The organism is Corynebacterium bovis DSM 20582 = CIP 54.80 (genome assembly GCF_030408615.1).
Lineage (GTDB): Bacteria > Actinomycetota > Actinomycetes > Mycobacteriales > Mycobacteriaceae > Corynebacterium > Corynebacterium bovis.
The window spans coordinates 518248-748933 of sequence record NZ_CP047187.1; the positions used below are offsets into that span (position 1 = coordinate 518248).

Annotated in this window: 187 protein-coding genes and 5 pseudogenes (2 of these 192 running past the window's edge); 126 read left to right on the forward strand and 66 right to left on the reverse strand. The window is 73.7% G+C overall.

Annotation, left to right across the window (positions count from 1 at the left end):
• Positions 1 to 589 carry the 3' portion of a molybdate ABC transporter permease subunit gene (locus CBOVI_RS01975; protein ID WP_010267636.1) on the forward strand. Its footprint begins 260 nt before the window's first position, so 589 of the gene's 849 nt are visible here — the last part of the coding sequence; its start codon lies beyond the left edge, outside the window; it ends in the stop codon at positions 587 to 589.
• A 160-nt stretch (positions 590 to 749) separates the two neighbouring features.
• Positions 750 to 2078, forward strand: a complete 1329-nt coding sequence (locus CBOVI_RS01980) for a molybdopterin molybdotransferase MoeA (RefSeq protein WP_125186290.1) — start codon at positions 750 to 752, stop codon at positions 2076 to 2078.
• Positions 2079 to 2153: 75 nt separating this feature from the next.
• On the opposite strand, the gene CBOVI_RS01985 is transcribed toward CBOVI_RS01980, so the two are convergent.
• From CBOVI_RS01985 to CBOVI_RS02010, 6 genes and pseudogenes are all read right to left on the reverse strand, one after another.
• Positions 2154 to 2540, reverse strand: a complete 387-nt coding sequence (locus CBOVI_RS01985; protein ID WP_010271844.1) for a hypothetical protein — start codon at positions 2538 to 2540, stop codon at positions 2154 to 2156.
• 299 nt (positions 2541 to 2839) lie between these two features.
• Positions 2840 to 3310 carry a MarR family winged helix-turn-helix transcriptional regulator gene (locus CBOVI_RS01990; protein ID WP_157998204.1) on the reverse strand — a complete coding sequence of 157 codons (471 nt, stop codon included), beginning with the start codon at positions 3308 to 3310 and terminating at the stop codon, positions 2840 to 2842.
• A 346-nt stretch (positions 3311 to 3656) separates the two neighbouring features.
• A pseudogene (locus CBOVI_RS01995) lies at positions 3657 to 4196 on the reverse strand (RloB family protein); the annotation flags it as partial.
• 37 nt (positions 4197 to 4233) lie between these two features.
• Positions 4234 to 5640 carry an AAA family ATPase gene (locus CBOVI_RS02000; RefSeq protein ID WP_010271851.1) on the reverse strand — a complete coding sequence of 469 codons (1407 nt, stop codon included), beginning with the start codon at positions 5638 to 5640 and terminating at the stop codon, positions 4234 to 4236.
• 167 nt (positions 5641 to 5807) lie between these two features.
• On the reverse strand, positions 5808 to 7997 hold the full coding sequence (locus CBOVI_RS02005) for a molybdopterin-binding protein (protein WP_260160059.1): 2190 nt from the start codon (positions 7995 to 7997) through the stop codon (positions 5808 to 5810).
• A complete protein-coding gene (locus tag CBOVI_RS02010; protein ID WP_010265208.1) occupies positions 7994 to 8251 on the reverse strand; it encodes a MoaD/ThiS family protein in 258 nt (85 codons plus the stop codon). Before CBOVI_RS02010 ends, CBOVI_RS02005 begins: the two co-directional genes overlap by 4 nt.
• Before the next feature lie 219 nt (positions 8252 to 8470).
• On the opposite strand from CBOVI_RS02010, the gene moaC reads away from it, so the two are divergent.
• The 4 genes from moaC (at position 8471) to CBOVI_RS02030 (ending at position 11408) form a co-directional block, all read left to right on the forward strand.
• Positions 8471 to 8896, forward strand: a complete 426-nt coding sequence (gene moaC / locus CBOVI_RS02015; RefSeq protein WP_050798182.1) for a cyclic pyranopterin monophosphate synthase MoaC — start codon at positions 8471 to 8473, stop codon at positions 8894 to 8896.
• Positions 8889 to 9452, forward strand: coding sequence for a MogA/MoaB family molybdenum cofactor biosynthesis protein (locus CBOVI_RS02020; protein ID WP_010265202.1), 564 nt, complete (start codon positions 8889 to 8891; stop codon positions 9450 to 9452). Before moaC ends, CBOVI_RS02020 begins: the two co-directional genes overlap by 8 nt.
• Positions 9453 to 9612: 160 nt before the next feature.
• The gene (locus tag CBOVI_RS02025) at positions 9613 to 10017 is read left to right on the forward strand and encodes a molybdenum cofactor biosynthesis protein MoaE (protein WP_050798245.1); all 405 of its coding nucleotides are present in this window, start codon (positions 9613 to 9615) and stop codon (positions 10015 to 10017) included.
• Positions 10014 to 11408, forward strand: a complete 1395-nt coding sequence (locus CBOVI_RS02030; protein ID WP_183273732.1) for a ThiF family adenylyltransferase — start codon at positions 10014 to 10016, stop codon at positions 11406 to 11408. The genes CBOVI_RS02025 and CBOVI_RS02030 overlap by 4 nt, the downstream gene beginning before the upstream one ends.
• Here the strand turns inward: CBOVI_RS02030 and fdhD are convergent.
• The 3 genes from fdhD to CBOVI_RS02045 all read right to left on the reverse strand — a co-directional run bounded on the left by fdhD (position 11368) and on the right by CBOVI_RS02045 (position 15360).
• Positions 11368 to 12384, reverse strand: a complete 1017-nt coding sequence (fdhD, locus tag CBOVI_RS02035; protein ID WP_125186281.1) for a formate dehydrogenase accessory sulfurtransferase FdhD — start codon at positions 12382 to 12384, stop codon at positions 11368 to 11370. The two genes, CBOVI_RS02030 and fdhD, sit on opposite strands and share 41 nt — an antisense overlap.
• A 9-nt stretch (positions 12385 to 12393) precedes the next feature.
• The gene (locus tag CBOVI_RS02040) at positions 12394 to 14820 is read right to left on the reverse strand and encodes an FdhF/YdeP family oxidoreductase (RefSeq protein WP_010268219.1); all 2427 of its coding nucleotides are present in this window, start codon (positions 14818 to 14820) and stop codon (positions 12394 to 12396) included.
• Positions 14821 to 14991: 171 nt separating this feature from the next.
• The gene (locus CBOVI_RS02045; protein ID WP_010272015.1) at positions 14992 to 15360 is read right to left on the reverse strand and encodes a DUF6457 domain-containing protein; all 369 of its coding nucleotides are present in this window, start codon (positions 15358 to 15360) and stop codon (positions 14992 to 14994) included.
• A 625-nt stretch (positions 15361 to 15985) separates the two neighbouring features.
• On the opposite strand from CBOVI_RS02045, the gene rpsH reads away from it, so the two are divergent.
• From rpsH to CBOVI_RS02135, 18 genes are all read left to right on the forward strand, one after another.
• A complete protein-coding gene (rpsH, locus tag CBOVI_RS02050; protein ID WP_010272013.1) occupies positions 15986 to 16384 on the forward strand; it encodes a 30S ribosomal protein S8 in 399 nt (132 codons plus the stop codon).
• A gap of 14 nt (positions 16385 to 16398) precedes the next feature.
• Entirely contained in the window at positions 16399 to 16935 is a 537-nt protein-coding gene (gene rplF, locus CBOVI_RS02055) for a 50S ribosomal protein L6 (RefSeq protein ID WP_010272011.1), read from the forward strand.
• Positions 16935 to 17339 (forward strand): 50S ribosomal protein L18, encoded by a 405-nt coding sequence (gene rplR / locus CBOVI_RS02060; protein WP_010272008.1) that lies wholly within the window; start codon positions 16935 to 16937, stop codon positions 17337 to 17339. The genes rplF and rplR overlap by 1 nt, the downstream gene beginning before the upstream one ends.
• 40 nt (positions 17340 to 17379) lie before the next feature.
• Positions 17380 to 18024, forward strand: coding sequence for a 30S ribosomal protein S5 (gene rpsE, locus CBOVI_RS02065; RefSeq protein WP_010272005.1), 645 nt, complete (start codon positions 17380 to 17382; stop codon positions 18022 to 18024).
• Positions 18025 to 18029: 5 nt separating this feature from the next.
• Positions 18030 to 18215, forward strand: coding sequence for a 50S ribosomal protein L30 (rpmD, locus tag CBOVI_RS02070; RefSeq protein WP_010272003.1), 186 nt, complete (start codon positions 18030 to 18032; stop codon positions 18213 to 18215).
• Between the two features lie 6 nt (positions 18216 to 18221).
• Complete coding sequence (gene rplO, locus CBOVI_RS02075; RefSeq protein WP_010272000.1) at positions 18222 to 18668, forward strand: 50S ribosomal protein L15; 447 nt, start codon at positions 18222 to 18224, stop codon at positions 18666 to 18668.
• 422 nt (positions 18669 to 19090) lie between these two features.
• Positions 19091 to 20416: a preprotein translocase subunit SecY gene (gene secY, locus CBOVI_RS02080; protein WP_010271997.1), complete on the forward strand. Its 1326-nt coding sequence runs from the start codon at positions 19091 to 19093 to the stop codon at positions 20414 to 20416.
• Positions 20413 to 20964, forward strand: a complete 552-nt coding sequence (locus CBOVI_RS02085) for an adenylate kinase (RefSeq protein ID WP_010271994.1) — start codon at positions 20413 to 20415, stop codon at positions 20962 to 20964. Before secY ends, CBOVI_RS02085 begins: the two co-directional genes overlap by 4 nt.
• Before the next feature lie 218 nt (positions 20965 to 21182).
• Positions 21183 to 21977, forward strand: a complete 795-nt coding sequence (gene map, locus CBOVI_RS02090; protein WP_010271991.1) for a type I methionyl aminopeptidase — start codon at positions 21183 to 21185, stop codon at positions 21975 to 21977.
• Positions 21978 to 22357: 380 nt separating this feature from the next.
• A complete protein-coding gene (gene infA, locus CBOVI_RS02095; RefSeq protein ID WP_005519800.1) occupies positions 22358 to 22579 on the forward strand; it encodes a translation initiation factor IF-1 in 222 nt (73 codons plus the stop codon).
• Between the two features lie 294 nt (positions 22580 to 22873).
• Positions 22874 to 23242, forward strand: a complete 369-nt coding sequence (rpsM, locus tag CBOVI_RS02100) for a 30S ribosomal protein S13 (RefSeq protein WP_029157975.1) — start codon at positions 22874 to 22876, stop codon at positions 23240 to 23242.
• Positions 23242 to 23646: a 30S ribosomal protein S11 gene (gene rpsK, locus CBOVI_RS02105; RefSeq protein WP_010271959.1), complete on the forward strand. Its 405-nt coding sequence runs from the start codon at positions 23242 to 23244 to the stop codon at positions 23644 to 23646. The genes rpsM and rpsK overlap by 1 nt, the downstream gene beginning before the upstream one ends.
• A 43-nt stretch (positions 23647 to 23689) precedes the next feature.
• Positions 23690 to 24295 carry a 30S ribosomal protein S4 gene (gene rpsD, locus CBOVI_RS02110; protein ID WP_010271956.1) on the forward strand — a complete coding sequence of 202 codons (606 nt, stop codon included), beginning with the start codon at positions 23690 to 23692 and terminating at the stop codon, positions 24293 to 24295.
• 240 nt (positions 24296 to 24535) lie between these two features.
• Positions 24536 to 25549, forward strand: coding sequence for a DNA-directed RNA polymerase subunit alpha (locus tag CBOVI_RS02115; protein WP_010271953.1), 1014 nt, complete (start codon positions 24536 to 24538; stop codon positions 25547 to 25549).
• 51 nt (positions 25550 to 25600) lie between these two features.
• Entirely contained in the window at positions 25601 to 26173 is a 573-nt protein-coding gene (gene rplQ, locus CBOVI_RS02120) for a 50S ribosomal protein L17 (protein WP_010271950.1), read from the forward strand.
• A gap of 158 nt (positions 26174 to 26331) precedes the next feature.
• Complete coding sequence (locus CBOVI_RS02125; RefSeq protein ID WP_183273733.1) at positions 26332 to 27474, forward strand: hypothetical protein; 1143 nt, start codon at positions 26332 to 26334, stop codon at positions 27472 to 27474.
• Complete coding sequence (gene truA / locus CBOVI_RS02130; RefSeq protein WP_010269801.1) at positions 27471 to 28358, forward strand: tRNA pseudouridine(38-40) synthase TruA; 888 nt, start codon at positions 27471 to 27473, stop codon at positions 28356 to 28358. Before CBOVI_RS02125 ends, truA begins: the two co-directional genes overlap by 4 nt.
• A 228-nt stretch (positions 28359 to 28586) precedes the next feature.
• Entirely contained in the window at positions 28587 to 31532 is a 2946-nt protein-coding gene (locus tag CBOVI_RS02135; protein ID WP_125185957.1) for a DUF6541 family protein, read from the forward strand.
• Here the strand turns inward: CBOVI_RS02135 and CBOVI_RS02140 are convergent.
• The gene (locus CBOVI_RS02140; protein ID WP_125185958.1) at positions 31501 to 32781 is read right to left on the reverse strand and encodes a hypothetical protein; all 1281 of its coding nucleotides are present in this window, start codon (positions 32779 to 32781) and stop codon (positions 31501 to 31503) included. The genes CBOVI_RS02135 and CBOVI_RS02140 overlap by 32 nt on opposite strands.
• A gap of 140 nt (positions 32782 to 32921) precedes the next feature.
• On the opposite strand from CBOVI_RS02140, the pseudogene CBOVI_RS10815 reads away from it, so the two are divergent.
• Together CBOVI_RS10815 and CBOVI_RS02145 are read left to right on the forward strand one after the other, a co-directional pair.
• Positions 32922 to 33200: pseudogene (locus CBOVI_RS10815) on the forward strand (type VII secretion protein EccB); the annotation flags it as partial.
• 44 nt (positions 33201 to 33244) lie between these two features.
• Positions 33245 to 34315 carry a type VII secretion protein EccB gene (locus CBOVI_RS02145; protein WP_269780430.1) on the forward strand — a complete coding sequence of 357 codons (1071 nt, stop codon included), beginning with the start codon at positions 33245 to 33247 and terminating at the stop codon, positions 34313 to 34315.
• Positions 34316 to 34533: 218 nt separating this feature from the next.
• Here CBOVI_RS02145 and CBOVI_RS02150 read toward each other — a convergent pair.
• Together CBOVI_RS02150 and CBOVI_RS02155 are read right to left on the reverse strand one after the other, a co-directional pair.
• A pseudogene (locus tag CBOVI_RS02150) lies at positions 34534 to 35616 on the reverse strand (S8 family serine peptidase); the annotation flags it as partial.
• Positions 35613 to 36968: a ubiquitin family protein gene (locus CBOVI_RS02155; protein WP_010269360.1), complete on the reverse strand. Its 1356-nt coding sequence runs from the start codon at positions 36966 to 36968 to the stop codon at positions 35613 to 35615. The pseudogene CBOVI_RS02150 and the gene CBOVI_RS02155, both read right to left, overlap by 4 nt.
• Before the next feature lie 679 nt (positions 36969 to 37647).
• Here CBOVI_RS02155 and CBOVI_RS02160 point away from each other — a divergent pair.
• The 10 genes from CBOVI_RS02160 (at position 37648) to CBOVI_RS02205 (ending at position 49895) form a co-directional block, all read left to right on the forward strand.
• Positions 37648 to 38487: a PRC and DUF2382 domain-containing protein gene (locus tag CBOVI_RS02160; protein WP_010269356.1), complete on the forward strand. Its 840-nt coding sequence runs from the start codon at positions 37648 to 37650 to the stop codon at positions 38485 to 38487.
• A 275-nt stretch (positions 38488 to 38762) separates the two neighbouring features.
• Complete coding sequence (locus CBOVI_RS02165; protein WP_221190614.1) at positions 38763 to 41939, forward strand: FtsK/SpoIIIE domain-containing protein; 3177 nt, start codon at positions 38763 to 38765, stop codon at positions 41937 to 41939.
• A complete protein-coding gene (locus CBOVI_RS02170; RefSeq protein ID WP_183273734.1) occupies positions 41936 to 43402 on the forward strand; it encodes a type VII secretion-associated protein in 1467 nt (488 codons plus the stop codon). The genes CBOVI_RS02165 and CBOVI_RS02170 overlap by 4 nt, the downstream gene beginning before the upstream one ends.
• A gap of 240 nt (positions 43403 to 43642) precedes the next feature.
• Positions 43643 to 43930, forward strand: coding sequence for a WXG100 family type VII secretion target (locus CBOVI_RS02175; RefSeq protein ID WP_010265359.1), 288 nt, complete (start codon positions 43643 to 43645; stop codon positions 43928 to 43930).
• 80 nt (positions 43931 to 44010) lie between these two features.
• Positions 44011 to 44292, forward strand: a complete 282-nt coding sequence (locus CBOVI_RS02180) for a WXG100 family type VII secretion target (protein ID WP_010265362.1) — start codon at positions 44011 to 44013, stop codon at positions 44290 to 44292.
• 332 nt (positions 44293 to 44624) lie between these two features.
• Positions 44625 to 45068, forward strand: coding sequence for a 50S ribosomal protein L13 (gene rplM / locus CBOVI_RS02185; protein WP_010272244.1), 444 nt, complete (start codon positions 44625 to 44627; stop codon positions 45066 to 45068).
• Positions 45065 to 45577: a 30S ribosomal protein S9 gene (gene rpsI / locus CBOVI_RS02190; RefSeq protein ID WP_010272240.1), complete on the forward strand. Its 513-nt coding sequence runs from the start codon at positions 45065 to 45067 to the stop codon at positions 45575 to 45577. Before rplM ends, rpsI begins: the two co-directional genes overlap by 4 nt.
• A 363-nt stretch (positions 45578 to 45940) precedes the next feature.
• Positions 45941 to 47284 carry a phosphoglucosamine mutase gene (glmM, locus tag CBOVI_RS02195; protein ID WP_029157987.1) on the forward strand — a complete coding sequence of 448 codons (1344 nt, stop codon included), beginning with the start codon at positions 45941 to 45943 and terminating at the stop codon, positions 47282 to 47284.
• Positions 47285 to 47422: 138 nt separating this feature from the next.
• Entirely contained in the window at positions 47423 to 47851 is a 429-nt protein-coding gene (locus CBOVI_RS02200) for a hypothetical protein (RefSeq protein ID WP_010272233.1), read from the forward strand.
• A gap of 1771 nt (positions 47852 to 49622) precedes the next feature.
• On the forward strand, positions 49623 to 49895 hold the full coding sequence (locus tag CBOVI_RS02205) for a hypothetical protein (protein WP_125186018.1): 273 nt from the start codon (positions 49623 to 49625) through the stop codon (positions 49893 to 49895).
• A gap of 445 nt (positions 49896 to 50340) precedes the next feature.
• On the opposite strand, the gene CBOVI_RS02210 is transcribed toward CBOVI_RS02205, so the two are convergent.
• Entirely contained in the window at positions 50341 to 51219 is an 879-nt protein-coding gene (locus tag CBOVI_RS02210; protein WP_010274513.1) for a dienelactone hydrolase family protein, read from the reverse strand.
• Positions 51220 to 51430: 211 nt separating this feature from the next.
• Between CBOVI_RS02210 and glmS the strand changes: the two genes are divergently transcribed.
• The 3 genes and pseudogenes from glmS to CBOVI_RS10855 form a co-directional block, all read left to right on the forward strand.
• Positions 51431 to 53293, forward strand: a complete 1863-nt coding sequence (gene glmS, locus CBOVI_RS02215; RefSeq protein WP_010274516.1) for a glutamine--fructose-6-phosphate transaminase (isomerizing) — start codon at positions 51431 to 51433, stop codon at positions 53291 to 53293.
• A 314-nt stretch (positions 53294 to 53607) separates the two neighbouring features.
• Complete coding sequence (locus CBOVI_RS02220) at positions 53608 to 55095, forward strand: hypothetical protein (RefSeq protein WP_010274518.1); 1488 nt, start codon at positions 53608 to 53610, stop codon at positions 55093 to 55095.
• Between the two features lie 481 nt (positions 55096 to 55576).
• Positions 55577 to 55954: pseudogene (locus CBOVI_RS10855) on the forward strand (hypothetical protein); the annotation flags it as partial.
• A gap of 32 nt (positions 55955 to 55986) precedes the next feature.
• Here the strand turns inward: CBOVI_RS10855 and CBOVI_RS02225 are convergent.
• Positions 55987 to 57459 (reverse strand): hypothetical protein, encoded by a 1473-nt coding sequence (locus CBOVI_RS02225; RefSeq protein WP_290214988.1) that lies wholly within the window; start codon positions 57457 to 57459, stop codon positions 55987 to 55989.
• A gap of 192 nt (positions 57460 to 57651) precedes the next feature.
• On the opposite strand from CBOVI_RS02225, the gene CBOVI_RS02230 reads away from it, so the two are divergent.
• From CBOVI_RS02230 to groL, 6 genes are all read left to right on the forward strand, one after another.
• Positions 57652 to 58107, forward strand: a complete 456-nt coding sequence (locus tag CBOVI_RS02230) for a hypothetical protein (RefSeq protein WP_290214990.1) — start codon at positions 57652 to 57654, stop codon at positions 58105 to 58107.
• 388 nt (positions 58108 to 58495) lie between these two features.
• Positions 58496 to 60487, forward strand: a complete 1992-nt coding sequence (tsaE, locus tag CBOVI_RS02235) for a tRNA (adenosine(37)-N6)-threonylcarbamoyltransferase complex ATPase subunit type 1 TsaE (protein ID WP_010271267.1) — start codon at positions 58496 to 58498, stop codon at positions 60485 to 60487.
• Positions 60488 to 60833: 346 nt separating this feature from the next.
• On the forward strand, positions 60834 to 63563 hold the full coding sequence (gene tsaB, locus CBOVI_RS02240) for a tRNA (adenosine(37)-N6)-threonylcarbamoyltransferase complex dimerization subunit type 1 TsaB (protein ID WP_125187164.1): 2730 nt from the start codon (positions 60834 to 60836) through the stop codon (positions 63561 to 63563).
• A 163-nt stretch (positions 63564 to 63726) separates the two neighbouring features.
• Positions 63727 to 64227, forward strand: coding sequence for a hypothetical protein (locus CBOVI_RS02245; protein ID WP_010271318.1), 501 nt, complete (start codon positions 63727 to 63729; stop codon positions 64225 to 64227).
• A gap of 141 nt (positions 64228 to 64368) precedes the next feature.
• Positions 64369 to 64668, forward strand: coding sequence for a co-chaperone GroES (gene groES, locus CBOVI_RS02250; RefSeq protein WP_010271321.1), 300 nt, complete (start codon positions 64369 to 64371; stop codon positions 64666 to 64668).
• An 18-nt stretch (positions 64669 to 64686) separates the two neighbouring features.
• Complete coding sequence (gene groL, locus CBOVI_RS02255) at positions 64687 to 66300, forward strand: chaperonin GroEL (protein WP_010271324.1); 1614 nt, start codon at positions 64687 to 64689, stop codon at positions 66298 to 66300.
• 99 nt (positions 66301 to 66399) lie between these two features.
• On the opposite strand, the gene CBOVI_RS02260 is transcribed toward groL, so the two are convergent.
• On the reverse strand, positions 66400 to 66702 hold the full coding sequence (locus tag CBOVI_RS02260) for a WhiB family transcriptional regulator (protein WP_029157950.1): 303 nt from the start codon (positions 66700 to 66702) through the stop codon (positions 66400 to 66402).
• Positions 66703 to 67135: 433 nt separating this feature from the next.
• Between CBOVI_RS02260 and shbA the strand changes: the two genes are divergently transcribed.
• Positions 67136 to 67771: an RNA polymerase sigma factor ShbA gene (gene shbA, locus CBOVI_RS02265; RefSeq protein ID WP_010271329.1), complete on the forward strand. Its 636-nt coding sequence runs from the start codon at positions 67136 to 67138 to the stop codon at positions 67769 to 67771.
• 88 nt (positions 67772 to 67859) lie between these two features.
• A complete protein-coding gene (locus tag CBOVI_RS02270) occupies positions 67860 to 69002 on the forward strand; it encodes a hypothetical protein (protein ID WP_183273646.1) in 1143 nt (380 codons plus the stop codon).
• Between the two features lie 155 nt (positions 69003 to 69157).
• On the opposite strand, the gene CBOVI_RS02275 is transcribed toward CBOVI_RS02270, so the two are convergent.
• A complete protein-coding gene (locus tag CBOVI_RS02275) occupies positions 69158 to 69583 on the reverse strand; it encodes a DUF5319 domain-containing protein (protein ID WP_010265806.1) in 426 nt (141 codons plus the stop codon).
• Between the two features lie 371 nt (positions 69584 to 69954).
• Between CBOVI_RS02275 and guaB the strand changes: the two genes are divergently transcribed.
• The 4 genes from guaB to guaA all read left to right on the forward strand — a co-directional run bounded on the left by guaB (position 69955) and on the right by guaA (position 76732).
• Positions 69955 to 71484 (forward strand): IMP dehydrogenase, encoded by a 1530-nt coding sequence (guaB, locus tag CBOVI_RS02280; protein WP_029157735.1) that lies wholly within the window; start codon positions 69955 to 69957, stop codon positions 71482 to 71484.
• A 110-nt stretch (positions 71485 to 71594) separates the two neighbouring features.
• The gene (locus CBOVI_RS02285; RefSeq protein WP_010265800.1) at positions 71595 to 72758 is read left to right on the forward strand and encodes a GuaB3 family IMP dehydrogenase-related protein; all 1164 of its coding nucleotides are present in this window, start codon (positions 71595 to 71597) and stop codon (positions 72756 to 72758) included.
• 281 nt (positions 72759 to 73039) lie between these two features.
• Complete coding sequence (locus tag CBOVI_RS02290; RefSeq protein WP_029157734.1) at positions 73040 to 74881, forward strand: APC family permease; 1842 nt, start codon at positions 73040 to 73042, stop codon at positions 74879 to 74881.
• Positions 74882 to 75070: 189 nt separating this feature from the next.
• Complete coding sequence (gene guaA / locus CBOVI_RS02295; protein ID WP_010267372.1) at positions 75071 to 76732, forward strand: glutamine-hydrolyzing GMP synthase; 1662 nt, start codon at positions 75071 to 75073, stop codon at positions 76730 to 76732.
• Positions 76733 to 76828: 96 nt separating this feature from the next.
• Here guaA and CBOVI_RS02300 read toward each other — a convergent pair whose 3' ends face one another.
• Positions 76829 to 77344: a hypothetical protein gene (locus CBOVI_RS02300; protein WP_010267373.1), complete on the reverse strand. Its 516-nt coding sequence runs from the start codon at positions 77342 to 77344 to the stop codon at positions 76829 to 76831.
• Between the two features lie 330 nt (positions 77345 to 77674).
• Here CBOVI_RS02300 and imuA' point away from each other — a divergent pair, with 330 nt between their 5' ends.
• The 3 genes from imuA' to CBOVI_RS02315 all read left to right on the forward strand — a co-directional run bounded on the left by imuA' (position 77675) and on the right by CBOVI_RS02315 (position 81879).
• Positions 77675 to 78619: a DnaE2-dependent mutagenesis accessory factor ImuA' gene (gene imuA', locus CBOVI_RS02305; RefSeq protein WP_125187162.1), complete on the forward strand. Its 945-nt coding sequence runs from the start codon at positions 77675 to 77677 to the stop codon at positions 78617 to 78619.
• Positions 78616 to 80538 carry a Y-family DNA polymerase gene (locus CBOVI_RS02310; protein WP_232625802.1) on the forward strand — a complete coding sequence of 641 codons (1923 nt, stop codon included), beginning with the start codon at positions 78616 to 78618 and terminating at the stop codon, positions 80536 to 80538. Before imuA' ends, CBOVI_RS02310 begins: the two co-directional genes overlap by 4 nt.
• A 129-nt stretch (positions 80539 to 80667) precedes the next feature.
• Positions 80668 to 81879 (forward strand): ferredoxin family protein, encoded by a 1212-nt coding sequence (locus tag CBOVI_RS02315; RefSeq protein ID WP_010275210.1) that lies wholly within the window; start codon positions 80668 to 80670, stop codon positions 81877 to 81879.
• Positions 81880 to 81938: 59 nt separating this feature from the next.
• Here CBOVI_RS02315 and CBOVI_RS02320 read toward each other — a convergent pair whose 3' ends face one another.
• From CBOVI_RS02320 to CBOVI_RS02335, 4 genes are all read right to left on the reverse strand, one after another.
• Positions 81939 to 82526, reverse strand: a complete 588-nt coding sequence (locus tag CBOVI_RS02320) for an AMIN-like domain-containing (lipo)protein (protein WP_125173586.1) — start codon at positions 82524 to 82526, stop codon at positions 81939 to 81941.
• Positions 82527 to 82723: 197 nt separating this feature from the next.
• Positions 82724 to 83410, reverse strand: coding sequence for a methionine ABC transporter permease (locus CBOVI_RS02325; protein ID WP_010266038.1), 687 nt, complete (start codon positions 83408 to 83410; stop codon positions 82724 to 82726).
• Positions 83407 to 84480, reverse strand: coding sequence for a methionine ABC transporter ATP-binding protein (locus CBOVI_RS02330; RefSeq protein WP_010266034.1), 1074 nt, complete (start codon positions 84478 to 84480; stop codon positions 83407 to 83409). The genes CBOVI_RS02325 and CBOVI_RS02330 overlap by 4 nt, the downstream gene beginning before the upstream one ends.
• Before the next feature lie 46 nt (positions 84481 to 84526).
• Positions 84527 to 85432, reverse strand: a complete 906-nt coding sequence (locus tag CBOVI_RS02335) for a MetQ/NlpA family ABC transporter substrate-binding protein (protein WP_010266031.1) — start codon at positions 85430 to 85432, stop codon at positions 84527 to 84529.
• A 371-nt stretch (positions 85433 to 85803) separates the two neighbouring features.
• Between CBOVI_RS02335 and CBOVI_RS02340 the strand changes: the two genes are divergently transcribed.
• Positions 85804 to 89124: an error-prone DNA polymerase gene (locus tag CBOVI_RS02340; protein ID WP_010266028.1), complete on the forward strand. Its 3321-nt coding sequence runs from the start codon at positions 85804 to 85806 to the stop codon at positions 89122 to 89124.
• Here CBOVI_RS02340 and CBOVI_RS02345 read toward each other — a convergent pair.
• Positions 89117 to 90472 carry a lipase family protein gene (locus CBOVI_RS02345; protein WP_232625805.1) on the reverse strand — a complete coding sequence of 452 codons (1356 nt, stop codon included), beginning with the start codon at positions 90470 to 90472 and terminating at the stop codon, positions 89117 to 89119. The genes CBOVI_RS02340 and CBOVI_RS02345 overlap by 8 nt on opposite strands.
• 276 nt (positions 90473 to 90748) lie before the next feature.
• On the opposite strand from CBOVI_RS02345, the gene CBOVI_RS02350 reads away from it, so the two are divergent.
• The 5 genes from CBOVI_RS02350 (at position 90749) to CBOVI_RS02370 (ending at position 95172) form a co-directional block, all read left to right on the forward strand.
• Positions 90749 to 91765, forward strand: a complete 1017-nt coding sequence (locus CBOVI_RS02350) for a CE1 family esterase (protein ID WP_125186095.1) — start codon at positions 90749 to 90751, stop codon at positions 91763 to 91765.
• Between the two features lie 233 nt (positions 91766 to 91998).
• Positions 91999 to 92565 (forward strand): ECF transporter S component, encoded by a 567-nt coding sequence (locus tag CBOVI_RS02355; protein ID WP_010266149.1) that lies wholly within the window; start codon positions 91999 to 92001, stop codon positions 92563 to 92565.
• Positions 92562 to 93920 carry an ABC transporter ATP-binding protein gene (locus CBOVI_RS02360; RefSeq protein ID WP_010266147.1) on the forward strand — a complete coding sequence of 453 codons (1359 nt, stop codon included), beginning with the start codon at positions 92562 to 92564 and terminating at the stop codon, positions 93918 to 93920. Before CBOVI_RS02355 ends, CBOVI_RS02360 begins: the two co-directional genes overlap by 4 nt.
• On the forward strand, positions 93914 to 94663 hold the full coding sequence (locus CBOVI_RS02365) for an energy-coupling factor transporter transmembrane component T family protein (protein ID WP_010266146.1): 750 nt from the start codon (positions 93914 to 93916) through the stop codon (positions 94661 to 94663). The genes CBOVI_RS02360 and CBOVI_RS02365 overlap by 7 nt, the downstream gene beginning before the upstream one ends.
• Positions 94660 to 95172 (forward strand): nucleoside/nucleotide kinase family protein, encoded by a 513-nt coding sequence (locus CBOVI_RS02370; RefSeq protein WP_010266144.1) that lies wholly within the window; start codon positions 94660 to 94662, stop codon positions 95170 to 95172. Before CBOVI_RS02365 ends, CBOVI_RS02370 begins: the two co-directional genes overlap by 4 nt.
• An 88-nt stretch (positions 95173 to 95260) precedes the next feature.
• Here the strand turns inward: CBOVI_RS02370 and CBOVI_RS02375 are convergent, their stop codons facing one another.
• Genes CBOVI_RS02375 through CBOVI_RS02390 form a run of 4 tightly spaced genes read right to left on the reverse strand, consistent with a single transcriptional unit; the run spans position 95261 to position 98198 of the window.
• Complete coding sequence (locus tag CBOVI_RS02375; RefSeq protein ID WP_010266142.1) at positions 95261 to 95839, reverse strand: hypothetical protein; 579 nt, start codon at positions 95837 to 95839, stop codon at positions 95261 to 95263.
• Positions 95836 to 97155: a hypothetical protein gene (locus tag CBOVI_RS02380; RefSeq protein ID WP_125186093.1), complete on the reverse strand. Its 1320-nt coding sequence runs from the start codon at positions 97153 to 97155 to the stop codon at positions 95836 to 95838. The genes CBOVI_RS02375 and CBOVI_RS02380 overlap by 4 nt, the downstream gene beginning before the upstream one ends.
• A complete protein-coding gene (locus CBOVI_RS02385; RefSeq protein ID WP_083826088.1) occupies positions 97152 to 97847 on the reverse strand; it encodes an ABC transporter ATP-binding protein in 696 nt (231 codons plus the stop codon). The genes CBOVI_RS02380 and CBOVI_RS02385 overlap by 4 nt, the downstream gene beginning before the upstream one ends.
• Before the next feature lie 30 nt (positions 97848 to 97877).
• On the reverse strand, positions 97878 to 98198 hold the full coding sequence (locus CBOVI_RS02390) for a hypothetical protein (RefSeq protein ID WP_125186092.1): 321 nt from the start codon (positions 98196 to 98198) through the stop codon (positions 97878 to 97880).
• A gap of 324 nt (positions 98199 to 98522) precedes the next feature.
• On the opposite strand from CBOVI_RS02390, the gene CBOVI_RS02395 reads away from it, so the two are divergent.
• Positions 98523 to 99791 carry a M18 family aminopeptidase gene (locus CBOVI_RS02395; protein ID WP_010272214.1) on the forward strand — a complete coding sequence of 423 codons (1269 nt, stop codon included), beginning with the start codon at positions 98523 to 98525 and terminating at the stop codon, positions 99789 to 99791.
• Positions 99792 to 99830: 39 nt separating this feature from the next.
• On the opposite strand, the gene CBOVI_RS02400 is transcribed toward CBOVI_RS02395, so the two are convergent.
• Positions 99831 to 101228, reverse strand: coding sequence for a saccharopine dehydrogenase family protein (locus tag CBOVI_RS02400; RefSeq protein WP_010272217.1), 1398 nt, complete (start codon positions 101226 to 101228; stop codon positions 99831 to 99833).
• 130 nt (positions 101229 to 101358) lie between these two features.
• Here CBOVI_RS02400 and CBOVI_RS02405 point away from each other — a divergent pair, with 130 nt between their 5' ends.
• The 4 genes from CBOVI_RS02405 (at position 101359) to CBOVI_RS02420 (ending at position 105245) form a co-directional block, all read left to right on the forward strand.
• The gene (locus tag CBOVI_RS02405; RefSeq protein ID WP_010272220.1) at positions 101359 to 101847 is read left to right on the forward strand and encodes a tRNA (cytidine(34)-2'-O)-methyltransferase; all 489 of its coding nucleotides are present in this window, start codon (positions 101359 to 101361) and stop codon (positions 101845 to 101847) included.
• Between the two features lie 200 nt (positions 101848 to 102047).
• Positions 102048 to 103028: a bifunctional methylenetetrahydrofolate dehydrogenase/methenyltetrahydrofolate cyclohydrolase gene (locus CBOVI_RS02410; protein WP_010271108.1), complete on the forward strand. Its 981-nt coding sequence runs from the start codon at positions 102048 to 102050 to the stop codon at positions 103026 to 103028.
• Positions 103025 to 103390 (forward strand): DUF3017 domain-containing protein, encoded by a 366-nt coding sequence (locus tag CBOVI_RS02415; protein WP_010271111.1) that lies wholly within the window; start codon positions 103025 to 103027, stop codon positions 103388 to 103390. Before CBOVI_RS02410 ends, CBOVI_RS02415 begins: the two co-directional genes overlap by 4 nt.
• Positions 103391 to 103457: 67 nt before the next feature.
• Positions 103458 to 105245: a bifunctional ADP-dependent NAD(P)H-hydrate dehydratase/NAD(P)H-hydrate epimerase gene (locus CBOVI_RS02420; protein ID WP_232625807.1), complete on the forward strand. Its 1788-nt coding sequence runs from the start codon at positions 103458 to 103460 to the stop codon at positions 105243 to 105245.
• Positions 105246 to 105338: 93 nt separating this feature from the next.
• Here CBOVI_RS02420 and metX read toward each other — a convergent pair whose 3' ends face one another.
• From metX to CBOVI_RS02435, 3 genes are all read right to left on the reverse strand, one after another.
• A complete protein-coding gene (metX, locus tag CBOVI_RS02425) occupies positions 105339 to 106451 on the reverse strand; it encodes a homoserine O-acetyltransferase MetX (protein WP_029157933.1) in 1113 nt (370 codons plus the stop codon).
• Between the two features lie 5 nt (positions 106452 to 106456).
• Positions 106457 to 107824: an O-acetylhomoserine/O-acetylserine sulfhydrylase gene (locus tag CBOVI_RS02430; protein WP_010270852.1), complete on the reverse strand. Its 1368-nt coding sequence runs from the start codon at positions 107822 to 107824 to the stop codon at positions 106457 to 106459.
• Positions 107825 to 108048: 224 nt separating this feature from the next.
• Positions 108049 to 110271 carry an NADP-dependent isocitrate dehydrogenase gene (locus CBOVI_RS02435; RefSeq protein WP_010270856.1) on the reverse strand — a complete coding sequence of 741 codons (2223 nt, stop codon included), beginning with the start codon at positions 110269 to 110271 and terminating at the stop codon, positions 108049 to 108051.
• 508 nt (positions 110272 to 110779) lie between these two features.
• Between CBOVI_RS02435 and CBOVI_RS02440 the strand changes: the two genes are divergently transcribed.
• The 4 genes from CBOVI_RS02440 (at position 110780) to yhjD (ending at position 115510) form a co-directional block, all read left to right on the forward strand.
• A complete protein-coding gene (locus tag CBOVI_RS02440; protein ID WP_010274635.1) occupies positions 110780 to 111955 on the forward strand; it encodes an MFS transporter in 1176 nt (391 codons plus the stop codon).
• A gap of 10 nt (positions 111956 to 111965) precedes the next feature.
• Positions 111966 to 112955: an exodeoxyribonuclease III gene (locus CBOVI_RS02445; RefSeq protein ID WP_125186244.1), complete on the forward strand. Its 990-nt coding sequence runs from the start codon at positions 111966 to 111968 to the stop codon at positions 112953 to 112955.
• 94 nt (positions 112956 to 113049) lie between these two features.
• A complete protein-coding gene (gene trpS, locus CBOVI_RS02450) occupies positions 113050 to 114147 on the forward strand; it encodes a tryptophan--tRNA ligase (RefSeq protein WP_010271356.1) in 1098 nt (365 codons plus the stop codon).
• 274 nt (positions 114148 to 114421) lie between these two features.
• The gene (gene yhjD, locus CBOVI_RS02455) at positions 114422 to 115510 is read left to right on the forward strand and encodes an inner membrane protein YhjD (RefSeq protein ID WP_010270953.1); all 1089 of its coding nucleotides are present in this window, start codon (positions 114422 to 114424) and stop codon (positions 115508 to 115510) included.
• A 92-nt stretch (positions 115511 to 115602) separates the two neighbouring features.
• Here yhjD and CBOVI_RS02460 read toward each other — a convergent pair whose 3' ends face one another.
• Positions 115603 to 117174 (reverse strand): D-alanyl-D-alanine carboxypeptidase family protein, encoded by a 1572-nt coding sequence (locus CBOVI_RS02460; protein ID WP_183273647.1) that lies wholly within the window; start codon positions 117172 to 117174, stop codon positions 115603 to 115605.
• 235 nt (positions 117175 to 117409) lie between these two features.
• On the opposite strand from CBOVI_RS02460, the gene CBOVI_RS02465 reads away from it, so the two are divergent.
• The 5 genes and pseudogenes from CBOVI_RS02465 (at position 117410) to CBOVI_RS02485 (ending at position 124155) form a co-directional block, all read left to right on the forward strand.
• Positions 117410 to 118777, forward strand: coding sequence for an adenosine deaminase (locus tag CBOVI_RS02465; protein ID WP_010272321.1), 1368 nt, complete (start codon positions 117410 to 117412; stop codon positions 118775 to 118777).
• Positions 118778 to 119144: 367 nt separating this feature from the next.
• The gene (locus CBOVI_RS02470; protein WP_029157977.1) at positions 119145 to 120179 is read left to right on the forward strand and encodes a substrate-binding domain-containing protein; all 1035 of its coding nucleotides are present in this window, start codon (positions 119145 to 119147) and stop codon (positions 120177 to 120179) included.
• A 155-nt stretch (positions 120180 to 120334) separates the two neighbouring features.
• Positions 120335 to 121313, forward strand: a pseudogene (locus CBOVI_RS02475) (ABC transporter permease).
• Positions 121314 to 121387: 74 nt separating this feature from the next.
• Positions 121388 to 122155 carry an ATP-binding cassette domain-containing protein gene (locus CBOVI_RS02480; protein WP_029157978.1) on the forward strand — a complete coding sequence of 256 codons (768 nt, stop codon included), beginning with the start codon at positions 121388 to 121390 and terminating at the stop codon, positions 122153 to 122155.
• A 407-nt stretch (positions 122156 to 122562) separates the two neighbouring features.
• Positions 122563 to 124155, forward strand: a complete 1593-nt coding sequence (locus CBOVI_RS02485; protein WP_125186345.1) for a hypothetical protein — start codon at positions 122563 to 122565, stop codon at positions 124153 to 124155.
• A gap of 191 nt (positions 124156 to 124346) precedes the next feature.
• Here CBOVI_RS02485 and CBOVI_RS02490 read toward each other — a convergent pair whose 3' ends face one another.
• The 3 genes from CBOVI_RS02490 to CBOVI_RS02500 all read right to left on the reverse strand — a co-directional run bounded on the left by CBOVI_RS02490 (position 124347) and on the right by CBOVI_RS02500 (position 126834).
• Entirely contained in the window at positions 124347 to 124586 is a 240-nt protein-coding gene (locus CBOVI_RS02490) for a hypothetical protein (protein WP_198485150.1), read from the reverse strand.
• A gap of 234 nt (positions 124587 to 124820) precedes the next feature.
• Entirely contained in the window at positions 124821 to 125399 is a 579-nt protein-coding gene (locus CBOVI_RS02495) for a hypothetical protein (RefSeq protein ID WP_010267156.1), read from the reverse strand.
• Between the two features lie 241 nt (positions 125400 to 125640).
• Positions 125641 to 126834 (reverse strand): hypothetical protein, encoded by a 1194-nt coding sequence (locus CBOVI_RS02500; protein ID WP_010267158.1) that lies wholly within the window; start codon positions 126832 to 126834, stop codon positions 125641 to 125643.
• A gap of 187 nt (positions 126835 to 127021) precedes the next feature.
• On the opposite strand from CBOVI_RS02500, the gene CBOVI_RS02505 reads away from it, so the two are divergent.
• From CBOVI_RS02505 to CBOVI_RS02525, 5 genes are all read left to right on the forward strand, one after another.
• The gene (locus tag CBOVI_RS02505; protein WP_232625809.1) at positions 127022 to 127714 is read left to right on the forward strand and encodes a hypothetical protein; all 693 of its coding nucleotides are present in this window, start codon (positions 127022 to 127024) and stop codon (positions 127712 to 127714) included.
• A 228-nt stretch (positions 127715 to 127942) separates the two neighbouring features.
• The gene (locus CBOVI_RS02510) at positions 127943 to 128923 is read left to right on the forward strand and encodes a hypothetical protein (protein ID WP_125187155.1); all 981 of its coding nucleotides are present in this window, start codon (positions 127943 to 127945) and stop codon (positions 128921 to 128923) included.
• A 142-nt stretch (positions 128924 to 129065) separates the two neighbouring features.
• Entirely contained in the window at positions 129066 to 129875 is an 810-nt protein-coding gene (locus tag CBOVI_RS02515) for a hypothetical protein (RefSeq protein ID WP_010267209.1), read from the forward strand.
• Entirely contained in the window at positions 129872 to 130627 is a 756-nt protein-coding gene (locus CBOVI_RS02520; RefSeq protein WP_125186459.1) for a hypothetical protein, read from the forward strand. The genes CBOVI_RS02515 and CBOVI_RS02520 overlap by 4 nt, the downstream gene beginning before the upstream one ends.
• 85 nt (positions 130628 to 130712) lie before the next feature.
• The gene (locus CBOVI_RS02525) at positions 130713 to 132485 is read left to right on the forward strand and encodes a serine/threonine-protein kinase (protein WP_183273649.1); all 1773 of its coding nucleotides are present in this window, start codon (positions 130713 to 130715) and stop codon (positions 132483 to 132485) included.
• On the opposite strand, the gene CBOVI_RS02530 is transcribed toward CBOVI_RS02525, so the two are convergent.
• From CBOVI_RS02530 to CBOVI_RS02540, 3 genes are all read right to left on the reverse strand, one after another.
• Positions 132453 to 134378 carry an FUSC family protein gene (locus CBOVI_RS02530; protein ID WP_010273572.1) on the reverse strand — a complete coding sequence of 642 codons (1926 nt, stop codon included), beginning with the start codon at positions 134376 to 134378 and terminating at the stop codon, positions 132453 to 132455. The two genes, CBOVI_RS02525 and CBOVI_RS02530, sit on opposite strands and share 33 nt — an antisense overlap.
• Positions 134379 to 134459: 81 nt before the next feature.
• Entirely contained in the window at positions 134460 to 135812 is a 1353-nt protein-coding gene (locus CBOVI_RS02535) for a SatS C-terminal domain-containing protein (protein WP_125186420.1), read from the reverse strand.
• 134 nt (positions 135813 to 135946) lie between these two features.
• Entirely contained in the window at positions 135947 to 137506 is a 1560-nt protein-coding gene (locus CBOVI_RS02540; RefSeq protein WP_269780434.1) for a C40 family peptidase, read from the reverse strand.
• 61 nt (positions 137507 to 137567) lie between these two features.
• Between CBOVI_RS02540 and upp the strand changes: the two genes are divergently transcribed.
• Together upp and CBOVI_RS02550 are read left to right on the forward strand one after the other, a co-directional pair.
• Positions 137568 to 138206 carry a uracil phosphoribosyltransferase gene (gene upp / locus CBOVI_RS02545; RefSeq protein ID WP_010271727.1) on the forward strand — a complete coding sequence of 213 codons (639 nt, stop codon included), beginning with the start codon at positions 137568 to 137570 and terminating at the stop codon, positions 138204 to 138206.
• A 124-nt stretch (positions 138207 to 138330) separates the two neighbouring features.
• Positions 138331 to 139095: a helix-turn-helix transcriptional regulator gene (locus CBOVI_RS02550; protein WP_083826074.1), complete on the forward strand. Its 765-nt coding sequence runs from the start codon at positions 138331 to 138333 to the stop codon at positions 139093 to 139095.
• A gap of 24 nt (positions 139096 to 139119) precedes the next feature.
• Here CBOVI_RS02550 and CBOVI_RS02555 read toward each other — a convergent pair whose 3' ends face one another.
• The gene (locus tag CBOVI_RS02555) at positions 139120 to 140733 is read right to left on the reverse strand and encodes a phospho-sugar mutase (RefSeq protein WP_125187150.1); all 1614 of its coding nucleotides are present in this window, start codon (positions 140731 to 140733) and stop codon (positions 139120 to 139122) included.
• Positions 140730 to 141584 carry a purine-nucleoside phosphorylase gene (locus CBOVI_RS02560; protein ID WP_125186185.1) on the reverse strand — a complete coding sequence of 285 codons (855 nt, stop codon included), beginning with the start codon at positions 141582 to 141584 and terminating at the stop codon, positions 140730 to 140732. Before CBOVI_RS02560 ends, CBOVI_RS02555 begins: the two co-directional genes overlap by 4 nt.
• A gap of 71 nt (positions 141585 to 141655) precedes the next feature.
• Between CBOVI_RS02560 and CBOVI_RS02565 the strand changes: the two genes are divergently transcribed.
• Both CBOVI_RS02565 and CBOVI_RS02570 read left to right on the forward strand, forming a co-directional pair.
• Positions 141656 to 143044 (forward strand): amidohydrolase, encoded by a 1389-nt coding sequence (locus CBOVI_RS02565; protein WP_125186184.1) that lies wholly within the window; start codon positions 141656 to 141658, stop codon positions 143042 to 143044.
• A 146-nt stretch (positions 143045 to 143190) separates the two neighbouring features.
• On the forward strand, positions 143191 to 144618 hold the full coding sequence (locus CBOVI_RS02570; protein ID WP_043362011.1) for an NAD(P)H-quinone dehydrogenase: 1428 nt from the start codon (positions 143191 to 143193) through the stop codon (positions 144616 to 144618).
• A 128-nt stretch (positions 144619 to 144746) separates the two neighbouring features.
• Here the strand turns inward: CBOVI_RS02570 and glpK are convergent, their stop codons facing one another.
• The 8 genes from glpK to CBOVI_RS02610 all read right to left on the reverse strand — a co-directional run bounded on the left by glpK (position 144747) and on the right by CBOVI_RS02610 (position 154877).
• Entirely contained in the window at positions 144747 to 146378 is a 1632-nt protein-coding gene (gene glpK / locus CBOVI_RS02575; RefSeq protein ID WP_232625992.1) for a glycerol kinase GlpK, read from the reverse strand.
• 149 nt (positions 146379 to 146527) lie between these two features.
• On the reverse strand, positions 146528 to 147076 hold the full coding sequence (locus tag CBOVI_RS02580) for a hypothetical protein (protein ID WP_010270142.1): 549 nt from the start codon (positions 147074 to 147076) through the stop codon (positions 146528 to 146530).
• Between the two features lie 191 nt (positions 147077 to 147267).
• Positions 147268 to 149049 carry an acetyl/propionyl/methylcrotonyl-CoA carboxylase subunit alpha gene (locus CBOVI_RS02585; RefSeq protein WP_010270145.1) on the reverse strand — a complete coding sequence of 594 codons (1782 nt, stop codon included), beginning with the start codon at positions 149047 to 149049 and terminating at the stop codon, positions 147268 to 147270.
• A gap of 261 nt (positions 149050 to 149310) precedes the next feature.
• Complete coding sequence (locus CBOVI_RS02590; RefSeq protein WP_125196852.1) at positions 149311 to 150369, reverse strand: sulfurtransferase; 1059 nt, start codon at positions 150367 to 150369, stop codon at positions 149311 to 149313.
• Between the two features lie 171 nt (positions 150370 to 150540).
• The gene (locus tag CBOVI_RS02595; RefSeq protein ID WP_010267600.1) at positions 150541 to 151734 is read right to left on the reverse strand and encodes a heparan-alpha-glucosaminide N-acetyltransferase domain-containing protein; all 1194 of its coding nucleotides are present in this window, start codon (positions 151732 to 151734) and stop codon (positions 150541 to 150543) included.
• A 65-nt stretch (positions 151735 to 151799) separates the two neighbouring features.
• Positions 151800 to 152564 carry a nucleoside triphosphate pyrophosphatase gene (locus CBOVI_RS02600; protein ID WP_010267601.1) on the reverse strand — a complete coding sequence of 255 codons (765 nt, stop codon included), beginning with the start codon at positions 152562 to 152564 and terminating at the stop codon, positions 151800 to 151802.
• Positions 152561 to 152809, reverse strand: a complete 249-nt coding sequence (locus tag CBOVI_RS02605) for an acyl-CoA carboxylase subunit epsilon (protein WP_010267602.1) — start codon at positions 152807 to 152809, stop codon at positions 152561 to 152563. Before CBOVI_RS02605 ends, CBOVI_RS02600 begins: the two co-directional genes overlap by 4 nt.
• 316 nt (positions 152810 to 153125) lie before the next feature.
• Positions 153126 to 154877, reverse strand: a complete 1752-nt coding sequence (locus CBOVI_RS02610; protein ID WP_010267603.1) for an acyl-CoA carboxylase subunit beta — start codon at positions 154875 to 154877, stop codon at positions 153126 to 153128.
• Between the two features lie 166 nt (positions 154878 to 155043).
• Here CBOVI_RS02610 and CBOVI_RS02615 point away from each other — a divergent pair, with 166 nt between their 5' ends.
• The 5 genes from CBOVI_RS02615 to CBOVI_RS02635 all read left to right on the forward strand — a co-directional run bounded on the left by CBOVI_RS02615 (position 155044) and on the right by CBOVI_RS02635 (position 160114).
• A complete protein-coding gene (locus CBOVI_RS02615) occupies positions 155044 to 156051 on the forward strand; it encodes a biotin--[acetyl-CoA-carboxylase] ligase (protein ID WP_010267604.1) in 1008 nt (335 codons plus the stop codon).
• A gap of 52 nt (positions 156052 to 156103) precedes the next feature.
• Entirely contained in the window at positions 156104 to 156652 is a 549-nt protein-coding gene (locus CBOVI_RS02620; RefSeq protein ID WP_010267608.1) for a hypothetical protein, read from the forward strand.
• A 298-nt stretch (positions 156653 to 156950) separates the two neighbouring features.
• Positions 156951 to 158219, forward strand: coding sequence for a 5-(carboxyamino)imidazole ribonucleotide synthase (locus CBOVI_RS02625; RefSeq protein ID WP_050798222.1), 1269 nt, complete (start codon positions 156951 to 156953; stop codon positions 158217 to 158219).
• 222 nt (positions 158220 to 158441) lie between these two features.
• Complete coding sequence (purE, locus tag CBOVI_RS02630; RefSeq protein WP_029157823.1) at positions 158442 to 158918, forward strand: 5-(carboxyamino)imidazole ribonucleotide mutase; 477 nt, start codon at positions 158442 to 158444, stop codon at positions 158916 to 158918.
• Positions 158919 to 158926: 8 nt separating this feature from the next.
• On the forward strand, positions 158927 to 160114 hold the full coding sequence (locus CBOVI_RS02635) for a YdcF family protein (RefSeq protein ID WP_125186235.1): 1188 nt from the start codon (positions 158927 to 158929) through the stop codon (positions 160112 to 160114).
• Positions 160115 to 160203: 89 nt separating this feature from the next.
• On the opposite strand, the gene CBOVI_RS02640 is transcribed toward CBOVI_RS02635, so the two are convergent.
• The 5 genes from CBOVI_RS02640 to CBOVI_RS02660 form a co-directional block, all read right to left on the reverse strand.
• Entirely contained in the window at positions 160204 to 160410 is a 207-nt protein-coding gene (locus CBOVI_RS02640; protein WP_125186236.1) for a hypothetical protein, read from the reverse strand.
• Between the two features lie 120 nt (positions 160411 to 160530).
• Entirely contained in the window at positions 160531 to 161373 is an 843-nt protein-coding gene (locus CBOVI_RS02645; RefSeq protein ID WP_125174589.1) for a carbohydrate ABC transporter permease, read from the reverse strand.
• Positions 161373 to 162590 (reverse strand): carbohydrate ABC transporter permease, encoded by a 1218-nt coding sequence (locus CBOVI_RS02650; RefSeq protein WP_232625811.1) that lies wholly within the window; start codon positions 162588 to 162590, stop codon positions 161373 to 161375. The genes CBOVI_RS02645 and CBOVI_RS02650 overlap by 1 nt, the downstream gene beginning before the upstream one ends.
• An 82-nt stretch (positions 162591 to 162672) precedes the next feature.
• On the reverse strand, positions 162673 to 163977 hold the full coding sequence (locus CBOVI_RS02655; protein WP_010266939.1) for an ABC transporter substrate-binding protein: 1305 nt from the start codon (positions 163975 to 163977) through the stop codon (positions 162673 to 162675).
• Positions 163978 to 164318: 341 nt separating this feature from the next.
• On the reverse strand, positions 164319 to 165434 hold the full coding sequence (locus CBOVI_RS02660) for an ABC transporter ATP-binding protein (RefSeq protein WP_010266936.1): 1116 nt from the start codon (positions 165432 to 165434) through the stop codon (positions 164319 to 164321).
• A 62-nt stretch (positions 165435 to 165496) separates the two neighbouring features.
• On the opposite strand from CBOVI_RS02660, the gene CBOVI_RS02665 reads away from it, so the two are divergent.
• The 6 genes from CBOVI_RS02665 (at position 165497) to CBOVI_RS02690 (ending at position 172100) form a co-directional block, all read left to right on the forward strand.
• On the forward strand, positions 165497 to 166888 hold the full coding sequence (locus CBOVI_RS02665) for a sensor histidine kinase (protein WP_010266933.1): 1392 nt from the start codon (positions 165497 to 165499) through the stop codon (positions 166886 to 166888).
• Positions 166889 to 167174: 286 nt separating this feature from the next.
• Positions 167175 to 167969 (forward strand): response regulator, encoded by a 795-nt coding sequence (locus CBOVI_RS02670; protein ID WP_050798207.1) that lies wholly within the window; start codon positions 167175 to 167177, stop codon positions 167967 to 167969.
• 134 nt (positions 167970 to 168103) lie between these two features.
• Positions 168104 to 169123 carry an ATP-binding cassette domain-containing protein gene (locus CBOVI_RS02675; protein ID WP_010266930.1) on the forward strand — a complete coding sequence of 340 codons (1020 nt, stop codon included), beginning with the start codon at positions 168104 to 168106 and terminating at the stop codon, positions 169121 to 169123.
• 4 nt (positions 169124 to 169127) lie between these two features.
• On the forward strand, positions 169128 to 170006 hold the full coding sequence (locus CBOVI_RS02680; RefSeq protein ID WP_010266928.1) for a DUF2705 family protein: 879 nt from the start codon (positions 169128 to 169130) through the stop codon (positions 170004 to 170006).
• A 405-nt stretch (positions 170007 to 170411) separates the two neighbouring features.
• Positions 170412 to 170891: a CAP domain-containing protein gene (locus tag CBOVI_RS02685; protein WP_010266925.1), complete on the forward strand. Its 480-nt coding sequence runs from the start codon at positions 170412 to 170414 to the stop codon at positions 170889 to 170891.
• A 273-nt stretch (positions 170892 to 171164) separates the two neighbouring features.
• Positions 171165 to 172100, forward strand: coding sequence for a restriction endonuclease (locus tag CBOVI_RS02690; protein WP_029157772.1), 936 nt, complete (start codon positions 171165 to 171167; stop codon positions 172098 to 172100).
• 23 nt (positions 172101 to 172123) lie between these two features.
• Here the strand turns inward: CBOVI_RS02690 and CBOVI_RS02695 are convergent, their stop codons facing one another.
• The 4 genes from CBOVI_RS02695 to CBOVI_RS02710 form a co-directional block, all read right to left on the reverse strand.
• Positions 172124 to 174703: a DEAD/DEAH box helicase gene (locus CBOVI_RS02695; RefSeq protein ID WP_010266921.1), complete on the reverse strand. Its 2580-nt coding sequence runs from the start codon at positions 174701 to 174703 to the stop codon at positions 172124 to 172126.
• Complete coding sequence (locus tag CBOVI_RS02700; RefSeq protein WP_050798206.1) at positions 174703 to 176745, reverse strand: site-specific DNA-methyltransferase; 2043 nt, start codon at positions 176743 to 176745, stop codon at positions 174703 to 174705. The genes CBOVI_RS02695 and CBOVI_RS02700 overlap by 1 nt, the downstream gene beginning before the upstream one ends.
• Before the next feature lie 233 nt (positions 176746 to 176978).
• Positions 176979 to 177710, reverse strand: a complete 732-nt coding sequence (locus CBOVI_RS02705; protein ID WP_043360908.1) for a TIGR03089 family protein — start codon at positions 177708 to 177710, stop codon at positions 176979 to 176981.
• A gap of 112 nt (positions 177711 to 177822) precedes the next feature.
• Positions 177823 to 179514: an LCP family protein gene (locus CBOVI_RS02710; protein WP_010266901.1), complete on the reverse strand. Its 1692-nt coding sequence runs from the start codon at positions 179512 to 179514 to the stop codon at positions 177823 to 177825.
• A gap of 248 nt (positions 179515 to 179762) precedes the next feature.
• Here CBOVI_RS02710 and CBOVI_RS02715 point away from each other — a divergent pair, with 248 nt between their 5' ends.
• The 4 genes from CBOVI_RS02715 to CBOVI_RS02730 all read left to right on the forward strand — a co-directional run bounded on the left by CBOVI_RS02715 (position 179763) and on the right by CBOVI_RS02730 (position 184089).
• The gene (locus CBOVI_RS02715; RefSeq protein ID WP_010266898.1) at positions 179763 to 180761 is read left to right on the forward strand and encodes an SDR family oxidoreductase; all 999 of its coding nucleotides are present in this window, start codon (positions 179763 to 179765) and stop codon (positions 180759 to 180761) included.
• A 148-nt stretch (positions 180762 to 180909) separates the two neighbouring features.
• Positions 180910 to 181806 carry a glycosyltransferase family 2 protein gene (locus tag CBOVI_RS02720; RefSeq protein ID WP_029157769.1) on the forward strand — a complete coding sequence of 299 codons (897 nt, stop codon included), beginning with the start codon at positions 180910 to 180912 and terminating at the stop codon, positions 181804 to 181806.
• A 350-nt stretch (positions 181807 to 182156) separates the two neighbouring features.
• Positions 182157 to 183245 carry a mannose-1-phosphate guanylyltransferase gene (manB, locus tag CBOVI_RS02725; protein WP_010266891.1) on the forward strand — a complete coding sequence of 363 codons (1089 nt, stop codon included), beginning with the start codon at positions 182157 to 182159 and terminating at the stop codon, positions 183243 to 183245.
• Between the two features lie 490 nt (positions 183246 to 183735).
• Entirely contained in the window at positions 183736 to 184089 is a 354-nt protein-coding gene (locus tag CBOVI_RS02730) for a WhiB family transcriptional regulator (protein WP_029157768.1), read from the forward strand.
• 12 nt (positions 184090 to 184101) lie between these two features.
• On the opposite strand, the gene CBOVI_RS02735 is transcribed toward CBOVI_RS02730, so the two are convergent.
• Complete coding sequence (locus tag CBOVI_RS02735; RefSeq protein ID WP_010266885.1) at positions 184102 to 184563, reverse strand: metallopeptidase family protein; 462 nt, start codon at positions 184561 to 184563, stop codon at positions 184102 to 184104.
• Positions 184564 to 184661: 98 nt separating this feature from the next.
• Between CBOVI_RS02735 and CBOVI_RS02740 the strand changes: the two genes are divergently transcribed.
• The 3 genes from CBOVI_RS02740 to manA all read left to right on the forward strand — a co-directional run bounded on the left by CBOVI_RS02740 (position 184662) and on the right by manA (position 188275).
• Entirely contained in the window at positions 184662 to 185129 is a 468-nt protein-coding gene (locus CBOVI_RS02740; protein WP_010266882.1) for a DUF3499 family protein, read from the forward strand.
• 99 nt (positions 185130 to 185228) lie between these two features.
• Complete coding sequence (locus tag CBOVI_RS02745) at positions 185229 to 186602, forward strand: phosphomannomutase/phosphoglucomutase (RefSeq protein ID WP_010266877.1); 1374 nt, start codon at positions 185229 to 185231, stop codon at positions 186600 to 186602.
• Between the two features lie 296 nt (positions 186603 to 186898).
• Positions 186899 to 188275, forward strand: a complete 1377-nt coding sequence (manA, locus tag CBOVI_RS02750) for a mannose-6-phosphate isomerase, class I (RefSeq protein WP_010266873.1) — start codon at positions 186899 to 186901, stop codon at positions 188273 to 188275.
• Positions 188276 to 188389: 114 nt separating this feature from the next.
• Here manA and CBOVI_RS02755 read toward each other — a convergent pair whose 3' ends face one another.
• Entirely contained in the window at positions 188390 to 189577 is a 1188-nt protein-coding gene (locus CBOVI_RS02755; protein ID WP_125206670.1) for a hypothetical protein, read from the reverse strand.
• Positions 189578 to 190427: 850 nt separating this feature from the next.
• Between CBOVI_RS02755 and CBOVI_RS02760 the strand changes: the two genes are divergently transcribed.
• From CBOVI_RS02760 to secA, 9 genes are all read left to right on the forward strand, one after another.
• On the forward strand, positions 190428 to 190799 hold the full coding sequence (locus CBOVI_RS02760) for a DUF4259 domain-containing protein (protein ID WP_010265476.1): 372 nt from the start codon (positions 190428 to 190430) through the stop codon (positions 190797 to 190799).
• Positions 190800 to 191048: 249 nt separating this feature from the next.
• The gene (gene ahcY, locus CBOVI_RS02765; RefSeq protein WP_010265475.1) at positions 191049 to 192548 is read left to right on the forward strand and encodes an adenosylhomocysteinase; all 1500 of its coding nucleotides are present in this window, start codon (positions 191049 to 191051) and stop codon (positions 192546 to 192548) included.
• A 12-nt stretch (positions 192549 to 192560) separates the two neighbouring features.
• Entirely contained in the window at positions 192561 to 193304 is a 744-nt protein-coding gene (locus CBOVI_RS02770; protein ID WP_125186110.1) for a dTMP kinase, read from the forward strand.
• 128 nt (positions 193305 to 193432) lie between these two features.
• A complete protein-coding gene (gene mtrA, locus CBOVI_RS02775; RefSeq protein ID WP_125186111.1) occupies positions 193433 to 194107 on the forward strand; it encodes an MtrAB system response regulator MtrA in 675 nt (224 codons plus the stop codon).
• The gene (gene mtrB / locus CBOVI_RS02780; protein WP_010273249.1) at positions 194104 to 196335 is read left to right on the forward strand and encodes an MtrAB system histidine kinase MtrB; all 2232 of its coding nucleotides are present in this window, start codon (positions 194104 to 194106) and stop codon (positions 196333 to 196335) included. Before mtrA ends, mtrB begins: the two co-directional genes overlap by 4 nt.
• An 8-nt stretch (positions 196336 to 196343) precedes the next feature.
• Positions 196344 to 198080 (forward strand): MtrAB system accessory lipoprotein LpqB, encoded by a 1737-nt coding sequence (gene lpqB / locus CBOVI_RS02785; RefSeq protein WP_010273248.1) that lies wholly within the window; start codon positions 196344 to 196346, stop codon positions 198078 to 198080.
• A 19-nt stretch (positions 198081 to 198099) separates the two neighbouring features.
• Entirely contained in the window at positions 198100 to 198996 is an 897-nt protein-coding gene (locus CBOVI_RS02790; RefSeq protein WP_125187143.1) for a phosphoribosyltransferase family protein, read from the forward strand.
• A 317-nt stretch (positions 198997 to 199313) separates the two neighbouring features.
• Positions 199314 to 200084 (forward strand): ribosome hibernation-promoting factor, HPF/YfiA family, encoded by a 771-nt coding sequence (gene hpf, locus CBOVI_RS02795; RefSeq protein ID WP_010271630.1) that lies wholly within the window; start codon positions 199314 to 199316, stop codon positions 200082 to 200084.
• A 364-nt stretch (positions 200085 to 200448) separates the two neighbouring features.
• A complete protein-coding gene (secA, locus tag CBOVI_RS02800) occupies positions 200449 to 203058 on the forward strand; it encodes a preprotein translocase subunit SecA (RefSeq protein ID WP_010271633.1) in 2610 nt (869 codons plus the stop codon).
• Between the two features lie 67 nt (positions 203059 to 203125).
• Here secA and CBOVI_RS02805 read toward each other — a convergent pair whose 3' ends face one another.
• Positions 203126 to 203770: an Rv3235 family protein gene (locus tag CBOVI_RS02805; RefSeq protein ID WP_125187141.1), complete on the reverse strand. Its 645-nt coding sequence runs from the start codon at positions 203768 to 203770 to the stop codon at positions 203126 to 203128.
• Between the two features lie 39 nt (positions 203771 to 203809).
• Here CBOVI_RS02805 and CBOVI_RS02810 point away from each other — a divergent pair, with 39 nt between their 5' ends.
• Both CBOVI_RS02810 and CBOVI_RS02815 read left to right on the forward strand, forming a co-directional pair.
• Entirely contained in the window at positions 203810 to 204220 is a 411-nt protein-coding gene (locus CBOVI_RS02810) for an HAD family hydrolase (RefSeq protein ID WP_010268030.1), read from the forward strand.
• Positions 204220 to 204726, forward strand: coding sequence for a DUF6912 family protein (locus CBOVI_RS02815; RefSeq protein ID WP_010268033.1), 507 nt, complete (start codon positions 204220 to 204222; stop codon positions 204724 to 204726). The genes CBOVI_RS02810 and CBOVI_RS02815 overlap by 1 nt, the downstream gene beginning before the upstream one ends.
• 24 nt (positions 204727 to 204750) lie before the next feature.
• On the opposite strand, the gene rsgA is transcribed toward CBOVI_RS02815, so the two are convergent.
• A complete protein-coding gene (gene rsgA, locus CBOVI_RS02820; protein ID WP_029157846.1) occupies positions 204751 to 205782 on the reverse strand; it encodes a ribosome small subunit-dependent GTPase A in 1032 nt (343 codons plus the stop codon).
• Positions 205783 to 205787: 5 nt separating this feature from the next.
• Positions 205788 to 207137, reverse strand: a complete 1350-nt coding sequence (gene aroA / locus CBOVI_RS02825) for a 3-phosphoshikimate 1-carboxyvinyltransferase (RefSeq protein ID WP_010268040.1) — start codon at positions 207135 to 207137, stop codon at positions 205788 to 205790.
• A gap of 174 nt (positions 207138 to 207311) precedes the next feature.
• On the opposite strand from aroA, the gene CBOVI_RS02830 reads away from it, so the two are divergent.
• The 3 genes from CBOVI_RS02830 to rsrA all read left to right on the forward strand — a co-directional run bounded on the left by CBOVI_RS02830 (position 207312) and on the right by rsrA (position 209484).
• A complete protein-coding gene (locus CBOVI_RS02830) occupies positions 207312 to 208220 on the forward strand; it encodes an SOS response-associated peptidase (protein WP_125187140.1) in 909 nt (302 codons plus the stop codon).
• Positions 208221 to 208396: 176 nt separating this feature from the next.
• The gene (locus tag CBOVI_RS02835; protein ID WP_083826005.1) at positions 208397 to 209116 is read left to right on the forward strand and encodes a sigma-70 family RNA polymerase sigma factor; all 720 of its coding nucleotides are present in this window, start codon (positions 208397 to 208399) and stop codon (positions 209114 to 209116) included.
• 14 nt (positions 209117 to 209130) lie between these two features.
• Positions 209131 to 209484 (forward strand): mycothiol system anti-sigma-R factor, encoded by a 354-nt coding sequence (rsrA, locus tag CBOVI_RS02840; protein ID WP_010267135.1) that lies wholly within the window; start codon positions 209131 to 209133, stop codon positions 209482 to 209484.
• Between the two features lie 168 nt (positions 209485 to 209652).
• On the opposite strand, the gene CBOVI_RS10860 is transcribed toward rsrA, so the two are convergent.
• Positions 209653 to 209727 carry a 50S ribosomal protein bL37 gene (locus CBOVI_RS10860; RefSeq protein ID WP_014300525.1) on the reverse strand — a complete coding sequence of 25 codons (75 nt, stop codon included), beginning with the start codon at positions 209725 to 209727 and terminating at the stop codon, positions 209653 to 209655.
• A 104-nt stretch (positions 209728 to 209831) separates the two neighbouring features.
• The gene (locus CBOVI_RS02845) at positions 209832 to 210092 is read right to left on the reverse strand and encodes a WhiB family transcriptional regulator (protein WP_029157795.1); all 261 of its coding nucleotides are present in this window, start codon (positions 210090 to 210092) and stop codon (positions 209832 to 209834) included.
• Between the two features lie 771 nt (positions 210093 to 210863).
• Between CBOVI_RS02845 and CBOVI_RS02850 the strand changes: the two genes are divergently transcribed.
• Positions 210864 to 211406, forward strand: a complete 543-nt coding sequence (locus CBOVI_RS02850) for a hypothetical protein (RefSeq protein WP_232625821.1) — start codon at positions 210864 to 210866, stop codon at positions 211404 to 211406.
• A gap of 126 nt (positions 211407 to 211532) precedes the next feature.
• Here the strand turns inward: CBOVI_RS02850 and CBOVI_RS02855 are convergent, their stop codons facing one another.
• Positions 211533 to 212852: an Rv3212 family protein gene (locus tag CBOVI_RS02855; RefSeq protein WP_029157797.1), complete on the reverse strand. Its 1320-nt coding sequence runs from the start codon at positions 212850 to 212852 to the stop codon at positions 211533 to 211535.
• Positions 212849 to 214246 (reverse strand): DEAD/DEAH box helicase, encoded by a 1398-nt coding sequence (locus CBOVI_RS02860; RefSeq protein WP_244925663.1) that lies wholly within the window; start codon positions 214244 to 214246, stop codon positions 212849 to 212851. The genes CBOVI_RS02855 and CBOVI_RS02860 overlap by 4 nt, the downstream gene beginning before the upstream one ends.
• A 194-nt stretch (positions 214247 to 214440) precedes the next feature.
• On the opposite strand from CBOVI_RS02860, the gene CBOVI_RS02865 reads away from it, so the two are divergent.
• The 9 genes from CBOVI_RS02865 to CBOVI_RS02905 all read left to right on the forward strand — a co-directional run bounded on the left by CBOVI_RS02865 (position 214441) and on the right by CBOVI_RS02905 (position 228944).
• Entirely contained in the window at positions 214441 to 214662 is a 222-nt protein-coding gene (locus tag CBOVI_RS02865; protein ID WP_010272114.1) for a DUF3107 domain-containing protein, read from the forward strand.
• 443 nt (positions 214663 to 215105) lie between these two features.
• Positions 215106 to 215981, forward strand: a complete 876-nt coding sequence (locus CBOVI_RS02870; RefSeq protein ID WP_010271222.1) for a DUF3152 domain-containing protein — start codon at positions 215106 to 215108, stop codon at positions 215979 to 215981.
• Between the two features lie 61 nt (positions 215982 to 216042).
• The gene (locus tag CBOVI_RS02875) at positions 216043 to 217401 is read left to right on the forward strand and encodes a ThiS adenyltransferase ThiF (RefSeq protein WP_010271219.1); all 1359 of its coding nucleotides are present in this window, start codon (positions 216043 to 216045) and stop codon (positions 217399 to 217401) included.
• 5 nt (positions 217402 to 217406) lie between these two features.
• Positions 217407 to 218264, forward strand: coding sequence for a TIGR02569 family protein (locus CBOVI_RS02880; RefSeq protein ID WP_125173344.1), 858 nt, complete (start codon positions 217407 to 217409; stop codon positions 218262 to 218264).
• A gap of 30 nt (positions 218265 to 218294) precedes the next feature.
• Entirely contained in the window at positions 218295 to 221780 is a 3486-nt protein-coding gene (locus CBOVI_RS02885; protein ID WP_125187138.1) for an ATP-dependent DNA helicase, read from the forward strand.
• On the forward strand, positions 221777 to 225523 hold the full coding sequence (locus CBOVI_RS02890; RefSeq protein ID WP_125196846.1) for an ATP-dependent helicase: 3747 nt from the start codon (positions 221777 to 221779) through the stop codon (positions 225521 to 225523). Before CBOVI_RS02885 ends, CBOVI_RS02890 begins: the two co-directional genes overlap by 4 nt.
• The gene (locus tag CBOVI_RS02895) at positions 225504 to 226580 is read left to right on the forward strand and encodes a potassium channel family protein (protein ID WP_010271651.1); all 1077 of its coding nucleotides are present in this window, start codon (positions 225504 to 225506) and stop codon (positions 226578 to 226580) included. The genes CBOVI_RS02890 and CBOVI_RS02895 overlap by 20 nt, the downstream gene beginning before the upstream one ends.
• Before the next feature lies 1 nt (position 226581).
• Positions 226582 to 226734 (forward strand): hypothetical protein, encoded by a 153-nt coding sequence (locus CBOVI_RS02900; RefSeq protein WP_010271652.1) that lies wholly within the window; start codon positions 226582 to 226584, stop codon positions 226732 to 226734.
• A 32-nt stretch (positions 226735 to 226766) separates the two neighbouring features.
• Positions 226767 to 228944, forward strand: a complete 2178-nt coding sequence (locus CBOVI_RS02905) for an ATP-dependent DNA helicase UvrD2 (protein WP_043362370.1) — start codon at positions 226767 to 226769, stop codon at positions 228942 to 228944.
• Between the two features lie 145 nt (positions 228945 to 229089).
• Here the strand turns inward: CBOVI_RS02905 and CBOVI_RS02910 are convergent, their stop codons facing one another.
• Positions 229090 to 230061 (reverse strand): hypothetical protein, encoded by a 972-nt coding sequence (locus tag CBOVI_RS02910; protein WP_010271656.1) that lies wholly within the window; start codon positions 230059 to 230061, stop codon positions 229090 to 229092.
• A gap of 341 nt (positions 230062 to 230402) precedes the next feature.
• Between CBOVI_RS02910 and CBOVI_RS02915 the strand changes: the two genes are divergently transcribed.
• On the forward strand, positions 230403 to 230686 hold the 5' portion of the coding sequence (locus CBOVI_RS02915) for a M48 metallopeptidase family protein (protein WP_050798252.1). Its footprint extends 280 nt past the window's final position; only the first 284 of its 564 coding nucleotides appear in the window; it begins with the start codon at positions 230403 to 230405; the stop codon falls past the right edge of the window.

Sequence of the window (230686 nt, forward strand, 5' to 3'; positions counted from 1 at the left end):
CCGGCCCCGGGTGGCGCGGGCGGTGCAGGCGGTGGTCTTCGCCCCGCTCGTGCTGTCGCCGGTGGTCTCCGGCCTGGCCCTGGTGTTCCTGTGGGGGCGGCGCGGGGTGCTCGGCGGGTGGCTCGACGCCCACGGGGTGCCGGTGGCGTACACGACGACGGGGGTGGTCGTCGTCCAGGTCTTCGTGTCCCTGCCGTTCCTCGTCGCGACGACGCTCACCGCCGTGCAGGTCGTCCCCGTCCGCCTGGAGGAGGCCGCCGCGACCGAGGGGGCGACCCGCTGGCAGATCGTCCGGCACATCCTCCTGCCGCTCGCCCTGCCCGGCATCGTCACCGGGGCGGTGCTGAGTTTCGCCCGGTCGCTGAGCGAGTACGGGGCGACGCTCACCTTCGCGGGGAACGTCGCCGGCCGGTCGCGGACGGTGCCGCTGCTCATCGACCTCGGGCTGAGTTCCGACGACATGGACCGCGCGCTCGGCGGGTCCGTCATGCTCATCGGGGTGTACGTCATGGTCGTCGCGGGCCTGGCGGGGGTGCGGTGGATCGCGGTCGCGCGGCGCGGGGCGACGTCGGGGACCGTGGGACGGTAGACCGGACGGTGGTGGGTCCCCGCCCCCGGGGCGGCCCCGACGGAACCCCGCACGGACGCCCCGACGGAGCCCCGCACGGACGCCCCGACGGAGCCCCGACGGAGCCCCGCACGGACGACCCCGGAGGACCCGCCCGGACACTGAGGAAGGTGGTCGCCACATGAGCACATCCGACGGCAGGCACGCTGCCGCACCCGGCACGGACACCGGCACCCACGCCGGCCCGCACACCGGCCCGCACACCGGCGCGAACCCCGGCACGCCCGGCGACGGGCACGCCCCCGGCGCCCGCACCCCGGAGGAGCACCTCGCCGCCGTCACGGAGACGGTCCGCGGCGCGGTCCCCGGCCTGCACGACGCCGCGGACGGCGGGGTCCCCGTGGAACTCGCCGTCGGGCGGACGCTCGTCGACGCCGTGGAGGCGCGCGTCGACTCCCCTCCCTTCGACAACTCCCAGATGGACGGCTACGCCCTCGGCGCGCACCACCTCGACGGCGGCACGTTCCCCGTCGGGCGGACCCTGCCCGCGGGCCGCGACCCGGCGACGGTGTGCCCGGCCGGGGTCGGCGCGGAGGTCGTCCCGGTCATGACCGGCGCCCGGCTGCCCGACGGCACCGCCGCCGTCGTGCCCGTCGAGGACTGCACGCCGGCGTCGTTCGTCCCCGCCGGCGGGGCCGTCACCGTGCCGCCGACCGCGCGCGGCCGGTACATCCGGCGCCGGGGCAGCGACCTCCGCGCCGGGGACGTCCTCTTCCCCGCCGGCCACCGCGTGAGCCCCCGGACCGTCGGCGCGGCGGCGGCGCAGGGCCTGGACACCGTGCCCGTCCGGCGGACCGCGCGGGTGCTGCTGTGCACCGGCGGCGACGAGATCGGCGGGGCGGGCCGGGCGTCCGTCCCGGACGCGAACGGGCCGATGCTGCGCGCCCTGTGCCGCCGCCACCTCATCGACGTCGCCGGCCACGTCCGCACCAGCGACGACCCGGAGGAGTTCGCCCGCGCCCTCGACGGGGCGGTCCGGGAGTACCGGCCGACGGCCGTCGTGACCAGCGGCGGGATCAGTCACGGCCAGTTCGAGGTCGTGCGCCAGGTCCTGGAGCCGCGGGGCGGCTGGTTCGGGCACGTCGCCCAGCAGCCGGGTGGGCCGCAGGGGCTCGCCGTCGTCGACGGCACCCCGGTCATCGCCCTGCCCGGCAACCCGGTGTCCACGGCCGTGAGTTTCCGGCTGTTCGTCGCCCCGGTGCTCGGGGAGGTGCCGGCGACGGTGACCGCCCGGGCCGGGGAGCCCCTCGCCGCGCTGCCCGCCGGGGACGGGCGGTGCCGGTTCCTCCGCGCGCGGACGCAGGTGCGGGACGGGGTGCTGACCGTCACGACGGTCGGCGGGGCGGGGTCGCACCTGCTCGCGCAGTCCGCGGGCGCCGACTGCCTCGTGCGCGTGCGGGCGGGGGAGGACGTCGCGCCGGGCGAGGTGGTCGAGGTCCACCCGCTGTAGGTGGGGTGGGGCGGCCGGCCGCGCGAGGTGCGCCGGTCGGGGCCCGCCGACCGGGACCCGCCGGCCCGCGCCGACCTACTTCTGCCGGGTGAGGGCGTCGCCCTCGACGGTGAGGGTGTCGCCGTCGAGGGTGTAGGACAGTGCCCGCTCGCTGTCGTCGAGCGCCCCCTTGCCGCGCGCGAACTTCTGCCCGAGGCTGGCGAAGCCCTGCGACATCTCGGAGTCCGTGGATCCCCCGCCGAAATTGTCGATGACGAGTTTCCTGCCGTCCGTGTCGACGTGCCCGGTCAGCGTCGCGGAGGACCCGGGGTCGAGGGTGATGGTGGAGTTCCAGTTGTCGCCGTCGACGGTGACCGTCATCTGCTCGTTGGACCAGGTGCCGTCGAGTCCGTCGTCGCCGCACGCGGCGAGTCCGGTGAGGCACAGGGCGGCGAGGCCTGCTGCGGCGAGTGTCCGTCTCATGGTGTCGTTCTCCTTCCGTCCGCCGGGTGCGCCGGCCGGGCGGAGGTGTCCGCCGGGTGCGTCCCGCTGTGCGGTGGGGGTCGTCAGGGGGGCCACGATGGCCTACGGCACATGGAATCGGACGGGGGCGGGCCTGTCCCGTGGGGCGGGGAGTGCTCCCCGGGTGCAGCGGTGCGCGGGGTGCGGTTCTGAGGGGGACGACGCCGCCCTCCCGCGGGCCGGCGCGGTGGTGCGCCGGTCCGTGGAGGGTGGTCTGACCTGCGGGTATGCCCGGGGTTTCCCGGGCTGCCCGGGCGGGCCTACTCGCCGGGCATCCCCGGGTCCACCGGCGCCGACCCGGTGGTGGACGCGAAGCGTTCGAGACCCTCGGCGAAGGCCAGGGCGAGGCCCTCCGGCCAGTCGGAGACGGCGTCGGTGATGACGGTGGCGAGGTGGCGGCGGATGTCCTCCATGATCGCGCGGCCGTCGTCGGTGACGGACAGGAGGGACGCCCGTTTGTCGGAGGGGTCCGGTTCACGGCGGACAAGTCCGGACTTCTCGAGGACAGCCGCGTACCGGCTGACGACCGTGCGGTCCAGACCGAGGCGTCGGCCGAGGCCGGCCGCATTAATCGGGCCGTACCAGTAGATGCCGGCGAGAGCCGGGTACCGTACGGCGTCGAGGACGTCCTGGTGCCGGTCAAGTGCCGACAGGTAGAGCCTCTCCCGGGTGTCGCGGCGGAGCAATTCGCGCAGTCCGACCTCGATACGTGTGCCTATCTCCGTGTTCACGTGGAGAACCTTAACAGGGAGTCGCTGAAATACGATAGCCGCATGAGAAATGCCACCGTCTCACGATATGAGACGGAATGGCGGCGTCGCGTGCCATTCCGAAAACGGTCCTGATGAGAGCGTTTTTGCTCTCGTGCACGCATTTTCGGCACTGTCGGACTAAGTGCACCGGTCTACGACTGTGGAGCAAAAAGCGTGCAGACGGTTCGTGCAATGTGCACGCGGGGTTGGAGGACGGGGGCAACGATATCAGTTTCGCCGCGCGCCGGCATCTCGGAGCCTAAGACAGCTGATCGATGAGGACGGGTAATGCGGAGGACGGGTCGGGCCCGATCCGGCACGCGGCGAGGTTCGGGTCTGCGCGGCGTGCGGTCGCGCACGCCTCTGTGACCCCGCTGATGGGAAATGTCGCCGAAAGATGCTTCCCCTTGATGAGTCCCAGCTTCTGCAGGTCCCGGTCGAGCTGCTTGGAGGTGCGCGGGGGGCACTTGTCCTCAACGTGCCACCGTAGCCAGACCTCGAACTTCAGGTTCGAGATGAGGAGATGGATGTTCTCCTTCTTCGCACGCTTGCGGGCGCGGTCCAATGTCGAGTGTTGATCGACATCGACCAGGCAGAAGCACTCGTCGTAGGGGATGTCCTTCTGGGCGGCCTTGTCACGTTTCTCAATGCAGTGCTCGACGACCGTGAGGGGGTCGGACCCGACGCCGGCACTGACGATGTCAGGAGCGGAGGTCCGGCTGCGGATGAACGCCTTGAGTGCGTCAAGATACTCGATTTCCGTCCGGGTTCCCTCCGTGACGACGAGCAGACGACGGCGGAGTTGCCGTGGTCTCCGTGCGGTGCGTGGCGTTCGTGACGTGTGCTTGCGGTTGTTCTTTGCCATTGGTGTCTTACGTGGTGCGGTCGTGTGGGTGTGGGGGCTAGGAATCCGTGTCAATCAGGCGGGCGAAGATGCTCGGGGAGAGGTGGGGAACGCCGCCGTAGACACCGGAGAGATAGCGCTTCTGTCGGTTCGCGTCAGGGTGCTTGGGGAAGTCGGCGAGGCAGGTCAATTCCGTCACTCCCTCGCGGGTCTTGTCGGTGAACCAGATCTGCTCCTCCGCGAGTGGCACCGTGCTGAGCGGCGAGAGGATGTTCGCGTCGTGGGCGGTGAATATCAGCTGAGCGTGACGGGTATTGATGGCCGGGTCGGCGAATGTGGTCAGGAGAATGTCGAGGAGGTGGGGGTGCAGGCTGGAATCGATCTCATCGACGATGAGTAGTCCGCCCCGGCGGAGCGCCTCCAGGGCGGGGACGGCGAGCACCAGCCAGGCGACGGTCCCGGCGCTTTCGTCGTCGATGGAGAACTCCGGGGCCTCACCGGTGTCCCCGTGGTGGGTGAATGTGAGGCTCCGGACGACGTGGCGGAGCACGGCGTCGGGATCCTCGGGGCGCGCCGGCCCGTCAGGGGCTTCCGGCGACGGGTCCGGGGTTCCGGTCGAGGGGGCACCGTCGTTCTCCCGGCCCGTCGAGCTGTCGTCGTCGGTGGTGTCGTCGTCGGTGGTGGTGTCGGGACTGAACACCTCCTTGAGCTTCCGGGTCAGATCCAGGAGTGCGTCGGGGATCGCGTCCTCTCTGAGGGAGACGTCCTTGACCCCGATGTCGGCGATCTGGAGCAGGCCCCTGATGTCCGCGAATGTCGTGGCCCCTTCCGCCAGTGAGTCGGCGAGTGACTGCAGGCGTGACCTGCGGTAGCTGTCGTTGATGCGGACGACGTCGACCCGGTCGACGAGTGACCTGGCGAGGGTGTGCAGCGGGGATGTCCGCAGCAGGAGTGCGCGGCTGAGAACGAGCTCACGGTCGGTCACGGTCGAGAGCGGTGCCGGTCGTCCGTCGATGACGAGTCGCCCACTGTCCCGGTCGCGTTCGAGGCGGGTGCGCCAGCGGCTCCGCGGCAGGTCGTAGAGCCACTCGGCGACGATGCCGTCGGCGTCGACCTCGAAGCCGTAGCGGTGGCGTCGATCGTCGAGGACGAAATCGATCTCGTAGGTGCTTGAGGCGTCGCGCGACTCGGGATCGAGGGCGAAGGGGCGCCGGAGCATGGCCGGCGCCTCCTGCCAGACCGTGGCAGAACGGTGGATGGCGGCGAACATGTACGTCAGGGCGTCGAGGATCGCCGACTTCCCGGTGGCGTTCGCGCCGAGGATGCCGAGCAGCGGGTAGGTGGACTCCGCCCAGGTCCTGTCGTCCCGGGGCTTGAGGGTGCGCAATGACGGCGTCGTGAGGTCCAGGGTGATCTCATCCCGGATGCTCCGGTGGTTCCGGACGGTGAGGCTCAGCAGGATCATGGTCTGACGGTAGCACTCTCCACCGCACGGAACGATTTGAGAGGGTGATTTTTCTCGAAAATCGTGGAGATCGGGTCTCTCGGAGCGAACACCCGGCTAATGGCGGTGGTGCGGGGGCCGCGCCTTCCCGGGGTCGGAGCGGAGGGGCGGCACCCGCCCGCCCGGGGTCAGAGGGGGAGGTAGCGCACCGGCCCCCCCGCGGGGACGCCCTCGGGCGGCGTCACGAGGAGCACGTCCGCCGTGGCGTACCCGCTGAGCATGTGCGAGTGCGTCCGCGTCACGGGGGCGAGGCGCACACCGGTCGCGCCCGCGGTCCCGCCGTTCGTCCCGTCGGCGTCCACCGTCGCGTCGTCGGCGGTCCCGCCGTCCGGTGCCGCGCCACTCGCCGCCCCGACATACGCCGCCGGCGTGAGCCGCACCCGCCCCCGCCGGTCCGCCGGCAGGTCGACCGCGCTGATCCCCGGGGCCGGCCCGGGCGCCGCACCCCCGCGCAGCACGGAGAGCGCCGGTTCGACGAACGAGTGCAACGCCACGTGCGCGGCCAGCGGGTTGCCCGGCGCGCCGACGACGATCTGGGTCCGCGGCCCGTCGGCGTCACCGGCGGCGTCACCGTCGGTGTCACGGTCGGCCCCGCTGCCCCCGTCACGGTCCGCGCCGCCCGCCGCCGCGCCGCCGACCCGCCGCGTCGTGAGCAGCGTCGGGTGCCCGGGCGCACACCGGACGGAGTCGGCGAGCACGGCGTCGGCCCCCGCGGTGATGACCTGCCGCGCGAAGTCCTGACCGGAGTGCCCCGAGCCCCCGGTGACGACGACCACGTCGGCGGCGCGGGTCGCCGGGTCGGTGAACCAGGCGGCGACCGCGTCGGGGTCGTCGGGGAGACGCACCGTCGAGGTCACCCGCGCGCCCCACCCGGTGAGCAGCGCGGGGAAGGACCGGCTGAAGGCGTCGCGGACCTCGCCCGGACCGGGCAGGCCGGTGGTCACGACCTCGTTGCCCGTGAACGCGAGCGCGACCGTCGGCGGGGCGAGCGCCTCCACCGCGTCGACACCGCACGTGGACAGCAGCGCGAGGTGGCGGGCGGACAGCGTCGTCCCCGCCCTGACCAGGACCTCCCCGGCGGCGAGTTCCTCACCCGCGTGCCGGATGTCCGCCCCGGGGCGCGGCGGGCGGCCGCTGTCCGGGGTGAGGGTCGTGCCGTCGAGCGTGACGTGCTCGGACCGGACGACCGCCTCCGCCCCGCGCGGCAGCAGCGACCCGGTGAGCACGGGCAACGCCTCGCCGGGGTGCAGGTCACCGCCGGTGCGGTGGATGTTGCGGCCCTGCGCGCCGGCGGCGGGCGCGGCGAGGACGCGCCACGGGGGCGGCCCGGCGACGGCGTACCCGTCCATCGCCGAGGACGTGTAGTGGGGGACGTCGACGGGGGAGTGGACGTCGGCCACCGGCACGGTCCCCGTCTCCGGGGGGAGGGACGACGCCGCCCTCCGCCTCCGCCGGACCATCGCCTCCGCGGTGGCGGTGACGCGGCGGCGCGCCTCGGCCCAGTCGACCGGGGTGTGGGCGGGCGCAGGTGTCTCGGCCGCGGCAGGCGCGGGTGTCTCGGGCGTGGCGGGCGCGGGTGTCTCGGGCGTGGCGGGCGGCGCGCCGACGCCGTGGGCGCGGGCGTCTTCCCACGTGTCGACGTCGGCCGCCGCGGACGCCGGCACCGGGACCCGACGCAGGTCGAGGCCGCGGAGCACCCGCATGACGGACCCGCCGGTCACGCCGGCGAACGCGGCGCGGGCGGCGTCGAGGCGGAGCAGGGTGAGGAGCGGCTGGTCGCGGCCGTCGGCGACGGCGATCCACCCGTCGGGCGCGGGGTCGGGGGAGGCGTGGTGCGTGGCGCCGTGCGAGGCGTCGGGCGCGCTGTCCGACCCGGCGGGCGGCTCCGCCGCGGCGGCGAGCAGCGCCTCGACCCCCTCGCGGGGCGCGGGCATGTCGGCGGCGAGGCAGAGGACGAGGGCGTCGCCGGCACGCGCCACGTCCGCGCCGGGCACCGACGCCCCGCCGGCGCACGCCCCGCCACGCCCCGACCCCCCGCCGAGCGCGGCGACACCGGCGGCCAGGGCGGCGGCCGGCCCGGACAGCGGCGGGTCCTCCCGCACGCGGTGCACGTGCGGCGGCAGCGGCATCGGCGGGCCGACGACGACCACGCTCCCGCCCCGCGGCGCCGCGGCGAGCGCCCGGTCGATGAGACGCCGCCCCGCACCGTCGCTGAGCAGCGGCTTCGGAGGCAGGGTCGCGGGGTCGGGCGCGGAGGCGGTGAGCCGGCGGCCCGCACCCCCGGCGACGACCACCGTGTGGACGACCGGGGCGCTCATCCGCCGGCGAAGGGCGGGAGGACGTCCACCCCTTCGTGCCCGGTGAGGACGACGTCCCGGCCGCTGCGGCGTCCGTCGACAAGGAACGTGCACCGGTCGAACACCCCGGCGAGGGACATCCCGGCGGCCGTGCGGTCCGTGTGCGCGGCCCCCAGGTCGGTGAGCAGGCCGTCCAACGCGCCCTGGTAGTCGACCGATTCGCTGTCGACACCCCGGGCCGCGCGGGCGGCGGCGAAGTACCGGATCGTGACCATGACGCCGATCCTAGGCCGGGTACCGTGGACGGGACGAGTCCGGCACGATCCGTGCCGCACGGGACACGACACTCGGGAGGGCAACGACCCATGGCAGCTCCGGACCCCACCGGCCACACCGACGACACGACCGCCCCGGCGCAGCCGGACCCGGCGGCGGCGACCCCCACGTCCGCGTCGACGGGCCTCACGCACGTCCGCGCGGACGGGTCGGCCCACATGGTCGACGTCACCGCGAAGGCGGAGACGACCCGCACGGCCGTCGCCACCGCGACGGTCCGCACGACGCCGCAGGTCGTCGACATGATCTTCGACGCCGACCTGCCGAAGGGCGACGCCCTGCCCGTCGCGCGGGTCGCCGGGATCATGGGCGCCAAGCGCACCCCGGAGATCATCCCGCTGTGCCACCCCCTGCCGCTCGGGCGGATCACGGTGGACTTCGCCCGCCGGGACGGGGCGGTCGTCATCACGGGCAGCGTGAAGACCCGCGGGGTGACCGGCGTGGAGATGGAGGCGCTCACGGCGGTGACGACGGCCGCGCTCACCGTCTACGACATGATCAAGGCGGTCGACCGGCACGCGGTCATCGACGACGTCCACGTGCTGTCGAAGTCCGGCGGGAAGTCGGGTGACTGGAGTGTCTGACGTGTCCGACCACACCACCCCGCACGGCACCTCCGCCGACCACACGACCCCGGACCACACCACCCCGGCCGCGCCGCGCGACGCCCTCGTCGTCGTCGCCTCGACCCGGGCCGCCGCGGGCGTCTACCGGGACACCTCCGGCGCCCTCGCGGTGGAGTGGCTGCGCTCCCGCGGGTTCACCACCCCGGACGCGGTCGTCGTCCCGGACGCCGACATCCCCCGCCACCTCGGTGACCTGCTGTCCCGGCCCGACGACCTGCCCCGGGTCCTGCTCACCACCGGCGGCACGGGCCCGGCGGACGACGACCTCACCGTCGGCGCGGTCCGCCCGCACCTCGACCGCGAGTTCCCCGGCGTCATGGCCGAGTTCTGGCGGCGCGGCGCGGAGTCCGTGCCCACCGCCGTCCTCTCCGGTGGGGTGGCCGGGACGGTCGGGCGGACGTTCGTCATGACCCTGCCCGGGTCGCGGGGCGGGGTGCGCGACGGCATCGCCGTGCTCGACCCGCTCATCGACCATCTCACCGCCCTGCTCGAGGGAAGGACCGCGCATGACTGACACCGACCCCGCGACGCCGGGCACGCCCGCCCCGGCCGCCGACGCCGACGCTCCGGCCGCCGCGACCGGCCCGGCCGACGCCGCCCCCGCCGCCGACCCCGCGACCACCCCGGCCGCCGACCCCGCGACCGGCACCACCACGGGCCTCGTCGGGGCGGTCATCGTCGACACCCCCCTGGAGGACCTCCTGCCCGCCGCGCGCCGGGACACGGCGACGGACGCGACGGGGGCCGTCGTCACCTTCGAGGGCGTCGTCCGTGACCATGACGGCGGGCGGGCCGTCACGGCGTTGACGTACACGGCGCACCCGGACGCGGAACGGGTCATGGCCGAGGTCGTCGCCGCGTGCGTGCGGGACCACCCGGGCGTGCGGGTGTGGGCGGCGCACCGGGTCGGGCCGCTCGGCATCGGTGACCTGGCCTTCGCGGTCGTGTGCGCGTCGGCGCACCGGGGTCCGGCGTTCGCGGCGGTCGCGGATGTCGCCGACCGGGTGAAGTCCGGGGTGCCGGTGTGGAAGGAGCAGCGGTTGGCGGACGGGTCGACGGACTGGGTGGGCCTGTCGTGACCGCCGACGGCACCCCCGCGCCGGGCACGACGCCCGACGGCACCACCGCGCCGGGCACGACCCCCGCGCCGGGCACCCCTGACGTCGACATCTCCCGGTTCCGCCGCCAGGTCACCCTCCCGGGGTTCGGCGTCGCGGGCCAGACGGCGCTCGCCCGGGCGCACGTCGCGGTCGTCGGCGCGGGCGGCCTCGGGTCGCCGGCGTTGCTCTACCTCGCCGCGGCGGGCGTGGGCACGGTGACGGTCGTCGACGACGACGCCGTCGAGCTGTCCAACCTCCACCGCCAGGTCGTCCACCGGCAGGACGCGGTGGGGGAGCCGAAGGTGGCGTCAGCCCGCGCGACCATGCACGCGATCAACACAGATGTGACAGTTCGGACGGTCGCGGCCCGGCTCACCGACGACACCGCCTGCGACATCCTCACCGGCGCTGATGTCGTCATCGACGGCACCGACAACTTCGAGGCCCGCCACGCCGTGTCACGGGCGTGCGCCGTCCTCGGCGTGCCGCACGTGTGGGGGTCCGTGCTCGGCTTCGACGCCCAGATGTCCGTCTTCCACGCCGGCCACGGCCCGGTCTACGAGGACGTCTTCCCGGCCCCGCCGGCACCCGGCTCCGTCCCGTCGTGCGCGGAGGCGGGGGTGCTCGGGCCGCTCGTGGGGACCGTCGGCACGGCGATGGCCCTCGAGGCGGTGAAGGTCGTCACGGGGGTCGGTGAGCCGTTGCGGGGCGTCGTCGCCTACCTCACGGGGCTCACGGGCAGGTGGGAGTACATCCCGGTCGTCGCCGACCCTGCGGTCGCCGAGGCTCTCCGGGGGAGGGGGAGGACGCCCCCCTCCGCGGCCCCCGCGTCCCCGCCGACGGTGACCGCCGCCCCGGCGACCGCGTCCGCGCCCGACGCCGACGCCGACGCCGCCGCGGCCCCGGACCCGGACCCGACCCCGACCGCGGACCCGCGGGACGACCCCACCACGGACCTGCGGGAGGACCCGACCACGGACCCGCGGGACGACCCGGCCGCGGGCGCAGGCACGGACCCGGCGGGCGTCACCGACCTCATCGACGTGCGCGAACCCGGGGAGTACGAGGCCTTCCACATCCCCGGCGCCCGGAACGTCCCGGTGAGCGTCCTCGACGCCGCCGAGCGGGAGGGTGGCGGCCCGGCGGTCGTCCGCGCGGCGGGCCTCGCCGCCCCGGAGGACGCCCCGGCCCCCACTCAGCCCGACACCCCCGCCCCGGCCGCCACCCGGTCCGTGCTCGTCTACTGCCTGTCCGGCTCCCGCTCCGCGCGCGTCGCCGCGATGCTCACGGCCGCGGGCGTGCCCGGGGTCCGCGACTACCCGGGCGGGATCACCGCGTGGCTCGACCGGCGGACGGGCCGGGGCCGCTGAGGGGAGCCGTCGTCCCCTCCGGCGCGAGCTCCCCCGAGTACAGGTTGAACCGGGAGTCCCGGGTGAACCCCGTGAGGAACAGGCCCGCCTCCCGGGCGAGGTCCACGGCCAGCGACGTCGCCGCCGACACCGCCACCAGCCCGGAGAACCCGGCGAGCACCGCCTTCTGCACGAGCTCGAAGGACGCCCGCGAACTCATGACGAGGAACATCCCCTCCGCCGGCAGCCGCCCCTCCATGAGCAGCGCGCCGATGACCTTGTCCGCCGCGTTGTGCCGGCCGACGTCCTCGCGGATGAGCACCGGCTCGCCGTCGGCGGTGAACGCCCCCGCCGCGTGCACCCCGCCCGTGCGGCGGAAGGCCTTCTGCCCCGCGCTGAGCTTCGGCGGGAGGGACACGACGAGCCGCGCGTCCGGGCGGACCGGCACGATCGGGTACCGCCGCCGCTGGACGAGCTGGTCGACGGACGTCGTGCCGCACACCCCGCACGCCGACGACGTCGTCAGCGTCCGCACCGGCAGCGGCGCCCGCCCGCCCGGGCCGGTCGGCCCGGTGAGCGTGACGTCGAGGGTGTTGTACGTGTTCTCCCCGTAGGGGCCGACCGCGCCCGCGCAGTAGCGCATCGTGTGGACGTCCTCGCGGTCGGCGATGACGCCCTCGGCGTGGAGGAGGCCGTGGACCAGCTCCATGTCGTGGCCGGGGGTGCGCATCGTCGTCGAGAAGTCGGTGCCGTCGACGCGGATCTGCAACGGCTCCTCGACCGCGAGGGAGTCCGCGCGCGTGTCCGTGGTCACCGTCACGGGGGACGACGCCGCCTCCCCGCGGCCGCCCGCCCCCGTCGTCCCGGACGCCGTGTCCGGTGCGGCCGGGTCCGGGCGCGTGCCCGTGCCGCCGGTGCCGCCCGTGCCGCCACCCGCCGCGGCGGGCTCCAGCCGGACCTTCGTCACCCGCGCCGTGCCGGTGAGCCGTCGCCCCATGCCCGCCGCCTACTTCTCCGCCGCGGCGAGCGCCGGCATGTCCTTCGCCCGGCGCCCCAGCGGCTCCAGGCGCACGACCATCGACTTCGACACCGGGGTGTTCGAGTCCCGCGCCACGTGGTCGAGCGGGATGAGCACGTTCGCCTCGGGGAAGTACGTGCTCACGCAGCCCTTCGCGTGGTCGTACGCGACGACCCGGAAGTTCGGGGCGCGGCGCTCGCCGTCGTCCCACACGGACACGATGTCCACCATGTCCCCGTCGCGCAGCCCCTGGGCGCGCAGGTCGGCGGGGTTGACGAAGACGACGCGCCGGCCGTTCGCGATGCCCCGGTAGCGGTCGTTGAGCCCGTAGATCGTGGAGTTGTACTGGTCGTGGGACCGCACCGTGGACAGCAGCAGGTGGCCGTCCGAGACCTCGAGGACGTTCGTCGGGTTGAGGGTGATGTGCGCCTTCCCGTCGGGCGTCGTGAACCGCCGCTCCCGGGGGCCGTTCGGCAGGTAGAACCCGCCCGGGCGCTCGATGCGCTCGTTGTAGCCCTCGAAGCCGTCGATCGTCGCCTCGATGTGGTCCCGGATGACGCCGTAGTCGTCGATCATCGGCTGCCAGAACGCGTCGCCGAAGGTCTCCCGGCCGACCGAGCAGATGATGTCCACCTCGCTGCGCAGGTCCAGGTCCTCGTTCGCCCGCCGGTGGCCGATCGAGGCGTGCACCTTGCCCGCCGAGTCCTCCACCGTGACCTGCTGCGGGCCCGACCGCTGCAGGTCACGGTCCGTCCGGGCGCGCACCGGCAGGATGAGCGACTTCTCCCCGGGCCACGCGTGCGACCCGTTCGGCTTCGTCGACAGGTGCACCGTGAGCTCGTTCGACGACATGCCCTGCTCCACCGCCGACGTGTCCGACGCCACGCGCACGAGGTTCCCCCCGAGCGACATGAAGAACCGCGTCCTCCCGTCGCGCATCGCCTGCAACGCGGCGACCGTGTCCATGCCGTTCTCCCGCGGCACGTCGAACCCGAAGCGGTCCTGCAGCGCCTCGAGGAAGTGCGCCGGCATCTTCTCCCAGATCCCGACCGTCCGGTTGCCCTGCACGTTCGAGTGGCCGCGCAGCGGGGCCGTCCCTGCACCCGGCTTGCCGATGTTGCCCGTGAGCAGCAGCGTGTTCACCATCTCGCGGATCGTGTACACCGCGTCCCGGTGCTGGGTCACGCCGAGGGTCCACGTGATGATGACGCTCTGCGCCTTCTCGATGGCGTCCACCGTGCGCAGGACGTCGTCGCGGGTGAGGCCGCAGCCGCGGAGGAGTTCGTCGTCGTCGAGCCCCAGGAGGTGCTCGCGCGTCTCCTCGAACCCGGTGGTGAACCGGTCGATGAAGTCGTGGTCCAGGGCGTCCCGGCGGATGAGCTCCTTGTTCACCGCCTGGAAGAACGCGCGGTCACCGTCGAGGCGGACCTGCAGGTAGTCGTCGCAGATCCGGTGCTTGCCGCCGACGAGCGTCCGCGGGTCCTGCGGCTCCCGGAAGTTCATGAGCCCCGCCTCCGGCATGGGGTTCACCGCGATGATCCGGCCGCCGTTCTCCTTGCAGCGCGTGTACGCCGTGAGCGCGCGCGGGTGGTTCGTGCCCGGGTTCTGGCCCACGGAGATGAGGAGGTCGGTGGTGTGGATGTCGTCCATGACGACGGAGCCCTTGCCCAGGCCGACCGCCTCCGACAGGGCCGAACTGGTCGACTCGTGGCACATGTTGCCGCAGTCCGGGAGGTTGTTCGAGCCCATCCGGCGGGCGAGGAGCTGGAAGACGTAGGCCGCCTCGTTCGACGCCCGCCCCGACGTGTAGAACACCGCCTCCTCCGGGGCCGTGCGCCGCAGCTGGTCGGCGATGATCCCGAACGCGGTCGACCAGCTCACCGGGCGGTAGTGGCCGTCGCCCGAACTGCGGTCGTAGAGCAGCGGTTCCGTGATCCGGCCGCGCTTGCCGAGCCAGTGGTCCGTCTTGTCGCGGAGCTCCTCGACCGTGTACGAGGCCCAGAAGTCACGGTCCGCGCGGTCCGGTGTCGTCTCCTCCGCGACGGCCTTCGCGCCGTTCTCGCAGAACTCCGCGATGTTGAGGTCCGCCTGGTCCGGCTCCGGCCAGGCGCAGCCCGGGCAGTCGATGCCCTTGTGCTTGTTGATCGTCACGAGCGGCAGCAGGCCGTGGGCGGGGATCGCGTGCTGCATCGCGTGGTACACGCCGCCGATGCCGGCGGCGACGGTCTTGCGCTTGCCGACCTTCGGGTGGTCGAAGCGGTTCGCCACGGGGTTCACCCCGCGGTGCGTGGCGGTGGGGGTGCCGCCGGTGGTGGCCCCGCCGCCGGAGCCGGTGGGGTCGGCGGAGGGGGAGTCGGGGTGGCCGGCGGCCCGGTCGTCGGGGTGGTGGTCGCGGTCGTGGCTCGTCATGGGCATCCATGCTATACCCGTTGACCTTTGTGTTCAGGGCCGCGTGGTGTGGGATGCCCCACCCCCGCCGGCGCCCCGCGGGACGCCGCGCCCGGCCCCGGCCCGGCCCCGGCCCGGCGTCAGGGCGGCGTCGTCACCGGTCGGTGTCGGTCGCGGCGCGGCGTCAGGACGGCGTCGTCACCGGTCGGTGTCGGCGTCCGACCCGGTCCCGGTGTCGGTGTCCGTCCCGGTGTCGGCGTTCTCGAGGGCGAGGCGCGTGAGGTCGTCGATCCGGGAGTCGATCGCCTCGCGCAGGTCGGCCGCGGAGTCCGCGTCGAGGCCGGCGGCGAGGCCGACGAGGAACGCCGTCACCGGCGCCGCGGGGCGCGAGCGGTGGTGGGCGACCGCGGCGGTGAGGTCGAGGACGCCCTTGACGCTGGCGCGCTGGACCCCGGGGTCGATGCCGAGCCGGGACGCGGCCTCGTCGAGCCAGGCGTGGGCGGACCCGGGGATGTCGCCCTTCCGGCGCGTGGAGTCTGACGTGGAGCCTGACGTGGAGTCTGACATGGGGGAACCTCCTGTGTGACGACTGCGATGACTGCGATGACTGTACGGACGGCCTCCGGTGTACCAGCCACCGCGCCGCGGGGGCGGCGGGGACCAGGCGGTGGGACGTCGCCGTCGGTCCGGCCGGTGACGGCCCGCGCGCGGGACGCCCCGGTGTCCCCGGCTGACCAGCTATTTGTGTTGGTTTCCGCAGGTTGCTAGTGTTGGTGAGTCTTGCTCTGGGAGGGGTGTGTCAGGACGACGCCGCGCGCGTCGTCCCCGCGGCACGCCCGGCGCCCCGTGCAGGAGTGCCCCGAACCAGGTCACCCCCCACACCACGGTGTGTGCCGGGGGCCTGTGGTCAGGTCGCCCCACGACCGCCGCCGCACCGTCGGCGCGGTCACCGGTCGACCGTCCTGGCGGCCGGCGGGACCGGACAGGTCCCCGCAGGTCACCGGCCCCGACCACGACCGGGGCGCACAACATTCATCCACTTTGTTGCAGGCCCCCCGCCCCACGGTGGCCGTGTGGACAGAGGCAGCGAGCGCCCCGCACTACTGAGTGCGGGGAGCGTCAGTGGCCCGAAATCACACGGTGACGCCCGGGTGGGTAGGGAACCGCAGCGAGAAAGGCACAGGTCACATCCATGACCATGACTGATCCCATCGCGGACATGCTGTCCCGCGTGCGGAACGCGAACAGCGCGTACCACGACAGCGTGTCCATGCCCTCCTCCAAGCTGAAGGCGAACATCGCCGGCATCCTCAAGCAGGAGGGCTACATCGCGGACTACGAGGTCACCGACGAGAAGGTCGGCAAGACCCTCACGCTCCAGCTCAAGTACGGCCCGTCGCGTGAGCGTTCCATCGCGGGCGTCCGCCGGGTGTCGAAGCCGGGTCTGCGTGTGTACGCCAAGTCCACCAATCTGCCGAAGGTCCTGGGCGGCCTGGGCGTGGCCATCATCTCCACGTCCCAGGGCCTGCTCACCGACCGTGAGGCGACGAACAAGGGTGTAGGCGGGGAAGTCCTCGCCTACGTCTGGTAGAAGGAGGCTGACACATGTCACGTATCGGTAAGGCACCGGTCGCCGTCCCCTCCGGCGTCACCGTCGCCATTGACGGGCAGCACGTCGAGGTCAAGGGCCCGAAGGGTACCTTGTCCCAGGACATCCCGGCCCCCATCACGGTCGTCCAGGAGGAGAACGAGCTCGTCGTCTCCCGCCCGGACGATCACCGCAAGAACCGTTCCCTGCACGGCCTGTCCCGGTCCCTCATCAACAACATGGTCGTGGGCGTCACCGACGGCTACACCATCAAGATGGAGATCCACGGCGTCGGCTACCGCGTTCAGCTCAAGGGGAAGAACCTGGAGTTCGCTCTCGGGTACTCCCACCCCGTGCTGATCGAGGCCCCGGAGGGCATCACCTTCGCGGTCGACGGCAACACGAAGTTCTCCATCGCCGGGATCGACAAGCAGCAGGTCGGACAGATCGCCGCCAACATCCGCCGTCTGCGGAAGGATGACCCCTACAAGGGTAAGGGCATCCGTTACGAGGGTGAGCAGATCCGTCGCAAGGTCGGAAAGACGGGTAAGTAATGAGCACTCAGAGCAACGACAAGAAGCGTCTCCCCATCGGCAAGGACATCTCCACCCGCCGTCGCGTCGCACGCGCACGCCGTCACTACCGTCTGCGCAAGAACATCTCCGGGACCGCCGAGACCCCGCGTCTCGTCGTCCACCGCACCTCCCGCCACATGCACGTCCAGCTCATCGACGACACCGCCGGCCACACGCTGGCCGCCGCGTCCACGATGGAGCCGGAGATCCGGGGCATGGAGGGTGACAAGAAGACCCGTGGGGCCAAGGTCGGCGAGCTCATCGCGCAGCGCGCCAAGGACGCCGGCATCGAGGCCGTCGTCTTCGACCGTGGCGGCTACCAGTACCACGGCCGCGTCGCCGCCCTCGCCGACGCCGCCCGCGAAGGTGGTCTGAAGTTCTAATGCGCTCCCACAAGATCAACCCCAACGGAAGGACCGCGTGATGTCGGAACGTGATCGTAACGGCGGGCGCACCGCCGACAACAACCGCAACGAGCGGGGCGGCAACGACCGCAACGACCGTCGCGGTGGCGGCCGGAACGACCGCCGCAACCAGCAGCAGGACGAGCGTTCGCAGTACATCGAGCGCGTCGTCACCATCAACCGAGTCTCCAAGGTCGTCAAGGGTGGTCGTCGCTTCAGCTTCACCGCCCTCGTCATCGTCGGTGACGGCCAGGGCATGGTCGGCGTCGGCTACGGCAAGGCCAAGGAGGTGCCCTCCGCGATCCAGAAGGGTGCCGAGGAAGCGCGCAAGAACTTCTTCCGCGTCCCGATGATCGCCGGCACCATCACCCACCCGGTTCAGGGTGAGGCCGCCGCGGGCGTCGTCATGATGAAGCCGGCCGCCCCCGGTACCGGTGTCATCGCCGGTGGCGCCGCCCGCCCGGTGCTCGAGTGCGCCGGTGTCCAGGACGTGCTGTCGAAGTCGCTCGGCTCCGACAACGCCATCAACGTCGTCCACGCCACCGTGGACGCCCTCAAGCAGCTGGTCCGCCCCGAGGAGGTCGCCGCCCGTCGTGGCAAGACCCTCGAGGAGGTCACGCCGGCTCGTATGCTGCGCGCCCGCGCCGCAGGACAGGGAGCGTGATAGCAATGGCTCTGAAGATCACCCAGCTCAAGGGCACCGTCCGAATCAAGCAGAACCAGCGTGACTCGCTGCGTTCCCTCGGCCTGAAGCGCATCGGCCACGAGGTCGTCCGTCCGGACACCCCCGTGGTCCGTGGACAGATCAACGTGGTGCGTCACATGGTCAAGGTCGAAGAAGTCGCAGGGGAGTAGTGGAACATGTCTGATCCCATCAAGCTGCACGACCTCCGTCCCACCAAGGGCGCGAACACCCCGAAGACCCGCGTCGGCCGCGGTGAGGCCTCCAAGGGTAAGACCGCCGGCCGCGGTACCAAGGGCACCAAGGCCCGCAAGCAGGTCTCGGCCGCCTTCGAGGGTGGCCAGATGCCGCTGCACATGCGGCTGCCGAAGCTCAAGGGCTTCCGCAACCCGGCCAAGGTCTACTACCAGGTCGTCAACGTCGCCGACCTCGCGAAGGCGTTCCCGGAGGGTGGCGACGTCGCCGTGGCGGACATCGTCTCCGCCGGCCTCGTCCGCGCGAACCAGCCGGTGAAGGTCCTCGGCGACGGCGACATCGACGTCAAGGTCAATGTCACCGCCGAGAAGTTCTCCCGCTCCGCGAAGGAGAAGATCGAGGCCGCCGGTGGCTCGGTCACCGTGGCCTGACACCCGGTACGCCTGCCCCGCCCCGTGACCCCCGTGGTCGCAGGGCGGGGTTTCGCGCGTCCGGGGGTCGGGGCGCGCCGGTGCGGGGGGAGGGGGGGAGGGGAGGCACGACGCCGCGGACCCCCGTCCGCACGCGGGGGCGCGCCGGTGGGGGGGAGGGCAGGGTCGACGCCGCGGACCCCCGTCCGCACGCGGACCCGCGCAGGACGGCGTCGAACTTCCTGCCCGTGACCTGCACAAACCCGGACCCGGCGGGGGTCCCCGTCCCGGGTTTCACCGACCGGCACCCCCTGCTATGCTGTGAAAGTTGTGTGTCCATCGTCGGCGGTTCGTCCACCGGCATTTTTCTCATCCACGTATCTCGCCTCCCCGGCCGCGTCATCCCCGGCGTGGTTCGGGGCCGGACGAGCCAGGAGGCCATAGTGACCGCCCTTTTCTCGGCGTTCAGGGATCCCGACCTGCGGAAGAAGATCCTCTTCACGCTCGCGATGATCATCCTCTACCGGATCGGCTCGCAGATCCCGACGCCCGGTGTCGACTACGTCAGCATCACCCGTCAGATCCGTGACCTGACCTCTGAACAGTCGAACATCTACTCCCTGATCAACCTGTTCTCGGGCGGTGCGCTGCTCCAGCTGTCGGTGTTCGCGATCGGCATCATGCCGTACATCACGGCGTCGATCATCGTGCAACTGCTGACGGTCGTGATCCCCCGCTTCGAGCAGTTGAAGAAGGAGGGGCAGTCCGGCCAGGCGAAGATGACGGAGTACACCCGGTACCTCACCGTCGCCCTCGCGCTCCTGCAGTCCGCGGGCATCGTGGCCCTCGCCGACCGCCGTCAGCTCCTCGGCTCCGGCGTGCAGGTCCTCAACGACGGCGTGGGCGTGCTCGGCCTCGTCTCGATGGTCGTCGTCATGACCGCCGGTGCCGTGCTCGTCATGTGGTTCGGTGAGCTCATCACCGACCGGGGCATCGGCAACGGCATGTCGCTGCTCATCTTCGCGGGCATCGCCACGCACATGCCCGGCCAGGGGATGCAGATCCTCCGGAACTCCGGCGGGGTCGTGTTCTCCGCCGTCGTCGTCGGCGTGCTCATCCTCGTCGTCGCCGTGATCTTCATGGAGCAGGGCCAGCGGCGCATCCCCGTCCAGTACGCCAAGCGCATGGTCGGCCGCCGCCAGTACGGCGAGACGTCGACGTACCTGCCGCTGAAGGTCAACCAGGCGGGCGTCATCCCGGTCATCTTCGCGTCCTCGCTGCTCACCGTGCCGGTGCTCATCACGCAGATCGTGCAGTCGGGCTCGGCGACGCCGAAGGACAACTGGTGGAACCGGGACGTCATCGGCACCCTCCAGGACCCCTCGTCCTGGCAGTACATCGTGATCTACCTGCTGCTCATCATCTTCTTCGCGTTCTTCTACGTGTCGGTCCAGTACGACCCGTACGATCAGGCGGACAACATGAAGAAGTACGGTGGGTTCATCCCCGGTATCCGCCCGGGGCGGCCGACCGCCGAGTACCTCAGCTACGTCATGCACCGGCTCCTCGCCGTCGGGTCGATCTACCTCGGCCTCATCGCGATCCTGCCGAACATCCTCATCAACCTCGGTGTCACGCAGAACCAGGGTGGTGGGACCGGCGACTTCGGTGGCACGGCCATCCTCATCATGGTCTCGGTGGGCCTCACCACCGTCAAGCAGATCGAATCGCAGCTCATGCAAGCCAACTACGAAGGATTCCTCAAATGAGACTCGTTCTCCTCGGCCCCCCCGGTGCCGGCAAGGGCACCCAGGCCGCGATCCTCTCGGATGCGCTCTCCATTCCCCACGTCTCCACGGGCGACCTGTTCCGCGACAACATCAGCCGCGAGACGGAGCTCGGCCGCGAGGCCCAGCAGTACATGGACGCCGGGCGCCTCGTGCCGACGTCCGTCACCGCCAACATGGTCCGCACGCGTCTCGGGCAGGACGACGCGGCGAAGGGCTTCCTCCTCGACGGTTTCCCCCGCACGATCGAGCAGGCGGAGATCCTCCGCGACATGCTCGCCGAGAAGGGCGAGTCCCTCGACGCCGTCGTGAACTACACGGTCTCCGAGGACGTCGTCGTCGAGCGCATGCTCGCCCGCGGGCGCAAGGACGACAACGAGGAGGTCATCCGCACCCGCCTCCAGGTGTACCGGGACGAGACCGCCCCGCTCATCGACTTCTACCGGGAGCTCGACCTCCTCGTCGACGTCGACGCCGAGGGGACCGTCGAGGACATCAGCTCCGCGACGCTCGACGCACTGGACAAGTAGCACCGGACACGTCACCGCCCGGGCGCGCCGCGCAGCGCGCCGGAGCACCACCGGACGGGGTTCGCACGGGTCGCCGTGCGGACCCCGTCGGTCGTTCACGCGGGGCCCGCCGCCGACCGGGCGGGCGGCGTCGACCCCGGTCCCGCACGCCACCGCCCGTCGCACCGGGCCCACCCGGGCCCACCCCGCCCACCCAGACCACCGAGGAGCACACGTTCATGGGATTCCGCAGGAAGCGCACCGTCATCCCCGGCAAGACGCCGGGTGAGCTCGACGCCATGGAGGCCGCCGGCGAGATCGTCGGCCGGGCCCTCCGCGCCGTGAAGGAGGCCGCCGCCCCCGGGGTGACGACCCTCGAGCTCGACGCCGTCGCCGAGGACGTCATCCGCTCCGCCGGGGCCGTCCCGACGTTCAAGGGCTACGGTGGCTTCCCCGGCAGCATCTGCTCCTCCGTCAACGACATGATCGTCCACGGCATCCCCGACACCGCGGCCGTCCTCGCCGAGGGCGACCTCGTCTCGATCGACTGCGGTGCGACCCTCGACGGCTGGGTCGGCGACTCCGCGTGGACCTTCGCCGTCGGCGAGCCCACCGACGAGCACCGCCGGCTCAACGAGGCCACGGAATGGGTCCTCGCCCGCGGCATCGAGGCGATGGTCCCCGGCGCCCGGCTCACCGACATCTCGTGGGCCCTCGAGTGCGCGACCGCCGACGCCGAGGAGCGCTTCGGCGTCGACCTGTGGATCGTTGACGGGTACGGCGGCCACGGCATCGGCCGGGAGATGCACGAGGAGCCCTACCTCGCCAACGAGGGTCGCCCGGGGCGGGGCCCGTTCATCGAGGAGGGGTCGACGCTCGCCATCGAGCCGATGCTCGCCCTCGGCACGGCGGACTCCCGGGTTCTCGACGACGACTGGGGCGTCGTCACGCTCGACGGATCGTGGGCCTCCCACTGGGAGCACACCGTCGCCGCGACGGCCGACGGCCCCCGGATCCTCACGCCCCGCCGCTGAGCCGGCGGGGAGGGGGCCCGGGGGGTCGGGGACCGCGCCGCCCCGGGGAACGCGACGGTCGGCGGGCCCGGGGAGCGGGGAGGGGCCCGGAGACGGTGATTTGCCGTGTCCTGCGGAAATAGGTAGGGTCAAACGTCGGTGTGCGGTCTGTGAGGACCGCGCCCGACTGACGCTGCGCCGGCACCGTCCCTCCGGGGACCCGCCGGCAGCCACCGGGATCCGCCGGCACCAGCCACGGAACCCCCGGCAGAGACCGTCCCGCCGAGCAGGTGGGGGTCCGCAGCACAGCGTCGAGAGACCTGAGACAGACGCCGAATGGCCCGGACATCCGTGCCCCACCCGCGAGGGAGGGCACGCCCGGGCCGGGAAATGTGGAGGATATGGCTAAGAAGGAAGGCGCCATTGAGGTTGAGGGCCGCATCGTCGAGCCCCTGCCGAACGCGATGTTCCGGGTGGAGCTGGACAACGGGCACAAGGTGCTCGCCCACATCTCCGGGAAGATGCGCCAGCACTACATCCGTATCCTCCCCGAGGACCGGGTCGTCGTGGAACTGTCCCCGTACGACCTGACCCGCGGCCGTATCGTCTACCGCTACAAGTAGACCCCGCGTCGCCCGGACCGGGCGGGTGCCCGCCCCGCGGACACCGCACCCGGTCCCCGTGACGTGGTCTGCGTCAACGCGGCGTCGGGACCCTGACAGATCCCGACGGCTCAGGAGACTCAGACACCGAGCCCTATTCGCCTCCACACCTCCCACCGTGTGACCGCACCGCCCCCGGGCGGGCGCCACACGGGACCCACCTTCGGCCGCGGCGGCCGGAGCCCCGTCCGACGGCGACGTCGGACCGGGGACGAGTGTGGAGAAAACCGCCGCATGACCGGAAGGAAATGCCACATGGCACGCCTTGCTGGTGTTGACCTCCCGCGCGACAAGCGCATGGAGGTCGCACTCACCTACATCTACGGCATCGGCCCCACCCGATCCGCCGAGCTTCTGGAGAAGTCCGGAATCTCTCCTGACCTTCGCACGAAGGACCTCACGGACGAGCAGCTGACCGTTCTGCGTGACCTCATCGAGAACTCCTGGAAGGTCGAGGGTGACCTCCGCCGCCAGGTGCAGGCCGACATCCGTCGGAAGATCGAGATCGGCAGCTACCAGGGTCTGCGTCACCGTCGCGGGCTGCCGGTCCGCGGCCAGCGCACGAAGACCAACGCCCGTACCCGTAAGGGCCCGAAGAAGACGATCGCAGGAAAGAAGAAGTAATGCCTCCGAAGACTCGCTCCACCTCGCGCCGCACCGGCCGCCGCGTCGTCAAGAAGAATGTCACGCACGGTGCCGCGTACATCAAGTCCACCTTCAACAACACCATCGTGTCCATCACGGACGAGAAGGGTGCCGTCATCTCCTGGGCGTCCTCCGGGCACGTCGGCTTCAAGGGCTCGCGCAAGTCGACGCCCTTCGCCGCGCAGATGGCCGCCGAGTCCGCCGCCCGCAAGGCGATGGAGCACGGCATGAAGAAGGTCGACGTGTTCGTCAAGGGCCCGGGGTCCGGTCGCGAGACCGCCATCCGTTCCCTGTCCACCGCTGGCCTTGAGGTCGGCACGATCTCCGACGTGACGCCCCAGCCGCACAACGGCTGCCGTCCGCCGAAGCGTCGCCGCGTCTAACAGAGCACCACAAGGTCACACCAAGAAAGGATAGGGATCAGTTATGGCCCGTTACACCGGCCCCGCTACCCGCAAGTCCCGTCGCCTCCGCGTCGACCTCGTCGGCGGCGACAGCTCCTTCGAGCGCCGCCCGTACCCCCCGGGGCAGGCCGGCCGCGCCCGCATCAAGGAGTCCGAGTACCTCATCCAGCTGCAGGAGAAGCAGAAGGCCCGCTTCATCTACGGCGTCATGGAGAAGCAGTTCCGGCGGTACTACGCCGAGGCGAACCGTCAGCCCGGCAAGACCGGTGACAACCTCGTCGTCCTGCTCGAGACCCGGCTGGACAACGTCGTCTACCGTGCCGGCCTCGCCCGGACCCGGCGGCAGGCCCGCCAGCTCGTGTCCCACGGGCACTTCACCGTGAACGGGCGCAAGGTCAACGTGCCGTCGTTCAAGGTGTCCCAGTACGACATCATCGACGTCCGGGACAAGTCCCGCTCGATGCTGTGGTACGAGGAGGCCCAGGAGAACCTCGTCGACGCCGTCGTCCCGGCGTGGCTCCAGGTTGTCCCGTCCTCCCTGCGCATCCTCGTGCACCAGCTGCCCGAGCGCGCCCAGATCGACATCCCGCTGCAGGAGCAGCTGATCGTCGAGCTGTACTCGAAGTAGTCCGGGACCCCCGGGCTGCACCGGTGGCCCCGTCCCCGGACGGTCCCACCGGCCCGGCGCATCCCCCGGACGCGTCGGAGCCTCCCGGTGGTCGGCGTCGTCACCCGACGGCGTCCGGCCGCCACCCGTGTCCGGGCCCCGCCTCCGGCGGGACCCACCCGTTCCTCACGTCGTCGCCCCCCGGGGCGGCGGCACCCAGCCGGCGTCATATAGCGGTCGCCGGGAAGGAGAATTCACCCCATGCTGATCTCACAGCGCCCCGTCCTGTCCGAGGAGTTCGTCAGCCCGTCGCGCTCGCGGTTCGTCATCGAGCCGCTGGAGCCGGGCTTCGGCTACACCCTCGGCAACTCGCTGCGGCGGACCCTGCTGTCGTCCATCCCGGGCGCGGCGGTCACGTCCATCCGCATCGACGGTGTCCTGCACGAGTTCACGACGATCCCCGGTGTGAAGGAGGATGTCTCCGACATCATCCTCAACATCAAGTCCCTCGTGCTGTCGTCCGACTCCGACGAGCCGGTCACGATGTACATCCGCAAGGAGGGCGCCGGTGCGGTCACCGGTGAGGACGTCATGACGCCGACCGGCGTGGAGGTCCACAACCCGGACCTGCACATCGCGACGCTGAACGAGCAGGCGAAGCTGGACATCGAGCTCGTCGTCGAGCGCGGCCGCGGCTACGTGCCCGCCGCGCAGGCGACCGGGGAGATCGGCCGCATCCCGGTCGACCAGATCTACTCCCCGGTCCTCAAGGTGAGCTACAAGGTCGAGGCCACCCGTGTCGAGCAGCGCACGGACTTCGACAAGCTCATCGTCGACGTCGAGACGAAGAACTCCATCACCGCGCGGGACGCGCTCGCGTCCGCCGGCCGGACCCTCGTGGAGCTCTTCGGCCTCGCGCAGGAGCTCAACACCGAGGCGGAGGGCATCGAGATCGGCCCGTCGCCGCAGGAGTCCGAGCACATCGCCGCGTACAGCATGCCGATCGAGGACCTGAACTTCTCCGTCCGTTCGTACAACTGCCTCAAGCGTGAGGAGATCCACACCGTCGGTGAACTTGCCGCGCGCACGGAATCCGACCTGCTGGACATCCGCAACTTCGGGCAGAAGTCGATCAACGAGGTGAAGGTCAAGCTCGCCGGGCTGGGCCTGGGACTCAAGGACGCCCCGGAAGGCTTCGACATCAACGACATCGAGGGCTACGACGCCGAGTCGGGTGAGTGGATCGACACCGAGGGCGAGGACATCGCCGAGTAGTCGCCCACCGGCACCCCAGCGCTCACACCAGTTCATACACGAGGAGAAGACATGCCTACCCCCAAGAAGGGCGCCCGCTTCGGCGGTTCTGCTTCCCACCAGAAGAAGATCCTTGCCAACCTTGCCGCCCAGCTCATCGAGCACGGCGCCATCCGCACGACGGACGCGAAGGCCAAGCTGCTGCGCCCGTACGTCGAGAAGATCATCACCAAGGCGAAGAAGGGCACCGTCGCGGACCGCCGCAACGTGCTCAAGCTCATCACGGACAAGGAGGTCGTCGCCTACCTGTTCAACGAGCTCGCCCCGAAGTTCGAGAACCGTCCGGGTGGCTACACCCGGATCATCAAGCTCGAGAACCGCAAGGGTGACAACGCCCCGATGAGCCAGATCTCCCTGGCCACCGAGGAGCTCGTCTCCACCGAGGCCGCGCGCGCCACCCGCGCCGCGGCGTCGAAGAAGGCCGCCGAGGAGTCCACCACGGAGTCCGCCGCCACGACGGACGCCCCCGAGGTCGAGGCCGACACCGCCACCGACGCCCAGGCCGAGGCCGAGGCGAAGGAGGCGGAGTCCGCCGACGCCACCGAGGCCGCGGAGACCACCGAGGCCGACGCCGAGGAGAAGTAGTCCCCGGCTGACACCCGCCGACGGCCCGCATCCCTCCCCGGGGTGCGGGCCGTCGGCGTCAGGGGTCCGTCGTCCCCCTCGACCGTGCCCGGCCACCGACCGGGCCCGGGCCGCCGGACCCCACCCGCACCCCACCCGCCCCCGACCCCGGGAGAACCGTGACCCGACACCACCTGACCGGGACCCTCTGGATGCTCAGCGGCCTCGCCGTGCTCGCCGGCCAGCTCACCGCCGTCATCCGCTGGCGCGGCATGTACTCCATGACAGACAACCTCATCGGCGACCTCGGGGCGTCCGGCTGCGGCCTCGTCCGCGACGCGTACGGCCCCCGGTACATCTGCAGTCCCGGCGCCGGCTGGTTCACCGGGCTCACCGCGACGGCCGGGATCCTCCTCGCGCTCGGCGCGGTCGTGCTGCTCACGTGGCCCGACGGCGGCGGTGAGGGCTCCGGCGACGGGGCCGGGCGCGACGGGAGCGACGGCGGCGACGGCGGTTTCGGCGGCAACGGGGCCGGGCGCGACGGCGGCGGTGACGGTCGTGGGGCCGTCCCGGTCGCCGGCCGCGGCGGGGGGCTGCGGCGGCGTGCGGTCGTCGCCGTGCCGCTCATCCTCGCCGGGTGCGGCATGACGGTCACGGGTCTCGCCCCGTCCGATGCCGCACCGGGCCTGCACGACGCCGCGACCCTGTGGCAGGGCGTGTGGGTGTGGCTCGCCATGATCGGCGGGCTCACCGCCACCCGCGCCGCCCGCCGCGACGGGGGGCACGGTGTCCTCCACGGCGGGTACGCGCCGCTGACCTGCCTGCTCCTCGGCGTCTCCGTCGCGGGCGGGCTGGGGTTCCTGGCCCTCGGCACCCGCGGGATGCCCGGGATGTTCGAGCGGGCGTGGCTGGACCTGGGGACGGTGTGGATCATCGTCGTCGGTCTCGCCGCCGTGACGCTCGGCGGGGCCGGCGAGCGGGAGGAGATCCGCCGGGCGCGCATCGCGCGGGATCAGGTGTTGCGCGCGGAGCGGGACCCGCTCGTCCGCGAGGCGGCGGCCCGCGTCGAGGGCGGCGCACCCGGGACCGGGACTGTGACCGGCGCCGGGACCGGGGCTGTGACCGGCGCGGGGACCGGGGCTGTGACCGGCGCGGACGGGGGCGGGGGACTGCCCGGCGGGGGCCGCGCACCCGGGAACGGGACCGGGACCGGCGCGGACGGGGGCGGGGGACTGCCCGGCGGGGTCCGCGCACCCGGGAACGGGACCGGCACGGACGCCGGCATGGACGCCGGCACGGACGCCGAGGGGTGGGGCCGGTGAGCGCCCCCGACGCCGGCACCGTCCGCGTCCGCCTCGACATCGCCTACGACGGCACGGACTTCCACGGCTGGGCGGCGCAGGACGGGCTGCGCACCGTCGCCGGCGTGCTGGAGGACCGGCTCGCGACCGTCGTGCGCCGGCCGGTGCGGCTCGTCGTCGCCGGGCGCACGGACGCCGGGGTGCACGCGCACGGCCAGGTCGCGCACGCCGACCTCCCGGCCGACGCCTTCACCCAGCGGTCCCTCACGGAACCCGCGGACCTGGTCCGTCGGCTGTCCCGGATGCTCCCGCCCGACATCCGGCTCCACGGTGCGTCCGCCGCGCCGGAGGGGTTCGACGCCCGCTTCTCCGCCCTGCGCCGGCACTACCTCTACCGGGTGTCCTGCGCACCCGCGGGTGTCCTGCCCGTGCGGGCGCGGGACACGGCGGCGTGGCGTCGTCCCGTCGACCGCGGGGCCATGCAGGCGGCGGCGGACGCCCTCGTCGGCCTGCACGACTTCGCCGCGTTCTGCCGCGCCCGGGAGGGCGCCACCACCGTGCGTGACCTGCAGGAGTTCACGTGGACCGACGTGTCCACGGACGTCGAACCCGAGACCTACGAGGCCCGCGTCACCGCGGACGCCTTCTGCTGGTCGATGGTGCGGTCGCTCGTCGGAGCGTGCCTCGCGGTGGGGGAGGGGCGCCGCGCGGCCGGGTTCACCGGCGAGCTGCTCGGTGAACGACGCCGCAGTCCGCGGGTGCCCGTCGCCCCGGCGAACGGGCTGGCGTTGACGGGCGTGGACTACCCCGCGGACGAGCTGCTCGCCGCGCGGGCCGAGGAGACCCGGGCGACGCGGGGCCCGGTCGACGGCGCGGGTGACGGTGCGGGTGAGGGCACCGGGTGACGGCGTCGGGTGACGGCGACGGCGGGCCGGACGGGGCGGGTGGGCCGGGGAGCGGCGCGGGTGAGGGCGACGGGTGAGGGCGACGGCCGGCCGCGCCTGACACCCTGAACAGCCTTCCCGACGCTGTCCGGGCAGCGCGGTATGGTTGCACGGACAGTTCGGCCCGGGCGTGACCCCGTCCGTCACAGGTGAGGGTCGTCGCCGAGACAGTGAGGACGTCAGCGCAGGATGATCAGTGTGTGGACCGCCGCCCTCGTGGCGATCGCCGTCTTCGTGGTGCCGGGGGCCGTCATCGGATGGTGCGCCGGCCTGCGGGTGCCGTGGGCCGTCGCCGCCTCCGTGCCCGTGACCGCCGGGGTCTGGGGGGCGCTCGCCTGGATCTACGGCCACCTGGGGGTGAGGTACACGCTGGCCAGCGTGGCTGTCGGGACCGTCGTCACGGCGCTGCTGTGTCTCGTGTGGCGGCTCGCGTTCGTGCTCGTGCGACGTCGCCGGCGGCGGCGCGCGGCGGCGCAGGAGGCCGCGGCCGGCGGTGCGGGTGGTGCCGGCGGTGTCGACGGTGAGGGTGGCGCGGACGGTTCCGCGCGTGAGGATGCGACGCCCGCGGATGCGGACGGCGTGACGTCGGTCGCTGCGGCGCAATCCGCCCCGCGTGGGGCGGAGGAGGCGGAGGACGGCGTCGTCACCGACCCGGGCACCCCCGCGACGGCCGACGGTGCCGAGCCCGCCAGCGACCCCGGGACCGACCCGGCCACCGACTCTGCGACCGACCCGGCGACCGCCCCGGGCACGGCCGTGCCCGCGAGCGGCACAGCGCGACCCGTCGGCGGTGGGCGGACCCCCGTCGCCCAACGCGTCGTCCGCTGGTTCCGCTCCCCGGACCGGCACGGCGGGCTGCTCGACCCGATGTGGCTGCTGCCCGTCATCGGCGTCGTCGCCGGCGTCGTCATGCTCCTCGCCCGCAGCGTCAGCGTCCTGCGCCGGGCGCCGGGCGGGCTGGAGAACATCTACCAGGGCTGGGACGTCCACTGGCACGCCAGTGTCATCCGCTACATCATGGACACCGGTCTCGCCGGGTCGGACACGATGGGGCCGCTGCAGAACGTCGAGACGGGCAAGGCGCTGTACTACCCGACCGGCTGGCACGCAATGGGGGCCGTGTACCAGGCCGTGACCGGGCTGTCCCCGGTCGCGACGGTCAACATCACCGGCATCGTCCTGCCGTCCCTGTGCATCCCGGCGACCGCCGCGTTCCTCGGCTGGCTCGCCGTCGGGAAGCGGGGCACCGGGGCGGCGACGACCGCGGGGCTCGCCGCCGTCATCGTCACCGGGCTGCTGCCGGTGTACTTCATCAGCTACTACGTCGGCGCGTGGCCGTACCTCGCGGGCATGGGGATGGTCGGGATCGTCGTCGCGCTGTTCGCGGTCGTCCCGGCCCGGCCCGTGGCGATCCTGCCCGCGGCCCTCGCGTTCGCCGGGGCGGGGGTCATGCACCCGTCGGTGGCGACGGTCGTGGTCATGCTCGTCGGCGCGTGGTGGCTGCTGTGGCGGCTGTGGGCCCCGGCCCTCCGGCCGGGCGAGTCCGTGTGGGGGGTGACCGGCCGGTGGTCGCGGGCTGTCGTCGTGCGGATCCGTGACGTCGTGTACCTCGCGGCGGCGGCGCTGATCGCCGCGGTGATCCTCGTGCCGCAGTGGCTCGCGGGGCTCGGCCAGGCGGAGGAGGTCGACGCCTTCTCCGACGTGCAGCCCGTCGACCGGCTGGGGTCGTGGAAGCTCGTGCTCGAACTCCAGAGCCGGCACGCCATCGACTTCGGCGTGCCCTGGGTTGTGCTGTGGGCGGCGGCGGTCGGCATGATCGTGCTGCTGGTGTGGCGGCGGGCCCTGTGGGTGCCCGTGGCGTACCTGCTGTTCGCGGTCGTCGCCGTGCACAGCGTGAAGAACTTCGACGGGGTCGTCGGGGACCTCAGCCGTGCCGTCGGGTCGATGCACTACAACACGACGCACCGGCTCATCGTGCCGGTCGCGCTGCTCACCGCGGTCGCCGCGGCCGCGGCGGTCGCCGGGGTCATCCGGGCGATCACCGGGGGCCTGCTCACCCGGGTTTTCCGACGCCGCCACCGGGGCGTCGCGGCCGCCGGGTCGGTCACCGCCGTGGTGCTGGCGTTGGCCGTGGGTGCCGGGGTCGTCGGCGCGCAGGAGCGCCACGACGACGGGTGGGACTGGTCCCTCGGGGCGAGCCGGGAACCCCGGGTCATCACCGACTCCGAAATGGGGGCGTTCCGGTGGTTGACCACCGCCCCGAAGGCCTACGACGGGCTCATCGCCGGCAACCCCGCCGAGGGCACCGGGTGGATGTACCCGCTGTACGACCTCCCGTCGTTGCACCGGCACTTCCTCTGGCCGACCGTGCCGGAGGACTCCGCGACGAACATGGTCTTCTGGCACCCCGACCTGTTCGGGTCGGGGCTGCCGCCGGAGCACCCGGGTGGCGCGCCCCGGCCCGGGTACGCGAACGTCGCTGACTTCGCCGCCCGTGACCTGGGCGTGAACTACTACATCTCCTCCCCGCCGAGCTTCTTCGGGTTCCAGAAGGACATCCCGGAGCAGGTCGAGGGGCTCATGACCGCCCCGGGGACGACGCCGGTGTACAAGGACGGCCGGACGGTCGTCTACGCGGTCAACGCCGCGTTCACCGACGAGGAGCTCGAGGCGATGCGGCGCGACACGACGTCGCCTGACCCGTTGCCGCCGCTGCGGACCCAGGCCGAGCGGCCCGGTGGGCACTCTCAGCGGCCGACGGCACCGTGGTTCCCGCGTCCGGAGACGTGGGACCGGGCGGCGGCCGAGGCGTCGGTCGCCCGGGAGAAGGCCCGGGAGGAGCAGGCGCGCGCCGCCCGGGAGCGGGGGAGTGACGACGCCGCCCGTGAGCGGTCCGGCGCGGACGCCGGCGACCGGCCGCGCGGGCGGTCCGGCGCTGACCGGGGCGCGGGGGAGCCCGGTGCCGGGGCTCGGGCGGACGCGGACGGCCACGGGACGGGTGCCGGGGCTCGGGCGGACGCGGACGGCGACGGGACGGGTGCCGGCGCGGGCGAGGTCGACGGCGGGCAGGGCTGGGACCCTGCCACCGGTGCCGAGGGTGACCTCACCGCAGTGGGAGCGGTTGGAACGACGTGACCACCGCCCGGGGTGGCGTCCCGGTGACGAGGGTCCCTGCCGTGTCGATGACCATGTCCACGGCCGGGCCGACGAGCGGGTGCCCGGTGACGACGTCCGGGCGTGCGGTGGCGGCGTCCGGGGGCGCGGTGGCGGGAAGGGGCCCGGTGGGGGTGCCTGTGGCCGTGGTGGTACCCGGGTGTGCGGTGGCGATGCCGGGGGTGTGAGTCGTCGGCGCGGGGTGGGTGTCGGCGAGGACGAGGAGCCGGCAACTCTGCGGATGCCACGCCCGGCGCCACACTGGAACCCAGTCCGGTGCGCCGGCCGGCACGCGGATCACCACGACGTCCGCCGGCGCTGCGGCGTCGTCCGGGCTCACCCCCGTCACGCCGAGTCCCTCGGACGGGCCATCGCCTGACCCGGCCTCGGCGTCGCGGCGGATCGTGTGCCCGGCGGCGGGCGCCGTGGCGTCGGTGGCGGGTGGCCGGTCCGTGACGTCGACGCACCGCCGCCCCGACACGGGGAGCGTCCGGACGTGGAGTTCGGCCGCCGGCCCTGTGAGCAGCACCGTCGTGCCCGGTGCGAGCGGGACCGTCAGGGCCGCGCCGTGGACGTCGGTCCCGATGATCCACCCCGGCACCGGGTGGACCGGCACGCGGCGTGGCGTCGCGGGGGCGTCGGGGCCCGTCAGGGAGGGGAGCCGGGGAGGGGCTGCGTCGTCCTCCTCCCCGAGCTGCACGGCGATGACGCCGGCTGCCGCGGCCGCCCACGGCATCCGCTGCGCGACCGCGCCGGGCACGCCGACGACCGTGCGGACCGACGGGCCGAGCATGGCCGCGAGACCCGCGTACGTCCGGGCGGCCGGGGTGCGCGGCCGGGGGAGCGGGACCTCCGCGGCGCGGAGGTCATCGCGGGGGATCCGCAGGGACGCGGCGAGGACGTCGAGGTCCAGGACGCCCGGGGGTGGGCCGGCGGATCCGGACGGGGTGCCGGGTGCGGTCGGTGCGGACGGGGAGGACCCGGACGGGGTGCCGGGGCCGTGGACGTGGAACCACACGATGTCGACGCCGGTCCCGACGGCGCCGACGGTGCCGACGGTGCCGGGCGCGCCGGACGGTCCGCCGGTCCCGACGGTGCCGGGGCCCGGGACCCGGCCGGCGCGCGTCGGGGGCCGTGACGGCGGCGACGCCCACCGGTCGTGCGCGGCCCAGGCCGCGGCCGCTCCGGTCGCCGCCACGCCGAGGACCAGCATGGTGCCGAGGATGCTCATGACGTGCTTCTCCTGTGTTGTAGCCTCGTGACAGTCGTGTGCGCGGTGCGGGGGCACCGGGCGGGGCGGACGGGGTGACGGGACAGTCGGCACCCGGTGACACCGCCGCGCCGTGACGGCGCACGGCGGGGAGGGACACCATGCGTACAACCGCGTTGCAGGTCTCCGGGCACGCGTTTCTCGTCCGGATGTGCGAGCGGGCACTCGTCCTCGGCGACGGGGGGATGTCGGGGGAACCGCTGCGCGCGCAACGCCGGGCGGTGTTCGTCGGCGTGCTGCTCACCGCCCTCGTCGCGGGGGTGGCGGCGGCGCTCGCGGTTATGCGTCCGCAGCCGTCGATCGAGGACGCGGGCATCGTCGTCGACGACGCCGGGGGCGTGTACGTCCGTGTCGACGACACCTTCCATCCGGTGACGAACGTCGCCTCGGCCCGCGGCTCCTCCTCGGCCGCCCCGATCCCGTGGTGCGCACGACCGCGCAGGAGCTGCGCCGGTACCCGGAGGGGCCACCGGTCGGCATCCCGGTCGCACCCGAGCTCACACCGGCGGAACGGTCGTCGTGGTACCTGTGTTCGCCGGCCGGGCGGGACACCGGGGCCGACGCCCGGCACGTCGAGGTCGTCGCCGGGCCGCCGCTCCCGCCGGCGGGGTCGTTCCTCGCCGAGACCCCGGGGGAATCCTCCGCGCCGGGCGGGGGAGAGGCGACCACCTGGCTCGTCACCGACGGCTCGCGGTCGCGGATCGACGCCGGCGCGGCGCGGGCCTTCGGGGTCCGTCCCGTGCCCGTTGACCCTGTCGTCCTCGACGCCGTCCCCCGCGGGCCGGACGTCGTCCTGCCCCGCGGGCCGTCGGGGCTCCCCGCCCCCTTCGACGTGCAGGGCCGCATCGTCAGGGCCGGTGGCCGGATGTTTCTCGTGGTCGAGGGCGGGGTCGGTGAGGTGCACGGGGCCCAGCAGGCCTTCGCCGGTGCGCTCGCCGGTGTCGACGAGATCGACGCCGCCCTCTCCACGGTCCTGGCGCTCCCGGAGAAGGAGGCGCTGCCCGGGGTTCCCGCCGACGACGTGGAGTGGGCGCATCCGGGGCGTGTCTGCGTCGGCGGGGACGCGGCCGACCGCGACGGCCCCGCCGGAATCGTGGTGGCAGACGGTGCCGGTGTGACCGGCGGACCCGGCACCACGGACGCGGACAGGGACAGCGGCGGGGCCGGCGGACCCGGTGCCACGGACGCGGCCAGGGGCGGGACCGGCGACGACAGTGACGGCGGTGACGGCGTTCATCTCCGTGCCCCCCGGGGATCCGCGGCGCTCGTCACGGAACGTGGACTGTACGTGGTCAGTGACGCGGGCGTGCGGTTCCGCGCCGGGTCGGCCGACGAGCTCGCCGCACTGGGGCTCGGTGACCCGACCGAGGTGCCGTGGAGCGTCATCGCCGTCCTGCCCGACGGCGGTGAGCTCACCGCGGACCGGGCCCGTCGGACCGTGCCCGCGCACACACCGGCAACCACCAGTGCCGACAGCACCACCGGGATCCGGTAGTCGCGGCGCCGTTCCCGACGGACCGGCACGTCCACCGCGGCCGGCAGCGTCCCCGCGGCCTGGAACCGCTGCCGGTCCCGCTGGTCCATGAGCCGGGTGAGCGCGTCGACCGGATCCTCGGGGGGCCGTGCCCACAGGGCGTCGCGCAGCGCCAGCGCCTCGTCGACCGCCCGGCGCGGGTCCACCACCGGGTACGGCGGCGGGGAGGACGTCCCGAGGAGGATCCTCCTCACTTGCGGGGCCGTCGCCCGCGGCAGGACCTGACGGACCAGCGCCGCGGTGCCCGTGACGACGGGGGCCGCGAAACTTGTCCCGGTGAACGGGTCCGGGTCGCCGACGACGACCACCGGTTCGGCCCGCCCGGGCACGTCGTGCAGTGCGGAGACCGGGCCGCCCGGTGCGTACACGTCCACCCACGCGCCGGTGAGGCTGTAGGGGGCGGGGTGCCGCCCCGCGTCGAGGTCCCGACCACGCCCGTGGCGTACCCGGGGCTCGACCGCGCCGACGGTCACGAGTCCCGGGGCGTCGTCGTCGGGCAGCGACGCCGGGACCGGGGGCGCGTCCCCCGGGCACTGGCCCGTGTTCCCGGCCGCGGCGACGACGAGCACGTCCGCGGCCGCCGCACGCTGCAGTGCGTCTCGGAGCGCCGGGTCCGCCTCCGGGGCAGGGCCGGGGCCGGAGCCCGTCACCGGGTCGGGTGGGCCGGTGCAGGCGATGAGGGAGAGCGTGATGATCTGCGCCCCCTCGTCCACGGCCCGGGAGATCGTCGCCGCGAGGTCCGTGACCGGACCCGACCCCGGGGCGTCCGGCGGGCCGTGACGCCTGGAGGTCAGGGCCGCGCCGGGTGCGACGGTCGACACGACGCCGGCGACGGCCGTCCCGTGCAGGCGGCAGTCGTCCCGGTCACCGGTGACACCGGGCGCGGCCGCACCGGTGTCGATGACGGTGACGCGCACCCCACGCCCGTCGGCGGGCCCACCGGGTCCGGCCACGTCGAGGGGGCGTGGGGGGCCGGTGAGGGGCTCGTCGCACCCGGTCCGGACAGGGGCGTCCTGCGCCGGCCGGTCCTGCGCCGGGGCGGGGCCGGGCTCACCGACGGCGTCACCGGCGGCCCCGGTCCCCGTGGCACCGTCGACGACAGCGTCGGTCCCGGCGGCGCTCGCATCGACGGCGCCCCCGGCGGCGGTGACCGCGGCGGTGGTGAGGATGACGGTGAGGATCGCGGCCATCCCCGCCCCGAACGCCGCCGCGACCGCGCGGACGGCACCGCGCGAGGCCCCCGGCCCGGGTCGTGACCTCATGCCAACCCCCGCACCAGGTCGAACAGGCCGGTGGTCGCCAGCCCGAGCGGGACCACCGCCGCGAACGCCGCGCCCTCGAGGACGTCCACACCGCGGCTCACCAGCGGTGGAGTCCGCCGCACGAGCGGCAGCGCCACGAGAACGAGGGCACCGGCACCCCACGGCACCTGCGCCGCGACCCACGCGACGAGCACGACGGACGTCACCGTCACGGCGACGGCGTGGACCGGCCGGCACCCACGGGCGGACAGGCCGGTCACGGCCGTGGCGAGGAGTGCGGCGACACCCCACGCCGGTGCCGTCCCCCACGGGACGATCTGCACGGCGCACCCGAGGACCACCGCGCACAGTCCGACGACCAGCGCGGAGTGCGTCCGCAGGGCGTCCGCAGCCTCGGCGGCACCGGGGGTGTCCAGCCGCGTCCCGGCCGCCCCCGGCGCACCCGCCGACCCGGCCGCACCCGCCGCCCCCGGCGCACCGGACGCCCTACCGGGGGAGGGCGCTGAACCACCCGGGTCCGCCGCCGGGTCGGGTGGTGCGGAGGCGGAGGGAAGCGTCGAGACCCCGGGAACCGGGGGGACAGTGACCCGCGCCACCAGCATCGCGAGCTGCCCGGAGAACGTCAGTGCCGTCACCGCGAGCACGAGCCCGACCCCGGGCCACGCCGCCGCCACCGCGCCCGCGACGAGCGTGACCGTGACCGTGCGCACCGGCCCCCGCCGCCACACCAGCAGGAACGCGAGGACCGTCGCCGTGAGCACGTTGACGTGGAGCCCCAGCCCGGCACCGAGGACCGCGGCGACGACCACGAACCGCCGGTCACGCACCGAGGCCGTGGCACAGGCCACCGCCGCCAGCGCCGTCACCGCCACCGTCCAGACCAGCACCGACGGCGACGCCCCGACGGGAGGCCGGGGCAGGTCCGCCGCGCCCCCGGCCCCGCCGACCCCCACAGCGGCGAGGAGCACCGCGAGGTCACCGGAGGCGCGCGTCGGGTCCCACACCGGCGGCGTCCGCCACGTCGTGACCGCGGCGACCACCGCGACGATCCACGCCAGCGGCACCGCCCTGACCGGGCCCGTGAGGTGCGCGACCGCGGCGACCGGGGGCGGTGGCACGTCGAGGGGCGGATCCACCGGCCGGTCCAGGGTGAGTGACGCGCCGGGCCCGACGCCCGCCTCGGCGAGGGTCAGTTCAGGGGGCAGGGTCCGGGGCCCGGCCCGCAGCACGGCACGGGCCCCGGCGGGCACGGAGACGAGGTGGGTGAGCAGCTCGGCGACGGGGACGTCGTCGGCGACAGCGGCCTCGATGACCCGGCCCTCGGACGGCACGGAGACACTGATGGCGAGCATGATGGGAACCCCCCGGTGGATGACCTGGTGAGCCCCGTCGTCGGACGGGGCCGTGCCCGCCCCCTGCGGACACTTCCGGTGCGGCACACTCTAACAGCGGGGGCGGACGCCGGAGGGGGAGCGCGGCGCCCCCTGTGGACACCGCGGGGGACCGGCAGGGGGACCACGCGGCGGTCGCTGTGGACACCGCGGGGGTGGACGACGGTCACGCCCCGGCGGCCTGCACGACCCCGTCCACACTGCCCGCCGACCGGCCCGGATGACGCCCGGGTGAATAGCAGGGGAATAGCAGATGGCGGGCCCCGTACGATTGCTAAGAAACTGTTACCTGACCGTGATACTCGGGACATTCTCCGCGTCCACCCGCGCTCTCACGTGCGCAAACGTCGGCTGAAACTTCACCCCCAAACCCCGGATATTCTCCCGGCGGAAGGCGGGTCGTGGCGAGGCTGCGGGATTTTCTTTACACTCGGACGAGTCACCGGCTGCACGGCACGTTATGGCCGGTAGCAGACCTGTGGTGTCTGTGAAGACAGACAATGAAATCGAGAACTCCGGTGAGCTGGACGACAGACGGATCCGGTTGGATCCCGCACTTTATGCGGCGATCTAACGGATGGTCGAATATTTTGTTTTACACCGTCGACGCTCCACCGGCACTGGAAAGGATGATCGCCCCATGGCTGAGAAGAAGAACATCAAGGATCTTTTCGACGCAACCGCATACGACAAGTCCGGCGACAAGCTCGGCAGCGTCAAGGAGATTTTCGTTGACGACCGCACCGGTCAGCCGACGTTCGTCGAGGTCAACCACGGCCTGTTCGGCATGAGCAGCAGCCTCGTCCCGCTGCGCGGCCACCGCCTCGAGGACGGCAAGCTCAACCTCGCCTTCGAGAAGGACCGCATCAAGGATGCGCCGGGTCTCGACGCGGAGAAGGGCCTCACCCCCGAGGACCAGAACCGCATCTACGCCCACTACGGCCTGGACCGTGCCGACGAGGGTGACACCTACGTGACCGACGCCGACCGCAACGCCGGTCAGCAGCAGGCCGCGGCGGGCGCCGGGACCGGTGCCGCCGCCGGTGCGGGGACGACGTCCAAGGGTGGCACGACGACGGCCAACGGCGCCGGCGACCAGGAGATCATCCGCTCCGAGGAGCAGCTGAACGTCGACAAGGACCGCGTCGCCACCGGCGAGGCCCGTCTGCGCAAGTACGTCACCACGGAGAAGGAGACCGTCGAGGTCCCCGTCTCCCGCGAGGAGGTGCGTGTCGAGCGCACCCCGATCTCCGAGTCCGACGCCAAGAACTACGACGGCAACATCGGTGAGCAGGAGGCGTCCGTCACGCTGCACGAGGACAAGGTCAACGTGTCCAAGGAGTCCGTGCCGGTGGAGAAGGTCTCCCTCGGCAAGGAGCAGGTCACGGACACCAAGCGTTACTCCGACGACGTCCGTAAGGAGCACATCGACACCGAGGGTGTCAAGGGCACCAACGACGTCGACGGCAAGCGGAAGTAACACCGCAGCTCCACCCGTCGCGCACCCGCTCGTCCCCAGGATCCGTCCCGGGGGTGGGCGGGTGCCGCATGTGTGCTGTAGGGTGTCGGGGGAACGCGGTGCCGGGGCGGAGGGGTGCCGCGCGGGGTGGGGGACGCCGTTCCCGGCCCCGGGGTCCGCCCGGGTGCGTCGGTGCACCGGGGGACCGGGGGAGCTCCGCCGGGGGAGGGGACGCCGTGAAGGTCAAGGCACCGCCGTCTGTGCCACAGGAGGCGCAGCCGTTCACCAGGCTCGTCATGCCCGTCGTGATGCTCGTCGCGGTCGGGGGCATGGTCGGGGCGATGGTGCTCTCGGGTGCCGGCCGGTCGCCGATGACCTTCGCGTTCCCGCTGATGATGGTGGGGTCGGTCATCGCCTCGCTCGCCCCGCGTCAGGATGTCGACGGCCGCCGCCGCGCGTACCACCGTCACCTCGGGGAGGTTGTGGAGGAGGTCGCGGAGTCCCGACGCCGCCAGCGTGAGCGGGCCGCGGCGGCGCACCCGGACCCGGACGTGCTGTGGACGCTGACGGGGACGGGGACGTCGGCCCCCGCCGGGGTCGTCCGCGTCGGGGTGGCCGGCCAGGCCCCGGACGAGCCGCTGGACGTCGCGGTGACCGGGTCGCCGGAGGATCTCGAACCGCTGTGCGTGGCGTCGCTGCGGAACCTGCTCGACGCGGCGGCGACGGTCCCGGGGCCGGTCTCGGTCGACCTGCAGGACTGCGCATGCGTCGTCGTCACCGGGCCGCGCGGGCCGGGGCTCGTGCGCGCGATGCAGGCGCAGCTCGCCCTCCACGACCCGGCGGCGGTGACCGTGCGGGGGCCGCACGACCGGTGGCTGCCGCACCACGGTCCCCTCACGGTGACGTTCGCGGACGGGTCGGCGCCGGTCGCCCGGGGCACGGTCGTGCACTCGCCCACCCCGGAGTGGGAGGAGTTCGCCCGGCGGGAGGGGGTGTTCCTCGACGCCCGGGACGACGGCACCCTCGCGGTGTGGGCGTCCGGGGGCTGGCGTGACACGGGGCGGGCGGACCAGTTGAGCGACGTGGAGCTCGAGCTCGTGTGCCGGCGGCGCGCCCGGTGGGAGGACCGGGGGTCGCTGCTCGACCTGCCCGGCGGGGACCTCACGGCCCCGGTCGGGGTGGTCGTGGACGACGGGCCGCAGTCCGGGCGGCCGTTGACGCTCGACATCCGGGAGTCCGCCCTGGGCGGCATCGGCCCGCACGGCCTGTGCATTGGTGCGACCGGGTCGGGGAAGTCGGAGTTCCTGCGCACGGTCGTCGTGAGCTTCGTCCACCACCACCCGCCGGAGGAGCTCAACGTCGTGCTCGTCGACTTCAAGGGTGGTGCGGCGTTCCTCGGGCTCGAACGACTGCCGCACACGAGCGCGGTCATCACGAACCTCTCGGAGGACGCGGTGCTCGTCGACCGGATGCAGGATGCGCTGCTGGGGGAGATGCACCGCCGGCAGGAGCGGCTCCACGCGGCGGGCCTGTCGACGGCGGCGGAGTTCAACCGCCGGTGGCCGGGCGAGATGCCCGCCCTGCTGATCGTCGTCGACGAGTTCTCCGAGCTCCTCCACGCCCGCCCCGAGTTCGCCGACGTCTTCGCGGCGGTCGGGCGCCTCGGGCGGAGCCTGCGGATGCACCTGCTGCTCGCCTCGCAGCGTCTGGAGGAGGGTCGGCTGCGCGGACTGGAGTCACACCTGAGCTACAGGATCGCGCTGCGCACGTTCTCCGCGCAGGAGTCCCGGGCGCTCATCGGCACGTCGGCGGCCTATGAACTGCCGCCGCAACCGGGTGCGGCGATCCTCGCCGCGCAGGGGCACACCGTGCGGTTCCAGGCCGCGTACGTGTCCGGCCCGGAGCATCCGCGGGAGCGGCGGGTCGTCCGCCCGCTGGGGAGTGAGCCGGAGGCGACGCGGAGCACGTTCGACCTCGTCGTCGACAGCCTCGCCGGACCGTGCCGCCACCCGGTGTGGCTGCCACCGCTGCCGGCCGAGCTGCCGGCCAGCGCCGTCGTCGTGGAGTCCGAGCCGCTCACGGCCGTCGTCGCGCGGGAGGACCTGCCGTTCGAGGGGCGGCAGCAGCCGTTCACGATGGACCTCCGGCGCCGGCACTGGATCGTCGTCGGACGCCCGCAGTCCGGCAAGACGACGCTGGTCCGGGCGGTCGCCCTGGCCCTCAGCCTGTCGAGCCCCGGGGTCGCCGTCTACGTCGTCGACGGCGGGGGTGCACTCACGGAGCTCGGCCGGTTGCCGCAGGTCGCCGCCGTCGCGGGCCCCGGTCTCGTCGACCGGGTGCTCGACGACGTCCTCCTGCGCATGGAGTCCCGGTCGCCCACGGTGCTGCTCGTCGACGGGCTCGACGCCGTCGGCGACGACCCCCGGCTCGTGGACATCGCGACGCGCGGGCTGGACCGCGGGACGCACCTCGTCGTCACGTCCCTGCGGTGGATGATCCGCCCGCAGCTGCGCGACGCCCTCACCGGGGCCGTCGAGCTCGCGGTGGACCCGGCGGAGTCACGGTTCCGCCGGGCGCAGGCGGCGATGCCCGACGTCCCGGGGCGTGGACTGTCGCCGGCGGGGCGGCAGATCCAGGTCGTCACCGTCACCGCGCAGGACATCGGGCACGGCCGCCGGGTCGCCGTGGGCCGCGGGGAGCCGGAGCTGCGGATGCGGGTCCTCCCGGCGCACCTCACCCGTGCTGACCTGGCCGGACTCGTCGACGTCGGACGTGCCCGGGGCCGCCACCGCACCGCGGGCGACCCGCTGCTCCGCCTGGACGGCGTGCCCCTCGGGGTCGGTGGGCCGCGGCTGGAGCCGGTGACGTGGGACCTCGGCGGCCACCCCCACCTCACCGTCGTCGGGGAGGCCGGCGCCGGCGCGACCACCGCCCTGCGCACCGTCCTGCGTGGTCTCGCGGCCATCGGGGAGGACCAGCCCGGGTCCGTGCGGCTGCTCACCGGCGACGTCCGCCGTGGGCTCCTCGGCGAACCCGGCTACCGCAGCGGGGCCGCCTGGGCTGCTGAGCTGGAGGACATCGTCGAGACCCTCTCCCACCGGATCCCCGCGGACCTGGACGGGCTCACCCCCACCCAGGTCCGGGAACGGTCCTGGTGGGACGGGCCGGAGATCGTCCTGGTCGTCGACGACGCCGACCACGTCGACCCGGCCCTCACCGGGGCCCTGGTGCCGCTGCTCCCGCACGCGCGCGACATCGGGTTGCACGTGGTGCAGGCGCGGCGCAGCGGGGGGATGTCGCGGGCGGCCTTCACCCCGTTCCTCCAGGGGCTGCGGGACCAGTCGGCGTGGCTGCTGCTCTCCGCGCCGAGGGACGACGGGCCGGTCGCGGGGCAGCAGCTGGGTCCGCGGCCACCGGGACGGGCGGTGCTCGTCCAGGATGAGGCCTGGCAGGTGCAGGTGGCGCAGCCGTGAACGGGTTTGTCGCGGGCGCGGTGGCGCTGTCGGAGTCCGGGATCCTCGTCAACGGGATGTCGGCCACGGACCTCATCACGGGGGCGCAGGTCACCGGGGAGGGTGAGCTCGTCGCGGAACCGCACGAGGTGAGGTACCGGGGGTCGCCCGTGTCCGTCGACGCGTTGACGGTGCTGCGGCGACTCGTCGGGGACCTGCTCGAGCAGCGCCGGGAGTTCGACGCGCGGCAGGACCCGAACGTGCCCGTGACCTCGGTGTTCGCGCCCGCCCGGTCCGGTCTGGTGGAGAGGTGCCCGTGGGGGCTCGGGGCGGCGGTCCCAGACGTGGTTGTCGTCGGACCGTACGCCGACGTCGTCGCCGACCACCTGCGGGTCACCGGGCTGCGGGCGCGGACCGTCGACCTCGCGGCGTGCCTGCGGATCGCCGCGGAGCTCGCCGAGGTGGAGCGTGAGCTGGAGGCGCTGGCCGGTCATCCCGCCCGGGTGGGGCGCGGGGTGGCCGCGGGTGTCGACGGAACAGCTGCCGGTGTGGACGCCCCCGCCGGAGCCGACGGTGCAGCCGGTGCAGCCGGTGCCGACGGTGTGGGTGACGCGGCCGTCGGAGCGGACGGTGCCGACGCCGCCGGCGGGCCCGAGCGGGAGCGCGCCCGGGACCTCGTGGTCCGCGGCGTCGCCCGGGTCTGCGCCGCCGCACCGGGGCGTGACCGGGCCCGGGTGTCCGGGGCGGTTGCGCGGCCGGCCCTGGCGGTGGCTGTCGCGGCGTGCGCCGGGGTGGCTGTCGCGGCGGTGTGGAGCGTGCGTGGCGGAGACGGGGCGTCGTCCCCGACCGGGGTGGCCGCGACGGCGACGACGACGGCGGGCACGGGCACGGCAGGGGCCGGACGGTCGGCCGCGGCCGGGGCGACGACCACGCCCACGACGGCATCTCCCCCGGGGTCGGGCGCGCCGGGACCGGGTGGGGCCGTGCCCCGGGGTCCGGGCCGCGACGGGCCAGGTGGCGCGGCGGGCGCGGCTGGCCCGGCTGGCGCGGCGGGGGCGAACCCGGACGACGGCCCGGCCGGGACCGGCGGGTCGACGGGGCCGACCGGGGTGGGCGCGCGGTCCGCGCTGCCCGTCGACGTGACCGTGCCCGGGTGGCGGCTCACGGACGTCGCCGGCCGACGCGAGACCTGGGTGTCCGACGACCCGGGGATGAGGGTGATCGTCGCCGCGACGAACGTGCCGGTGCGCAGTCAGGACGCCCTCGACACCGCGGTGCTCGACGCGCTCGCCGCCGCGTCCGACCTGACGGTCACCGGCACGGGGCCGGTGCGGTACGAGGAGCGGTTCCCCGGGTCGCTCACCGCGTGGACGGTCCGGTTCATCGACGGCGCGCAGGTCTCCGTGGGCTGTCAGTACCGGGAGGCGACCGAGGAACGCCGTCGGGCCTGCGAAGCCGTCACGTGGACGGTGGTGAAACGGTGACCGGGGACGGTGGTGACGTGCTGATCGACAACGCCGGCGACGTGCTGAACGACAACGCCGGCGAAGCGGTGACCGGGGACGCCGTCACACCCGATCCGGGGTGGGACCGGGGTCCTCCGCCGGGACGGGGGAACCGGGCGGCGGGAACCGGGGACTAAAGAGATGTCGTGGTCGGTGGGCCGCGACCGCCCCGCCGGAGCGGCCGGGGCGCATCGACGACACAGGACACAGGGGGAACCAGTGAACTTCAGGACGACGACCGACGTCATGCACGACGCGGCCGGGAAGGTGGACACGGTCAACTCCGAGGTGCAGGCGGAACTCCGCAGGCTCCAGGGGACCGTGGACTCAGTCTCCGGGGCCTGGCAGGGCGAGGCCCAGGCCGCGTTCGGGCAGCTCATGGTGCGGTGGAACGACTCCGCCCGGGAGCTGCACCAGGCGCTGACCAGCATCGCGGAGAACATCCGCGCCAACGCCCGCGGCTTCGCGCAGGTGGAGGCGGACAACGCGGCGGCGTTCCGCGTCTGATCCCGCACCGCCGGCCGGCCGTGAGCCACGGACCGGCCACGACACCAGGAACATTCATCTCACCGAAGGGGGAGGCGGACATGATTCGCTACGATTTCGCGCAGATCGCGCAGGCTGCCACGGACATCCAGGCCACCAACGGCCGGGTCGGCACGATGCTGGACCAGCTCAGACAGGACCTCGCGCCGATGGTCGCCGAGTGGCAGGGGGACAGTGCCGACGCGTACCAGGCGGCTCAGCGCCGGTGGGACGCGGCGGCGGAGGAACTCAACGCCGTGCTGTCCACCATCGCCCGTGCCGTGGGCGACGCCAACGACCGGATGGCCCGGATCAACACGAGTGCGGCGAACAGCTGGGCCTGACACCCGCCCGGCCCGGTCCCGGGGCCACCGGCGCAGGCACGCGCCGGGCACGCACCCGCCCGCCCGCCCGGCCGCACCCGCCCGCCCGGCCGCACCCGCCCGGCCCTGCTCACGCGCCGGGGGCCACCTCGTGCGGCGTCGAGCCCCCGGGTGGGCGGGAGGGATTTCAGATCCCGGGTCCTGTCCACTAAAGTCGTTCGGGTTGCGATCCATCCTCCCTGACGTGCCGGTCACCGGTCGTCGGGGACGGCGGATCGACCCACGGGTCTCCACCGGCCGCCGTGGGTGAGACAGCGCCGGCTGGCAGTTCCATCGAGACCAAGGAGAAAGTCTTGACTACTTTCCACCCGAAGAGCGGTGACATCACCCGTAAGTGGTATGTCATCGACGCCACTGACGTGGTCCTGGGTCGCCTCGCCGTCACCGTCGCAGACCTGCTGCGCGGTAAGGGTAAGCCCCAGTACGCGCCGAACGTCGACTGCGGTGACTACGTCATCGTCGTCAACGCCGACAAGGTGCACATCTCCTCGAACAAGCGTGACCGTGAGTTCCGTTACCGTCACTCCGGTTACCCGGGCGGTCTGAAGACCCTGACCCTGGGTCGCTCGATGGAGCTGCACCCCGAGCGCGTCGTCGCCGAGGCCATCGAGGGCATGATGCCCCACAACAAGCTGAGCCGCGCCTCCGTCAAGAAGCTGCGCGTCTTCGCCGGCCCCGAGCACACCTTCGCTTCCCAGAAGCCCGAGACCTACACGATTGAGCAGGTGGCACAGTGACCGAGAACGAGAACTACGAGGCGACCGAGGCCGTCAACGAGGAGTTCGTCGCGACCATCGGTGAGTCCATCGCCGATGTCGAGACCGTCGCGGACGACGCTCCCGTCGCCGTCCAGCCGTTCGAGGGCCCGATCCAGACCGTCGGCCGTCGTAAGCGCGCCATCGTGCGCGTCCGCATGGTCGAGGGTTCCGGTCAGTTCACCTGCAACGGCCGGACCCTGGAGGACTACTTCCCGAACAAGCTGCACCAGCAGCTCATCAAGGCGCCGCTGGTCCTGCTGGAGCGCGAGCTGCAGTTCGACATCCAGGCGACGCTCAACGGTGGCGGCCCGTCCGGCCAGGCCGGTGCGATGCGCCTGGCCATCGCCCGCGCCCTCAACAAGTACAACCCGGAGGAGCGTGGCGAGCTGAAGAAGGCCGGCTTCCTCACCCGTGACGCCCGCGCCGTCGAGCGCAAGAAGGCCGGTCTGCACAAGGCCCGCCGCGCGCCGCAGTACTCCAAGCGCTGATCCGGCGCCGGGGCGACCCGGAGTACAGGAGAGCGCAGCCCGCACCGGTCACTGTGGCCGGGCACTGCGGCTCCACACCACCCCACGGACCTCACGGTCCGCGGGGTGGTTCTGCGTTCCGGGGGTTGTGCGGGGCGCTCCCGCGGGGTGGTTCTGCGTTCCGGGGGTTGTGCGGGGCGCTCCCGCGGGGTGGTTCCGCGTTCCGGGGGGTGTGCGGGGCGCTCCCGGGGGGTGGTTCCGGGGGCGGGCTGGTTCGCCGTTCAGTGGCTCCGTCGGCACCCGAACCGTGCCCTCCCACACCACCCGGCCCCGCCCCCGTGGCGCACGGAACGCACGGACACCCGGCAGGTAGAATGCCCTTTCATGACACGACTGTTTGGAACGGACGGCGTCCGGGGGCTGGCGAACCTGGAACTGACGGCGCCGATGGCCATGCGGCTGGGCGCCGCCGCTGCACGGGTGCTCACGGAGACGGCGGCGAATTCGCAGCGCAAGCCCACCGCGGTGATCGGCCGCGACCCCCGGATCTCGGGGGAGATGCTCTCGGCGGCACTCGCCGCGGGGATGGCGTCGCAGGGTGTGGACGTGCTCCAGGTCGGCGTGCTGCCCACCCCGGCTGTCGCGTTCCTCACGGGGGATTACGGCGCTGACATGGGTGTGATGATCTCCGCCTCGCACAACCCGATGCCGGACAACGGCATCAAGTTCTTCGCCGCGGGCGGCCACAAGCTCGATGACTCGGTCGAGGACGAGATCGAGGCCACGATGCTGGAGCTGGAGGAGACGGGCCCGACGGGCGCGGGGATCGGCCGGATCATCGAGGAGGACAACGACGCCCTGGAGCGCTACCTCTTCCACCTCGGCGAGGCGGTCCCGACGCCGCTGGACGGCATCCGCGTGGTCGTGGACTGCGCGAACGGTGCGGCGTCGCAGGCGGCGCCGATGGCGTACGCGGCGGCCGGCGCGGACGTCGTCGCGATCCACGACCGCCCGAACGCCCTGAACATCAACGACGGCTGCGGGTCGACGCACATCGACGTGCTGCAGGAGGCGGTCGTGGAGCACGGCGCGGACCTGGGCCTGGCCCATGACGGGGACGCGGACCGGTGTCTGGCGGTGGATTCGGAGGGGACCGTCGTCGACGGTGACCAGATCATGGCCGTGCTCGCGGTGGCGATGAAGGAGGACGGCGAGCTGAAGAAGAACACCCTCGTCGCGACGGTGATGTCGAACCTGGGTCTGTCCCTGGCGATGGAGTCACAGGGCATCACGGTCCGGCAGACGCGGGTGGGGGACCGGTACGTGCTCGCGGATCTGCGGACCGGGGATTTCTCGCTCGGCGGGGAGCAGTCGGGCCATGTGGTCATCCCGGAGCACGGCACGACGGGCGACGGCACGTTGACGGGGCTGAGCCTCATGGCGCGGATGGCGTCGACGGGCCGGTCGTTGCGGGAGCTCGCGTCGGTGATGACGGTGCTGCCGCAGACGCTCATCAATGTCCCGGTGGAGGACAAGAGCAGGATCTCCGACGACGCCCGCGTCCGCGCCGCGGTCGCCGAGGCGGAGGCGGAGCTGGGGGAGAACGGGCGTGTGCTGCTCCGGCCGTCGGGCACGGAGCCGAAGTACCGCGTGATGGTGGAGGCGACGTCGTCGGCGGACGCCCGTCGGATCGCGGGCCGGCTCGCGTCGGTCGTCGCGGAGGTCTGACGGCCCGCCGCTCCACCCGTTTCCCACCCCCGGGGAACCTCCCCGGCTGCGGTGGAGACTAACCACTCCAGATGATCCGCCCGTGGTGTGTGGAACCGCGTCCACCCGGACGTGGGACGGTCGGTGGGAGGGGTAGAGATGGGGGATCCGCAGGTTCGCGGTGGCGGGAGTCCCGGGGAGGGGGTCGCGCCGCCGGGTGCGGCCGGTTCTCCGGCCGGTGGGGTCGCCGGGGGTGGGCTCCGGCTCGATGTTCCGGGGGCGTCCGACGCCGCCACCCGGCTGGCCGCCGTCATGGGGGACACGGTCGCGACGTTGCGGGCCACGCCGCCGACGGTCCCCGCCGGGGCGTTCGGCCGGGGGGTGGCGGCGGAGGCGGCGCGCGTGGTGTCGCTCCTCGCCGAGGCGCACCGGGTGCGTGTCGCCCACGCGGCGCGGCTCGGGGACGCCGCCGCGGACGCGGGGGTTCTCGTCCGCGCGGTGGCTGTGGCGGAGGAGGCGTCGGCGTCGTCGTTCTCCACCGGTGACCGGCCGGCGGCCCGGCCCGGGGAGGTGCGTGATGTCCGCTGAGCAGGGGGTGCTCGAGGGCGCGGTCGGCTCGCTCGCCGGGGCGGCCACGGCGTTGGGTGTGGGTGGCCCGCAGGCCCGGCGGCTCATGGATGCCGCGGCGTTCACGAGGGGGTTCGACCCGGCGGCCGTCACCGCGGGCATCCCGTCCCGTCGGCCGTCGGTGGGGACGCTGCTGACGGGCCTGAGTGAGATCTCGTCGGTGGTCTCGGCGTTGATCGACGTCGCGGGGACGGTGCCGTCCGGTGCGCTGTCCGGGGCGTCCGAGGAGCGCAGCGAGCAGGACCGCCGGGCCGCGGACGCGGAGCGGTCGGTGTGTTCGTGTGCGTCGGCGATGGGGACGGTGCAGTCGGGGGCGGTCGCGGCCGTCGAGTCGGTCGTCGCCGGGGCCGTGGCGCTCTGCGGGGGCCTGGGTGGCGCGGGGGTGCTGGCGCCCCCGGTGCTCGAGGCCGCCCGGGAGGTCATCCGCACGGCGTTGTCCGTGGTCAGCGGCATTCTCACCGGCCGGAACGAGCTGCTGCTGCAGTGCATGGGGGTTCTCGAGAAGACGGTGGCGCCGGCTGCGGTCCCCGGGAGGTGCGACGTCCCCCTCAGCGTCGCGCCGCCTCCGCCTCCGGTGCCGTCGGAGCCGGCGTGCCCGGGGGTGCCGTCCGTGCCGGCGTGCCCGGGGGTGCCGTCCGTGCCGCCGGGCCCGGGGGTGCCGCCTGCGGCGCCTCCGCCGGTCACCCCGGCGGGGCCGGTTCCGCCGGCGCCGGCACCGACGCCGCCTGCTGCGCCCTGCCCGCCTGAGCCGACGCCGCCGGTTCCTGCGCCGCCGTGCCCGCCGCCTGCGCCGACGCCGCCGCCTCCGGTGACTCCGCCGGTTGGTCCTCCGGTTCCGCCGCCGGTGGTCCCGGATGCGCCGCCGCCGGGTGGTTCGGACTGCCCGCCGCCTGCGCCGACGCCGCCTCCGCCGCCGGTGACTCCGCCGGTTGGTCCTCCGGTTCCGCCGCCGGTGGTGCCGGATGTGCCGCCGCCGGGTGGTTCGGACTTTCCGCCGCCTGCGCCGACGCCGCCTCCGCCGCCGGTGACTCCGCCGGTTGGTCCTCCGGTTCCACCGCCGGTGGTGCCGGATGCGCCGCCGCCGGGTGGTTCGGAGTGCCCGCCGCCTGCGCCGACGCCGCCTCCGCCGCCGGTGGTGCCGGATGCGCCGCCGCCCGGTGGTGCGGACTGCCCTCCGCCTGCTGCGCCGCCCACGTCGCCGGACGGTGCGTGTTGCCACGGAACGGCGACGGGAACGTCGTGCTGCTGCGTCACGCCGGCACCGTCGGCGACGGCCTCTCCGGCACCGTCCGAGGCACCGTCGTCTGCGGTACCGACGGTGTCCTCGACTGCGTCATCGGTGGTGTCGTCAGCGGTGTCGTCGGGGGTGGACGTCGTCGACTCCGCACTCCACCACGCCACCGGCACCGTCCACGGTCGGGCTGCGGATGCGCGCATCGTTGAGGGGTCCGTCGGGACCCTTACCGGGTCGGCGACGGCTCCGGCCGGGGTGACCGGAGCACTCGGCGGTGACGGAGCAGGTTCGGGTGCGCAGCCCCAGTTCCATGAGCCACAGTCCGGAGAGCCACAGTCCGGAGAGCCCCAGTTCCGTGAGGCCGGGTTCGTTCAGACCGGGATCGGGGCTGCGCCGGCACCGGACGTCGGACCGGGGCCGGGTGTGGAGCCGACGTGGAGTGTCGACGGTGTCGCGCCGGCACCGGACGCGGGACCAGACATGGGGCCGGGACCTGACGTGGGACCTGACATGGGGCCGGGGCCGGAACCGGTTGCGACGGATGCGCCGGACCCGGTGTGGACCGGGGACGTCGGTGCTCCGGGGGCGGGCGTGGAGCCGTCGGCGGAGTCGTGGCGTCCGGACGTCTGGACTGCCGGTGCGTTGGACGGCGGCGACACCGGCGCGTTCGCCGGAGGGGCCGGCGGGGACGCCGGTGTGTTCGAGGGGGCGGCCGCCGGGCCGTCGGACGGCGGGAACGCCGTCGGGCTGGAGAGGAGTGGAACGTGGTGACGTCGGGACCCGGGGGCACGCCCCGCGACATGCCCCGGAGCGCCGCCCGGGATGTGCCCCGCGACCTGCCCCCGGCGGGGTCGGGCGGGGATCCGTACCGGCACCTCGTTGAGGAGTACCTGGCCGGGCTGCGGGAGATCACCGCGGAGTTCGAGCGGGTGTGTGCGGAACGGGCGGACCTGCTGCGCGCACACGGTGCCTCGGGGACGCCACCCACCTCGGCTGCCTCGGCCTCGGCGGCCGCGCCGGGTGTCAGCGGGAAGGCGACCGTGCCGCAGTCCTGTGGCGGGGGAGTGCGGCTGACGCCGGCGGGAGGCCCGGTCGCAGGCCCCGGAGGCGGCGGAGTCGTCGGGGGAACCGCGGCCGGCCCGGTCGCAGGCCCCGGAGGCGTCGCCCCCGGACTCGTCGGGGGCGACGGCCGGACCGGCCCCGGCCCGGTCCTGCGCTAGAGCCGCACCTTCTCGGCCCGGCGGGCGAGGTCGGCGTTCTCCGGCAGGGAGTCGGTGAGCTCCTCGCGGGTGAAGGTCGTCGTCCCCTTGACCTTCTCGTCCGCCTCGCGGAACGCGGCGTAGGTCTTGTCCTGCCCGGCGAGGATGAACCCCGTCATCAGGGCGCGGATGACGTCCTGGCGCGACCACTCGGGCAGCCCGGTGCCCAGGAGCAGCCGCCGGCCGATCTTCTCCTGGAAGCCGGGGGCGGAGCCCTTGTCCACACGCCGGTAGATCATGTCCCCACCCCACCGGGCGGCGACACGTGCGGCGTCGCCACCGGGCACGGTCCCCAGCTTGCCGGGGGAGAAGATGAGGCCGTCCGCGGTCACGCGCTCGGCGGCGTCGTAGCAGCTGGGCGTCGTGTCCGACGGGTAGATGGTGATGACCCCGGCGAGGGCGGGCTCCGTCGCGTAGCCCTTCTGTGCCCTGGTGCCGGTGCGGCCGCTGCCGGTGAGGATCGCCGCGCCGCCGCCCATGCCGTGGCCGGCGGTGTAGAGCTGGTGCGGGGACACCGTGATGTTGCCGGTGCCGAGGCGCACCCCGGCGAGGATCTGGAGGCAGGACTCCAGGTCGGAGGCGAATCCGCGGTGGTTCGGGAACACCCCGTTCTCCGTGTCGGGGGCGGCGACGGCGATGCCCCAGCTGGCGAGGTGCCGCAGGGTGGCGTGGTAGCCGTCGATGCGGGTGCACCAGTCGTGTCCGAAGGCGACACCGGGGATGGCCTTGCCCTCGGCGGGGGTGTAGACCTTGCCGGGCAGTCCGGCGAAGGCGAGATCGCCGACGAGCACGCGGTGCGGTCCGCGCTTGGCGAGTCGGGGGACGAGGTCTTTCATTTTCTTAGCCACGCTCTCCGAGCCTAGTGGATAACGGTTTCTGTCACGACGGCACGGCCCCTCGGGAGCAGTTTCTGTCACGACGGCACGGCCCCTCGGCAGCGGTTTCCGGCACGACGGCACGGCCCCTCGGGAGCGGTTTCTGTCACGACGGGCCGGGCCGTCGACAATGGTTTCGGGCATGACGGGGAAGGGCGCTAATGTAGGGCGCATGTGTGGAATTGTGGGATACGTTGGTGACGCCCAGGCCCTCGACATCGGATACGACGCGCTCGCGCGGATGGAGTACCGGGGCTACGACTCCGCCGGGATCGCGGTGATCCAGCAGGGCACCGTCGAGGTGGAGAAGCGCGCCGGCAAGCTCGCGAACCTCCGCGAACGGCTCGACGAGGTCGGCCGGGACCACTTCACGGGCACGACGTGCATCGGCCACACGCGGTGGGCGACCCACGGCCGCCCGACGGACGTCAACGCCCACCCCCACGTGTCCTTCGACGGCAAGGCCGTCATCGTGCACAACGGCATCATCGAGAACTTCGCCCCGCTGCGCAAGGAGCTCGAGGCCGCCGGCATCGAGCTGGCCAGTGAGACGGACTCCGAGGTCGCGGCGCACCTCGTCGCCCTCGCGTACAACGACGGCCCGACGGCCGGTGACTTCGAGGCGTCCGCGCTGCACGTCCTCCGCCGTCTCGAGGGCGCCTTCACCCTGCTGTTCGCGCACGCGGACCACCCGGAGATGATCGTGGCGGGCCGGAAGTCCACCCCGCTCATCGTCGGTGTCGGCGAGGGGGAGATGTTCCTCGGCTCGGATGTCGCGGCGTTCATCGCGCAGACGAAGAACGCGGTGGAGCTCGGCCAGGACAACGCGGTGACGATCACCCGCGACGGCTACCGCATCATGGACTTCAGCGGTGAGGAGGTCGAGGGCACCCCGTTCACGATCGACTGGGACCTCGAGGCCGCGGAGAAGGGCGGGTACGACTCCTTCATGATGAAGGAGATCTTCGAGCAGCCGGCCGCGATCCGGGACACTCTCGCCGGCCACTACGACAGCGGGCGGATCATCCTCGACGAGCAGCGGTTGTCGGATGAGGATCTGCGGCAGATCGAGAAGGTCTTCGTCGTCGCCTGTGGGTCGGCCTACCACTCGGGCCTGCTGGCGAAGTACGCGATCGAGCACTGGGTGCGCATCCCGGTGGAGATCGAGGTCGCGTCGGAGTTCCGCTACCGCGACCCGGTGCTGGACCAGCAGACGCTCGTCGTCGCGGTGTCCCAGTCGGGTGAGACGGCGGACACCCTGGAGGCGGTGCGGCACGCGAAGTCGCAGGGCGCGCGGGTGCTGGCGGTGTGCAACACGAACGGGTCGCAGATCCCGCGGGAGTCGGATGCGGTGCTGTATACGCATGCCGGCCCGGAGATCGGGGTGGCGTCGACGAAGGCGTTCCTGGCCCAGGTCGCGGCGAACTACATCGTCGGCCTGGCGTTGGCGCAGGCCCGGGGGACGAAGTACCCGGACGAGATCGAGGTGATCTACTCCCAGCTGGAGGAGATCCCCGCGAAGATCGAGAAGGTCCTGGAGCTCCAGGATGAGGTGCACGCCCTGGCGGACGAGCTCGGGGCGATCCCGACGATGCTCTTCCTCGGCCGGCACGTGGGCTTCCCGGTGGCGTTGGAGGGCGCGTTGAAGCTGAAGGAGCTCGCGTACATCCACGCTGAGGGGTTCGCGGCCGGTGAGTTGAAGCACGGTCCGATTGCGCTGATCGAGGATGATCTCCCGGTGGTCGTCGTCGTCCCCTCCCCGGAGGGCCGGCCGGTCCTGCACTCCAAGATCGTGACGAACATCCAGGAGATCCGCGCGCGTGGTGCGCGGACGATCGTCATCGCGGAGGAGGGGGACGAGGCGGTCCGTCCGTACGCGCACACGCTGCTGGAGATCCCGAAGTCGTCGACGTTGATGCAGCCGCTGCTGTCGACGGTGCCGTTGCAGTTCCTGTCGGCGGAGATCGCCCGGCAGTGCGGGAACACGGACATCGACAAGCCCCGGAACCTGGCGAAGTCGGTCACGGTGGAGTAGGTTCCGCCCCGCTCCGGCCCCGGGGGGTGGCCGGGAGTGGGGGTAGTGGGGGTACGACGCCGACCTCTGCTGCAAAGGTGCAGGCAGTGGGGTTCACCGTCCGGGGTGGGGACGGAGCTTCGGGAGTGAAGTCTTTGGCCGGGAAAGCTGTATAGTTGAAGCGTCTGCGGGGGAAATGCTTATGTGAGTGTCAGGAACGCCGGGGGAACACGCCGCCGGTGACCGATCATGAGAGGTACACCCACATGAAGAAGATGGCCACTGTTCTGGTGGCTGGTCTTGTCACCAGCGCGGTCGCGACCGCCCCTCACGCTGTGGCAGACGATGCAACGACCACGCAGAAGGCGGAGGTCAACATCCTCGACGGGTCCGTCAAGGGGTCGAGCGGGACCAAGGGGTCGTCGGACGTCAAGGGCTCGAATGATGCGAAGGGCTCCGGGGACAACAAGGGCTCGGTCCAGGGGTCGCTGGGCTCCACGGGGAAGAAGGCTGACACCGCTCAGGGGCAGGTCGGTTCCACGATCGACGGCAGCCTCGGCAAGGCCACGGGCAAGGCCACGGGCACCGCGGTCACCGGCGACGGTGGCGCCGGCGGGCAGGCCACCGTCGGTTCCGCGGTCGGCAGCCTGGGCAAGGACGGCGTCGCCGGCAAGGGTGGCGACGAGAAGGGCACCGCCGGCTCGGACATCACCGGCAGCCTGAGCACGCTCGGCAGCTCCGAGAAGAAGGCCGAGGGTGCGGGCGATGACAACGGGGGTGCGAACCCCGATGACCAGGCTCCGGTCGGTTCCGCCGCGAACCTGCTCTCGAAGTTCATGGCCGGTGCGCTCAAGGCCTTGCAGGGCAGTGACGACAAGTACGGCACGGAGCTTGTCGGGAGTGCCATGAACACGGTGGTGAAGCTGAACGGCAAGGGGGTTGACATCGTCGGCAGCCTCCAGAACTCGGCGAAGTCGTCGGACAGTGTCACCGGCAGCCTCGGCAAGGGTGACGGCAAGGCGACGGCCGGGTCCGACATCACCGGTAGCCTCGGCAAGGGCGAGGGTAAGGGTGACGGCAAGGCGACGGCCGGGTCCGACATCACCGGCAGCCTCGGCAAGGGGACCGCTGTGGTGAACATCCTCGGCAGCCTTGGTAAGGGCGAGGGCAAGGGTGACGGCAAGGAGACCGCCGGGTCCGACATCACCGGTAGCCTCGGTAAGGGCGAGGGTAAGGGTGACGGCAAGGTGACCGCCGGGTCCGACATCACCGGCAGCCTCGGTAAGGGCGAGGGTAAGGGTGACGGCAAGGTGACCGCCGGGTCCGACATCACCGGCAGCCTCGGCAAGAAGACTGAGGCGAGCAAGCCCTCCGAGACGGCGCCGGCTGACCCGAAGCCGTCTGAGACTGCGCCGGTTGACCCGAAGCCGGTCGATCCGAAGCCCGTTGATCCGAAGCCGGAGAAGGAGCGCACCTTCATTGACGTCCTCCTCGAGATCGTCGGCAAGATCACCGACGTGCTCGACGGGAAGGGTTTCGCTGGTGCCGATATCACCGGGTCGCTGACCGGTGACAAGGACTCCAAGGACAAGGGTGGCGACAAGGACGTCCCGGGTAGCGGCAAGATCCAGGGTTCCGTCCCCTCGGGTCTCACCACGCTCGTCGGCTCCAAGGACAACAGCTCGCTGCTCGGGAGCCTGGATGGCAAGGGCACGACGACCGGCTCGCTGCCGGCCTCGATCAGCCAGATCATCCTGGGCTTCCTCGGTGTCGCCGGGATCGCCGGTGCCATCAGCTGGTGGTGGTCCTTCACTCACCGGTGATCACTTCGGTGAGTGACGTCCCTGGGCTTCCCGGGATGTCGTGACCTCAGGTCCGGAGACAGGGGCCGTCCACACCTCGCGCGTGCGGGTGTGGGCGGCCCCTTCTGCATTGTCGGCGTTGCCGGGAGGCGGGGTGTGATGTGACCGCTCACCCCTGATGGGGGGCGCGATAAACATACACCAGAGGTTCCGGAAAGCAGACGTGCAGCGTATATGCGACCGGCTGTACGTAATAGGTATAACGTGATCTGTATAACGTCCTGGCTTCGGCGTTGCTGTGCGGCGTCTGTGGTGTCTTAGTAAGATCTTACGGAGCTGGAGGCGACGGTCGCCTCGGCCCGGTGTGAAAGGACAACACCATATGATGAAGAAGAGGACGTTAGGGGCGGCGCTCGCCGCGGGGGCCCTAATCCTGCAGGCGACGGCGGCGCCGGCGCAGGCGACAGAGCAGGCGGCACTGCAGATGAGATGTGCGATCAGAATGTCGCCTCTCAATACCGACAAGGACGTCTCCACACTGGTGACGTTCGATGCGCCGGAGGATGTCTACGTCGGTGAGCCGGTGACGATCAGGGCGAGCATTGGGGATGTTGTCTTCAAGGACGGGACGATGTCACTTGCAAGCAATGCCCGGGTGAACTCCAGCGTCATCAGGATTCAGGTTTCGGGCGACTTTGACTTCGTTGGAAACCCGCCGGCCGGGGTTTCTCGTCGTGGGAATGTGATCGAGATCCGGGATCGGGTGAGTGGGACGCTCAAGGGTGACACCCTGACCGCGAAGACCCAGCCGCTCGAGATGACGGTCGTCCCGAAGAAGAAGGGGCGGTTCACTGTCACCGCCGCGCAGAATCTGCTTGATGCTAACGTCTCAGCAACTAGTTTCTTGGGGAATCATCGCGGTACCACTAATTGCTCTGTTCCTGCAGGGTCGGTCATTGGATACCGAATCGTGAATGAGCGGCCGGTCGAAGCGCCCAAGAAGACTGAAGAGCCGCAGCCGACCTCGTCCGAGCCGCAGGCTACGTCCACGGAGCCGACCCCGACGGAGCCCCCGGCTGCGACGACCGAGCCGACTCCGTCTGAGGAGAGCAAGCCGTCCGAGGATCCCAAGCCGTCGGAGGAGGCCAAGCCGTCTGAGGAGGCCAAGCCGTCCGAGGAGAGCAAGCCGTCCGAGGAGCCCAAGCCGTCGGAGGAGCCCAAGCCGTCCACGGAGCCGACCCCGTCCGACAAGCCGTCTGAGGAGCCCAAGCCGTCGGAGGAGGCCAAGCCGTCCACGGAGCCGACCCCGTCCGACAAGCCGTCGGAGGAGGCCAAGCCGTCGGAGGAGGCCAAGCCGTCCACGGAGCCGACCCGTCCGACAAGCCGTCGGAGGAGCCCAAGCCGTCTGAGCAGGCCAAGCCGTCCGAGGAGCCCAAGCCGTCGGAGGAGCCCAAGCCTTCCGCGGAGCCGACTCCGTCCGAGGAGGCCAAGCCGTCTGAGGAGCCCAAGCCGTCCGAGGAGGCCAAGCCGTCGGAGGAGGCCAAGCCGTCCACGGAGCCGACTCCGTCCGACAAGCCGTCGGAGGAGCCCAAGCCGTCTGAGGAGGCCAAGCCGTCTGAGGAGAGCAAGCCGTCCACGGAGCCGACTCCGTCCGAGCAGGCCAAGCCGTCCGAGGAGGCCAAGCCGTCTGAGGAGCCCAAGCCGTCTGAGCAGGCTAAGCCCTCTGAGCAGGCCAAGCCGTCCGAGGAGAGCAAGCCGTCTGAGGAGCCCAAGCCGTCCACGGAGCCGACTCCGTCCGAGCAGGCCAAGCCGTCTGAGCAGGCTAAGCCGTCCGAGGAGGCCAAGCCGTCTGAGCAGGCTAAGCCGTCGGAGGAGGCCAAGCCGTCTGAGCAGGCTAAGCCGTCGGAGGAGGCCAAGCCGTCTGAGCAGGCTAAGCCGTCGGAGGAGCCCAAGCCGTCTGAGCAGGCTAAGCCCTCTGAGCAGGCCAAGCCGTCCGAGGAGAGCAAGCCGTCCACGGAGCCGACTCCGGGCGACAAGCCCGCGGAGAACGCCGGCGACTCCTCCGATGCCGCAGCGAAGCTCGCGGAGGCGGAGAAGAAGCTCGCTGACGCGGAGAAGAAGGCCCAGGAGCTTCAGCAGCAGCTGGATCAGGCGAAGAAGGACAAGCAGGCCGCCGAGTCTGCCCTCAACGCCGCCCAGAACGACAAGAAGGCTGCTGAGTCCGAGCGTGACGCCGCCAAGAAGGCCCTCGACGACTGCAAGGCCACGGAGAAGGAGCTGAAGCAGCAGCTCAAGGACTCCGAGGACGCGAAGAAGAAGGCTGAGTCCGAGCGGGATGCCGCCAAGAAGGCTCTCGAGGAGGCCCAGCAGAACCAGGAGAAGCACCCCGCGACCCCGGAGCAGCCTGCCCCGCCGGCCACGCCGGAGGAGTCGACGCCGCCGGCCACGCCGGAGCCTCCGGCCACGCCCGAGCAGCCTGCCCCGCCGGTCACGCCGGAGCAGCCTGCCCCGCCGGCGCAGAAGAAGCCCACGATCCTGGACATCATCCGGGACATCTTCCGCTCCATCACCGGCTCCGTGTCCGGTGACAAGGGCACGACGGGCAGCAGCAAGCTCGTCGGCTCGCTGACGGGTGACAAGGACAACGGCGGCAAGATCCTCGGCTCGCTGCCGGGTGGCAAGGACAACGCCATCATCCGGATCCTCGGCTCGGACAAGGGCGTCAAGCTCCCCGGGTCCGACAACAACGGCAAGATCAACGGCAGCATCCCGGGCTCTGGCGGAAACGGCAAGATCACGGGCTCCATCCCGGGCTCTGAGGGCAACGGCGGGATCACGGTCTCCGTCCCCGGGTCCGACAACAACGGCAAGATCACGGGTTCCGTCCCGGGGTCTGACAACAACAACAAGATCACGGGGAGCATCCCGGGTTCGGTGACCTCGCCGAGCCTGCTCAGCGTGATCCTGGGCCTCATCGGTGGCGCCGGCATCGTCGGCCTCATCGCATGGTGCTGGGGTCTCATCCCCCGGTAACTCGCTGACGGGGGCCGTCGTCCCCCACCGGTGACCCCGGACCGGCCGCACCCCGCGTGCGGCCCCGCGTGAACCACCCTCCGACCGTTCCTCCGGGAGCGGACGGCGGGTGGTTTTCGCATGTCACGGCCCCGGACCTCCCGCGCCGGCCCCGGACCGGCGTGCGGGGCAGGACCCGGCCGGTCCCGGACCGGCGCGCGGGGGAGGACCCGGCCGGCCCGGGACCGGCGCGCGGGGGGAGGACCCGGCCGGCCCGGGACCGGCGCGCGGGGGGAGGACCCGGCCGGCCCCGGACCGGCGCGCGGGGGAGGACCCGGCCGGCCCGGGACGTGCGCGCGGGCCGGGTCGGATGTGGCGGCCCCGCACCCCATGAGGGAAGATCACAGACATGCCCGTCAGTGATACCCAGGCAGGCCCGCACAGCCTCGCCGAACTTGTCGTCGACCTCGGTGCCGTCGCGCACAACGTCCGTCGGCTCCGCGCCCTCGCCGCCCCCGCCCGGCTCATGGCGGTCGTCAAGGCGGACGGCTACAACATGGGCGCGCGTGCCGTGGCGCTGACGGCGCTCGACCACGGGGCGGACGAGCTCGGCGTCGCGACCGTCGGGGAGGGCCTGGACATCCTCGCGGTGCTCCGCGACGCCGGCCGCACCGCCCCCGTCACCGCCTGGATGTGGTACCCCGGCGAACCGCTCGACGACGCCGTCGCCGCAGGTCTCACCCTCGGCATCCCGTCGCTCGAGCACGCGCGGGCGCTCACCGCCGTCGCCGCCGACCGGGGGCGCCCGGGGCAGCCGCCCGTCCGGGCCACGCTCATGGCGGACACGGGCCTGTCCCGCTCCGGGATCGCGCCCGGGGAGTGGGGGGAGGTCCTCGACCTCGTCGCCGCCGCCGCACGGACCGGGTCTGTCGAGGTCACCGGGGTCATGTCCCATCTCTCGGGGGCCGACGACGCCACCTCCCCGGCGACCGACATCCAGGCGACCCGGTTCCGCCGCGCGATCGACGACTGCCGGGCCCGCGGCCTCGACGTGCCCGTCAACCACCTCGCCAACACCCCGGCGACGCTCACCCGGCCTGACCTGCGGTTCGACATGGTCCGCCCCGGGGTCGGCGTGTACGGCGTCGACCCGTGCGCGGGTGGGGGTGCCGGTGACGGCGGGGACGGCGCAGTCGGCGCGGGGGAGCCGGGCGCGGGCGGTGACGGCGGCCGTGGGCTGCGGCCCGTCGCGACGCTGCGGGCCCGCGTCACGACGACGCGACTCGTGCCCCGGGGGGAGTCCGTCGGCTACGGGGGCCTGTGGACCGCCGACCGTGACACCCGCACGGCCGTCGTCGCCATCGGCTACGCCGACGGGATCCCGCGCGCCCTCACCGGCGCGTTCGACGTCACCGTCCGGGGCCGCCGCTACCGGCAGATCGGGCGGGTGAGCATGGACCAGATCGTCATCGACCTCGGGCCGGCGGACGGCCCGGAGCCGGAGGTCAGGCCCGGTGACTGGGCGGTGATCTTCGGCGAGGGCGGGGCCACGCTCAGCGAGGTCGCCCGGGCGCTCGGCACGATCGACTACGAGGTCCTCACGCTGCCGCGCACGCGCGTGCGGCGGCGGTACATCCCCGCCGGCGAGGGCGAGGGCGCCGGCGCGGGCGGGGTCGACGGCCGCAAGGGTGACGCTGCCGGTGCCGTGGGGGCGGGCGACGGCGCAGGCGTCGGCGTCGGCACCGAGACCCCGGTGAACCCCGGCGCGGGGGCGGGGGACGGCGCAGGCGTCGGCGTCGGCACCGAGACCCCGGTGAACCCCGGCGCCCCGGACGGCACGGTGGCCGTGCCCACCGCCGAGGCGATGCGGCAGGTCGGGGAGGCGGTCGGCCGGGAACTCCGGGCCGGGGACGTCGTGGTGCTCACCGGGCCGCTGGGGGCGGGGAAGACGACGCTCACGCAGGGCATCGCCCGGGGCATGGGCGTGACCGGCCGGGTGCAGTCCCCGACGTTCACCGTCGTGCGGGAGCACCGGCCCTCCGGCGACGGGCCCGGGCTGCTGCACATGGACGCCTACCGGCTGCTCGACGGCCTGCGGGACGATGATGCTCACGGCACCGGGGGGACCGGGGCCGCCGGGCAGCCCGAGGAGACCGGGTCCGCCGGGCAGGGCGCGGGCCACGGGGTGTCCGCGGCGAGGTCGGCCGCGGTCCTCGACGCGCTGGAGTCCCTCGACCTCGACGGCGACCTCACCGACCATGCACTCGTCGCGGAGTGGGGCGAGGGGGTCGTCGAGCCCCTGGGCACCCGGGTGCTGCACATCACCCTGACCCGGGACGGGGTGGACACCCCCGGCGACGACGAGGCGCGCACCCTGGCCTGGCGGTGGACCGGGCGGTGACCTGGTGATGAGCGGGCGTTGGACCGGGCGATGACCGGGCGCTGGACCGGGCCGTGACCTGGCGCTGGACCGCGCCGTGACCTGGCGCTGGGCCGGGCGGTGACCTGGCCCGTCGCCGGCCCGGCCGCGTCGCCGCCCCTGGATGAGGGGAACGGGGGTCCCCGGCCGGGGCAGCGATCTGGAAGCTTTGGCTGTCCTGTGCTTCAATGATGCATGAATCACCGTGAGGGGTGTTTCGCAAGAGGTCCGGGTCGGATTGATCACCCGGCCCGGGCTCAAGTCCCCGGTACGTTTACTGCGAGAGCGTGCCGGGGACGTCTTGTGTCCGGGGGATAGACTCTCAGGAATGATGAACGTCCTGGCGATAGACACCTCCACCGGCCACGTCGTCTCCGGCATCGTGCAGGTGCCCGCCGACGGCGGCGACCCGGTCACCCTCGCCACGGTGGACGTGGACAGCCCCCGCGGCCACATGGAACTGCTCACCCCGGGCATCCTGCAGGGGCTCGACGCCGCCGGGTTGACGCCCGGCGACATCGACGCGGTCGTCGTCGGCACCGGCCCCGGGCCGTTCACGGGCCTGCGCGTCGGCATGGCCACCGCCGCCGCGTTCGGTGACGCCCTCGGCGTGCCCGTCCACGGTGTGCCCAGCGTCGCCGCCGTCGCCGCGACCCTCCCCGACATCACCGCCGCCGACGGGGACGACGCGCCCGACACCACCGCCGCCGGCACGGAGACCGCCGCCGACGGGGACGACGCGCCCGCCCGCGCGGCGCAGGTCACCGACCGGCGCGAGGTGCTCGTCATCACCGACGCCCGCCGGCGCGAGTGGTACCACGCCCGCTACGCCCTCTCGCCCGGCACCGCCGGCACCGCCCCGGCCCTCGAGACGCTGTCCCCGCCGGCCGTCGACACCCCCGCCGCCGTCGTCGCCGCCGCCCCGGCCGGGGTGCCGGTGCTCGTCGCGTCCGGGGTCGCCGCGCAGGTCCGGGAGTTGTTCGGGCCCGACCGGAGGATTCTCGACGACGACGCCCACCCCTCCGCCCGCTCCCTCGTCCGCGCGGCCCTGGCCACCGGAGCCGACCTCCGCGCCGACGCCCCGCCGCTGCGGGCGCTCTACCTGCGCCGACCGGATGCGGCGGAACCGAAGCCGCGCGCCGTGTCGCCCGCCCTCACCGGCGACGTCACCGCCCGGACCAGCGCGGAGCCCACGGCGGACACGCCCGCGCCGGGGGAGCGTCCCGTCGTCGTCACCCTCCCCCCGGAGGCCGCGCCCCGGTGCGCGGAACTGGAGCAGCAGCTCTTCCCCGGGGACTCCCCGTGGCCGGTCGAGGGGTTCATCGCCGAGATCACCGCGCCGCGCACTCACTTCCTGGGGCTCGTGCTGCCCGACGACCCGGCCGCCGCGACCGGCGCGGACGGGGAGGGTGCACCGACCGCCGCAACGGGTGCGGACCGGGAGGGTGCACCGACGGCCGCGACCGGCGCGGACCGGGACGCCGCGGACCGGGGGGCCACGGTGACCGGGGAGGTCATCGGGTACGCGGGCATCGCCGTCAACGGCCCGGCCGCCGACCCGGAGTGCGAGATCCACACCATCGGCATCGACCCGCGCCACCAGGGGCGGGGCTGGGCGCACCTGCTCATGGAACCGCTCATGGAGCTCGCCGACCAGCTCGGCGCGCCCGTCTACCTGGAGGTCCGCACGGACAACGACGCCGCCCGCGGCCTCTACCGCAGCTACGGCTTCGAGGAGGTCGGGCTGCGCCGGAACTACTACCAGCCGTCCGGGGCGGACGCGTACACGATGGTCCGGCCGGCACGGCGCGCGGACACGGCCGACGGGGGCACCGACCGTACCGACGGGGCCGCCGACCGTACCGACGGGGCCGCCGACCGGGGCACGGACGCGACGCCCGACGGGGACGTGACCGTCGTCCTCGGCATCGAGAGTTCCTGCGACGAGACCGGCGTGGGCGTCGTCGCCCTCGACCGGCGTGCCGACGGCGGCCACCGCGTGGAGCTCATCGCCGACGAGGTCGCCTCCTCCATGGACCAGCACGCCCGGTTCGGCGGCGTCGTCCCCGAGATCGCGTCCCGCGCCCACCTGGAGGCCCTCGTGCCCACGGTGCGGGCCGCGCGCCGGGCCCTGCGGCGACGGACCGGGCGCGACCGGCCCGACGCCGTCGCCGCGACGATCGGCCCGGGGCTCGCCGGGGCGCTGCTCGTCGGCTCGGCCGCGGCGAAGGCCTACGCCGCCGCGTGGCAGGTCCCCTTCTACGCGGTCAACCACCTCGGGGGGCACGTCGCCGTCGACGCCGTGGCCGGTCCCGGGGGGAACGACGCCGCCCGCGCGCAGCAGGCCCCGGCCGGCGGGGACGCGGCCCGTGGCGCGGAAGGGGCCCCGGACGGCGGGGACACCCTGGGGCACGCCGTGGCGTTGCTCGTCAGCGGCGGGCACACCCAGATCCTCGAGGTCGACGGCATCGGCCACCCGATGCGTGAACTCGGCGGCACCCTCGACGACGCCGCCGGGGAGGCCTACGACAAGGTCGCCCGGCTCCTCGGCCTCGGCTACCCGGGCGGGCCGGTGATCGACCGTCTCGCCGCGACGGGCGACCCCGCGGCCGTCGCCTTCCCCCGCGGGCTCACCCGCCCGGGCGACGCGCCGTACGACTTCTCCTTCTCCGGGCTGAAGACCGCCGTCGCCCGGTACGTCGAACAGGCCGAACGCGACGGGCGCACGATCGCCGTCGCCGACCTCTGCGCGTCCTTCCAGGAGGCGGTCGTCGACGTGCTCACCGCGAAGGCCGTCCGGGCGTGCGTCGACACCGGTGCGACGACACTGCTCCTCGGTGGCGGGGTGTCCGCCAACCGGCGGCTCCGCGAGCTCGCCCGGCAGCGGTGCGACGCCGCGGGGGTCGCGCTGCGCGTCCCGCCGCTGCGGCTGTGCACGGACAACGGCGTGATGACCGCGACGCTCGCCGCCGAACTCATCGCGGCGGGGGAGGGGCCGAGCGGCCTCGGCGTCGGCTCCTACCCGTCGCTCGACGTCGCGGTGCCGCTCGTGCGCTGAGCCGGACGGGTGCCCCGGCGGGCGGCATGTTGCCAGCGCACGGGCCGTAGCGGTTCCGTTCCGCTCGACCTGCGGGGGCGCGGGACCGCTGGCACAATGAGCGGGAAGACCACACACCGTCCGCCCGTCACACCGGCGGACCCGCACGTGAAGGAGGCCCGCCGTGGCCCGCTCCCTGCTCGTCACCCCTGATCTCACCGCCGAGGAGGTCGACGTCGACCTCTCCCAGGCCACCGACCTCCTCGGCGCGCCCGCCGACGGTCGCCTCAGCGTCGCGTTCGTCGAGGACGGCCGCTCGGTCGCCTGCGTCTACGCCAGCTCCCACTCCGACCCCGCCGCGGCCGGGGCCGACGGCACGGCCGGCACCACCGGCACCGCCGCCGGTGACGGGGACGCGGCGTCGCCGGACGTGGCGTCGGAACCCAACCCCCTCGCCTCCATGGGCCGCAACGAGCAGGACACCGGCAACTCCGCCTTCCTCTCCGACCCGACCCGGGCGATCTGCGGGACGGTCCTGTTCACCGGGGCCGACGGCGGCGACCTCACCGACGAGGACGTCGAGACGGTCCGGCGGGGCATCCGCGCGGTGGAGAACTACCGGGAGGACCAGCCGGAGGAGTACCGGCTGTGGCGCGACGCCGTGCTGAACCTCCGCAGCCGGTGAGGGCGGTTGAGCGTTAGCACTTGCCCGGGTAGAGTGCCAGTAGGTTGTGTACCCACAGTTGTTCACCCGCGACGACGGCTGTGCACGGAAGACCAACCGGCACACCATTCACTGAGACACGAATACACGGAGGTATTCATCGTGGCGAACGTCAACATCAAGCCGCTCGAGGACCGTGTCCTCGTCCAGATCGTCGAGGCCGAGACGACGACCGCGTCCGGGCTCGTCATCCCGGACTCCGCCAAGGAGAAGCCGCAGGAGGCGACCGTCATCGCCGTCGGTCCCGGCCGCGTGGGTGACGACAACGACCGCATCCCCATGGAGGTCAAGGAGGGCGACACCGTCGTCTTCTCCAAGTACGGCGGCACGGAGCTCAAGTACTCCGGCGAGGAGTACCTCATCCTCAGCCAGCGCGACATCCTCGCCGTCATCGAGAAGTAGAAGAGGGACCGTTTCCGTATGTCCAAACTCATCGCATTCGACCAGGAGGCCCGCGAAGGCCTCCAGAAGGGCGTCGACACGCTGGCGGACGCGGTGCGGGTGACCCTCGGCCCCCGGGGCCGCAACGTCGTTCTGCAGAAGGCCTTCGGTGGCCCGACCGTCACGAACGACGGCGTCACCATCGCCCGCGACATCGAGCTCGAGGACCCCTTCGAGAACCTCGGTGCCCAGCTCGTCAAGTCCGTCGCCATCAAGACCAACGACATCGCCGGTGACGGCACGACGACGGCGACGCTCCTCGCCCAGGCCCTCATCGCCGAGGGCCTGCGCAACGTCGCCGCCGGGGCCAACCCCATCGCCCTCAACGCCGGCATCGCCGCCGGCGCGGAGAAGACCGTGGAGCTGCTGCGCGAGCGGGCCAAGCCCGTCGCCGACAGCGCCGCGATCGCCAACGTCGCCACCGTCTCCTCCCGTGACGCGCAGGTCGGCCGCATGGTCGCCGACGCCATGGAGAAGGTCGGCCGCGACGGCGTCGTCACCGTCGAGGAGTCCCAGTCCCTCGAGGACGAGCAGACCGTCACCGAGGGCGTCTCCTTCGACAAGGGCTACCTGTCCCCGTACTTCGTCACCGACGCCGACTCCGGCACCGCCGTCCTCGACGGTGCCGTCGTGCTCCTCGTCCGCGAGAAGATCTCCTCCCTGCCGGAGTTCCTGCCGGTCCTGGAGAAGATCGCCGAGGCCGGCAAGCCCGTCCTCATCGTCGCGGAGGACGTCGAGGGCGAGCCGCTGCAGATGCTCGTCGTCAACGCCATCCGCAAGTCCGTCAAGGTCGTCGCCGTGAAGTCCCCGTACTTCGGTGACCGCCGGAAGGCGTTCATGGACGACCTCGCCGTCGTCACCGGCGGCACGGTCATCGACAAGGAGCTCGGCCACTCCCTCGCGGAGACCACGCTCGACCAGCTCGGGTCCGCCCGCCGCGTCACCGTCTCCAAGGACGAGACGGTCATCGTCGACGGCGGCGGCAGCGCCGAGGCCGTCGAGACCCGGCGCCAGCAGATCCGCAACGACATCGAGCGCACGGACTCCTCCTGGGACAAGGAGAAGTTCGAGGAGCGCCTCGCGAAGCTCTCCGGGGGTGTCGCCGTCATCCGTGCCGGCGGGGCCACCGAGACCGAGGTCAACGAGCGCAAGCTGCGGATCGAGGACGCCATCAACGCGGCCCGCGCCGCCTCGCAGGAGGGGGTCATCGCCGGTGGCGGGTCCGTCCTCGTGCAGATCGCCACGGAGCTCGACGAGCTCTCCGCGTCCTACGAGGGTGACGAGGCCATCGGCATCCGGTCCCTCGCCAAGGCCCTGCGCCGCCCGGCGTACTGGATCGCCGACAACGCGGGCCTCGACGGCGCCGTCGTCGTCAACGCGATCGCCGACCGCCCCAACGGTGAGGGCTTCAACGCCGCCACCCTGGAGTACGGCGACCTCGTCGCCGAGGGCATCATCGACCCGGTGAAGGTCACCCACTCCGCCGTGGTCAACGCCACGTCCGTCGCGCGGATGGTCCTCACGACCGAGACCGCCGTCGTCGACAAGCCGCAGAAGGCCGCCCCGGCGGCCGGTGGGCACCACCACCACTAGGCGCACCAGGAACGGCGGGGGCGGCTGACCGGCCGCCCGGCCGTGAGCGGGCCCGGACCTCATGCGAGGTGCCGGGCCCGAGGTGTGTCCGGGGGCGGGTCAGGAGGCCATGCGGCGGCGGTTGCGGGACGCCGGGTGGAGGATCGAGTCCCGCTCGGCCTCGCTCATCCCGCCCCAGACCCCGTAGGTCTCGCCGACGCTCAGGGCGTGCTCGCGGCACCGCACGAGCACCGGGCATTCGCGGCAGATCGCCTTCGCGCGGTGTTCGCGCATCTCCCGGGCGCGGCCGCGTTCGCCGTCCGGGTGGAAGAAGACGGACGAGTCCACACCTCGGCAGGAGCCGTGGAGCTGCCAATCCCACATTGTGGCGGTCGGACCGGGAAGCTGGCGGGGCTGGGGCATGGAGATCTCCTCGACTGGTGTCGACGTCGTGCTGACGGCCCGGCCCTCGGCCGGACGCACCCAGGTAGCGTGCGCGCGGGACATGAACGACAGATGACGACGGTGTGCACGAGAGGTTGCGCCACCCCCGCGGGGAGGCTCCGTCGGCTCCTGTACCCGTGGTGACCTGCTCTGATGCCGGTGGGTGAACACACGGTGAATTGTTCGCGGGCCGGTCGGGGAGGGGGTCCGGGCCCCCGGGAGGGGGACCTCGCACCGGGGACGACGCCGCCGGCGGGCGAACCGGACGGGGCCCGGGTCCGGTGATGCCGTAGATTGTCGATGGTAGGTATTACATTTGTGTTGCAACGGGCCCCGGGCCGAACCGGGACCGACGGATCCCGATGGACCCCGCCCCTCCCGGTACCCTGCACGGCCGACCCCGGAGTGAGACATGACGACGACTGAAGACCTGGACGCGGCGCTCGCGCGCCTCGTCCCGGACGCCGTCGCCGGCGACACCGCGGTGGTGCAGCGCATCATCAACCTCATCCACGCCCCCGTCGTGCGCTACTGCCGCGCCCGCGTGCCGCAGTGGCGGTACCCGACGGCGGAGGACATCGCACAGGAGGTGTGCCTCGCCGTCGCGCGGGCCCTTCCGGGGTACGCGGACCGGGGGTTGCCGTTCATGGCCTTCGTCTACCGGGTCGCCGCGAACAAGATCGTCGACGCGTTGCGGTCGCAGTCCCGGGACCAGGCCGTCCCCACGGAGGACGTGCCGGACACGGAAGTGACGGAGAACACACCGGAATCCTCGGCGATCGTCCGTGACGGGTGTAACGAGATCGCCGGACTGCTCGATATCCTCAGCGACAAGGCACGGGACATCATCATCCTCAGGGTCTTCGAGGGCTACTCCGCCGAGGAGACCGCGAGGATCCTCGGGACCTCGGCCGGTGCCGTCCGCGTGGCCCAGTTCCGGGCGTTGGCGAAGCTCCGCGAGCAGCTCGCGGCGCAGGACGCACCGGGCGGGGCCGCCCCGGGCGACCACGGTCACCGTGCCGGTGACCGGAGGGAGGCCCGACCGTGACCGCCGTGATGACCCGCCTCACACCCCCCACCCCCGGGTGGACCACATCCACCACGCACCGCGACATCCACGCGGGAAGGACAGCGCCATGACAGACGACTTCACCGGCCACGGGAAGGACGACCTCGAGTCGGTCCTGGCCGCTGACCGTCTGCTCGACGATCTCGCCCGGGGCGGGTCGGGGGACGACGACCGTCTCAGCGGTCTCCTCGCCTCCGCGGCCCGGGAGGCCCGCGCGGAGATCCCCGCCCCGCCGACGCTCGGCGACCTGTTCGCGACGGACGGCGACGACCACGGTGCCGACGGCGCGGACAGCCCGGACGGTGCCGACGGCGACGTCGTGCCCTTCACGGCCGCGGCGACGGAGCAGTTCCCCACCGCGACCGGCGCGGACGGTGCGGACGGCGTGGACAGTGCCGACGGCGTGGACGGTCCGGACGGCGACGTCGTGCCCTTCGCGGCCACGGGCCGTGGGCGCCGGGGTCCCCGCAGCGTGCGCCGGGTCCTCGCCCGGCGGGTCGCCGCCAGCGGTGTGTCCGCGACGGCGCTGTTCGTCGCCGGGGGAGCGGCCGCGGCCATCGCCTTCGGCGGGCTCGGCTACGCCGCCTACACGGGCAGCATCCCGGTGCCCGGCATCCCGTCGGTGAAGGACGACGACGGGACGGCGTCGAGCTCCAGCACCTCCGCCGGCACGAGCGCGCCGGGGGCCGCGACGGGGCAGGCCGGCGCCGGCGACCCCTCCCGCTCCCCGCGCCCGGGCCACGGCGACGCCGGCCGGGAGCGCGGCGACGGTGCCGCGACCTCCGGCGAACGCCACGCCGGGGACGGGGACAAGGACGACGCCGCCCGCACGACGCGCCGGACCCGCGGCACCGACCCGACGTCCCGCCGGACCACGGCGGAGACCGACCCGGCCCCGACCAGTGAACCGACCGAGGCGACGGCCCCCACGCCGACCGTCACCGCACCCGACACGGACACGCCCGACACGGGTGCCCCGGACGCCGGGACCGGCACCGGGGCCGCCGGTGGCGCGACCGACGGGGCCGACACCACCGGAACCGCGGGCGGGGTGCAGAGCGGGGCGGGTGCCGACGCGACCGGGCCCGGGACCACCGGGGCTACGCAGAGCGGTGCCGGCGCCGGGACCGAGGGGCCCGCGGGCGCGGGTGCGGCCGGAGCCGCGACAGGCGCCGGCGCCGGGACCGCCCACACCGTCCCGCAGGCGTAGCCCCGGCCCCCGCGCCCGGCACGGCCTCAGTCGTCGCCGGCGTCACCGCGGCCGGTGTTCCGGGCGCACGACCGCGGCTGAGGTTTCTTCGTTGTCTTTCGCGCTACCGCGGCTCAGTTTTCCTTCGCGTCACCGCGGCTGAGGTTTCGGTCGCGTCACCGCGACCAGGGGTACCGGGTGCGCGGGGCCCGCGACGGCTGCGAGTAGTGGTCCGCCGCGTCCGCGTACCCCGCGCAGTAGTCCCACGTCACGTACATGTTCGGATCCGGGGCCGCGCCCGGCTCGTGCACCGGGGCCGGTTCACGGGAGAGCATCGTCGTGATCCTCCCCACGATGATCGCCCAGTCGTAGTAGTGCACCTCGTCGCAGTCGTCGCACAGCGTCGCGATCCCCAGGATACCGCGGGGCTCGAGGAGGCTGCGGAACAGGCGCACGTTCTCGAGGTCCTCCTGCAGGGCGAAGACCTCCTCCGCCGAGAGCTCCTCGTAGTCGCCGTCCGGGTCCGGGTCCATGAAGGACGCCGGATCGTTCGGGTCGTCCGCGAAGGGGTCCGGGGGCATCGGTGCGTCGTCGAAATCCACGCTGTCCACCGTACCCCGGGCCGTCGTGGGGGAACAGCCCCCGGCCGCACCGCGGACCGTCCTGTGGACAACCCGCCCCGCGGCCCGCGGCCACCCTGTGGACACCGACGCCGGAAGGGCGGCGTCGACCCCCACCCGGGCCCGACCCGGACCCCACCGGGAGGCCCGCCGGAGAGGCGGCGTCGACCCCCACCCGGACCCCCACCCGGACCTCCACCGGGACCCGACCGGGACCCCACCGGGACCGTCCCCGGGCCCTCCGCCACGAATAGGGAAAACACTGCCCGGAGACTATCCTTGGGGCACCGGTGCGCCACGGGGCGCACGACGCGACAGACCCACCGCGACCACGGCAGGAGGACCAGGCCGGCATGACCGAACCGCAGCAGGTGAGCACTGGAGGGGACGATCCGGGGAAGGTGGCGCTCGTCGGGCTGACGTTCGACGACGTCCTGCTCCTCCCGGCGGCCTCCGACGTCGTCCCGTCGGAGGTCGACACCTCCACGCGGCTGACGAGGAACATCAGCCTCAACACCCCCGTGATCTCGGCCGCGATGGACACCGTCACCGAGGCCCGCATGGCCGTCGCGATGGCCCGCCAGGGCGGCATGGGCGTCCTCCACCGCAACCTCTCCGTCGCCGACCAGGCGCAGCAGGTCGAGATCGTCAAGCGCAGCGAGGCCGGCATGGTCTCCGACCCGGTGACGTGCACCCCCGACATGACGATCCGGGAGGTCGACGAGCTCTGCGCCCGGTACCGGATCTCCGGGCTGCCCGTCGTCGACGGCGACGGCGTGCTCGTGGGCATCTGCACCAACCGGGACATGCGCTTCGAACAGGACTTCTCCCGCCAGGTCCGCGACGTCATGACCCCCATGCCGCTCGTCGTCGCCCAGGAGGGGGTCTCCGCCGACGCCGCGCTGCGCCTCCTCAGCGAGAACAAGGTGGAGAAGCTGCCGATCGTCGACGGCGGCGGGCGCCTCACCGGGCTCATCACCGTCAAGGACTTCGCCAAGCGGGAGCAGTACCCCGACGCCGCGAAGGACTCCAGCGGGCGGCTGCTCGTCGGCGCCGGCGTCGGCACGGGCGAGGACTCCTGGCAGCGGGCCGGCGCGCTCGTCGACGCGGGGGTCGACGTACTCGTCGTCGACACCGCCCACGCCCACAACTCCGGGGTGCTCGAGACCGTCGCCCGGGTGAAGAAGGAGTTCGGCGACCGCGTCGACGTCATCGGCGGCAACCTCGCCACCCGCGAGGCCGCGCAGGCCATGATCGACGCCGGTGCGGACGCCATCAAGGTCGGCATCGGCCCGGGCTCCATCTGCACGACGCGGGTCGTCGCCGGGGTCGGGGCCCCGCAGATCTCGGCCATCATGGAGGCCGCGGTCCCCGCGCACAAGGCGGGCGTGCCGATCATCGCCGACGGCGGGATGCAGTTCTCCGGCGACATCGCCAAGGCCCTCGCCGCCGGCGCGGACTCCGTCATGCTCGGCTCCCTCCTCGCCGGCACGGCCGAGGCCCCGGGCGAGACCGTCACCGTCAACGGCAAGCAGTACAAGATGTACCGTGGCATGGGCTCCCTCGGCGCCATGCAGGGACGTGGGCTCACCGGCGAGAAGCGGTCCTACTCCAAGGACCGGTACTTCCAGGCCGACGTCAAGAGCGAGGAGAAGCTCGTGCCGGAGGGCATCGAGGGGCGCGTGCCGTTCCGCGGGTCCATCGACGCGATCGTCCACCAGCTCGTCGGCGGGCTCCGGGCGGCGATGGGCTACACCGGGTCCGCCACGATCGCGGACCTGCACAAGGCCCGGTTCGTCCAGATCACCGCCGCGGGCCTGCGCGAGTCGCACCCGCACGACATCCAGATGACCGTCGAGGCCCCGAACTACTACCAGCGCTGACGACCGGCGGCGACCACCGCCGGTCACCGCCGACCACCGACCGGCGCCGACCACCGCCGGTCACCGACCGGCGGCGACGACCGCCGAGACCCCGGGAGGGTTGCTGAACCATGCAGGACATCATCGACATCGGGATGGGGCGCGCCGCGCGTCGAGTCTACGGGCTCGACCAGGTGGAGATCGTCCCCTCCCGCCGCACCCGGTCGTCCCGGGACGTGGACACGACGTGGCGGATCGACGCCTACACCTTCGATCTTCCGTTCATGACCCACCCGTCGGACGCGGTGGTCACCCCCGAGTTCGCCGTGGAGTTCGGGCGGCTCGGCGGGCTGCCGGTCATCAACGCCGAGGGGCTGTGGGGCCGGCACCGGGACCTCGACGCCGCCCTCGACCGGGTGCGTGAGGCCGCCCGGACCGCCGACGAGGCCGACGAGGCCGCCGGTGCGGCCGGCGCGGACGGCGACGACGCCGGCTTCCCCGCCCAGCGGGTCCTCCAGGAGCTCCACGCCGCCCCGCTCGACCGGGACCTCCTCGCCGGGCGTCTCGCCGAGGTGCGGGAGTCCGGCGTGCGCTTCGGCGTGCGGGTCTCCCCGCAGAACGCCCGGGAACTCGCCCCGGCGCTCATTCGGGCCGGCCTGGACATCCTCGTCATCCAGGGCACGCTCATCTCCGCCGAGCACGTGTACTCCAACGGGGAGCCGCTGAACCTCAAGGAGTTCATCGGGTCCCTCGACGTGCCCGTCATCGCCGGCGGCGTCGTGAACTACACGACGGCCCTGCACCTCATGCGCACCGGCGCCGCCGGCGTCATCGTCGGCTCCGGGACGACGACGAACACCGACGCCCTCGGCATCGACGTCCCGATGGCCACCGCCGTCGCCGACGCCGCCGCCGCGCGCCGGGACCACCTCGACGAGACCGGCGGACGCTACGTCCACGTCATCGCCGACTCCGAGCTCATGACCTCCGGTGACGTCGCCAAGGCCGTCGCCTGCGGGGCGGACGCGGTGTCCCTCGGGGCGCCGCTCGCCGCCGCCCGGGAGTCCGGGGGCCGCGGACACTTCTGGCCCGCGGTCGCCGCGCACCCCCAGCTGCCGCGTGGCGTCGTCGAGTCCACCGGCGGCGGTGACGTGCCCCTCGAGCGGATCCTCGCCGGTCCGACGGCGAACCCCTACGGCGAGGAGAACCTCGTCGGCGGGCTCCGCCGGTCGATGGCGAAGTGCGGCTACACCGACCTCAAGAGCTTCCAGAAGGTCGACCTCGTCGTCCGCTGACCGGGGGTGGGGGCGGTCAGCTGAGGCTTCCCGTCACTGCGGACGTGCAGGCCCCCGGCCTGCGACGACGCCGCACGGTTGACCCCTAACGGGGGCCTGCGGACGAGCAGTCCCGCCCGTCCGGTTCCCGTCGGGCCCCGGCAGGCGTAGGTTTCCCCGCTGTGTTGGAGACACCGCAAACCCAGGCCGCCCCGCGGCCGCACCCAGTCCGCATCGACGCCTTCACCGCGGAGAAGCCCCGGCCCCTCAGCAAGGAGGACCGGCACCCCTGGTGGCAGGTCATGTGCCTGTCCGGGGTCGACTACTTCTCGACCCTCGGCTACCAGCCGGGGATCGCCGTCGTCGCGGCCGGCTCCCTCGCCCCGGTGGCGACCGTCGTCCTCGTCCTCGTCACCATGCTCGGCGCGGTGCCCGTGTACCGGCGCATCGCCCGCGCCTCGCCGAACGGCCAGGGGTCCATCGCGGTCCTCGGCCGCTTCGTCCCCGGGTGGAAGGGCAAGCTGCTCGTCCTCGTGCTCCTCGGGTTCGCCGCGACGGACTTCATGATCACCATGACGCTCTCCGCCGCCGACGCCTCCGCCCACGTCCTCCGCTCGGCGGACTCCCCGTGGCTCGTGCCCGTCACCCTCGGCCTCCTGGGCGCGCTGTGCGCCGTCTTCTTCCGCGGATTCCGCGAGGCCGTGAAGGTGTCCGTCGTCCTCGTGACCGTCTACCTCGCCCTCAACGCGGTCATCATCGGCCGGGGCCTGTGGCGGCTCGCGACGGAGGACGGGCACGTGGCGGACTGGCAGGAGTCGCTGACGTCCACGCACCAGAGCCCGTGGATGATGCTCGCCCTCGCGGTCATCGTCTTCCCGAAGCTCGCGCTCGGCCTGTCCGGGTTCGAGACCGGCGTGTCCGTCATGCCGCTCATCCGCGCCGCCCGGCCCGGTCACAGCTTCACCCCGGAGGAGCTGCGGCAGCGGCGCATCGCCCTCGGGCGGCGGCTCGTGCTCGTCAGCGCGTCCGTCATGAGCACCTACCTCGTGTGCTCGTCCGTCGTCGTCACCACCCTCATCCCCCGGGAGCTCCTCGAACACGGCGGCCCCGCCGACGGCCGGGCCCTCGCGTGGCTCGCCCACGAGCAGTTCGGCGGGATCTTCGGCACCGTCTACGACGTCTCGTCCATCGCGATCCTGTGGTTCGCCGGGGCGTCGGCCATGGCCGGGCTCCTCGCGCTCATCCCCCGGTACCTGCCCCGGTACGGCATGGCCCCGGAGTGGGCGCGCCGGTCGCGGCCGATGGTCGCGGTGCTCGGGGTCATCGCCGTGCTCGTCACCCTCGCGTTCCGGGCGGACGTCGACGCCCAGTCCGGCGCCTACGCCACCGGTGTGCTCGTCCTGCTCACCTCCGGCGGGGTCGCGGTGACGATCCTCGCCCACCGGGAGGGACGACGCGGTGCACGGCTGGGTTTCGGCGTCGTCACCGTGGTCCTGCTGTTCACCCTCGGCACGAACATCGTCGAGCGCCCGGAGGGCGTGCGGGTCGCCGGGTGCTTCATCGCCGGGATCATCGTGTCCTCCGCGGTGTCGCGGGCGCTGCGGTCGCTGGAGCTGCGCGGACAGGGCATCTCCTACGACCGGGCGGCGGCGAACATCCTCCGGGGGGCGACGAGCGGGGCGAACGACGTCGCCCTCGTCGCCCACGCGAAGCCGGCGGCGGCGGACCACACCGACCCGCAGAGCGTCGAGTCCTGCGAACTGTCCTACTCCTTCAAGGAGAACCGGGTGCGCACGGCGAACCACCTCGGCGACCGCCCCGTGATCTTCCTCGAGATCGTCGTCCGGGACGCGTCCGGGTTCTCCGAGCCGCTCGCCGTCACCGGGCACCAGGTGGCGGGGATCCCCGTGCTCCGCGTCGAGGCGACGGCCGTGCCGAACGCCGTCGCCGCCGTGGCGCTCGACATTCGCGAGACCAGCGGCGTCGTGCCGGACCTGTACTTCGAGTGGGCCCCGGGGTCGCCCGTGCGGGACATGATCCGGTTCCTCGCGATCGGGCGGGGGCAGAACGCGATGGTCACCCAGGAGATCCTCCGGCGGGCCGAACCCCGGGAGGAGCGGCGGCCCCGCGTGCACGTGGGGTGACCGGCGGGCCGGTCGCGCGGGGCGGGCGCGGGTGACCGGCGGGGCGGGCGCGGGTGCGCGCGGGCCGGGCGCGCGGGGCGGGCGTGGGTGCGCGCCCCGGCGGGGTGGCGGCCGGCCCCCGGGGGGTGACGTGGGCTTGGGGGAGGCGTCCGGGCGTCGGGTAGAGTGCACCGTGTGTCGAAGGAAACCGTGACGAACCCCGGACCAGGAGCAGCACGGCAGGCCCCGCGCCGGCCCGTGCTGGTCGTCGATTTCGGAGCCCAGTACGCGCAGCTCATCGCCCGTCGCGTCCGTGAGGCCCGCCTCTACTCCGAGGTTGTCCCGCACACGATGGGGGTGGAGGAGATCCGCGCGAAGGACCCTGCCGCGCTCATCCTCTCCGGCGGGCCGTCGTCCGTCTACGCCGACGGCGCCCCGGCCCTCCGCGAGGAACTGCTCGAGCTCGGCGTGCCCGTGTTCGGCATCTGCTACGGCTTCCAGGCCATGACCCACGCCCTCGGCGGGACGGTCGCCCACACCGGTGACCGGGAGTACGGGCGGACCACGATGACCGTCACCGGCGGCCGGCTGCACGCCGGGCTCGGTGCGGCGGCGGGTGCCGGCGACGGTGCCGGTGCCGACGGGGCCGCCTCCACCCAGCAGGTGTGGATGAGCCACGGCGACGCCGTGACCGCCGCCCCGGACGGGTTCGAGGTCACCGCCACCTCCGACGGGGCGCCCGTCGCCGCCTTCGAGTGCGTCGACCGCCGCATGGCCGGCGTCCAGTACCACCCCGAGGTCCTGCACTCCCCGCACGGCCAGGAGGTGCTCACCCGCTTCCTCACGGACATCGCCGGGCTGGAGCCGACGTGGACGCCCGGTGCCATCGCCGACGAGCTCGTCGAGGCCGTCCGGGAGCAGGTCGGCCCGGAGGGGCGCGCGATCTGCGGGCTGTCCGGCGGGGTGGACTCCGCCGTCGCCGCGGCGATCGTCCAGCGCGCCATCGGTGACCGTCTGACCTGTGTCTTCGTGGACCACGGCCTGCTGCGGCAGGGGGAGCGGGAGCAGGTGGAGCACGACTTCGTCGCCGCGACCGGGGCGAAGCTCGTCACCGTCGACGAGCGCGAGGCGTTCCTCGACCGGCTCGCCGGGCTCACCGACCCCGAGGCCAAGCGCAAGGCCATCGGCGCGGAGTTCATCCGGTCGTTCGAACGGGCCGTCGCCGGGGTCCTCGCGGACACCGCGGGGCAGGGGGCCGGGTCCGACGGTGCCGGGCAGGGCGTGGACTTCCTCGTCCAGGGGACGCTCTACCCGGACGTCGTCGAGTCCGGCGGCGGTGCGGGCACGGCGAACATCAAGAGCCACCACAACGTCGGCGGGCTGCCCGACGACGTCGAGTTCACGCTCGTCGAACCCCTCCGGCTGCTGTTCAAGGACGAGGTCCGGGCCGTCGGCCGGGAGCTCGGCCTGCCCGACGAGATCGTCAACCGGCAGCCCTTCCCGGGGCCGGGGCTCGGCATCCGGATCATCGGCGAGGTCACCGAGGACCGGCTGCGGACCCTCCGCGCCGCCGACGCGATCGCCCGGGCGGAGCTCACGGCCGCGGGGCTCGACGGCACGATCTGGCAGTGCCCCGTCGTGCTCCTCGCGGACGTGCGGTCCGTCGGGGTGCAGGGCGACGGGCGGACCTACGGGCACCCGGTCGTGCTGCGGCCGGTGACCAGCGAGGACGCGATGACCGCGGACTGGACCCGCGTGCCCTACGACGTGCTGGAGCGGATCTCCACCCGCATCACGAACGAGGTCGAGGAGGTCAACCGGGTGGTGCTCGACGTCACGAGCAAGCCGCCGGGAACCATCGAGTGGGAGTGAGCGGGGGCTGACGGGGGATCGGGGGGGTGAGCCACGCCCGCGGGCCGGGCGGGGTGGGGTCTCCGCCGGCGGGCCGGGCGGGGTGGGCGTGACCCGTCAGCGGCCGGTGGCGTCCGTGGAGGTCCCGGCGTCCGCGGCGTCGTCGGCGTCGTCGGTGAGGGGGAGGATGACCTCCTCGAGGGAACGGATGCGGCCGTCCGCGGCGAGGCGGGCGAAGATGTAGACCTCGTTCTCCGACCGCCGCCCGTTCGCCAGCGTGACGCTCACGATGTGCCGCTCGGCGTACCCGGTGTCCGTGGTGGTGTCCGTGGTGGTGTCCGCGGTCGCGTCGGCCGCGGTGTCGGCGGCCGTGCCGTCGGCGGGGGCGGGGGCGCCGGCGTCGCCGGGACGCGTCGTCGTCCCCTCGTCGAGGACCGTGACCTCGACGGACCGCGCGGCCTCCCGGAGCTGCGCGAAGTGGGCGAGGACAGCGTCCCGCGCGGTCCAGCGGCCGTTGACCCGCTGCCGGTAGTCCGGGGTGAGCTGGCGGTCGGCGATGGCCTCCAGCGGCTCGGTCCCCCCGACGAGCTCCTCGATCAGTGCGGCGAGACGACGGTTGCTGGCGACGGGCACGGCGGGTCCTTCCGGGGCTGGTGGGGGTGTCGGGGACAGGCTACATGGGTCGACGCGGCGGGGTCGCACGGGTGCGGCCCGCGGGGGTTGTGCGTGGTGCGCGCGGGCGGGTGCGGTGCGGGTGGCGTGGCGCGCGCCGGTGGGTGCGGTGCGGGGGCGTGCGCCGTGTGCAGGACTCTTGACGGTGGGCGGGGTGGCGGATACTGTCTCCGTCACGGGATGTGAACACATGTTCTATGGCTGTCCGGGGTGGGTGTTAGCGTCGGCGGTGTCGACGGCGGCACGGTGGTGGCGTCCTGACCGGGAGCAGAGGGATCGGAGGTGGTGACCGTGGGTGACGTGGCGGCGGAGCGGTCGTCCGCGGACCGGTCGCGGGAGGCGACGGTGGCGGACCTCCGCGCGAGGATCGCCCGCATGAGCGGTGGGACGGGTGCGCTCCCCGCGTCGCCGTCGGTCGCCCGAGCGGCCGGCGGGGCGGAGGTCCGGGAGGTGGCGCCCGGAGGCTCGACGCCCACCGGGTCCGTCGGGGTCGTGCCCGGTGGGGTCGTGCAGGGTGGGGCCGGTCAGGGGGACGACGCCGCGCCCGGCGCCCGCAGGACCGCGCCCGTCCCCGCGTGGCTCGGCGGACACCTGGCGGCAGGTGGGCTTCCCCGGGGCGCGGTGACGGTGGCGGCGGACTGCCCGCCGGTGCTCGTCGATCTCCTCACCGCCGTCACCGCGGCGGGTGGGTGCGCGGGCGTCGTGGGGTACCCCCGGCTCGCCCTCGCCGCTGTCGAGGCGGCGGGTGGGGACGTGGGGCGGATCGTCGTGGTGCCGGACCCCGCCCCGCACGCGGAGGCCGTCGTGGCGACCCTCGTCGAGGGCCTTGACCTGCTGATCTACGCGCCGGCGGGGCGGCGGGTCCCACCGACCGCGGCCCGTCCCGTCGAGGCGCGCCTGCGGCGGAGCCGGTGCGCGTTCGTGGTCTGCGGCGGGCACGACGTGTGGCCGCACGCCCGGCTGCGGATGGCGGTGCGGTCCACGGGGGTCGTCGGCCTCGGCCGCGGGTCCGGGCGGATCCGCGGCGTGGAGGTGGAGGTCAGCGTGCACGGGCGTGACCAGCCGCCGCACACCTTCACCGGCGTCGCCGGCCGGGACGTGCTCCGGGTGGCCGACGAGGGCGCCCGCGTGGCCGGGGTCGGCACGGACGGGGTCGGCGGCGGCGTGCGTGCGGACCGGGCCGGGGTCGGCGCGGCCGCTGCCCGCACCGGTACCGACGGGGCGGTGGCGCAGTGACACGGCGGGTCATCGTCCTCTGGTTCCCGGACTGGCCGGTGTACGTCGCCGGGCGGACGCACGGGTGGGACGCCCTCACCCCGGCGGCGGTCGTGACGGCGCACCGGGTGGTCGCGGCGAACGCCGCCGCCCGGGCCGCGGGCGTCCGGGTCGGGGCGCTCCGGCGGCACGCCCTCGCCGCGTGCCCGTCCCTCCTCGTCGCGGAGGACGACCCCGGGCAGCAGGCCGCGGTGCACGAGGAGGTGCTGGACGGGGTTGCCGCTGTCGCCGCGCAGGTCGAGACGCTGCGCCCCGGGTTGCTCGCCGTGTCCGGGGACGCGCTCGCCCGCTACTACGGGGACGAGGCGACCGCGGCGGAGATGCTCGTCGACGCCGCCGCCCGGGCCGGGGCGGACTGCCTCGCCGGGATCGCGGACGACCTCGTCACGGCGACGTGGGCCGCCCGGCGGGGGATGACCGTCCCGGTGGGCGGGTCCGCCCGCTTCCTCGCCGGCCTGCCGGTGGACAGCCTCGTCAGCGAGCCGGCCCTCGGGGCGCCGACGGGCCTCGTGGAGGTCCTCGCCGACCTCGGCGTGCGCACCCTCGCGGACTTCGCGGCCCTGCCCCGCGCGTACGTCGCCGGACGGTTCGGGCAGGACGCCGTCGACTGGCACCGCATCGCCTCCGGCGAACCGGAACGGGACGTCTCCCCGTCCCGCGTCGAGACCCCGCTCGAGGTCGTCCACGAACCGGACACCCCCGTGAGCAGCACGGAGACGGCGGCGTTCGTCGCCCGGCAGGCCGCAGCCCGGCTCCACGCGGCACTCGTGGGGACAGGCGAGGCGTGCCTCCGGCTCACCGTCCGGGCGTCCCTCGCCGCCCCACCCGACCACGACGGCCCCACCACCATCGAACGGACATGGCGGTGCCGTGAACCGCTGACGGAGGAGGAGACGTCCCGCCGGGTGCGCTGGCAGCTCGACGGCTGGCTGACACGCCTGCGGGCACGCACCGCCGGCGGACCCGGCCCGGCCGGCACCGGACCCGGTGACGCCGGTGAGGTCGGCGACGGGTGGGACAGCGGCGGGGACACCCCGGACATCGACCCCACCGAGGTCGGCATCCGGCGCATCGAGCTCATCCCCCTCGACCGTGTGCCCGCCGGCACGGTCGCCGAGCCGCTGTGGGGAGGGGTCGACGACGGCATCCGCGCAGCCCGGGCCGTCGCGGCCCGGGCCCAGGCGCTCATCGGGACGCAGGCCGTGTGCCGGCCCGTGCACCGTGGCGGCCGGGCCGTCGCCGGCCGGATCGTCCTCGTCCCCTACGGTGACGACGACCCCGAGCAGGTCAGCTCCCTGTCCACACGCGACTGGCGGGGTGCGCTGCCCGCCCCACTGCCGGGGCTGGTCGGAGCCCCGGACGCCGGCCACGCCCCCTCGGCGAGCGGTGCGGCGACCGGTGGTGCGGCGACCGGTGGCGCGATGACCGGTGGCGCGACGACCGGTGGTGCGGCACCCGGTGGTGCGGGTGCCCGCCGGACCCCCGACGCCCCGGGGCGGACCGCGGGGAACGACATCCGGGCCCGTCGCCGGGGCACCGCACGCGGCGTCCGTCAGGCCCCGGGGCGAGGGGGCGCGCCGGCCCCTCACGCGGGACACGCCCCGGCCGCCACGCACCCGGCCGCCGGCGTCAGGCTGCTCGACGGTGACGGCCGGCCCCTTCACGTCACGGGCCGGGGTGTCCTCAGCGCCGAACCGGCCGTGATGGAGTGGGGCGGCCGACGCCACGAGATCACCGGGTGGGCCGGCCCGTGGCCGGTCGACGAGGACTGGTGGCGGCACGGCAAGCGCTACGCGAGGATGCAGATCGCCACCGCCGAGCCCGCCGGCTACCTCCTCGTCTGCCGGAGCACCCGCTGGCGGATCGAGGCGACGTACTGACCGATGCCCCGCCCACCGCCCGCTGGTCCGCCACCCCGCCCACCGCCCGCTGGTCCGCCCTCCGCCGCGGCACGGGGCGGGGGCCGGCGAGGCCACCGGGGGGACGCGGTGCACTGCTACGCTGCACGTATGGGTACACGGCAGAATTCGGGGGTTGACCAGGACAGTGACGGCCAGCCGGGCGGCGCGCCGGCTCCCGGTCGCAGCGCAACGGACCACACGCCGGACACCCCCACCGGTCAGTCCGCCACCACCGGCCAGGCCCGCACCACCGGCCAGGCCCGCACCACCGGCCAGGCCACCACCGGCCAGCCCGCCACCACCGACCAGACCACCACCACCCGGCCCCGCCGACCCGACCCCACGCAGGACAAGTACCGCGACCTGTGCTCCGTCCTCACCGACGAGCCCCTGCCGGGCACGGCGAAGCGGGCGGACCTCGTCCTCGCGCTGGAGTACGCCGGCCCGTGGAGCCACGACATCCTCGACGGGGACACGCTGGACCCGGAGTTGTCCCGTCGGATCCGGTCGTTCGCCAAGAGCCACCGCGCGGGCATCCACTTCATCCGCAAACCCGGCCGCGCGGGCCGCCGCCGGACGGGGAGCACGCTCTTCATCGCCCACGCCCGGGCGGGCGTGCTGGAACGCCTGACCCTCGACGGCCCGGAGGACCTGCCGGACCTCGAACTCGGCGGCCCCGGCGAGACCCCGGGCGCGGAGCGGGTCACCGCGCCGGTGATGCTCGTGTGCACGCACGGCAAACGCGACCGGTGCTGCGCGGTGTTCGGCCGCCCCGTCGCCGCGGCCCTGGAGCACGCCTTCCCCCTCGACCAGGTGTGGGAGTCCTCGCACACGAAGGGCCACCGCCTCGCCCCGTCGATGATCCTCCTGCCGAGCAACCACTCCTTCGGCAGGCTCACCGCACCGCAGGCGGCGACCGTCCTCGGCCAGGCGACGCGCGGCGAGCTGCCCGTCCTCGGCAACCGCGGCCGCGGGACCCTCGACGCCGCCGGGCAGGTCGCGGAACTCGCCGTCGCGCAGGCGGTGGTCGACGCCGGCCGCACCGTCGGGCTCACCGGCCTCGACGTCCGGGAACCGTCCGCCGACGGTGACGGCCCGGGTGCGGGCCCCGGTGGACCGGGGGAGGGGACGACGGCCCCCTCCGCCACCCGCGCCTCCGACCCCGGGGAGGCGGAGTGGCGCGTCGTCACCGAGACCTCCACGGGCAGGACCTGGGAGGTGGGGATGACCCGGACGGAGGTCGGGCCGGTCGTGTCGTCCTGCGGCGGGACCCCGAAGACGACGACGGCGTGGACCGCGACGATCGTCCGCGAACTCTGACCCGCCGGCCAGGGGTCACGGGTGAGGGTGCGCGCCGGCCAGGGGTGAGGGCCCGGGTGTCAGGGGTGGCGGACGTCGACGACGATGCGCGTGGGGTTCGTCAGGACGTTGAGCGTGAACATCGGCCGCGGGCTCGCCAGGCCCAGGGTGAAGCTGTGCGTCCGCTGACCCGGCCCCGCGTCGGCGACGGAGGTGATCGCCGCGCCGGGGGTGTCCCGCGCGGCCCGGTCCGCGGCGGTCACGTCGGCGGCCGCGGGGTCGGACGACCCGGTGCCGCGGATGTCGACGGCGAGCGTGGAGTCCGAGGCGGTGACCAGCCAGCCGGGGTCGCCGGTCCCGGCGAGTTCCACGACGAAGCGGTCGAAGGTCTGGTGCTGGCCGGTGCGGACGTCGGTGATGCGCAGGTCGGCGTCCGGGGCGGCGAGGACGTCGAGCGGCTGGGTCCCGGCGAGCGGTTCAAGCTCGGACGACGGCGTGTGCAGCACCTGGGTCTCCGGCACGCCCGGGGCCGGGACGCTCGGCGACGTCACCGGCGCGGTCGTCACGGGGGCGGAGTCCGACGTCCCGCAGGACGCCAGAGCCGCGAGACTGCACGCCGTCGCCACGGCGGTGCAGGCGGTGGAGGGTCGCTGGAATGGGGTGCGCATCGCACATGAGAATACAGGCTTCACCGGTGAAGCACCACGGTTGGGGGAGACCCCGGGACGCCCGCCGGCGGGGGAGGCCCGGTCAGGCCCCCGGCCCGCCGGCGGAGGGCTCCGTCGACCCCCGGCACCGGCCCCTCCGACCGTGCGGTGCCCGCCCCCCGCGACCGGCACCGGCCCCCGTCGACCCCCCGGCGGCGTCAGCGCCGCATGATCCGCCGGGCGAGCCAGTTCCCCGCGAGCTGCGCGATCTGCACGATGACGATGATGACGGCGAGCGTCACGTACGTCACGTTCCAGTCGAAGGCCCGGTAGCCGTACTGGATGGCGAAGTCACCGAGGCCGCCGGCGCCGATGTACCCGGCCATCGCGGTCATGTCGACGATGGCGATGAACATGAACGTGAACCCGAGGATGAGCGGGCCGAGCGCCTCCGGGATGATGACGGTGAAGATGATCCGCAGCGGGGAGGCACCCATCGCCCGCGCGGCCTCGACGACGCCCGGGTCGATGGACACGAGGTTCTGCTCGACGATCCGCGCCGCGCCGAACGAGGCGGCGACGACGATCGCGAACGTCGCGGCGTTGATGCCGATCGTCGTCCCCACCACGACCTTCGTCAACGGGCCGAGGGCGGTGAGCAGGATGATGAACGGGATCGGGCGGATGACGTTGACGAGCACGTTGATCGTCCAGAACGCCGGCCGGTTGGCGAGGATGCCGCCGGAGCGCGTCGTGTACAGGAGGATGCCGAGGATGAGGCCGAACACGCCGCCGGCGACGAGCGCCCACACGGCCATGTACAGGGTCTCGACGATCGAGTCCCGGAAGATGGGGGAGAGGAACTCCCAGTTCGTCTCCTTCGCGAGAATGAGGGTGTCGCTCATCGGATCTCCTCGATGGTCGTCGTGCGGGTCAGGGACGCGGCGAAGTCCTCGATGGCCTGCGTGCCGGCGTCGTCGTGCGGGGTGAGCCGGACGGTCAGGCGGCCGAAGGAGTGGTGCTGCAGGGTCGTCACCCCGCCGTGGACGATGTTCACGCTCACACCCGCGGCGGAGACACGGGACACGGCGTCGAAGAACCCGGCCCCCTCCTGCATCGTCACCGTGAACAGCCGGCCCGTGCCCGCCTGGAGGTCCTCCGCCTCGACGAGGTCGGGGGTGTTGCGCAGGGAGGTGGCGACGAAGTCGGCGGCGACGGACGTCGACGGTGAGGAGAAGACCTCGTACACGGACCCCTCCTCGACGACGCGGCCGCCGGCCATGACGACGACCCGGTCGGCGATGGTGCGCACGACCTCCATCTCGTGGGTGATGACGACGATCGTCACCCCGAGCTCACGGTTGATGCGCCGGAGGAGCTCGAGGACGTCACGCGTCGTCGTCGGGTCGAGGGCGGACGTCGCCTCGTCGGCGAGCAGCAGCGACGGGTCCGTCGCGAGCGCCCGGGCGATGCCGACGCGCTGCTTCTGGCCGCCGGAGAGCTGGTCCGGGTAGGCCTTTCCCCGGTCGCCCAGGCCGACGAAGTCCAGCATCTCCGCGACGCGGCGGCGGCGCTCCGCCCGCCCGACCCCGCGGACCTCCAGGGGGTAGGCGACGTTGCCCTCGACCGTGCGGGAGCTCAGCAGGTTGAACTGCTGGAAGATCATGCCGATGTCGGCGCGCAGGGCGCGCAGCCCGGCCTCCCGGACGGGGACGATGTCCCGCCCGTCGAGGAGGATCTGGCCGGACGTGGGCTTGTCCAGGCCGTTGATCTGCCGGACCAGCGTCGACTTCCCGGCACCGGAGTACCCGATGACCCCGACGATGCTGCCGGAGGGGATGGTGACGCTGACGTCGTCCAGGGCCGTGACCTCCTTCCGGCCCTGGTGGAAGGTCTTCGTGACGTTCCGGAACTCGACGGAGGTGCCGGTGCGGGCGTCCGGTCGGGTCCCGGTGCGGAGTGCTGGTTCGCTCATCATCGTCCTAGAGGTGAGGTCGGGGTCGGGCGGGGGCTCCGGCGCGTCAGTTGCTCTCGGCGCGGAACTTGTCCTCGGTCTCCCGCAGGATCTGCCGGAGCTCCTCGGGGGAGGTGTTCACCTCGACGGCGGTGCCCTGGGAGTCGGCGGACACGGCCTTCTGCACCTCGGGGTCGTGCCAGATCTCGACGAGCTTGGCGATCGTCGGGTCGTCCTTGCGGGCCTCGGTGGTGACGAACACGTTGATGTACGGCTTCGCGGACTCCTGCTTGGGGTCGTCCTTCGCGACGGCGTCGGCGGCGGTGACGCCCGCGGCGCTGAGGAAGTTGTTGTTGATGACCGCGGGGGTGCCGTCGTTGAAGGCGGTGGCGGTCTGCGCGGCGTCGACCGGGACGACGGTGACCTTCGACCGGCCGGTGTCGATGTCGGCCGGGGTCGGGGTGAGCTTGTCCTTGCTCTTCAGGGTGACGAGGCCGGCGGAGGCGAGGACGTTGATGGCCCGGCCCTGGTTGGTCTGGTCGTTCGGGATCGCGACGCGGCCCGCGGCGGCGACGGCGGAGACGGAGCGGTCGCCCTTGGTGTACAGGCCGAGGGGGAAGATCTCCGTCGCGCCGACGGGGACGAGGGTGTCCCCGGACTCCACGTTGTACTTCGCGAGGAACTGGATGTGCTGGAACTGGTTCGTGTCGATGTCGCCCTGGCCCAGCGCGCGGTTGGGCTGGGTGTAGTCGGTGAAGGACTCGATGTCGACCTTCACCCCGGCCTCCTCTGCCTTCTTCTTGAAGACCTGCCACTGGCTCTTGTCCGCCTCGGTGGCGCCGATGCGGATGGGGGTGTCCCCGCCGTCGCCGGGGGTGGTGCCGTCGTCCATGCAGGCGGCGAGGCTGAGGGCCGAGGCGAGGGCGACGACGCCGGCGGTGACGGTGCGGATGAGGGGGCGGCGGTGGGACACGGGCTTTCTCCTGTGTGCGGGGTGTGGGGGACGCGGCACCGTCCGGTGCGTGGCACCGGTGCAGGTGGGCGTGGTATGTGGTCGCTCACGCTAGCACCCGTAAGCAAGGATGGACAACTCTGTCTAGTTGCTGCCCGGCGGGGGTGCGGGGGAGGTGGGGGCGGGGGTGCGGCAGGTGCGTGCGCGGGGCGCGGGGGCGGTGGATCCGACGGTGGATCCGGGGGAGGGGAGGTGCGCGCGCGGGGCGCGGGTGGATGTGGTGTGGTGCGGGGGGCCGGTGGGTGTGGCGTGGGTGTGGTGTGGGTGGGCGGCCGGGTGGATCTCTCGATCACAGGTTCGAATCGCGGGCGGCGGTGGTGTAGGGTGGCGGCATGGCAGGCTTCTCGAACGCTGCCCCGCTCAGGTGGTCGCAGCTGGAACGGATCCTCTCCGGTGAGGGGGCCGGGACCCTCGTTCCCGGTGGGGTCGCGGGTCGCCGGGCGGGGTCCGGCGCGGTGCGGGGTGGTGGGGGTGAGGGGGACGACGTACCCCTCACCCCGGCGGTGACGTGCGCGCATCCGGCGGCGGAGCTCCATGCGGCCGGCTCCTACAGTTTCCTCCGCGGGGCCAGTGACCCGGAGGAGTACGTCGCGGCGGCGGCCGAGCTCGGCGTGACGGTCCTCTGTCTCATGGACCGGGACGGGTTCTACGGCGCCGCCCGCACCGCGGTCGCGGCGGCGGAGGCGGGCGTGGGGACCGTCTTCGGTGTCGAACTGTCGGTCGACGGGACCGGTGACCCGCCGCTGACGGTGATCTGCCGGGGACAGGAAGGCTACCGCAGGGCCTCCCGCGCGGTCACGGCGGCGAAGATGGCCGTCCGGGACAAGGACGGGGCGGTCTACCCGCCGTTGGAGGAGCTCGCCGTGCAGGCGGGGGGGCACTGGACGGTCGTCGTCGACCCCTCCTGGGCAGGGCGGGCGGACCGGCTCGTCGAGCTCTTCGGTGCGGACCGGTGCGTCGTCGAGCTCCGGCAGACGATGGACCCGGCGGACGTGGACGACAACGCCACGCTGCACGCCGTCGCCGGGCGCCTCGGGCTCCGCGAGATCGTGACGGCCCTGCCGACGTGCGCGTCACCGGGGCGGGCGCGGCTCTCCGCCGCGAAGACCGCGCTGCACGTCCGCGAGGACGTCGGGGCGGCCTCCCCGCGGACCCACCCGGCGGGCGGGTCGTGGCTGCGGTCCGGGGAGGAGCTCCTCGCGCTCGCCGGGGACTGCGCGTGGCTGCGGGACGCCGTCGGGGCGACGGTCGCGCTCGCGGAGGAGTGCGCGTTCACCCTCGACCTCGTCGCGCCCGGGCTGCCGCGGCTGCCCGTGCCGGACGGCAGCACGGAGGCCGACCGGCTGCGGGAGCTCACGGAGGCCGGGGCGCGGGAACGCTACGGCACCCGGGAGGACGCGCCGCGGGCGTGGGCCGTCATCGACAGGGAACTCGGGGTCATCGGTGACCTGGGCTTCCCCGGGTACTTCCTCATCGTCCACGACATCGTGCACTTCTGCCACGAGTCCGGGATCCTGTGCCAGGGCCGGGGGTCGGCGGCGAACTCGGCGGTGTGCTTCGCCCTCGGGGTGACGAACGTCGACGCCGTCGCGGCCGGGCTGCTCTTCGAACGGTTCCTCTCCCCGGAGCGGGACGGGCCGCCGGACATCGACCTCGACATCGAGTCCGGGCGGCGGGAGGAGGTCATCCAGTACGTCTACCGGCGGTACGGGCGGGACAACGCCGCGCAGGTCGCCAACGTCATCACCTACCGGCGGAAGGCGGCGCTCCGCGACGCCGGCCGGGCGCTGGGCTACGACCAGGGCCGGATCGACGGCTGGACGCGGGCGCTCGCGGAGGGCGGCGGGCGCGCCGGCCGCGGTGGCCGGGATGGCGGTGCCGGGCGGGATGGCGGTGCCGGTCACGACCCCGGGGCCGTGCCGGAGCAGGTGCTCGCCCTCGCGGACCAGCTGCGGGGGCAACCCCGGCACCTGGGCATCCACTCCGGGGGCATGGTCATCTGCGACCGGCCGATCGCCGACGTCGTCCCCACCGAGTGGGCGCGGATGGAGGACCGGTCCGTCGTCCAGTGGGACAAGGACGACTGCGCCGCCGTCGGCCTGGTGAAGTTCGACCTGCTGGGCCTGGGGATGCTCGAGGTCCTGCACCACGCCGTCGACCTCGTCGAGGAGCACCGTGGACGCCGCGTCGACCTGTGGCGGCTCACCCCGGACGACCCCGGGGTCTACGAGATGCTGTGCCGCGGCGACGCCGTCGGGGTGTTCCAGGTCGAGTCCCGGGCCCAGCTGGCGACGCTCCCGCGCCTCCGCCCGCGGCGGTTCTTCGACCTCGTCGTCGAGGTCGCGCTCATCCGGCCCGGGCCGATCCAGGGCGGGTCCGTGCACCCGTACATCCGGCGGCGCAACGGGAAGGAACCCGTCACCTACGACCACCCGTGCCTCCGCCCCGCGCTGGAGAAGACCCTCGGCGTGCCGCTGTTCCAGGAGCAGCTCATGCAGCTCGTCGTCGACGCCGCCGGGTTCACCCCCGCCGAGGCGGACTCGCTGCGCCGGGCGATGGGCTCCAAACGCTCACCGGAGAAGATGGCCCGGCTGCGCGGCCGGTTCTACGACGGGCTCCGGCGGGAACACGGCATCACCGGGTCGGTCGCCGACGGGCTGTGGGACCGGATCGTCGCCTTCGCCAGCTACGGGTTCCCGGAGTCGCACGCCCAGTCCTTCGCCTCGCTCGTGTACTTCTCCGCGTGGTTCAAGTACCACTACCCGGCGGAGTTCTGCGTGGCGCTGCTGCGCTCCCAGCCGATGGGCTTCTACTCGCCGCAGTCCCTCGTCGCCGACGCCCGGCGGCACGGCGTCACGATCCTGCCCGTCGACGTCAACGCCTCCGCCGTCGAGGCGGACGTCGAACGGCCCGGCGGCGCGGCGACCGGCCCGGGGGCGGACCCCGGGGCGATCCGGCTCGGCCTCGGCTCCGTGCGGGGCCTCGGGGACCCCGCGGCCGCACGGATCGTCGCCGCCCGGGAACGCATCGGCCGGTTCGCCCAGGTCACGGACCTGGCGCGGGAGGCCGACCTCGGGGTGGCGGCGGTGGAACGGCTCGCCCGGGCCGGGGCGTTGGACTCGCTCGGCCTCGACCGGCGCCAGGCCGTGTGGGTCGCGGGGACGGCGGCGACGGAACGCCCCGGGATGCTGCCCGGGACCTCCGGGTGCACGGCCCCGGCCCTGCCGGGGATGAGCGCCATCGACCTCGCCGTCGCCGACGTCGCGGCGACCGGGGTCACCGCCGACGGTCACCCCGTGCGGCTCCTCCGGGAGCACCTCGACCGGCGGGGCGTCGTCCCCGCCGCGCGGCTCACCGCCGTCGAGGACGGGCGGCGGATCCGCGTCGCCGGGGTCGTCACCCACCGGCAGCGGCCGCACACCGCCAGCGGCGTCATCTTCCTCGGCCTCGAGGACGAGACCGGACTCGCGAACATCATGGTGAGCCCGGGACTGTGGCGGCGGTGCCGGGCCACGGGGACCGTCGTCGTCCGGGGCATCGTGGAGAACGCCTCCGGGGCGGCGACCGTCCGCGCCGACCTCATCGAACCGCTCGACATCGCGGGCGTGCCCGGACTCCGGGCGATCAGCGGCCCCTCCCGGGACTTCAGGTGAGCTCGCCGCACGACGACGGGGCCGGCACGTCCCGGAACCGGTCGAGCATGTACGCGAAGGACTGCGGCAGGTTCGTCACCAACGGCACCGCGTGGTTGAGCGACGACCCCGGCAGCACCGACGGCATCGGGTCCGCGGTGAACTGCACCGTCGCCCCCTGCTCGCAGTACTCCCGGGCCAACTCCCGGGCCTGGTCGAACGGGATCGTGTCGTCGTTGACGGCGTTGAGGATGAGCACCGGCCCCGACACCGGGCGGGTGCCCAGCATCTGGGCGGCCACGATCCCCGAGAGCGTCGGGTCGTTGTCCACGATCTCGCCGAAGCTCTCACCGGTCTTCGTCAACGACCGGGAGCTCGTGAACCCCCACGTCGCGACGGAGTCCGTGATGCACCGGTTCGGCGTGTCCGCGAGGAACCGCTTGCCACGCTCGTTGAAGTGCACGTCGACCAGCGGCGCGAGATCCGGGTGCCGCTCCAGCTGCCCGGCGAGCGTGTACCCGATGACCCCGGCGATGGCGTTGCCGTCCACCGCCTCCAGCACCCGGCGGAGATTCGCCGGCGGGGCACCCGCGTACGTCCCCTTCACCGTGAGCTCGGGCGCGTACGACGCCGCCAGCTCGGCGGCCGCCGCCACCGCCCCGCCACCCTGGGAGTACCCGTAGAAACCCACCGGCGAATCCGCCGGTTGGCCGTCGAGCGCCAGGGCCGCCCGGGCGGCGTCGAGCACCGCCCGACCCTCCTCGACCGTGTCGACGTACGTGTGCTGACCCGGGGTGCCCAGGCCGATGTAGTCCGTGACGACGACCCGCATCCCCAGCACACTCGCGAGCTGGTAGAAGGGGATCTCGTAGTTGACGTTCACCGCGCCGACCGCCGGGTCGCCGCCGACCGTCTGGAGGACCGAGCGCGACGGGGCGCACGAGTCCCCGCCACCGCGCGTCCCCGGGGCGAACACGATCGTCGGCACCGGACCCGGCCCCGACCACGGGGTCGTCGGCTCGATGACGACACCGCTCACCGCCACCGGCACACCGTCCTCCCGGGTCGACGTGTACAGCATCGACCGGGCCTGACCCGGACCCGGCACACCCGCCAGGTCCAGCAGCTGCGGGGCGGGACGCGACCGGATCACCGCGCCGGGGGTCGGCGGCAACTCCGCCGGCGGGGTGTAGAAGGGGTCGTCCGTCGAACTGAGGACAGGGCCCGACGGCAGGGCCGGCAGCCCCGGCACCGCCGGCACGCCCGGCAGGGACCCGGCCGGCGGCGCGGGCACCGCCGCGCCGGCCGAGGCCGGGGCGGTGGCGGCGACCGCACCCGCGAGGGTGAGGGCGAGAACGGAGGTGACCACGGAACGCAGGAGACCGGTGGGACGGCGTGAGCCACGCGCCGGCGGTTGAGTTGTTTTCATGGTGAAACCGTAGGCCGGTGCACGGTCCTGCGGGCCGGATTCGGAACATCCGTCATATCCGGCATTCCGGATTCGTACTATTCCCCTCCCGGGACGCCCCGCCGCCGTGCCGACCGGCGCTGTCGCGGGTCGCCCCGCCGCCGCACCGACCAGTGTTTTCCCGGGTCAGACCGCCCGCCGGTTGACGCCCGCCCCACCGACCCCTAGAAATGTCGTGTGATCTCACCATTCCGGGCTGCGGCCGTGTCGTGCGTGGCCGTGCTCGTCGCGGCGTGCGCCGGCGTCAGCGCCCAACGGATCATCGGTGAGAGTGACGCCGAGTACATCGCGAGCCACAGCGTGACGGAGTCAGGGGTGTTCGTCGGTGGGGCGGCGTCGACCCCCGACCGGGACACCACCGGCGCGGGGGAGGGGGCCGGCGACCTCGAACCCGTCCCCGACCGGCCCCCGTTCGCCGACGCCCCGACCCCCGGCACGACCCGCACGGTGACCTTCACCTCCTCCGGCGTGACCCGCACCGCGCGCATCACCGTCCCCGCGGACTACGACCCGGCCCGCCCGCTGCCCGTGCTCGTGTCCTTCCACGGCTGGAAGGAGACCGCGGACTCCATGGAGCGCTACACCGGCTTCGACGCGCTCCCCGCGATCGTCGTCTACGGCCAGGGCATCGAGAACGCCTGGGAGGGCGCGCCCTACGCCCGGACGAACGACGGGCAGGACCTCCGCTACGTGCTCGACCTCCTCGGCGGCCTGCGGTCCACCTTCACCGTCGACCCCGCGCGGATCTACGCCGCCGGCATGTCCAACGGCGGCGGCTTCGCCCTGAAGCTCGCCTGTCAGCGCCCGGACCTCTTCGCCGGCGTCGCGTCCGTCTCCGGGGCGTACTACCCGCGGACCCGGCCGCCGTGCGCCCCGCAGGCCGTGCCGGTGCTGGAGATCCACGGGGCGAAGGACACGTGGATCAGGTACGACGGCGGGGTCCGGCACGGGGAGGAGTACGCGGGGCCCGTCGCGGTGCTCACGGCCCTCGCGCGCCGGAACGGGGGTGCGACGACGCCGGTGACGACGAAGGTCAACGACGGTGTGCTGCGGCTGACGTGGGCCGGCGACAGTCCGGTCGACCACCTGCGCGTCGCGGCGACCGGGCACGTGTGGCCCCGGACGGCGGACATCGACGCCACGCAGGCGGTGTGGGGGTTCCTCCGGGCGCAGGCGCGCCCTGACCGCCCCTGACCAGCGCGGAACCGCCCCCGACCACGCCGCCCCCGACCGCGCCGCTGACCGGCCGCCCCGCCCGCCCCTGACCAGCGCGGCACCGCCCGGCCCCTCCCGACGGGACCGTGACGGGTGGTAGGATTCCCGGGCGCGGGAGCCTCCGGGCTGAGAGGGACGACTGTGGACACGCCACCGTCGGCCGACCGTCTGAACCTGATCCGGGTCATGCCGGCGAGAGGGAGTGAAGTATCGTGCGCGTCGTCGACGTGGTCATCACCGCCGTCCTGGGGGTGGCGTTCGGTGTGCTGTTCTCCGTGTGGAACTACACCGGGGGAGCGGCATTCGGGGTCTTCGAGGCCGTGACCCCGGGTTTCGGGGGGATCATCACGGGCATCTGGCTGCTCGGCGGGGTCGTCGGCGGGCTCGTCGTCCGCCGCCCCGGGGCGGCCCTCGCGGTCGAGGTCATCGCCGCCGTGGTCTCCATGGTGCCCGGCAACCAGTGGGGCATCTCGACGGTGTACTCCGGCATCGCCCAGGGCCTCGGCGCGGAGCTCGCCTTCGCCCTCACGCTCTACCGCCGGGGGAGCATGCCCACGGCGGTCCTCGCCGGGGTGCTGGCCGCGGTCGTGGAGTTCGCCCTCGAACTCGTGACCTCCGGGAACCTCGCGCGGACCCTGGGCTACAACCTCACCTACCTCGGCTGCATGGTCGTGTCCGGGGCGGTGCTCGCCGGGGTGCTCGGCCACGTCCTCGTCGGGGCGCTCGCCCGGACCGGGGCGCTGGACGCCTTCCCCGCCGGCCGGGCCCGCCGCGTATGACGGGTGGGACGACGGGCGGCGGGGCCGCCGTCACGCTCCGGGACGTCGGGTGGCGACCGGCCGGCCGGCAGGAGCCCACGTTGCGCGGCGTCGACCTCACCGTCGCCCCCGGTGAGCGCATCCTCCTCCTCGGGCCCTCGGGCGCCGGGAAGTCCACGCTCCTCGCCGCCCTCGCCGGGGTCCTCGGCGACGGCGAGGCGACCGGCGAGCTCGACGTCCCCGCGCGGGCCGGGCTCGTCCTCCAGGACCCGGACTCGCAGGTCCTCGCCGCGCGGGTGGGGGACGACGTCGCGTTCGGGTGTGAGAACCTCCGCGTCCCCCGGGACGAGATCCACCGCCGGGTCCCCGAGGCCCTCCGCGCCGTCGGCCTCGGCGCGTGGGACGACCCCACGGACACGCTCTCCGGCGGGCAGAAGCAGCGGCTCGCCCTCGCCGGGGTCCTCGCGATGCGCCCCGGCCTGCTGCTCCTCGACGAACCGACGGCGAACATCGACCCGGCCGGGGTGCGTGACCTCCGCGACGCGGTCGCCCGCGTCCTCGACATGACGGGGGCGACGTTCATCGTCGTCGAACACCGCGTGGAGGTGTGGCAGGGCCTCGTCGACCGCGCCGTCGTGCTCGGGGCGGACGGCCGGGTCGTCGCGGACGGGCCCGTCGACGACGTCCTCGCCGACCACAGCCTCACCGACCTGGGTGTGTGGGTGCCCGGCGTCCCCCTCGACCTGCCGGCCCCGCCGGACCCGCCGACGCGCGGGCCGGTCGTGTCCGCCCGCGACCTCACCGTCGGGTGGGACCGCCCCGTGCTCGGGCACGTGGACCTCGACGTGCCGGTCGGGGCGACGAGCCTCGTCGGGCCGAACGGGCAGGGCAAGTCCACCCTCGCGCTGACCCTCGCGGGGCTGCTCCGGCCGCTGGAGGGCGACGTCGTCACCCCCTGGGGGCCTCCCCACCGCCTGCGCAGCCGGGAGCTCGTGCGGCACATCGGCTACGTGTTCCAGGACCCCGAGCACCAGTTCATCGCGCGGACCGTGCGCGACGAACTCGGCGACCGGGCCGACGACCTGCTGCCCGCGCTCGGGCTGGAGCACCTCGCCGCGGCGAACCCGTTCACCCTCTCCGGCGGGGAGAAGCGGCGGCTGTCCGTGGCGACGGCCCTGGTCGGCGACCCGCAGCTCGTCATCCTCGACGAGCCGACGTTCGGCCAGGACCGCACGACGTTCCGGGCCCTCGTCACGCTGCTGCACGACCTCGTCCGGCGGGGCACGGCCGTCCTGTCCGTCACCCACGACGCCGACTTCGCCGCGGCGATGGGCGGGCGCACCGTCGAGGCCCGGGAGGGGGTGGTCCGGTGCTGACCCGGGTCGACCCCACGACGCGCCTCGCCGCGCTCGCCCTCCTCACCACCCCGCTGCTCCTGTCCGTCGACGTCACCTCCGCGGCCGTCGCCCTCGTCCTCGAACTCCTGCTCACCCCCCTGTGCCGGCACCCGCGCGTGCTCCGCGGCGCGTGGCCCCTGCTGCTGCTCGCCCCGCTCGCCGGGGTGTCGATGCTCCTCTACGGCCGGCCCGGCGGCGAGGTCTACGCCGACCTCGGCCCCGTGACCGTCACGTCCCACTCGGTGTCCCTCGCGTGCGCGGTGACGGTGCGGGTCCTCGCCGTGGGGGTGCCGTCGATCGTCCTGCTCGGGGGGATCGACGCCACCCGCCTCGGCGACGGCCTGGCCCAGCTGTGGCGGTTGCCCGCCCGGCCCGTGCTGGGGGCGATCGCCGGGGCGCGGCTCATGGGCCTGTTCCGGCGGGACTGGGACGCGCTGAGCCGGGCACGCCGGGCGCGGGGTGTCGGCGACGGGCGGCTCGCCCGGATCGTGCCCGTCGGGCAGGCGTTCTCCCTGCTCGTGCTCGCGCTGCGCCGGGGGACGAAACTCGCGACCGCGATGGAGGCCCGGGGGTTCCACGGCGGGCCGCGGACGTGGGCGCGTCCCGCCCGGTGGACGGGGTGGGACGCGGTCCTCGCCGTCGGGTCCCTCGCCGTGGCGCTGGTGGCGCTCGCGGTGTCCGTGGCGACGGGGGACTTCCGGTTCCTCGGGGTCACCGGGTGACCGGGGTCGGGGTCGGTGCCGGGTTCGGCGGGCCGGTGCCGCCGGTGACGGTGCTCGTCGACGGCCGGTCGGGGGCCGGGAAGACGACGCTGTCCGGGCGGATCCGGGGGGCGGTCGTCGTCCACCTCGACGACCTCTACCCCGGGTGGGCGGGCCTGGCCGCGGCGGGTGACATCGTCGCGGCGCACGTGCTCGACCCCGTCGCGCCGGGCTACCGCCGGTGGGACTGGTCGGCGGGGCGGCCCGGGGAGTGGGTCGCGCTGGACCCGGGGGCGGACCTCGTCGTCGAGGGGTGTGGGGCGGTGACGGGGGCGACGCTCACCGCTGCGCGGCGCCGGTCCGGTGACCGGGTGCTGACCGTCGACGTGACCGGGCCGGAGGGGCTGCGCCGCCGCCGGGCGCTCGACCGCGACCCCGGGTTCGCCGCGTTCTGGGACCTGTGGGCGCTCCAGGAGCTGCGGCACCGGAGGACGATGCCGGAGCCGGACCTGCGCCTGACGTGCCGGTGACGTGCGCCTGATGTGCCGGTGACCGGGGCACCCGGTGGCGGTGCGCCGGGGGTGGGGCGGGGCGCCGTCCCCGGGTGCCGGACCCGCGTCAGCGGCCGTCGGCGATCCAGGCGCCGGCACCCGCGACGCAGACGAGGGTGCAGACCGTGGTGACGGTCGGGGAGAGGCCGACCCCGACGGCGTCGCCGAGGATCGTGTGCTCGCCGAGGTACCAGGGGAACAGGCAGAGGATGAACGTCACGGGGAGGACGACCACCGCGACGGGGCGCGTCGGGACCCTGCACCGGAGGGCGAGGACCACGCCGCAGGCGAGTGCCCCGGTGACCAGGGCGAGCACCATGTGCGCGGGGACGACGCCGATGGCGAGCCCGAAGGCGGTGACGAGCGCCCAGGCTGCGGCGAGCAGGGCGACGACGACCGCGCGGTCGGGGACGACGCCGCGTGCGCGGGAGGCGGCCTCGTAGGGTTCGTCCCACCTGCTGCCGAGCAGGGTGATGACGGTCGCGGCCATGAGCACCGGCTGGAAGTTCGAGAGGAACACCGGTCGGTGGAGGACGGGTCCGAACAGCTGGGGGACCTCCAGGACGTCGGTGAACTGGATGGCGAAGGACAGCAGGAGCAGGCCGGCGAATTCCGGCCAGCCGCGGAGTTTCACGTACGGGGTCATCGCGTGACCTCCCCTGCGCCCGGTGCGGGGTCGTCGGGGGTGGGGATCGGTGGGAGGGTGTCCCCGCAGTGGAGGTAGGTGTCGACGTACGGGGCGAGGGCCCGGCCCTGCTCCTCCGGGGACCGGTGGGTGAGATCCCGTTCGACCCAGGCCTTGGTCTGCCGCTCGGATTCGTGGCGCTGGGTGGATTCAGGGAAAAGGCCGGGCTGGTAGGTGGTGACCGCCCACTGGGTGAGGACGTTCTGTGCGTCGAAGGCGGCGTCGGTGAAGACACAGCGGCGTGACGACTCGATACTCTCCATGACGGGCCGGATGATCTCGCCGTAGAACGTGACGTCCGTCGGGCCGGACAGGCGTGTCACGTGCTCGTGTCCGGATCCGGTGTGGCCGTAGGTTCCCGGGGGGACGGGGAGTCCGGCGGTGGTGAGGGTGGTGATGAACGGGTCCCAGTGGCGGTTGACCTGGTCGATGAGGTGGGTGTCCTCGGGCCAGCTGCAGAACCGCGCGCCGGCGACGGTGCGGGTGCACACGGCGGTGGCGGTGGTGGTGCTGCGGGGGTCGGTGTTGATGGCGGGTCGCCCGTGGGCGGCCAGGGGGGTGAGGGCGGTGCCGGCGGCGAGGACGGCGACGACGGCGGCGGCGGTGACGGTCGGGGTGAGTCGTCGTGCCGGGGTGGTGTCGGCGGGGTGGGTGGTCAGGGCGGTGGCGATGAGGACGGTGACGGCCAGGGCGGTGAGGGTGGTCACGACGGCGACGCCGGTCTGCGGGGTTCTGGTGATCAGGCGGTAGGGGCCGTTCGGCAGGTCGATCAGTCGGGGCAGTAGGGCGGTGGTCTTCGCGTGGCTGGAGGCGGCGGCGAGGATGATGACGATGATCGGGGCGACGACGGTGGCGACGACGGGGCGGCGGAATGCGGCGCCGGTGGCGGTGCCGGTGACGGCGCAGAGGAGGGTCCAGGCTGCTGCGGAGACGGGCAGTTCCCACCAGGGGGCGCCGCCGGTGTGGACGCTGAGGACGACGGCGACGACGGTGGCGGTTCCGGCGGCGAGGGCGACGAGGCCCCAGAGGACGGGTGGGCCGAGGATGAGCCGGGCGGCGCGGGCGCGGGAGACGGCGGTGACGGTGGTGTATCCGGTGGAGCGGTGGCCGGCGTCCCAGGCGGCTGCGGCGGCGAGGACGATGCCGGTGAGGACGGAGTTCTCCATGATGATGTCGCCGGCGGAGGGCCAGTGGCCCTGGACGTGGGAGCCGCGGGCGCCGGCGAGGGCGAAGAGAACGCTGACGACGATGACGAGCACGTACCGGGTCCACCTCACGACGCACCACCGCCTGCGGTGACGGCCCGGAACGCGGCGTCGACGGACCCGTGGACGGCGAGCAGGTCGGCGACGGGGGAGTCCGCGACGATGCGACCGCCGTCGAGGACGAGGACCCGTTCGGCGTCCTCGACGTCGGCGGCGACGTGCGTGGACATGAGCACGGAGATACCCCGGTCCGCCATCCTGCGCAGCACACCGGTGAGGAACGCCCGGTGGTTCGGGTCGAGCCCGGCGGTGGGCTCGTCGAGGAGCAGCACGTCGGGGGAGTGGACGATGCCGGCGGCGACCATCGCCTGCCGCTTCATGCCCCCGGAGAGGGTGCGCAGTCGGCTGCGCTTCCGGTCGGAGAGCCCGACGAGTTCCAGCGCCTCCCCGGCCGCGGACCGGGCCTCGGCGCGGGACAGTCCGCGGAGCCAGCCGACGTCGGTGACGAAGGTGAGGACGCGTTCGCCGGGGTCGAAGACGTTGCGCTGCGGCACCCAGCCCACGGATCTCTTCCACGCGGAGGAGTCACGGACATCGGTGCCGCCGACGACCACGGTGCCGGGTGGCGGCCGGTGTTCCCCGGCCATGAGTCCCATCAGGGTGCTCTTCCCCGCGCCGTTGGCGCCGAGAATGACGGAGAATCCGTCGTCGAGGGAAAAGGTGACCCCCCGGAGAACGGGGTTTCGCCGCGGCGTACCGGAAATTCAGGTCGTGAATCTCAATAGCAGGTGTCATCAGTGAGCCGACGCCGCCCCTCCCTTGACTTCGCCCCACCCCGAACCGCATCCGATGGTGATGTCGACCCTGCTTCCCGGGTACAGGACCTCCGAGATGTGCCTGTCCGCCGACAGCGGCCGGCAGTCGATCCACACTTCCGCGGTGGCCGGGTGGTCGGTGTTGTTCGCGCACGTCACGGTGGCTTCATGGCCTCCGGGTCTGAGCCTGTCGCAGTGTGCCTGGCCCGGTGGGGCGTCGTAGGCGACGCTCGTTCCTGCTCCGGTGAGCGTGCCGCCGACAACGACGGCACCGACGGCGAAAAGTACCGACTTCCGCATGAATACGTCCTCTCTGACACGTCAATTCCCCTCCGTCGTGAGAGGGGACGTCGTTGACGCACATCAGGGTATGCGCCCGGTAAGTAAATACAATACTTACTATAAGTATGCATGGATTGTCCCTGAAACTCCTGATGAATGGGGCTGCAATGTCAGGGCGCTGTTCCTGTGAATCCCCCTGTCGGGGTGGGGAGACGGGCGGGCGGTCGGGATGCGGCCGCCGACCCGCTCCCCGCCGGCGCGCGGACGTCCCCGCGGCCCCTGCACCGGACACCGGTGCGCGGACCGCCCCGCACTGTCCGGACCGCGTGCTTAACTGGTCGCATGACGCCTTCGACCGCCTTCGCCACGGACTTCATCGACTTCATCGAGGCCTCGCCGAGCAGCTACCACGCCGCGGCGGAGGTCGCCCACCGCCTCGACGGCGCGGGGTACGTCCGCCGGGAGGAGACGGAGCCGTGGGACGCCTCGCCGGGCGGGCACTACGTCGTCCGGGGCGGGGCCGTCGTCGCCTGGTGGGTGCCCGCGGAGGCCTCCCCGGAGACCTCCGGGTTCCGCATCGTCGGCTCGCACACGGACTCGCCGGGGTTCGTGCTCAAGCCGCGGGGGGACCTGACCTCCCACGGGTGGAACCAGGCCGGCGTGGAGGTCTACGGAGGCCCCGTCCTCGCCTCGTGGCTCGACCGGGAGCTCGCCCTCGCGGGGCGGATCGTCCTCGCGGACGGCACGGAGCAGCTCGTCGACACCGGCCCCGTCCTGCGCATCCCGCACCTGGCCGTGCACCTCGACCGGTCCGTCAACACCTCCCTGACCCTGGACCGGCAGCGGCACATGCAGCCGGTTTTCGCCGTCGGCGACCCGACGGTGGAGATCCTCGACGTCATCGCGGACGCCGCCACCGGCGTGGCCCCGGAGGACATCGTGGGGGACGACCTCATCACGGTGGACACGCAGCGCGGCCGGGTCTTCGGCGCGCGCAGCGACTTCATCGCCGCGGGCCGGATGGACAACCTCACCAGCGTCTTCGCCTCGCTCGACGCGCTCGCCGCGGTGGGGGACGACGCCACGGACATCGCGGTCCTCGCCGCCTTCGACCACGAGGAGGTCGGCAGCTCCACCGCCGAGGGGGCGTGCGGTCCGCTGCTGGAGACGGTCCTGCACCGCACGGCGACCGCCCTCGGCGCGGACACGGACGGGGTCCACGCGATGCTCGCGAGGTCGACGTGCGTCTCCGCGGACGCCGCGCACTCCGTGCACCCGAACCACCCGGAGAAGCACGACCCCGTCAACGCCCCGGTCATGAACGCCGGGCCGGTGCTCAAGGTCAACGCGTCGCGCCGCTACGCCACCGACGGGCGGACGACCGCGCTGTGGCGGCAGGCGTGCCGGGAGGCCGGGGTGCCGTGCCAGGTGTTCGCCGGGAACAACGACGTCCCCTGCGGGTCGACGATCGGCCCGCTGACGGCGACGCGCCTCGGCGTCCCGACCGTCGACGTCGGCGTGCCGCTGCTGTCCATGCACTCCGCCCGGGAGATGGCGGGGGTCGACGACCTCTGCTGGTTCCGCGACGCCCTCGCGGCCTACTGGTCCTGAGGGGCGCGCCCCACCGGGGCTGACGGGCGCGGCCGGTGCCTACCGGTCCTGAGGTGCGCGGCCCGGACCGGCGGTGACGGTCACGCCCGCGGCCCGGAGCCGCTCGACGTACGGCGCGCCGAGCCCCGTCGCCGGCGTGAGCACCCCGCCCCCGTCACCCGGCAGCCGTTCGCCGGCGTGGACGAGCGTCAACGCCGCCTCGGAGAGCATGATCGCCGTCGCGACGTACCCCGGGTCACCCTGCGCGGCGACGTCCGCGTGGAAGAAACTCCCGTCGTGGGTCACCCCCTGGTGGCGGGTGTGGAAGTGCCCGCTCTCCCGGCTGGCCTCGTCGGGACCCTCACCGGGGTCGGGGACGACCACCGAGAGGGGACGACGTAACGCCGGGGTGGTCAGGGCCGCGAACCCCAGCTTCGTCCCCACGGACAGGACCAGGGCCTTCAGCCGGCCGACCGGCGACGACCCGGTGGCGATGACCTCCCGGTACCGCAGCCGCGGACCGTAGGCGTGGCCCGTCAGAGCATTCGACCGGCGCACGACGCGCGTGTTGTACGGGGCCATGAAGAACGGCCCGCCCCACCCGGTGCCGCCCGTCGGCTCCAGTGAGGCGACGGTGAGGTCCGGCTCCGGGCCGAGATCCGGCTCGGCCGCCCGGTCCGGCGACAGCGCGTACGGGTCCGTGACCAGCCGCGCGGCGTCACGGGACGCGCGCTCCTCCTCCGACTGGGCGCGGAGGCTGTCCACCGTGCCGCCGGAGAACCCGCCCTTCATGGACCGCACGACCATGTCGACGGCGACGAGCGGCCCGGCGCCGGCCTCCTCGACGGCCCGGTGGAGGACGAACATGCCGATGTCCGACGGCACCGAGTCGAACCCGCAGCTGTGGACGATCCGCGCGCCCGTGTCCCGGGCGGTCGCGTCGTTGCGCTCCGCGGAGCGGTGGGCGAACAGCACCTCGCCGGTGAGGTCGACGTAGTCCGTGCCCTCCTCCGCGCACACCCGCACGAGGTCCTCGCCGTAGCGGGTGTACGGGCCGACGGTCGTGATGACGACCCGCGCCCGGCGGGCCATCGCGCGCAGCGAGTCGACGTCGGTGGAGTCCGCCGTGATGAGCGGCCAGTCCGGGGATCCGGGCAGGTCGGAGCGGGTGCGGGCGAGGCGGTCACGGTTGCGCCCGGCGAGGGCGACGGTCGTGGGCCCGCCGTCGCCGGCCTGCTCCCGGCGGGCGAGGTAGGCGGCGACGAGGGAGCCGACGAAGCCCGTCGCGCCGAAGACGACGATGTCCACGGCGGCGGGGTCGGTGGTGTCGGCGGCCGCGGAGTGCGCGGCGGGTGCGGTGGCGGCGGCGGCGGAGTGCGCGGCGGGTGCGGTGTCGGCGGCGGAGTCGGCTGAGGTGTCGGCGCTGGCGTCGGGGTGGCGGGGAGCGGAGTCGGTCATGGTGGCGACGCTACCGTGGTACGCCGTGTCGCCGCCGCGTCGGCGGCGTGGGGCCGGGCGCGGTGAGGGGTGGTCGGGGGCGTCGGTGCAGCGTCGGGACCCGGGGCGGGCGGGCGATAGTGTGGGGCCCGTGACCGATCCCACCCCGTCCGGCCCGTACTGCCACGTCATCTTCGACCGCCCGGTGATCCCGCCGAACACCGGCAACGCGATCCGCATGTGCGCCGGCACGGGCGCGACCCTGCACCTCGCCGGCCCGCTGGGGTTCAGCCTGGAGGAGAAGCACCTGCGCCGCGCCGGGCTGGACTACCACGACCTCGCCGACGTGCGGGTGCACGAGGGGATCGACGCCGCCCTCGACGTCGTCCCCGGCCGCGTGTTCGCCTTCACCGCGTCGGCGGGGACGTGGCACACCGCGGTCGACTGGCGGCACGGGGACGCCCTGCTCTTCGGCACCGAGCCGAGCGGTCTGCCGGCGGAGGTCCTGGAGGATCCGCGGGTCACGGCGCACGTCCGCATCCCGATGCTCCCCGGGCGGCGGTCGATGAACCTGTCGAACAGCGCGGCGGTCGCCGCGTACGAGGTCTGGCACAGGCTGGGGTTCCCCGGCGCCGTGTGAGCGGTGCCGTGTGACCGCCGCGGGCACGGGTGAGGGGAGCGCCGGACCGCCGCCGCGTGACCGCCGCCGCGGGCACGGGTGGCGGCCGCCGGTGCGGGGGCGCGGGGCCGGGGAGGGCGGCGTCGACCCCCCGGAGGCCGGACCACCGGCGGCGCGCACACCCCCCGCCTCCCCTGAACCCCCACCCCGGAAGTGGAATAATGGCGGCCGTGACTGACAACGCCGCGAACCCAGCAGATTCCGCCCACCCGGACCAGCCCACCCCGACCCCGGGGGACCGGCCCGCCGGGGGGACCACCCCGGACGCCCGCGACGGGGCCACCCGCCCCCGCGCGACCGTCCTCGACGGCAAGGCCTACCGTGACGAGATCGTCGCCGACCTCACCCGCCGGGTCGACCGCCTCCGGGAGAAGGGCGTCACCCCGGGCCTCGCGACGGTGCTCGTCGGCGACGACCCCGCCAGCCACTCCTACGTGCGCATGAAGCACCGCGACTGCGAGCAGGTCGGCGTCACGAGCATCCGCCGCGACCTCCCGGCGGACGTGTCGCAGGAGGAGCTCAACGCCGTCATCGACGAACTCAACGCGGACGACGCCTGCACCGGCTACATCGTCCAGCTGCCGCTGCCCCGCCACCTCGACGAGAACGCCGTCCTCGAGCGCATCGACCCGGCGAAGGACGCGGACGGCCTCCACCCGGTGAACCTCGGCAAGCTCGTGCTCAACGAGCCCGCCCCCCTGCCGTGCACCCCGAACGGCGCGATCTCCCTGCTCCGCCGCTACGGCGTGGAGCTCGACGGCGCGAAGGTCGTCGTCATCGGCCGCGGTGTGACGGTCGGCCGGCCGATCGGCCTCATGCTCACCCGCCGTTCCGAGAACGCGACCGTCACGCTGTGCCACACCGGGACGCGCGACCTCGCGGCGGAGACCCGCGCCGCGGACGTCATCGTCGCGGCGGCGGGCAAGGCGCACATGCTCACCGCGGACATGGTGAAGCCGGGGGCCGCGATCCTCGACGTGGGGGTCTCCCGGGTCGACGGTGCGCTCGCCGGGGACGTCCACCCCGACGTGTGGGACGTCGCGGGGGCGGTGTCGCCGAACCCGGGCGGTGTCGGCCCGCTGACCAGGGCGTTCCTCATGCACAACGTCGTCGAGCGCGCCGAGAGGATCGCCGGCGAATGACCGCCCGACCCGCGACCGCGCCGGGCGTCGCCGCGCCGACGCGCACGGACCTCACGGCGAACCCTCACGACCGGGGCGTGCCGCCGTCCCCGCTGCCCCGGGCCGTGCAGTGGCTGCTGGTCGCGGGGGTGGTCGTGGTGTTCCTCGCGGCGCTGGTGTTCATCCTGCTCGACCGGTGGCGGCGGGGTACGGTCGCGGTCGGCACGGGGATGGTCGGCCTCGCGGTGCTGCGGTGGCTCGTCGACCCGCAGGTCCTGGGGGTGTGGGCGGTGCGGTCCCGACGGTTCGACTCCGCGTTCTGCCTCGCCGCCGGCGGGATCATCCTGTGGCTCGCCCTGTCCGTCGACGCGCTGGGCAGCTGACCGTGCCGTCGTGACCGTGGCGCCGACCGTGCGCCGACCGTGACCGGGAACCGGAGAGGAGCTCACCGTGACAGTTGACATGCCGGGTGCGGGGGAGGGACGTCGTCGGGGGACGACGGCCCCCTCCGCGGTGAACGGCCCCGTGTACTCCGTCGCCGCCGTCCGGGCGGCCGAGGAGCCGCTGCTCCGGGGCGCGGGCGGTCCGCCGGAGGACGGGCTCATGCGCCGGGCCGCGCGGGCCGTCGCGGAGGTCGCCCTCGCGGTGCTCCCCACGCCGGCGTCCGGCGGGGCCGACGCCGACCCCACCGTCCCGTCCGGCGTCCTCGTCCTCGCCGGCCCGGGCGGCAACGGCGGCGACGCCCTCTACGCCGCCGCGACCCTCGCCGACGCCGGCCACCCGGTGACCGCCGTCGCCGTCGGCCGCGACGGGGCGACGCACCCCCGCGCGACGGCGGCGGCCCGCGCCGCCGGGGTGCGCGTCGCCGCGGCCGCGGACATCCTCCCCACCGCGGACGACACCGCCCGCCCACCCCGGTTCGCGCTGGTCATCGACGGGATCGCGGGCATCGGCCACGCCCGCCCGCTCGACGACGACGCCGCCGCGCTCGCCGCCCTCGGCCCGGTCCTCGCCGTCGACGTGCCCTCGGGCGTGGACGCGGACACCGGCCACGCCCCGGGGGCGCACGTCACCGCCGCGGTGACCGTCACCTTCGGGGTGCGCCGCGTCGCCCACGTGACCTCCGACGCGTGCGGCCGGGTGCTCGTCGCGGACATCGGCCTCGCCCCGGGGCTCGCGGCTGTCGCGGACGAGCACCGCCCGGTCGCCACCGCCCTGTCCGGGTGGGAGCCGCGTCCCACGTGGCCCGGCCCGGCCGGCGGCCCCGGCTCCGGCCCGGCCGGCGGCCCCTCCGCCTTCGTCGTCGACCCGGCGGTCGTCCCGCCGGAGCGTCGCGCCCCGGTCGTCGACATCCGCCCGGGGGCGACGTCGGACAAGTACAGCGGCGGGGTCGTCGGCGTGCTCGCCGGGTCGGCCGCGTACCCGGGCGCTGGTGTCCTCGCGACGACGGGCGCGGTGCGCGCGACGCCGTCGATGGTGCGTTACGTCGGCTCCGGCCGGGACGAGATCGTCCGCGCGCTGCCCGAGGTCGTCGCCGTGTCCGGGCTCGACGACTGCGGGCGGGTCCAGGCGTGGGTCGTCGGCCCGGGCCGGGGCACCGGCCAGGCGGAGCGGGAGGAGCTGGCCGCCCTGCTCGACCGGCCGGAACCGCTGGTCGTCGACGCCGACGCCCTCACGCTCCTCGCCGGCGACGCGGACCTGCGCCGCGCACTCACCGACCGGGACGCGCCGACGGTCCTCACCCCGCACGCCGGCGAGTTCGCCCGCCTCGCGCCCGACCTGCCCGTCGACGGGGACCGGCTCGGCGCGGCCCGCGCGCTCGCCCGCCGGCTGGGGGTCATCGTGCTGCTCAAGGGGCGGTTCACCGTCGTCACCGACGGCACGGACACGACGGTCGTCGACAGCGGCACGTCGTGGTCCGCGACCCCGGGCTCCGGGGACGTGCTCTCCGGGATCCTCGGGGCGCTCGTCGCCGGGGCGGCCGGGGCCGCCGACACCTCCGACGTTTCGGACGACACCGCCGGCGACAACGCCGCTGCCTCGGACGACACCGCCGCCGACCGGCTGACCGCCGCGGTCCGCGACCGGGTCGTCGACGGCGTCCGGGTCCACGCGGTCGCCGCGGCGCTCTCGGCCACCCACCCGGAGGGGGAGGGGCCGACGAGCGCCTCCCTCATCGCCGCCTCCGTCCCCCGGGCGTGGGCGTGGCTCCACGCGGACCCCGGCGCCCCCGCCTGACCCCCGCCTGACCGGGCCCCGCCCCGCACGGCCGGCACCCGTAGCCGGACCGGGCGTCCGGGGCCCTCCTCCGATGCCCGGCCCGCCCCCGCGTCACCGCGCGGCGATGATCTCCGCCTTGCCGAGGTGCCGCCGCAGGACCATGTCCATCTGCCGGCCCTCGGTGAGGAACCCGTCGTGCCCCGTCGGCGACGTGATGCGCGACAGCCCGATGAAGTCCCCCAGGTTCCGGGAGAGGTGCTCCTGCTGGTGGTACGGGTAGAGGATGTCGGTGTCGACGCCGACCACCGTCGTCGGCACCTGCGACGCCCCGAGCGCCGCGTTCATCCCGCCCCGGCCCCGGCCGACGTCGTGCCTGTTCAGCGCGTCGGTGAGCGTGACGTACGACCCGGCGTCGAAGCGCTCCTCCAGCTTCTCCGCCTGGCGGTCGAGGTAGCTCTCCACGGCGAACCGCTGGTCCCGCGAGCGGTACGGGCCGTACGGGTCCTCCCCGGGCTGCGGGTCCGTGCTGAACCGTTCGTCGAGCTCCAGCTCCCCCCGGTAGGTGAGGTGGGCGATCCGTCGGGCCTGCCCCAGCCCGTGCCGGGGGCTGCGCCCCGTGCCGTGGTAGTCCCCGCCCTGCCAGCACGGGTCCGCCTCGATGAAGCGGATCTGGGAGGACTGGATGCCGATCTGCCACGCGGACGCGCGGGCGCTCACGGCGACGGGCAGGGCCGTCTCCACGACCTCGGGGTGCATGAGGGACCACTCCAGCGTCCGCGCCCCGCCCATCGACGCGCCGATGACCGCGCGCACCCGCTCCACCCCGAGCACCCCGGTGAGGAGCCGGTGCTCGGCGGCGACCATGTCCCGGATGCTGATCCCCGGGAACCGCGACCCCCAGTACCCGCCGTCCGGGTGCGGGGAGGACGGGCCGGTCGACCCGTGGCAGCCGCCGAGGACGTTCGCGCAGAGCACGAGGTACCGGGTCGTGTCGATGGCCCGCCCCGGGCCGAGGACGTCGCCCCACCAGTCGGCGGCGTCGCCGTCGCCGGTGAGGGCGTGCTCGACGAGCAGCACGGGCCGCTCGTGCGGGGCGGTCGGGCCGTCGTACCAGGCGAAGAGGCGCAGCGCGGCCTCGGGGACGTCGACCCCCGCCTCCGTGCGGAAGGTGCCGAGCGGCACGGTCGTCGACGCCCCGGACGGCGGCAGGAGCGCGGTGCGCAGCGGCATCAGGCGGCGCCGCCGTCCGTGCCGGGGGTGGCGGCGCGCACGGCGTCGAGACCCAGCCGGAGGTCGGCGATGATGTCGGCGACGTCCTCGATCCCGACGGACAGGCGCACCGTCGCCTCGGAGATGCCCGCGCTGGTCAGCCCCGCCCGGTCGGACTGGGAGTGCGTCGTCGTCGCCGGGTGGACGACGAGGGAGCGCACGTCGCCGACGTTCGCGAGGTTGGAGTGGAGCCGCAGCGCGTCGATGAACCGCCACGCCGCCGCCCGGGCCCCGTCGGACCACGGGTCGTCGACGGCGAGGTCGAAGGACAGGACCGACCCGGTGTACTCCAGACCGAGGCGCTCCTTCACCGCGTGCCACGGGGAGGACTCCAGGCCCGCGTGGTTGACCCGCGCGACGCGGTCGTCGGCCTCGAGGAACCGGGCCACGGCCAGGGCGTTGTCGTTGTGCCGCCGGACGCGCAGTGACAGGGTGTCCAGGCCCTGCGCGGTGACCCAGGCGTTGAACGGCGACGGGGCGGCGCCCGTGTCGCGGAGGATGCCCGCCCGGGCCTTGAGGCCGAACGCGGGCGCGCCGAGGTCGGCGTAGCGCAGGCCGTGGTAGGCGGGGTCGGGGGTGACGAAGTCGGGGAAGACGGGGGAGCCGTCCCGTTCGACGGTCCAGTCGAACCGGCCGCCGTCGGTGAGCGACCCGCCGAGGCCGGAACCGTTGCCGGTGTAGAACTTCGTGAGGGAGTTCACGACGATGTCCGCGCCGAGCTCGAGGGGCCGCACGAGGGCGGCGGTGGCGAGGGTGTTGTCGACGATGAGCGGCACGGAGTGACGGTGGGCGACCTCCGCGACAGCGGGGATGTCGAGCACGTCGGCCTGCGGGTTGGCGAACGTCTCGCCGTAGAACGCGACCGTCGTGTCCCGCACGGCGGCCTCCCACGACGCCGGGTCGTCCGGGTCCTCGACGAACGTCGTCGTGATGCCGAGGCGGGGGAGGGTGACGAGGAGCAGCGTCTCCGTGCCGCCGTAGAGGCGGGGGGAGGCGACGATGTGCGACCCGGCCCGGGCGAGGGTGAGGATCGCGGCGGTCTCCGCGGCCTGCCCGGAGGCGAAGAGCACGGTGTGCACGCCGCCCTCGAGGGAGGTGAGGCGGTTCTCGACGGCCTCGACCGTGGGGTTGGTGAGCCGGGAGTAGATCGGTCCCGGGTCCTCGAGGGCGAAGCGCTGGCGCGCGTGCTCGGCGGAGTCGAAGACGTAGGACGAGGTGTTGTGGATGGGGAGGTTCCGGGCACCCGTCTCGTCGACCGGCTGACCGGCGTGGATCTGGCGGGTGTCGAAGGCCCAGGTGTCTGCGGCGGAGTTGTCGTAGCTGGTCATGGCATGAGACTAGCCAGACCCCGCCCGGAATGTAAACAGCTCTGTCTACTTTTTGGTGTCGACGCTGGTCAGCGCCTCAACGGGGGTAGACAGAGCGGTTTATTTCGGGGGTCGAACGGTCACCGCGGGGCGGGCGGTCCCGGCGGGTCCGGGCGCGGCGACCCGGTGCGGGCCGGCGGCCGTCCGGACACCCGGCGGCGGTGCCGCCCGCCGCGCGGGTGGTCTCAGCGGTTGGCGTTGAGACCGTCGACGATGCGCGTGAACGTCGCCGACGGGCGCATGACCGCCGTGACCTTCTCCTCGTCCGGCCAGTAGTAGCCGCCGAGGTCGGCCGGGGAGCCCTGGACGTCGAGCAGTTCGCGGGTGATCGTGTCCTCCGCCTCCTCGAGCTGCTCGGCGACCGGGGTGAAGATCTCCGCGAGCTCGCGGTCCTCGGTCTGGTCGGCCAGCTCACGGGCCCAGTACATCGTGAGGTAGAAGTGGCCGCCGCGGTTGTCGATCTCGCCGACCTTCCGGGACGGCGACCGGCCCTCGTTGAGGACCTTCTCCGTCGCCCGGTCGAGCGCGTCACCGAGGATCGGCGTGCGCGGGTTGTCGTCGGTCTCCGCGAGCTTGCGCAGCGACTCCGCGAGGGCGAGGTACTCGCCGAGCGAGTCCCACCGCAGGTGGTTCTCCTCCTGGAGCTGCTGGACGTGCTTCGGGGCGGACCCGCCCGCACCCGTCTCGAACAGGCCGCCGCCGGCGATGAGCGGGACGATGGACAGCATCTTCGCCGACGTGCCGAGCTCCATGATGGGGAAGAGGTCGGTGAGGTAGTCACGCAGGACGTTGCCCGTGACGGAGATCGTGTTCTCGCCGGCGCGGATCCGGTCGACGGACAGCCGGCACGCCTCGACCGGGCTCATGATGCGGATGTCCAGGCCGTCGGTGTCGTGGTCGCCGAGGGCGTCCTCGACGCGGGCCTGCACGTTCCGGTCGTGGGCGCGCTCCGGGTCGAGCCAGAACACGGTCGGCCAGCCGGTCTCGCGGGCCCGGTTGACGGCGAGCTTGACCCAGTCGCGGACCGGGACGTCCTTGGTCTGGCAGGCGCGCCAGATGTCGCCCTCCTCGACCTCGTGCTCCATGAGGACCTCCCCGGCGCGGTTGAGGACCTGCACGCGGCCGGCGTGGGGGATGGTGAAGGTCTTGTCGTGGGAGCCGTACTCCTCGGCCTTCTGCGCCATGAGGCCGACGTTCGGGACCGTGCCCATCGTCGTCGGGTCGAAGGCGCCGTTCGCGCGGCAGTCGTCGATGACGACCTGGTAGATCCCGGCGTAGGAGGAGTCCGGGATGACCGCGAGGGTGTCCTCGGTCTCGTCGTCGCGGTTCCACATCTTCCCGGAGTTGCGGATCATCGCGGGCATGGAGGCGTCGACGATGACGTCGGAGGGCACGTGGAGGTTCGTGATCCCCTTTTGCGAGTTCACGTAGGCGAGCTTCGCGCCGTCGGCCAGCGCGGCGTCGAACGCCTCCCGGATCTCCGCACCGCGCTCGAGGCCGTCGAGCCCGTCGAGGATCGCGGCGAGACCGTTCTCCCCGGTGAGCCCCGCGGCGGTGAGCTCGTCACCGTAGGTGGCGAAGACGTCGGCGAAGTACGCGCGGACGGCGTGGCCGAAGATCACCGGGTCGGAGACCTTCATCATCGTCGCCTTGAGGTGCACGGAGAACAGCACGTCCTCCGCCTTCGCGCGGGAGACCTGGGCGCGGAGGAAGGAGTCCAGCGCGGCGGCGCGGAGGACCGTCGCGTCGACGATCTCGCCCTCCTCGACCGGCAGCGGGTCCCGCAGCTGCTCGGTCCGCCCGTCGGCGGTGACGAGCTGGATCGTCAGCTCGTCGGCGGCCGGCAGGACGACGGACTTCTCGTTGTGGCGGAAGTCGTCCGCCTCCATCGTCGCGACGTTCGTCAGCGAGTCGGACGACCAGGCGCCCATGGAGTGCGGGTGCTTCCGGGCGAAGTTCTTCACGGCCTGCGGGGCGCGGCGGTCCGAGTTGCCCTCGCGGAGGACCGGGTTGACGGCCGAGCCCTTCACCGAGTCGTACCGCGCGCGGGCGTCGCGCTCCTCGTCCGACGACGGCTCGTCCGGGTACTCCGGCAGGGCGTACCCGGCGGCGCGCAGCTCGGCGACGGCGGCCTTGAGCTGCGGGAGGGAGGCGGAGATGTTCGGCAGCTTGACGATGTTCGCGTCGGGGGACCCGGTGAGCTCACCGAGCTCGGCGAGGGCGTCGTTCACCCGCTGCTCCTCCGGGAGCAGGTCGTTGAACGCCGCGAGGATGCGCGCCGCCAGCGAGATGTCGCGCGTCTCCACCTCGACCCCGGACGTCGACGCGAACGCCTCGACGATGGGCTTGAGCGAGTACGTCGCCATGAGCGGCGCTTCATCGGTGCGGGTGTAGATGATCTTGGCCATGGGCCGGATTCTCCCAACGTTGGTGACTTGGTGTGTGACACATGTGCGGCGGTCGGGAGTGCCGACCGCGGGCAGGTGCGGGTCAACCTGTGGTGGACCTGTGTCTTCGGTTGTACGGGGACTGTGCTGTGACTGTCCTCTGACGGCCCCGGGCCTCCCACCGGTACGGGGCGCCTGCACCCACAGAATACGTCAGACCTCCGGCGCGCGGGCGGCGAGGGCCGGGCCCGACCGCACCGGACGCACCGGTCGGCGTCGGGCCCCCGGGACCGCGCCCCGCGCCGGGCGGGCCGACTGGACTGCGGGCCGCCCCACGGGGACAATCGCGACTGCACCGCAGCACTCCACCGACCCGGACCGGGCCACAGCACCGCAGCACCGCAGCACCGCAGCACCGCAGCACCACAGCACCGCACCGACCCGGACCCCAGCACCCACCGACCCAGGAAGGGACCCCGTGACCTCACCCGCCTTCGCCCGCCGACGCCCGGTGCCCCGTCAGACGGAGATGGGGTCGCGCCGCCGGACCATCGCCACCCTGGCGCTCGCCCTCGGCGGCTTCGGCATCGGCACGACGGAGTTCGTCGCGATGGGGCTGCTCAACCTCATCGCCGGGGACTTCGGCATCTCCGAGGGGGAGGCCGGGCACGTCATCACCGCGTACGCGCTCGGGGTCGTCGTCGGCGCGCCGCTCATCACGACGCTCACCGGCCGCATCCCCCGCCGCCGGGTCATCATCCTGCTCATGGTGGCCTTCACCGTCGGCAACGGGCTCAGCGTCTTCGCCGGCAGCTACGGGATGCTCATGGTCGCCCGGTTCATCGCCGCGCTGCCGCACGGGGCGTACTTCGCGGTCTCGGCGCTCATCGCCGCGTCGATGGCCCCGGAGGGCCGACGCGGCGCGGCGATCGCGCAGGTCAACCTCGGCCTGTCGGTGGCGACGGTCGTCGGCGTGCCGGTCGCCCAGTGGCTCGGCCAGACCTTCGGGTGGAACACCGCCTTCGCGCTCGTGGCCCTCATCGGGGTGGCGACGCTCATCGGCCTGTGGATCTCCCTGCCGCACATGACGAGCATGCCCGTCACCGCGGCCCGCACGGAACTCGGGGCGCTGACGAACCCGCAGGTCATGCTCACGCTGCTGCTCGGCACGGTCGGCTTCGGCGGCATGTTCGCCGTGTACTCGTACATCTCGTGGACGATGACGGACCGCGCCGGGTTCCCCGCGGACCTCATGTGGCTCGTCCTCATGGTCTACGGCGTCGGCATGGTCGCCGGCACGTGGCTCGGCGGCCGCATCTCGGACCGGAACGTCGAGTTCGGGATCCTCGGCGCCCTCGTGACGCTCATCGTCATCCTCCTCGCCTTCACCGTGACCTCGCGGTACGCGCTGCCCGCGATCGTGAACTTCGGGCTCATCGGCATGACCGGCTCGATCCTCGTGCCGAACCTCCAGGCCCGGCTCATGGACGTCGCCGGTGACGCGCAGAACCTCGCCGGGTCGATGAACCAGTCCGCCCTCAACCTCGCCAACGCCGGGGGCGCGGCCGTCGGCGGCGCGGTCATCAACGCCGGGTACGGGTACGCCGCCCCGGCGTTCGCGGGCGCCGGCATGGCGGTGTGCGCCATCGTCGTGTGGGTGCCGACGTACCTCCTCCGGCGTCGGCAGCTCCGGGCCGTCTCGTAGACTCTCCCGCATGAGTTCCCCCGTCACCGTCGCCACCGTCAACGTCAACGGCATCCGCGCCGCCGCGAAGCACCGCAACGAGCGCAACCACGGCATCCTGCCCTGGTTGGAGGAGACGCCGGCGGACGTCGTCCTCCTCCAGGAGGTGCGCGCGACCCCGGAGCAGACCCGGCAGGCCCTCGCCCCCGCCCTCGACCCCGACGACGGCGCGGGGTGGACCCTCGTCCAGGCGGAGGCCGCGGCGAAGGGCCGGGCCGGGGTCGCGGTCCTCTCCCGCCACGGGATCGACGACGTGCGCGTCGGCTTCGGGGAGGAGGAGTTCGACGACGCCGGCCGCTACATCGAGGCCGTCACCGCGGGGGTGCGCGTCGCCTCCCTGTACCTGCCCTCCGGCGCCGCCGGGACGGAGAAGCAGGACGAGAAGTACCGCTTCCTCGAGGCCTTCGGCCCGTACCTCCGCGACCGGTCCCGGGAGTGCGCGGCCGCGGGCGAGGGGATGGTCGTCGGCGGGGACTGGAACATCTGCCACCGGCGGGAGGACCTGCGCAACTGGCGTCCGAACCGGACGAAGGCGGGGTTCCTCCCGGACGAGCGCGCGTTCATGGACTGGCTCGTCGGGCCCGGTCCCGACGGAACCACCCAGATCGGTGACGAGACCGACGCCGGCCGCACCGGCAACCCGGCGGGCGCCCCGGGGGCCTTCGCCGGGGCCGTCGGGTACACCCCGGGCGACCGCGCGGCCGCCCGCCTCGCCGACGGGCCGGCGACGGACGCCGGGTGGGTCGACGTCGTCCGGGCGCTCCACCCCGACGAGGAGGGGCCGTTCTCCTGGTGGACGTGGCGCGGCAAGGCCTTCGACACGGGCGCCGGCTGGCGCATCGACTACCAGATGGCGACCCCGGACCTCGCCGCCCGGGCGCAGCGGGCGTGGGTCGACCGCGCCGAGGCCTACGACCTGCGGTGGAGCGACCACTCGCCGGTGCTCGTCGAGTACCGGTAGCCGCAGCCCGGGGGACGCGGCACCCGGGCGCGGGCCCGCGCGGGGGCGGGGTCCGCGGCGCGGGCCGTCCGCGGGCTGGGTAAGGTGATCGACCATGAGCGAGCAGGAGCAGACGAGCGGTCAGGACAACGGCGGAGCGGAGTCGGGGGAGGCCCGGGGCGCCGCGCGTGACGGGGGGACGACGCAGCGCGTCGTCTCCGGCCTCCAGCCGACGAGCGACTCCTACCACCTGGGCAACTACCTCGGCGCGGTGAAGCAGTTCATCGACCTCCAGGACACCTACGACACCTTCTACTTCATCCCGGACATGCACGCGATCACCGTGCCCGGCTACGACCCCGCCCAGCTGCGGGAACGCACCCTCGCCGGGGTGGCGCAGCTGCTCGCCCTCGGCATCGACCCGGACCGGTCCACGCTCTTCGTCCAGTCCCACGTGCCCGAGCACGCCCAGCTGTCCTGGGTGCTCCAGTGCATCACCGGCGACGGCGAGGCCCGCCGGATGACCCAGTTCAAGGACAAGTCCGCGAAGCAGGGGGCGGACAACACGACCTCCGGCCTCTACGCCTACCCGATGCTCATGGCCGCGGACATCCTGCTCTACCGGCCGCACCTCGTGCCCGTCGGCGAGGACCAGCGCCAGCACCTGGAGCTCACCCGGAACCTCGCCGAGCGGTTCAACAGCCGCTACCGCCGGACGTTCGTCGTCCCCGAGGGCTTCATCCCCGAGGGTGCGGCGAAGATCTACGACCTCCAGGACCCGACGTCGAAGATGTCGAAGTCCGGCTCCAACCCCAAGGGCATCATCAACCTGCTCGACGACCCGCGCACGTCCGCGAAGAAGATCCGCTCCGCCGTGACGGACAACGACGGCGAGATCCGCTTCGACCGGGACGCCAAGCCGGGGGTGTCCAACCTGCTCGCCATCCAGGCGGCGCTCACCGGGCGCACGATCGACGAGGTCGTCGACGGCTACGCCGCCTCGGGGGCCGGGTACGGGGCGCTGAAGTCGGACACCGCCGAGGCGCTCGAGGCGTTCACCACGCCGCTGCGGGCCAGGTTCGACGACTACATGTCCGACCGCGGGCAGCTCGAGCGCGTGCTCGCCGACGGGGCCGAGCGGGCGCGGGGGATCGCCGCGCGGACCGTCGCGGACGTGTACCGGGCCGTCGGGTTCCTCGCGCCCGGGGCGTAGCGCGCGGGGCGGGGCCGGCGGGGGCCGGGCCGGCGGGGCGGGGGCTGCGGCGTGGGGCGGCGTCGGGACCCTGCCGCGCGGGTCGGGTGGGGCGTGGCGGGGGCTGCGGCGTGGGGCGGCGTCGGGACCCTCCCGGAGTGTGCCCCCGGGGCGACCGTCCGGTCCTCCGTGTACGGTGTGTACCTGATTGACGAGCCGGGACCCTGACCCCGGCCACAGCCGGACACCACCCCGCCGCGCGCGAGCCCGGCGGGTCCCCTCACGAGGAGAACACATGGCCACGACGACGGAGCCCGACCGGACCCGCCTGGACGACCACGGCATCGAACGCGCCCACGGGGACGACCCCGGGGCCGTCGCCCGCTACCGGGAGCGCTGGCCGTGGTTCGACCACCTCATGCGCATGAACGAACGCTACGGCGACCAGGGCGGCAACCAGTACGCCGCCGGGATCACGTACTTCTCCGTCATGACGCTGTTCCCCCTGCTCATGGTCGCCTTCGCCGTCGCGGCGATGGTGCTCGCCGGGAACCAGCAGCTGCTCGACAAGATCCTCGACACCGTGCGGGACTCCGGCGACGGGCAGCTCGGGGAGGTGCTCTCCGACATCATCAACCAGGCGATCGACCAGCGCACCGGCGTCTTCTCCATCGGTCTGCTCCTCGCGCTGTGGACCGGGCTCGGCTGGATGGGCAACCTCCGCATGGGCGTCTCCGCCGTGTGGAAGGTGCCGGGCAAGCCGGCGAACTTCCTCACCGGGAAGCTGCGCGACTTCATCGGGCTCGTCGGGCTGCTCGTGGCGCTCATCATCGCGTTCGCGATCACCGCGTTCGGCGGGTCGGGCTTCACCGGTGACCTGCTCGACCACATGGGGCTCGGCGACGTGCCGGGGATCCGCTTCCTCACGTGGCTCATCGCGCTCGTCGTGGCGCTGCTGGCGAACTGGGTGGTGTTCTTCTGGATGCTGCTCTACCTGCCGCGCACGCACGTGCCCCGCCGGTCCGCGGCGAAGGCGGCGGTCATCGGCGCCGTGGCCTTCGAGGTGTTCAAGCAGTTCGCGACGGTCTTCTTCTCCAACGCGACGAGCAACCCGGCGGGCGCGACGTTCGGCCCGATCATCGGCGTCATGGTGCTGCTCTACTTCGTGTGGCGCATCGTGCTGTACTGCTCCGCGTGGGCGGCGACGACGCCGGAGTCCCTGGAGCAGCTGACGCCCGAGGCCCCGCCGGCGGCGGTCATCCGGGTGCGCCAGGAGGTGCGCACCGGCGCGTCCGACGTCGGGCGGGCCGGGCTCATCGGCGCGGGCGCGGCGCTGGGTGTCGTGCTCGGCGGTGTCGTCGGGACGGTGTTCCGGCGGAAGTAGCCGCGGGGCGGGCGCGCGGTGACCCGGCGCTGCCGGTCGGTGACATCTGCGGGCGCGGGGTGCTCGTGATGTGCGTGAGTGGCAGTGCGGGGTCAAAATCGGGGCGTTTTTTGACCTGGCGCTGCCAGTGGGTGACATGTGCGGGTGCTGGGTGACCCGGCGCTGCCAGTGGGGGACCGCCGCGGGGTGAGCGGGGCGTCGGCGGGTGCGTCAGCGGGAGCGGCGCCGGCCGCTGCGCCACACGAGCGCCCCGAACGCCGCGATGACCAGCACGATCCCCACGATCCACAGCCAGCGACCGACGGGCCCGCCCGACAGGCGGCCGTCGGACGCGCCGGCGGAGGCCGCGGTGGTGGCTCCGTCGGCACCCTCCCGGACCCGGACCCGTCGGCCGCGGCCCCGGCCGACGCGGACGCCGACGCCCCGCCGTCACGCTGCGCCTTCGCGTTCGCCGCGGTCTTCTCCAGCGATCCGACGCTCGCCCGGGGGTCCGCCGCGAACCCGGCGTCGAGCAGCGCCGCCGCCTGCTGCCACGGCCGCCCCGCCGCGACGGTGCCGTTGAGCATCATCACGCCGAGCGTCCGCCCGTCGCGCTCCGCGGCGGCGCTGAACGTGTGCCGCGCGTTGTCGGTGAACCCGGTCTTGCCGCCGATGGTGCCGGGGTACGCGGCGAGGAGTTCGTTGTCGGTGGACAGCTGGTAGCCGGGGTGGTCCTCGTAGCCGGGGAAGTCGACGAGCCGCGTCCCCACGAGCTCCCGGAAGTCCTTGTCGCGGAACGCCGCGCGGTAGAACAGGCTCATGTCCGCGGCGGTGGTCTGCACGCCCGGCGCGTCGAGCCCCATGACGGTCGTGATCCGCGTCGACGCCGCGCCGAGGGAGTCGGCGAGCTCCTGCATCCGCCGGATGGTGCGCTCCTCCCCGCCCATGGCCTCGGCCAGCGCGAGCGCGGCGTCGTTCCCCGACCGCATGATGAGCCCCTCGAGCAGCTGGCGGGCGGTGTACCGGCCGGTCGCGCCGAGGCCCACGGCGGAGCCGTCGACGGTGAGGGCCTTCTCCGGGACGGGCACGACCTGGTCCGGCCGGAGGTCCTTCAGGGCGAGCATGGTGAGCAGGACCTTGATCGTCGACGCGGGCCGGTAGAGGCTCTCGGCGTCCTTCGCGGCGAGGACCTCGCCGGTGTCGACGTCGTAGACCGTCCACGCGCCGGTGGACAGCCGGTCGGGGACGTCGAAGCCCGCGCCCGCGACGGTGTCGCACGAGTTCAGCCGGCCGTCGCCGGGCGCGGGGTCCGGCACGGGCTTCGGCGGCGGGGGTGTCGTCCCGGGAGGGGGAGTCTCCGACGCGTCGAACGCCGGCGGCGGGGCCTGGCGGAAGGGGCAGCTGTGCGTGTCGAGGAACCTGTCCGGCGGCAGCGGCGCGCCGGGGGCGACGGTGAGCGGCAGCCAGTCGCCGCGCGCCACCCCGTTGAGCCCGACGTCGGGGGAGTCCGGGCCCGGCACCGCCTGGGCGAGCTGCATCGTCGCCCCGGCCGGCGCGGCGGGCGACCCCGGGAGGGTGTCCGCGGGGCCGGTGACCGCCCCGGCGGGCGCGCACGCCAGGGCTGCGACGGTCGCGCAGACGAGAGTCGTGGCCGTGGGTCGGTGGAGGGCGTGGAGGCTCGGCACCCGGACAGTGTAGCGTGCAGCCCGGACAGGAGGGGGAGCCGCCGGGGAGCGCACCCCACCCCGCTCCCGGACGCCGGGGGTCGCCGGGGGAGGGGGTCGACGCCGCCACCGGCCGCGCGGGCCGGTCCCCCCACCGGTCACGCGCCGGGGGCCCGGCGGCGCGGGCGACCCGACGCCACCCGCCGCCACCCGCCGCGCGGGCCGCTGTCCGGGGTGCGGACTAGGGTGGGGCCTCATGAGTGATCACGACGTCATCGCCTCCCTGCCCAAGGTCGTCCTCCACGACCACCTCGACGGCGGCCTCCGCCCCGCGACGATCATCGACATCGCCCGCGAGACCGGGTACGACGGGCTGCCCACGACGGACCCGGACGAGCTCGAGACGTGGTTCTTCGACGCCGCGAACTCCGGTGACCTGCCGACGTACCTCACCACCTTCGACCACACCACCGCGGTCATGCAGACCCGCGAGGCCCTCGTCCGCGTCACCCGCGAGGCCGTCGAGGACCTCGCCGCGGACGGCGTGTGCTACGCCGAGCTGCGCTATGCCCCGGAGCAGCACCTCCGCAACGGGCTGACCCTGCAGGAGGTCGTCGAGGCCACCGTCGAGGGCGTGAAGGAGGGGGAGCGGGCCGTCGCTGAACGCGGCGGGCGGATCCACGCGCGGCTGCTGCTGTGCGCCATGCGTCACGCGGACCGGGCGGCGGAGATCGCGCAGCTCACCGTGGACAACCACGGGGAGCACACCCCGGGGGAGGGGTACGTCGTCGGCTTCGACATCGCCGGGGCGGAGGACGGCTTCCCCCCGGAGAACCACCGCGAGGCCTTCCGCATCCTCCGCGAGAACCTCGTGCCCTTCACGGTCCACGCCGGTGAGGCGGCGGGCGTGGAGTCCATCGCGGGGGCGCTCGCCCAGGGCGCGCGGCGCATCGGCCACGGCGTGCGGATCTACGAGGACTTCGAGGCGACGATGGGCGGCATCGAGCTGGGCCGCACGGCGTCGTACGTCCGGGACAACCAGGTGCCGCTGGAGGTGTGCCCGACGTCGAACACCCAGACCGGGGTGTGTGACACGGTCGCCGACCACCCGTTCAACCTGCTCTACGACACGGGGTTCACGCTCACCGTCAACACGGACAACCGGCTGGTCTCCGGGTGCACGATGACGTCCGAGATGATCGCGCTGCAGGAGAACTTCGACCTGGAGTACTGGCAGCTGCTGGAGTTCACGACGAACGCCCTCGACGTCGCCTTCTGCCCGCAGCCGCTGCGCCTGGAGCTGGAGCAGCAGGTCATCTACCCGGCGTACGCGGCGTTCGGGGAGCAGCTCGGCGGCGAGGGTGTCGAGGTCGACGGCGTGGAGACCCTCTCCGGGGCGGGGGACGACGCCCCCCTCGGCGGTCACGGGGGAGGGTTCGCCGGGGTGCTCGGCCTGCACGGTCACGGCGGCCCGGGGGCCGGCGGGCACGGTCACGGTGACGGGGTCGACGAGATGTCGATGGACCGGCTCAAGGCCGAGCTGGAGGAGCTGGGGCTCAGTCTCGACGACGAGGCCGACGAGGCCGACGGGGCCGACGGGCCCGACGGCGGAACGGACGCCTGAGCGCGCGGACGCGTCGCGCGGGTGCATCGCGCGGCGGGTGCCTGACCACGCGGGTGCGCGCCGCGCGGAGGGCGCGGGTGTGTGCTGGTGCGGACGCGGGTGTGCGGTGGCGCGGGGGCGCGGCGGGGGAGCCGGGCGCCCGGGATGCTGCAGGTCAGACCTTCTGAATCGGTAAACCCGCAGGTCAGCCGGTTTGACGGGGAGGGTCCGGCCACGTTGACTCGTCGGGGTGAACACAGAACACGACAGTGGGACGCGCCGGCGCGGGCTGCGCGGCGACGGGGGCGGCGACCGGCACGGCACCGGCAGCGGGTTGCGCGGCCACCGCGGCGCGGGGCGCACCCGGACCGGGCGGGCGTGGCGGACGGTGCTGGCGTTGGGCGGCGTCGTCACCCTCGGAGCGTGCTCCGCGACCGGCGGAGCCCCCCGGTCGACCCCCGGCGGCGAGGGCGGCGGGACGGTCGACACCCCCCGCATGACCGTGGCGATGGTGAGCCACGGCGCCCCCGGCGACACGTTCTGGGACCTCGTGCGCAAGGGCGCGGAGGACGCCGCGCGGAAGGACAACGTCGAGCTGCGGTACAGCTCCGACCCGCAGGCCCCGAACCAGGCGAACCTCGTGCAGAACGCCGTGGACTCGCGGGTCGACGGCATCGCCGTGACCATGCCCACGCCCGACGCGATCGGCCCCGCGGTGCAGCGCGCCGTCGACGCGGGGGTGACCGTCGTGGGCCTCAACGCGGGCATGGACCAGTACCGGCGCTACGGGATGAGCGGCTGCTTCGGCCAGGAGGAGGGGGTCGCCGGTGAGCAGGCCGGTCGACGCCTCGCCGCCGACGGGGCGACGAAGGCCCTGTGCGTCATCCACGAACAGGGCAACTCCAGCCAGGAGGCGCGGTGCGCGGGCCTGCGCAAAGGCCTCGCCGCCGGGGCCGGGGAGCGCGCGACCGGCGGGAACGGGAACGGGGGCGGCGCCTCCGGGGGCAGCAGGGCCGGCGGCACCGTGGAGACCCTCTACGTCAACGGCCAGGACCTCACCGCGGTCCAGTCCACGGTCCAGGCGAAGCCCGCCCAGGACCGGGGCATCGACTGGGTCGTGGGGCTCGTCGCGCCGGTCGCCCTCACCGCCGTCAGCGCGGCACGGGACGCGGGCTCGTCGGCGAAGATCGCGACGTTCGACACGAACGCCGAGCTCGTCGCCGCGATCCGCAAGGGTGACGTGCAGTGGGCCGTCGACCAGCAGCCGTACCTCCAGGGGTACCTGGCGGTCGACGCGCTGTGGCTCGCCCGGCGCAACGGCTCCACCGTCGGCGGCGGGCGGCCCGTGTACACCGGGCCGTCGTTCGTCGACGCCGACACGGTGGACACCATCGCCGACGCCGCGAAGGAGGGGCTGCGGTGACCCCCGCCGACACCACGCCCGACGTGCCCGACGTGCCGGACGCGCCGGACGCACACGACACCGCGGGGACCGCGCGCGCCGCCGCGCCGGACGCACCCGCCGCCACCCCCGCCACGGGCGACGACCGGCTCCGCGCGAGCACCGGCCTCGCCCGCCTGACCCGCCGCCCGGAACTCGCGTCCCTCGTCGGCGCGGTCCTGATCTTCGCCCTGTTCATGGTGGTCGCGCCGTCGTTCCGCTCCGCGGACGCGATGGCCACCGTCCTGTACGCCAGCTCCACGATGGGCATCATGGCCGTGGCCGTCGGGCTGCTCATGATCGGCGACGAGTTCGACCTCTCGTCCGGCGTCGCCGTGACGACCGCCGCCCTCGCCGCGACGATGCTCAACTACAACCTCCACCTGAACACCTGGGTCGGCTCGCTGGGTGCGCTCGTCGTCTCCCTGGCGATCGGGGCCCTCAACGGGTGGCTCGTGACCCGCACCGGGATCCCCAGCTTCCTCATCACGCTCAGCGCGTTCCTCATGCTCCAGGGGCTGAACCTCGCGGTGACGAAGCTGGTCACGGGGCAGGTCGCCACCCCCCGTCCTCTCCGACATGGAGGGGTTCCCCACCGCCCACGCGGTGTTCGCCGGGTCGTTCGACGTCGCCGGCGTGCAGGTCCGGGCGACGGTCCTGTGGTGGATCGGCGCCGTCGTCCTCGCGACGTGGGTGCTCCACCGCACGCGCCTCGGGAACTGGATCTTCGCCGTGGGCGGCAACCCGGACGCCGCGCGAGCGGTCGGCGTGCCCGTGACGAGGGTGAAGATCATCCTGTTCATGACGGTGGGCTTCGCCGCGTGGTTCGTCGGCCAGCACACCCTGTACATGTTCGACAGCATCCAGGCCGGCCAGGGCGTCGGCAACGAGTTCCTGTACATCATCGCGGCGGTCATCGGCGGCTGCGCGCTGACCGGTGGGCGGGGCACGGCGGTCGGCACGGCCGTCGGCGCGCTGATCTTCGGCATGACCAACCAGGGCATCGTGTACGCCGGGTGGAACCCGGACTGGTTCAAGTTCTTCCTCGGGGCGATGCTGCTGTTCGCCGTGCTGACGAACACGTCGTTCTCCCGGCTCACGGAGGGTCGCCGGTGACCGCGGGGGAGGGCACGGCCCGGGTCGGTGGGACGACGCCCCCACCCGCCGCGCCGGGTGCGGGTGGCGGGCCGGTGCCGCCGGTCGTCGAGTTGCGGTCGGTGTCGAAGAGCTTCGGGAGGTACGACGCCCTGCGTGACGTCTCCCTGTCCGTCCCCGCGGGGACCGTGACGTGTGTGCTGGGCGACAACGGCGCGGGCAAGTCGACGCTGATCCGGACGCTGTCCGGGCTGCACCGGCCGACGTCCGGGGAGATCCTCGTCGACGGGGAGCCGGTCCGGTTCCGGGGGCCGCGCGACGCCATCGACGCGGGCATCGCCACGGTCCACCAGGATCTCGCCGTGGTGGGGCAGATGTCGGTGTGGCGGAACTTCTTCCTCGGCCAGGAGCTCACCGGCCGGACGGGCACCCTGCGTCAGCGGGAGATGCGCCGGGTGACCGCCGGGGCCCTCCGGGAGATGGGCATCGACCTGGCGGACGTGGACGTCCCCGTCGGGTCCCTGTCGGGTGGGCAGCGACAGGTGGTCGCGATCGCGCGGGCCGTGCACTTCGGTGCGCGGGTCGTCATTCTCGACGAGCCCACCGCCGCTCTCGGCGTGAAGCAGTCCGGCATGGTGCTGCGGTTCGTCGCGGCGGCGCGGGAGCGGGGGATCGGCGTGGTCCTCATCACGCACAACCCGCACCACGCGTACCTCGTCGGTGACCGGTTCCTGTTGCTCAACATGGGTCGGGTGGTGCTCGACGCCGCGTACGGCGACGTGTCGCTGGAACAGCTGACCCTGGAGATGGCCGGGGGCGGCGAGCTCGACGCGTTGAGCCACGAGCTGCGCGCCGGGCGGTGAGCTCGACGCGTTGAGCCACGAGCTGCGCGCGGGGCGGTGAGCTGCGCGCCGGGCGGTGACCGCCCCGCGCCCTCGTGACCGTCCCATGGATCGGTGATGCGCGCTACTGGCAGTGCGCGGTCAAAAATGGCCCGTTTTTTGACCTGGGGCTGCCAGTCGCCGACACGGGCGTGCGCGCGGTGACCCGGGACTGCCGGTCGCTGACACGGGTGGGCGCTCAACCGGGCGGGGACGGTGAGGCGGCCCGCCGGGGAGTTCTCCCCGAGTTTCTGTTACAGGGCGTCAGAAACGGGGTAGCATCTGTCGTGCCCGCGTGCCCGGACCCCGGAGAGCGTGCGACGTGACGTGGCACGCAGTGACACCACGCGCGGGTCAGCGACGACACGTGACACGAGGTGAACCGGAGAATGAGTGGAGACGAGTGGGGCCGCCGGCGGCCGACCCCGGAGGACCGACCCGAGGACCGGGGCCGCGCGGACGGCTGGGGAACCGGGGACAGGCCCGGACCGGCGGACACGCCCGGACCTGCGACGACCCCGCGACAGGGGGACACGGCCGGACCCGACGACAGCTGGGGCAGCGCGGACGCGTGGGGCGGCGGGGCCCGGAAGGGTGCGTCCACCGGCGGCACCCCGGCCCCGTCCGGCGGGAGCGCGGGTGACGACGACGGGACACGGCTCATCCGTCGGAATGCGCCGACGCCGGATGACGACGACACGGCGCTGATCCGCCGGAATGCGTCGAACTCGGGCGACGACGGGACGCGGCTCATCCGCCGGAACGCACCGACGCCGGACGACGACGAGACGACGTTGATCCGTCGGAATGCGCCGACGCCGGACGACGACGAGACGACGCTGATCCGCCGGAACGCGTCGACCCCCGGCGACGTGGACCCGCAGGAGACGACCCGTCTCCCCGTCAACCCGCCTGCCGCGTACGGTGCGGGCACCCCGTACCCCGCCCGCGCCGAATCCTCCGCCCCGTACGCGACCCCCGCGACCCCGGCGGCAACCGCGGCAACCGCCACCCCCGCATCCGCCACCGCCACCGCCGGAACCGCACCCCGGTCCCGGCGGAAGGGCAGGGTCATCGCGTCGGTGGCCGGCGTCGTCGTCCTCGTCGCCGCGGCCGCGGGTGTCGGGTGGTTCGTGTGGGGCCCGGGGACGGGGCCCGACGCCTCCTTCTCCGCGGCGGCGACCACGTCAGCGTCGACGTCGGCGTCGGCGTCGGCAGCGTCGGCGGCGTCGTCGTCGACCTCCGCCCCGGACACGACCACCGCCGCACCCCCGGCCCCCTCCGAGCCCGCACCCCCGCCCGCCGCACCGGCGCAGGCGCAGGGTGAGTGCTCCGTCGACGCGATCCAGCGGGACCTCGGGATGCGGGAGCTCGACGCGATCTCGTCCTGCGACGGGGCGTGGGCGAGGGCCGGTCAGAGCCGCACCGATCTCGTGGTGCTCGCGCACTGGGTCGACGGTCGGTGGGAGAAGTTCACCCCGGACGGGACCACCTTCACCGGTTTCGCCTGCTACAGCCCGGAGCGGCTCGACGCCGAGGCCGTGCCGGAGACCGTGAGGTCGTCCCTCACCGTCTGCAGCGACGAGGGGCAGGCGCCCCCGGCGAAGGCGACGCCCGGGTCCGGCGGGAACCGTGGTGGTGACGGCCGGTTCGTCGGCACCGTGCAGACCTCCCGCGGCGCGGTGTCCGCGACCGGGCCGGCGTGCGACGGGCGGAACATCCTCATCGTGAACTCCGTCGTCGAGCAGCCCGGGGTCGACACGGCGGGTGCGATCTCGCGCGCGCTGGACGCCACCCCGGGCAGCGAGTACACCTACCCCGGCCAGTGCCCGTCGCTGCGCGGGCAGCTCAACGGCAACAACATCTACCCGGTCTACCTCGACTTCGGCGGCGACCGGGCGGCCATGTGCGCCGCCAAGGCGCAGCAGGGCGGCAACGCCCGCACGCTGAACACCCGGGGCGACTTCGCCGACCCCTGCTGAGGGGGTCGCTGCCGGGGGTCGCTGCCGGGGGCGCCTGCTGAGGGGGGGACGACGCTGCGACACGGGGCCGACGCCTGCCGACCGGGGGCCGACGCCGCGCCCCCGCCCCCGCGCCGGTGACGCCCCCGCCCCCCGCGCCGGTGACCCCCGCGCCGGTTACGCGTCGGCCCCCGCCCCCGCCCCCGCGCCGGTCACGGCAGCGGCGGCATCGGCGGCAGGATCGGCGCCGGCGGCAGCGCGGGCGGCGCGGACAGCGCCGGCGCCGCCGGCACACCCGGCACCGCCAGGGACTCGGGGAGGGCGTCGATGAGCGGGGCGGTGGCCGTCGTCACCGCATCGGCGGCCCCGCGACCGGCGTCGGCGGAGCCCGGGACCCCGGCCCCGGCGGCGGCGATCGCGTCCGCCGCGGCCGTGACCGCGTCCTGCACCACCGGCCGCACCGGGATCCCGGGCACCCCGCCCGGCACACCCCCGGCCGCGGGCCCCGCACCCTGCCCCGGGAACGCCGCGAGGACGTCCCCGGTCAGCTGCTCGGCGGGGCCGTACGTCGCGGCGGCGACGGAGAAGTCCGGGCCGAAGGACGCCGAGGCGTGGAGGCTCCGCCGGTCGTCGGACCACCCCCACTTCGTGCCGGTGACGCCGGGGAGAACGGCCGTGCCGTAGTCCTAGTGGTAGCCGTCCGCGGCGACCGGGGAGGCCGTCGCCAGCGCCGTGAGCACCGGGTCGGTCATGTTCTGCCGCTTCTTCGCCTCCAGGTAGCGCACGCTGTCCGCCGTGGACGTCGTGGAGTTGCCCCAGTGCGCGGCGGCGCGGGTGTCGGTGAGGCCGTACGCCGCGGCGGTGTCGGTGATGCTCTGCGGGTACTTCGCGTAGAGGCGGGAGGCGGTGGCGTCGTCGGAGAAGCGCAGCATCTGCGTCGCCGCGTCCCGGTCCGCCGGGTCGCCGTGGGTGAACACGTAGTCCGCGATGTACATCTTGACCAGCGACAACGCGGGCCGGGACTCGTGTTCGTTCGCCGTCCCGGCGTGGAAGCCGGTGGGGGTGTGCTCCACGGTGATCTGCGTCCGCGGCGGCGCCGCGACGGTCCCGGAGGGGTTGAGGGCCGGCTGGGGTGCGGCGAGGGCGGTCCCGGGGACGACGAGCACCCCCACGGCGGCGACGACCGGGGCGGTGAGCAGCGCCGGACGGTGCGCCCGGTGGGCGGGTCGGCGGCGGGTCGTGCGGGTGAGTGAGTGGCGTCCCATCGGGGATCCTTTCTGTGCCCGTGTGGGCGGGCGTCGGTGTACCGGTGTACCAGGGGGGCCGGGGCCCGGGGCGGCCGGGCGTCGTGGTGCCCGGGCGGGCGGACGGCGGGCCCCGGGGGCCCGGGGACCACGGGGAACCCGGGGAACCCGGCACTTACGGACATACGGGGAATAACAGTCAGGGTAACGCCCGGGGCGCCCGAGTAGCACATGAGGTGCGTCGGGCCGCCCGGATGTCCCCTCAGATGCGGGTCTTCCAGATCCACCTCATGTTGTCGGACGAATCGCGCGTGTAGGAGGCGTTCCGGGACAGTCCGCCGACGGCGACGGGCACGTCGATGGTGCGGAACGTCGTGATCGTCGTGCAGCTCCGGCCCTGTGCCGTCAGCCCCGGACGGACCGTCTCGTCGCCGACGGGGTTCCAGGACAGGTCGACCGAGTCCGGTTTTTCCCCGGGAAGCTGGATGACGAGCTGCGGCGGGTACCAGTTGTTGTCCCGGACCCCCTCGCCGAGGGTGAACGTGGCCGCGAAGCACAGTTCCGTGCCCTTCTCCGTCCGCGTCGCGGACATCTCGGTCAGGTCGAACGTGCTGTCCCGCGACTCCAGGAAGTTGACGGTCTCCTTCGACGGCTGGTCCTTGGCGTCGGTGAGGTGCTTCTGCCACGTGGCGTCGTCCAGCCGGAAGGTCGGCGGGGTGATGCGGAGGTTCCGGGGCCGCTCGACCGTGAACTTTCCGCCGCCCTGTTTCGCGCTGTTCGCGGCGGCGATCCAGTCCCGTTGGGCGGTGAGGTCCTGCAGGAACCGGGCGGCCGGGTCGATGGCGTCGCACGGCCCGGTGGTCTCGACGTACGTGGGAGCGAGGTTCCCGGTGGCTCCCCAGTACTGGCACACCTTGGCGCCCCTTGAGCGGGTCGTGCTCCTCCGCTTCCACGTCGACAGGTCCGGGTCCTGGGGCGACGAGTCGTCGGAGTCGTAGCGGTAGCCCTTCCCGGAGACCTTGATCCTCACGGCCGCCTCCGGCCCGTCGTCGCCGGACCGGACGTAGCCCTCGCACGTCTCCCCGTCCTTGGACACCTTGACGTCGTGGATGCCCATCGCCGCGTAGGCGTCGTCGCCGAAGTTGCAGTCCTGGAGGAACCCGGCCCCGATGAAGTGGCTCATCGTCTCCTCGTCGCTCCAGCCGAGGGGGCCGGTCGGCTTCTCCTCGGTCACCTTCCGGACCACGACGAAGGCCAGCGCCGCGACGACGACGGCCGCGAGGACCGCCGCGACGAGCGCGATGACGCGCTTCTGCCGGCCGGTGACGGTGATGGTGGCCGTCGTCCCGCCGCGGGACGATCCGCCGGGTCCGCCGCCGGCGCTGTCACGCCGGGTGGGGGGAGTTCCCCACCCGTCGGACGGGGTCGGTCCACCAGGGGGGAGAGTCTGAGGCATGTCGGTCCTTTCTGTGTGCATTCTGACCGCGGGATGGCAGAATCATGCGTGGACTATATTCGTGCTCGGATTAAGAACGCGGTTTTCTCGGGGACACGTCCCCGTCGGCGCTGAACGGCGCCACAGACCGCAGACGCTCGAGGAGGCTGATGTGACGGTGTCGGGGAGCGACGCACCGAGACTGATCGTGGACGACCTCTCGGGGACGCGCGTCGTCCTCGCGCCGGGTGAGGACCTCACCGTCGGCAGGATGGGTCGTGTCGTCGTCGGGGAGGACGACGCCCACATGCACCGGGTGCTCCTGGTGTTCTGGTCCGCCGACGGGGTCTGGTGGATGGGGAACGAGGGCACCCGCCTCACGGTCTCTGTGGAGACCCGGGGCGAGAGGTCGATCAGCCAGTCGCGGCTCGGGCCCGGGGCGTCGCTCCCGCTGCCCCCGGGTGAGTCCGCGGTCGTGTTCGCCACCGCCACCAGCGCGTACGAGATCCGCGTCGCCGTGACCGGCCGCGGGGTGCAGGCGCCGGAGCCCGTGGTCGTGGGCGGGCGTCCGACCGTGGGGACGTTCTCCCCGAACCTCGACCAGGTTGCGCTGCTCACGGCGCTCGTCGAACCCCTCCTCCGGCTCCCGGCGGCGGACGTGACGGAGGTCCCGTCCGTCGCCCAGCTCGAGGACCGCCTGGGGTGGACGAAGAAGAAGGTCAACACGAAGATCGACTACCTCTGCCGGACCCTCGACGCCAACGGTGTGCCCGGGTTCTCCACCCCGGAGGGCAACGCGCCGACGCGACGCCTCGCCCTCGCCCGGTTCGCCCTGGAGAACTTCTGGTCGCTGGGGCTCGGCCGGTCGACGACGTGGGGGCCGCTGAAGACGATCCGGTGACCGGCCCGTGGCGGACGGCGACGGCCCCGGCCGGACCGCGCGGCCACCGGCCCTGACAGGTCGGACCGCAGCTGTCCAGCCGTCCGGGGACCGGTCCCCGTCCGGCGGCGGCCCGGGGTGTGACGGCGCATAACGTTGCCGGGTGATCCCCGCCGCCGGGACACCGGATTCATCACGGCCGCGGACGACCCGCGGGACATGCACGATGAACAGATCAGGAGAATCACGATGAACGACGGAGGATGGGGTCGCCGGCCCGGTGAGCCCCGGCGGCCGTCCGACACCGCCGGCGGGGACGCCTCACAGTGGCCCGCCGGCCCGCGGGACCGGACCGGTGGTCCGGAGGGGGCCCGGGCCCCCGACCCCCGGTCGGCCGGGACGACGGAGACGGACCAGACCGCGCAGCTGGACCTCCGGCAGTGGGGGGCCGCCGGGTCTTCCGGGGCCGGCGGGTCGCAGGACGCCGCCGGCTGGCAGGACGACGCCGGGTCTACCTGGGCCGCCGGCTCCGGCGGATGGCAGGACGCCGCCGGGTCCGCCGGGTCGGCCGGCTGGCAGGACGCACCCGCCGCCCCCGCGGAACCGCGGCGACGGCGGGGCGGCGCGGTCATCGCCGGCGTCGTGGTGGTGCTCGTCGCCGCCGTGGCCGGCGGCCTCGCCGCCTGGCAGCCGTGGAAGACCGACCCGGCGGGGGCGGCAGCACCGTCCCCGCAGTTCACCACCACCCCCGACCGTCCGACGACGGACCGGTCGGCCCGGGATGAGACGCCCCCGACGCAGCGGGTTCCGTCGGCCCCCACCCCGGGAACCCCGTCACCGCCCCGCCGGGAGACCCCCACCCCACGACCCGTCCCCCCGGCGACCCCGGACCCCGGCCCCCTGCCGGCCGGGCTCACCGACCACGGGTGGACGGGAAGCCCCGGGGCGTCCTGCAACGCCTCGGACACCTGGGTCTTCGCGGCACGCGGCAGTGAATCGCAGGTCGTCGTCTGCCGCGTCGGCGACGCCGGCGGCCTGTACTACCGCGGCGAGTTCCGCGGGGGACAGGCCGAACACGACATCGCGGCCTCCGGGTCCGGCGGAACGTGGTGGCGCACCGAACCCGAGGGCGGGATGACCATCACCGTCACCCCGGACGGCCTGAGCGTCGACCGCGTGGACGGGGGAACCGTCACCACCTCGTCGTTCACCGAGCACAGGCAACGGTGACCGACGACCCACCACCCCGGACCCCCACACGTCCGGGGTGCAGCACAGGCGCTACTCGCGCATCATGAGTCCCGTCGGGCCATCGGCCCCGGCACGGACACCAGCAGACCGGCACGCCGCCGGTGATGAAAGGCTCACGCACATGGCGAACTACAACCTCTACAACGCCCTCGACCTCAACGAGGACTGGAGCTGCGACGAACTGCGGGACCACCTCGACGGCGAGGTCCGCCGCCTCGAGCGGGAGGGGCTGACCCCCGACAGTCCGGAGCTGGACCAGGTCCTCACCGCCCGCCGGATCCTCGGCCGCGCGGACCACCGGCGGACCTACGACGAGGTGCTCCGCGGCCCCGACGGTGTCGTCGACATCGCCTGGCTCCGGCGGCTCGCCTTCGAGGACGGCTGGCAGGCCGGCGGCGCGTCGGAGGGGGCGTCCGGTCCCGCCGGCGCCGCAGCCCCCGCGCCCTTCGCCTCCTCCGCGTCCTCGGTGTCCTCCACCTCCGGTGCGGGCGCGGGGGTGCCCTTCGGAGGCGCCCACGCCGGCGGGCAGTCCGGCACCCCGTTCGCCCAGGCCGGCACCGCCCCGGCCCCGGCGTCCACGGGGACCACGTCCTTCCAGTTCGACATGGCACGGCTCGCGGTGGCCCCGGGCCGCCGGCGCTCGGAGTCCATCATGTGGGCGATCGGCCGGGGCATCATCGTCCTCGTGTGGCTCTACGCCGGGTTCGGCATCCTCACCATGGACGACTCCTCCGGCTCGGGCAGCAGCGGCCTGGTCGGCCTCGACAACGCCCTCGACGAGGCGAGCCAGGCGCTGAGCATGCTCGGCGTCGTCGCCTTCGCCCTCGTCAACACCGTCGCGATGATCGCCGTGCTCCAGTTCGTGTGGACCGTGCGGTGCATCGTCGGCGCGCGGATGACGCGCACCGCGCAGGGGGAGGGGCAGCAGTGACGGCCTCCGCGACGAACCCCGTGACCACGCCCGTGACCACGCCCGCGACGACCCGCCCCGCCCGCCGGACCCGCCCCGCGCGCCGGACCGCGCGCGCCCTCGCGGCCCTGACCGCGACGCCGGCGCTGCTCCTCGCCGCCTGTTCCTCGGGCGGGGACGACGCGCCGACGCCGACGTTCTCCGCGTCGACGACCTCCGCGCGGGCGACGACCACGACGTCCGCCCCGGCCACGACGACGTCGTCGACCTCGACCCCGGCCGCGTCACCGTCGGGCTCCGCGGGCGCCGAGCCGAGCGGCACCGTCGCCGTCGACCCGACGGCCTCGGGGCCGCTGACCCTCACGACCCAGCAGCCCGGGCGCGGCACCCCCAAGACCGTCGAGAAGACCTTCCAGGGCCTGGAGGACCGGGGCTTCCGGGCCCTCACGGTGAGGCTCTACGACGAGAAGGCCACCGGCTTCCTCCAGTTCCCCGTGACCCGGGACGTGAGCCAGGGGTCGGTCACGATCGCGTGGAAGGGGGTGGGCCTCGGTGACTCGGGGACCTGTTCCGTGACGGTGCGGATCCTCGACGAGCAGGGCAACGACGTCACGCGGCTGCCGTCGTACGATGACGGCGGCATCGACCAGTCGTGCAATTCCGTGCAGCGCTTCGTCGTCGACACCCCCGGGCCGCGGACCGTCGACTTCGAGATCCGCCAGGCGGGCTACGAGCCGGTGCGCGTCAGCCAGCCGATCACCGTCGTGAGCTGACCCCGCCCCGGACCCACCCGGACCCACCCGGAACCCCCGGGTGGGGACCCGACGCCCACGACCTGACCGACGGAGGAGACGAGAGATGGTGAACGCGGGACCACCTGACGACCTCGGGGACCTGACCCCGGTCCTCGACGAGGTCGCCCGGTCCCGGGGCCTCACCCGCTTCGAGGAGATCGGTCGCGGCGGGATGGGCGTCGTCGTCAAGGCATGGGACGACATCACCGCCCGGTGGGTGGCCGTGAAGATCTTCTCCCGCCACGGCGTCGGCCGGGACATGGGCCTGCAACGGTTCCGCAAGGAGATCCGTCTCCTCGCGAGCATCCACCACCCCGCGATCATCTCCGTGTACTACGCGGGGAAGGCGGGGGACGACGTCGCCTACTTCGTCATGGAGTACGTCGACGGGCCGAACCTCGCGACCCTCATCAGCCGCCGGCAGGAGGAGGGCCGCCCGTTCACCGTCGACGAGACGGTGACGCTGCTCCGCCCCGTCGCCGCCGCCCTGGACCACCTGCACTCGCTCACCCCGCCAGTGTTCCACCGGGACATCAAGCCGGCGAACATCATCGTCCGCCCGGTCCGCGACGGCGTCGACGCCGGGGTGCTCACCGACTTCGGCATCAGCCTCAGCGCGGAGGACACGCGGGTGACGTCGGAGGGGATGGTCGTCGGCACCGACCACTACCTCGCCCCGGAGTTGTTCTCCTCCGACCCGGACACCGGCACCCGGCCCGACCGGGCGTCGGACATCTACGCCTTCGCGGCGGTCGTCGCGGAGATGCTCACGCTCCGCACGGTGAAGTCCACGATGAGCGAGCCCGCGTGGCGTTTCGCCCGCGGGGTGCCGACGTACCGCGCGGGGAATCTCGCGCCGGAGGACGCCGGGCGGGTCGCGGTCGTCAACCGGGCTGTCGCCGACGCGCTGCACCCGGACCCCGCCCGGCGGACCCGGTCGGCGTCGGCGGTCATCGACGCGGTCGCCGGGAGGCGCGGGGAGGGGGACGACGGCGACCCCGCTCGGGTCGGGGCCGGTCGGGCCCGTGCGGCCGGGGTGTCCCCGGGCGTGCGCCGGCCGGGCGGCGACGGCGGGGGAGAGGGTGCGGGACCGCCCCGCGACCGGACGGCGTGGCCGGAGCCCCGGCGGGTGGACCCCGGTCGGGCGGAGCCCCGGCGGGCGGACTCCGGTCGGCCGGAGCCCCGGCGTGCCGAGCCCCGGGTGCCCGGCACGGTCGAGACGCTCGCCCTGCCGGTGGCGGGGGCCGCGGGAGCACCGGCGGCACCGGGCGCAGTGTCCGCACCCGGTGCACTGTCCGCGCCGGGCACGCCGGGCGCACCGGGAGGCCCTGACCGGGGCCGGGTGCCGCGGGGCACGCGGCGGCGTCGCCGGCGGGGCGTGGCGGTGCTCGCCGCCGTGCTCGGTGTCGCCCTCGTGGCCTCGGGCGGGCTCGCGGGCTACGCGTTCGTCCTGCGCCCGCCGTGGCCCGCGGAGGACCGGGCGGTCGTCGACGCCTTCCCGGGGATCGTCCCGGACCGGGTGAACGGCACGGGCTGGGCGGGCCTGACGTGCCGCCCGGCGACGCCGGAGCCGGGGCAGCGGGCGAAGATCAGCTGCTCCGGGCCGTCGCGGGCCGTGGCGCTCGCCGAGTACGACGACGCCTCCCGGCGGGACGACGCCGTGGTGCTCGCTGACCCGCAGCGGCTGTCCAACGGCCGGTGCGAGGTGGACTCGGGCACCGTCGGGGAGTCGGGTGACGTGGGGGTGCTGCCGCGGGGCGGGGGCCGGGACCGGTTCGCGATCCTGCTCACCGGCGACGGGGCGTCACCGGGGACGCTGAGCGTCCCCGTCTGCTGACCCGGGGTTCGCCCCGGTCCCGCTGTCGCCCCGGTCGCCCCTGTCGCCCCTGTTGCCGCTGTCGCCGCTGGTCCCGCGGTCGACGCCGTCCCCCGACGCGACCCGGCCGTCGCCCCCGCGGCCCCCGTCGTCCCCTCCGGTGGCGTGCACCGCCGCCCCCTCCGGACCGCCGTCGCGGAAGGCGGCGCGCACCTGGCGGGCGAGCGCGCCGACCTCCTCCCGCGTCGCGAGGCGGTTCTCGTTCGTCGAGCAGAAGTCGAGGATGGAGTACCCGGCCCGCTGGACGCGGAGGTGCTGCTGCCACCGCCGGTCGCTGGCCTGCGGGTGGTCGTGCGCGAGCGACTGGGCCGCGCGGCGTTCGCCGAGCAGCTCGAACTGCAGGTCGCGCCGGATGTTCATGACGGACTCGGGGGTCGTCGTCATGAGGGAGCCGAGCATCGTCGCCATCGCGTGGGCGCAGCGTCGGGACACCATGCGGTGGTGACGCACCGCCGTGTGGGGGAGGACCACCCACAGCAGCAGGAGGGAGAAGGCGACGGCGACGGCGACCTCGCTCGTGCGGGACAGCACGACCCACCCGAGGTCGCTGCGGTTCGCCGCGTTGCCCATGAGCAGCGCGAGCGGGGTGATGAAGATGACCGCGAAGGCGTAGTTCTTCGGCACGTAGATCTCCGCCGCGTACTGCAGCGCGGAGATGACGAGCAGCAGCGTCCACCCGTTGAGCCCGAGGCTGTGGATCGCCGCGAACACGGCGATGCCGAGCAGGGAGCCGATGAGGCGCTGGACGCCCCGGATCGTCCCGGGCACCCGGTCGGGCCCCCACTGCATGACGACGAGGACGCTGACGACGGCCCAGTCCGGCCGGTCGAACTGCAACGCCAGCCCGACGACCGCCGCGAGCGCGCCGGCGATGGCGACCTTGATCGAGGCGAGGGTCGCGTGGCTGTAGAACGTCAGGGAGCGGAAGATGCGGAACCGGATCGTCGGCCGGGCGTGGGGGATGGCGGTGCGGGAGAGGTCCACGTAGTTCGGCGTGTCCATGAGCGCCTCGGCCTCCGAGGCGTACACCTCGGACTGATTCAGCTGCGCCAGCCGGCGTTGGGCGAGGATCGTCCGTTCGACGAGCGGGGCGCGCGTGTCGTCGACGATGCGCCCGCCCCGGATCGCCCCGGCGTCGGCGAGGGAGTTCCATGCGGCGGACAGGGCGGTCTCCGCCTGGTGGTTGAGGGACACCGACGGCCCGCCGGCCGCGGCGAAGTCCGCCACCGCCTTCTCCAGGACGTCGACGGCGTTCGCCTCCGGGCGGTGCGCGCCGAGCAGCGCGGGCGTCATGCCCGCGGCGAGCCCGACGAGCGCGCCGACGGACGCCCACGCGCCGATCTCCAGCGGGTTGACGTCGCCCCGGCCCATCATCGCCCCGCCCCCGCCGACCATGACGAAGAAGAACCCGCCGGGCATCGGCAGGCGCAGGGCGTTCTGGACGAACGTGACGACGACCGCCAGGGTCAACGCGAACCCGGCGATGACCAGCAGCCACCACCGGGTGCCGCCGTGCTGGATGAGTGTCCACACGATGCGGCCGATGAACGCGCCGGACATCGCGGAGCCCACGAGGCACACCCCGGCGGTGACGATGACGCGCCACCGGGAGCGGAAGGGACGGCCCTCGCCGTAGATGACCGCGAAGGCCCCGAGGGCGATGGTGAGCATGTGCGCCCCCTGGCCGAGCATGAGCGCCACGGCCCCGGGGATGAGGATGGTCAACGCCGCGCGGGACGCCCCCGGCCAGCGGGGGCCGGGGGAGTGGAAGGCGAGGAGCAGCTCGCGGAGTCTCGGGTGCGACGGCGGCGGCTCGATGGCGTTGACGTCGGTGAGGGCGGTCTGGTCCGGCACTCCACTCCTTCCGGGCGGGGGATCGTCAGGGCAACGGTTCGAGTGTAGTACCGCCGCCGCTGCGCTCTCTCCCGCGCCGGGTCAGAACTTGGAGAAGCGCCGGATGAGGCCCTGTTCGAGTTCGCGCCAGCCGGCGACCTCCTCGTCGAACGGGGCGGTGGGGGTGCCCTCGGACGGGGAGCCGAGCATGTACGCGATGTAGTCCTGGAGGCGCGGGTAGGCGAGGAGGACCTTGTTCACCCCGTCGTCCCCGGCCCAGTCGGCGGCGTCGGCGAGGACCTCGTACGCCCGGCCGAGCTGGTCGGTGTCCACGGCGTCGACCCCGGTGGCGATGTCGTCGCGCAGGCCGGTGAAGGCGTAGGTGTTCGTCGGGTGGACCGTGACCTCCAGCTCGCCGGCGTTCGCGGCGGTGACGAGGTCACCCCACGTGGCGAGGTCGGCGAGGTCGTGGTCGCGGTTGTCGATCATCCACCGGACGAGGGCCCGGGAGCTGGGGAAGGTCGTGATGAGCCCGTGGCGGCCGAGGAAGACCGGCCGCTCCCGCCCGAGGTAGCAGCGCAGGGTGTACACGGAGGTGCCGTCGACGGTGATGCGGATCGGGTCGATGCCGGCCTCCGCCCACGGGGTCGAGTCGTAGGGGTCGACGTCCCCCTCCCCGGCCTGCGTGCCGGCGGCGGTGGACGCGGCGGACGGGGTCGCGTCGGCGTCGTCCCCGGCGGCGTCCGCGGCACCGACGGCGACCGCGGTGCCCGTCGCGGCCCCGGCACCGGCGTCGGCCGTGCCGGCGGTGCCCGCGGCGGCGGCGCGCTCGGCGGCCTTCTCCGCGGCGGCGTCGATGCGCTCCTGCGCGGCGGTGACCTCGTCGGCCGGGACCTCGGGGGTCCGGATGTGCTCCTCGAGGGCGTCGAGGAGGGACCGCCAGTTGCTGAGCACGGCGTGGCCCACGGCCGACCACTCGTCGAGGCCGTTCGGGCCGGCGTAGTGGTCCGCGCCGCGCTGGACGTTCGCGAGGACGGAGTAGGAGTGGAAGAACCGGGTCACGGGCTCGATGCCGCAGACGGTGCCGAGGGAGCGCAGGACGCGGAAGGCGGCGGCGACGTCACGGGTGTTCTCGTAGCCCGGCCGCCCGGCGAGCAGGCGCGGGACCTCGATGAGGCTGATCGTCCCGCGCTCGCCGGGGACGACGGAGGCGGCGGCGTCGTGCACGAACGACCCCCACCTCGGGTGGTCGGTGAGGTCGTGCCCGCGCGTCGTGGAGATGTACGCGAGGAGGTGTGCGGCGTCGGGGAACCCGACCACCGACTCGTCGTCGCCGAGGAACGCCTGCCACTGTTCACCCCGCGAGGTCCAGCCGGGGGCCCACAGGGTGGTGTACGTGCCGCTCGTGATCTCCAGTGCGAGGGGGACGATGCCGTTGTCGCCGTTGTCTGCCATGGGGCGTGATTCTAGTACCTCGCCTCGGGTGCTGTCACCGCCGCGACCGGCCGCCCCGGACACCCGGTCCGGCGCCCGTCGCCGCGCCCGCTCCGGCCCTCCCCTCAGGCGCTGCCCCCGCCCCACCCCGGCCCTCACCCGGTCGGCCGCCAGAACCCGAGGAACGTCATGCCGGCGTTGTCGGTGCGCACCGGGTTCTCCTGCACGGGGTCCCCGGCCTCGATCATGGTGTCCGGCCCGCTGACGAGGGCGACGTGCCCGTCCCACACGACGAGGTCGCCCGGTCGCAGCTCCTCCCGGCCCACCGGCCGGCCGACGGTCTGGGCGTCGGCGGTGCGCGGGAGGGTGACCCCGGCCTGCGCCCAGGCCCAGGAGGTCAGGCCGCTGCAGTCGAAGCCCGTGTCGGGGGACGTCCCGCCCCACCGGTACGGGGTGCCGAGCACGGACCGGGCCGCGGCGACGGCGGCCGCCCCGGGGCCCGCGTCGTCGGGAGCGGGTGCGGGTGCGGCGTCCGGCGCGTCCGGTGCGGGTGCGGGTGCGGCGGCCGCCGGTGGTGGCCCGGTGGGTTCACCGGGTGCGGGTCCGCTGTCCTCCGGGGGAGGGGGGACGACGCCGACCTCCCCGGGGCGTGACGCCGGGCCGTCCGCCGGCGCGGGTGCGGGGGTCCCGGCGGCGGGGTCCGCGGGCCGGCCGGGCGGCGGTGGGACGCCGGGGAGGCCGGCGACGGCGTCGTCGGTGCGGGTGAGCAGGTCGGCGAGGGTGTCGTCGAGCGCCGCGAGGCGGGCGTCGACCCGGGCGGAGGTGCCGGTGAGGCCGGCGGTCAGCGCCGCGGCGGCGAGGGCCGGCACGGTCGGGGACCCGGCGGCGGCGCGGAGAGCGCCGGCCGCCGCCTCCTCCACGGCCGCGCGGACGATCCCGGCGATGTCCGCGCCGGCGCCGGCCACGGCCGCGAGGGCCTGCCGGGCGAGGTCGGCGAGCTGCGCCCCGGCGTCGACGGCGCGGCGGACCCGGAGCGCGGCGTCGTCGAGGCGGGGCACGGCGGCGGAGGCGACGGCCCCCGGGAGGGCGGCGTCGACCCTCCGGGTGAGCTCCTCCGCCGACGGCACGGCACCGGCACCCCCCGGACCGGCACCACCGCCGGGTGGGAACGGCAGGCCCGGCGGGAACGGCAGGCCGGGCGGGAGGGACAGGTCGGATGGGACGGTCATGCCTGGTGGGACGGCACCGGCTGCACCGACGGCACCGACAGCACCGACAGCACCGGCTGCACCGACGGGACCGGCGAGACCGACGGCACCGGCGAGACCGGTGAGGACGCGGCCGGCGTCGGCGTCCGTGGCCGTGACCCCGGCGGCGGTCGCCGCGAGCGCGTCCGCGGCCCCGGAGTAGAACGCGCCCAGCCCCGCCGCCGTCCGGGCGTGGAGGTCGGCGGCGGAGGTGAGGGCGTCGGCGAGGCGCGCGGCGTGGGGGAGGGGGACGGCGAGGAGCGCGGTGACGGCGTGCACTGCGGCGTCCGGCACGGGATCCGCCACCGGCACGGGATCCGCGACCGGCGCACGGCCCGCCACCGGCACAGGCCCCGCGACCGGCGCCGCCGTGGCCCCCGGGGAGAGCGCGGCGGCGACGTCCCGGGCCAGCGCGACCGCGCGGCGCACCCCGTCGGGGTCGACGACCAGGGGTGTGAGAGTGCTCATGTCCGGTTAGTCTCCGGGGCGGGGTGCGGGGTTCCCGCCCGGCGCGACGTATTTTGGGGGAATGGAAATCACGGTGGTCGATCACCCTCTCGCAGCTGCCCGACTGACGATCATGCGGGACGCCCGGACCGGCAACTCCGGGTTCCGCGCCGCGCTCGCCGACCTGGGGGCGATGCTGGTCTACGAGGCCAGCCGCGACCTCGTCACCGAGTCCTTCCCCGTCGAGACACCCGTGACGACGGCGGAGGGGCACCGGCTCCGCACCCCGCCGATCATCGTCCCCGTCATCCGCGCCGGGCTCGGCATGGTCGACCCGGCGCTGTCGATGATCCCCGACGCGCAGGTCGGCTTCATCGGCCTCGCCCGTGACGAGGAGACCCACGAACCCGTCCCGTACCTCGAGGCCCTGCCGGAGGACCTGTCCGGGCAGCCGGTCATGCTCGTCGACCCGATGCTCGCCACCGGGGGGTCGCTCCTCCACGCCCTGCGGCTGCTCGCCGACCGGGGTGCCGACGACATCATCTGCGTGTGCATGATCTCCGCGCAGCCGGGGGTCGACGCCGTCCTGCGCTCCGGGCTCCCCGTGCGCCGCCTCGTCACGGCGGCGATCGACCCGGAGCTCAACGACGACGCCTACATCGTGCCCGGGCTCGGCGACGCGGGCGACCGGTTGTACGGTCCGCGGAACATCGACCTTTGACCGCCGCGGCCGGCGCCGCGACCGGCGCCGCGACCACCGGCGGGGGTGTCGGAGGGGGCGCCGGTCCGGCCCTCCCCCCACCCGCGGGCGGGGACACCGGCGTGCACGCTCCAGCGTGCACGCAATGTCCCCGTGGTCGCGCATGGTCACCGGCATGTCGGCCGGCCGGGAGAACGATGACGCACGTGGGAGGGGGTTTCCGCAGCGGGATCCGGGGCCGGACGCGGACGGGGACGGGGAGGAGCCCCGGTTCCCCTGGGACGAGCTGAGCGCGGACATGGCGGAGCGCCTCCGGGAGCTCCGGCTCCGCGCCGGGCTTACGCAGGCGGAACTCGCCGACCTTTCCGGGGTGACCCTCAACCACATCTCCGGCCTCGAGGCGGGGCCCCGCCAGGACGGCCGGTCCGTCGACCCGCGCCTGTCGACGCTGTACCGCCTCGCCGCCGCGCTCGGCGTGCCGCCGGCGGCGGTGTTCCCCCTGCCCGGGTCGATGATCGACCCGGATGCGGTGACGACGGTCCCGGGCCGCCGGCGGCCCCGCCGGGAGGGGCGGGCCGCGTCGACGCGGCCGGCGGCGACGCCGGCGATGGACCGGGCGACGATCACCGTCGACATCTACTGGGAACCCGAGGAGCCGGAGGAGCCGGAGACGCCGGACACGGCGAACACGGCCACGAACACGGCCACGAACACGGCCCCGAACACGGCGAACACGGACGACACGGCCCCGAACACGGCGAACACGGACGACACGGCCACGAACACGACCGACACGAACACGAACACGGCCGACACGAACACGAACACGGCCACGAACACGGCCGACACGAACACGACCGACACGAACACGGCCGCGAACACGGCCGACACCCCCGGGCCGGGGGACTGAGCGGCCCCAGCCCCCGGTCCCCGGTCAGACCGCGGGCGCGAGCCCCCGCACGTCCGCCGTGAGCCGGTCGAGCACGGCCTCCACGTGGGCGGCGTCGGCACCGGCGGGCGCGGACACCTGGAGGTAGAACTTCGCCTTCGGCTCGGTCCCCGACGGTCGGGCGATGACCCGCACCGCGACCCCGCCGTCCTCCCCCGTGAGGCGCACCCCGGCCGTGCCCGCGAGGGGCGCGGCGGTGACCCCCACCCCGGCGAGCGACGCCGGCGGCGCGTCCGTGACCTCCCGGACGAGGGCCGCGGCCTCCTCCGGCCCGGCGGTCCGCACCGCCACCTGCGCGGTCCGGTACACGCCGTAGGTGGCGTCGAGGTCCTCCAGCTCGTCGCGGAGCGTCCGGCCCTCCGCCGCGAGTTCGGCGGCCCACGCGGCGGCGACGAGCGCGGTCGCGATGCCGTCCTTGTCCGCCACGAGATCCGGGGCCGGGCACGTGCCGACGGCCTCCTCGTAGGCGAAGACGAGCTCACCGGGCCGGTCGTCCGCCGCGCGGGCCAGGTACTTGAAGCCCGTCAGCGTCTCCCGGTGGTCCCACCCCTCGGCCTCGGCCATCGCGGCGAGCAGCCCGGAGGACACGATCGTCGTCGCGACGACCGGCGCGGCGTCGGCCCCCGCGCCGGCCCCCGCGGCGTCCGGGCCGTCGGCCGTGTCCGTCGGCGTCGGGGCCGGGGCGGCCGGGCGGTACCGGGACAGCACCCGGCGGGCGAGGAGCGGCCCGGTCTCGTCGCCGCGGAGCATCCGGTACCCGCCCGGGGCCTGCGGGTCCGGCACGCCGATCATGCACCGGTCCGCGTCCGGGTCGAGGGCGATGAGCAGGTCCGCGCCGACCTCCCCGGCGGTGGCGACGAGCGCGTCCGTCGCGCCGGCCTCCTCCGGGTTCGGGAACTCGACGGTCGGGAACTCCGGGTCGGGCCACCGCTGGGAGGGCACCGTCGTCACCGACCCGAACCCCGAGGACCGCAGCACCTCCTCCAGGGTCGACCCCCCGACGCCGTGGAGCGGCGTGTACGCGATCCGGAGCGTCCGGCGGGCCGCGAGGACGGCGGCGTCACCCGTGCCCTCGAGCCCGGCGACGGCCGCGACGTACCCCTCCCGCGCCCCGTGGTCGAGACCCGCGTTCGCGGCGCGGGGGATGCGCCACGCCGGTGACGGCTGCGCCGCGACGGCCGCCTCGATCTCCCGGTCGGCCGGGGGCACGATCTGCGAGCCGCCCGCGAGGTACAGCTTGTAGCCGTTGTCCGCCTTCGGGTTGTGGCTCGCGGTGATCTGCACGCCCGCGTCCAGCCCCCGGTCGCGCACGACCCACGCCAGCACCGGCGTGGGCGTCGGCTCCGCCAGGAGCGTGACGTCGAACCCCGCACCGGCGAAGACCTGGGCCGTCGCCAGGGCCATCGCGTGCGAGCCGTAGCGGGAGTCGAAGCCCACCGCCACCGCGAACGGCCCGCCCTCACGCAGCGGCGTCGCGTGCTCCCGCAGCCACTGCGCGACCCCGGCCGTCGCCCGGCTGACCGTGGAGACGTTCATGTGGTCCGGGCCGGGGCCGACGGGCGCGCGCAGGCCGGCCGTGCCGAACCGCAGCCCCGTCACAGGTCACCCACCAGTTCGCGGAGCAGGCGGCCCATGTCCGTCGCCGCGTCCCGCCCGGCGGCGAGGACCTCCTCGTGGTTCAACGGCTCGCCGGTGATGCCGGCGGCGAGGTTCGTCACGAGCGACAGGCCGAGGACCCCGACCCCCGCCTGCCGCGCCGCGATCGTCTCGTACACCGTGCTCATGCCGACGAGCCCCGCGCCGAGGGTGCGCAGCATCCGGATCTCCGCCGGGGTCTCGTACTGCGGGCCCGGCATCATCGCGTACACGGCCTCGCGGAGGCCCGGGCGGAGGGCGCGCGCCCGGTCGCGGAGGGCGGGGGAGTAGGCGTCGACGAGGTCGACGAAGTCCGCGCCGGTCAGCGGGGTGCGCGCCGTCATGTTGATGTGGTCGCTGATGAGGACCGGTTCGCCGACGGACATGCCGTCGAGCAGGCCCCCGGCGGCGTTGGTGAGCACGGCGGTGGACACCCCGGCCGCGGCGGCGGTGCGCACGGCGTGGACCGTCCGCCACAGGGCGTGCCCCTCGTAGGCGTGCGTGCGGCCGAGGAGCAGGAGGACGTCCCGGTCGCCGAGGCGCACGGCGCGGACGGTGCCGCCGTGGCCCGCGGCGGTCGGGGGGAGGAAGCCGGGCAGGTCGGCCATCGCCAGCTCGGTGACGTCCGCGTCCGGCAGGCCCTCGCAGAGGACGTCGGCGGCGGGGCGCCAGCCGGAGCCGAGGACGACGGCGGCGTCGAAGGAGTCCCGGCCGGTCCGCGCGCGGAGGGCGTCGGCGGCCTGCCGCGCGAGGTCGGCGGGGTCGGGGGAGGCGGCGGCGTCGGTGCCGCCGGCGGGGGAGTTCTGGTCGCTCATGCGGCCCAGCGTAGCCGGCACCCGGGGCCGGAGACCTCGACCGCCCCGGGTGCGGGGGAGCGGGGGATAGGATGGACGCGGACGTGTCCGGCAACAACGACAGGAGACGAGTGGACGGCGACGGGACGACGGCGGGGACCACGGCAGGGCCGGCAGGGGCGGCGGCGGGCGCGACGCCGGGCACGACGGCGGGTGCGCCGGCGGCGGCCACGGCAGCCACGGCCGGCACGGGAGCCACGACGGGTGCGGCGACGGGGGACGCCGCCGGGACGGGCTCGGTGGCCGCGTTCACCCGCGACTGGCTGCACCGCAACCGGGACACCCTCACCGGCTGGCGGCGGCACCTCCACCGCAACCCGGAACTGTCGCACCGGGAGGAGGGGACGACGGCCTTCATCGTCGACACCCTCACCGCCGCCGGACTCGACCCGCACCGGCTGCCCGGCACCGGCGTCACCGTCGACATCGGTGAGGGCGACGGCCCCGTCCTCGCCTTCCGCGGGGACATCGACGCCCTCCCGCTCGACGAGGTCACCGGCCTCGACTACGCCTCCCGGGTGCCCGGTGTCATGCACGCCTGCGGCCACGACATCCACACGACCGTCGTCCTCGGCCTCGCCTGCGCGCTCGCGGAGTACCGCCGGGAGCACCCGCTGCCGCTGCGGGTCCGCTGCATCTTCCAGCCCGCGGAGGAGGTCATGGGCGGCGGGGCGACCGACGTCATCGCCGCCGGCGCCCTCGCCGGGGTGGGGCACATCTTCGCCCTCCACTGCGAGCCGAAGCTCCGCACCGGGGAGATCGGCCTGCGGACCGGCGCGATCACCTCGGCGGCGGACGTCGTCGAGGTCGTGCTCACCGGGCCGGGCGGGCACACGAGCCGCCCGCACCTCACCGCCGACCTCGTCTACGCCGCCGGGGCGCTCATCACGCAGCTCCCGGCGCTACTCAGCCGCACCGTGGACCCGCGCACCGGGACGGTCCTGACGTTCGGGGCGGTCAACGGGGGCTCCGCGTTCAACGCCGTGCCCCGCGAGGTGCGGCTCCTCGGTACGTTGCGCACCGGCGACGTCCGGGTGTGGCGCACGGCCGAGGAGACCTTCACCGCGCTCGTCGAGCGCATCGTCGCGCCGACGGGGGCCCGGGTCGAGGTGCGGTACACCAAGGGGGTGCCGCCGGTGATGAACGACGACGTCGCGACGTCCGTGCTCGCCCGGGCCGCGGAGGGCGTCGACCCCCACGGGGTGCGGGAGGCCCCCCAGTCCAGCGGCGGGGAGGACTTCAGCTGGTACACCGAGCGGGTGCCCGGCTCGATGGCCCGGCTCGGCAGCTGGACGGGCGTCGGCGAGAAACCCGACCTGCACCAGCCGGACATCGTCTTCGACGAGGGGTGCATCCCCGTCGGCGTCGCGCTGTTCGCCGGGGTGGTCGACCACTTCCACCCCGGGTCACCGGGGATGTGAAGGCCGGGTAGCATGGTGCGCGGTCTGACCGGTGGCCGGACGAGGGTGCGACGACCGGCGGTGCGACAGCCTGCGACAGACAGGGACGACGAGCACGACCTGACGGCCTCTGACCGGGGCCAGCGGATCGGGAGAGAGCGAGACACGTGACGACGACGCGGATTGTGATCATCGGTGGCGGGCCTGCCGGCTACGAGGCCGCCCTGGCGGGGGCGAAGAGCGGTGCGGACGTCACCGTCGTCGAGGACCGGGGGATGGGGGGAGCGTGCGTCATCGACGACTGCGTGCCCTCGAAGTCCTTCATCTCGGCGACCGGTATCCGCACCGACATGCGCCGGGCGGACGACATGGGCCTCGGGTCGAACTACGACCCGAACGTCTTCGACTACGCCGACGTCAACCGGCGCGTGCGGGACCTCGCGCGAGCCCAGTCCAACGACGTCAACGCCCAGATGGCCCGCGCCGGGGTGACCGTCGTCCGCGGCCGCGGGCGGATCGACGACTCGGCCCCGGGGTACGCCTTCCACTACGTCACCGTCGAGCTGGCCGAACCGGACACCGACGGCAGCACGGAGCGGACGATCAAGGCCGACCTCGTGCTCGTCGCGACGGGCGCCTCCCCGCGTATCCTCCCCGGCGCGAAGCCGGACGGGGAGCGCATCCTCACGTGGCGGCAGGTCTACGACCTCACCGAACTGCCGGAGCACCTCATCGTCGTCGGGTCCGGCGTGACGGGCGCGGAGTTCGTCTCCGCGTTCACCGAGCTCGGCGTGAAGGTGACGATGGTCGCCTCCCGTGACCGCGTGCTGCCGCACGAGGACGCGGACGCCGCCGACGTCCTCGAGACGGTCCTCTCCGAGCGGGGCGTGTCCCTCGTCAAGGACGCGCGCGTCGACGTCGTCGAGCGCACCGAGGACGGCGGCGTCCGGGTCGTCACCGGCGACGGCCGGGAGATCACGGGCAGCCACGCGCTCATGACCGTCGGCTCCGTGCCGAACACGAAGGACCTGGGCCTGGACCGCCTCGGCATGGAGATGGAGCGCTCGGGCCACATCAAGGTCGACCGGGTGTCCCGCACGTCCGTGCCGGGCATCTACGCCGCCGGCGACTGTACGAACCTCTTCCCGCTCGCGTCCGTCGCGGCGATGCAGGGCCGCGTGGCGATGTACCACGCCCTCGGCGAGGGTGTGTCCCCGATCCGGCTGCGCACGGTGTCCACGGCGGTGTTCACCCGCCCGGAGATCGCGACGGTCGGCGTGTCCCACCGCCAGGTCCTCGAGGGTGAGGTCAGCGCGCGCGTGGAGGTCTTCCCGCTCGGCGGCAACCCGCGGGCGAAGATGCGGTCGCTGCGGCACGGGTTCGTGAAGCTGTTCTGCCGGCGGAACTCCGGCATCGTCATCGGCGGTGTCGTCGTCGCGCCGATCGCCTCGGAGCTCATCCTGCCGATCGCGATGGCGGTGACGAACCGGCTCACGGTCGAGGACATCGCCAACACGTTCTCGGTGTACCCGTCCCTGTCCGGGTCGGTCACGGAGGCCGCCCGGAAGCTCGTCCAGCCTGACGACCTGCAGTAGGTCGCGGGGTCCGGCCGCGGGGTCCGGTCGCGGGGGAGGCCGGTCCCGTCCCGGTGGTCCCGGGGGGTGGCCCGGGGAGGGTGCCGACGGAGACCTCCCCCCGGCCGGTCGCGTCAGCCCCGGCGGCGTCAGTCCCCCGCCGCGCCCGCGCCCGCCGCCCCGCCCGCGCCCGGCTCCCGCGGGACCGGCCAGTCGAACGTCCGCTCCACCGCGGCGTTCCACATGCGGAACCGCTCGTCGCGGCACTCCTTCGACTCCTGGGGCGTGTACGTGCGCGCCTCCTGCCACAGCGACCGGATCTCGTCGACGTCCCGGAAGAAGTCCACGGCGAGGCCGGCCGCGTACGCCGCGCCGAGGGCCGTCGTCTCACTGACCGCCGGCACCGTCACCGGCACGCCGAGCTGGTCGGCCTGGAACTGCATGAGCAGCTCGTTGGCGACCATCCCGCCGTCGACGCGCAGGCTCGTCAGCGGCACCCCGGAGTCCCGGTTCATCGCCTCGACGACCTCGCGGGTCTGGAACGCCGTCGCCTCCAGGGCCGCGCGGGCGATGTGCGCCTTCGTCACGTACCCGGTGAGCCCGGTGATGACCCCGCGCGCCTCGGGGCGCCAGCGGGGCGCGAGGAGCCCGGAGAACGCGGGGACGATGTAGCAGCCGCCGTTGTCGTCGACACTCCGGGCGAGCTCCTCCACCTCGGCGGAGCTGGAGATGAACCCCAGGTTGTCCCGCAGCCACTGCACGAGCGACCCGGTGACGGCGACGGACCCCTCGAGGGCGAAGACCGTCGGGGCGTTGCCCAGCCGGTACGCGACGGTCGTCAGCAGGCCGTGGTCGGACACCTGCGGTTCCGTGCCCGTGTTGAGCAGCAGGAAGTTGCCGGTGCCGTAGGTGTTCTTCGCCTCGCCGGGCTCGGTGCACGCCTGGCCGAACGTCGCGGCCTGCTGGTCGCCGAGGATCCCGGCGATGGGCACGCCGTGGAGCGGCCCGCGGCGGCGCACCCGGCCGACGACCTCGGAGGAGCTGACGATCTCCGGGAGGAGGGACACGGGCACCCCGAGGGCCTCGCACAGCTCCTCGTCCCACTGCTGGGTCCGCAGGTCCATGAGCATCGTCCGGGAGGCGTTCGTGACGTCGGTGACGTGCCGGGCCCCGCTGCCCGCCCGGCCGCGGCGGCCCCGGTCCTGCCCGGGGGAGTGGCGGGACCGGCGGGTGAGCTCCCACACGATCCAGCTGTCCATCGTGCCGAAGGCCAGTTCGCCCCGTTCGGCGCGTTCGCGGACGCCCTCGACGTTGTCGAGGATCCACCGGATCTTCGGGCCGGAGAAGTACGTGGACACGGGCAGGCCGGTGCGCTCGCGGAAGAGGGCGGGGTCGAGGGTGGAGCAGATGTCCTCGGTGCGGGTGTCCTGCCAGACGATGGCGTTGTACACGGGTTCGCCGGTCTCCCGGTCCCAGATGACGGTCGTCTCGCGCTGGTTGGTGATGCCGACGGCGGCGATCTCGTCGGAGGAGATGTCGGCGGTGGCGACGGCGTCGGCCATGACCCGCCGGGTGTTGCGGATGATCTCCTCCGGGTCGTGTTCGACCATGCCCGGCCCGGGGTGGAGCTGCCGGTGCTCGAGCTGGCCGACGGACACGATCGTGCCCCGGCCGTCGAAGACGATGCACCTCGTGCTCGTCGTGCCCTGGTCGACGGCGAGGACGTAGCCCCGCCGTCCCGAGGTGAGGCGGGCGAATGTTCCCGTGAGTTGGTTCGCGATACTCTCCACGGGTTCCGGAGCTTAGCTGCCGGAGGACCGTCGCCGGGTCACCGCGGCCCGGGCGGCGAGTCCCGCGAGGGCGCCGAGGACGATGAGCGCCCCGCCGATGACCGTCCCGCCCATGACGGCCCAGCGCATGATCGTCAGGGTCAGGGGGTGTAGGCGGACATCCACGCCTGTCCGCGTGCGCAGGTGAGGAGGGCGCCGTCGATGTCGTCGGTGACGGTGACCGTGCCCCACACGCCGAGGGTGCGGGTGAAGGGGAGGGAGACGACGGGGACCGCCGGGTCGCCGGACAGGGTGACGGTCACGGCCGTGAAGCGGTCGGACATGTCGTCGCCGGCGACGTCGGAGAAGGTGCAGTCGTCGGACGCGAGGACGTCGTCGTCGGCGAGGATCGTCACGGTCGTGCCGGCGGTGAGGTCGGTGCCGGAGCCGGACAGGGGGTGGACGGAGACGACGTGGAGGGTGGCGATGACGGCGGCGAGGATGAGCAGCCCGAGCCCGGGGAGGGCGAGGGTGCGGCCGATGCCGGGGACGGCGCGGCGGAGTGTCGCGGCCCGGTGTTCGTGGATCCGACGGATGGTGCCCTTGCCGCGGTCACGGTCCCGGGGGTGCCCGCCGCCGGCCGCGGGGGTGTCCCGGCCGGGGGTCGGATGACCGTGGGCTCGTGTGCCGTCGGGTCGTGGGTCGGTCATGCGTCCTCAGAGGGTGTCGGTCAGGTCAGGTCCGGGGGGGAGGGGAGGCCCCGCCGGGCGCGTGGTGGGTGACGGCCGGTCGGGACGGGCTCCCCGGTCGACCGGGATGTGCGACCACCTTACCCGGGGGCTGCGCCGGAGATGCATTACGGTTGTGCCCCCCGGGGCCCCCGGTGCCGTCCCGGCCGGGGTCAGACGATGTCGAGCAGCGCCTGGCCGCGGGTGACACCCTCGCCGGTCGTCACGGACAGCGCGGTGACGGTGCCGGACTTGTGCGCCTTGACCGCGTTCTCCATCTTCATCGCCTCGAGGACGACGACGGCGTCCCCCTCCTCGACCGTGTCCCCGTCGGCGACGAGGATCTTGATGACCGTGCCCTGCATGGGCGCGGCGACGGTGTCCCCGGACACGGCGTGCCGGCTGCCGCCCCCGCTGCGCTTCCGCGGGCGGCGCAGCGACCGGCCGCCGGCGACGAGCTCACCGGGCACGGCGATCTCCACGCGGCGGCCGTCGACCTCGACGACCATCCGCTCGGTCGGCAGCTCGACGGTGTCCCCGGTGCCGGTGGTGGCGTCGTCGGCCGACCACGGCTCGACGGTGTTGTCCCACTCCTCCTCGATCCAGCGGGTGTACACCCCGAAGGTCGTGCCGTCGCCGACGAACGCGGGGTCGGTGACGATGCGCCGGTGGAAGGGGATGACCGTGGGGAGGCCCTCGACGGTGTACTCGTCGAGCGCCCGGCGGGAGCGTTCGAGCGCCTGCTCGCGGGTCTCGCCCCACACGATGAGCTTCGCGAGCATCGAGTCGAACTGCCCGCCGACGACCGCGCCCTCCTCGACGCCGGAGTCCATGCGCACGCCCGGGCCGGAGGGCTCGTGGTAGGCGGTGACGGTGCCGGGCTGGGGCATGAACCCGCTGCCCGCGTCCTCGCCGTTGATGCGGAACTCGAAGGCGTGCCCGTGGAGCTCGGGGTCGGTCGTGCGGGACAGTTCGCGGCCCTCGGCGATGCGGAACTGTTCGCGGACGAGGTCCCAGCCGGTGACCTGCTCGGTGACCGGGTGCTCCACCTGGAGCCGGGTGTTGACCTCGAGGAAGGAGATGAGCCCGTCGGCCCCCACGAGGTACTCGACGGTCCCCGCGCCGTAGTACCCGGCCTCCCGGCAGATCGCCTTCGCCGACTCGTGCAGGCGCTCGGTCTGCTCCGGGGTGAGGAAGGGGGCGGGGGCCTCCTCGACGAGCTTCTGGAACCGTCGCTGGAGGGAGCAGTCGCGGGTCGACGCCACGACGTAGTTGCCGTGCATGTCCGCGAGCACCTGGCACTCCACGTGCCGCGCCCGGTCGAGGTACCGCTCGACGAAGCACTCACCCCGCCCGAAGGCGGCGATGGACTCGCGGACCGCGGAGTCGAACAGCTCGGCGACCTCGTCCATCGTGTAGGCGACCTTCATGCCGCGTCCGCCGCCGCCGAACGCGGCCTTGATCGCGACGGGCAGGCCGTGCTCCTCGGCGAAGGCGACGACCTCGTCGGAGTCCGCGACGGGTTCCTTCGTGCCCGGGGCCATCGGGGCCTCGGCGGCGAGGGCGATGTGCCGGGCGGTGACCTTGTCGCCGAGCGCGCGGATGGCGTCGGGGGAGGGGCCGATCCAGATGAGGCCGGCGTCCTCGACGGCCTGGGCGAAGTCGGCGTTCTCGGAGAGGAAGCCGTAGCCGGGGTGGATCGCGTCGGCACCGGACTTCGCGGCGGCGTCGAGGATGCGGGCGCTGTCGAGGTAGGACTCGGCGGGGGTCTGGCCGCCGAGCGCGAAGGCCTCGTCGGCCATCCGGACGAACGGGGCGTCCGCGTCCGGTTCCGCGTACACGGCGACCGAGTCGATGCCCTCGTCCCGTGCCGCGCGGATCACCCGGACGGCGATCTCGCCGCGGTTCGCGACGAGCACCTTGGTGATGTGGCGGATCTCGGGGGCCTGGGACACGTTTTCTCCTCGTTCTCCTCGTGGCGGGCTGGGGTGCCGCGGTGCACGTGGTGTGCGGCCCGGGCACGGGGCACACGTCGGGTACACACGCTACTACGACGCTGCGGTGCCCTCCAACGGCGTCGGCGTCGCGTGGGTCACGTGCCGGCCGGGGGTACCGGGCGTGGTGGCGGGCGGGTGGCCCGCGTCGGTGGAGGTCGGGTGGCGGCCGAGTGGGGTGCGCGCCGGCCGGGGGGCCGGGCGTGGCGGCGGCCGCGCGGGTCAGGGCTCCGTGCCGACGCGGATGGGCACCCGCACCATGTTCCCCCACTCCACCCACGAGCCGTCGTAGCTGCGCACGGACGGCCATCCGAGCAGGTGGTGGAGCACGAACCAGAGGTGGGAGCTGCGCTCGCCGGTGTGGCAGTACGTGACCGTCGGGCGGGCGGGGTCGAGGTGGGCGAACGCCTGCTCGAGGTCCGCGCGGGTGCGGAAGCGGCTGTTCGGGTACGTCGAGACGTCCACCGGGACGTTGACCGCCCCGGGGATGTGGCCCCACCGGGAGGCGGTGCCGCGGATGGCGGCGTGCCCGGGGTGGCGGGCGGCGTCGCGGCCCGCGTCACGCCCGGCGTCGCGGGCGCCGTCCCCGCCGGGGCCGTCCGCGGGGGCGGGCTGTCCGCTGTAGGACAGCGGGTCGCGCACGTCGAGGAGCTGCAGGCCGGTGCCGGTGGCGGCCCGGGCGGCGTCGTCGTCCCCGTCGACACCCTCACCCCCGGCCCCGGCCCCGGCCTCAGCCCCGGCCCCGGCCCCGGCCTCAGCCCCGGCCCCGGTCCCGAGCGCGGCGCGGATCTCGTCGACCCCCACCCGCGCGGTCCGGTCGTCCCGCCCGACGACCGGGTACCCGGACGTCGTGAGGTCCGGGACGACGTACGACGTCTCCTTCTCCTCCTGCATCCACGCGTCCCGGCCGCCGTCGAGGAGCCGGACGTCCGGGTGGCCGAAGAGCTCCAGGACCCACAGGGTGTGCGCCGCCCAGAGGTTCGAGCGGTCCCCGTAGACGACGACCGTGTCGTCCCGCGAGATGCCCCGGGAGTCCATGAGCCGGGCGAACGCCTCGCCGTCGATGAAGTCCCGCTGGACCGGGTCGTTGAGGTCGCGGCGCAGGTCGATGCGGGTGGCCGTCGGGATGTGGCCGATGTCGTAGAGCAGCGAGTCCTCGTCGGACTCGACGACCTTGAGCCGCGGCGACCCCAGCCGGGCCCCGAGCCAGGAGCTCGTGACCAGCTTCTCCGGGTGGGCGTACTGCTGCAGCTGCGGGCTGGGGTCCGGGTCACATCCCATTGATGGTCAACCCTCTTCCTGTCGTGGTCCTGCCGTGGTCCGGCCGTCGGTCCGGCCGTCGGTCGTGTGGCACCTCAGTCTAGTTCGGGCGCTGACCACGGGGGTCGGTGTCGGGGGTCGGCGTCGGGGGTCGGGGGCCGGGGTCGGTTCCGGGGGTGACGACGCGGCCCGTCACGCGGGGGAGGCGACCGCGCGCACCGGGGCGGCGGCGGCCCGGGACACCCCGGAGACGACCGCCTCCAACGGCCCGCGCCGGAAGAAGAGGAACCACACCGACGCCACCGCCAGCGGCAGCAGCAGGTTGAGCCAGGAGTACACCGGCTCGGACAGGTCGTGGTCGTGGGCGTTGAGCACGCCGATCGCCACGATGTGCGCCGTGTACGCCGTGAGCGGGATCCGGCCCAGCGACCGCACGGGGTAGAGCACCGCCTGCAGCGGCCGCACCGGCAGCGCCCCGACGAGCAGGCACGCACCGATGACCGCCACGGCCGTGCCCGTGCTCCCGACGAGCTCCGCGACCGACCCGGAGTGCGGCACGTACACCGCCAGCCAGCCCCGGCTGTCGAGCGGCACGGTCCCGAACGCGCCGGACAGCAGCGCGTCCGTCGTCTCCGCACCCCCCGGCGCGGTCGCCGCGTGGTGGTCCCGGAACCCCAGCGGCCCGACGATGAACCGGGACACGAGCAGGGTCGCGGCGCTGAGGACGACACCGAGGACGACGAGCCCCCCGGCGGCCCGGGCCGTGCGGTGCACGCGGGCCGTCGCGACGAGCAGCCGCCCCACGGCCATCCCGGCGAGGAAGAAGGGGATCCACGTCATGACGGGGAACAGCCCGTCGATCAGCAGGCAGCGGAGGAACGTCACCCAGTCCCCGTCGCGGACCATCTCCCAGGACGGGGTGTAGCCGAACTCCGGGGCGGGCGGCAGGTGGTGCCGGATCAGCCACGACGCCACGGGCATGACCACGGCCGTGACCGCCGCGGCGACGGCGAGGACCGGCCCGGACAGCCGGAACGTCAGGGGGGCGACGACGATGTACAGCGCGCCGTACGTCGCGAGGATGACGATCGGCCCGACCGCCGGCTGGGACAGGGCGACCCCCAGGGCGAGCAGCAGCACCCCCCTCGTGACGAGTTGCACGACCGCCGTCGCGCCGCCCCGGTGGCGGGTGAGGAAGATGACCGAGACCCCCGCGAGCACACTGAACAGTGCGGAGGCCCGGCCGTCGAACACCGTGAACCACTCCACCTCCGGGTAGGTGTGGAAGAAGGTGTGCATGATGAACATGCCTGTGATGGCGAGGGCGCGGGCGATGTCGATGCCGTCGAACCGGCCGGCCGCGCCGCTGATGATGGGTTTCCGCATGACGGTGGGACAGGCTATCAGGACACCGCCCGGGCACCGTCACCATAGGTGCAGGTCAGGGGGCTTCAGAGATGCCAGAGGTCGGTGACCGAGAGGTGACGTCGGGCGAGCAGCCGCCGGACCAGGGGGAGGGAGAGGCCGATGACCCCGGACGGGTCGCCCTCGATCCGGTCGATGAACCAGCCGCCGAGGGCCTCCAGGGTGAACGCCCCGGCGCACCCCCAGGGTTCGCCGGTCCGGGCGTAGGCGCGGATCTCGTCGTCGGTGACGTCCGCGAAGTGGACGCGGGTCGTCGAGGTTCCGGTCTCGACGGCCCCCGGTGCGTCCGGCCCGTCGGGGGTGCCGGTGCCGGGGGCGGGGGAGGTGGCGGCGTCGGGGGTGCCGGTCGCGTCGGGGGAGCCGGTGCCGGGGGCGATGACGCAGTGCCCGGTCACGAGCTCGGCGGTGCGTCCGCGCTGGTGGCGCCAACGGTCGACGGTGGCCTCCTCGGTGTGCGGTTTGCCCTGGAGCTCGCCGTCGATGAGGAGCATCGAGTCCCCGGCGAGGATCACCGCGTCGGCGGGGGCCTGCACGCCGGCGGTGCCCTCGCGGAGCATCCGGGCGACGGCCGTGGCCTTCGCGCGGGCGAGGTGCGTCACGATGTCGGCGGGGGTGGGGTCCGGGGTCGTCGCGCGGAGGGCGGCGACGGCGGCGTCCTCGTCGGTCCCGGGGACGACGACGAGCGGCTCCACCCCGGCCGACCGCAGCACGGACAGGCGTGAGGGGGAGGACGACGCGAGGACGAGACGTCGCCGCGGCGTCCGGCCGGTGGCGTCCGGGCGGCCGCTCACCGGTGGAAGGCGCGGCCGGTCACGCGGAAACCGGCGGGGTTGAAGTCGCGGGGCCGGGCGAGGTGCTCGCGGGGCACGCCCCACATCCCGCGGTCGTGCGGGAGGGGCGCGGTGTGGCGGTGCCGGCCGTGGAGGTCGGCGACGATGGTGGCCAGCGCCGCGGTCTGCGCGGGGGTCGGCCGGCCGCGGAGGACGGTGAACAGGGGGCGGCGGGTGTCCGTGGGGGAGGCGTGGGTGTGCGTCATGACTCTCTTCGTGCAGGTGTGTGCTGCGTGTCTTCTCTGGGGCGTGTGGTCTCTGGCGTGTGTGGGGCCGGGCGACCCGTGGTGGCGGGTGGGCGCGGCCGGATCCGGGCGTTCAGCGTAACCCCTCCGCGCCGGGCGTGTCAGCTGTTTCGGGGGTGACGTGTGAGGCTCCAGGGATCAGGGTTGTCTCGTGTGTCCGGTTACGGCGTCTCCGCCACGGCGGGGGGTGCGTCCCGTCACCCCACCCGGCGGCCCCCACCGGGCGGGGGTGTGCGGGGCCGGCGACCCGACCGGGCCGCGACCGTGCGGCGGCCCGTCAGAGCGGGATGTTGCCGTGCTTGCGCGCCGGGTTCTCGGTGAGCTTGCGTTCGAGCAGGCCGAAGGCGTCGCGCAGCCGCCCGCGGGTCGCGTGCGGCGCGATGACGGCGTCGACGTACCCGCGCTCGGCCGCGAGGTACGGCGTGACCACCGTCGTCGCGATCTCCCGTTCGAGCTCCGCCGCGAGGTCCTCGGCGGCGTCGACCCCCTCGGCCTCCCTGACCTCGGCGATCCGCTGCGCGTACACGGCCGTCGTCGTGTCCTCCGCGTCGGCGACGGAGATCTGCGCCGTCGGCCACGCGAAGACCATGTCCACGCCGAGGTCCTTCGCGCCCATCGCCACGTACGCGCTGCCGAAGGCCTTCCGCGTGACGAGGGTGACGGTCCCCACGGTCGTCTCGGCGACGGCGTGGATGAGCTTCGAGCTGCTGAGGACCGTGCCCGCGCTCTCCTCGGCCCGCCCGGGCAGGAACCCGGGGGTGTCGACGACGAAGAGCACCGGCACGGAGAAGGCGTCGCAGAGCCGGACGAACCGCGCGGCCTTGTCCGACGCCCGCGTGTCCAGGCACCCGGCCAGCTCGGTCGGCTGGTTCGCGACGACGCCGACGCTCCGCCCGTCGACGTGCCCGAACCCCGTGATGACGTTGGGCGCGAAGCGGGGCTGGAGCTCCAGGAACGAGCCGTCGTCGAGAACGGCGGAGAGCAGGTCGCGCACGTCGTAGGGGGCGGCGGGGGAGTCCGGGATGAGCCCGTCGAGCGCCCGGTCCTCCGGCGGCAGGTCGGCGGCGTCGGTGCCGAGCCGGGCGTCGGCCGTCGCGTCCGCCGTCGTCGGCCGGGCCGCCGCCGGCACCCGCACGCCCTCACCGGGGCCGAGGGCCTCCGCGGGGGCGAAGGCCCGGTTGTTCGACGGCAGCCGGGACAGCAGGTCGGCGACGAGGTCGAGCGCCTCGTCCTCGGCGCCGACGACCGCGTGGGCGAGGCCGGTCGTCGTCGCGTGCAGCTCGGGGCCGCCGATCTCCGCGCCGGTCGTCACCTCGCCGATGACCGACCGGGTGAACTCCGGGTCGGACAGGGACAGTTCGGCCTGCCCGTCGACCATGATGACGAGGTCGGACAGGGCGGGACCGTGCACGTGCCCGTTGCGCACCGTCCCGGTGACGACGGCCACCTGCGGCACCACGCCGGACATCTGCGACTGCAGCCGGTAGATCCGCGCGTACTGGGCGAGGGTGACGACCCCCTCCCGGATCCGCGGGCCGGTGCCGTCGTAGATGCCGACGAGCGGCGTGCCCGTCCGCAGCGCGAGCTCGAGCACCTTGATGACCTTGTCCCCGTACACCTCGCCGAGCTGCCCCTCGAAGACCGTCGGGTCCTGCGAGAACACGCAGACCTTCCGCCCCTCGACGGTGCCGTAGCCGGTGACGACGCCGTCGGACAGCGGCCGGGTGTCCTCCATGCCGAAGCGGGTGCACCGGTGCCGCGCGAGGGCGTCGATCTCGACGAACGACCCGGGGTCGAGCAACCGCAGGATCCGCTCGCGGGCCGTCATCCGCCCGGCGGCGTGGAGGTCGCGCACGGCGTCGGCACCGACGGGCGTGTGGGTCTGTTCCATCCGCAGCCGCAGGTCCTCGAGCTTTCCCGCGGTGGTCGAGGTGTCGACGGCGGTGGTCGCGCCGTGGGGCCCCGCGGTCTCCGCCGCCGCGGTCCCGGAGGTGGCCCCGGCGGATGTCCCGGAAGTCGTCGAAGTCATGCCGGACAGTTTAGGCGGGGCAACCACCGGTCGGGCAACCGGCGCGCACCCCGGGGCGGGACGGGCCGCGGGCGGGCCCGGACCCGGGGGAGGGGTGTCCCCCGACGTGCGGACCCGTCGTGCGGACCCGGCCCCGTACTCCCCGGGGGCACCTAGGGTGGGTCGCATGACCTCCCCCCGCCGCGCCGCCCCGTCCCGCCCCCCGTTCGACGTGCCCAGGCTCACGGAGTCCCTCCTCGACCTCGGGTTCGCCGACGTCCGGGTGGTGGACCGCACCGGGTCGACGAACAGCGACCTCGTCGCCGCGGCGGGCGAGGGTGCCCCCGACCTCACCGTTCTCCTCGCCGAGGAGCAGGTCGCCGGCCGCGGGCGCCTCGGCCGCACGTGGTCCGCGCCGGCGCGCAGCCAGCTCATCGTCAGCGTCCTCGTGCGCCCGGCCGTCGCCCCGGACAGGTTGGGGACCCTGCCGCTGGTCACCGGCGTCGCGCTGGCGGAGGCGGTGCGGGGTCTGGGGGTCGACGCCGCGCTGAAGTGGCCGAACGACCTCATGGTCGGGGACCGGAAGCTCGCGGGCGTCCTCGTCGAGGCGGTGCAGTTGACGCCGCGCCCGGCGGTCGTCGTGGGGTTCGGGCTGAACGTGGACCTGCGGGAGGACGAGCTGCCGGTCCCGCACGCGACGTCGCTGGTCCTCGAACGCGCCCGCGCGGCCGGTGACGGTGCCGGCGACGCTGCCGGTGACGCGGCGGCGGGCGACGCGGCCGGCGACCCTGCCGGCGACACCGCCGGTGACGCGGCGGTCGGCGTCGACCGGCAGGCGTTCACCGTCGAGGTGCTGCGGCGGTTCGTCGACTGTCAGCGCCGGTGGCGGACCGGCGACGCGACCGTCGACGACGACTACCGCCGCCTCTGCGCGACCCTCGGGTCGGAGGTCACGGTGACCCTGCCCGGCGACCGCACGGTCCGCGGCACGGCGCTGCGCGTGACGCCCACCGGGGAGCTCGTCGTCCGCCCCGCCGCCACCGACTCCGCCACCACGCACTCCACCGCCCATGCCGCCACCACGCACTCCACCGCCCCCGCCGCGGAGGTCACCGTGTCCGCGGGCGACGTCACCCACCTCCGCCCGGCGACGGGGGGCCCGGACGGTGGCGGGGCCGGCGCACGCGCACGGTAGCCTGTGACGTGTCCGTCGGGACCTGACGGGAGAGGACGGGAAGGAGAGGCGCATGGCGGCGAAGATCCGCTTCGAACCCGGTGAGCAGCTGCTCGCCGAGCTCAACCCGTCGCGGCGCAGCGTCGTCTTCCCCGTCCTCGAACTCGTGGTCCTCACCGGCGTGCTGTGGCTCGCCATCGGCGCCGTCGACGGCTGGCTGGACAGCCTCCTGCGCACGGCCCAGGGGTGGACCGCCCACCGGCCGCTCGACACCGCCGCCGCCCTTCCCGGGAACCCGCAGGTCACAGTAGCCGTGTGGCTGCGGCGGGCGCTCGTCGTCGTGTGGGTCGTCGCCGCGTGGCGGCGGTGCCTGCGCCACCTCCTGTTCCGCCGGCGCAGCCGGATGCTCCTCACCGACCGACGGCTCATCACGGCGACCGGGCACATGCGCAGCGAGATCGGGCAGTTGCCGTTGTCGGAGGTCATCGACGTCTCGTCCCGGGGGAGGACGGTCACCCTCCACATCCGGGGGAGCATGTACCCGGTCGTCCTCCACGACGTCCCCTCCCCCCGGAAGTTCATCCGGCTCCTGCGGTCGGCGCTGCCGGTGCGGTACCGCTGACGCCCGCCGGGCGGTGCGGCGGACGGGTGTCGGGGGTCGACGGCGCGGGGTCGACGGCGCGCACCGGGCGGGGTGCCGTGGGGTCCGTCGGCGCAGCGGGGCAGGTCGGGGGCCCTGTCCGGGGTACCCGGTATAGTCAGCAGCCGTGAGTGAGCCTGCATCTGATCCCGTGTCCGACGCCCCCGCGCGCCCCGGCGCCGACCCCACCCCGGCCGACCCCGGCACCACCGCCGGGAGCACCGCCGGGTCCGCCGTGGGGGACTGGCGGCTCGCCCGCCCGGAGGCCCACGCCCCGGGCATGCCGCTCGTCACCGTCATCGGCGACGGCCAGCTCGCCCGGATGACCCAGCAGGCCGGCATCGAACTCGGCCTCACGGTCCGCCTGCTCGCCGCCGCCCCGGACGCGAGCGCCGCGCAGGCCACGGGTGACGTCGTCCTCGGTGACTACACCGACCCCGCGCACGTCCGGGCCGTCGCCGCGGACGCCGCCGCCGTGACCTTCGACCACGAGCACGTGCCGAACGAGATCCTCGACGAGCTCATCGCCGACGGTGTCAACGTCCAGCCCCAGCCGTCGGCGCTCATCAACGCGCAGGACAAGCTCGTCATGCGCCGCCGGCTGCGGGAGCTCGGCGCGCCCGTCCCGCCGTTCCTCGACATCACCTCGGTGGAGGACGCCACCGGGTTCCACGACGCCGTCGACGGCGCGGTGTGCCTCAAGGCCCGCCGGGGCGGCTACGACGGCAAGGGCGTGTGGTTCCCCGAGGGCCGGGAGGAGACCGCGTCGCTCGTCGCCGACCTGCTGGAGCAGGGCGTGCCGCTCATGGCGGAGAAGAAGGTCACCCTCGTGCGCGAGCTGTCCGCGATGGTCGCCCGCCGGCCGTCCGGCGAGTGCGTGGCCTGGCCCGTCGTCGAGTCCGTGCAGCGGGACGGGGTGTGCGCGGAGGCCGTCGCCCCGGCGCCGTGCGACGGCTCCGACGGGGCGCGGGCGGTGCTCCGGGACGCGGAGGCCCTCGCGGTGGACGTCGCCCGGGAACTCGGGGTCACCGGGGTCCTCGCGGTCGAGCTGTTCGAGACGACGGACGACGCCGGGCAACCGCAGATCATCGTCAACGAACTGGCGATGCGGCCGCACAACACGGGTCACTGGACGCAGGACGGGTGCGTGACCAGCCAGTTCGAGCAGCACCTGCGGGCGGTGCTCGACCGGCCGCTGGGGTCGACGGCCCTCACGGCCCCCGTGACGGTCATGGCGAACGTCCTCGGCGGCGCGACCGACCCGGCGACGCCCCTGCCCGAGCGCATGGACGAGGTGTGGCGGCGGTTCCCCGGGGCGCGGATCCACGTGTACGGCAAGGAGTGGCGGCCGGGGCGGAAGCTCGGCCACGTCACGATGACGCTGCCGGTCGGGGTGGCGGGGGGCGGCGTCGTCCCCTCCCCGGAGCGGGGGGCCGGTGAGGCGACCGGACCGTCGGAGGACCAGGTCGCGACGCTGCGGGCGCAGGCGCGGCTGGCGGCGGGGTACCTCGTCGACGCAGAGTGGGAGGACGGCTGGGCCCCCGAGTGACCCGCCCGCGCGGCCACGGCCCGACCCCGACCCGGCCGCGCGACCACAGCCCGGCACGACGGGCACACCCCACCCCCGCGGCGACAGCCCGACCCCGACCGACCTCACATGACCAGGGAGAACACGATGACCAGCGATGACACGACCCGGACCACCGACACCGGCACCGACCCCCACCGCGACGACGCCCCGGGCGGCCGACAGCCGCTCGTCGGGCTCGTCATGGGGTCGGACTCGGACTGGCCGACGGTCGAACCCGCGGCGGACGTCCTCGTGGAGTTCGGCGTCCCGTTCGAGGTCGGCGTGGTCTCCGCGCACCGCACCCCGGAGCGGATGCTCGACTACGCGCGCACCGCGCACACCCGCGGCCTCAAGGTCGTCATCGCGTGCGCGGGCGGCGCGGCCCATCTGCCCGGCATGATCGCCGCCGCGACGCCGCTGCCGGTCATCGGCGTGCCGCGCGCGCTGGGGAACCTCGACGGGCTGGATTCGCTGCTGTCGATCGTGCAGATGCCCGCGGGCGTGCCCACGGCGACGGTGTCCGTCGACGGTGCGAAGAACGCCGGCCTCCTCGCCGTGCGCACGCTCGCCGTCGGGGACGACGCCCTGCTCCAGCGCATGGTCGCGTACCAGGAGGCGATGCGGGACAGTGTGCTGGACAAGGACCGGGCGCTGAAGCGTCGGCTGCTCGGGAACTGACGGGACCTGTGGAGACGCTGCTGCTCGGCGCGGTGACCGTCGCGCTGCTCGTCGCGGTGGCGGCGACGGCGTGGACCGTCAAGACCCGCTCCCGCTGGGCGGGCAACGGGCTCATGGTGCTGCTCTGCGCGGAACTGGGGTGGGGGTGGGTCCTCGCCGCCGTGCACGGTGCGCCCGCCGAACGCCCCGCGGTGTGGGCGTGGGCCGGGGCGACGCTCGTCCTGGTCATTGTCGCGGCGGGTGTCGCCCGGCTCATGGGCGACGACCTCCCCGGTGCCGACGGCCGGGGCTGGGTGCACCTGAGCAGCGTCGTCGCGGCGGTGGCGGCGTGCGGTCTCGGCGCCGCGGCCGTGGTCCTCGCCGGGTGGCGGGGCATCCCGTCCGCCGGGTCGGGCGGCCCCGACGCTCCGGGCGGCCCGGGCGGTTCAGCGCACGTCGGCGCCGGCTGGCCGGCCGACGCCGGGTGGTGGGCGGTGCTGCTGCACGTGCTCGGCTGGGTCGGGATTGTCGCGTGGGTGTACGTGGTGGGGTCGTTCCTGCGCTACCTGCGTCTCATCCGCACGTCGCGGTCCCGCCCGGCCACCCCGCCCGGCGACCCGGCCCCTGACGCCGGGACCACCCTGCCCGGCGACCCGGACGCTGACGCCCCGGCCACCCCGCCCGGCGGCGGTCACCCCGCGGGCGCGCAGGAGGCGGGGACCGGCGGCGACGTGGATGCCGTCGTCGTCCTCGGGGCGGCGATCCTCGGCGACCGGGTCAGCCGGCTGCTCGCCGGCCGGTGCGACCGTGGGCGCGAGGCGTGGGAGGAGCTCGGACGCCGGCCGCTGATCATCGTCTCCGGGGGCCAGGGTGACGACGAGGTGTGCACCGAGGCGTCCGTGATGCGCCGCTACCTGGTCGACCGTGGTGTGCCGGAGGACAGCGTCGTCGAGGAGGGCACCGCGACCGACACCGGGGAGAACATCGACCGCAGCCTGGACATCCTCAACGACCGGGGCATCGGGGAGCCCGTGATCGTCGTGTGCACGAGTGACTTCCACGTGCCGCGCACGGAACGGATCGTGGGGGTCGTCGGCGCGCGGCGGCCGGTGAGGGCGCGGGTCGTCGGGTGCACGACGGCCCGCTCGTCCCGACCGGCCGCCTACCTGCGGGAATTCGTCGCGTTGTCCGTGCACCGGGTGGCCGGGAAGGCCTGAGCCCCCGCCCGCCGCGACCGTCGCCCGCCGCAGCCGCGACCGTCGCCCGCCGCCGTCACTGTCCGCCGCCCGCGCCCGCGCCGCCCCGCTCAGAGCCGCCGACGCCACCGCCACGCCAGCCACGTGAGCACCAGCAGGACGAGCAGCAGCACGGACGGCCCGACCGAGGGCTCGTCGCGGAAGAGATTCCACACCGCCCGGACCAGCGCAAGCACCGTGAAGAACCCGAGGAAGCCCAGCACGGCCTCCGCCACGAGGCGCTGGCGCTGCCGGTCGTTGCCGTTGCCGCTCGTCATGACGGTCAGCGTAGCGGCCCCACCCGCCCCCGCGCCCGCCGGCCCGCGCGCATCCCGCCCCGCGCCCGCCGGCCCGCGCGCATCCCGCCCCGCGCCCGCCGGCCCCCGCGGCCCCCGCCCCTACTTGACCCCGCCGGCGGTGAGCCCGGAGACGATCCGCCGCTGCAGCACGAGCACGAGCACGACCAGCGGCACGGTGACGAGCGCGCCGGCGGCCATGGTCGCGGCGTAGGGGAACTCGTAGGCGCTGGCCCCGCTGAACCGGGCGATGGCCACGGTGACGGGTTCGGTCTGCGGGGTGGAGAGCTGCTGGGCGAGCATGAACTCGTTCCACGTCGCGATGAACGCCAGGATCGCGGTGGTGAACAGCGCCGGCGACGCGAGCGGCAGGATGACCTTCCGGAACGCCTGCCCGCGGGAGGCTCCGTCGACCCGGGCCGCCTCCTCGAGCCGCCACGGCAGGTCGCGGAAGAAACTGGTGAGCGTGTAGACCGTCAGCGGCAGCACGAAGGAGATGTTCGGCAGGATGAGCGCCCGGTACGTCCCGATCCACCCGATGTTGGTGAACAGCTGGAACAGGGGCGTGACCAGCGCGATCCCGGGGAACATGGACGCGGCGAGGATGATCCCGGTGACCACGCCCTTGCCACGGAAGTCGACCCGGGCGAGCGCGTAGGCGGTGAACACGCCGACGGCCAGGGCGATGATGGTCGTCGCCGCGCCGACGATGAGCGAGTTGCCGATCGCCCGCAGGAAGTTGTTCCCGGCGTCGGTGGCGAGCGCGTCGCGCATGTTCTCCAGCGTGAGGTGCGACGGCAGCGGGTTCGTCGAGAAGGTGTGGTCCTTGTCGCGGAACGCGGTGACGACCATCCAGTAGAACGGCGCGAGCCCCCACACGAGGATGAGCACCACGCCCAGGTAGTTGCCGACGGTCCCGGCGACGGTCCTCCGCAGCGGCGTCATCACCGGTCACCGTCCTTTCCGGTCTCGTGGTTCGGGGTGGGGTTCGGGGTGTGGTCCGGGGGCAGGGTCGTGGTCCGGTTCAGGGTCGTGGGGTGCGCGGTCCCCACGGGTGCCGACGCCCCGACGCGCGCACCCGTCGCGCCCGCCGGGGGAGTCGCCGGGGAGCCCGGGGTCGCGGTCCGCCGCGGGGTCGCGGCGTCGTCCCCCGACCCGGGCCCGGAGCCCGGCCCCGACCCCCGCCGCCCCCGGAACCACCGGCGACGCGGGCGGTCGCCCGTCCCCGCGACATCGGCGCCGAGGAACCGCACCATGACGAACGCCACGGCGAACACGAAGAGGAAGATCAGCGTGGACAGGGCGGACGCGGACTGCGCGTTCCCGGACTTCGTGTCCGTGATGACCAGCTGGGAGATCACGGCGGTGGGCGAGTTCGACGACCCGGAGATCATGATGACCGGCAGGTCGTACATGCGCAGGGCGTCGAGCGTGCGGAACAGCACCGCGACCATGAGCGCCGGCCGGATGAGCGGCAGCGTGATCCGCGTGAACTGCTGCCACCGGGAGGCGCCGTCGACGCGCGCGGCCTCGTACACCCCCTGCGGCACCATCTGCAGCCCGGCGAGGATGAGCAGCGCCATGAACGGCGCGGTCTTCCACACGTCCGCGACGATGACCGCCGCGCGCGCCGCCCACGGGTCGGTCGTCCAGTGGATCTGCGTGCCGAGCAGGGAGTTGGCGATGCCCTGGTCGGCGAAGATGAACTGCCACAGCTTCGCGGTCACCGCGGTGGGGATCGCCCACGGCACGAGCACGGCCGCGCGGAGCAGGCCCCGCCCGAGGAAACTGCGGTTCATGACCAGGGCCATCGCCATGCCCAGGCAGGTCTCGAGGGCGACGGTGACCACCACGAAGAACAGCGTGATCGCCACGGCGGGCCAGAAGTCGGTCGCGAGCTGCCCGGGGGCGCACTGCGTCGCCTCCCCGGAGGGGGACATGCACCGCTGGGTGAGCCAGTACAGGTAGTGCTCGACGCCCGCGAACCCGCCGGTGACGAACATGCCGGTCTCCGGGTCGAGGTGCTTGTTCGCCTCGAAGGACAGGCCGACCGCGCGGACGACCGGGTATCCGATGACGACGGCGAGCACGAGCATCGCCGGGCCGACGAGCCACAGTGCGCGGAGGTCTCTGCGGGGGCGGTGGCCTGTCCTGGGTTTCATGGGTCCTTCCCGGTCGGGGGCGGGGGTCCGGCGGGTGAGCGGGCCCGGGCCGCGGGGGAGCGGCCCGGACCCGGGCGGGGTGCTACCCCGAGATGTTCTCGATCGCGGTCTTCATGTCCTCGGTGGCCTTGTCGACGTTCTTCCCGCCGGTGATGGCGGCGTACGCGTTGTCCTGCACGGCCTTCGAGACCTCGTCGTAGCGGGGCGAGGCGGGGCGCGGGCGCGCGTTCTCGAGGGACTTCTTCAGGGCCGGCAGGTACGGCTGGTCCTTCTGGAGTGCGGGATCATCGTAGACGGAGGCGAGCACCGGGGGGAAGGACGCCTCGGCGAAGGACCTCTGGTTCTCCGGGCTGACGATGAACTTCATGAAGTCGAGCGCCGTGGCCTTGTGCTTGGAGTTCACGTTGATGCCGTTGTTGTACCCGCCGAGGGTGGAGACCCCGGTGCCGTCCTTGCCGACGATCGGGGAGACCGCCACGGAGTCCTTCACCGCGGACCCGTCCTTGCGGGCGTTGGTCCACATGTACGGCCAGTTCACCGCCATCGCGGTCTGCCCCTGGGTGAAGGCGAGGTTCGTCTCCTCCTCGGTCGTGCCGGTCGAGGCGGAGGAGATGGTGCCGTCGCGGTAGGCGTCGACGAGCGCGGTGAGGCCGGCGCGCGACTCCGGCTTCGTGACCTGCGGCTTCTGGTTGTCGTCGAGGAGGCCGCCGCCCCAGCCGTACATGGCGTCGACGGTGCTGATGGTCAGGCCCTCGTACTGCTTGAGCTGCATCGTCAGGCAGTCCTGCTTGCGGTCGCGGACCGCGGCGCAGGCCTGCTTGAGGTCGTCCCAGTTCTTCGGGGCCTCAGGCACGGCGCGGGTGTCCCGGTAGAGCAGCTGGCCGTTGGTGTTCTGGGGCAGGGCGTACAGGGTGTCGCGGTAGGTCGCGGACTCGACGGGGGCGTCGAGCATCGCGGACGTGTCGACCGCGAGGTCGCCGGTCAGCGGGGTGAGCCACCCGTTGGCGGCGAACTGGGCGGTCCACACGACGTCGAGCGCCATGACGTCGACGTCGGAGGAGCCGGACTGCAGCGTCTGGACGAGGGTGTCCCGCTGGGAGTCCGCCTCGCCGGCGAGTTCCCGGAGGGTGACCTTCTCGTCGGGGTGGGCGGCGTTCCAGGCGTCGATGATCGGCGTGAGCTTGTCGGTGTCGTTCTTGCCCATCGCGAAGGTGATGGGTCCCCGGGACGTCGCGGCGGCGGGGTCGCCCGCAGGGGAGGCGGTCTGCTCCGAGCAGGCGGCGAGTGCGGCCCCGGCGGCGACGGCGGTCACCGCGGCGGTGAGGGGGAGCAGCACCGTCCGACGGGGACGGCGTGACGACGGTCGGGTGTGGGTGGTCCGTGTCATGGCGGGACCTTTCTGTCGCTGATCTGTCGCTGTGTGTGTCCGGGCCCGGCCGCGCGGCCCGGGGTGGGCGGGCTCGGCCTGACCTGCCGGGAACGCGCCGTGACCTGCCCGGACCGTGTGGCCCGGCGGGCCCGGGACGCTGCGCGCATCCGGAGGGGTGATGACCCGGGGGGGTGACCGCCGACTCCAATGTGCTCCGACCACTATAAGGCCCTGATCGGGGGTGAGATGAAGAAACCGATCAATGTGCAGCCCCCGTGCCTGCCCCCGCAGGGGCGGCCCCGCGTCCCCCGGTGCGCCGTGCGGGGTGGGCCGTCCCCCCCTCAGCGCCCCCGCGCCGGTCAGCGCACGGTCGCGAGGCGGCGGCCGTCGCCGTCGGCGGCGAACCAGTGGAGCGTGGCGTCGTCCCTGACCTCGACACCCACGGTGTCACCACGGCGGGGGAGGGCGTGCCCGGACTCGCGGACGATGAGCTCGCCGACACCGGTCGTGGCGTGGACGTACGCGTCCGCGCCGAGCTCCTCGACGAGCGTGACGGTCGCGCGCAGGCCCCGGTCGGGGGAGTCGACGACGCGCAGGTCCTCCGGGCGCACCCCGACGATCACGCCCGCACCGCCGGCACCGCCCGCACCCCCGGCACCGCCGGCACCGCCGCCGATCCATTCCCGCACGTCACCCGGCACGTCGGGCAGGCTGAGCCCGGCCACGGTCCCGTCGGCGGAGGGCAGCAGGTTCATCGCCGGCGACCCGATGAACCCGGCGACGAACGCGTTCGCCGGCTCGGCGTACAGCTCCCGCGGCGGCGCGACCTGCTGGAGCTCCCCGTCGCGCAGCACGGCCACGCGGTCGCCCATGGTCATGGCCTCGACCTGGTCGTGCGTGACGTACACGGTCGTCACGCCGAGTTCCTCCTGGAGGCGGATGATCTGCGCGCGGGTCTGTACGCGGAGTTTCGCGTCGAGGTTGGACAGCGGCTCGTCCATGAGGAAGACCTGCGGTTCGCGGACGATGGCCCGGCCCATGGCCACGCGCTGCCGCTGCCCGCCGGAGAGGTCCTTGGGCCGCCGGTCGAGGTGGTCGGTGAGGTCGAGCATCGCGGCGGCCCGTTCGACGCGCTCGGCGATCTCCTTCTTCGGGGTCTTCGCGATGGTGAGCGCGAAGCCCATGTTCTCCCGGACGGACATGTGCGGGTAGAGGGCGTAGTCCTGGAACACCATGGCGATGTCCCGGTCCTTCGGTTCGGTGCCGGTGACGTCGCGTCCGCCGATGGAGAGGGTGCCGCCGGTGGTGGCCTCGAGCCCGGCGAGGGCGCGCAGGGTGGTGGACTTGCCGCACCCGGACGGCCCGACGAGCACGAGGAACTCGCCGTCGGGGATGGTGAGGGACATGTCCGCCACGGTCGGGCGGTCGGCCCCGGGGTAGCGGATGGACACGTGGTCGAACACGACGTCAGCCATGCGCGGAATCATACCGCAGCACGACCCGCCGGTCGGGGGGTTCGTCGTAGACTGCGGAGTCGATGACCCCCGTGAACTCCCCTGATCCGGTGTCGGGTTCGACGCCGCCCTCCCGCCCCGTGGCGCCCCGGACCTCCGGCCCCGCCGTGCCGTCCGACGCGCGGGGTGTGTCCGCGGGCCCGGCCCGTCAGAGTTCGAGCACCCGTCGGATCCTCCGGTACGGCGCGCTCGGCGACCCGGATGTGCCGTGGTGGCGTGACCGGGGCCTGTGGATCCAGGCGGTGGTCCAGGTGCCGTTGTTCGTGACGTTCGGGTACGGGGTCAACGCGTCGATGTTCGAGCTGCCGGTGCTGGTGCGGAGTGTCGCGGTGGTGGGGTACATGATCGCGTTCGTCGGGCTGCTCGTGCAGCGGCGCCGCCCGCAGCTGGGCGTGGGGACGGTCGCGTTGGGGTTGATCCCGGTGCTCATCGGTGAGCCGGGGAATTACGTGCTCGCGTACGGGATCGTGTGCCGGGAGGCGTGGTTCATCGCCGCGTACATCGTGCAGGGTCGGCGGTGGTGGCTGGCGGCGCTGGTCACCGGGTCGTTGGCGGGTGTCGGCCTCACGTTGCCGGCGGCGTACGTGTTCTACCGGTCGTGGTCGACGCAGGACCTGTCGTTCCTGCTGATGGACTCGTTCTCCCGGAACGTGGCGATGCTCAGCGTCTACGGCCTCCTGGCGCTCGTGAGTATCGCCCTGTTCTGGCAGCTGGGGCTGCGGACCCGCCGCCGGAACGAGGAGGTGGCGACGTTGGAGGCCCGCGCGGAGCTCGCCGCGGCGACGGAGCGCAACCGGATCGCCCGGGAGATGCACGACATCGTCGCGCATTCGCTCACCGCGGTCATCGCCCAGGCGGACGGGGGCCGGTACATCGGCCGGAAGGACCCGGAGAAGGCCATCGCGGCGTTGGAGTCGATCAGTTCGACCGGCCGGGAGGCTCTGGGGCAGATGCGGGAGTTGCTCAGTGTGCTCCGGGAGGACGGGCCGCGGAGTGCGGACTCGGTCCCGGGGGTCGACGACGTCCCCCTCCTCGTCGCGGACGCCTGCCGCTCCGGGGCGGACGTCTCCCTGGAGTCCGTGGGGGCGGCGCGGCCGGTGCCGGTGGCGGTGGGGTTGACGGTGTACCGGTGTGTGCAGGAGGCGTTGACGAACGTGCTCAAGCACGCGGGGCCGACGCGCGCGTCGGTGGTGCTGGACTGGTCGACGCCGTCGTGGCTGCGGGTGCGGGTGGACAACGCGCCGGGGGAGGGCCTGGTGACGGGGCAGCCGGCGTTGTCCGACTCGGCCGGTCAGGGGCTCATCGGCGTGGCCGAGTGGGCGCGGATCCACGGTGGGCAGGCGCGGTGGGGGGCGTCGTCGGTGTACCCGGGCGGGTGGGTCGTGTGCGTCGCGGTCCCGGTGCCGAAGGGGTGACCGGTGCGGCGTGCGGACTGCGACGGGCACGGCGTGCGGCGGGACGGCGGGACCGGTGCGGCGGTCGGCGGGACACGGGCGTGGAGGGGGTGCGATGCTGAGGGGGGGCGTCGTCCCCCCTCCCCGCCCCGGCCCCGGGCGGCCCCGGAGGACACGGCAACCGATCCCGACCGAGAACCACGGAGGAGCAGCAGTGACACATCCCGCAGAGGCGTCGGCGGCCGGGCCCGCGCGCGTGACCGTGGGCCTGGCGGACGACCAGCAGCTCGTGCGCGCCGGGTTCGCGATGGTGATCGACTCGCAGGACGACATGACCGTGACCTGGCAGGCGCGGGACGGGCGCGAGGCGGTGGAGAACGCGCGGTCGGCCCCGGTGGACATCGTGCTCATGGATGTGCAGATGCCGGGGATGAACGGCATCGACGCGACCCGGGAGGTCGTCGCGTCCGGGGTGGTGGGGCCGGGCGGGGAGCCGACGCGCGTGGTCGTCCTCACGACCTTCGACAACGACGAGTACGTCCTCGGGTCCATCACCGCCGGGGCCAGCGGGTTCCTGCTCAAGGACGCCGACCCGGAGGAGCTCATCGCCGCGGTGCGGACCGTCGGTGAGCAGGAGGCGGTCATCTCCCCGAAGGCCACGGCGAATCTGCTGCGTCGCATCCGGCAGATGGGTGCGGGTCCCGTCGGGGACGGGGTCGGTGGCCCGGTCGGTGGCCCGGTCCCCGGCGGGGTCGGGGGTGACGACGGAGCCGGTGCGGGTGCCGTCGCCGGGGTGGAGCCGGGGGAGGGGACGACGCCCACCTCCCCGCACCCCGACGTCACCCCGGCTGCGGACGACGACCTCGGGCTCGTCGACCCGCTCACCCCGCGCGAGCGGGAGATCCTCGTGCTCATGGCGCGGGGGCGGTCCAACCAGGAGATCGCCGCGGAGCTGTTCGTGTCCCTGCCGACGGTGAAGACGCACGTCGGGCGGGTGCTCGCGAAGACCGCGTCCCGGGACCGGGTGCACGCGGTGCTCTTCGCGGTGTGCCACGGCCTGGTGTCGCGGGACGGGCTGCTGGAGGACACCGGCGGGCACTGACCCCGCCGGACGCCGCGTGGCACGGTGGTGCACCCGTCGCCGGTCCCGGCTCCCCGCCCCGCCCCGCGAAGTAGCACGACCGCGTCATACCCAGGTCGTAGTCGGGTGACGTGCGGGGATCGTCCTGCCGGCCGATGTGCACCCCCGCCACGATGGGGGAGAGTGGGGTCATGATCACAGTCGACAACCTCACCAAGAAATACGGGCGTACCAATGCGGTCGAGGGGCTGTCCTTCACCGTGCCGGACGCCACCGTGACCGGCTTCCTCGGCCCCAACGGGTCCGGCAAGTCCACGACCATGCGGTGCATCCTCGGCCTCGACCGCCCGACCGCGGGCGGCGCCACCGTCGACGGCGTCCCCTTCAGCAGCATCGAGGCCAAGCCCGCGGCCGTCGGCGCCCTCCTCGACGCCACGTGGTTCACCCCGGGCCGCAGCGGCCGCAGCCACCTGCGCGTCATCGCCCGCGGCGCGGGCATCAGCGACGCCCGCGTCGACGAGTGCCTGGAGATCGTCGGCCTCACCTCCGCGGCGGGGAAGCACGCCGGCGGGTACTCCCTCGGCATGAAGCAGCGCCTCGGCCTCGCCGCCGCGCTCCTCGGAGACCCCCGCCACCTCATTCTCGACGAACCGGTCAACGGCCTCGACCCGGAGGGCGTGAGCTGGATGCGCTCCATGATCCGGCACCTCGCCGGGGAGGGGCGGGCGGTGCTCGTGAGCTCCCACCTCCTCAGCGAGATGCAGCTCACCGCCGACCGGCTCGTCGTCATCGGCCGCGGCCGGCTCATCGGCGAGTACACGATGGACGAGTTCCTGTCCGGCGGCGCGCGCGTCGTCGTCGAGACCGCGGACACCGACCGCCTGGCCACGGCCCTGCGCGGGTCCGGCGCGGAGCTCACCGTGCGCGCCGACCGGCAGCCCCCGGAGCTGGTGGTGGCCGTGCCGGAGGGCGGCGACGAGGCGGAGGTCCGCGCGATGGTCGCGCACACCGCCCTGCGGGAGGGCGTCGCCGTGACGGCCCTCCGCACGGAGAACGAGAACCTGGAGCAGCGCTTCCTCGCCGCGACGGCCGGGGCACAGGAGTACCGCACGGCCAACCACACCGGCGCAGCCCCGTCCGCGCAGCTCACCGACGACACCCGGAAGGCGGTCTGACACCGTGAACACGACACCCGCGCAGAACCAGACACCCGCGCAGAACCAGAACCCCACCCCCGCGCAGACCCCGGCGGCCCCCCGGGGCGGCCGGGCACCGCAGCGGTCGGCGTCGTCCCCGGCGGGCGGGGGCGTGGGCGCGGTCACCGGCCTCGGCCGGGCGCTGCGGTCCGAGACCCTGAAGATCCTCACCGTCCGCAGCACGATCGTGTACCTCATCCTCGCGGCGGGGGCGATGTTCGGGCCGATGGTGCTGGGCAGCCTGCTGTCCGACGGCGACATCGAGTCGTTCACGCTGAACGACCTGCTCATCGGCACGGGCATCGCCCAGGTCATCGTCGTGGCGTTCGGCGCGGCCGGGGCCGCGGGGGAGACCCGCAGCGGCATGGTCGCGCAGGCCTTCCTCACCGAGAGGTCCCGGTCGTTGTGGCTCATCGCCCGGATCATCGTCTCCGCGGTGGCGGCGGCCGTGATGTACCTCATCGGCGTGGTGCTGGCGTGGGCCGTCGTGCAGCTGGTCGGGCCCGGCCTCAGCGCCGACGGGGTGCGGCCGCTCGTCGGCGGGGTCATCGGCATCATGGCCTTCGCGGGCATCGGCGCGGGCATCGGCGCGCTGCTGCGCAACACCGTCGCCGCCGTGGCGGTCCCCGTGTGCTGGCTGTTCGTCCTGGAGTCGATGATCCTCATGGCCTCCAGCGCGTACGAGATGTTCCGGCCCGTCGCCGAGATCCTGCCCGGCGTGCGCGTCGGCGAGCTCAGCGGGAGCAGCACCGGCATGGTCACGGAGTACAGCCCGGTCGTGGACGCGCTGATCGTCATCGCGTGGCTCGTGGTCATCTGCGGCCTGGGGCTGTGGCGCAACCGGCGCGCCGACACGAAGTAGGCGCGGGGGGCGGGGCACACCCGCGGGGCGGGGGCCGGACGCGCCGGATGTGGGGGGAAGGTCGCGCCGGATGTGGGGGCCGGGCGCGCGGAGGCATACACCCGTCACCCCTCCCATCGCCGCCCGTGTGGCGGCGTTGCAGGAGAGGGGAGCGGTCCCCGTGCACGCACCGGACGCCCCGGCCGGTGGACACACTCGGGTGGTGGAACGATCCCCCACTGGCTCCCGCCGACAGGGAGCCGCAAGGAGCTGGAACTCATGTCCACGGTCATCCACCCCCTCACCCGAACTCTCACCCGCGGGCGCTCTCTCACCCGGAGCCGCACTAGTTCCCACGACCGGTCTCTCACCCGGAGCCGAGGCCGCGCGGGGTCCCGTTCCCTCGCACGCTCCGCCGGTGCACTGGTGCTGGTCGGGGTCTCGACGCTCGCCTCCGCCGCCACGGCCGCAGGGCCGGTCGCATCCGCTGAGCCGGTGTCCGCGGCCCCGGTGTCCTCGGTCTCACCGGCACTGTCGGTGGAGTTGTCGTCCGCGCCGGGCGGCGTCGCCACCGGCCTCACCGCGCAGGCCCTCGTGGTGGAGGTCAACGCGTGGCGGGCCGCGCACGGTCTGGCCCCCGTGACGTGGGACCCGGAGCTGGCGCGTGGATCCCAGGAGTGGAGCGACCACATGGCCGCCACGTCCGACCTGCACCACGCCGAGGGCGGGTACGGCGGCGAGGTCCTCTACCTCACGTGGGGCCACGACCCGGAGACGGCGGTCGCCGGCTGGATCAACTCCCCGGCGCACAACGACATCCTCCTGGGCGAGCGCTTCACCCGCATCGGCATCGGCATCGCGCGCAGCGCCGACGGCGCGGACTACGTCACGGGGCGGTTCAGCTGACGGGGGCTTCGGCGGGGTAGGGGCGAGCCTGTGAGTCAATGGCGCATGGTGTTCCATAGCGCGCCCGGCATACGGCAGAAGTCGGCCGACAAGTGCGCTTGGGATGCTGCGCGCGTCATGTCTTTTGCCTATCTGTAGCGCTACTAATGCAACCGAGGTAGTGTCGAGGATGTCCTACGGTGGACATCATGAAGCAATGAGCCATGACGGGAGCTGTTGTGGCTGACCATCCGGAATGTCCGGAGGTATTCGGGAAAGGGATTCGGGAAGTAGATGGCTAGGGACAGTGTTCCGACGATTGACGAATTTCGGCCGGTTGTCTTGCGGGTGCTTCTGGATGGGAAAGAACGCCGGGTTCGAGAAATTGTCGAACTTGTCGCCAATGACATCGGTCTTTCTGCGGAGGCTCGTGAGGAAAAGGTATCTTCGGGCCTTCATCGGTATGTGAACCGTATTACCTGGGCTTGTTCCGGGCTGACATTTGCTGGTCTCCTCGACCGCCCAAAGCGGGGACATTATCGTATCACTGACGACGGTAAGGATGTTGGTAAGCGTGGTTTGGCGAGCTATTCTGAAAAGGATATGCTCGAATGGTCTGCCTGGCGGGCATATCAGCAGGAGGTAGCTGCTCGAAGGAAGAGTTCTCCGGAGGATTCGGACGTTGTTACCGGTGACGACGCCGATCCAATCGATGTTATGCACAGTGCAGAGCATGACTTCAATAATCAAACTGAGACTGCGTTGCGTAAGCGTCTGCAGGAATCGTCACCGGAGTTCTTTGAGAAGGCTGTCATCGAGCTCCTGTGGGCGATGGGGTACGGGGGTGCTCACGGTGAGAAAGAGCATGTCGGCCGTTCCGGTGACGGGGGTATTGACGGTATTATCCGTCAGGATGCGCTGGGTTTGTCCAGCATCTACATTCAGGCTAAACGTTATGCCGACGGGAACAGGGTTGGTGGTCTGGAGATGCGGAACTTTATGGGCTCCCTGGTCAATAGGGGCGGAAACCTGGGTGTGTTCATCACGACGTCGACTTTCCTGAACGCCGCGAAAGAAGCTGCGGCAGTGTACCCGCACGGCACGATCATTCTCATCGACGGGCTACAACTGACAAGCTTGATGCTGGACTACGGGGTTGCGGTCAACACGGCGCGTCAGTTCACCCTCTATGAGATCGACGACGACTTCTTCGAGGATGGCACCGCCTGACGCGGCCGCGCCAAGTCCTGCGGCTAGTACTTGTTGCTGACCGGCTGGGCGAATGTCTTGAGGTCCTCCCAGGAGTCAGCTTTGGCGATGTCGCTCTCATATGCGATGAGGTAGCCCCAATGCTGACCCGCATAGTCGTCGTTCACGGCGAGTCGCCGGACGAGTGTCTCGGCTGCACGCCGTTTGGCCTGGACTGTGTCGTCGTCCCGGCCGTGTTCGGCCTTGCCCTCGATGATCCAGTGCACACCGTCGGCGTCACACGCGACGAAATCTGGGTAGTATCTGTCCATCTTGTTGTAGTACACGAAGGCTTTGTCCTGCCGGTGAAGGCGGTGCCACCACTTGATCCCCGGTGACGTGTTCAGCAGACGGGCGAGTTCGTATTCACCGGAGAACGAGTCGAAGGACTCCGCGGGGAACAGTGACTTGAACCAGCCGCCGTACACCCTGTTGCGGACGAACTGCCCGCGGGTCTCGATCTGGTCGTGAACTCTCTCCCCGAGGGGGAGTGTGTGCCCCGGCCCGGGCAAGGTTCTGGGCTCAATGGCCGGCACGTCGTGGGTGGACCGCAGCGCGTCGTCCGTGAAGTCTTTGACGAGCTTCCGGATCTCGGTCTCGGCAGACGCCACGGACTTGGCGGTCCATCCGGTGAAGCTGACGTTCTTCATGAACTGCGGGACCAGCAGCGTCGTCACAAAGCGGCGTGCGTCCGGGCTCCTTTTCACCAGTGGCATGTTCATCACCAGGGTGACTAGTGCCTCCTGTGCAACGGAGTCATCGACCCGGATGGAGTCGACTTCGGCGCTCTCGCGGTCCTCGACCCGCAACTTCTTTCCGAGCGCGGCGATGATCTCCTTCCGCAGCAGCACATCGCCGGCTGAGGTGACCCGGGATGCTGCGTCCTTGATCATGGTCTCGGTGATGGTGAAGAGGTCGACGGGCGGTTGGACGCGTTTGATCGTGGTCACCGGGAACTGGTACGTGACGTCAGCGAGGGACGGGTTGCGCTCGATCGTGACCAGCTCCCACTCCTGGCCGGTTCCGTGGCCGGTCCCGGCGGCGTCGGAGTCTGTGATGGAGCGGATCCCGAGGCCCGGCAGGCCCCGTCCTTCGTTGTCCTGTCCGCCGATCGGTACCGGAGCCGGGGGAGTCTCACGGCCTGCCTGGTTCGCACCCGGGGCCTGGTCGCCGTCGTCGATGGAATTTTCCGGGTCAGGGTGCGCGCCGGTGGCTTCGGCGGCGGTGCGGATCGCCTCGTCGACGGCGGCCTTGCTCGCCTGGGCGACGGCGTCGTCCAGCCCGAACTGCTGAAGAACGTTTTCGGCATTGAGCAGCTCGGTGAAGGACTGGTGGGCGATGATGTCGAGCTGGTCGATCTGCCACACGTCCGTGTAGCGCCCGAAGGGAAGCCGCAGGCCGCGTCCCATCGTCTGCTGGGTCAGCACCTCGGAGGACATGGCGCGGAGAGTGACGACGACGGCGATGTTCTTGACGTCCCACCCCTCCTTGAGTTTGTTCACGCTCACCACCGCGCGGACCGGGGAGTCCGGGCGGTCGAGCTCGTTGAGGCGACGTTGCGTGAGCTCGTCCTCGTGCTTGGAGTCCACCTGGAGAACGGCGTCCGCCCGGCCCAGGTACTCCGGGGTGCGCAACAGGTCGGCGACCTGGGTGGCATGGTCGACGTCGGAGCAGACGACGAACGCGACGGCGTTGACCTGGTCGCGGTTGTGGCTGGCGGCGTAGGACTCGTAGTAGGCCTGCTTGATGTCCCGCAACTGCAGGGCGTCGCGGAGCTGCTGTTCCTCCGATGCCTGGTCGGTGCCGTACCCGGCTTTGCGGAACGCCAGGACAGGGGCCTTGACGTACTTGTCCTGGATCGCCCGGTAGAGCGGGTAGTTGTAGATGACGTGGTCGGTCGCGCGGTTCGCTGACGCGGTCAACCCGACGGTGACGGCGGGGTCGAGCTCGGTGAGTGCGGCGTTGAAGGCGACGGCGCTGGACCCGTACAGGTGTGACTCGTCGGCGATGACGACTAGGTCGTCGAGGTCCCTGAGGTAGTCGAAGAGCACGCCCGCGTTTTCGTCGAAACGCCGCGGCTTGCGCCGCATGGCGTCCTGGTTGGTGCCGTGAGTGTCCCCGTCCGCGGACTTCGGTGCGATGAGCTGCTGGATGTTGAAGATGAAGGCCAGCGACGGGATGTCCCGGCCGAACATCAGCTGTGCCGATCCGTTCTGCCGGGTGATCCAGGCGGAGTAGTCCTGCGGGGTGACAATGTCGGGCGGGACGGAGGAACCGGTGATGTACCGGGGCGAGCCGGGGCTGAAGTTCTGCACCGTCTTCGCCTGGACTGTTTTACCTGGCGTGACGATGACGACGTTGCCGACGCCGTGCCGGCGCAGGTATTCGATGAACGCGGCCATGAGGTACGTCTTGCCCACGCCGGTCGCGAGGGAGAGCACCTGCATCACCGCCGGGTCGTAGTCGCCGGCAAGGGTGGAGATGAGCTGGCGCAGTGCCTCTTTGTTCGGCTCGCGGAGATCGAATTCGGAACTGATCGACTCCAGCATGTCGGAGTCGTAGGTGATGTTGAGCCTGGTTCCCATCACTGGTCACCACCTTCGCTGTAGTGGAACAGGTCATCGGGCAGGGCCACAATGCGTGATCCCTTGACTGTCTTCCGTAGGTGTTCGCGGGCTCCGTCCATGACCGCGGTCGCTGCCAGGACGATGGTTTCTCCTGGTTCGATGTGGGGGGTCAGCCAGTCGATGATGTCGTCGGTGGCGACGCCTTCGAAGACCTTGAGGACGGCGGTGCCTCGTCGGGCATCGAAGACGGAGACGTCGTCGGCGTCCAGCAGTGTGAATCCGAGGTTGGCTGCCACCGATTCAATGAGGGTCTGCCCGGTTGCCGCCTCGGTGAGCATCACCCGGTCCAGTGCGGGGTCGTAGTCGAAGCAGGCGGGTGACAGGTGGGCGACCCGGAAACCGCCACCGCCGCGCCAGTTGAGCACCTCCTTGGTGCGCTTCGTCTTCGCCGCCGCTTTCAGCGCCTTCACCCGCGGGTCGTTCTTCGCGTCGGGGTCGTCCTTGATGAGCTTGTTGAGCACGCTGGTGAACTTCGCGGCGTCCTCGGGGCTCACACCCTCGGGCAAGCCGTCCGCGGTCGCATCGACGCGTTCGCCCTTCGTCCGGGTGATCCCGCCCGGATCTTGATCGGTGACGACCTTCTCCAAGCGAGGCCGCGTGAACGTGGAGAACGTGTCCTCCAGGAGCTCGCATGTCACCCAGCGACGCCCCATCTTCTGCGCTACCGCCGCCGTCGTACCCGACCCAGCAAACACGTCCAGCACAATGTCACCCGGATTGGAACCGATATGAATAATCCGCTCCAGAAGGCGCTCGGGCTTGGGGGTTGAAAACGCGTTCAGCCCCGGAAACAGTGAAGTGATCTCCTTTTTGGCCCCTCGGTTGTGCCCCACGTCTTCCTTTGTCCACCATGTCTGCGCAGCGCGATCTGAGGCGATTTCGTCAAGGTACTTCTTCATCTTTAGGTTCCCGGACCCACCACGGGTGAAGTACAAGCGCGGGAGTGGCCCGCCGGCATAGATGTCGGACGATGTACGAAGCGGCTCATCTAACACAAGGTCGAGCACGTCTTCGCGCAAACGAGACATAGGAATCCCTGTTGCCCGTTCTCTATTGACGAGGTCAGGAGCGACAGCTTTGTAAGAAGCAGTCTCCGATAGAAACTCAAGAACCGACTTCTGAGCATTGCTCCATACGCGCCCGCGGGCGGGGTAGACCAGTTCACCAGTCACGGGGTTCTGGATTCCATAAACGCCTGGGTGTTGAAAGGCTCCGCGGTCTGCTCCCGGCGCGGCTGGATCGCCAGAAATCCAAGCACGTGGATCACCATCAGGTGACCCATAGAGAGCATCTCTGCTGGCCAACCGCGGTAACCGATTCGCCGAAAACTCGCTGGTTTTCTTGTAAACAAGGATCACGTCTTGGTCTACCGATAGTCCATCGCCATCAGAACGAGGTGAGTCGGCCTTTTGCCACACGACTTCCGCAACAAATGATCCACCACCAAAGGTCTCATCCAGCAGTAGCCGCATTCGGTGATTCTCGGCGTAGTCGAGGTGCACCCAGATGGATCCGTCGTGGGCGAGGAGCCGCTTCATGTGCATGAGGCGGTCGCGCATCATGGTCAGCCAGATGGAGTGTTCGAGGTTGTCCTCGTAGCTGGCGAAGGTCTGGGCCGTGTTGAACGGCGGGTCGATGTAGATCAGTTTGACCTTGCCCACGTACTTCTCGGCCAGTTCGGGCACCCGGGTGAGTGCTTCGAGGACGTCGCCGGATTCGCCGAGGATGAGCAGATTGTCGTCCTGGGGTGTCAGGTCGGCGCGTTCGGAGTACTCGAACTCATCCGACTTCGGCGTCTGCTCGCCACGGACGTGGTCGTCGTAGACGAGGGTGTGGGTCTCGCAGTAGCGCGGGTCCGAGGGGTCCACCCACGTGTAGCCGTATTTCCCGGTCTCGGTGGGGATGAGTGCTTTGTCCTTGTTGTACCAGGTGAGCTGGAGGCGGTCGTGGTGAGGCGTCGTCCGGGTACAGGATGGGACAGCAGGGGTGGAGCCATTCACCCTGCAGACGCTAGCAGGAGTGAAGCTGATCTTGGGGTGTGATCGCGGACCCGGGGACGCTCAGCCGGTCACCCGCTGACTGTGCCCGCGACGCTGCAGGTCATCCCCTCCGCGGGAGGGCCTTCACCCGCCGCTCACCCCCACGCGGATCACGCCCCTCGTCCACCCCCACGGGGCGCAGGCCCCTCGTCCACCCCCACGCGGATCACGCCCGCGCCACCCCCACCCGCCACTCACCCGAGGTCGGCCACGCGCCCACGCTCGGTCTCCGCGACGGCGTCCAGCTCCGCCGCCGCGTCGTCCACGACGACCACGGACCCGCCGACGACGAGGGGGAGGAGCCGGCGCGTCATGGTGGCGGCGTCGTCCCACCCCGGGACCACCACCCGCGGCGCGTCCCCGAGCTGCGCGACCACGGCCCCCGCCTCCCTCCGCAGGTGCTCCTCCGTGACCTCCACGCGCCCCCCGGCGGGGGAGAGCCCCCGGTAGAGCACCCCGCCGGTCGCCTCGGCGCCGAGGAACGCGTCCGGCTGCACCCGCAGCTCGGGGGCCATGTCCGTCACCCCGAACGGCACCTCGCCGCCGCTCTCCGCCACGCCCCGCCCGAACGGGTCGGACGAGAGCAGGAGGATCTCGTCGGCGTCCTCGAGATCCCCGCCGATCCCCGGGAGGTCATCGGTCACGACGACGCCCACGTGCTCCCCGGCCCCGGCCCCCGAACCGTCGGTGACGGTCGCCCCGATGCGCCAGCAGCCGAGGGTGACGACGAGCGGCATCCACCCCGTCGACGCGAGGACGGCGACGGCGTCGCCCCGGCCGACCCCCGTCGCGGCCAGCAGGTTCGCGACCTTCGCCGCCCAGTTGTCCGCCGTCGCGGCGCTGAGCTCCATGCGGCCGGCGGCGGTGTACGTGGTGATGCGCGGGGACCCGGGGTCCTGCGCGATGAGCGGTGCCATGAGATCCATGCCCGCCAGGGTAGCGGCCGCGCGGGCCCGGGCCGGCGGCGCGGTCACGCGGTCACGCGGCGCGGGGCCGCCGCCAGGTCACGCCGCGAGTTCACGCAGCGCGGTCACGCGGCTAGTTCACGCAGCGCGGCCCGTCGCTGCCCGCGTCGATCGTCGGGGACGTGCTCTCGCTGGTGGTGGACCCGGACGCCGGGGTGTCGCCCGGCGTGCCGACGACGTCCCCCGTCGGCGAGGCCGCCCCGCCGCTGCTGTCCGTCGTGTCCGTCGTCCCCGTGTCACCGTCCGCGGTCGCGGCCGCGCCGACGGTGTCCGGCGCACCGGGCGCGCCCGGCCCGGTGTACGTCCCGGACAGGGTGACGCTCACCTGGCCCGGGGCGAGCGACGGGTCCTCCACGACCGGCAGCCCGCCGAGCGCCCGGGCGATCGCCCGCGCCGCCGGGTCGGACGTGTCCGCCGCGTTGACCTGGCTCTCGCTCACACCCGTCTCCGTGCGGTTGCCGACCTCGCCGGTGGCGAAGCCCTGGCCGGCGAGCAGGTCGGACACGCTCGCCGCGAGGCCCGGGACCTCGCCGGCGTTGAGCACCGTCACGGTCGTCGCGGCGGCGTCGAACGGCGGGATCGGCTCCGTGTCCGACGGGGTCGCGGACGTCGCCGACGCGTCGGTGTCGTCGTCACCCAGGAGCGTGCGGAAGAAGGAGTGCACCTGGCGCGTGTCGACCGTGACCACCGACTCCCCGTTGTCCCCCACACCGTCGATGCTGGTCACGGGGATGGTCTGGAAGGTGACGTTGCCGCCGGAGAGGTTCTGCATCTGCCCGGCGAGGCCCATGACGTCCCAGCCGGAGTCCAGGGTCACCGACCGCTGCACCGCCTGGTTGATGTCCCCGAGCTTCCCCGGGTCGGTGAGCGTCCGCGAGCTGAGGATCTTGCTCGTCAGGCTCGCCATGTACGCCTGCTGGCGGGTGATGCGGTCGAGGTCGCCGCGCGGCAGGCCGTGCCGCTGGCGGACGAAACTCAGCGCGTCCGGGCCGGACAGGGTCTGGCGGCCGGCGGGGAAGTGCGCGCCGGAGAAGTCGTCGTCCACCGGGTTGTTGAGGCACACGTCCACGCCGCCGACGGCATCCGTGAGCAGCACGAACCCCAGCAGGCCGACCTCCGCGTAGTGGTCGACCGTGATGCCGGTGAGGTTCGACACCGCGGAGACCAGGGCCTTCCGGCCGGTCTCGGTGGAGTCCTTCTCGACGCGTTCCTCGTCCGTGATCCCCGCGGACGCGAGCTTCTGCGTCTTCTCGTACTTCGCCGTGCCGTACACGGCGTTGAGCTTGGTGTTCCCCAGGTCCTGGGTGTGGATGTACGTGTCGCGGGGGAGGGAGACCGCGGTGGCGGAGGAGCCGTCGTTCGGGACGCGGATGAGGATCATCGTGTCCGTGTTCGTCGCGTCCTCCTCGTCACCCGCCCAGAGCATGTCGATCTCCTCCTGGGACAGGGGCTTGCCCTTCGCGTCCTTCCGGGAGTCGATGCCGACGAGCAGGATGTCCGTCGCCCCGTCCGCGTGCGACCCGAGGTCCAGGCCGTTCGCCTGGGCGAGGTCCCCGCCGAGGCGGCCGATCGTGGAGTAGGCGTAGCCGCCGGCGATGAGCAGCACCACGCACAGCGCCCCGAGGACGGTCTTCAGCACCGCCGAGCCCGCCTGCCGCGGGGAGGTGGGGCCCAGCGGCGCCGCCTGGATTCTGCGGGAGCGGCGGGGAGCGTGGTGACGGCCGGTGGACCGGCCGGCCCGGTTCGCGTCGTTGTCGCTCATCATCTCCCTCACGGTGTACCAGTAGTGGGTGGTCCGGTGCGGCGGGTTCCGTCGCCGGGCAATGGCATGTGATCTTACCCCTGCGTGCACGGATCAGGACAGCCCGCGCGCGGGGACGCACGCGGAGCGGCCGGGACGGGCGCGGCGGCGCGGGGGATCGCAGGCGGACAGGACAGACCGTCCGGTGGACGTCCCACCGGTCGGACGGGCCGGCCGGGCCCCGGGGTCACGGCCGACGGGAGGAGGCTCACGTGCACGAGGGAGTCGAGGGGTTCGACGCCGCCACCGCCGCAGGTGGTGCGCGCCGCGGTGCGCGGGACGCGCAGGTCGGTCGCGGTGTCCGGGGCGGGGCTCCCACGGTCCTCGTCACGGGTGCGACCGGGCAGGTCGGCCGAGAGCTCACCGCCCGGGCCCGGGGCGCGGTCCCGGTCACCCGCGCGGAGTGCGACCTGCGCGAGGTCGCCCGGACCGGGGACGCGGCGTGGCTCGTCCGCCGGCTGCGGGAGGCGGACGGCGGGGCCGGCCGGGCGGTCGTGAACCTCGCCGCGTGGACCGACGTCGACGGCGCGGAGGACCCGGCCCACGCCGCCGAGGTCGAGGCCGTCAACGCCGTCGCCCCGGGGATCCTCGCGGCCGCGTGCGCCGACGCCGGTGTGCCCTTCGTCCACGTCTCCACCGACTACGTCTTCGGCGGGGACACCGACCCTGCCACGACGCCCCGCCGCCCGTGGCGCGTCGACGACCCGCCCGCGCCGCTCAACGTCTACGGCGCGACGAAACGCCGCGGCGAGGAGGCCGTCCTCGCCCACGGCGGGACCGTCGTCCGCACGTCGTGGGTGTGGTCCGGCCCGCACGCCCCCGGCCGGGACTTCGTCGCCACGATGGCGTCCCTCGCCGGGCGGGGCGTCGACCCGAGGGTCGTCGACGACCAGTGGGGGAGACCCACCTTCGCCGCGGACCTCGCCGCGGGGCTGGAGCGTCTCGTCGTCCACCTCCTCGACGGCGGGGACGTCCCGGGCGGGATCCTCCACCACACCAACTCCGGCGAGCCTGTGACCTGGTACGACCTCGCCCGGGAGGTGTTCCGCCGCACCGGCCACGACCCCCGGCGGGTGACCCCGTGCCCGACGTCCGGCTACCCGACCGTCGCGCCGCGTCCCGCGTGGTCGGTCCTCGACCTCGGGCCGTGGACCGACCTGCTCGGGGAGCCGCCCGCGTGGCAGGACGGGCTGGAGCGGGGCCTTCGGTAGGGTGACCCGCGTGGCCACCGACGCACCGAACACCGACGCACCGAACACCCCCGCACCGCCCGTGACAGGCACCTCCGCCGGGTCCGCGGCCGGGTCCGCCGGGAGCACGACCGGCTCCGCGGCCGGGCCCGCCGGCTCCGCCGACACCGTGACCGGCCCGGGCGACGCCCCGCTCGCCGTCATCACCGTCACGTACTCCCCGGGGGAGCACCTCACGGCGTTCCTCGACTCGGTCCCCGCGGCCGTCACCGGCGGGGCGGTCGTCCTCATGGCGGACAACGGCTCCACCGACGGTGCCCCCGAGGCCGCCGCCGCAGCCCGCGACGACGTGGAGTTCCACCCCACCGGCGGCAACATCGGCTACGGCTCGGCGGTCAACCACGCCGCCCGGCTGCTCGCCGACCGGCGCGCGGCGGGGGAGGTCGACGGCGAGTTCTTCATCGTCTCCAACCCGGACGTCGTGTTCACCCCGGGCTCGGTGGACCGGATGATCGAGGTCGCGCGGCGTCGCCCCCGCGCCGGCGCGGTCGGGCCGCTCATCCGCGAGGGCGACGGCTCCGTCTACCCCTCCGCCCGCGCCGTTCCGGAGCTCGTCAGCGGCATCGGCCACGCGCTGCTCGCCCCGGTGTGGCCCGGCAACCCGTTCACCGCCCGCTACCGCAACGACGCCGACATGGACCGCGAGCGCACCGCCGGCTGGCTGTCCGGGTCCTGCCTGCTGCTGCGGTGGGACGCGTTCGACGAGGTCGGGGGGTTCGACGAGCGCTACTTCATGTACATGGAGGACGTCGATCTCGGCGACCGGCTCGGGCGGGCCGGGTGGGAGAACGTCTTCACCCCGGCCGCGGAGATCAGTCACGCGCAGGGCCACGCGGCCGGGTCCCACCCGGAGACGATGCTGCCCGCGCACCACGACAGCGCCTACCGCTTCCAGGCGGACCGGCTCGACGCGTGGTGGCAGGCCCCGGTGCGGTGGGTGCTGTGGGCGGGGCTCAAGGCCCGGTCGGCCGTCGCGGTCGCCGCGGCGCGCCGGGCGCGGCGCTGACTGGGGGGAGACGGGCGCCGACCGCGGGGGAGCGGCGGCGCTGGGCGCGGGACAGCTGGGCGGCGACCGCGGGGGAGCGGCTGCACCGACCGCGGGTTCCGCCGCGACCCGCCCGACCCCTGACTAATACGGAAGAAATAGTTCGGGCGGGGATGCGCGGCGTCGACCCCCTTCCGAGCGACCTCACGCACAGGTTTCTGACGGCTTCCTGGGAGAAATCTGTCACGACATGCCGTGACAGACAGGAAATGTCCGCGGCAACCCGCCGTCCGGGAACTAGGGTGAAGAGCCTGTGACACGTCCGGTGACCTGTGGGTCCCCCGGACACGAGACGTGAGAAAGGTGTGCAGATGGAGAACCCGGACCTCGCTGCGTCGACGGACGCCGTGATCCTGGTGGGCGGAAAGGGGACGCGGCTGCGTCCCCTGACGAACTCGACGCCGAAGCCGATGCTCCCGGCGGCGGGGTACCCGTTCCTCCGCCACCTGCTCGGGCGGATCCGTGAGGCGGGGATGACGCACGTCGTCCTCGGAACCTCCTTCCGGGCCGAGGTCTTCGAGGAGACCTTCGGCGACGGCTCCGACATGGGCCTGGAGATCGAGTACGTCGTCGAGGACGAGCCGCTCGGCACCGGCGGCGGCATCCGCAACGTCCTGCCGAAGCTCCGGCACGACCGGGCGATGGTCTTCAACGGCGACGTCCTCGGCGGCACGGACCTCGGCGCGGTCCTCCGCACGCACTGCGACAACGACGCCGAGGTGACCCTGCACCTCCTCCGCGTCTCCGACCCGCGCGCGTTCGGCTGCGTCCCGACCGACGCCGACGGCCGGGTCAGCGCCTTCCTCGAGAAGACCGAGGACCCGCCGACCGACCAGATCAACGCCGGCTGCTACGTCTTCCGCCGCGACATCATCGAGGGCATCCCGGACGGGCGCGAGGTCAGCGTCGAGCGGGAGGTCTTCCCCGGGCTCCTCGCCGCCGGGCGGCGCGTGTTCGGGCACGTCGACCAGGCCTACTGGCGGGACATGGGCACCCCGGCGGACTTCGTGCGCGGGTCGTCCGACCTCGTGCGCGGGATCGCGCCCTCGCCGCTGCTCGACGGGCGGCACGGGGAGGCGCTCGTCGACGACTCCGCCGCGATCGCCGGCGGGGCGCTGCTGCTCGGCGGGACGGTCGTCGGCCGCGGTGCCGAGATCGGGGCCGGGGCGCGCGTGGACACGTCCGTCGTCTTCGACGGGGTGCAGATCGAGGCCGGCGCGACCGTCGAGCGGTGCATCGTCGCCGCCGGCGCGCGGATCGGGGCCCGGGCGGTGCTCTCCGACGTCGTCGTCGGCGAGGGTGCGGTCATCGGGGCGCGGTGCGAGCTGCGCGACGGGGCGCGGGTGTGGCCCGGGGTGCAGATCCCGGACGGCGGCCTGCGGTTCTCCTCCGACATCTGACGGCCGGGGTCGCCGGGTCCCGCGGGGTCCGGGTCCCGGGGGTCCGGGTCCCGGGGGGTCGACGCCGCGCTCCGCGGTGGGTCGCCGGGGCTGCCGGGGCCCCGCGGGACGGTGCGTTCCGGCGACCGGCTGCGGACGTGCGACCGCCCCCGGGGGTCGGTGACGGGGCCGGGGGTGAACTTTTTTCCACATCTTGTGCCGTATGAACCGAAACTTCACATATTGGCCCCATATGTTGTGGTGAGGGGACGTTGCCGGGCGATATCTCGTGGTCTTTTCATGGACCGGTGCGTGCAGCCCGCCCGAAATCCGTGACGGATGTGACTGGTGTGACTGATGTGGCACCGGTCCGGTGGTCCGACGGTTGACGGCGTGTAATTACCCATGTGTAATCTCTTGTGTACGACGAGGTGCGCGGGGACGGTCCCCGGCCGCTGTGGCGGAGGGCACCCGATACGCCACCAGGCGAGGGATGAGCGAGGTGACTACGGTGGACAACTCTGCGGATGCCTTTCGTGGTCCGGTCTCCGACGGCTCAGCGGCTGTGGAGGGGGAGCAGACGTCCGAGTCGCGGCACTCGCTGTTCGACCTCACCCAGGACTTCGACCTCCTCTTCGACGCTGTCGAACAGGACTGGCAGGAACAGGCGCTCTGTGCGCAGACCGACCCTGAGGCCTTCTTCCCCGAGAAGGGGGGCTCGACCCGCGAGGCCAAGCGCATCTGCCAGGCCTGCGGGGTGCGGGACGAATGTCTGGAGTACGCGCTCGCGAACGACGAGCGCTTCGGGATCTGGGGCGGACTGTCCGAGCGTGAACGCCGCCGCCTGAAGAAGCGGATGGGCTGAGCGCTGGACCGCTCAGTCCCAGGTGAAACCCGGGTCGACCTGCTCGGGCGTCGTGTTGAGGTACACGGCGACGAGCTGGGCGATGACGAACCGCAACCACTCGTCGAGCAGCGTCGCCGTCGGCGCGCGGTGCTCCACCGGCCGGCGGAAGATGATGAGCCGCGGGCGCGTCGGGGCACCCTGGGCGTCCACACCCGCGGGGACGAGACGACCCAACGGCACCGCCCCGTCGGCGACGACATCCTCCGGCCACGGCCCGTCCGTCGCGTCGATCCGCATCCGCGGGACGACGTCCACCGCGATGTCCAGCCCGTCCATCCGGTCGCCGAACCGGTCGAGGACGTCCGCGTAGACGTCCAGCACCGCGGCGTCGAACCGCTGCCCGCGCGTCCGCGACCGCGGCAACGGCGGCATGAGGACCCCGCGGGCACCGTGACCGCGCGGGTCTGACCGCATCTTCGTGACGTGACCCATGCCGGACAGTCTATCCCCGGCCACGCGCCGTCCCCGCAACCCCGACCCGGGTGTGTCAGCCCGGGTCGCCGGGCCCCCGGCGGCTACACTGAGGCGCTGTGACCGACTACCGACAGTGCTCCCGGCCCGGCTGTGCCCGGCCTGCTGTCGCGACCCTCGTCTACAGCTACGCGCGGCAGGTGGCGACCATCGGCCCGCTCCGGCTCGACGACGACCCGCACAGCTGGGACCTCTGCCAGAACCACGTCCGCCGGACGACCGTCCCGCAGGGCTGGGACCTCGTCACCGAACCCGGCGTCGACCCCACCGCGGGGCACGGGGCCGGTGACGGACAGCAGGACGGGCCCCGCGACGAGGAGGACGACCTCTCCGAGGACGACCTCCTCGCCCTCGTCGAGGCCACCGACCCCGCCGCGAACCCCCGGCCCTCCGCGGACCCGGACCCCGGGCCCCGCGTCGTCCGCCGCTCCGAGGTGGACGCCCCCTCCGGACGGCACCCCTCCCTGGGGAACCTGCCGCGCCGGACGCCCCGTCGTCACCTCCGGGCGGTCCGCGGCGACGGGTGACGGACCCACCCGACCCGCCCCGAGCCCGCCCCCCCGACCCCCGACCGCGAACCCGATCCGGCACCGCCACCCCGGCGCCGTGACCACCGAGGAGACATCATGACCACCCGCACCCGCGAGCGCGCCGCCGTCGCATCCGTCATCAAGGCCTACGACGTCCGTGGCGTCGTCGGGGAGGGGCTCGACGCCGACCTCGTCCGCGACACCGGCGCCGCCTTCGCCTCCCTCATGCGCGAGGAGGGCGCGGAGCGGGTCGTCGTCGGGCACGACATGCGCGACAGCTCCCCGACCCTCGCCGCCGCCTTCTGCGATGGCGTGCACGCCCAGGGGCTCGACACCGTCTCCCTCGGCCTGACCAGCACCGACGAGCTCTACTACGCCTCCGGGTCGCTCGACTGCCCGGGCGCGATGTTCACCGCCTCCCACAACCCGGCGAAGTACAACGGCATCAAGATGTGCCGCGCCGGCGCGCGCCCCGTCGGCCAGGACACCGGCCTCGGGCGGATCACCGACATGCTCGTCGAAGGCGTGCCGGACTACGACGGCACCCCCGGCACCGGCACCGGGAAGGACATCCTCAGCGACTACGCGGCGTTCCTCCGCTCCCTCGTGCCCCTCGACATCCGGCCGCTCACCGTCGCCGTCGACGCGGGCAACGGCATGGGGGGCCTCACCGTCCCCGCCGTCGTCGAGGGCCTCCCGCTGGAGCTCCGGCCGCTGTACTTCGAGCTCGACGGCACGTTCCCGAACCACGAGGCCAACCCGCTCGACCCGCGGAACCTCGTCGACCTGCAGCGCTTCACCGTCGAGGTCGGCGCGGACATCGGCATCGCCTTCGACGGCGACGCCGACCGCTGCTTCATCGTCGACGAGAAGGGCGAGCCGGTGTCCCCGTCGGCCGTGTGCGGCATGATCGCCGAGCGCTACCTCGACACCCACCCGGGCGCGACCGTCATCCACAACCTCATCACCTCCCGCGCCGTGCCGGAGATCATCCGCGAGCACGGCGGACGCCCGGTGCGCACCCGCGTCGGCCACTCCTTCATCAAGGCGACGATGGCCTCCGAGGAGGCCGTGTTCGGCGGCGAGCACTCCGCCCACTACTACTTCTCCGAGTTCTTCAACGCGGACTCCGGGATGCTCGCCGCCCTCCACGTCCTCGCGACCCTCGGGGCGCAGGACCGGCCCCTCAGCGAGCTCAAGACCGCCTACGACCGCTACGCCGCGTCCGGTGAGATCAACTCCGAGGTCTCCGACCAGGCCGGGCGCACCGACGCCGTCATCGAGGCCTTCGCCGACCGGACCACCGACGTCGACCGGCTCGACGGCGTCACCGTGAGCCTCGACGACGGGTCCTGGTTCAACGTCCGCGCGTCGAACACCGAGCCGCTGCTGCGCCTCAACGTCGAGGCGGCGACGCCGGAGCGGGTCGAGGAGATCGTCACCGAGGCGCTCGGGGTCATCCGCGCCTGACCCGGGGGACGTGTCGCGGGGGGACCTGACCCGCGGGGGGACGGGACCTGACCGGCGGGGGGACGGGACCTGACCCGCGGGGGGACGGGACCTGACCCGCGGGGGCACCGGCCGGGAGCGCCGGCGTGACCCGGCCCGCCGCGGCCCCGGTATGGTGGTGACGGTATGTCCGGCCCCGCCCGGGGCCGATCCCCGGCGGCACCTCCGGTGTCCGCGCCGGGCACGGCACGTCACAGACACCGCCCAGCGTCGCCGCCGTCCCGTCGACGCAGGCAGAAAGCGAAGACCCGTCCACCGTGACCATTCTCCACGTCGAAGGCTGCATCCGTCCCTACGCCTGGGGCTCGCGCACAGCGATCGCCGAGCTCACCGGGCGTCCCTCCCCGACCTCCCACCCGGAGGCGGAGATGTGGTTCGGTGCCCACCCGGGCGGGCCGTGCCCCGTGCACCCGGTGGGGGACGACGACCCGACGCCCGCGACCGGCGACCCCGGGGAGGGGACCGGCGCCGCCCCGGCGGCGACCGAGGGCTCCCCGGTGGCCGGCGGTGACGCGCGGACACTGGAGTCCGTCATCGCCGCCGACGTCCCGGGGCAGCTCGGTGACTCCGCCGGCCCGGACGGCCGGCTGCCGTTCCTCCTCAAGCTCCTCGCCGCGGACCAGCCGCTGAGCCTCCAGGCCCACCCGTCGCGGGAGCAGGCCGTCGCCGGGTTCGCCCGGGAGGACGCCGCCGGCGTCCCCCGCGACGCGTTCACCCGCAACTACCGCGACGACAACCACAAGCCGGAGCTCATCGTCGCCCTCACGCCGTTCGACGCGATGGCCGGGTTCCGCCCGGTGGGGGAGACCCTCCGCCTGTTCGACGTCGTCGACTGCCCCGAGCTGTCCCGGTTCCGCGCTATGCTCGGATCCGGCGCGGACGCGGACGACCTGCGCGGACTCCTCACGACGTGGATCACCCTGCCGGACGCGACGGTGCGCCCGCTCGTCGCGGCGGTCGCGGCGTCGTGCCGTCGGGCCGCGGCGCGGGTCGCCGACGGTGCGGAGCCGTGGATGGTCCGCACGCTGGAGACCGTCGCCGAGCTGGGCGACCGGTACCCGGGGGACTCGGGGGTGCTGTGCGCCCTGCTGCTCAACCACGTCCGCCTGGAACCGGGGGAGGCGATCTACCTCGACGCCGGGCAGCTCCACGCCTACGTCCGCGGCTTCGGGGTGGAGGTCATGGCGAACTCGGACAACGTGCTGCGCGGCGGGCTGACGACGAAGCACGTCGACGTCCCCGAGCTCATGCACGTCCTCACCTTCGACCCGCTGGAGGACCCGGTGCGGCGCCCCGACGCCGCCGGCCGCTACCCCGTGCCGGTCGGCGAGTTCGCGCTGCGCCGCGTGACCGCCGCCGACCCGGAGGCGGCGTCCGTGACCGGGCCGGCGATGCTCCTCGGCACCGCCGGGCGCGTGCAGGTCGACGAGACCGCGGTGCCGGCGGGGACGGACGCGACGTCCACCGCGCTCACGCCGGGGGACGCCGTGTGGGTGCCCGCGGGGACGACCGTCGGCCTCACGGTGCTCGACGCCGGGCACCCGCCCGCCGGGGCCGAGGCCGAGGCCGGGGCGGACGCGGGGTCGGGGGACCACGCGGTGGCGTTCATCGTCACCGTCGGCACGGAGGACTGACCGCGGGGGGGACGGACCGCGAAGGCCCGGCTGCGGGGTTCGCCCCGGGACGCCTGGCTCAGGGGAGGGCCGACGCTCGCATGTGTGGCGCCGGGCCTGGAGAAGGAGTGTGGCTCAGGGGGCGGTGGTCGACGGGCCGGCGTGCCCGGCACCGCGCGTGTCCGTCGTCCCCGCCTGCGCGGCCGGGGTCGTCGACGCGCCCTGCTGCTGCGCACCACCCGTGACGGCGCTCTGGTCCGCGGCCCGGTCGGCACCGGGGGCGCCGGCGGCACCGGGGGCGCCGGCGGCACCGGGGGTCCCGGAGGGCAGGGCGTTCCCGCCGGTCGGGGCCCCGGCCGAGGCCGGCGTGGGCTCATCCCCGGTCGCGGGCGCGGCGTCGGCGGCGGGGGTGCCCCGGTCCGGCGTCGCGTGGGTCTCCGTCGCGGCCCCGTCGCCGTTCCCGCCGGCCGGCGCGCCCGGCGTCGGCAGCGGTGCCGGCTCCCGGCTCGGCGTCGGGGCGGGCACGGACGGCGTCGCCGCGTCGGTGCCGTCGTCCGGCGTGCCGTTGGCCGGGACCGAGGGCGCGACGGCCGAGCCCTGCGGGGCCGTGCTGCCCGACGGGTGCCCGGCGGCGTCCCCCTGGCTCTTCGGCCCACCGGCGGGGTCCCGGTCGACCGGCCCGGACATGGGCGTCGGCGCCTGCGGTCCCGGCCGGCCACCCTGCCGGTCCGGCACCGACCCGGGCGTGCGCCCGCTGCCGTCGCCGCCCTGACCACCGGCGGGGCCGGTGCCCGGGGCGACGCCCTGCCCGCCCGCGCTGGGAGGGCGGTCGTCGTCGGCGGAGACGCGGCCCGCCCCGGAGCCGGTCGCGGCCCGGTGGCCGGCGCGGCCCGAGCCGTCGTTCGACCCGCCCCACGAGTTCGGCGGGAGGTACGGGTCCTCGCCGTGGAGCGGGGCGAGGTTCGTCGACAACGGGTTGTAGGCGTCGTCGGTCGTCGGCTCGCCGAGCCCGGCCACCGGGGCCGGACGCTGCTCGCCCTCGGCGCGGCGGGTGTCCGGGGCCGGCCGCGACGGCGTCGAACTCGCCCGGCTGACCGAGGCCTCCGGCTGCACCTGCCGCTGCTGCGGGCCCCCGCCCTGCGCGTGCTCCTCCGGGCCGGACGTCGCCGACTGCCACGACACGACCGCGATGGCCGAGGCGAGGACGAGCCCGCCGACGACGAACGGCACGAGGAACCGGCGCCCGCTCGTCGGCGTGGCGTCCTCGATGTACACCGGGGTGGAGTCGTCACCCGGCTCGGTGTCGTCGTTCACGGCGGTCACGGTGTTCCTCCCGTCGGCGCGTCTCTGTGGTGTGCGCTGTGGTGTGTGCTGGACGTGGGCGGTGGGCTTGTGGTGTCGGGCTGTCGGTCTGTCCGGCCGGGTGTCGGCCGGGCTGTCGGTCTCGTGGGGTGGGTTGTCGGGGCGGTGCGGTCGGCCGGGGTGCCGGGGACCGCCGGGGGTTCGGGGTGCGTGGTCCGCTGTGCGCGGTGGACGTGGTGCGGTGTACCAGGCCCGACGGGCCCGGGTGGTGCCGACGGACGCCCTCACGGCCCCGCCTCCGGTGCGAACTGGTCCTTCAGGGGCCGCCCCGGACGGCCGCACCCGCTGACCTCACGGTGCGAAAGTGTCACGGTAAGGTCACGAACTGGTACCCAGCGTATCACGGTCCGGTCACTTTCTGTACCCCCGGCGGGTCGTGACCGGCGGTGGGGCCGCCGACGCCGGGGGTGGGCGCGTCGTCCCCCTCGGCCCGCCCACCGGGGACCGCGACCGTCCCGCGGCGGCGACCGCACCCGACCCGGCCCGGGGACCGCGACCACCCAATGGCGGCGACCGCACCCGACCCGGCCCGGGGACCGCGGCCACCCTGCGGCGGCGACCGCACCCGACCCGGCCCGGGGACCGCCCGGGGGTGGGGCCGTCGTCCCCCGTGGGGGTCCCTCCCGGGGTCCGACGGAGCCCTCCCCGGGACCCCTGACCGGGGCCGTCGCCGGGTCCCCGCCGCACCCCGCCCGGGGGTCGCACGCACCGGCCCCGCACCGACGACGCCGTGCCCCGTCGTTGGCTATGGTGAACACCGTCCGGCCGTGCCGCAGGGGGCGGCCACCTGAACCCACGAGGAGGACCCGCCGTGAGCAGCTGGGATGAGACAGTCTTCTCCGACGAGACGAACACGGATTTTCTCGACGACTGCGTCGACCTGGAGGAGCTCGACCTCATGGAGATGCTGGAGGACGCCTGCTCCTCCGCGCTCAACCACGCGCGGCCGGGGGAGACGGACTACGTCAACGGGCTGTGCGCCGCGTCCGTCGCGGCGATCTGGTGCGGGGCGCCGTTCAGCGCCTCCGACGTCGTCTCCGACTACCCGTTCATCCGGCGGTACATCGGGGACTGCCCCGAGAGCCTCCAGGAGGCCGCGCTCCAGGTCCTCGACCGGGAGCTCGACGACAGCGGGGCGGACGCGCCCGAGGGGCTGGAGACGTACGTCGAGGCCCTGAGCTGACGCCCGCCTGACCCCGGGACGACGCCGTGCTTCCCTGGGGACGACGCCGGGCTTCCCCCCGAGACGACGCCGTGCTGACCCCGGGACGACGCCGGGCTTCCCCCCGAGACGACGCCGGGCCGGGACCGGCCCGCGCTAGGCTGGGGCACGGCGTGCCCGCAGCGGCACCGGGGCACCGGGCGCACCCGCGCGCCCCACGAGAGACCACCGAGAGACAACCCAGACACGACAGGGAAGAGACGAGACAGCATGGCTGACGCACAGCAGGCGGCGGAGACGACGGCGGACCGGATCGGGGACCTCGAGTTCAAGGTGAGGGACCTCTCCCTCGCCGAGGCGGGGCGGCACCAGATCCGCCTGGCCGAGCACGAGATGCCCGGCCTCATGGAACTGCGCCGCGAGTACGCCGAGGAGCAGCCGCTCGCCGGCGCCCGGATCGCCGGGTCCATCCACATGACCGTCCAGACGGCCGTGCTCATCGAGACGCTCACGGCGCTCGGCGCGGACGTCCGCTGGGCCTCCTGCAACATCTTCTCCACCCAGGACGAGGCCGCCGCGGCGGTCGTCGTCGGCGACGGCACCCCCGAGCAGCCGACCGGTGCGTCCGTCTTCGCGTGGAAGGGCGAGAGCCTCGACGAGTACTGGTGGTGCCTCGACCGCATCTTCGACTGGAGCTCCGCCGGGGAGGGCGTCGACGCGAACATGATCCTCGACGACGGCGGCGACGCGACGACCGCCGTCATCAAGGGCCGCGAGTACGAGGACGGCGGGGTCATCCCCGACCCCTCCGAGGCCGAGAGCGACGAGCAGGCGGCGTTCTTCCGCATGCTCGCCCGCGTCCACGCGGAGGACGCCACCCGGTGGACCCGCGCGGCCGCCAGCGTCCGCGGCGTCACCGAGGAGACGACGACCGGCGTGCACCGCCTCTACCACTTCGCCGAGCAGGGCGTCCTGCCCTTCCCGGCCATGAACGTCAACGACGCCGTGACGAAGTCGAAGTTCGACAACAAGTACGGCACCCGGCACAGCCTCCTCGACGGCATCAACCGTGCGACGGACATGCTCGTCGGCGGCAAGAACGTCCTCGTGTGCGGCTACGGCGACGTCGGCAAGGGCTGCGCCGAGGCCTTCGCCGGGCAGGGCGCGCGCGTCCGCGTCACCGAGGCCGACCCGATCAACGCCCTCCAGGCGCTCATGGAGGGCTTCCCCGTCGTCACCGTCGAGGAGGCCATCGGGGACGCGGACATCGTCATCACCGCGACGGGCAACCTCGGCATCATCACCTTCGAGCACATGCAGCACATGAAGGACCACGCCGTGCTCGGCAACATCGGCCACTTCGACAACGAGATCGACATGGCCAGCCTGCTCCACCGCGACGACGTCCGCCGCGTCACCATCAAGCCGCAGGTCGACGAGTTCACCTTCCCCGGCGCCGACGGCGAGGAGCGCAGCATCATCGTCCTGTCCGAGGGTCGCCTGCTCAACCTCGGCAACGCCACCGGCCACCCGAGCTTCGTCATGTCCACCTCCTTCGCCGACCAGACGATCGCCCAGATCGAGCTGTTCACGAAGGCGGAGGAGTACGACAAGGAGGTCTACCGGCTGCCGAAGATCCTCGACGAGAAGGTCGCGCGGATCCACGTCGAGGCGCTCGGCGGCGAGATCACGACGCTCACCAAGGAGCAGGCCGAGTACATCGGCGTGGACGTCGAGGGCCCGTTCAAGCCCGAGCACTACCGGTACTGAGCGGGCACGGGCATGATCGTCGCGGTCGAGGGAGTCGACGGGGCCGGGAAGAACACCCTGGTCACCGCCGTCGAGGAGGAACTGCTGGCCCGGGAGGTGCCCGTCGCGCGGGTGGCCTTCCCGCGGTACGGGAACTCGGTCCACGCGGACCTCGCCGACGCCGCCCTCCACGGGCGGATGGGGGACCTCACCGGGTCCGTCCACGGCATGGCCACGCTCTTCGCGCTCGACCGCGCGGAGGTCGCCGACGAGTTGGCGGAGTTGTCCGCTGACGGGTACGTCGTCCTCCTCGACCGGTTCACCGCGTCGAACGCGGCGTACTCGGCGGCGCGGCTCGCCGAGGACGTCGACGGGCCGACCGTGGAGTGGGTGCGGATGCTCGAGACCGGCTCGCTCGGGGTGCCGGTGCCGGACCTCCAGGTGCTCGTCGACGTCGAGGTCGACGAGGCCGCGCGGCGGGTGACGTCGCGGGCCGCCGACGACCCGGCCCGGGTCCCCGACGCCTACGAGGCCGACGCCGCGCTCCAGCAGCGGACCGCCGAGGCCTACCGGGCGCTCGCGGCGGCGGCGTGGGGCAGCCCGTGGGAGGTCGTGACGAATCCCCCGTCCGCGGACCGCGACGCCGTCGAGGCGCGGGCCCGGGACCTCGTCGACGTCATCGTCGCCCGGCGGCGCGCGGCGGAGGACGCCGACGCCCACCCCGACGCCGACGCCGGCACCGACGACGCGAACGCCGGCACCGACGCCGACGACTGACCACCCGCGCCGTCCGGCGCCCCACCCCGCCCCGCCCGACCGCGCGGCGGGCGGCGGCCCGGCCGGCTGTCCACACCGCGCGGCCACGTGTTGAGTCCGCCCCCGTCCCCTGTGAGAACATGAGAGCCATGGCAGCGAAAATTCTGGTGGTCGACGACGACCCCGCGATCTCCGAGATGCTCACCATCGTCCTCCAGGGCGAGGGATTCGAGACCGTCGTCGTCGGCGACGGGGCCGAGGCCGTCGAGGCGGCCCGCCGCGAGGACCCCGACCTCATCCTGCTGGACCTCATGCTCCCCGGCATGAGCGGCATCGACGTGTGCCGCACCATCCGGGAGGACTCGACGGTCCCCATCGTCATGCTCACCGCGCGGACCGACACGGTCGACGTCGTCCTCGGCCTGGAGTCCGGCGCGGACGACTACGTGCACAAGCCCTTCAAACCGAAGGAGCTCGTCGCCCGCGTGCGCGCCCGCCTGCGCCGCAGCCCCGAGGACCGGGACGAGCCGCTGGAGCTCGGCGACCTCGTCATCGACATCCCGGGCCACCAGGTCACCCGGAACGGGCGGGAGATCCCGCTCACCCCCATCGAGTTCGACCTCCTCGTCGCGCTGGCCTCCCGCCCCCGGGAGGTGTTCACCCGCGAGGAGCTGCTCGAGCGGGTGTGGGGCTACCGGAAGTCCAGTGACACCCGGCTGGTCAACGTCCACATCCAGCGGCTGCGGTCGAAGGTGGAGAAGGACCCGGACGACCCGAAGATCATCCAGACGATCCGTGGCGTCGGCTACAAGTCCGGCGAGTGACCGTGCCGGACGCGCCGAGGGACGGTGCCGGGGACGCAGGTCTCCGGTTCGAGACGGTCGGGGAGGGCGTGCGTGCCTTCATGCGGAGGCCGCAGGCCGTCATCCGTGACGCGTGGCGGCATCTCGCGCACAGCTGGCGGACGTCGATCCAGCTGCGCGTCATCGGCAGCGTGTTCATGTCCTCGCTCGTCGTCATCGTCATCCTCGGCTTCGTCCTCATCAGCTTCGTCGGCCAGCAGCTGCTGACGTCGAAGCACTCCTCGGCGACCGAGGAGATGGACCGGGCGCGCGCCGCGGTCGAGGAGCAGATCCGGGCGTCGGACACGTCGAACTCGCTGCAGGTGCGGCTCAACGCCGCCCGGTCGGTGCTGTCGGACCGGACGAGCACCGGCTCGGAACCGGGGGCCGGGGCCGTGTACGACCCGGTGCTCGTCGCCCCCGACGTCAACGGCGGCGACGTGTCGTCGCCCGCCCAGAACCCGGTCCCGGAGAGCCTGCGGGAGTTCGTCCGGCAGGGCCAGGTGTCCGTCCAGTACGCCACGATCCCGACCGGCGGGCAGACGGCGTCGAAAACCCTCATCATCGGCTCGCCGGTCGCGGCGGACATCCCCGGCCTCGAGCTGTACCTCATCATGCCCCTCGACAACGAGGAGTCCACGCTGACCCTCATGCGCGGGCTGCTGTCCGCGGGCGCGATCGTGCTCCTCGTGCTGCTCGTCGTCATCGCGTGGGTGTTCTCGCAGCAGCTCACGGTGCCGATCCGCACGGCGTCCCGCATCGCGGAGCGCTTCGCCACCGGGCACCTCCGGGAGCGCATGGTCGTCGACGGGCAGGACGAGGTCGCGCGCCTCGCGACGAGCTTCAACGAGATGGCGGAGAAGCTGTCCCGCCAGATCCGGCAGCTCAAGGAGTTCGGTGACCTCCAGCGCCAGTTCACCTCGGACGTCTCCCACGAGCTGCGCACCCCGTTGACGACGGTGCGCATGGCCGCCGACCTCATCCACGACAACGCCGAGGACCTCGACCCGATGACCCGCCGGGCCTCGGAGCTGATGAACACGGAGCTCGACCGCTTCGAGTCCCTCCTCGGCGACCTGCTGGAGATCTCCCGCCACGACGCCGGGGTGGCGAACCTCTCCGCCGAGCGGGTGGACATCCGCGGGGCCGTGAAGTCCGCCCTCGGGCAGGTCCGGGCCATCGCCGAGGACGTGGGCTGTGAGTTCGTCGTCGACCTCCCGGAGGACCCGGTCATGGTGCGGATCGACTCCCGCCGCGTCGAGCGCGTGCTGCGCAACCTCCTCGCCAACGCCGTCGACCACAGCGAGGGCAACCCGGTCAACGTCACGCTGCGGGTCGGGACGGAGTCCCTGGCCGTGACGGTCGTCGACCACGGCATGGGCCTCAAGCCGGGGGAGGCGGACCTCGTGTTCAACCGGTTCTGGCGTTCCGACCCGTCGCGGGAGCGGCGGACCGGCGGCACCGGGCTGGGCCTGGCCATCGCGAAGGAGGACGCGCAGCTCCACGGCGGCCGCCTCGAGGCGACGGGTGAGCCGGGGCTGGGGGCGTGCTTCCGGCTCACGCTGCCGCTCGACCTCGGGACGCGGGTCACGGCGTCGCCGTTGCCGTTGGAGATCGACCGGCCGACGGACGCGGACCCCGACACCGGCGCAGGCGCAGACGCAGGCGCAGGCGCAGGCGGGGACGGGGGCGCGGCCACCGGCGGGGACGGGGAGGCCGCCGCCGGCGAATCCGGGGACGCCGACGTGGACGCGGGCGTGGGGGCAGCCGCAGACCCGGCAGCAGCCGGAGCTGGAGCTGGAGCTGCAGCCGCAGCCGGCGACGCCGACACAGCCGCAATCGCCGACACCACCGGTCCCGGTCAGGGGCCCGCCGACGCCCCGGGGGAGGATCCCGGTGCGGGGACGGGGGACGACGCCGCGCCCCGCGACAGCACCGGCGACGCCGGGGTGCCGATCGTCGGCGACGACGGCGACCCCCTCCCGGAGCCCACCGTCCACGTGGTCGACGACCCCGCGGGGACGCCCCTGCGCCGGCTCCCCCTCCCCGAGGCCGAACTCGAGGGGTTGACCGAGGCGGAACTGCTCACGGCGCAGCAGGAGGCCGAGGCGATGGACAACATGGACACCAGTGACGGCGACGGGCACGGGGCCGGTTCGCCGGACCCCGGCGACGCCGGGCACACGGACGGGCGGAGTGACACGGAATGAATCGACGAATGGGCGACCGTCCCGGTCGGGCGGTGCGGAGACTCCTCGCGGCGGTGGGCACCGTCCCGCTCGTCGCGGCGTGCACGACGCTGCCGGGCGAGTCCGCCCCGGAGGTCGTCAGCTCGTACGTCTCCCAGCCGACGCAGGAGAACGTCGTCGAACCCCGCCCCGGCCAGCCGTCGGACCTGCTCCTGCGGGACTTCTTCTCGGCCTCGGCCCACCCCATCGGCAACCACCAGGCGGCGAAGAAGTTCCTCGACGACGGCGTCGCCGACCGGTGGCAGGACGGTGCGGCGACGATCATCCTCGACCACATCGACATCAACTCCGACGGCGCGGCCCGCGACGGGCGCATCTCCTACAAGGTGCGGGGCAACATCATCGGCCGGCTCGGCACCGGCGGGACGTTCCGCCCGGAGAACACCCCCTACGAGGAGACGTACGAGCTCAGCCGGGCCGACGACGAGTGGCGCATCGACGGGCTGCCGAACGGCGTCGTCATGGACCGCAACGACTTCACCGCCGCCTACCAGGACCGGGACATCTACTTCCTCGACCCGACGCAGCGGCGGCTCGTGCCCGACCGCCGGTGGGTGTACACCCGGCAGGAGTCCCAGGCGTCGTCGCTGATGTCCCTGCTCGCCGCCGGGCCGCGGGACGTCCTCACCCGGGGGGTGCACTCCGCCCTGCCGCCGGACGCCGCCGTGCAGGCGAGCAGCTCCGGCGGCCCCGGGTTCACCGTGGACTTCAGCGGGTTGTCCACCCTCTCGGCGGAGGACCGCACCCGGCTCGCCGCGCAGGTCGTGTGGACCCTCGCCTCGGCGGACATCCGCGGGCCGTACACGATCCTCGCCGACGGCTCGCCCCTCAGCGACGAGGTCGACGGAGGGTGGAACATCGACGACGTCAGCCAGTTCGACCCGAAGGCCGCCCCGGTCACGCCGCTGCGTGCCCTGCGCGACGGCGGGCTCGTCGAGGTGACCGACGGGCAGGTGCGGCAGATGCAGGGCTGGCCGGCGCGCGGCGGCATCGAGTCCGTCGGCGTCTCGGCGGCGTCGTCGGCGGTCGCCGGGGTCGTGTCCCGGGGCGACCGGCGGCGGGCGCTGCTCGTCGGCACGCCCGACGAGGAACCGCGGACCGCGGCCGAGGGCGAGTCGCTCACGCGGCCGACGTGGACGGCCGACGGCACGACGTTCTACTCCGTCGTCGACGGGCAGAAGGTCATGCGCTTCACCCGGTCGTCGTCGTCCGGGGAGATCAGCCGGCAGGAGGTCGACCGCGCCGGGCTCGACGAACTGGGCGACCCGGAGGCGCGGATCAGCGTCTTCCAGGTGTCCCGGGACGGCACGCGGGCGGTGGTGCTCGTCAACGGCCGCGTGTACATCAGCGTGCTCGAACGCGGCGACGGGGACCGGGTGCGGCTCGGGCGGTTCATCCAGGTGGGCTACCAGCTCGGCGAGACGGCCGTGTCGGCGGAGTGGCAGGTCGACGGGTCGCTCATCGTCGGCACGCGTGCGAACGACGCCCCCGTGTGGCGGGTCGAGGTCGACGGGTCGAGCGCGACCCAGCTGCCCTCCCGCAACGTCACCGCCCCGGTCGTCGCCGTCGCCTCGACCTCGACGCTGCAGTACATCACCGACGGGCGGGCGCTGCTCCAGCTCGACCCGGGGGACAGCGACTCCCGCTACTGGCGTGAGGTCCCCGCCCTGCAGGGCGAGCGGGCGGTGCCGATCATCGCGCAGTGAGCCGGGACGGGGGGTGGTGATGGGCGCCGGCCGGTGGGGACGTCCGGGGACGACGGCCCGGTCCGCGGGGGTGGCCGGGGCGCTGGTCGGGGGCGTCGTCGGCGGCCTCGCCGCGGCCGCGGAGCTCGTCTGGCGGCGGGACTGCATGTGCTGCGGCCGGCCGGTGGACACCGCGACCGCCCCGGCCGCGACCCCCACGGCACCTCCCCGGGCGTGGTCCCCGGCGACCCGCGCGGCGGTCCCGGCGTCGACCCCCTCGGTGGACCCCGCGACGGCCCCGGCGGTGGGGCCGGGCGCCCCGGGGCTGTGCCGCGACTGCGCGCGTGCCCTGTCCGCGCCGCCGGACCTCGTCACCCCCGTCGCGACCGCGCCGCCGTTCCCCGTCCTCGCGTGCGGCCCCTACGGCGGCGCGCACCGGATGCTCGTGCTCGCGGCGAAGGACCACCTGCGGCGGGACGCCGTCGACGTCGCCGGGGCGTGCCTCGGCGCGGCGGTGCGCGACCTCACGGCCCGGGGCCTGCTGCCCGTCCCGGGGCCCGGGGCCGCCCCCGTGCTCGTCGCCGCGCCGACGCGGCGGTCCGCCGCCCGGAACCGGGGCGGGGACGTCGTGTCGCGCATGGCCCGGGCCGCCGTCGCGGGACTGCCGTGGGGAGGGACGGTCGCCGCGCCGGGGCGGGTGCGGGAGGGGACGCCGGACTCGGTCGGCCAGGGCCGGGCCGCCCGCCGGAGGAACACGGCGTCCGGGATCGTCCTCGACGACCGCGCGGCGCGGGGGTTGGCGCGGGCGGCCCGCGGGCGGGCGGTCGTCGTCGTGGACGACGTCCTCACCACGGGGGCGACGGTGACCCAGTTCGCGCTGGCCCTTGCCGCGGCGGGCGTGCGGGTGGACGCGGCCGTCGTCGTCGCCGCCGGGTGACCCGCGCCCCGCCCCGCGCCCGGCACCCGGCACCCGGCACCCGCCCCGCACCCTGCACCCGCCCCGCACCCCGCCCCGCGACCGGCCCTGCACCCTGCACCCGGCACCCGCCCCGCACCCCGCCCGGACACCCCGCCCCGCGCCCGGCGGGTGACGGGACGGTGAACGCGGGTGGCCCCGGGGTGAACGGATGTCGGCCGAGAGGCGACCGCGGGGTGTCCCGCTGACGTACGATCAGTGGTGGAACGTCGTCACCGGTGAAGTCCGGAGGGCAATCCCGCTCACCGGCACCGGTGCCAGAGACCGGGAGGTTGTCCATGTCGACTGTCCAGAACCCCAGCACCCCCACCGGCGCCGAGGCGCCGGCCGCTCCGCAGGCGCACGTCGAGATCACCGGCCGTAACGTCGAGGTCCCCGAGCACTTCCAGGAACGGGTGAACGCGAAGCTCGCGAAGATCGAGCGCCTCGACACCACGCTGACCTCCTTCCACGTCGAACTCACCCACGAACGCAACCCCCGCCGCGCCGACGAGGCCGACCGCATCCAGGTCACCGCGACGGGCAAGGGGCACATCGCCCGGGCGGAGGCGAAGGAGGAGAACTTCTACGCCGCCCTGGAGTCCGTCATGGCGAAGATGGAGCGGTCGCTGCGCAAGGTCAAGGCCCGTCGCAGCATCAGCCGGTCCGGGCACCGGGCCCCGATCTCCGTGGGGGAGGCCACCGCCGGTCTCGTCGAGGAGGGGCTGCGGTCGCCGGAGGGCGAGGCCGGGTCCGGGGCCGCGGGCGCCGGGGGCACCGCGGGTGAGACGTCCCCCGGTCCGTTCGACGTCGACCCCTACGCCGAGCAGTTCGAGCCCGGCCGGGTGGTCCGGCGCAAGGAGCACGCCGCGATCCCGATGTCCGTCGACGACGCGCTGAGCCGGATGGAGCTCGTGGGGCACGACTTCTTCCTCTTCGTCAACGAGGAGACGGGCCGACCCTCCGTCGTCTACCGGCGCCACGCCTACGACTACGGTCTCATCGCGCTCACCGAGCCCGACGCCGCCGACGCCGCCGGTGCCGCGGAGACGGCGGAGGCCGCCGGCTGACGCCGGGGGGGGTGACGACGCGGTCTGACACCGGGAACCCACCCGGACCGGGGGGAGCGCCGCGGGGTGGGGCGGCGTGGGGTCCGGGCGGGCGCGGTGAGGGCGCGGTGAGGGGGAGGTGAGGGGGAGGTGAGGGGGGCGTCCCCGTTGGGGTGGGGGAAAGGGCGGCGCGGGGGGTACACTGGTGCTCCAACTGTGCCCGTCCGGAGCGTCCGGTGCGGCGGCTGTCCCGGCGACGTCGGGACCTGTCCGGCGGGCACCGGCGGGAGCGCACGGACACCACCGGGCACCTCACGGTCGCACCACGGTCGCCGGCGGACCCTCCGGGTCACCTGATTTTTTCCGACGTAAGGACACTCTGCACGTGCTAGGACTCTCCAAGATTCTCCGCCTGGGTGAAGGTCGCGCAGTCAAGCGCCTCGGTGCGGTCGCGGACCAGGTCATCGCGCTGGAGGACACGTACTCCGGGCTCAGCGACGACGAGCTGCGCGCGAAGACCGAGGAGTTCCGGTCGCAGCTCGCCGACGGCTCCTCTCTCGACGACATCCTTCTCGACGCCTTCGCGGTCGCCCGGGAGGCGTCGTGGCGGGTGCTCGGCCAGAAGCACTACCGGGTCCAGGTCATGGGCGGTGCCGCCCTCCACTGGGGCTATGTCGCCGAGATGAAGACCGGTGAGGGCAAGACCCTCACCTGTGTGCTCCCGGCGTACCTCAACGCCCTCGCCGGCAAGGGTGTGCACGTCGTCACGGTGAACGACTACCTGGCCCGGCGTGACTCGGAGTGGATGGGCCGTGTCCACCGCTTCCTCGGCCTGACCACGGACGTCATCCTCTCGGACAAGCAGCCGGCGGAGCGTCGCGAGGCGTACAACGCGGACATCACGTACGGCACGAACAACGAGTTCGGGTTCGACTACCTCCGCGACAACATGGCCCACTCCCTGGACGACCTCGTCCAGCGCGGCCACAACTACGCCATCGTCGACGAGGTCGACTCGATCCTCATCGACGAGGCGCGGACGCCGCTCATCATCTCCGGGCCGGTCGGCGGCTCCTCCCAGTGGTTCACCGCCTTCAGCCGCATCGTGCCGAAGATGACCCGCGACATCCACTACGACGTGGACGAGCGCAAGAAGACCATCGGCGTCCGGGAGGAGGGCGTCGAACTCGTCGAGGACCAGCTCGGGATCGACAACCTGTACTCCCCGGAGCACTCCCAGCTCGTGAGCTACCTCAACAACGCCATCAAGGCGAAGGAGCTGTTCACCCGGGACAAGGACTACATCGTCCGCAACGGTGAGGTGCTCATCGTCGACGAGTTCACGGGCCGCATCCTCGACGGCCGGCGGTACAACGAGGGCATGCACCAGGCGATCGAGGCGAAGGAGGGCGTCGAGATCAAGAACGAGAACCAGACGCTCGCCACCGTCACCCTCCAGAACTACTTCCGCCTCTACGACAAGCTCGCCGGGATGACCGGTACGGCCGAGACCGAGGCGTCGGAGCTGAAGTCGATCTACAAGCTCGACGTCGCGCCGATCCCGACGAACAAGCCGAACCAGCGTGAGGACCGCGTCGACCTCGTCTACAAGACGCAGGAGGCGAAGTTCGCCGCCGTCGCCGACGACATCGCCGAGCGGGTCGAGAAGGGCCAGCCGGTGCTCGTCGGCACGACGTCCGTCGAGCGCTCCGAGTACCTGTCCCGCCTGCTCCAGAGCCGCGGGGTCCGCCACAACGTGCTCAACGCGAAGTACCACGAGCAGGAGGCGCAGATCGTCGCGCAGGCCGGCCGGGCCGGCGCGGTGACCGTCGCGACGAACATGGCCGGCCGTGGTACGGACATCGTCCTCGGCGGCAACCCGGACATCATCGCGGACATCAACCTCCGTGAGCGTGGGCTCGACCCGGTGGAGACGCCGGAGGAGTACGAGGCCGCGTGGGACGAGGAGATCGAGAAGTGCCGCGCGACGTCGAAGAAGGAGGCGGAGAAGGTCATCGAGGCCGGTGGCCTCTACGTCCTCGGCACCGAGCGGCACGAGTCCCGGCGTATCGACAACCAGCTGCGAGGCCGCTCCGCCCGTCAGGGTGACCCGGGCGAGACGCGGTTCTACCTCTCGATGCGTGACGAGCTCATGACCCGCTTCGTCGGCGGCCGCATGGAGGCGATGATGAACCGCCTCAACGTGCCGGACGACATGCCCATCGACTCGAAGATGGTGACGAACGCGATCAAGGGCGCGCAGTCGCAGGTGGAGAACTCCAACTTCGAGATGCGCAAGAACGTCCTCAAGTACGACGAGGTCCTCAACGAGCAGCGCAAGGTCATCTACGGCGAGCGCCGCCAGATCCTCGAGGGCGAGGACGTCGCCCGGCAGATCCGCCGGATGATGGACGACACGATCACGGCGTACGTCGACAGCGCGACGGCCGAGGGGTACGTGGAGGACTGGGACCTCGACGCCCTGTGGCACGCCCTGGAGTCCCTGTACGGTCCGACGTTCTCCCACGAGGAGCTCGTCGCCGGGGACGAGTACGGCAAGCCCGGCGAGCTGTCCGCCTCCCAGCTGCTCGAGGCGCTGAAGAAGGACGCGAACGCCCAGTACGACGAGCTCGAGTCCGCGGTCACGGCGATCGGCGGCGAGGACCAGATGCGGGGCATGGAGCGCGCGGCGCTGCTCAACGTCGTCGACCAGAAGTGGCGCGAGCACCTCTACGAGATGGACTACCTCAAGGAGGGCATCGGCCTGCGCGCGATGGCGCAGCGCGACCCCCTCGTGGAGTACCAGCGTGAGGGCGGGGACATGTTCACCCGCATGAAGGACGGCATCCAGGAGGAGACGGTCCGGCAGCTCTTCCTCGTGCGCCGGCAGCTCGACCAGGGCCCGGTGCGCGTCGAGGACCCGGCGGACAGCGAGGCCAACCGGGACGACGAGGGCCCGGGGCAGGCCGTCCCGCAGGCCACGATCGGCGGCTGACCGCCGCCCCCTCCCGACGCGAGCGGTTCCACGCGGGCCCCGGCGGTACGCCGGGGCCCGCCGCCGTTCAGATGAGCTGCACCGCGGCGAGCGTCCAGCCGCCGTCGGTCGCGTCGAGCACCCCGGCGAGCGCCCGCACCCGGCCCTCCACCCGCGCCGACGCGCAGAACCGCGAGCGGTGTGACGCGGCCGTCGTCGCCGGGGACACGTGGACCGACAGCACCCGGGACGGGGTGCTCGCCACCGGTGCGCCGACCCGCCGCCGTGCCCGCAGGTGCTCCACGACCTCACGGGCGAACGGTCCCCGCGCGAGGACGGCCGGTGACCGCGCCCCGTCGCGGGCCTCCAACCAGAACGTCAGCAACCGGTGCACCGTCGCCGCCGGCGGTCGCGTCACCGCGGCGGCCGCCACCGGACGCCCGCCGCCGGCTGTGCCACCCGCCGCGCCACCGGCTGTACCACCCGCCGCGCCACCTGCAGCGCCGCCACCCGGCGCACGCCCCGCCGCGCCACCCACCGGCCCGCCGGCTGTGCCACGCGCCACGCCACCCACCGGCGCACGGCCCGCCGCGCCACCACCCGGCCCGCCGCCGTGCGGCGTACGCACGGCGTCGTCCCCCCACCCACGGTCCCCACCCGCCGGCCGGAACAGGTACACGGCCCCGGCGAGCGGCACGAGATCCCCGGTGTCCGTCTGCTGCTCAACCCCCATGCCGGTCATCGTAACCGGCCGCGTGGCAGAATGGTCGGCATGCGTGGACTGATTGTGGATTACTGTGGCGTCCTCGACGGGGCGGAGGAGGATCGTCGCCGGTGGCGGAAGCTCCTCACGGCGCTCCGCCAGGAGGGGGTGGCGACGGCGATCCTGTCCAACGACCCCGGCGGCTCCGGCGCCGACCCCATCCGGACGTGGCAGGAGGCCGGGTACGTCGACCACGTCGTCCTCTCCGGTGAGATCGGGGCGGAGAAGCCCGGCGAGGAGGCCTTCCGGGTCACCGCCGAGCGGATGGAGCTGCCGCAGAGTGACTGCGTGCTGGTGGACGACTCGATCCTCAACATCCGCGGCGCCGTCGAGAACGGCCTCGTCGCCGTGTACTACCAGCAGTTCGACCGGGCGGTCGTGGAGATCGTCAACCTGTTCGACGTCGAGGGGGAGTTCTAGTGCGCGTGTATGTTCCGGCGACGTTCGACATGCTCGGGGTGCTCGCCGGGGAGGGGACGATGCCGGTGCGCTCCGGCGTCGGGTTCGCGCTCACCCCCGCCCTGCGGGAGTTCTACACCTCGGGCGATGAGGAGGAGATCGGGTACCAGGCCTTTCTCGACGCCGCCCGGGCGTCGCTGCGCCTGCTCGCCATCGAGGACGAGGAACGCTTCCCGGCCCGGCGGGTGGTCCTGTCCGTCGACGTCGACGACGACAAGCTCACCCTCGCCCCCGAGGACGGGGAGGCCGTCGTGCGGCTCGACCCGGCGACCGTGACGACCGCGCAGCTCGCGGCGGTGCACGTCGACGACGCCGACGCGGAGCCGGCGACGCGCGCGGCCGTGGAGGTCATCGACCGGGCGGACCTCGGCGACGGTGACGCGGAGATCATGCTCGGCGACTGCGAGGACAATCTCATGTCCTGGTACGACGCGAAGGAACTCGCGTTCCTCGTCGACCTGCTCTGACGGCCGGGCCCCGGGCCCGAGCCCTCAGGACTCCCAGTCGTGGTTCGTCCGCAGGGCGGCGAGGAGCTGCCGGACGGCGGTGACGCGCCGCGCGCTCGTCCCGGTGAGCGTGTCCAGCGCGCACTCCGGGTCGGCGGGCGGCCCCATGTGCGTGCACCCGCGCGGGCAGTCCGCGACGACGTCGCGGAGGTCGTCGAACGCCTCGATGACCTGGTCGGGGGACACGTGGGCGAGCCCGAAGCTGCGGATGCCGGGGGTGTCGATGATCCACCCGCCGTCCGGCAGCGGCAACGCGACGGACTGCGAGGACGTGTGCCGGCCCTTCCCGACGCCCGACACGGAGCCGGTCGCCCGGTCCGCGTCCGGGACGAGCCGGTTGACCAGCGTCGACTTCCCGACCCCGGAGTGGCCGACGAGCGCGGTGACCCGGTTGTGGACGATCTCCTCCACCGGCCCCAGCGGGTCGTGGACCCCGCACTGCACGATCTCGACGTCGAGGTCCCGGAACTGGGCGGTGAACTCCTCGGCGTCGGCGAGGTCGGTCTTCGTCAGGCACAGCACGGGGGTCACGCCGCCGACGAACGCGGCGACGAGGGTCCGTTCGACGAGCCCCGCCCGGGGCGGCGGGTCGGCGAGGGCGGTGACGATGAGCAGCCGGTCGGCGTTCGCCACGACGACCCGCTCGTAGGGGTCGGTGTCGTCCGCGGTCCGGCGGAGCACGCTCGTGCGCTCCTCCAGGCGGACGATGCGGGCGAGGGTGCCGGGGCGGCCGCTCGTGTCACCGACGACACCGACCCGGTCGCCGACGACGACGGCGGTGCGTCCCATCTCCCGGGCCCGCATGCAGACCACTGGCCGGAGCCGGGTCTCCGGGCGGTCGTCGAGGACGACACCCCACCGCCCGCGGTCGCGGGAGACGACCGTCCCGGTCTCCGCGTCGAGGTGGGAGGGCCGGTCCTTCGTCCGGGGGCGGGAGCCCTTCCCGGGGCGGACGCGGACGTCGGACTCGTCCCAGTCCCGGGCACCACGGCCGGACCGGGCGGAGCTGCGCGCCACCCCCGTCACGCCCCGAGCATGTCGGCCCACCGGGCCTCGAAGTCGGGCAGCGTCTTCGCCGTCGTGCCGATGTCCTCGACGGCCACCCCGGGCACGGCGAGGCCGATGATCGCCCCGGCGGTCGCCATGCGGTGGTCGGCGTAGGAGTGCCACGTGCCGCCGTGCAGGGGGGCGGGGTCGATGGTGAGCCCGTCGTCGGTCTCGGTGACCCGGCCGCCGAGGGCGCCGAGTTCGGCGGCGAGGGCGGCGAGGCGGTCCGTCTCGTGGCCGCGGAGGTGGGCCACGCCGTAGAGGTGGCTCCGGCCCCCGGCGAGAGCGCACACGGCGGCGACGGTGGGGGTGAGCTCGCCGATGTCGTGCATGTCGAGGGTGAGACCCCGCAGGGAGGCCCGGTCCTCCGGGCCGGTGACCTCGAGGGACCCGCTGGCCGCGTGGTACTCGACGGTCGCCCCCATCTCCTCGAGGATGACCCGGATCTGGTCGCCGGGCTGGGTGGTGGTCTGCGGCCAGCCGGTGACCCGGACGGTCCCGCCGGTCACCGCGGCGGCGGCGAGGAACGGCGTCGCGTTGGAGAGGTCCGGTTCGACGGTCCACGTGCGGGCCGCGACGGGGCCGGGGTGGACGGTCCACCGGTTGAGGGCGGTGTCGACGCGCACCCCGGCGTGGCGGAGCATCTCGACCGTCATCTCGATGTGGGGCAGGCTCGGCACGGCGTCACCGGTGTGGACGACGGTCACCCCGGCGTCGTACCGGGGCCCCGCGAGCAGGAGCCCGGAGACGAACTGGGAGGAGGCGGAGGCGTCGATGTGCACCTCGCCGCCCCGGAAGGACCCGGTGCCGTGGACGCGCAGGGGCAGGCCGGGGCCGTCGCCGGTGTTCTCCACCGTCGCCCCGAGGGCGCGCAGCCCGGAGACGGTGCCGTCCATGGGGCGTCGCCGCGCGGCCGGGTCGCCGTCGAGGAGGACGTCCCCGTCGGCGAGGACGGCGAGCGGCGGGATGAACCGCATGACGTTCCCGGCGAGGCCGCAGTCCACCTCCCCGCCGTGGAGGGGGCCGGGGACGACGTGCACGCTGTCGCCGTCGATGTCGACGGTCGCCCCGAGGGTGCGCAGGGCCTGCGCCATGAGGGTGGTGTCCCGGCTGCGGAGGGCGCCGTGGACGGTGCCGGGGCCGTCGGCGAGGGCGGCGAGGACGAGCGCCCGGTTCGTCATCGACTTCGAACCGGGGACGGTGACCGTGGCGGTGACCGGGGCGGTGGCGACGGGGGCGGGCCACAGGCCGGTGTCCCCGCCGGCGGTGGGGGACTGCGGTGCGGAGCCGGTGGCGGCCCGGGGTGTGGGGGTGGCGGCACTCATGCCCCCGATTATCGCACCCCGGGCGGACGGCGGGGGCCCGGGGCGCGCCCGGGGTCGCCGTCGTCGGGGCCGGGCCGCCGGCGGGAGCGGGGTGCAGGTCGCGGGGCCGGGTCGCCGGCGGGGTGCCCGGTCGTCGCGGCGGGACCGGGCCGGCCGGGGCTACGATGGGGCGGCATGTGTGGCCGCTACGTCCTGTTCAGCACCCTCGAGGAGATCACCGGTCCGGTGGCGGAGACGCTCGGCGTGCCCCCGTCCCGGGTGGGGACCGTCGGCGGGGGGTGGCGGCCGAGCTACAACATCGCCCCGACGCACACCGTCCCGGTCGTCCGGGCCGTGGGGGAGGGGGCCGCGGCGGGCGGTGCCGTGGGGGAGGGGGACCCGACGGACCCCGCCGCGGCACCGGGCATCGGGGCGTCGCCGGTCGCCGCCGTCGGGCCGGCCCGGTGGGGCTACCCGGCGCCGTGGGCGTCCGGGGGGAAGGTGCTGTTCAACGCCCGGGGCGAGACGGTCTTCGACAAGCGCAGCTTCGCCGGGTCGGAGCCGTGCCTCGTCGTCATGAACGGCTGGTACGAGTGGTTCCGCCCCGGCGGCGGGTCCGGCGGGGCGTCGCAGCCCTACCTCACCACGGAGCCCGGAGAGGGGTACCGGGAGGGGGACGGGGAGGGGGACGACGCCGCGCCCCTGCTCGTTGTCGCCGGACTGTGCCGGACCGTCGCCCGGGAGGGCGCGGGGACGCAGGGTGCGGCGGGGACGGATACGGCCCCGGCGGGACAGGACGGGGCCGGGGACGGGTCGGGGGCCGGCGCGGCGCCGGCGACGGAGCTGCGGATGACCGTCGTCACGACCGCGTCGGCCGAGCCGGTCGGGTGGCTGCACGACCGGATGCCCCGGCTGCTCACCCCGGCGGAGGCCCGGGACTGGCTCGCGGGAACACCCGGTGACGAACGGCTGCGGGACCTCGCGGCCACGCCTCCGCACCGGCCGGGACTGCGGTCCCGGCCCGTGTCGACCGCGGTGGGGAACGTCGGGAACAACGACCCCGGGCTCCTGCGACCGGTGACCGACGGCGACACCCCCCGGTGAGCCGACGGCCCTGACCCCGGTGAGCCGGGGGACCCGGGGCGGCCCGGACCCCGGTGAGTCGGGTGACCTGGCGGCCCGGACCCGGGTGAGCCGGGCCGGGCGGCGGTGTCACGCGGGGGGAATAGGATGGAGGGGCAGCCTGTTGACACGATCACGCGGCCGCGGGAGAGGAGCCCATGACACCTTCAGTGAAACGTACGGACGACGACGACGCGCACCTGCTCGCCCGGTTCGAGAAGGACGCGTTGCCGCTGCTGGACCAGCTGTACGGCGCGGCCCTGCGGATGACGCGCAACCCGGCGGACGCCCAGGACCTCGTGCAGGACGCCTACATGAAGGCCTACCAGGCGTTCGGCTCCTACAAGCCGGGGACGAACCTCAAGGCGTGGCTCTACCGGATCCTCACGAACACGTACATCAACGGGTACCGGAAGAAGCAGCGTCGGCCCGTCGAGGCCCCGACCGACGAGGTCACGGACTGGCAGCTCGCGGCGACCGCGTCCCACGACTCGACGGGCCTGGAGTCCGCCGAGGTCGAGGCCCTGCGGCAGATCCCGGACACGCGCATCAGCGACGCGCTCATGGCGCTCAGCGACGACTACCGCATGGTCGTCTACTACGCCGACGTCGAGCAGCTGCCGTACAAGGAGATCGCCCAGATCATGGACACGCCGATCGGGACCGTCATGAGCCGGTTGCACCGGGGACGGAAACAGCTCCGCGCGGCGTTGAAGGATGTGGCGGCGGAACACGGCATCGGGTCGACGCCGCGCACGACACCGAAGAGCAAGGGCAAGGCCGCGGGCGCCGGTGCCGGCACGGCCACGGGCACCGGTGCGGACGGTCGGGCGACGAGCACGACGGACGCGAGCGCTGACGCGGTGACACAGGCGTGAGGAGCGGAGACGAGATGACGAGTGAGAACACCAGCCGACGGTCGGAGTGCGAGGAACTCCTGACCGTGCTCTACGAGTACGTTGACGGCAGCACCGACGACCGGACGCGGGCCCGGCTCCAGGACCACGTGGACCGGTGTCCGTCGTGCCTCGAGCACCTGGGGATCGAACAGCAGGTGCGGCAGATCCTCCGCACCCGGTGCACGGCGAGTGCGCCGTCGGACCTGCGGCGACGGATCGTCTCCGCCCTGCGCACCGAGACGACCGTGACGACCGTCGAGACCGTCCGGGGTGCGGACGGGGAGACGGCCCAGGTCACCCGCCGGACGACGAACCGGACGACGGAGGTGCGCTACCCCGGGCCGTGAGGGGGTTCCGGGGGGCGGCGACGGAGGTGCGCTACCCCGGGCCGTGAGGGGGTCCGGCGGCGGCCACGGAGGTGTGTCACCCCGGGCCGTGACGCGTCCGGGAACGACAACGGCCCCGCCGGGGAATCGCCTCCCTGGCGGGGCCGTGAGCTGGCCGGTGGGGCCGGCTCAGCTGTTCGGGCGCTTGCCGTGGTTCGCCTTGTTCTTGCGGCGGTCCTTGCGCTTACGGCCTCGCTTGCTCATTTCGGCTCCTCATCGACCATCGGTCCGGACAAAAGATAACCGCCTCAGTGTAGCCGGGGCGGCGGGTGTCCCGGAAATCACGGGACAGCCTCGGTGGCGACGGGTCAGACCGTCGCCCGCGTACGGGTGCGGCCGCGGTTCGTGCGGCGCTTCAGGGCGCGGCGCTCGTCCTCGCTCATGCCGCCCCACACGCCGGCGTCCTGGCCGGACTCGATGGCCCAGTTCAGGCACTGGGACGTGACGGGGCAGCGGTTGCAGACAAGCTTGGCCTTCGCGATCTGGGCGAGGGCGGGGCCGGAGTTCCCGACCGGGAAGAACAGCTCGGGGTCCTCTTCGCGGCACACGGCCTTGTGGCGCCAGTCCATGGTGATCGTCTCCTTCGTGGTCGTCTGATGCACAGTGCAGTTGATGTGCAGCGTCGTCGTCCCCGGGGGGTCCCGGGTGTGGTGGTGCTCGCCTGCACAGGAGACGTGGTCCGCGGAGGGCGGGCGGTCGGAGCCGGCGACGGAGCGCACGGCAGTGACCGTCCACGGTGCAGTGGACGTGAATCCGGGGCAGGTGTGGCGTGGGTGGACCGGGGCACGCGCGGGGCGCGCCGGACGCGATCCTCTCGGACGCCGGAAACGGAGGGGAGCCACGCGGTGACGGGGTGACGGGCGGGGTTACGGGAACCCCGGGTGTTCACCGGCCGTTCACGTGGCGGCCGCTTCGTTGTTACACGAAGATCATGACATGCTGTGCGGCCCCTGGCTAGGGGTGGATGAGGGATTGTGACGAACCTCACAGGAACTTTATTTGCGTTGCGGGGTGGTCGGTGCGGTCGGCGGTCGGGTCCGGTGCGGTGCGCGGTTCCCGGGTGTCGGGGACGACGCGGCCACCGCGCGTGAACTGCGACGGAGCGTCAGTCGCGGTCCCGGCGGCCCGGGGTGGGGGCGCGGCGGCGGGCGGCGCCGGGGCGAAGTGTGCACGTCGCGATGGGTGCGACCGCAGGGGTGAAGTACACCTAAGTGAGGGTGTACTGCTCTGTCTGTGTGTGGGGGTGTGCGGGGGCTCCGGACCGGGCGCGCCCGGGCGGGACGCACGGCGGCAGGGTGCCGGGTCGGCCGCTGTCCGCCGCCGAACTACAATGGGGACCCATGAGTGCTGACCGGACCTCCTCCACGGGAACACCGTCCACGGGAGACCCCCGCGGACGTTCGCAGCGGTCCCCCCGCCGGACCCCGACCGGTCCCGAGGGCACCGCCCCGCAGGAGCCGCCCGCACCGCCGCTGCCGGTCAAGGCCGCCGGGTGGATGGCCCTCGTCGAGGGGGTCGTGGGCCTCCTCTTCGCGGTCTACCTCGTCATCGCCCAGGCCAGCGGGTTCCACGACGACAACGTCCAGATCGCCGGCGCCGGGTCGGAGGCCTGGGGGTACGGGTACGGCACGGCCATCTGGTTCATCGTCATCGGCGGTTTCGTCGCCGCGGCCGGGTGGGCGCTGTCCCGCGGGCGGCGCTGGGGGCGCGCGCCGGTGACGATGGTGCACGTCATCCTGCTGCTCATCGCCTACTACATGGTGAAGTCCTCGCGCTGGGACCTCGCGGTGCCGACCGCCGTCATCGCGGTCGCCGGGCTGGCCCTGCTGTTCAACCCCGTGTCGGTCGAGTGGGCCGCCCGGAGGTTCCGCGACCGGCGCTGACCGACCGGTGGGGGTGCTGACAGCCAGGTGGGGGTGCTGACCGGCCGGCGGGGCCGGGCCGGTGGGGGAGGGCGCCGACCGCCCGGTGGGGGCCGGGCCGGGGCCGGCCCGTGCGACCCCGGACGGTCAGCCGGTGAGGCCGACGACGGTGTCGCCGCGCTTCTCGACGACCGTCGACCCCTGCACCTGCAGCGTCACCGTCCCCTCGTACCCCTCCCGGTCCACCGGGATGATCCGCTCCGTGTGACCGTCGCCCTCGTCGACGACCGCGATGCCGTTGACCACGGGGAGGAGCAGCTTGCCGGCCATCGCGGCGCCGGTGCCGATCGTGTCGACGGTGAAGTCCGGGCGCAGCGTCGCCGGGTCGAAGGCGACGACGCGCGTGCCGTCGAACCACGTCATGTGGTGCGGCATGTCGGCGGTCCGCGGGGTGAACACCCCGCCGGGGCCCGTGGCCGGCGGGCCGTCCGCCGGCACCGACGTCGACGGCTGCGCCGGGTACTGCGTGTAACTGCCGTCCTTCGCGAGCACCTGGAAGCGGCTGCCCGTCGTGTCCTCCGCGTCCTTCGCCGGCACACCCGTGCCGGGGACGAAGATCACGGCCCGGTCCTCCGCGATCCCGACGAGCTGCGCGCCGGCGGGCACGGTGAAGTCATGGTCGACCTGCGGCTCCGAGGCGGAGGACGGGGCGGTCTTCATCAGGGCGACGTGGCGGGCGGTCCGCGGGGAGGCGGCGTCGTCCCCGGTCCCGGACCCGCCGTCCCCGGACGTGTCCGGGCAGTCCCGGGCGACCGCGAGCAACCCCTTGCGGGTGAGGGCCGAGTCCGTGACGCAGTCCTCGCCCGGCTGCGGCTCACTGTTCACCGGCGTCTCCCGGCGGCCGACCTCGACCGTCCGGACGAGGTCCGACCGCCACAGCTCGACCCGGTTCGGCGAGACCGTGCCCACCGAGTCGAGGGAGCGGACCATCGCGACCGCGTCGTCCGCGATCGCCGCCCGGGTGTGCCGGTACTCGCCGGACCGGGCGTCGAGGGAGGTCACGTCCCCGCAGCCGTGCTCCCCCCGGTACACGGCGACGACCCGGCGCCACGCCCCGCTCACCCCGCAGAGCTCGACGTCCCGGCTGTACGACCAGGCCGTCCGGCCCGTCGCCGCCGCGACGCCGGAGACGGTCGAGCCGTCGGTGACGACGACCGTCCCCTCCAGCGTCGTCAGGTCCGGTGCCGTCGTGCGCTGGCGCCACACCGTGGTGAGGCTCGTCGGGACACTGTCCGGATCAGGGGCGGCCGCGACCGGCTCCGCCGCGACCTCGTGGTGCGTCGCCCGGGCGTCGGACAAGCCCCACACCCCGGCGACCGACGCGACGACGCACGCCGCGATGACACCCGTCGCCGCGAGGTCGGCACGCGTCCGGCGCTCCGGCCGGATCCGACGTCCGCCGCTCATCGCCGTGCCCCCGCACCGCCGGACCGCCGTGCCCCCGGGCGTCCCGCGGACTCCCCGCGCTCGCCACCGCGCCCGCCGCCGCGCGGACCCGACGACCGGGCCGGGGCCGTCGCCGACGGGCCGCCGTGGACCCGGCGGGGCGGGCCCACCCGGTCCGTCACCGTCTCCGGCAGGTCGAACTCGGCGAGGAACTCCGGGCTGGAGCTGAACCACTGCGGCGGGTCCTGGTGGCCGAGGTGCAGCTCGTCGTCGATCGCCCGCCACCGGGTGAGCTCGTCCCAGCCCACGAGGGTGACGGCGACGCCGGAGTGGCCCGCGCGGCCCGTCCGCCCGATGCGGTGGACGTACGTCTTGTCGTCCTCCGGCGACTGGTAGTTCACGACGTGCGTGACGTCGTCGACGTCGATCCCCCGGGCCGCGACGTCGGTGGCGACGATGACGTCGACCGTCCCGTCCCGGAACGCCCCCAGCGACGCCTCCCGGTCCCGCTGCCCCATGTCACCGTGCACCGCGCCGACGGCGAAGCCCAGCTCAGCGAGGTCGTTGGCGACCATCGCCGCCTGCCGCCGCGTGCGGGCGAAGACGATCGTCCGGCCGCGCCCGTCGGTCTGGAGGATGCGGGCGAGGACGCTCATGCGGTCGAGCTTGTGGGACTGGAACACGATCTGCCGCGTCGTCTCGTGCGTCGCCGCGTCGGTCACCGTGTCCGCGCGGATGAGCACCGGGCGGTCCATGAACGTCCTGGTCAGGGCGACGATCGGGCCGGGCATCGTCGCGGAGAAGAGCATCGTCTGCCGGGGCTGCGAGGTCTGCGTCATGATCGCGGTGACGTCGTCGAGGAAGCCCTTGTCCAGCATCTCGTCGGCCTCGTCGAGAACGAGGACCTGGACCCGGGACAGGTCGAGGAACCCCTGGCGGGAGAGGTCGAGCAGGCGGCCGGGGGTACCGACGACGACGTCGGTGCCCTCCTCCAGCGCCCGGGTCTGCCGGTCGAAGGGGACCCCGCCGTAGATGGAGGTCACGGTGAACGGCCGCCGCTCGGAGGCCGGTTCATGGTCGGGGGAGGGGACGACGAGATTCTGCGCCGCGACGCGGAGGTCGTCCGTCACCTGCAGGCAGAGCTCGCGGGTCGGGACGATGACGAGGCCCCGCACCGTGCCGTCGAGCTCCTCCACCCCGGCGTCGTCGAACAACCGGTCCAGCATCGGGACCCCGAAGCCGTACGTCTTGCCCATGCCGGTGCGCGCCTGGCCGATGATGTCCGTGCCGTTGAGCGCGAGCGGGAGCGTGAGCGCCTGAATCGAGAACGTCTCCGTGATGCCGTTCGCCTCGAGGGCGTCGGCGATCTCGGCGGCGACACCGAGGGCACGGAAGGTGCCGCCGGATACTTCCACGGGTCCTCCTGGTCTCCGGCCGCGGTCCGGTCGCGGCGGGGTTGTCATCCTGCGATGTGCGATGGGCGCGGGCACGGGTCCGGGCGGGGACGGTCCGGGTCCTCCGGGGAGGCCCCGCGGACGGGTCCGCGCGGGCGCTATGATGGTCACGATACTGCACCTGACATGCGATGTGAAAGTGAGAGGCACCCCCTATGGAGATCAAGGTCGGATTCGTCCACAGCCCGCGTGAGCTTTCCGTGAACACCGAGGGTGAGCAGGCGGACCTCGTCTCCCGGCTGCAGGGTTTCCTCGACGGGGACGACCGCACGGCCGTCGTGGAGGACACGAAGGGCTCGCGGCACATCCTCGTCCGCGAGCAGGTCGCGTACATCGAGGTCGGCACCTCCTCCCCGCGGACGGTCGGCTTCATCTGAGCGACGGGCCACCGCGGGGCGGTGGGGACGGCTGACGGCGGACACAACTGAGGGTGAGCGGACAGGGCGGACCAGTGGAGAGACGGCACGGCGACGGGCGACCGCGGCACGCAGGTGCCGGCGGCGGTGACGGGGCCCGCCACGGGGCGGGGAGTGCGGCACCCGGCGGGGCGGGGACCGGACCACGGCACGGGGAGGGGACCGGACCGGGCCACGGGGAGGCGGCCACGCCCGGCGGGCCGCTGCTCCGGCGGGAGCGGCGTCCGCTCCCGCCGCCGCGGGCGGCCGGCGCGGCAGGCGGCGCAGACAGGGCCGGCGCGACAGACAGGACAGGCAGGGCAGACGGAACCGGCGCGACAGGCAGGCCCGGCGGGGGCCCCGGCCACCGCCGCGCCGCCCCGGGCCGGCGCCGGGCCACGGCGGGCCGGCGGCACGCACGGAGGGTGAACTCACGGGGGCTGACCTGGGGACTCGGCGTCACGGTGGTCCTCGCGGTGCTCACGGTCGCCGTCGGGGTGGACGTGCTCCGCTCCCCGCACGACGGCGGGGACGCCGCGGCCCCGGCCGCCTCCCGGACCGGGGAGACGGCGTCCACCCCCGCCGGCCGGGACGCGACGCCGTCCGCCTCGCCGACGTCGGGTGCGGGGGCGTCGGCGTCGTCCCCCTCCCGCGGGAAACTCGGGGACCTGCCCCCGGGTGGGCCGTTCGCCACCCGCTCCAGCGGTCGCTACCGGACCGTCGGCGCACCCGGTGACCAGGTCGGACGGGGACAACGGAAGGTCTTCACGTACACCGTCGAGGTGGAGGACTCGCTCAACCCCGCGACGTACGGCGGCGACGACGCCTTCGCCGCGATGATCGACGCGACCCTCTCCGACCCCCGCTCGTGGAGCGGCGACCCGGCGTACGCCGTCCGGCACGTCGCCGCGACCCCGGGGACCGACCCCGACCTGCGGATCCAACTCACCAGCACCGGCACCACGCACCAGCTGTGCGGCAGCCAGATCGCCCTCGAGACCAGCTGCTTCTACACCGACGGCAACCGCGTGGTCCTCAACGAGTCCCGGTGGGTGCGGGGGGCGACGACGTTCGACGGCGACCTCGGCGCCTACCGCCAGTACGTCATCAACCACGAGGTCGGCCACGGCATCGGCCTCGCCGCGCACGAACCGTGCGCCGGGGACGGCCGCCTCGCCCCGGTCATGATGCAGCAGACGATCAGCCTCAACAACCGGCAGCTCCACGGCGTCGACCCGGACGAGGTCTACCCCGACACCGACGTGACCTGCCGGCCGAACCCCTGGCCGCACCCCTCCTGACCCGGGGCCCGGCGACACCGGGACGACCACGCGACCACCGAGGCACCACAGGAGGACGACCGTGACCGAGAACCCCGCACCGCGCGACCCCGCCGTCGGCACCCCCGCCCCCGCCCCACGGGACGGGCGCGACCCGGCGGCGGACCGCCCCACACCGCTCGTCGACCCCGTCGCCGTGCCCCCCGGGCTGCGGGGACGGTACGCGCGGCACCTCAGCCTCCCCGGGATCGGCCTCACCGGGCAGGGGCGGCTGCGCGCGGCGCGGGTGCTGTGCGTCGGGGCCGGCGGGCTCGGGTCCCCGGTCGCGCTGTACCTCGCCGCGGCGGGGGTCGGGACCCTCGGGATCATCGACGACGACACCGTCGACGAGTCGAACCTCCAGCGCCAGGTCATCCACGGCACCGCGGACGTCGGACGGCCGAAGACCGCCTCCGCCGCCGCGCGGATCCGGGACCTCAACCCGGACGTCACGGTCGTCGCCCACGACCGGCGGCTCAGCGACGACGGGGACATCCGGGACCTGCTCGCCGGGTACGACGTCATCGTCGACGGCAGCGACAACTACGACACGCGGTACCTCGTCGCCGACCTCGCCGCCGAGCTCGGGCTCCCCGTCGTCTGGGGGTCGGTCGCCCGGTTCGACGGGCAGGTCAGCGTCTTCTGGAACCGGCCCCTGCCCGGCTGCGGGCCCGCCGTGACGCTGCGGGACGTCTTCCCCTCGCCGCCACCGGACGGGACCGTGCCGGACTGCTCGACCGGCGGGGTCGTCGGCGTGCTGCCCGGGGTCGTCGGCACGATGATGGCCGCCGAGACCGTCAAGCTCATCACCGGCCACGGCCGGACGCTCCTCGGCACCCTCGGCGTGTGGGACGGGGAGCGGGCCGTGTTCCGGCGCTTCGACGTCTCCGCCGTCGCCGGGACGGGTGGGGAGCGGGACGGGGGCGAGCGGGACGGCGGGGGCGAGCGGGACGGCGGGGGCGAGCGGGACGGCGAACGGAACGGCGGGGAGGACGTGCCCGGCACCGGACCGGCCGCCCCGGGGACACCCGGTCGCGTCGCCGCCGCCGACCTCGACACGGCGTGGCTGGGGGCGTTCGCCGCGGAGGGGGGCGTCGTCGTCGATGTCCGGGAACCCCCCGAATGGGCCGGGGGTGTCCTCGGCGACCCCGTGCGACTCCCCCTCAGCACCCTCCGCGACGGTGACCTCGGCGATGACGGTGACGACGGCGATCTCGGCGACCTCGGCGGACTCCCGCACGACACCCCGCTGCTCGTGTACTGCGCCGGCGGCGTGCGCTCGGCGGAGGCCGCGCGACGGCTCCGGGACCGGGGGTTCTCCGACGTCCGCGACGTCGACGGCGGCATCGTCGGCTGGTGGGAGGCGGGCCACCCGGGGGACGCCGGGACTGGGTTAGGGTGATGGGCATGACCGCTCCTCCGCTGCACATCCTCTCCGGGTTCCAGGTCGGCCACGCCACCCCCGTGGAGCTGGACGACGCCTGGGCCGGGGGGTGGCGCTGCGACAGGGCGGTGCTGCGCTGGACCGACGACCCCGCCCGGGCGACGTGGACGGCGAAGACCCTCGACCGGGTGCGGCCCGCCGGGGTGGCCGTCGCCCGGCCCATCCGGTCCTCCGACGGGCGCTGGTCCGTCGGCGGGTGGAACGCGAGGACCTTCCTCAGCGGCGCCCGCGCCCCCCGGTTCGACGAGACCGCCGCGACGGTGCTCCGGGTCAACGAGGCGCTGCGCGACGAGGAACGCCCCGCGTTCCTCACCGCGCCCGAACCGGGGCGGACGTGGTCGGAGCGGGACATCCTCGCGGCCGCCGAGCACGCGGCGTGGTCGCCCGACCCGGCGGCGGTCGTCGGCGCGGTCCTCGACCCGGACAGCGTGCCCCGTGACGACGTCGCCCAGGCCATCGAGAAGGTCGTCGGCCTCGTCCTGCTCCGCGACGAGGTCACCGCGCCCGACCAGCTCGTCCACGCGGACGCCCTCGGCACGACGGCGTACGACGGCGCGGCGGACCCCGTCGTCACCGACATCGTCCCCGCGTGGCGGCCCGCCGGGTGGTCCGTCGCCGTGCTCATCGTCGACTCCCTGGCCTGGGCGAACGCGGAGGACACCCTGCTCAACCGCTGGTCCCACCTGCCGGACTTCCCGCAGCTCGTCCTCCGGGCCGTGATCTACCGGCTGTTCGTCCACGTGCTGCACCCGGGGAGCCGGCCCGAGGCGTGGCCCGGTCTCGCACGTGTGAGCGATGTCGTGGCCGCGCGTTTCCGGTGACTGTCCGGTGCCGCTGCCATAATGGGCTGCATGACTGACGACGCAGCACATGCACCGCGCCCGGACCGTGGCGGTCCCGTGAGCGGACCGGCCGGGGGGACGGGGACGGCGCAGACCGGGGGGCCGGGGACGGCGCAGGCCGGGGGGACGGGGACGGCGCAGGAGACCGCCGCGCGGCTGCTGCGCAGGATCGGCGGCGGCGGGGCGGTGACCGTCGACCTCGACACGACGGTGACCGCGCCGGAGGAACGACGCTGGGAGGGGCTGCCGGGCGCGCTCGTCGCCGGTGACCCGCGGCTCGACCGGGACGCGCCCTACGCGGTGCTCGGCGGGCCGGGGACGGGGAAGACCTCGCTCATCGTCGACACCGCCGTGTCCTTCCTGCGCGCCGGGGGGAGGGCGGACGAACTCATGGTCGTCACGCCGTCGAAGGAGTCCGCGGCCGCGGTCCGGACGGCGGTGGTGGACCGGCTCCGGGCGGAGGACTCCTACGCCACGTCCGGGTCGCCCGTGCGGTCGGTGCACTCCTGGGCCTTCACCATCCTCACGACCGTGACGTCCGAACAGCACGACCCCCTGCCCCGGCTCATGAGCGGTGCGGAGCACGACGCCCAGATCCGGGAGCTGCTGCGCGGGCACGTGGCCGACAACCGGGGCGACTGGCCGGACGAGATCCGGCCCGCCCTGCCGCTCACCGGGTTCGCCCGGCAGCTGCGTGACCTGCTGCTCCGGGCCGCGGAACGGGGACTCGGGCCCGACGACCTGGAGGAACTCGGACGGCGGCACGGCCGGCCCATGTGGACCGCGGCCGCGTCCTTCCTGCGGGAGTACCGGCAGGTGCAGGAGTTGTCCGGGACCACGAACCTCAACGCCTCCGAACTGCTCCACACCGCCCTCGCCGCCCTCCGGGCCGACGACGCCCGGGAGCGGACGGACGTCTCCTCGCCGGCCGTCGCCCGGTGGCGGGACTCCCTCCGGCTCGTGCTCGTCGACGACGCCCACAACCTCGACCCCGCCGCCGGGGAGTTCATCGACCTCTTCCTGCGGCCCGGCGTGACCGCCGTCGTCACCGGCGACCCGGACCAGTGCGTCTTCCATTTCCGCGGCGCGGACGAGCAGTTCCTCACCCGGCACGCCGCGACGGGGGACCACCGGGTCACCCTGTCCCGCTCCCACCGGCTCACCGCCGGGCCGGCCGCCGCCGTCCGCCGGCTCCAGGAGCGCCTGCCCGCCTCCGGGGCCGCGGCGACGTCGCTGCGGGTGCCCCTCACCGGGGTCGCCGGGGAGCCGGAGGCCGGTGGGGACGGCGACCGTCCGACCGGGGGCGGCGCGGCGCCGGCGGGCATCGCCGTCCACCGGGCGCCGACGGTCACCGCGGAGCGGCTCGTCGTCACCGATCATGTGCGGCGCGCCCACGTCGTCGACGAGGTCCCGTGGAGCCGCATCGCCGTCATCGTGCGGTCGGTGGCGGACATCCCCGCGCTCCGGAGGACCCTGCTGTCCCACGGCGTGCCCGTGACCGTCGACCCCACCAGTGTCGTCCTCGCGGAGCAGCAGCTCGTGTCGGTGCTGCTCCTCGCCCTGGAGGCGCTGCTCCGGCCGCTGACGACGGCGGAGGTGCAGCGGCTCGTCGAGAGCCCCCTCGGCGGGGCGGACCCGGTGATGGTGCGGCGGCTCGAACGGTCCGTCGCGCGCGCCGTCCTCGGGACCGGGATGCGGGCCATGGAGTGCGTGAGCCGCATCGTCCTGCGGGAGGCCACGCCGACCGAGGAACAGCAGTGGACCCGGTTCTTCGGGCCGCGTGAACAGGGGGTGCTCGACCGGATCCGCGCCGTCGTCGACGCCGGCCGGGACGCCCACCGGGCCGGCGGCAGCGTCGAGACCGTGCTGTGGAAGGTGTGGCAGGCCGCCGACCTCGCCCCGTCGCTCCAGCAGCAGGCCCTGCGCGGCGGCACGCTCGGCTCCCAGGCGGACCGCGACCTCGACGCGGTGATGAGCCTGTTCGACCTCGCCGGGGACATCGTCGAGCGCAACCCCAACGTCACCCTGCGGACCTTCGTCGAGGACGTCCGCGCGCAGGAACTGCCCACCGGCGGGCGCGACCGGCGGGGCGTCGTGCCCGACGCCGTGGAGATCCTGCCCGCCCACGCCGCCGCCGGGCGGGAGTGGGACGTGGTCGTCGTCGCCGGGGTCCAGGAGGACTCCTGGCCCGCCGGGCTCACCGTCGGCGGGCTGTTCGGCCAGGTGGAGCTCGTCGACGCGCTCGACCGCGGCATCGAACCGGGCGCGCCCGTCGCCCGCGCGGCCGGGGCCCTGCAGGAGGAGCGGCGGCTGTTCCTCCTCGCCGTGTCCCGGGCGCGGCACTCCACGCTCGTCACCGCGACCGGGACGTCCACCGACGACGCCGACGTGCCCTCCCGGTTCCTCCGCGAGATCGAGGAGAGCGGTGCCGTCCAGGGGACAGGTGCGGAGGACACCGGCGCGGGCACCGGCGGTGCGGGGGACACCGGCGCGGGGACAGGTGCGGGAGACACCGTCGCCGGGGAGGGGGACGACGCCGCCCTTCCCCGGGTTCTCGCCGTGGAACCTCTCGTCGCCGAACTCCGCGACGCCGTGTGCGACCCCGACCGGCCGGGACACGAACGGGACGCCGCCGCCCGGTGCCTCGGTCGCTTCGCCGGGGCGGGCGTGCACGGGGCGGACCCCGACGACTGGTGGGGCGTGCTCCCCCCGTCGACGACCGCCCCCGTCGTCCCCGAGGGCACGCCCGTGCGGCTCAGCCCCTCCGCGATCGACCGGTTGTCGACCTGCGGCTTCACCGCGTTCATCGAGTCCGTCCGCAGCGACGACGCGCCGTCCGAGCCGATGCTCGTCGGCCAGTTCATCCACGCCCTCGCGGAGGCGTTCGCCGACGGCCTCGACGTCGACACCGCGCACCGGCTCGTCGAGACCGTCATCCCCGAGCTCGTCGACGCGCCCCCGGCGGTCGTCGGGCACCGCGTCGAGACGTGGAGGCAGGGCGTCACCCGGCTCCACACGTGGATCACCGCCCGCGGCGGCGCGGACGTGGAGGTCGCCGTCGAACAGGCCCTCGAACAGGACATCGGGCAGACCGCGCGGGGCTACCGCGTCGTCCTCGCCGGACGGGCCGACCGGCTCGAGACCGGGCCCGACGGCACCCTCGTCATTGACTTCAAGACCGGCACCGCGGTGACGAAACAGCAGGCGGAGGACAGCGCCCAGCTGGCCTCCTACCAGCTGCTCGTCACCGACGGCGGCGGGACCGCCGCCGGGGCCGTCCTCGTCTACCCCGGGAAGGACACGAAGACCATGACCGTACGACGGCAGAGCGCCGCGACACCCGAACGGGTCGAGGAGTTCCGGGCGTCGCTCCTCGACCTCGCCGACACGATGATCGGGCCGGAGTTCACCGCCGCCGCCGACGGCGGACCGGGGGCGGGGGACACCGCCTCCCTCTCCCCGGCCACGACGCAGGGAAGGCAGGTCGTCGAATGAGCACCACCACCCCCGGGCCGACCGTGAGCCCCGTCGACCTGTCCCAGCGGATCCTCAACCAGAAGCACCCGCCCACGTCGCAGCAGGCCGAGGTCATCGGCGCCCCCGCCGGGCCCGCGCTCGTCGTCGCCGGCGCCGGCGCCGGGAAGACGGAGACGATGGCCGCGCGCGTCGTCTGGCTCGTCGCCAACGGGCTCGTGCTGCCCGAGCAGGTCCTCGGGCTGACCTTCACGAGAAAGGCCGCGAGCGAACTCGGCCGCCGCATCCGCGACCGGCTCGAATCCCTCGCGCAGAGCAGCTTCATCCGCGACCTGCCGGAGTCCGACCCCCGCCGCACCGCCCTCGAGGCCGTGACCCCGACCGTCGCGACGTACGACTCGTACGCCGGGGACATCGTCCGGGAGTACGGGCTGCTCTACCCCATGGAACCCGCCGGGCGGATCATCACCGACACCGAACGGTGGATGATCGCCCGCGACGTCGTCCTCGGCTGGGACGGGCCGTCGGCGAAGGACCACGGCGTCGGGCATCTCATCTCGACGATGCTCGAGCTCAACGACGACATGGACAACCACCTGTGCAGCATCGACGACGTGCGGGAGGAGACCCGCGCGGCCATCGCCAACGCCGGGAGCCTGCCCGAACGGGAGGGCAAGGAGGGGCGCAAGGGCGTCGCCGGGGAGGTCGGGAAGTTCATCGAGGCCCAGCAGCAGCGCCTCGACCTCCTCCCGCTCGTCGCCACCTTCCGGCAGCGCATGGACGAGCTCAACGTCATGACGTTCGGCCAGCAGATGTCCCGCGCCGCCGAACTCGTCGACCGGCACGCGGAGATCGGCGTCGCCCACCGCCGCCGGTTCCGCGTCGTCATGCTCGACGAGTACCAGGACACCGGGCACACCCAGCGCGTCATGCTCCGCCGGCTGTTCGGGGGAGGGGTCGACCCCGACCTCACCGTCACCGCCGTCGGCGACCCCATGCAGTCCATCTACGGCTTCCGCGGGGCGACGGCGTCGAACCTCTCCACCTTCCGCACCGACTTCCCGGTGGGCGACGAACCCGCCCCGAAACTCCAGCTCACCACCTCCTGGCGCAACCCGCCGCGCGTGCTCGACCTCGCCAACGCGGTCTCCGACTGGTCCCTCGAGTGGAACCGGGAGGACGACACGAACCGTCCCGTCCGCCGGCTCACCGCCGGGCGGGACATCCCCGGCGAGGACGTGCGCGTCGCATGGTTCGACCGGCGTGACCGGGAGGTCGACTGGGTGGCCGACCAGCTCGCCGCCGAGTACCGGGAGTTCAGCGACGACCTCGCCACCCCCGGGCACGGCCGCGACCGGCAGTTCACCGCCGCCGTCCTCGTGCGCCGGAACGCCGACGCGCTGCCGATCCACGACGCCCTCGTCGCCCGCGGGGTCCCGGTGGAGATGACCGCCGGGCCCGGGCTCCTCGACGTGCCCGAGGTCGCGGACGTGTACGCCACGCTGCGGGTGCTCGTCGACCCCGACGACGACATCGCCCTGCTCCGGCTCCTCACCGGCGTGCGCTGGTCGATCGGCGCGCGGGACCTCGCCGCGCTGTCCGCGCGGGCGCGGCAGCTCAGCCGGGCCCGGACCCGCGCGGAGCCCGCCGGCGACGCGGACGGGGCGGACGGGACCGGTGTCGACGGGACCGGCACGGACGTGGGCGGCGCCGGGGGGACCGACGACGACACCGCCGCGACCGTCGCCCGCCTCTGCGCCGACGCGCCCGCGGTGCTCGCCGAGCGGCTCCACGAGATCATGCGCAGCCGCGACATCGTCACCGTGGGGCTCGCCGACGCCCTCGCCGACCTGCGCGGCATCGAGGACCTGGGGTGCAGCGACACCGGCCGGCGGCGGCTCGCGGAACTCGCCGCCGAGCTCGGCCAGCTGCGCCGGCACAGCCTCGGCAAGCCGCTGCCCGACCTCGTCGCCGACATCGAGCAGATGACCGGCGTCCGCACCGAGGTGCTCACCCGGCACCACCGGGACGCCCGGGCGTCGGTCGGGACCAGCCACCTCGACCGCTTCGCGGACGTCGTCCGGTCCTTCGCCGACCTCAGCGACGCCAGCCCCGCCGCACTCGTCGACTACCTGCGCGCCGCGCACCGGGAGGAGAAGGGACTCGAACCCGGCGAGGTGCAGACCCAGCCCAACTGCGTGCAGATCCTCACCGTGCACAAGGCCAAGGGCCTTGAATGGGACATCGTCGCGGTGCCCCACGCCTCCCGGGACACGTACGGCGACGCCGTGAAACGCCCGACCGTCCAGCCGTGGACGACAACCCCGCAGGTCATTCCCTCCGACCTGCGCGGGGACCGGGCGACCGGGCCGGACGACATGACCGGGGCCCCCGTGTTCGACGCCGCGGCCGTCGCCGACACGACCGACCACGTCGAGGAGTCCGAGGACTTCCGCCGCCGCGTCGGCGTCCACGCGGCGAAGGAGGACGACCGGCTGTTCTACGTCGCCGTCACCCGGTCCGCCCGGATGCTGCTCGTCAGCGGGTCCGCCGTGAAGCGCACCGACCTCACCGGTGACGACCTGACGTCGCGGAACACCGTCGACCCGTCCGTCGGGCTGATGCTCAGCCGGGCGCGGCTGCAGGGCGTGCCGGGTGCCGTCGCCCACTGGTCGCCGCTCGGGGCGCTGGCCAAGGCCACCGCCCCGAGCGCCCGGGAGCGGGAGGAGCTGGCGGCCTCCCGCGAGCAGCACCTCTTCGCCCTGACCCCGGAGGAGGAGGGGGCGCGCCTCGACGCCGCCGCCGCGCACACCGCGCAGGAGAGCGCCGACGGCACTGCCGTGTGGCCGCGGCGCCCGGTCACCGAGACCCGGCCGGGCGTCGCCGACGGTGTCCGGCGGGTCCGGGCCGCGCAGGCCGCGCAGGTCGCGGCCCGAGCGCAGGCGGCGGACACCGCGGACGGTGAGGCGCGCAGTGCCGGCACAGGCACAGGCACCGGCACGTCCACGGGCACCGCGGACGCCGGCACCCTCGCTGAGCTGTGGGAACGGGAGACCGAGCTGCTCGTCGAGGAGGTGGAGGCCGCGGCTCAGCCCCACGTCGCCGTCCCGCTCGGCACCCGGCTCACCGCCACCGAGGCCGTCGCCGTGCAGAAGGACCGGGCGGAGTTCGCCCGCCGCCGACGCCGCCCCGTGCCCCTCGAGCCGAAGCCGTACGCCAAGCGCGGCACCGCCTTCCACACCTGGGTGGAGCAGCGGTACGGCATGGTCAGCCTCCTCGACACCGACGACCTCCCCGGCGCCTCGGACGCGACCCTCGGGGACCCGGCGCTCGAACGGCTCAAGCAGGCCTTCCTCGAGTCGCCGTGGGCACACCGCCAGCCGCAGACCGTCGAGGGGGACTACTCGGTCACCCTCGCCGGGCACGTCGTCGAGGGGAGGATCGACGCCGTCTTCCACGAGGGCGACGACCCGGCCGCCGGGTGGTTCGTCGTCGACTGGAAGACGGGCCGCAAGCCCACGGGTGCGGACATGGAGGCCGCGACGGTGCAGCTCGGCGTGTACCGACTCGCGTGGGCGCGGGTCCTCAGCCGCCGGCTCGGCCGGGAGGTCCCGCCGGAGAACGTCCGTGCGGCCTTCCACTACGTGCTGTCGAACGAGACATACGAACCGGGTACACTGCCGTCAGCAGAGACACTCGCCGCCCTGTGGGGCGGTGCGACCGCGGTGGGAGAGCAGGAGCAGCGTGAGGGACCGACTTCGTGACCGCTTCCGCGGGGCCGAGACCGACGTCGATGAGCTGCCGCATCACGCGCTGCTCAACGTCGTCAACATCCCGGAGGCGGCGCCGAGCAGCCCGTGGTGGCTCATCGTCCGGCGCATGCTCTACGCGCTCGTGCTGCTGTTCCTCGCCGCCGTCATCGTCTACGTCGACCGGGGCGGCTACAGCAGCCTCAACACCTTCCTCGACGCCGTGTACTACTCGGCGGTGTCGCTGTCGACGACCGGGTACGGCGACATCGCCCCCGTGAGCCAGCACGCCCGCCTCATCAACGTCCTCGTCATCACCCCGATGCGGGTCATCTTCCTCATCCTCCTCGTCGGTACGACGCTCTCCGTGCTGACCGAGGAGTCCCGGAAGACCCTGCAGATCCGCCGCTGGAGGAAGCGCATGCGCAACCACACCGTCGTCATCGGCTACGGCACGAAGGGCCGGTCCGCCATCACGGCGTTGCTGGCCGACGGGGTGTCGCCGTCCCAGATCGTCGTCATCGACACGAACGCGGAGGCCCTCGCCCACGCCAACAGCAAGGGACTCGTCACGGTCCAGGGCTCGGCGACGAAGTCGGACGTCCTCAAACTCGCGGGGGTGACCCGTGCCCGCGCCGTCGTCGTCGCCCCGAACCTCGACGACACGGCCGTGCTCATCACCCTCAGCGTCCGGGAGATCGCGCCGAGTGCGACGATCGTCGCCAGCGTCCGGGAGTCGGAGAACTCCCACCTCCTCGCCCAGTCCGGGGCGGACTCCGTCGTCGTGTCCTCGGAGACCGCCGGGCGGATGCTCGGGCTCGCGACCGTGACCCCGTCCGTCACCGAGATGATGGAGGACCTCCTCTCACCCGACGAGGGCTTCTCCATCGCCGAACGGCTCGTCACCGAGGACGAGGTCGGCGGCAACCCCCGGAACCTCGAGGACATCGTCATGGGTGTCGTCCGGTCCGGTGAGCTGTACCGGATCGACGCCGCCGAGGCGGAGACCATCGAACCGGGGGACCGGATCCTCTACGTGCGCCGGAACGACGACGCCGCCGAGAGGTACTGACATGGACGCCCCGGGCGCCGGCCACGCGACCGGCAGCACCACCGGTCACGAGATCGGCCACGCGACCGGCCACAGCGCCACCGCCGGCCACGCGACCGGCAGCACCACCGGCCACAGCGCCACCACCGGCCACGGACAGGGAGGTACACGGTGACACCAGCACACGGTCGGCTCGCCGACCTGGACATGTCCCGCCTGGACCCGGAGCAGCTGCGCGCCGCGACGGCGCCCCGGGGCCCGGTGTGCATCATCGCCGGGGCGGGCACGGGCAAGACGCGGACGGTCACGCACCGGATCGCGCACCTCGTCGGCGGCGCGTACGTCAACCCGGACCACGTCCTCGCGGTGACGTTCACCACCCGCGCGGCCGCGGAGCTCAGGGAACGGCTGACGATGATGGGCGTCGCCCGGGTGCAGGCGAAGACGTTCCACGCGGCGGCCCGGCACCAGTTGCGGTACTTCTGGCCCCGCTACGCCGGCGACATGCCGTGGACGCTGCTCGACCGGAAGTTCCCCGTCGTCGCCCGGGCCGTCCGCGGGGCGGGCCTCGACCCCACGACCTCGCTGCTGTCCGACGTGCTCGGGGAGATCGAGTGGGCGAAGTCCAGCCTCATCGCCCCCGAGGACTACCCGGCGCACGCGGTGAGCGACCGCCGGGACTGCCCCGTGGACCCGGAGAAGTTCGTCCGGGTGTTCCGCGGCTACGAGCAGGCGAAGGTCACCCCGGAGGGGATGCTGCTGGACTTCGACGACCTGCTGGTCAACATCGCCGGGGCCATCGAGACCGAGCCCGGGATCGCGGAGGAGTTCCGGGAGCGGTACCGGACGTTCGTCGTCGACGAGTACCAGGACGTCACGCCCCTGCAGCAGCGGGTGCTCGACGCCTGGCTCGGCGACCGTGACGACCTCACCGTCGTCGGTGACGCGAACCAGACGATCTACTCCTTCAACGGCGCGACCCCGCAGCACCTGCTGGGGTTCACCCGCCGGTTCCCCGAGGCCACGACGGTGCGCCTCCACCGCGACTACCGCTCGACGCCGCAGGTCGTCGACCTGGCGAACAAGGTCATCGGCAAGGCGACGGGGCGGATGGCCGGCACGCGGCTCACCCTCGAGGGACAGCGTCCGCCCGGGCCGGTGCCGGAGTTCACGGAGTTCCCCGACGAGGTCGAGGAGGCCAAGGGCGTCGCCCGCCGGATCCGGGAGCTCATCGACGGCGGGGTCGCTCCGTCGGAGATCGCGGTGCTGTACCGCATCAACGCGCAGTCCGCGGCGTTCGAGTACGCCCTCGACGAGCAGGGGGTGAACTACCAGGTCCGGGGTGGGGAGGGGTTCTTCCAGCGCGCGGAGATCCGGCAGGCGGTGCAGGCGTTGGGCAGGCAGGCCCGGCGTCTCGACGCCGCGGGGGTCGGGGCCGGTGACGATGCCGGTGACGGTGCCGGGGGGCCGGGGTCGGGGGACGACGCCGCCACGGACGGAGCCGCGTCCCCGCAGGGTGCAGGGGCGGGGTCGGTGCTGCAGGCGCAGGTCCGGGCGGCTCTGGCGGGCGTGGGGCTCACCCCGACCGAACCCCAGGGTGCCCAGGAGCGGCAGCGCTGGCAGTCCCTCACGGCGCTCGTCGACCTCGCCGGTGAACTGGCCGCGACGACGCCGGGGCTGACGATGACCGGCCTGCTCGGCCTGCTGCGGGAGCGTGCGGAGGCGAAGAACCCGCCGCGCGTGGAGAGCGTGACCCTGGCCAGCGTGCACGCGGCGAAGGGCCTGGAGTGGGACGCCGTGTTCCTTGTCGGGCTGACCGACGGGATGGTCCCGATCCACTACGCGCTGAAGGGCGTCGGGTCCGCCGAGGCGATCGAGGAGGAGCGGCGGTTGCTGTACGTGGGCGTGACGCGCGCCCGGGAGCACCTCTGGCTCAGCTGGTCGCTGGCCCGCCAGCCCGGTGGCCGGGCGAACCGGAAGCGGTCCCGGTTCCTCGACGGGCTGGTGCCGTGGGAGAACGAGCGTGACCGGGGTCGCCCGGCGGCGGGTCGCCCGGCCGGCGGGTCCGGGTCCCGGTCGACGACGACGTGCGCCGGGTGCGGGGCACCGTTGACCACCCCGGAGCAGAAGGTGCTGGGGCACTGCGACGACTGTGCGGAGGAGGTGCCGAAGGCCCTCGTCGCCGAGTTGCGCCGGTGGCGCACGGCGACGGCGAAGGAGCGTGGGGTCCCGCCGTACGTCGTCATGACGGACGCGACGCTGCGCGCCGTGTGTGAGCGCACCCCGCGGACGCCGGAGGAGCTCGTCGCCGTGCCGGGGATCGGCCCGGTGAAGGTCGAGCAGTTCGGCGAGGACATCCTCGCCACGGTGCGCGACCTCGCCTGAGCTGCGGCCGGGGGCAGGGGGACGGAGGCCGGGGATGGGGGCCGGGGGACGGGGGACGGGGAACGTGACGGTGAGGGCGGGCCGGGGGAGCTCCGGCGGGCCCCGGTGGGCGGACGCCGCCCCGCCCCCGCGCCGCCTCGCCCCGTCACCGCTCGCCGTGGTCCCGGGCGAGCCGGCACATCGCGCAGCGGGCGGCGTGCCGCACGGGGGTGATCTCCAGGGACATCGTCGCCGGGTCGTAGGACCGCCGGGCGCCGAGGTGCCGGGGCAGGTCGGCGGGTGACCCGGTGGGGGTGGGGAGGGCGGCGTCGTTCCCCCTCCAACCCCCACCTCCGTCGGCGGCGGCGAGGACGTGGGCGGTGACCGCCGCGGTGAGGTCCCACCACGCCGCGGGGACGGCCGCGGGCCGGCCGCCCGCCTGGCCCCGCACCATCCTCCACCCGCTGTCCCGGGCGAGGAGATCGTGGTCGATGCAGGTCAGGCACGGTGTGACCCCGGGGGTGACGAGGGGGCCGACGACGATCCGGCGGTCGAGCACCCCGCTCGGCAGGTGCGGGACCCGCCGGCGCATGAGGTCCGCGGTGACGTCGGCGGGAGGGAACAGGCCGCCGACGAGGACGACGGTCGAGGATTCGTCGAGCGCGGCCCACGCCGGGGCGGCGGGGTGGACGACCGTGGCGGACAGGCCGAGGGCGTCGAGGTGACGCAGCAGGTCGTCCACGGGGCGCGTCGGGCCGAGGAGGGCCAGGTCGCGGCGGGGCTCCCGCGGGTGCAGGACCCCGGCGCGGAGGAGTTCCCCGACGATGCCCGTCGCGTGGGGGAGGTCGATCCCGCAGGCGGCGAGCGCCCGGGTGAGGGCGTCGTGGGGCAGGCCGGTGCGCGCGTCGAGGAACACCCGGGCGACCTGGCCCGCCGCGACGTCCCCGGGCAGGGGGAGGACGACGGCCCGGTCCGGGTGGACGCCGAACTGGAGGTGACCCCCGGGGCGGACGACGACCGCCGTGCCCGGTGCCAGCGCGATGTCCCCGGGCGCGGCGGGGGTGTGCGCGGGCGGCGCGACGGTCCGCCGGGTGACCGTCGTGGCCTGCGCGTACGGCCTGACCGCGTCAGTGTGCATCTGGTGTTCTCCCCCGTGTCCGTCGTCGCCGTCCCGGTCCCCGCCACGTGCCCGGGTCGCGTCCCCTGCCGCGTACCCGGGACCGGTGTCCCCACCCTCCGTGGCCTGTGGACATCCCCGTCCCCGGCCTGTCGTCGACCGAGAATACCGCATCTGACGTGCAGTCGGGCGGAATTCCACAGGCCCCGGTGCCGCGGCCCGGCCCGCCCTCGGACCGGGGGCCGACGCCCCGTCGGGGGCGGCCGTGCCCGGGGGACTGTCCGCACCTCCCGATAGGGTGCAGTGGCACTGACCGGGACGGCGACGCCGGCACAGGACCGGCGCTGATGAAGGAGGACGGCATGGGACGGTGGAGTGTGCGCGAGTACGCCCCCGGGGTGGAGCTGCGGTTGTCGACGCGCCGGCGGCGGTCGGTCGCGGCGCGCCGGGAGGGGGACAGGATCATCGTCATGGCCCCCGCGGACATGGGGGAGGACGAGCTGCGGGAGGCGGTCGACGGGGTCGTCGCGACGGTGCGGCGGCGCACGACGGTCGGCGACATCGACCTGGAGGCCCGCGCCCGGTTCCTCAACGACACGTACCTGGAGAGCCGCGCGACGGTGGGGTCGGTGAGGTGGGTCTCGAC

Bases quoted from the DNA above. Each gene is read 5' to 3' on its own strand.
- CBOVI_RS02440 (WP_010274635.1), top strand. From the start codon at position 110,780: ATGGGGTCGCGCCGCCGGACCATCGCCACCCTGGCGCTCGCCCTCGGC.
- CBOVI_RS02500 (WP_010267158.1), bottom strand. From the start codon at position 126,834: ATGCCTCAGACTCTCCCCCCTGGTGGACCGACCCCGTCCGACGGGTGG.
- CBOVI_RS02430 (WP_010270852.1), bottom strand. From the start codon at position 107,824: ATGACCAGCTACGACAACTCCGCCGCAGACACCTGGGCCTTCGACACC.
- CBOVI_RS02115 (WP_010271953.1), top strand. From the start codon at position 24,536: ATGCTGATCTCACAGCGCCCCGTCCTGTCCGAGGAGTTCGTCAGCCCG.
- CBOVI_RS02590 (WP_125196852.1), bottom strand. From the start codon at position 150,369: ATGGGATGTGACCCGGACCCCAGCCCGCAGCTGCAGCAGTACGCCCAC.
- CBOVI_RS02865 (WP_010272114.1), top strand. From the start codon at position 214,441: ATGGAGATCAAGGTCGGATTCGTCCACAGCCCGCGTGAGCTTTCCGTG.
- CBOVI_RS02290 (WP_029157734.1), top strand. From the start codon at position 73,040: ATGTGCCTGTCCGGGGTCGACTACTTCTCGACCCTCGGCTACCAGCCG.
- glmS (WP_010274516.1), top strand. From the start codon at position 51,431: ATGTGTGGAATTGTGGGATACGTTGGTGACGCCCAGGCCCTCGACATC.
- rpsM (WP_029157975.1), top strand. From the start codon at position 22,874: ATGGCACGCCTTGCTGGTGTTGACCTCCCGCGCGACAAGCGCATGGAG.
- CBOVI_RS02610 (WP_010267603.1), bottom strand. From the start codon at position 154,877: ATGACTTCGACGACTTCCGGGACATCCGCCGGGGCCACCTCCGGGACC.
- CBOVI_RS02885 (WP_125187138.1), top strand. From the start codon at position 218,295: ATGACTGACGACGCAGCACATGCACCGCGCCCGGACCGTGGCGGTCCC.
- CBOVI_RS02770 (WP_125186110.1), top strand. From the start codon at position 192,561: ATGATCGTCGCGGTCGAGGGAGTCGACGGGGCCGGGAAGAACACCCTG.
- CBOVI_RS02040 (WP_010268219.1), bottom strand. From the start codon at position 14,820: ATGCCCATGACGAGCCACGACCGCGACCACCACCCCGACGACCGGGCC.
- CBOVI_RS02905 (WP_043362370.1), top strand. From the start codon at position 226,767: ATGTCCCGCCTGGACCCGGAGCAGCTGCGCGCCGCGACGGCGCCCCGG.
- tsaE (WP_010271267.1), top strand. From the start codon at position 58,496: ATGCCCGTCAGTGATACCCAGGCAGGCCCGCACAGCCTCGCCGAACTT.
- CBOVI_RS02415 (WP_010271111.1), top strand. From the start codon at position 103,025: ATGACCGCCCGACCCGCGACCGCGCCGGGCGTCGCCGCGCCGACGCGC.
- infA (WP_005519800.1), top strand. From the start codon at position 22,358: ATGGCTAAGAAGGAAGGCGCCATTGAGGTTGAGGGCCGCATCGTCGAG.
- CBOVI_RS02695 (WP_010266921.1), bottom strand. From the start codon at position 174,703: ATGGGAACCAGGCTCAACATCACCTACGACTCCGACATGCTGGAGTCG.
- CBOVI_RS02320 (WP_125173586.1), bottom strand. From the start codon at position 82,526: ATGCGCACCCCATTCCAGCGACCCTCCACCGCCTGCACCGCCGTGGCG.
- CBOVI_RS02655 (WP_010266939.1), bottom strand. From the start codon at position 163,977: ATGACACGGACCACCCACACCCGACCGTCGTCACGCCGTCCCCGTCGG.
- CBOVI_RS02155 (WP_010269360.1), bottom strand. From the start codon at position 36,968: ATGCTCGCCATCAGTGTCTCCGTGCCGTCCGAGGGCCGGGTCATCGAG.
- CBOVI_RS02550 (WP_083826074.1), top strand. From the start codon at position 138,331: ATGTCCCCGTGGTCGCGCATGGTCACCGGCATGTCGGCCGGCCGGGAG.
- CBOVI_RS02670 (WP_050798207.1), top strand. From the start codon at position 167,175: ATGGTGATCGACTCGCAGGACGACATGACCGTGACCTGGCAGGCGCGG.
- groL (WP_010271324.1), top strand. From the start codon at position 64,687: ATGTCCAAACTCATCGCATTCGACCAGGAGGCCCGCGAAGGCCTCCAG.
- purE (WP_029157823.1), top strand. From the start codon at position 158,442: ATGGGGTCGGACTCGGACTGGCCGACGGTCGAACCCGCGGCGGACGTC.
- CBOVI_RS02445 (WP_125186244.1), top strand. From the start codon at position 111,966: ATGAGTTCCCCCGTCACCGTCGCCACCGTCAACGTCAACGGCATCCGC.
- lpqB (WP_010273248.1), top strand. From the start codon at position 196,344: ATGGGCGACCGTCCCGGTCGGGCGGTGCGGAGACTCCTCGCGGCGGTG.
- upp (WP_010271727.1), top strand. From the start codon at position 137,568: ATGGAAATCACGGTGGTCGATCACCCTCTCGCAGCTGCCCGACTGACG.
- CBOVI_RS02330 (WP_010266034.1), bottom strand. From the start codon at position 84,480: ATGAGCGAACCAGCACTCCGCACCGGGACCCGACCGGACGCCCGCACC.
- CBOVI_RS02375 (WP_010266142.1), bottom strand. From the start codon at position 95,839: ATGACCCCGTACGTGAAACTCCGCGGCTGGCCGGAATTCGCCGGCCTG.
- CBOVI_RS02010 (WP_010265208.1), bottom strand. From the start codon at position 8,251: ATGGTCACGATCCGGTACTTCGCCGCCGCCCGCGCGGCCCGGGGTGTC.
- CBOVI_RS02315 (WP_010275210.1), top strand. From the start codon at position 80,668: ATGGGTACACGGCAGAATTCGGGGGTTGACCAGGACAGTGACGGCCAG.
- CBOVI_RS02525 (WP_183273649.1), top strand. From the start codon at position 130,713: ATGGTGAACGCGGGACCACCTGACGACCTCGGGGACCTGACCCCGGTC.
- CBOVI_RS02675 (WP_010266930.1), top strand. From the start codon at position 168,104: ATGTGCACCCCCGCCACGATGGGGGAGAGTGGGGTCATGATCACAGTC.
- CBOVI_RS02745 (WP_010266877.1), top strand. From the start codon at position 185,229: ATGACCACCCGCACCCGCGAGCGCGCCGCCGTCGCATCCGTCATCAAG.
- CBOVI_RS02340 (WP_010266028.1), top strand. From the start codon at position 85,804: ATGGCAGGCTTCTCGAACGCTGCCCCGCTCAGGTGGTCGCAGCTGGAA.
- rplF (WP_010272011.1), top strand. From the start codon at position 16,399: ATGTCACGTATCGGTAAGGCACCGGTCGCCGTCCCCTCCGGCGTCACC.
- fdhD (WP_125186281.1), bottom strand. From the start codon at position 12,384: ATGGGGCGACGGCTCACCGGCACGGCGCGGGTGACGAAGGTCCGGCTG.
- CBOVI_RS02705 (WP_043360908.1), bottom strand. From the start codon at position 177,710: ATGGATCTCATGGCACCGCTCATCGCGCAGGACCCCGGGTCCCCGCGC.
- CBOVI_RS02465 (WP_010272321.1), top strand. From the start codon at position 117,410: ATGAGTGATCACGACGTCATCGCCTCCCTGCCCAAGGTCGTCCTCCAC.
- CBOVI_RS02180 (WP_010265362.1), top strand. From the start codon at position 44,011: ATGATTCGCTACGATTTCGCGCAGATCGCGCAGGCTGCCACGGACATC.
- shbA (WP_010271329.1), top strand. From the start codon at position 67,136: ATGACGACGACTGAAGACCTGGACGCGGCGCTCGCGCGCCTCGTCCCG.
- CBOVI_RS02625 (WP_050798222.1), top strand. From the start codon at position 156,951: ATGCCGCTCGTCACCGTCATCGGCGACGGCCAGCTCGCCCGGATGACC.
- CBOVI_RS02620 (WP_010267608.1), top strand. From the start codon at position 156,104: ATGGCGGCGAAGATCCGCTTCGAACCCGGTGAGCAGCTGCTCGCCGAG.
- CBOVI_RS02665 (WP_010266933.1), top strand. From the start codon at position 165,497: ATGACCCCCGTGAACTCCCCTGATCCGGTGTCGGGTTCGACGCCGCCC.
- CBOVI_RS02890 (WP_125196846.1), top strand. From the start codon at position 221,777: ATGAGCACCACCACCCCCGGGCCGACCGTGAGCCCCGTCGACCTGTCC.
- rpsE (WP_010272005.1), top strand. From the start codon at position 17,380: ATGTCGGAACGTGATCGTAACGGCGGGCGCACCGCCGACAACAACCGC.
- mtrA (WP_125186111.1), top strand. From the start codon at position 193,433: ATGGCAGCGAAAATTCTGGTGGTCGACGACGACCCCGCGATCTCCGAG.
- rpmD (WP_010272003.1), top strand. From the start codon at position 18,030: ATGGCTCTGAAGATCACCCAGCTCAAGGGCACCGTCCGAATCAAGCAG.
- CBOVI_RS02850 (WP_232625821.1), top strand. From the start codon at position 210,864: ATGAGTGCTGACCGGACCTCCTCCACGGGAACACCGTCCACGGGAGAC.
- ahcY (WP_010265475.1), top strand. From the start codon at position 191,049: ATGGCTGACGCACAGCAGGCGGCGGAGACGACGGCGGACCGGATCGGG.
- CBOVI_RS02880 (WP_125173344.1), top strand. From the start codon at position 217,407: ATGACCGCTCCTCCGCTGCACATCCTCTCCGGGTTCCAGGTCGGCCAC.
- CBOVI_RS02535 (WP_125186420.1), bottom strand. From the start codon at position 135,812: ATGGCAGACAACGGCGACAACGGCATCGTCCCCCTCGCACTGGAGATC.
- rsrA (WP_010267135.1), top strand. From the start codon at position 209,131: ATGACGAGTGAGAACACCAGCCGACGGTCGGAGTGCGAGGAACTCCTG.
- CBOVI_RS01985 (WP_010271844.1), bottom strand. From the start codon at position 2,540: ATGAGACGGACACTCGCCGCAGCAGGCCTCGCCGCCCTGTGCCTCACC.
- CBOVI_RS02835 (WP_083826005.1), top strand. From the start codon at position 208,397: ATGACACCTTCAGTGAAACGTACGGACGACGACGACGCGCACCTGCTC.
- CBOVI_RS02660 (WP_010266936.1), bottom strand. From the start codon at position 165,434: ATGGCTGACGTCGTGTTCGACCACGTGTCCATCCGCTACCCCGGGGCC.
- CBOVI_RS02735 (WP_010266885.1), bottom strand. From the start codon at position 184,563: ATGGGTCACGTCACGAAGATGCGGTCAGACCCGCGCGGTCACGGTGCC.
- CBOVI_RS01980 (WP_125186290.1), top strand. From the start codon at position 750: ATGAGCACATCCGACGGCAGGCACGCTGCCGCACCCGGCACGGACACC.
- rpsK (WP_010271959.1), top strand. From the start codon at position 23,242: ATGCCTCCGAAGACTCGCTCCACCTCGCGCCGCACCGGCCGCCGCGTC.
- CBOVI_RS02790 (WP_125187143.1), top strand. From the start codon at position 198,100: ATGGGCGCCGGCCGGTGGGGACGTCCGGGGACGACGGCCCGGTCCGCG.
- CBOVI_RS02540 (WP_269780434.1), bottom strand. From the start codon at position 137,506: ATGAGCACTCTCACACCCCTGGTCGTCGACCCCGACGGGGTGCGCCGC.
- hpf (WP_010271630.1), top strand. From the start codon at position 199,314: ATGTCGACTGTCCAGAACCCCAGCACCCCCACCGGCGCCGAGGCGCCG.
- guaB (WP_029157735.1), top strand. From the start codon at position 69,955: ATGACCGAACCGCAGCAGGTGAGCACTGGAGGGGACGATCCGGGGAAG.
- CBOVI_RS02830 (WP_125187140.1), top strand. From the start codon at position 207,312: ATGTGTGGCCGCTACGTCCTGTTCAGCACCCTCGAGGAGATCACCGGT.
- CBOVI_RS02210 (WP_010274513.1), bottom strand. From the start codon at position 51,219: ATGAAAGACCTCGTCCCCCGACTCGCCAAGCGCGGACCGCACCGCGTG.
- CBOVI_RS02325 (WP_010266038.1), bottom strand. From the start codon at position 83,410: ATGAGCGACACCCTCATTCTCGCGAAGGAGACGAACTGGGAGTTCCTC.
- CBOVI_RS02605 (WP_010267602.1), bottom strand. From the start codon at position 152,809: ATGACGCACACCCACGCCTCCCCCACGGACACCCGCCGCCCCCTGTTC.
- CBOVI_RS02595 (WP_010267600.1), bottom strand. From the start codon at position 151,734: ATGCGGAAACCCATCATCAGCGGCGCGGCCGGCCGGTTCGACGGCATC.
- CBOVI_RS02270 (WP_183273646.1), top strand. From the start codon at position 67,860: ATGACAGACGACTTCACCGGCCACGGGAAGGACGACCTCGAGTCGGTC.
- rpsH (WP_010272013.1), top strand. From the start codon at position 15,986: ATGACCATGACTGATCCCATCGCGGACATGCTGTCCCGCGTGCGGAAC.
- CBOVI_RS02390 (WP_125186092.1), bottom strand. From the start codon at position 98,198: ATGCGGAAGTCGGTACTTTTCGCCGTCGGTGCCGTCGTTGTCGGCGGC.
- CBOVI_RS02845 (WP_029157795.1), bottom strand. From the start codon at position 210,092: ATGGACTGGCGCCACAAGGCCGTGTGCCGCGAAGAGGACCCCGAGCTG.
- CBOVI_RS02640 (WP_125186236.1), bottom strand. From the start codon at position 160,410: ATGACGAGCGGCAACGGCAACGACCGGCAGCGCCAGCGCCTCGTGGCG.
- manB (WP_010266891.1), top strand. From the start codon at position 182,157: ATGGAGAACCCGGACCTCGCTGCGTCGACGGACGCCGTGATCCTGGTG.
- CBOVI_RS02710 (WP_010266901.1), bottom strand. From the start codon at position 179,514: ATGATGAGCGACAACGACGCGAACCGGGCCGGCCGGTCCACCGGCCGT.
- CBOVI_RS02395 (WP_010272214.1), top strand. From the start codon at position 98,523: ATGACGCCTTCGACCGCCTTCGCCACGGACTTCATCGACTTCATCGAG.
- CBOVI_RS02000 (WP_010271851.1), bottom strand. From the start codon at position 5,640: ATGATCCTGCTGAGCCTCACCGTCCGGAACCACCGGAGCATCCGGGAT.
- CBOVI_RS02615 (WP_010267604.1), top strand. From the start codon at position 155,044: ATGACCTCCCCCCGCCGCGCCGCCCCGTCCCGCCCCCCGTTCGACGTG.
- CBOVI_RS02410 (WP_010271108.1), top strand. From the start codon at position 102,048: ATGGCGGCCGTGACTGACAACGCCGCGAACCCAGCAGATTCCGCCCAC.
- glmM (WP_029157987.1), top strand. From the start codon at position 45,941: ATGACACGACTGTTTGGAACGGACGGCGTCCGGGGGCTGGCGAACCTG.
- yhjD (WP_010270953.1), top strand. From the start codon at position 114,422: ATGGCCACGACGACGGAGCCCGACCGGACCCGCCTGGACGACCACGGC.
- CBOVI_RS02135 (WP_125185957.1), top strand. From the start codon at position 28,587: ATGATCAGTGTGTGGACCGCCGCCCTCGTGGCGATCGCCGTCTTCGTG.
- CBOVI_RS02165 (WP_221190614.1), top strand. From the start codon at position 38,763: ATGCCCGTCGTGATGCTCGTCGCGGTCGGGGGCATGGTCGGGGCGATG.
- CBOVI_RS02810 (WP_010268030.1), top strand. From the start codon at position 203,810: ATGCGTGGACTGATTGTGGATTACTGTGGCGTCCTCGACGGGGCGGAG.
- CBOVI_RS02005 (WP_260160059.1), bottom strand. From the start codon at position 7,997: ATGAGCGCCCCGGTCGTCCACACGGTGGTCGTCGCCGGGGGTGCGGGC.
- CBOVI_RS02560 (WP_125186185.1), bottom strand. From the start codon at position 141,584: ATGAGCGACCAGAACTCCCCCGCCGGCGGCACCGACGCCGCCGCCTCC.
- CBOVI_RS02510 (WP_125187155.1), top strand. From the start codon at position 127,943: ATGAACGACGGAGGATGGGGTCGCCGGCCCGGTGAGCCCCGGCGGCCG.
- moaC (WP_050798182.1), top strand. From the start codon at position 8,471: ATGGTCGACGTCACCGCGAAGGCGGAGACGACCCGCACGGCCGTCGCC.
- CBOVI_RS02045 (WP_010272015.1), bottom strand. From the start codon at position 15,360: ATGTCAGACTCCACGTCAGGCTCCACGTCAGACTCCACGCGCCGGAAG.
- rplO (WP_010272000.1), top strand. From the start codon at position 18,222: ATGTCTGATCCCATCAAGCTGCACGACCTCCGTCCCACCAAGGGCGCG.
- CBOVI_RS02565 (WP_125186184.1), top strand. From the start codon at position 141,656: ATGGACGCGGACGTGTCCGGCAACAACGACAGGAGACGAGTGGACGGC.
- rplR (WP_010272008.1), top strand. From the start codon at position 16,935: ATGAGCACTCAGAGCAACGACAAGAAGCGTCTCCCCATCGGCAAGGAC.
- CBOVI_RS02645 (WP_125174589.1), bottom strand. From the start codon at position 161,373: ATGACGCCGCTGCGGAGGACCGTCGCCGGGACCGTCGGCAACTACCTG.
- trpS (WP_010271356.1), top strand. From the start codon at position 113,050: ATGAGCGAGCAGGAGCAGACGAGCGGTCAGGACAACGGCGGAGCGGAG.
- map (WP_010271991.1), top strand. From the start codon at position 21,183: ATGGGATTCCGCAGGAAGCGCACCGTCATCCCCGGCAAGACGCCGGGT.
- CBOVI_RS02260 (WP_029157950.1), bottom strand. From the start codon at position 66,702: ATGCCCCAGCCCCGCCAGCTTCCCGGTCCGACCGCCACAATGTGGGAT.
- CBOVI_RS02690 (WP_029157772.1), top strand. From the start codon at position 171,165: ATGGCTAGGGACAGTGTTCCGACGATTGACGAATTTCGGCCGGTTGTC.
- CBOVI_RS02160 (WP_010269356.1), top strand. From the start codon at position 37,648: ATGGCTGAGAAGAAGAACATCAAGGATCTTTTCGACGCAACCGCATAC.
- CBOVI_RS02085 (WP_010271994.1), top strand. From the start codon at position 20,413: ATGAGACTCGTTCTCCTCGGCCCCCCCGGTGCCGGCAAGGGCACCCAG.
- CBOVI_RS02900 (WP_010271652.1), top strand. From the start codon at position 226,582: ATGGACGCCCCGGGCGCCGGCCACGCGACCGGCAGCACCACCGGTCAC.
- rpsD (WP_010271956.1), top strand. From the start codon at position 23,690: ATGGCCCGTTACACCGGCCCCGCTACCCGCAAGTCCCGTCGCCTCCGC.
- CBOVI_RS02495 (WP_010267156.1), bottom strand. From the start codon at position 125,399: ATGGGACGCCACTCACTCACCCGCACGACCCGCCGCCGACCCGCCCAC.
- CBOVI_RS02580 (WP_010270142.1), bottom strand. From the start codon at position 147,076: ATGACCGACCCACGACCCGACGGCACACGAGCCCACGGTCATCCGACC.
- CBOVI_RS02650 (WP_232625811.1), bottom strand. From the start codon at position 162,590: ATGAAACCCAGGACAGGCCACCGCCCCCGCAGAGACCTCCGCGCACTG.
- CBOVI_RS02515 (WP_010267209.1), top strand. From the start codon at position 129,066: ATGGCGAACTACAACCTCTACAACGCCCTCGACCTCAACGAGGACTGG.
- rplQ (WP_010271950.1), top strand. From the start codon at position 25,601: ATGCCTACCCCCAAGAAGGGCGCCCGCTTCGGCGGTTCTGCTTCCCAC.
- CBOVI_RS02360 (WP_010266147.1), top strand. From the start codon at position 92,562: ATGACGGGTGGGACGACGGGCGGCGGGGCCGCCGTCACGCTCCGGGAC.
- CBOVI_RS02435 (WP_010270856.1), bottom strand. From the start codon at position 110,271: ATGGCCAAGATCATCTACACCCGCACCGATGAAGCGCCGCTCATGGCG.
- CBOVI_RS02400 (WP_010272217.1), bottom strand. From the start codon at position 101,228: ATGACCGACTCCGCTCCCCGCCACCCCGACGCCAGCGCCGACACCTCA.
- tsaB (WP_125187164.1), top strand. From the start codon at position 60,834: ATGATGAACGTCCTGGCGATAGACACCTCCACCGGCCACGTCGTCTCC.
- CBOVI_RS02805 (WP_125187141.1), bottom strand. From the start codon at position 203,770: ATGGGGGTTGAGCAGCAGACGGACACCGGGGATCTCGTGCCGCTCGCC.
- CBOVI_RS02485 (WP_125186345.1), top strand. From the start codon at position 122,563: ATGAGTGGAGACGAGTGGGGCCGCCGGCGGCCGACCCCGGAGGACCGA.
- CBOVI_RS02910 (WP_010271656.1), bottom strand. From the start codon at position 230,061: ATGCACACTGACGCGGTCAGGCCGTACGCGCAGGCCACGACGGTCACC.
- CBOVI_RS02855 (WP_029157797.1), bottom strand. From the start codon at position 212,852: ATGAGCGGCGGACGTCGGATCCGGCCGGAGCGCCGGACGCGTGCCGAC.
- CBOVI_RS02140 (WP_125185958.1), bottom strand. From the start codon at position 32,781: ATGAGCATCCTCGGCACCATGCTGGTCCTCGGCGTGGCGGCGACCGGA.
- CBOVI_RS02200 (WP_010272233.1), top strand. From the start codon at position 47,423: ATGGGGGATCCGCAGGTTCGCGGTGGCGGGAGTCCCGGGGAGGGGGTC.
- aroA (WP_010268040.1), bottom strand. From the start codon at position 207,137: ATGAGTGCCGCCACCCCCACACCCCGGGCCGCCACCGGCTCCGCACCG.
- CBOVI_RS02285 (WP_010265800.1), top strand. From the start codon at position 71,595: ATGCAGGACATCATCGACATCGGGATGGGGCGCGCCGCGCGTCGAGTC.